This is a genomic window from Litchfieldella xinjiangensis (assembly GCF_000759345.1).
Lineage (GTDB): Bacteria > Pseudomonadota > Gammaproteobacteria > Pseudomonadales > Halomonadaceae > Litchfieldella_A > Litchfieldella_A xinjiangensis.
This window is the reverse complement of record NZ_JPZL01000001.1, coordinates 686,320-917,005: the sequence shown is the minus strand read 5'-3', so window position 1 is coordinate 917,005 and position 230,686 is coordinate 686,320. Positions and strand designations below refer to the sequence as shown.

Annotated in this window: 195 protein-coding genes, 9 tRNA genes, 1 other RNA gene, 1 pseudogene and 2 riboswitches (2 of these 208 running past the window's edge); of the genes and pseudogenes, 126 read left to right on the top strand and 80 right to left on the bottom strand. The window is 61.1% G+C overall.

All coding sequences use genetic code 11. The features are described from left to right. The 3 genes from JH15_RS04315 to JH15_RS04305 form a co-directional block, all read right to left on the bottom strand. Positions 1-709 carry the 5' portion of an N-acetylglucosaminyl phosphatidylglycerol synthase gene (locus JH15_RS04315; protein WP_043528794.1) on the bottom strand. It extends 410 nt beyond the left edge of the window, so the window shows 709 of its 1,119 coding nt (coding positions 1-709); its start codon is at positions 707-709; its stop codon lies beyond the left edge, outside the window. A 212-nt stretch (positions 710-921) separates the two neighbouring features. Next, on the bottom strand, positions 922-2,862 hold the full coding sequence (locus tag JH15_RS04310) for an exoribonuclease II (RefSeq protein WP_043527345.1): 1,941 nt from the start codon (positions 2,860-2,862) through the stop codon (positions 922-924). Positions 2,863-2,951: 89 nt separating this feature from the next. Beyond that, positions 2,952-3,581 (bottom strand): NAD(P)H-binding protein, encoded by a 630-nt coding sequence (locus tag JH15_RS04305; protein WP_043527343.1) that lies wholly within the window; start codon positions 3,579-3,581, stop codon positions 2,952-2,954. Between the two features lie 153 nt (positions 3,582-3,734). On the opposite strand from JH15_RS04305, the gene JH15_RS04300 reads away from it, so the two are divergent. The 7 genes from JH15_RS04300 to JH15_RS04270 all read left to right on the top strand — a co-directional run bounded on the left by JH15_RS04300 (position 3,735) and on the right by JH15_RS04270 (position 11,330). After that, complete coding sequence (locus JH15_RS04300; RefSeq protein ID WP_043527341.1) at positions 3,735-4,538, top strand: Cof-type HAD-IIB family hydrolase; 804 nt, start codon at positions 3,735-3,737, stop codon at positions 4,536-4,538. 112 nt (positions 4,539-4,650) lie between these two features. Beyond that, on the top strand, positions 4,651-5,373 hold the full coding sequence (locus tag JH15_RS04295; protein WP_043527338.1) for a response regulator: 723 nt from the start codon (positions 4,651-4,653) through the stop codon (positions 5,371-5,373). A 44-nt stretch (positions 5,374-5,417) separates the two neighbouring features. Beyond that, the gene (locus JH15_RS04290) at positions 5,418-6,908 is read left to right on the top strand and encodes an ATP-binding protein (RefSeq protein ID WP_043527336.1); all 1,491 of its coding nucleotides are present in this window, start codon (positions 5,418-5,420) and stop codon (positions 6,906-6,908) included. A 138-nt stretch (positions 6,909-7,046) separates the two neighbouring features. After that, a complete protein-coding gene (locus JH15_RS04285) occupies positions 7,047-8,321 on the top strand; it encodes an ABC transporter substrate-binding protein (RefSeq protein ID WP_043527334.1) in 1,275 nt (424 codons plus the stop codon). Between the two features lie 58 nt (positions 8,322-8,379). Further along, the gene (locus JH15_RS04280; protein ID WP_043527332.1) at positions 8,380-9,309 is read left to right on the top strand and encodes a carbohydrate ABC transporter permease; all 930 of its coding nucleotides are present in this window, start codon (positions 8,380-8,382) and stop codon (positions 9,307-9,309) included. After that, complete coding sequence (locus tag JH15_RS04275) at positions 9,302-10,180, top strand: carbohydrate ABC transporter permease (RefSeq protein ID WP_043527330.1); 879 nt, start codon at positions 9,302-9,304, stop codon at positions 10,178-10,180. The genes JH15_RS04280 and JH15_RS04275 overlap by 8 nt, the downstream gene beginning before the upstream one ends. 28 nt (positions 10,181-10,208) lie before the next feature. Beyond that, positions 10,209-11,330: an ABC transporter ATP-binding protein gene (locus JH15_RS04270; protein ID WP_043527328.1), complete on the top strand. Its 1,122-nt coding sequence runs from the start codon at positions 10,209-10,211 to the stop codon at positions 11,328-11,330. A gap of 21 nt (positions 11,331-11,351) precedes the next feature. On the opposite strand, the gene JH15_RS04265 is transcribed toward JH15_RS04270, so the two are convergent. From JH15_RS04265 to JH15_RS18195, 4 genes are all read right to left on the bottom strand, one after another. Then, a complete protein-coding gene (locus JH15_RS04265; RefSeq protein WP_052383887.1) occupies positions 11,352-12,455 on the bottom strand; it encodes a YcjF family protein in 1,104 nt (367 codons plus the stop codon). Continuing rightward, complete coding sequence (locus JH15_RS04260) at positions 12,452-13,855, bottom strand: YcjX family GTP-binding protein (protein ID WP_043527327.1); 1,404 nt, start codon at positions 13,853-13,855, stop codon at positions 12,452-12,454. The genes JH15_RS04265 and JH15_RS04260 overlap by 4 nt, the downstream gene beginning before the upstream one ends. Positions 13,856-14,045: 190 nt before the next feature. After that, a complete protein-coding gene (locus JH15_RS04255) occupies positions 14,046-15,641 on the bottom strand; it encodes a solute:sodium symporter family transporter (protein ID WP_043528790.1) in 1,596 nt (531 codons plus the stop codon). A 169-nt stretch (positions 15,642-15,810) separates the two neighbouring features. Then, a complete protein-coding gene (locus JH15_RS18195) occupies positions 15,811-16,008 on the bottom strand; it encodes a hypothetical protein (RefSeq protein WP_043527324.1) in 198 nt (65 codons plus the stop codon). A gap of 117 nt (positions 16,009-16,125) precedes the next feature. Between JH15_RS18195 and JH15_RS04245 the strand changes: the two genes are divergently transcribed. The 3 genes from JH15_RS04245 (at position 16,126) to katE (ending at position 19,396) form a co-directional block, all read left to right on the top strand. Further along, a complete protein-coding gene (locus JH15_RS04245) occupies positions 16,126-16,674 on the top strand; it encodes a DUF924 family protein (RefSeq protein WP_043527322.1) in 549 nt (182 codons plus the stop codon). Between the two features lie 51 nt (positions 16,675-16,725). After that, on the top strand, positions 16,726-16,971 hold the full coding sequence (locus tag JH15_RS04240) for a GlsB/YeaQ/YmgE family stress response membrane protein (protein ID WP_043527320.1): 246 nt from the start codon (positions 16,726-16,728) through the stop codon (positions 16,969-16,971). A gap of 223 nt (positions 16,972-17,194) precedes the next feature. Next, positions 17,195-19,396, top strand: a complete 2,202-nt coding sequence (gene katE / locus JH15_RS04235; protein WP_269319773.1) for a catalase HPII — start codon at positions 17,195-17,197, stop codon at positions 19,394-19,396. Positions 19,397-19,499: 103 nt separating this feature from the next. Here the strand turns inward: katE and JH15_RS04230 are convergent, their stop codons facing one another. Together JH15_RS04230 and gabT are read right to left on the bottom strand one after the other, a co-directional pair. Next, positions 19,500-20,765: a methyl-accepting chemotaxis protein gene (locus JH15_RS04230; protein WP_052383886.1), complete on the bottom strand. Its 1,266-nt coding sequence runs from the start codon at positions 20,763-20,765 to the stop codon at positions 19,500-19,502. A gap of 172 nt (positions 20,766-20,937) precedes the next feature. Further along, positions 20,938-22,236, bottom strand: coding sequence for a 4-aminobutyrate--2-oxoglutarate transaminase (gene gabT / locus JH15_RS04225; RefSeq protein WP_043527315.1), 1,299 nt, complete (start codon positions 22,234-22,236; stop codon positions 20,938-20,940). Positions 22,237-22,569: 333 nt separating this feature from the next. Here gabT and JH15_RS04220 point away from each other — a divergent pair, with 333 nt between their 5' ends. The 3 genes from JH15_RS04220 (at position 22,570) to JH15_RS04205 (ending at position 27,248) form a co-directional block, all read left to right on the top strand. Next, on the top strand, positions 22,570-25,029 hold the full coding sequence (locus JH15_RS04220) for a DUF1266 domain-containing protein (RefSeq protein ID WP_043527313.1): 2,460 nt from the start codon (positions 22,570-22,572) through the stop codon (positions 25,027-25,029). Positions 25,030-25,299: 270 nt separating this feature from the next. Beyond that, positions 25,300-25,920: a C40 family peptidase gene (locus JH15_RS04210; protein ID WP_231566368.1), complete on the top strand. Its 621-nt coding sequence runs from the start codon at positions 25,300-25,302 to the stop codon at positions 25,918-25,920. Between the two features lie 119 nt (positions 25,921-26,039). After that, positions 26,040-27,248 carry an MFS transporter gene (locus tag JH15_RS04205; protein ID WP_043527309.1) on the top strand — a complete coding sequence of 403 codons (1,209 nt, stop codon included), beginning with the start codon at positions 26,040-26,042 and terminating at the stop codon, positions 27,246-27,248. Between the two features lie 9 nt (positions 27,249-27,257). On the opposite strand, the gene msrA is transcribed toward JH15_RS04205, so the two are convergent. Then, a complete protein-coding gene (gene msrA, locus JH15_RS04200) occupies positions 27,258-27,905 on the bottom strand; it encodes a peptide-methionine (S)-S-oxide reductase MsrA (RefSeq protein WP_043527306.1) in 648 nt (215 codons plus the stop codon). Between the two features lie 156 nt (positions 27,906-28,061). On the opposite strand from msrA, the gene JH15_RS04195 reads away from it, so the two are divergent. Then, positions 28,062-30,320, top strand: coding sequence for an FAD-dependent oxidoreductase (locus JH15_RS04195; protein WP_081948868.1), 2,259 nt, complete (start codon positions 28,062-28,064; stop codon positions 30,318-30,320). On the opposite strand, the gene JH15_RS04190 is transcribed toward JH15_RS04195, so the two are convergent. The 5 genes from JH15_RS04190 to JH15_RS04170 are packed head-to-tail and all read right to left on the bottom strand — an operon-like array spanning position 30,248 to position 35,132. Next, positions 30,248-30,898 (bottom strand): ABC transporter ATP-binding protein, encoded by a 651-nt coding sequence (locus tag JH15_RS04190; protein WP_043527304.1) that lies wholly within the window; start codon positions 30,896-30,898, stop codon positions 30,248-30,250. The two genes, JH15_RS04195 and JH15_RS04190, sit on opposite strands and share 73 nt — an antisense overlap. Continuing rightward, entirely contained in the window at positions 30,891-31,754 is an 864-nt protein-coding gene (locus tag JH15_RS04185) for an ATP-binding cassette domain-containing protein (RefSeq protein ID WP_156105239.1), read from the bottom strand. Before JH15_RS04185 ends, JH15_RS04190 begins: the two co-directional genes overlap by 8 nt. Then, positions 31,751-32,593 (bottom strand): ABC transporter permease, encoded by an 843-nt coding sequence (locus JH15_RS04180; protein WP_052383885.1) that lies wholly within the window; start codon positions 32,591-32,593, stop codon positions 31,751-31,753. The genes JH15_RS04185 and JH15_RS04180 overlap by 4 nt, the downstream gene beginning before the upstream one ends. Further along, positions 32,593-33,573: an ABC transporter permease gene (locus JH15_RS04175; protein WP_043527302.1), complete on the bottom strand. Its 981-nt coding sequence runs from the start codon at positions 33,571-33,573 to the stop codon at positions 32,593-32,595. Before JH15_RS04175 ends, JH15_RS04180 begins: the two co-directional genes overlap by 1 nt. After that, a complete protein-coding gene (locus tag JH15_RS04170) occupies positions 33,564-35,132 on the bottom strand; it encodes an ABC transporter substrate-binding protein (protein WP_043527299.1) in 1,569 nt (522 codons plus the stop codon). The genes JH15_RS04175 and JH15_RS04170 overlap by 10 nt, the downstream gene beginning before the upstream one ends. Positions 35,133-35,254: 122 nt before the next feature. Between JH15_RS04170 and nikR the strand changes: the two genes are divergently transcribed. Further along, complete coding sequence (gene nikR, locus JH15_RS04165; protein WP_043527297.1) at positions 35,255-35,677, top strand: nickel-responsive transcriptional regulator NikR; 423 nt, start codon at positions 35,255-35,257, stop codon at positions 35,675-35,677. A 105-nt stretch (positions 35,678-35,782) separates the two neighbouring features. On the opposite strand, the gene JH15_RS04160 is transcribed toward nikR, so the two are convergent. Next, entirely contained in the window at positions 35,783-36,265 is a 483-nt protein-coding gene (locus tag JH15_RS04160) for an FKBP-type peptidyl-prolyl cis-trans isomerase (RefSeq protein ID WP_043527295.1), read from the bottom strand. Between the two features lie 222 nt (positions 36,266-36,487). On the opposite strand from JH15_RS04160, the gene JH15_RS04155 reads away from it, so the two are divergent. Continuing rightward, entirely contained in the window at positions 36,488-36,766 is a 279-nt protein-coding gene (locus JH15_RS04155; protein WP_043527292.1) for a hypothetical protein, read from the top strand. A gap of 80 nt (positions 36,767-36,846) precedes the next feature. On the opposite strand, the gene JH15_RS04150 is transcribed toward JH15_RS04155, so the two are convergent. The 7 genes from JH15_RS04150 to mnmA form a co-directional block, all read right to left on the bottom strand. Further along, the gene (locus JH15_RS04150; RefSeq protein WP_043527290.1) at positions 36,847-37,314 is read right to left on the bottom strand and encodes an outer membrane lipoprotein; all 468 of its coding nucleotides are present in this window, start codon (positions 37,312-37,314) and stop codon (positions 36,847-36,849) included. A 196-nt stretch (positions 37,315-37,510) separates the two neighbouring features. After that, positions 37,511-39,109 carry an isocitrate lyase gene (locus JH15_RS04145; protein ID WP_043527287.1) on the bottom strand — a complete coding sequence of 533 codons (1,599 nt, stop codon included), beginning with the start codon at positions 39,107-39,109 and terminating at the stop codon, positions 37,511-37,513. A gap of 409 nt (positions 39,110-39,518) precedes the next feature. Further along, complete coding sequence (locus JH15_RS04140) at positions 39,519-39,956, bottom strand: GNAT family N-acetyltransferase (protein WP_043527285.1); 438 nt, start codon at positions 39,954-39,956, stop codon at positions 39,519-39,521. Further along, on the bottom strand, positions 39,953-41,152 hold the full coding sequence (locus JH15_RS04135; protein WP_043527283.1) for a cupin domain-containing protein: 1,200 nt from the start codon (positions 41,150-41,152) through the stop codon (positions 39,953-39,955). The genes JH15_RS04140 and JH15_RS04135 overlap by 4 nt, the downstream gene beginning before the upstream one ends. A gap of 42 nt (positions 41,153-41,194) precedes the next feature. Then, complete coding sequence (purB, locus tag JH15_RS04130; RefSeq protein ID WP_043527280.1) at positions 41,195-42,559, bottom strand: adenylosuccinate lyase; 1,365 nt, start codon at positions 42,557-42,559, stop codon at positions 41,195-41,197. Between the two features lie 38 nt (positions 42,560-42,597). Further along, positions 42,598-43,248, bottom strand: a complete 651-nt coding sequence (gene hflD / locus JH15_RS04125) for a high frequency lysogenization protein HflD (RefSeq protein ID WP_043527278.1) — start codon at positions 43,246-43,248, stop codon at positions 42,598-42,600. After that, a complete protein-coding gene (mnmA, locus tag JH15_RS04120; protein WP_269319783.1) occupies positions 43,245-44,372 on the bottom strand; it encodes a tRNA 2-thiouridine(34) synthase MnmA in 1,128 nt (375 codons plus the stop codon). Before mnmA ends, hflD begins: the two co-directional genes overlap by 4 nt. A 125-nt stretch (positions 44,373-44,497) precedes the next feature. Here mnmA and JH15_RS17450 point away from each other — a divergent pair, with 125 nt between their 5' ends. From JH15_RS17450 to JH15_RS04105, 3 genes are all read left to right on the top strand, one after another. Further along, positions 44,498-45,115, top strand: coding sequence for a TetR/AcrR family transcriptional regulator (locus JH15_RS17450; protein WP_052383884.1), 618 nt, complete (start codon positions 44,498-44,500; stop codon positions 45,113-45,115). Between the two features lie 70 nt (positions 45,116-45,185). Continuing rightward, complete coding sequence (locus JH15_RS04110) at positions 45,186-46,253, top strand: efflux RND transporter periplasmic adaptor subunit (protein ID WP_043527274.1); 1,068 nt, start codon at positions 45,186-45,188, stop codon at positions 46,251-46,253. Beyond that, the gene (locus tag JH15_RS04105) at positions 46,250-49,282 is read left to right on the top strand and encodes an efflux RND transporter permease subunit (protein WP_043527272.1); all 3,033 of its coding nucleotides are present in this window, start codon (positions 46,250-46,252) and stop codon (positions 49,280-49,282) included. Before JH15_RS04110 ends, JH15_RS04105 begins: the two co-directional genes overlap by 4 nt. Before the next feature lie 9 nt (positions 49,283-49,291). On the opposite strand, the gene JH15_RS04100 is transcribed toward JH15_RS04105, so the two are convergent. Together JH15_RS04100 and JH15_RS04095 are read right to left on the bottom strand one after the other, a co-directional pair. Further along, on the bottom strand, positions 49,292-49,741 hold the full coding sequence (locus JH15_RS04100; RefSeq protein ID WP_043527270.1) for an NUDIX domain-containing protein: 450 nt from the start codon (positions 49,739-49,741) through the stop codon (positions 49,292-49,294). Continuing rightward, a complete protein-coding gene (locus JH15_RS04095) occupies positions 49,738-50,337 on the bottom strand; it encodes a pseudouridine synthase (protein WP_043527269.1) in 600 nt (199 codons plus the stop codon). Before JH15_RS04095 ends, JH15_RS04100 begins: the two co-directional genes overlap by 4 nt. A gap of 342 nt (positions 50,338-50,679) precedes the next feature. Between JH15_RS04095 and JH15_RS04090 the strand changes: the two genes are divergently transcribed. From JH15_RS04090 to clpA, 3 genes are all read left to right on the top strand, one after another. Further along, positions 50,680-52,914 carry an NADP-dependent isocitrate dehydrogenase gene (locus JH15_RS04090; protein ID WP_043527266.1) on the top strand — a complete coding sequence of 745 codons (2,235 nt, stop codon included), beginning with the start codon at positions 50,680-50,682 and terminating at the stop codon, positions 52,912-52,914. 256 nt (positions 52,915-53,170) lie between these two features. Then, the gene (clpS, locus tag JH15_RS04085; RefSeq protein WP_231566367.1) at positions 53,171-53,509 is read left to right on the top strand and encodes an ATP-dependent Clp protease adapter ClpS; all 339 of its coding nucleotides are present in this window, start codon (positions 53,171-53,173) and stop codon (positions 53,507-53,509) included. Between the two features lie 143 nt (positions 53,510-53,652). Then, complete coding sequence (clpA, locus tag JH15_RS04080) at positions 53,653-55,923, top strand: ATP-dependent Clp protease ATP-binding subunit ClpA (protein ID WP_043527260.1); 2,271 nt, start codon at positions 53,653-53,655, stop codon at positions 55,921-55,923. Between the two features lie 135 nt (positions 55,924-56,058). On the opposite strand, the gene infA is transcribed toward clpA, so the two are convergent. The 3 genes from infA to aat all read right to left on the bottom strand — a co-directional run bounded on the left by infA (position 56,059) and on the right by aat (position 57,879). Continuing rightward, complete coding sequence (gene infA, locus JH15_RS04075) at positions 56,059-56,277, bottom strand: translation initiation factor IF-1 (RefSeq protein WP_013332816.1); 219 nt, start codon at positions 56,275-56,277, stop codon at positions 56,059-56,061. A 122-nt stretch (positions 56,278-56,399) separates the two neighbouring features. Then, positions 56,400-57,137, bottom strand: coding sequence for an arginyltransferase (locus JH15_RS04070; RefSeq protein ID WP_043527257.1), 738 nt, complete (start codon positions 57,135-57,137; stop codon positions 56,400-56,402). Then, complete coding sequence (gene aat, locus JH15_RS04065; RefSeq protein ID WP_081948866.1) at positions 57,127-57,879, bottom strand: leucyl/phenylalanyl-tRNA--protein transferase; 753 nt, start codon at positions 57,877-57,879, stop codon at positions 57,127-57,129. Before aat ends, JH15_RS04070 begins: the two co-directional genes overlap by 11 nt. Before the next feature lie 154 nt (positions 57,880-58,033). Here aat and JH15_RS04060 point away from each other — a divergent pair, with 154 nt between their 5' ends. Both JH15_RS04060 and lolA read left to right on the top strand, forming a co-directional pair. Further along, positions 58,034-61,309, top strand: a complete 3,276-nt coding sequence (locus JH15_RS04060) for a DNA translocase FtsK 4TM domain-containing protein (RefSeq protein WP_043527255.1) — start codon at positions 58,034-58,036, stop codon at positions 61,307-61,309. A gap of 155 nt (positions 61,310-61,464) precedes the next feature. After that, a complete protein-coding gene (gene lolA / locus JH15_RS04055; protein ID WP_043527252.1) occupies positions 61,465-62,094 on the top strand; it encodes an outer membrane lipoprotein periplasmic chaperone LolA in 630 nt (209 codons plus the stop codon). A gap of 100 nt (positions 62,095-62,194) precedes the next feature. Here lolA and JH15_RS04050 read toward each other — a convergent pair whose 3' ends face one another. Continuing rightward, a complete protein-coding gene (locus JH15_RS04050) occupies positions 62,195-63,580 on the bottom strand; it encodes a replication-associated recombination protein A (RefSeq protein ID WP_052383883.1) in 1,386 nt (461 codons plus the stop codon). Positions 63,581-63,800: 220 nt separating this feature from the next. On the opposite strand from JH15_RS04050, the gene JH15_RS04045 reads away from it, so the two are divergent. The 6 genes and pseudogenes from JH15_RS04045 to JH15_RS18190 all read left to right on the top strand — a co-directional run bounded on the left by JH15_RS04045 (position 63,801) and on the right by JH15_RS18190 (position 73,489). Beyond that, on the top strand, positions 63,801-64,349 hold the full coding sequence (locus JH15_RS04045) for a hemerythrin domain-containing protein (RefSeq protein WP_043528770.1): 549 nt from the start codon (positions 63,801-63,803) through the stop codon (positions 64,347-64,349). 150 nt (positions 64,350-64,499) lie between these two features. After that, positions 64,500-65,432 (top strand): LysR family transcriptional regulator, encoded by a 933-nt coding sequence (locus tag JH15_RS04040; protein WP_052383882.1) that lies wholly within the window; start codon positions 64,500-64,502, stop codon positions 65,430-65,432. After that, positions 65,429-66,223: a glutamate racemase gene (gene murI, locus JH15_RS04035; RefSeq protein ID WP_043527250.1), complete on the top strand. Its 795-nt coding sequence runs from the start codon at positions 65,429-65,431 to the stop codon at positions 66,221-66,223. Before JH15_RS04040 ends, murI begins: the two co-directional genes overlap by 4 nt. Before the next feature lie 54 nt (positions 66,224-66,277). Further along, positions 66,278-67,384, top strand: coding sequence for a tRNA (uridine(54)-C5)-methyltransferase TrmA (gene trmA, locus JH15_RS04030; RefSeq protein WP_043527248.1), 1,107 nt, complete (start codon positions 66,278-66,280; stop codon positions 67,382-67,384). Positions 67,385-67,516: 132 nt separating this feature from the next. Further along, a pseudogene (locus JH15_RS04025) lies at positions 67,517-72,349 on the top strand (NAD-glutamate dehydrogenase); the annotation flags it as partial. A gap of 123 nt (positions 72,350-72,472) precedes the next feature. Then, positions 72,473-73,489 (top strand): quinone-dependent dihydroorotate dehydrogenase, encoded by a 1,017-nt coding sequence (locus JH15_RS18190; RefSeq protein WP_197053287.1) that lies wholly within the window; start codon positions 72,473-72,475, stop codon positions 73,487-73,489. A gap of 142 nt (positions 73,490-73,631) precedes the next feature. On the opposite strand, the gene rmf is transcribed toward JH15_RS18190, so the two are convergent. Then, a complete protein-coding gene (rmf, locus tag JH15_RS04020; protein ID WP_043527245.1) occupies positions 73,632-73,838 on the bottom strand; it encodes a ribosome modulation factor in 207 nt (68 codons plus the stop codon). A gap of 286 nt (positions 73,839-74,124) precedes the next feature. Between rmf and rlmKL the strand changes: the two genes are divergently transcribed. Continuing rightward, positions 74,125-76,323, top strand: coding sequence for a bifunctional 23S rRNA (guanine(2069)-N(7))-methyltransferase RlmK/23S rRNA (guanine(2445)-N(2))-methyltransferase RlmL (gene rlmKL / locus JH15_RS04015; RefSeq protein ID WP_043527242.1), 2,199 nt, complete (start codon positions 74,125-74,127; stop codon positions 76,321-76,323). Beyond that, the gene (locus tag JH15_RS04010; protein ID WP_043527240.1) at positions 76,320-76,646 is read left to right on the top strand and encodes a glutaredoxin family protein; all 327 of its coding nucleotides are present in this window, start codon (positions 76,320-76,322) and stop codon (positions 76,644-76,646) included. The genes rlmKL and JH15_RS04010 overlap by 4 nt, the downstream gene beginning before the upstream one ends. A 3-nt stretch (positions 76,647-76,649) precedes the next feature. Here the strand turns inward: JH15_RS04010 and JH15_RS04005 are convergent, their stop codons facing one another. Continuing rightward, complete coding sequence (locus JH15_RS04005) at positions 76,650-76,931, bottom strand: hypothetical protein (protein ID WP_043527237.1); 282 nt, start codon at positions 76,929-76,931, stop codon at positions 76,650-76,652. A gap of 105 nt (positions 76,932-77,036) precedes the next feature. Between JH15_RS04005 and pdxB the strand changes: the two genes are divergently transcribed. Further along, on the top strand, positions 77,037-78,185 hold the full coding sequence (gene pdxB, locus JH15_RS04000; RefSeq protein ID WP_043527235.1) for a 4-phosphoerythronate dehydrogenase PdxB: 1,149 nt from the start codon (positions 77,037-77,039) through the stop codon (positions 78,183-78,185). A gap of 78 nt (positions 78,186-78,263) precedes the next feature. Here the strand turns inward: pdxB and htpX are convergent, their stop codons facing one another. The 4 genes from htpX to msrB form a co-directional block, all read right to left on the bottom strand. Beyond that, complete coding sequence (gene htpX / locus JH15_RS03995) at positions 78,264-79,163, bottom strand: protease HtpX (protein ID WP_043527232.1); 900 nt, start codon at positions 79,161-79,163, stop codon at positions 78,264-78,266. Positions 79,164-79,317: 154 nt separating this feature from the next. After that, positions 79,318-80,550 carry a pyridoxal phosphate-dependent aminotransferase gene (locus JH15_RS03990; RefSeq protein ID WP_043528763.1) on the bottom strand — a complete coding sequence of 411 codons (1,233 nt, stop codon included), beginning with the start codon at positions 80,548-80,550 and terminating at the stop codon, positions 79,318-79,320. Between the two features lie 25 nt (positions 80,551-80,575). Then, entirely contained in the window at positions 80,576-81,538 is a 963-nt protein-coding gene (gene ylqF, locus JH15_RS03985) for a ribosome biogenesis GTPase YlqF (protein WP_043527229.1), read from the bottom strand. A gap of 91 nt (positions 81,539-81,629) precedes the next feature. Then, entirely contained in the window at positions 81,630-82,031 is a 402-nt protein-coding gene (gene msrB, locus JH15_RS03980; protein WP_043527227.1) for a peptide-methionine (R)-S-oxide reductase MsrB, read from the bottom strand. 188 nt (positions 82,032-82,219) lie between these two features. Here msrB and JH15_RS03975 point away from each other — a divergent pair. From JH15_RS03975 to JH15_RS03915, 13 genes are all read left to right on the top strand, one after another. Beyond that, positions 82,220-82,295: transfer RNA gene (locus tag JH15_RS03975), tRNA-Glu, on the top strand. A 19-nt stretch (positions 82,296-82,314) separates the two neighbouring features. Continuing rightward, positions 82,315-82,389 (top strand) — tRNA-Gly (locus JH15_RS03970). Positions 82,390-82,486: 97 nt separating this feature from the next. After that, positions 82,487-82,562, top strand: a tRNA-Glu gene (locus JH15_RS03965). Between the two features lie 44 nt (positions 82,563-82,606). Continuing rightward, positions 82,607-82,681 (top strand) — tRNA-Gly (locus JH15_RS03960). Positions 82,682-82,793: 112 nt separating this feature from the next. Next, positions 82,794-82,869: transfer RNA gene (locus JH15_RS03955), tRNA-Glu, on the top strand. Between the two features lie 44 nt (positions 82,870-82,913). Further along, a tRNA-Gly gene (locus JH15_RS03950) sits at positions 82,914-82,988 on the top strand. A 168-nt stretch (positions 82,989-83,156) separates the two neighbouring features. After that, positions 83,157-83,232, top strand: a tRNA-Glu gene (locus JH15_RS03945). A 167-nt stretch (positions 83,233-83,399) separates the two neighbouring features. Further along, positions 83,400-84,401, top strand: coding sequence for an ABC transporter ATP-binding protein (locus JH15_RS03940; protein WP_043527224.1), 1,002 nt, complete (start codon positions 83,400-83,402; stop codon positions 84,399-84,401). Beyond that, positions 84,398-85,171, top strand: a complete 774-nt coding sequence (locus JH15_RS03935) for an ABC transporter permease (RefSeq protein WP_043527221.1) — start codon at positions 84,398-84,400, stop codon at positions 85,169-85,171. The genes JH15_RS03940 and JH15_RS03935 overlap by 4 nt, the downstream gene beginning before the upstream one ends. After that, positions 85,168-86,004, top strand: a complete 837-nt coding sequence (queF, locus tag JH15_RS03930) for an NADPH-dependent 7-cyano-7-deazaguanine reductase QueF (protein ID WP_043527219.1) — start codon at positions 85,168-85,170, stop codon at positions 86,002-86,004. The genes JH15_RS03935 and queF overlap by 4 nt, the downstream gene beginning before the upstream one ends. A gap of 67 nt (positions 86,005-86,071) precedes the next feature. Next, positions 86,072-86,632 (top strand): nitroreductase family protein, encoded by a 561-nt coding sequence (locus JH15_RS03925; protein ID WP_043527217.1) that lies wholly within the window; start codon positions 86,072-86,074, stop codon positions 86,630-86,632. Between the two features lie 8 nt (positions 86,633-86,640). Beyond that, the gene (locus JH15_RS03920) at positions 86,641-87,153 is read left to right on the top strand and encodes a YiiD C-terminal domain-containing protein (RefSeq protein ID WP_043527214.1); all 513 of its coding nucleotides are present in this window, start codon (positions 86,641-86,643) and stop codon (positions 87,151-87,153) included. Between the two features lie 89 nt (positions 87,154-87,242). Continuing rightward, positions 87,243-87,330: transfer RNA gene (locus JH15_RS03915), tRNA-Ser, on the top strand. Positions 87,331-87,357: 27 nt separating this feature from the next. Here JH15_RS03915 and JH15_RS18010 read toward each other — a convergent pair. Continuing rightward, positions 87,358-87,528, bottom strand: a complete 171-nt coding sequence (locus JH15_RS18010; protein WP_156105238.1) for a hypothetical protein — start codon at positions 87,526-87,528, stop codon at positions 87,358-87,360. A gap of 20 nt (positions 87,529-87,548) precedes the next feature. Here JH15_RS18010 and JH15_RS03910 point away from each other — a divergent pair, with 20 nt between their 5' ends. Further along, positions 87,549-88,310 (top strand): HpcH/HpaI aldolase family protein, encoded by a 762-nt coding sequence (locus JH15_RS03910; protein WP_043527211.1) that lies wholly within the window; start codon positions 87,549-87,551, stop codon positions 88,308-88,310. A 576-nt stretch (positions 88,311-88,886) separates the two neighbouring features. Here the strand turns inward: JH15_RS03910 and iadA are convergent. Genes iadA through JH15_RS03895 form a run of 3 tightly spaced genes read right to left on the bottom strand, consistent with a single transcriptional unit; the run spans position 88,887 to position 93,540 of the window. After that, positions 88,887-90,056 carry a beta-aspartyl-peptidase gene (gene iadA / locus JH15_RS03905; protein ID WP_043527209.1) on the bottom strand — a complete coding sequence of 390 codons (1,170 nt, stop codon included), beginning with the start codon at positions 90,054-90,056 and terminating at the stop codon, positions 88,887-88,889. Further along, on the bottom strand, positions 90,053-92,689 hold the full coding sequence (gene cphA, locus JH15_RS03900; protein ID WP_043527207.1) for a cyanophycin synthetase: 2,637 nt from the start codon (positions 92,687-92,689) through the stop codon (positions 90,053-90,055). The genes iadA and cphA overlap by 4 nt, the downstream gene beginning before the upstream one ends. Then, positions 92,686-93,540: a cyanophycinase gene (locus tag JH15_RS03895; RefSeq protein WP_043527204.1), complete on the bottom strand. Its 855-nt coding sequence runs from the start codon at positions 93,538-93,540 to the stop codon at positions 92,686-92,688. Before JH15_RS03895 ends, cphA begins: the two co-directional genes overlap by 4 nt. A 320-nt stretch (positions 93,541-93,860) precedes the next feature. Between JH15_RS03895 and JH15_RS03890 the strand changes: the two genes are divergently transcribed. The 5 genes from JH15_RS03890 to JH15_RS03870 all read left to right on the top strand — a co-directional run bounded on the left by JH15_RS03890 (position 93,861) and on the right by JH15_RS03870 (position 102,052). Beyond that, a complete protein-coding gene (locus tag JH15_RS03890; RefSeq protein WP_043527202.1) occupies positions 93,861-95,162 on the top strand; it encodes an ATP-grasp domain-containing protein in 1,302 nt (433 codons plus the stop codon). 58 nt (positions 95,163-95,220) lie between these two features. Then, on the top strand, positions 95,221-97,263 hold the full coding sequence (locus JH15_RS03885; protein WP_043527199.1) for a CocE/NonD family hydrolase: 2,043 nt from the start codon (positions 95,221-95,223) through the stop codon (positions 97,261-97,263). Positions 97,264-97,794: 531 nt separating this feature from the next. Continuing rightward, entirely contained in the window at positions 97,795-98,106 is a 312-nt protein-coding gene (locus JH15_RS03880; protein ID WP_043527197.1) for a c-type cytochrome, read from the top strand. A gap of 67 nt (positions 98,107-98,173) precedes the next feature. Beyond that, positions 98,174-99,205, top strand: a complete 1,032-nt coding sequence (locus tag JH15_RS03875) for an Ldh family oxidoreductase (RefSeq protein WP_043527195.1) — start codon at positions 98,174-98,176, stop codon at positions 99,203-99,205. 114 nt (positions 99,206-99,319) lie between these two features. Beyond that, positions 99,320-102,052, top strand: a complete 2,733-nt coding sequence (locus JH15_RS03870) for a PAS domain-containing sensor histidine kinase (RefSeq protein ID WP_043527193.1) — start codon at positions 99,320-99,322, stop codon at positions 102,050-102,052. A gap of 551 nt (positions 102,053-102,603) precedes the next feature. Here the strand turns inward: JH15_RS03870 and JH15_RS03865 are convergent. From JH15_RS03865 to JH15_RS03845, 5 genes are all read right to left on the bottom strand, one after another. Beyond that, positions 102,604-103,500, bottom strand: coding sequence for an FRG domain-containing protein (locus JH15_RS03865; RefSeq protein WP_081948862.1), 897 nt, complete (start codon positions 103,498-103,500; stop codon positions 102,604-102,606). A 45-nt stretch (positions 103,501-103,545) separates the two neighbouring features. Continuing rightward, positions 103,546-104,748, bottom strand: coding sequence for a nicotinate phosphoribosyltransferase (gene pncB, locus JH15_RS03860; protein WP_043527187.1), 1,203 nt, complete (start codon positions 104,746-104,748; stop codon positions 103,546-103,548). A gap of 159 nt (positions 104,749-104,907) precedes the next feature. Further along, on the bottom strand, positions 104,908-105,318 hold the full coding sequence (locus tag JH15_RS03855) for a SpoIIAA family protein (RefSeq protein ID WP_052383881.1): 411 nt from the start codon (positions 105,316-105,318) through the stop codon (positions 104,908-104,910). A gap of 89 nt (positions 105,319-105,407) precedes the next feature. Next, positions 105,408-108,539, bottom strand: a complete 3,132-nt coding sequence (locus tag JH15_RS03850) for an efflux RND transporter permease subunit (RefSeq protein ID WP_043527183.1) — start codon at positions 108,537-108,539, stop codon at positions 105,408-105,410. After that, a complete protein-coding gene (locus JH15_RS03845; RefSeq protein WP_052383880.1) occupies positions 108,539-109,657 on the bottom strand; it encodes an efflux RND transporter periplasmic adaptor subunit in 1,119 nt (372 codons plus the stop codon). Before JH15_RS03845 ends, JH15_RS03850 begins: the two co-directional genes overlap by 1 nt. A 233-nt stretch (positions 109,658-109,890) precedes the next feature. On the opposite strand from JH15_RS03845, the gene JH15_RS03840 reads away from it, so the two are divergent. The 3 genes from JH15_RS03840 to egtD all read left to right on the top strand — a co-directional run bounded on the left by JH15_RS03840 (position 109,891) and on the right by egtD (position 113,501). Next, the gene (locus JH15_RS03840) at positions 109,891-111,099 is read left to right on the top strand and encodes a BaiN/RdsA family NAD(P)/FAD-dependent oxidoreductase (RefSeq protein WP_043527180.1); all 1,209 of its coding nucleotides are present in this window, start codon (positions 109,891-109,893) and stop codon (positions 111,097-111,099) included. 132 nt (positions 111,100-111,231) lie between these two features. Beyond that, complete coding sequence (gene egtB / locus JH15_RS03835; RefSeq protein ID WP_043527177.1) at positions 111,232-112,539, top strand: ergothioneine biosynthesis protein EgtB; 1,308 nt, start codon at positions 111,232-111,234, stop codon at positions 112,537-112,539. Next, the gene (gene egtD / locus JH15_RS03830) at positions 112,536-113,501 is read left to right on the top strand and encodes an L-histidine N(alpha)-methyltransferase (protein WP_043527174.1); all 966 of its coding nucleotides are present in this window, start codon (positions 112,536-112,538) and stop codon (positions 113,499-113,501) included. Before egtB ends, egtD begins: the two co-directional genes overlap by 4 nt. 154 nt (positions 113,502-113,655) lie before the next feature. Here the strand turns inward: egtD and JH15_RS03825 are convergent, their stop codons facing one another. After that, positions 113,656-114,690, bottom strand: a complete 1,035-nt coding sequence (locus tag JH15_RS03825; RefSeq protein ID WP_043527171.1) for a phospholipase A — start codon at positions 114,688-114,690, stop codon at positions 113,656-113,658. A 230-nt stretch (positions 114,691-114,920) separates the two neighbouring features. Here JH15_RS03825 and mscK point away from each other — a divergent pair, with 230 nt between their 5' ends. Continuing rightward, positions 114,921-118,286 carry a mechanosensitive channel MscK gene (gene mscK / locus JH15_RS03820; protein WP_231566366.1) on the top strand — a complete coding sequence of 1,122 codons (3,366 nt, stop codon included), beginning with the start codon at positions 114,921-114,923 and terminating at the stop codon, positions 118,284-118,286. Between the two features lie 22 nt (positions 118,287-118,308). On the opposite strand, the gene JH15_RS03815 is transcribed toward mscK, so the two are convergent. Next, positions 118,309-119,073 carry a TlyA family RNA methyltransferase gene (locus JH15_RS03815; RefSeq protein ID WP_043527168.1) on the bottom strand — a complete coding sequence of 255 codons (765 nt, stop codon included), beginning with the start codon at positions 119,071-119,073 and terminating at the stop codon, positions 118,309-118,311. 150 nt (positions 119,074-119,223) lie between these two features. On the opposite strand from JH15_RS03815, the gene JH15_RS03810 reads away from it, so the two are divergent. Next, positions 119,224-120,252 (top strand): AbrB family transcriptional regulator, encoded by a 1,029-nt coding sequence (locus JH15_RS03810; protein ID WP_043527167.1) that lies wholly within the window; start codon positions 119,224-119,226, stop codon positions 120,250-120,252. Here JH15_RS03810 and JH15_RS03805 read toward each other — a convergent pair. Continuing rightward, positions 120,234-122,279: a hypothetical protein gene (locus JH15_RS03805; protein ID WP_043527166.1), complete on the bottom strand. Its 2,046-nt coding sequence runs from the start codon at positions 122,277-122,279 to the stop codon at positions 120,234-120,236. The two genes, JH15_RS03810 and JH15_RS03805, sit on opposite strands and share 19 nt — an antisense overlap. Before the next feature lie 30 nt (positions 122,280-122,309). Next, entirely contained in the window at positions 122,310-123,533 is a 1,224-nt protein-coding gene (locus tag JH15_RS03800; RefSeq protein ID WP_043527165.1) for an ATP-grasp domain-containing protein, read from the bottom strand. Positions 123,534-123,751: 218 nt separating this feature from the next. Between JH15_RS03800 and ffs the strand changes: the two genes are divergently transcribed. The 7 genes from ffs (at position 123,752) to JH15_RS03770 (ending at position 128,924) form a co-directional block, all read left to right on the top strand. Beyond that, positions 123,752-123,848, top strand: an RNA gene (gene ffs / locus JH15_RS17710) — signal recognition particle sRNA small type. Between the two features lie 214 nt (positions 123,849-124,062). Beyond that, a complete protein-coding gene (dnaX, locus tag JH15_RS03795; RefSeq protein WP_043527163.1) occupies positions 124,063-126,033 on the top strand; it encodes a DNA polymerase III subunit gamma/tau in 1,971 nt (656 codons plus the stop codon). Positions 126,034-126,068: 35 nt separating this feature from the next. Further along, positions 126,069-126,395 carry a YbaB/EbfC family nucleoid-associated protein gene (locus tag JH15_RS03790; RefSeq protein ID WP_043527160.1) on the top strand — a complete coding sequence of 109 codons (327 nt, stop codon included), beginning with the start codon at positions 126,069-126,071 and terminating at the stop codon, positions 126,393-126,395. Then, positions 126,395-127,000 (top strand): recombination mediator RecR, encoded by a 606-nt coding sequence (gene recR / locus JH15_RS03785; RefSeq protein ID WP_043527158.1) that lies wholly within the window; start codon positions 126,395-126,397, stop codon positions 126,998-127,000. Before JH15_RS03790 ends, recR begins: the two co-directional genes overlap by 1 nt. Before the next feature lie 45 nt (positions 127,001-127,045). Next, positions 127,046-128,179: a ribonuclease D gene (gene rnd / locus JH15_RS03780; RefSeq protein ID WP_043527155.1), complete on the top strand. Its 1,134-nt coding sequence runs from the start codon at positions 127,046-127,048 to the stop codon at positions 128,177-128,179. Continuing rightward, positions 128,179-128,472, top strand: a complete 294-nt coding sequence (locus tag JH15_RS03775; RefSeq protein ID WP_043527153.1) for a YcgL domain-containing protein — start codon at positions 128,179-128,181, stop codon at positions 128,470-128,472. Before rnd ends, JH15_RS03775 begins: the two co-directional genes overlap by 1 nt. A 5-nt stretch (positions 128,473-128,477) precedes the next feature. Then, a complete protein-coding gene (locus tag JH15_RS03770) occupies positions 128,478-128,924 on the top strand; it encodes a YcgN family cysteine cluster protein (protein WP_043527150.1) in 447 nt (148 codons plus the stop codon). 63 nt (positions 128,925-128,987) lie between these two features. On the opposite strand, the gene JH15_RS03765 is transcribed toward JH15_RS03770, so the two are convergent. After that, a complete protein-coding gene (locus tag JH15_RS03765) occupies positions 128,988-131,054 on the bottom strand; it encodes a S9 family peptidase (protein WP_043527147.1) in 2,067 nt (688 codons plus the stop codon). Between the two features lie 76 nt (positions 131,055-131,130). Between JH15_RS03765 and JH15_RS03760 the strand changes: the two genes are divergently transcribed. From JH15_RS03760 to JH15_RS03720, 9 genes are all read left to right on the top strand, one after another. After that, on the top strand, positions 131,131-131,568 hold the full coding sequence (locus tag JH15_RS03760; RefSeq protein ID WP_043527145.1) for a hypothetical protein: 438 nt from the start codon (positions 131,131-131,133) through the stop codon (positions 131,566-131,568). A gap of 9 nt (positions 131,569-131,577) precedes the next feature. Next, positions 131,578-133,413, top strand: coding sequence for a VWA domain-containing protein (locus JH15_RS03755; RefSeq protein WP_052383879.1), 1,836 nt, complete (start codon positions 131,578-131,580; stop codon positions 133,411-133,413). Continuing rightward, the gene (locus JH15_RS03750; RefSeq protein WP_043527142.1) at positions 133,406-134,194 is read left to right on the top strand and encodes a class II glutamine amidotransferase; all 789 of its coding nucleotides are present in this window, start codon (positions 133,406-133,408) and stop codon (positions 134,192-134,194) included. Before JH15_RS03755 ends, JH15_RS03750 begins: the two co-directional genes overlap by 8 nt. Positions 134,195-134,364: 170 nt before the next feature. Next, positions 134,365-136,041 carry an AMP-binding protein gene (locus JH15_RS03745; RefSeq protein WP_043527140.1) on the top strand — a complete coding sequence of 559 codons (1,677 nt, stop codon included), beginning with the start codon at positions 134,365-134,367 and terminating at the stop codon, positions 136,039-136,041. A 98-nt stretch (positions 136,042-136,139) separates the two neighbouring features. Beyond that, positions 136,140-140,141 (top strand): ATP-dependent RNA helicase HrpA, encoded by a 4,002-nt coding sequence (gene hrpA, locus JH15_RS03740; RefSeq protein ID WP_043527137.1) that lies wholly within the window; start codon positions 136,140-136,142, stop codon positions 140,139-140,141. Between the two features lie 63 nt (positions 140,142-140,204). Continuing rightward, positions 140,205-141,326, top strand: coding sequence for a beta-ketoacyl-ACP synthase III (locus tag JH15_RS03735; RefSeq protein WP_043528754.1), 1,122 nt, complete (start codon positions 140,205-140,207; stop codon positions 141,324-141,326). A gap of 146 nt (positions 141,327-141,472) precedes the next feature. Next, positions 141,473-142,171: an MlaA family lipoprotein gene (locus JH15_RS03730; RefSeq protein WP_231566391.1), complete on the top strand. Its 699-nt coding sequence runs from the start codon at positions 141,473-141,475 to the stop codon at positions 142,169-142,171. A gap of 18 nt (positions 142,172-142,189) precedes the next feature. After that, positions 142,190-143,383, top strand: a complete 1,194-nt coding sequence (locus JH15_RS03725; protein ID WP_043527132.1) for a PP2C family protein-serine/threonine phosphatase — start codon at positions 142,190-142,192, stop codon at positions 143,381-143,383. After that, complete coding sequence (locus JH15_RS03720; protein ID WP_043527128.1) at positions 143,370-143,876, top strand: STAS domain-containing protein; 507 nt, start codon at positions 143,370-143,372, stop codon at positions 143,874-143,876. The genes JH15_RS03725 and JH15_RS03720 overlap by 14 nt, the downstream gene beginning before the upstream one ends. Positions 143,877-143,911: 35 nt before the next feature. Here JH15_RS03720 and JH15_RS03715 read toward each other — a convergent pair whose 3' ends face one another. Continuing rightward, positions 143,912-145,579, bottom strand: a complete 1,668-nt coding sequence (locus tag JH15_RS03715) for a methyl-accepting chemotaxis protein (protein WP_043527126.1) — start codon at positions 145,577-145,579, stop codon at positions 143,912-143,914. Between the two features lie 137 nt (positions 145,580-145,716). On the opposite strand from JH15_RS03715, the gene JH15_RS03710 reads away from it, so the two are divergent. The 9 genes from JH15_RS03710 to JH15_RS03670 all read left to right on the top strand — a co-directional run bounded on the left by JH15_RS03710 (position 145,717) and on the right by JH15_RS03670 (position 154,908). Beyond that, on the top strand, positions 145,717-146,901 hold the full coding sequence (locus tag JH15_RS03710) for a Bcr/CflA family multidrug efflux MFS transporter (protein WP_043527124.1): 1,185 nt from the start codon (positions 145,717-145,719) through the stop codon (positions 146,899-146,901). Further along, positions 146,894-147,616 (top strand): sulfite exporter TauE/SafE family protein, encoded by a 723-nt coding sequence (locus JH15_RS03705; protein ID WP_043528752.1) that lies wholly within the window; start codon positions 146,894-146,896, stop codon positions 147,614-147,616. Before JH15_RS03710 ends, JH15_RS03705 begins: the two co-directional genes overlap by 8 nt. A gap of 93 nt (positions 147,617-147,709) precedes the next feature. Beyond that, entirely contained in the window at positions 147,710-148,738 is a 1,029-nt protein-coding gene (locus tag JH15_RS03700; protein ID WP_043527122.1) for a PstS family phosphate ABC transporter substrate-binding protein, read from the top strand. Positions 148,739-148,841: 103 nt separating this feature from the next. Then, positions 148,842-150,098: a phosphate ABC transporter permease subunit PstC gene (gene pstC, locus JH15_RS03695; protein ID WP_043527120.1), complete on the top strand. Its 1,257-nt coding sequence runs from the start codon at positions 148,842-148,844 to the stop codon at positions 150,096-150,098. Positions 150,099-150,116: 18 nt separating this feature from the next. Beyond that, positions 150,117-151,283 (top strand): phosphate ABC transporter permease PstA, encoded by a 1,167-nt coding sequence (pstA, locus tag JH15_RS03690; RefSeq protein WP_043527118.1) that lies wholly within the window; start codon positions 150,117-150,119, stop codon positions 151,281-151,283. A gap of 65 nt (positions 151,284-151,348) precedes the next feature. Then, positions 151,349-152,158 carry a phosphate ABC transporter ATP-binding protein PstB gene (gene pstB / locus JH15_RS03685; protein ID WP_043528751.1) on the top strand — a complete coding sequence of 270 codons (810 nt, stop codon included), beginning with the start codon at positions 151,349-151,351 and terminating at the stop codon, positions 152,156-152,158. A 137-nt stretch (positions 152,159-152,295) separates the two neighbouring features. Then, entirely contained in the window at positions 152,296-153,312 is a 1,017-nt protein-coding gene (locus JH15_RS03680; RefSeq protein WP_043527115.1) for an ArsJ-associated glyceraldehyde-3-phosphate dehydrogenase, read from the top strand. Then, a complete protein-coding gene (gene arsJ, locus JH15_RS03675; RefSeq protein WP_043527113.1) occupies positions 153,305-154,549 on the top strand; it encodes an organoarsenical effux MFS transporter ArsJ in 1,245 nt (414 codons plus the stop codon). Before JH15_RS03680 ends, arsJ begins: the two co-directional genes overlap by 8 nt. A 29-nt stretch (positions 154,550-154,578) precedes the next feature. Further along, on the top strand, positions 154,579-154,908 hold the full coding sequence (locus tag JH15_RS03670; RefSeq protein ID WP_043527110.1) for a YnfA family protein: 330 nt from the start codon (positions 154,579-154,581) through the stop codon (positions 154,906-154,908). Positions 154,909-154,958: 50 nt separating this feature from the next. On the opposite strand, the gene phnE (JH15_RS03665) is transcribed toward JH15_RS03670, so the two are convergent. The 5 genes from phnE (JH15_RS03665) to arsB all read right to left on the bottom strand — a co-directional run bounded on the left by phnE (JH15_RS03665) (position 154,959) and on the right by arsB (position 159,598). After that, entirely contained in the window at positions 154,959-155,789 is an 831-nt protein-coding gene (gene phnE, locus JH15_RS03665) for a phosphonate ABC transporter, permease protein PhnE (protein WP_043527108.1), read from the bottom strand. Next, complete coding sequence (phnE, locus tag JH15_RS03660; protein WP_043527105.1) at positions 155,786-156,595, bottom strand: phosphonate ABC transporter, permease protein PhnE; 810 nt, start codon at positions 156,593-156,595, stop codon at positions 155,786-155,788. The genes phnE (JH15_RS03665) and phnE (JH15_RS03660) overlap by 4 nt, the downstream gene beginning before the upstream one ends. Then, a complete protein-coding gene (gene phnC / locus JH15_RS03655; protein ID WP_043527102.1) occupies positions 156,592-157,413 on the bottom strand; it encodes a phosphonate ABC transporter ATP-binding protein in 822 nt (273 codons plus the stop codon). The genes phnE (JH15_RS03660) and phnC overlap by 4 nt, the downstream gene beginning before the upstream one ends. 85 nt (positions 157,414-157,498) lie before the next feature. Further along, positions 157,499-158,470, bottom strand: coding sequence for a phosphate/phosphite/phosphonate ABC transporter substrate-binding protein (gene phnD, locus JH15_RS03650; RefSeq protein WP_043527100.1), 972 nt, complete (start codon positions 158,468-158,470; stop codon positions 157,499-157,501). 93 nt (positions 158,471-158,563) lie between these two features. Next, the gene (gene arsB, locus JH15_RS03645) at positions 158,564-159,598 is read right to left on the bottom strand and encodes an ACR3 family arsenite efflux transporter (RefSeq protein WP_081948937.1); all 1,035 of its coding nucleotides are present in this window, start codon (positions 159,596-159,598) and stop codon (positions 158,564-158,566) included. Positions 159,599-159,838: 240 nt separating this feature from the next. Here arsB and crcB point away from each other — a divergent pair, with 240 nt between their 5' ends. Both crcB and chrA read left to right on the top strand, forming a co-directional pair. After that, positions 159,839-160,237, top strand: a complete 399-nt coding sequence (crcB, locus tag JH15_RS18005) for a fluoride efflux transporter CrcB (RefSeq protein WP_043527094.1) — start codon at positions 159,839-159,841, stop codon at positions 160,235-160,237. Beyond that, positions 160,234-161,436, top strand: a complete 1,203-nt coding sequence (chrA, locus tag JH15_RS03635; RefSeq protein ID WP_043527091.1) for a chromate efflux transporter — start codon at positions 160,234-160,236, stop codon at positions 161,434-161,436. The genes crcB and chrA overlap by 4 nt, the downstream gene beginning before the upstream one ends. Here the strand turns inward: chrA and JH15_RS03630 are convergent. Beyond that, the gene (locus JH15_RS03630; RefSeq protein WP_043527088.1) at positions 161,433-162,617 is read right to left on the bottom strand and encodes an acetyl-CoA C-acyltransferase; all 1,185 of its coding nucleotides are present in this window, start codon (positions 162,615-162,617) and stop codon (positions 161,433-161,435) included. The genes chrA and JH15_RS03630 overlap by 4 nt on opposite strands. Positions 162,618-162,760: 143 nt before the next feature. Between JH15_RS03630 and JH15_RS03625 the strand changes: the two genes are divergently transcribed. The 3 genes from JH15_RS03625 to JH15_RS03615 all read left to right on the top strand — a co-directional run bounded on the left by JH15_RS03625 (position 162,761) and on the right by JH15_RS03615 (position 166,089). Continuing rightward, the gene (locus JH15_RS03625; RefSeq protein ID WP_043527086.1) at positions 162,761-163,342 is read left to right on the top strand and encodes a TetR/AcrR family transcriptional regulator; all 582 of its coding nucleotides are present in this window, start codon (positions 162,761-162,763) and stop codon (positions 163,340-163,342) included. A gap of 24 nt (positions 163,343-163,366) precedes the next feature. Then, a complete protein-coding gene (locus JH15_RS03620; protein ID WP_043527083.1) occupies positions 163,367-164,137 on the top strand; it encodes an SDR family NAD(P)-dependent oxidoreductase in 771 nt (256 codons plus the stop codon). A gap of 146 nt (positions 164,138-164,283) precedes the next feature. Then, a complete protein-coding gene (locus JH15_RS03615; RefSeq protein WP_043527081.1) occupies positions 164,284-166,089 on the top strand; it encodes an acyl-CoA dehydrogenase C-terminal domain-containing protein in 1,806 nt (601 codons plus the stop codon). Between the two features lie 84 nt (positions 166,090-166,173). Here the strand turns inward: JH15_RS03615 and cobO (JH15_RS03610) are convergent, their stop codons facing one another. Beyond that, on the bottom strand, positions 166,174-166,773 hold the full coding sequence (cobO, locus tag JH15_RS03610) for a cob(I)yrinic acid a,c-diamide adenosyltransferase (RefSeq protein ID WP_043527079.1): 600 nt from the start codon (positions 166,771-166,773) through the stop codon (positions 166,174-166,176). A 207-nt stretch (positions 166,774-166,980) separates the two neighbouring features. Further along, positions 166,981-167,184, bottom strand: coding sequence for a cold-shock protein (locus JH15_RS03605; protein WP_043527076.1), 204 nt, complete (start codon positions 167,182-167,184; stop codon positions 166,981-166,983). Between the two features lie 314 nt (positions 167,185-167,498). Here JH15_RS03605 and JH15_RS03600 point away from each other — a divergent pair, with 314 nt between their 5' ends. Together JH15_RS03600 and trxC are read left to right on the top strand one after the other, a co-directional pair. Next, positions 167,499-168,074, top strand: coding sequence for a cell wall hydrolase (locus JH15_RS03600; protein WP_231566365.1), 576 nt, complete (start codon positions 167,499-167,501; stop codon positions 168,072-168,074). Between the two features lie 88 nt (positions 168,075-168,162). Continuing rightward, positions 168,163-168,615, top strand: coding sequence for a thioredoxin TrxC (trxC, locus tag JH15_RS03595; protein ID WP_043527071.1), 453 nt, complete (start codon positions 168,163-168,165; stop codon positions 168,613-168,615). Position 168,616: 1 nt separating this feature from the next. Here the strand turns inward: trxC and JH15_RS03590 are convergent, their stop codons facing one another. From JH15_RS03590 to JH15_RS03580, 3 genes are all read right to left on the bottom strand, one after another. After that, entirely contained in the window at positions 168,617-169,084 is a 468-nt protein-coding gene (locus JH15_RS03590) for a DUF2269 family protein (protein ID WP_043527069.1), read from the bottom strand. After that, complete coding sequence (locus JH15_RS03585) at positions 169,081-170,364, bottom strand: SDR family oxidoreductase (protein ID WP_043527066.1); 1,284 nt, start codon at positions 170,362-170,364, stop codon at positions 169,081-169,083. The genes JH15_RS03590 and JH15_RS03585 overlap by 4 nt, the downstream gene beginning before the upstream one ends. 77 nt (positions 170,365-170,441) lie before the next feature. Then, positions 170,442-171,032: a YqaA family protein gene (locus JH15_RS03580; protein ID WP_043527064.1), complete on the bottom strand. Its 591-nt coding sequence runs from the start codon at positions 171,030-171,032 to the stop codon at positions 170,442-170,444. A gap of 341 nt (positions 171,033-171,373) precedes the next feature. Between JH15_RS03580 and JH15_RS18440 the strand changes: the two genes are divergently transcribed. From JH15_RS18440 to JH15_RS03530, 9 genes are all read left to right on the top strand, one after another. After that, positions 171,374-173,083: a methyl-accepting chemotaxis protein gene (locus JH15_RS18440; RefSeq protein ID WP_043527062.1), complete on the top strand. Its 1,710-nt coding sequence runs from the start codon at positions 171,374-171,376 to the stop codon at positions 173,081-173,083. A 135-nt stretch (positions 173,084-173,218) separates the two neighbouring features. Further along, a complete protein-coding gene (locus JH15_RS17445) occupies positions 173,219-173,653 on the top strand; it encodes a hypothetical protein (RefSeq protein ID WP_052383878.1) in 435 nt (144 codons plus the stop codon). Positions 173,654-173,766: 113 nt separating this feature from the next. After that, positions 173,767-176,856 carry a formate dehydrogenase-N subunit alpha gene (gene fdnG / locus JH15_RS03560; RefSeq protein WP_479691125.1) on the top strand — a complete coding sequence of 1,030 codons (3,090 nt, stop codon included), beginning with the start codon at positions 173,767-173,769 and terminating at the stop codon, positions 176,854-176,856. A 9-nt stretch (positions 176,857-176,865) separates the two neighbouring features. Further along, positions 176,866-177,786, top strand: a complete 921-nt coding sequence (gene fdxH / locus JH15_RS03555; RefSeq protein ID WP_043527056.1) for a formate dehydrogenase subunit beta — start codon at positions 176,866-176,868, stop codon at positions 177,784-177,786. Next, positions 177,783-178,457: a formate dehydrogenase subunit gamma gene (locus tag JH15_RS03550; RefSeq protein WP_043527054.1), complete on the top strand. Its 675-nt coding sequence runs from the start codon at positions 177,783-177,785 to the stop codon at positions 178,455-178,457. Before fdxH ends, JH15_RS03550 begins: the two co-directional genes overlap by 4 nt. 47 nt (positions 178,458-178,504) lie before the next feature. Then, a complete protein-coding gene (gene fdhE, locus JH15_RS03545) occupies positions 178,505-179,431 on the top strand; it encodes a formate dehydrogenase accessory protein FdhE (protein WP_231566364.1) in 927 nt (308 codons plus the stop codon). 107 nt (positions 179,432-179,538) lie between these two features. Continuing rightward, positions 179,539-180,999: an L-seryl-tRNA(Sec) selenium transferase gene (gene selA / locus JH15_RS03540; protein ID WP_081948854.1), complete on the top strand. Its 1,461-nt coding sequence runs from the start codon at positions 179,539-179,541 to the stop codon at positions 180,997-180,999. Beyond that, on the top strand, positions 180,999-182,927 hold the full coding sequence (selB, locus tag JH15_RS03535; RefSeq protein ID WP_043527049.1) for a selenocysteine-specific translation elongation factor: 1,929 nt from the start codon (positions 180,999-181,001) through the stop codon (positions 182,925-182,927). The genes selA and selB overlap by 1 nt, the downstream gene beginning before the upstream one ends. 25 nt (positions 182,928-182,952) lie before the next feature. Then, positions 182,953-183,048: transfer RNA gene (locus JH15_RS03530), tRNA-Sec, on the top strand. Positions 183,049-183,126: 78 nt separating this feature from the next. On the opposite strand, the gene JH15_RS18000 is transcribed toward JH15_RS03530, so the two are convergent. Both JH15_RS18000 and JH15_RS17995 read right to left on the bottom strand, forming a co-directional pair. Further along, positions 183,127-183,297, bottom strand: a complete 171-nt coding sequence (locus JH15_RS18000; protein WP_156105236.1) for a hypothetical protein — start codon at positions 183,295-183,297, stop codon at positions 183,127-183,129. A gap of 320 nt (positions 183,298-183,617) precedes the next feature. Then, complete coding sequence (locus JH15_RS17995) at positions 183,618-183,773, bottom strand: hypothetical protein (RefSeq protein ID WP_156105235.1); 156 nt, start codon at positions 183,771-183,773, stop codon at positions 183,618-183,620. A gap of 192 nt (positions 183,774-183,965) precedes the next feature. Here JH15_RS17995 and JH15_RS03525 point away from each other — a divergent pair, with 192 nt between their 5' ends. Continuing rightward, positions 183,966-184,223: a hypothetical protein gene (locus JH15_RS03525; RefSeq protein ID WP_043527046.1), complete on the top strand. Its 258-nt coding sequence runs from the start codon at positions 183,966-183,968 to the stop codon at positions 184,221-184,223. An 86-nt stretch (positions 184,224-184,309) separates the two neighbouring features. On the opposite strand, the gene JH15_RS03520 is transcribed toward JH15_RS03525, so the two are convergent. Continuing rightward, positions 184,310-185,611 (bottom strand): Glu/Leu/Phe/Val family dehydrogenase, encoded by a 1,302-nt coding sequence (locus tag JH15_RS03520; protein WP_052383876.1) that lies wholly within the window; start codon positions 185,609-185,611, stop codon positions 184,310-184,312. A 182-nt stretch (positions 185,612-185,793) separates the two neighbouring features. On the opposite strand from JH15_RS03520, the gene JH15_RS17440 reads away from it, so the two are divergent. Next, positions 185,794-187,533 carry a hypothetical protein gene (locus JH15_RS17440; protein WP_052383875.1) on the top strand — a complete coding sequence of 580 codons (1,740 nt, stop codon included), beginning with the start codon at positions 185,794-185,796 and terminating at the stop codon, positions 187,531-187,533. Between the two features lie 40 nt (positions 187,534-187,573). On the opposite strand, the gene JH15_RS03505 is transcribed toward JH15_RS17440, so the two are convergent. From JH15_RS03505 to JH15_RS03470, 8 genes are all read right to left on the bottom strand, one after another. After that, positions 187,574-188,374: an inositol monophosphatase family protein gene (locus tag JH15_RS03505; RefSeq protein ID WP_052383874.1), complete on the bottom strand. Its 801-nt coding sequence runs from the start codon at positions 188,372-188,374 to the stop codon at positions 187,574-187,576. Beyond that, positions 188,374-189,438 (bottom strand): sn-glycerol-3-phosphate import ATP-binding protein UgpC, encoded by a 1,065-nt coding sequence (locus JH15_RS03500; RefSeq protein WP_043527041.1) that lies wholly within the window; start codon positions 189,436-189,438, stop codon positions 188,374-188,376. The genes JH15_RS03505 and JH15_RS03500 overlap by 1 nt, the downstream gene beginning before the upstream one ends. 1 nt (position 189,439) lies before the next feature. Then, on the bottom strand, positions 189,440-190,288 hold the full coding sequence (gene ugpE / locus JH15_RS03495; protein ID WP_043527039.1) for a sn-glycerol-3-phosphate ABC transporter permease UgpE: 849 nt from the start codon (positions 190,286-190,288) through the stop codon (positions 189,440-189,442). A 12-nt stretch (positions 190,289-190,300) separates the two neighbouring features. Continuing rightward, the gene (gene ugpA / locus JH15_RS03490) at positions 190,301-191,185 is read right to left on the bottom strand and encodes a sn-glycerol-3-phosphate ABC transporter permease UgpA (protein ID WP_043527037.1); all 885 of its coding nucleotides are present in this window, start codon (positions 191,183-191,185) and stop codon (positions 190,301-190,303) included. Between the two features lie 61 nt (positions 191,186-191,246). Next, the gene (gene ugpB, locus JH15_RS03485) at positions 191,247-192,569 is read right to left on the bottom strand and encodes a sn-glycerol-3-phosphate ABC transporter substrate-binding protein UgpB (RefSeq protein WP_043527035.1); all 1,323 of its coding nucleotides are present in this window, start codon (positions 192,567-192,569) and stop codon (positions 191,247-191,249) included. Positions 192,570-192,707: 138 nt separating this feature from the next. After that, entirely contained in the window at positions 192,708-193,013 is a 306-nt protein-coding gene (locus JH15_RS03480; protein ID WP_043527033.1) for a winged helix-turn-helix domain-containing protein, read from the bottom strand. A gap of 30 nt (positions 193,014-193,043) precedes the next feature. Beyond that, positions 193,044-194,120, bottom strand: a complete 1,077-nt coding sequence (locus JH15_RS03475; RefSeq protein ID WP_043527031.1) for a PA0069 family radical SAM protein — start codon at positions 194,118-194,120, stop codon at positions 193,044-193,046. 86 nt (positions 194,121-194,206) lie between these two features. Beyond that, positions 194,207-194,674 carry a hypothetical protein gene (locus tag JH15_RS03470; protein WP_043527028.1) on the bottom strand — a complete coding sequence of 156 codons (468 nt, stop codon included), beginning with the start codon at positions 194,672-194,674 and terminating at the stop codon, positions 194,207-194,209. Positions 194,675-194,844: 170 nt separating this feature from the next. On the opposite strand from JH15_RS03470, the gene cobT reads away from it, so the two are divergent. From cobT to JH15_RS03415, 11 genes are all read left to right on the top strand, one after another. After that, positions 194,845-195,897 (top strand): nicotinate-nucleotide--dimethylbenzimidazole phosphoribosyltransferase, encoded by a 1,053-nt coding sequence (cobT, locus tag JH15_RS03465; protein WP_043528743.1) that lies wholly within the window; start codon positions 194,845-194,847, stop codon positions 195,895-195,897. After that, complete coding sequence (gene cbiB / locus JH15_RS03460; RefSeq protein ID WP_043527026.1) at positions 195,894-196,886, top strand: adenosylcobinamide-phosphate synthase CbiB; 993 nt, start codon at positions 195,894-195,896, stop codon at positions 196,884-196,886. Before cobT ends, cbiB begins: the two co-directional genes overlap by 4 nt. Continuing rightward, positions 196,883-198,010: a threonine-phosphate decarboxylase CobD gene (gene cobD / locus JH15_RS03455; RefSeq protein ID WP_081948852.1), complete on the top strand. Its 1,128-nt coding sequence runs from the start codon at positions 196,883-196,885 to the stop codon at positions 198,008-198,010. The genes cbiB and cobD overlap by 4 nt, the downstream gene beginning before the upstream one ends. Further along, entirely contained in the window at positions 198,007-198,552 is a 546-nt protein-coding gene (locus tag JH15_RS03450; RefSeq protein WP_043527021.1) for a bifunctional adenosylcobinamide kinase/adenosylcobinamide-phosphate guanylyltransferase, read from the top strand. Before cobD ends, JH15_RS03450 begins: the two co-directional genes overlap by 4 nt. Before the next feature lie 17 nt (positions 198,553-198,569). Beyond that, the gene (gene cobS, locus JH15_RS03445; RefSeq protein ID WP_043528740.1) at positions 198,570-199,325 is read left to right on the top strand and encodes an adenosylcobinamide-GDP ribazoletransferase; all 756 of its coding nucleotides are present in this window, start codon (positions 198,570-198,572) and stop codon (positions 199,323-199,325) included. Then, positions 199,277-199,915 carry a histidine phosphatase family protein gene (locus JH15_RS03440; RefSeq protein ID WP_043527019.1) on the top strand — a complete coding sequence of 213 codons (639 nt, stop codon included), beginning with the start codon at positions 199,277-199,279 and terminating at the stop codon, positions 199,913-199,915. The genes cobS and JH15_RS03440 overlap by 49 nt, the downstream gene beginning before the upstream one ends. After that, on the top strand, positions 199,867-200,292 hold the full coding sequence (locus JH15_RS03435) for a bifunctional adenosylcobinamide kinase/adenosylcobinamide-phosphate guanylyltransferase (RefSeq protein WP_043527016.1): 426 nt from the start codon (positions 199,867-199,869) through the stop codon (positions 200,290-200,292). The genes JH15_RS03440 and JH15_RS03435 overlap by 49 nt, the downstream gene beginning before the upstream one ends. Positions 200,293-200,344: 52 nt before the next feature. Further along, a riboswitch (cobalamin riboswitch) is annotated at positions 200,345-200,567 on the top strand. Positions 200,568-200,697: 130 nt separating this feature from the next. Continuing rightward, complete coding sequence (locus JH15_RS03430) at positions 200,698-202,554, top strand: TonB-dependent receptor domain-containing protein (RefSeq protein WP_043527014.1); 1,857 nt, start codon at positions 200,698-200,700, stop codon at positions 202,552-202,554. Next, a complete protein-coding gene (locus JH15_RS03425) occupies positions 202,554-203,453 on the top strand; it encodes a cobalamin-binding protein (protein ID WP_197053269.1) in 900 nt (299 codons plus the stop codon). The genes JH15_RS03430 and JH15_RS03425 overlap by 1 nt, the downstream gene beginning before the upstream one ends. Positions 203,454-203,462: 9 nt before the next feature. Beyond that, positions 203,463-204,443: a FecCD family ABC transporter permease gene (locus tag JH15_RS03420; RefSeq protein ID WP_043527010.1), complete on the top strand. Its 981-nt coding sequence runs from the start codon at positions 203,463-203,465 to the stop codon at positions 204,441-204,443. Further along, positions 204,443-205,210 carry an ABC transporter ATP-binding protein gene (locus tag JH15_RS03415; RefSeq protein ID WP_043527008.1) on the top strand — a complete coding sequence of 256 codons (768 nt, stop codon included), beginning with the start codon at positions 204,443-204,445 and terminating at the stop codon, positions 205,208-205,210. Before JH15_RS03420 ends, JH15_RS03415 begins: the two co-directional genes overlap by 1 nt. A 7-nt stretch (positions 205,211-205,217) precedes the next feature. Here JH15_RS03415 and JH15_RS03410 read toward each other — a convergent pair whose 3' ends face one another. From JH15_RS03410 to JH15_RS03400, 3 genes are read right to left on the bottom strand one after another with little or no spacing between them, the layout of a single operon-like run. Then, the gene (locus JH15_RS03410; RefSeq protein ID WP_043527006.1) at positions 205,218-205,982 is read right to left on the bottom strand and encodes an ABC transporter ATP-binding protein; all 765 of its coding nucleotides are present in this window, start codon (positions 205,980-205,982) and stop codon (positions 205,218-205,220) included. After that, positions 205,979-207,022 carry a FecCD family ABC transporter permease gene (locus tag JH15_RS03405; RefSeq protein WP_231566362.1) on the bottom strand — a complete coding sequence of 348 codons (1,044 nt, stop codon included), beginning with the start codon at positions 207,020-207,022 and terminating at the stop codon, positions 205,979-205,981. Before JH15_RS03405 ends, JH15_RS03410 begins: the two co-directional genes overlap by 4 nt. Before the next feature lie 20 nt (positions 207,023-207,042). Further along, positions 207,043-208,059 (bottom strand): ABC transporter substrate-binding protein, encoded by a 1,017-nt coding sequence (locus JH15_RS03400; RefSeq protein WP_043527002.1) that lies wholly within the window; start codon positions 208,057-208,059, stop codon positions 207,043-207,045. A 171-nt stretch (positions 208,060-208,230) separates the two neighbouring features. Further along, a riboswitch (cobalamin riboswitch) is annotated at positions 208,231-208,441 on the top strand. Between the two features lie 121 nt (positions 208,442-208,562). On the opposite strand from JH15_RS03400, the gene JH15_RS03395 reads away from it, so the two are divergent. From JH15_RS03395 to cobJ, 8 genes are read left to right on the top strand one after another with little or no spacing between them, the layout of a single operon-like run. Then, a complete protein-coding gene (locus tag JH15_RS03395) occupies positions 208,563-210,365 on the top strand; it encodes an ATP-binding protein (protein WP_052383873.1) in 1,803 nt (600 codons plus the stop codon). Continuing rightward, entirely contained in the window at positions 210,362-211,747 is a 1,386-nt protein-coding gene (locus JH15_RS03390) for a cobyrinic acid a,c-diamide synthase CobB (protein ID WP_043527000.1), read from the top strand. Before JH15_RS03395 ends, JH15_RS03390 begins: the two co-directional genes overlap by 4 nt. Next, positions 211,738-212,829: a cobalamin biosynthesis protein CobW gene (cobW, locus tag JH15_RS03385; RefSeq protein ID WP_043526997.1), complete on the top strand. Its 1,092-nt coding sequence runs from the start codon at positions 211,738-211,740 to the stop codon at positions 212,827-212,829. The genes JH15_RS03390 and cobW overlap by 10 nt, the downstream gene beginning before the upstream one ends. Next, entirely contained in the window at positions 212,829-216,656 is a 3,828-nt protein-coding gene (cobN, locus tag JH15_RS03380; RefSeq protein WP_043526994.1) for a cobaltochelatase subunit CobN, read from the top strand. Before cobW ends, cobN begins: the two co-directional genes overlap by 1 nt. Continuing rightward, on the top strand, positions 216,653-217,819 hold the full coding sequence (locus JH15_RS03375; RefSeq protein ID WP_043526993.1) for a cobalamin biosynthesis protein CobG: 1,167 nt from the start codon (positions 216,653-216,655) through the stop codon (positions 217,817-217,819). Before cobN ends, JH15_RS03375 begins: the two co-directional genes overlap by 4 nt. Then, positions 217,803-218,432 (top strand): precorrin-8X methylmutase, encoded by a 630-nt coding sequence (locus JH15_RS03370; protein WP_043526992.1) that lies wholly within the window; start codon positions 217,803-217,805, stop codon positions 218,430-218,432. The genes JH15_RS03375 and JH15_RS03370 overlap by 17 nt, the downstream gene beginning before the upstream one ends. After that, entirely contained in the window at positions 218,429-219,157 is a 729-nt protein-coding gene (gene cobI / locus JH15_RS03365) for a precorrin-2 C(20)-methyltransferase (protein ID WP_043526991.1), read from the top strand. Before JH15_RS03370 ends, cobI begins: the two co-directional genes overlap by 4 nt. Next, a complete protein-coding gene (cobJ, locus tag JH15_RS03360) occupies positions 219,157-219,924 on the top strand; it encodes a precorrin-3B C(17)-methyltransferase (protein ID WP_043526990.1) in 768 nt (255 codons plus the stop codon). The genes cobI and cobJ overlap by 1 nt, the downstream gene beginning before the upstream one ends. Here the strand turns inward: cobJ and JH15_RS03355 are convergent. After that, a complete protein-coding gene (locus JH15_RS03355) occupies positions 219,900-220,646 on the bottom strand; it encodes a cobalt-precorrin-6A reductase (protein ID WP_043526989.1) in 747 nt (248 codons plus the stop codon). The genes cobJ and JH15_RS03355 overlap by 25 nt on opposite strands. A gap of 10 nt (positions 220,647-220,656) precedes the next feature. On the opposite strand from JH15_RS03355, the gene JH15_RS03350 reads away from it, so the two are divergent. From JH15_RS03350 to JH15_RS03320, 7 genes are all read left to right on the top strand, one after another. Next, the gene (locus tag JH15_RS03350) at positions 220,657-221,868 is read left to right on the top strand and encodes a bifunctional cobalt-precorrin-7 (C(5))-methyltransferase/cobalt-precorrin-6B (C(15))-methyltransferase (RefSeq protein ID WP_043528735.1); all 1,212 of its coding nucleotides are present in this window, start codon (positions 220,657-220,659) and stop codon (positions 221,866-221,868) included. Further along, the gene (locus tag JH15_RS03345) at positions 221,865-222,263 is read left to right on the top strand and encodes a cobalamin biosynthesis protein (protein WP_231566361.1); all 399 of its coding nucleotides are present in this window, start codon (positions 221,865-221,867) and stop codon (positions 222,261-222,263) included. Before JH15_RS03350 ends, JH15_RS03345 begins: the two co-directional genes overlap by 4 nt. Next, the gene (gene cobM, locus JH15_RS03340) at positions 222,260-223,078 is read left to right on the top strand and encodes a precorrin-4 C(11)-methyltransferase (RefSeq protein ID WP_043526987.1); all 819 of its coding nucleotides are present in this window, start codon (positions 222,260-222,262) and stop codon (positions 223,076-223,078) included. The genes JH15_RS03345 and cobM overlap by 4 nt, the downstream gene beginning before the upstream one ends. Then, positions 223,075-223,878 carry a precorrin-6A synthase (deacetylating) gene (gene cobF / locus JH15_RS03335; RefSeq protein WP_043526985.1) on the top strand — a complete coding sequence of 268 codons (804 nt, stop codon included), beginning with the start codon at positions 223,075-223,077 and terminating at the stop codon, positions 223,876-223,878. The genes cobM and cobF overlap by 4 nt, the downstream gene beginning before the upstream one ends. A gap of 105 nt (positions 223,879-223,983) precedes the next feature. Further along, positions 223,984-224,826: an MBL fold metallo-hydrolase gene (locus JH15_RS03330; RefSeq protein ID WP_043526983.1), complete on the top strand. Its 843-nt coding sequence runs from the start codon at positions 223,984-223,986 to the stop codon at positions 224,824-224,826. A 17-nt stretch (positions 224,827-224,843) separates the two neighbouring features. Continuing rightward, a complete protein-coding gene (cobO, locus tag JH15_RS03325; RefSeq protein ID WP_043526980.1) occupies positions 224,844-225,455 on the top strand; it encodes a cob(I)yrinic acid a,c-diamide adenosyltransferase in 612 nt (203 codons plus the stop codon). An 11-nt stretch (positions 225,456-225,466) separates the two neighbouring features. Beyond that, on the top strand, positions 225,467-226,930 hold the full coding sequence (locus JH15_RS03320; protein WP_043528730.1) for a cobyric acid synthase: 1,464 nt from the start codon (positions 225,467-225,469) through the stop codon (positions 226,928-226,930). On the opposite strand, the gene JH15_RS03315 is transcribed toward JH15_RS03320, so the two are convergent. The 4 genes from JH15_RS03315 to JH15_RS03300 form a co-directional block, all read right to left on the bottom strand. Continuing rightward, positions 226,909-228,381, bottom strand: coding sequence for an aldehyde dehydrogenase family protein (locus tag JH15_RS03315; RefSeq protein WP_043526977.1), 1,473 nt, complete (start codon positions 228,379-228,381; stop codon positions 226,909-226,911). The genes JH15_RS03320 and JH15_RS03315 overlap by 22 nt on opposite strands. An 80-nt stretch (positions 228,382-228,461) precedes the next feature. After that, complete coding sequence (locus tag JH15_RS03310) at positions 228,462-229,142, bottom strand: OmpA/MotB family protein (protein ID WP_043526974.1); 681 nt, start codon at positions 229,140-229,142, stop codon at positions 228,462-228,464. Beyond that, positions 229,135-229,956, bottom strand: a complete 822-nt coding sequence (locus tag JH15_RS03305; protein ID WP_043526972.1) for a motility protein A — start codon at positions 229,954-229,956, stop codon at positions 229,135-229,137. The genes JH15_RS03310 and JH15_RS03305 overlap by 8 nt, the downstream gene beginning before the upstream one ends. Before the next feature lie 102 nt (positions 229,957-230,058). Further along, on the bottom strand, positions 230,059-230,686 hold the 3' portion of the coding sequence (locus tag JH15_RS03300) for a glycerophosphodiester phosphodiesterase family protein (RefSeq protein WP_052383871.1). Its footprint extends 200 nt past the window's final position; only the last 628 of its 828 coding nucleotides appear in the window; the start codon falls outside the window, past its right edge; the stop codon is at positions 230,059-230,061.

The window sequence follows — 230,686 nt, the reverse complement described above, 5'->3', positions numbered from 1 at the left end:
GCGGCATGCCTGGGCCCATGAGCAACAGATGGTATCCCTTTCCCAGACGCTTGAGTGTCGCCAATAGTACGTCGATGTTCTTTTCGCTGGAGTTGCGTCCGATGAAGACCAGTAGGCGTGTCTCGGGCGAAAGTCCCAATTCATCGCGGAACGCAGGGTCGCGTCGGCCAGGGTGAAATTGTTGCAAGTCGACGCCCAGGGGCTGGACCCGCACATGCTCGACGCCCCAACTTTGAAGCCGGTCGGCCATGACCTGGCAGGGTGCCAGCACGCTATCGAACCGACGATAGAGATTCACCACGTAGCGCTCCAGGCGCCTACGGACGTGACGACCGAAGCGGTCGCCCATCAGCCGTGGCAGATCGGAATGATAGAAGCCCACCACGGGCACGCCGAGCCGCTGGCCTGCGTCCAATGCCGCCCAGGCCGTGACATAGGGATCGCCGGCTTCGATGATGTCGGGGGCGAGGGCAACCAACGCGTCGCGCCAGGGGCGCGAGCGTAGGGGGAACCGATAGCCCTGACCCAAGGGCAAGCGCAACGCCGGCAGGGTATGATGATCGCCGAGGCTGTCGCGCTCGGCGCCAGGCACCAGCAAGCTGGCGCGGAGATCAGGGACGCGGGAAAGGACACGGTGCTTGGCTTGAAGGTAGGTGCGTACGCCGCCACTGGCAGGCGCATGAAACATGGTCACATCGGCGATATGCAAAGGATCCTCCGGCCCGAGCACAGATTGATCCTTCCACCCTAAAACGCAAATGCGACAATTCTGCGTCACGGGTCGATATTTTATCTTGACGGCGGAAACTCGGTTCAGCTGCTTTCCGAGCAGCAGGGATGGCCTCCGCTGCACTCACAAAAAACGGCGACCCTAGAGGGTCGCCGTCGCGTTACGTCGCTAACCTAATACAGACTAAAAGGTCAGGCAGCCGGGCGGGCCACCAATGAACGCGTTTCCTCGCGCGCTTCGGTGAGCACCACGCGGATCACGTCGCCGAGCTTGAAGCGCTCTTCGCCTTCGATCTGCACCCGCCCTTCCTTATCATCGATCACTACCTTGTCGCGGTCGCTATGCATCAGCGGTGCCGGCACAAAGGCCGTGGCACCATTGGCGGTGAGCCGCACGCGCATGCCACCTCGATTGATGGCGAGGATCTCGGCCTCGAACTCCTGTTGCTGCTTGGCCGCTTCGTTCAGGTAACGAACATATAGCCAATCCTTGACGTCACGTTCGGCCATACGGTTCAGGCGGCGGCGTTCGGTCAACTGTTCGGTCACGGCCTGGCTGGCCTCGGCCGGGGCCTGTTCACCCTTGAGCACGCGTTTGATCAGCCGATGATTGACCATGTCGCCGTACTTGCGAATCGGCGAGGTCCAGGTGGCATACGCGGCCAGTCCCAGGCCAAAATGAGGCCCCGGCTTGGCCGACATGCTGGTAAAGCCCTGGAAGCGGCGCAGACGTGCATCCAGCCAGGCATCGTCGCGACTCTCCAGGGCCCGCTTGAGCTCACGATAGCGGGGCAGTTCGAGCAGGGCGTCGCGCTCTACCTCGATCTCCTGGCTGGTCAGGAACTCATGGGCGGCATCGGCCTTTTCCGGTTCGAAAGCACGGTGCACATTGAAGATGCCGTGACCGACCTTGTCGGCCAACAGATCGGCGCAGCAAGCATTGGCCGCGATCATCGACTCTTCGATCATGCGATTGGCGATGCGCCGCTCCTCGGTACGGATATCGAGCACATTGCCGGCTTCGTCCAGGTCGAAGACGTAGTCGGGACGATCCTTGAATACCAGGGCATGCTGGGCACGCCAGGCACTGCGTGCTTCGGTCAGGTCGCGCAGCGCCTTGAGCTGGTCGCCGATCTCTTTGCTGGGCGCCCAGTCGCCCTGGCCTTCGAGCCAGTCGGATACCCGATCGTAGGCCAGCTTGGCGTGAGAACGGGCCGTTGCAGCAAAGAACCGATAGTCGCCCAGGCTGCCGTCGTCATTGATTTGCAAGGTGCAGGCGAGTACCGGGCGATCCACGCCTTCACGCAGCGAGCAGAGGTCGTCAGCCAGCACTTCGGGCAGCATGGTGACATTCTGGCCGGGCAGGTAGACGGTAAATGCTCGGGTGCGGGCCTCGAGATCGGCGGCATGGTCCTCATCGACATAGGCTGTCGGATCGGCAATCGCTACCGTCAGGGCCCAGCCTCCCTCGGCACGCGGTTCGATGCGCAAGGCATCGTCCATGTCGCGCGTCTTCTCGCTATCGATGGTGAAGAACGGTTCTGCCGTCAGGTCCTCACGTGCCAAGCCTTCGTCACGTAGGGGCCAGTCATTCCCGGCCTCTGGCGAGGCCTGTTCCAGGGCGTGTCGAGCCAGGGTCACGCGCCACGGCACGGCGGGGTCTTCGGCCTTGGCCACCAGTTCGTCGATCTGGGTGAAGAAGCCTCGGTCGTTGGGCTTTAGCGGATGCCGGACCAGGCGTGCCACGACCCAGTCCGCATCACCGATGCTATCTTCGTCGAGGCTATTCTTGATTCGGGCCTTGAGCGACTGCTTGATTGAAGGGTGATCGGGTACCACGGCCAACCGACCCTCGCGCTTTTGCACACGCGCGATGAAACGATCCAGGCCCTGTTCCACCAAGGACTCCGGCTCGACGCTCTTCTTGTCGCCTTCCTCCTTGAGGACGGCCTCGACACGGTCGCCGTGCAGGACTTGCTTCATCGCCGGCGGCGGTACGAAATAGGACTCGCCGTCGTCGGTTTCGAGAAAACCGAAGCCCTTCTCGGTCGCCTTGATCACGCCTTGGACCCGGGGCGTGTTGTCGCGAATCTGTTGCTTGAGCTGGGCAAGCAGCGAGTTGTTCTGAAGCATTCAGGGCACTTTGATGGCAGGGATAAAGTGTCGGTCACTATACGGATTCGTGCCGGCTGCGCCAATCACGCTGGTAATATCTTCGGCAATTACACCAAAGCCATGGCGATTGTCGATTCCCCATCGAGCAGATCGAACTCACGATTCTTCAGGGTGCGCGCCTGGGCCAGGTAGGTCAGCGCGTGTGCCACGTTGCCGCGTGAGACGTCGAGCGCTGGGGCACTGCGTATCGACGTGGACACCTGGCGGGTGGCGGGCTCGTCGGTCAGCCGGGCGGGCTTGAGAATCACATGCGGCACATGCGCATTGCGTAAGTATGCATCGGCCGCGAACTTTGCCGCCATATAGGGACGCATCTTCTCGGGAGCGGCGAGGGGGTCGCTGGCGCGCAGGGCGCTGACCATCACGAAGCGCTCCAGCCCCAGCTCCACAGCAAGGTCGATACAGCGGATGGCGCCATGGAGATCGATCATCAATGTCTTGTCCGGACCGGTATGGGGGCCGGAACCGGCAGTGAAGATGGCCTGGTCACAGCCATGGAAGGCGTGGCGTAGATCGCCCTCCAGGTCGGCGATGGTGGTCTCTATGCCGCGTTCACGAAACCACGTTTGTTGATCGGGGTGGCGAATCATGGCGCGAATGGGAACCCCCGCACGGCTGGCGATTTCACAGAACTGGCGACCAATCTGGCCGTTGGCACCAATGACCAGCGTTTTCATAAGTCTTGCCTCCTGAGGTCGTGTTGCCGGATTTGTCATGCTGCCAGCAGGGCAGTATTGACGATACTGCCTTGGACACCCCGGGCCTGCCAACCTTCGTCAATGCGACGGGATGCGCTAGGCTAGGGCGGTAGACCACTTGCAGGAACATGAATGACTCGCCGCCTGATCGTTACCGACCTCGACCGCACCCTACTCAATGCCGCGCATGACGTCGATGCGTTGACCGTGGAGACCTTCCGCGCCCTGGAGGCCGAAGGGCACCATCTGGCCATCGCTTCGGGTCGGCATTATCGGGATATCCTGCCGATTCGCGACAAGCTGGGGGTCGCGGCGCATATCATCAGTTCCAATGGTGCCTATGTGCATGGCCCCGACGATGCCCTCGTCTCAGCCGACCCGCTGGCGTCCTGGCTGGCCCTGGATCTGATCGCCTTCGATCGGCCTCCCGGGGTACGTCTTAACCTGTATCGCGATGACGAGTGGTTGATCGATGCGCCCGCCCCGTCACTCCTGGCCCTGCATGAACATACCGGCTTCAGCTACCGCGTGGCGGATCTCGATGCGTTGGATGGCCACGGTATCGGCAAGGTGCTCTATATAGGCGAGCCTGAACTGCTGGCGGCGCTGGAAGGCCAGATTCGCTCGCGCCTCGGCGATAACCTTCACTTGACTTATTCCCTGGCCAATTCCCTGGAGATCATGGGGCGGGGCGTCAACAAGGGAGCCGCCGTGCAGCGCCTGCTCGACAGCCTCGGCCTGGCACCTTCGGCATGTATCGCCTTCGGCGACAATCTCAACGATACCGAAATGCTCAATCTGGCGGGGCACGCCTATATCATGGATAACGCCCATCCCGAGTTGGAGGGGCGGGTCCCTCGAGGGATACGGATCGGACGGCACGATGAGATGGCCGTGGCACAGCGCCTGCGCGATCATTTTGGGCTATCCCCGTAGCGCGCCGACATCTAGCACCTTGGTCGCAAGCGGCTTGTCGCTTCTGCCGGCTTCGCTCATCATCGGGCAGTTACCTATCTGAGGTCGGCAATCGCCGACAATACGCCTGCCCATGACGATGACGCCAGCCACACTGATCGTGGTCGATGACGATCCGGAAATACGCGAATTGCTGGCCGAATATCTCGGTCGCCACGGCTATATCGCGCACGTAGCCGAGGACGCCGAGTCCCTGCGCGCGCTTTTGGCCCGGGAAGTGCCCGATCTGCTGATCGTGGATATCATGCTGCCCGGGGACGATGGCTTCACTATTTGCCGTGAAGTGCGGCGCACCAGTGACGTGCCGATCATCATGCTTACCGCCAGTGCCGACGAGACCGACCGGATCCTGGGGCTTGAAATGGGTGCGGACGACTATCTCGGCAAGCCGTTCAACCCCCGTGAACTATTGGCGCGTATCAAGGCTGTCCTGCGACGCACTCGATACGTGTCACAGGAGGCGCCTGAGCATGCGCGCCTGGTGGCCTTCGGTGACTGGCGCCTGGATCGCGTGACGCGCGAACTGATCGACAGCCATGGGGAGCGCACCCCGCTGTCGGGGGCGGATTTCCAGCTGCTGCAGGTCTTCCTTGAACATCCCGAGCAGGTCCTGTCTCGCGAGGCGCTGTTCGACTTGAGCCGCGGACGACCGGCGCCGCCGCTGGATCGCTCGATCGATGTGCATGTCTGCCGGTTGCGGCAACGCCTGGGCGAGGATGCCCAACATTCCCAGTTGATCCGCACGGTGCGTGGCGCAGGCTACGTATTGGCCAGCCAGGTCGAAGCGCTGCAGTGACCATACCGGTAGGGAAGGAAGAGCCCGTAGTGGCAGGGCAGGCGATGGCCTCTGGGCGTTGGCGCCAGCTGCGACGCAAGCTGGCATATATCCTGCCGCGCACGCTGCGCGGGCGTTTCGTGCTGATCATGATCGTCGGGGTATTGGGCGCGCAATTGTCCAGCTACGCCATCTGGACCACCCAGACCCGGACCAGCCACCTGGAGCAGGTCGATGAGCTGTCCCGTAACGTGGCCTTCAATGTCGCCTCCACGGTGCGTTTCTTCCGCTCGCTGCCCTACGATTACCGTCACATCGTGCTGGATCAATTGCGCGACATGGGCGGTACACGCTTTTTCGTCAGCATCAATGACCACCGTATCCCAATCGTGGATACCGGGAGCGGGCCCGCCAAGCGTCTCGTTGTCGACAATTTCCGCGGGGTACTGGCGTCGGAGCTTGGCATTCGTCATGCCCTGGTGGAATTCTCCCGCCCGGAAGATCTGCGCCTATTGAACAATGAAGTGCTGCTGCGCGACCTGCCGCCACGCTGGGGACAGTACAGTTTGCTACTCGACCCTCTGGAACCGCCTGTGCTCGTGGTACAGCTCGAACTCGAACCGGGCAGTTGGCTCTATGTCGCTACGCTGCTGCCGATTCCCAACCTGTTCAGTGAACACGCCTGGCTCTCCGAGGAGCGACTGTTCGCGGCGGTGATCGTGTTGCTCGCCGTCATCGGGCTTTCGTTGCTGGGAATTCGTAGTGTGACACGCCCGCTGGCCCGTCTGGCCCGTGCCGCACGCCAGCTTGGCGACGATCTCGATGCGCCGCCTTTGCCCGAGCGGGGGCCGCGCGAGATTCTCGACACCACCTTGGCCTTCAACCGTATGCAAGAGCGTATCCGGGGGCAGGTCGAGGAGCGTGAGCGGCTGTTTTCCGCCATTTCCCATGACCTTAAGACGCCCATCACTCGCATGCGCCTGCGTGCCGAAATGCTGGACGATCCCATGCAGCGGGAACGCTTCAGTGCCTCGCTCGATGAGCTTGACCTGCTGGTCAAAGGGGCCCTGGCGTCGGTCAAGGGTCTCGACCTGCACGAGAACATCGAGCATGTCGATCCGCGTCAGCTGCTCGATGGCTTGGCCAGCGAGCTGCGGCTCCAAGGGGGGGAGGTCGATGTCTTCGGTCAGCCGCCTTCCTTGGCGGTCAAGCCGCTGGCCTTCAAGCGCTGTCTGAGCAACCTGCTCGAAAATGCGGTGTTCTATGGACATCGTGCCGAGGTTACTTTGGATGAGCATGCCGAGGGCGTATCGATCGCCATCCGCGATCACGGGCCGGGCATTCCCGAGGCGCAGCAGGCGCGGGTCTTCGAGCCTTTCGTGCGCCTTGAGCCTTCACGCAGCCGCAACACCGGCGGGAGTGGGCTGGGGCTGGGCATTGCCCGGCACATCGTTCGTGCGCACGGTGGCGAGTTACAGCTCGCCAATCATCCCTCGGGTGGGCTGATGATCAGGCTGTGGTTTCCCTTTCGCGAAGGAAATGTTTCAGCCTCGTAATAATTACGCAACACTTTCCAGCACTTGGTAATCCCCCATGGCGCTCAGTATGCGCTAGCTTGTTACCAGCCGTTTCACGGCGTTACGCCAGTTCCAATAGATGTCTTTGGTAGTCAATAACAACGAGGGAGTCGCTTCATGTCAGCACTCACGCCAGTACGTGCCTTTCGCAAGACCCTGCTCGGCCTGGCCGTCGCAGGCACGCTGGGCGCTGCCCAGGCCCACGCCGGTGAAGTCGAAGTATTGCACTGGTGGACCTCTGGCGGTGAAGCCCGGGCCGCCAACGTCCTCAAGCAATTGATGGAGGATGAGGGCCATCAGTGGGAGGATTTCGCGGTGGCCGGCGGTGGCGGTGAAACGGCCATGACCGTGCTCAAGTCGCGTGCGATGTCCGGCAATCCGCCTTCGGCCGCCCAGATCAAGGGGCCCGAAATCCAGGAGTGGGGCGAGCTGGGGCTTCTGGGTAGTCTCGACGACGTCGCGCAGTCCGAGGGCTGGGATGACATGCTTCCTGACGTGGTCGCCGATGTCATGAAGCACGACGGCAATTACGTGGCCGTCCCCGTCAACGTGCACCGCGTCAATTGGCTATGGGCCAACCCCAAGATTCTGGAAGAAGCGGGTGTCGAACTGCCGACCACGCTGGATGAAATGTTCGCAGCGGGCGAGGCGATTCGCGAAGCGGGCTACATACCGCTCGCGCATGGTGGCCAGCCTTGGCAGGACGCGACGGTCTTCGAGTCCGTCCTATTGGCCAGCGCTGGAACGGATTTCTACCGGCGCGCCATGGTCGACCTTGACCCCGACGCCCTGGGCGGCGAGGAGATGATCCAGGCGCTCGAGACCTTTAAGCGCACGCGTGAGCTGATGGACGATGACATGTCGGGACGCGACTGGAACATCGCCACCTCCATGGTGATCAGCGACAAGGCCGCCATGCAGTTGATGGGTGACTGGGCCAAGGGCGAGTTCACCGCTGCAGGACTCACACCGGGCGAGGATTACCTGTGCGCGCCGGCACCGGGCACCCAGGATGCCTTCACCTTCAATATCGACAGTCTGGCCATGTTCCAGGTCAGCGACGATTCGGAGCGTGAAGCCCAGAAGACCCTGGCACGCCTGGTACTCGAACCGGAGTTCCAGGAGGCGTTCAACCTGGCCAAGGGCTCGATTCCCGCACGCCCCGACCTGGACATGAGCGAGTTCGACACGTGTGCCCAGCAATCGCTCGAGGCATTCCAGCAGACAGCGGAAGAGGGCGGCCTGGTCCCCAGCATGGCGCATGGCATGGCGGTTCGTTCCGATGTGCAAGGCGCGATGTTCGATGTCATCACCAACTTCTTCAACTCTCCCGATATGGACGCCGAGCAGGCGGCCCAGCGCATGGTAAACGCAGCTCAAGCGGCGCTGTAAGTTCCGGTCATGGCGCCGCCCAATGGGCGGCGTCGTGGCTATATGTGAGGTAATTCCCATGTCGACCGTTTCGTCTCCGACACGTCCGGCGCGCGTTGCGCGTGGGCGACCGGCCGGTGCGCGCCTGCAGGATTGGCTGCCACGCCTGGTATTGTCGCCGTCCATCGCCATATCGCTGTTCTTCGTCTATGGCTTCATGATCTGGACGTTCGTGCTGTCTTTGACCAACTCGCGGATGCTGCCTAGCTACGATTTCGTCGGCTTTGCCCAGTATGCGCGTCTGATGACCAACGAGCGCTGGTGGGTCGCGGCCACCAACCTGGGGATATTCGGCGGCTTGTTCGTCGTCATCTGCCTGGGGCTCGGCCTGCTGTTGGCGATTTTGCTCGACCAGCGTATTCGCCAGGAAGGTGCGCTGCGCACGCTCTACCTGTATCCCATGGCACTCTCTTTCATCGTCACCGGGGTGGTGTGGAAATGGCTGCTCAACCCAGGGCTGGGCATCCAGGCCATGGTGCGCGGCTGGGGTTTCGAGGACTTCACTTTCAACTGGCTGACCGACCCCGACATGGCGATCTACACCTTGGTGATCGCTGCGGTATGGCAGGCGTCCGGCTTCGTCATGGCGTTGTTTCTGGCAGGGCTGCGTGGTATCGATGACAGCATCATCAAGGCGGCTCAGCTCGATGGCGCCAGCCTGCCGCGCATCTACTGGCGGGTGGTGATTCCCTGCCTGCGCCCGGTGGTGTTCAGTGCAGTGATGATCCTGTCGCATATCGCCATCAAGAGCTTCGACCTGGTCGTGGCCCTGACCGGCGGTGGTCCGGGATATGCCACGGACCTGCCCGCCACCTTCATGTATACCCATGCCTTCACGCGGGCGCAGATTGGCCTGGGGTCGGCCAGCGCGATCCTGATGCTGGGGGGAGTGCTGGCGATACTCATTCCCTATCTCTACTCGGAACTGCGGAGTCGCAAGCATGGATAACGTGATTCGTCGACGCACCCCGGCGGCCCGCCTGGCCCGTGCGCTGTTGCTCACGGTGCTGATCCTGGCGGCCCTGTTCTATCTCATGCCGCTGGTGGTGATGTTGCTCACTTCGGTCAAGCCGCTCGAGGAGATTCGAGCCGGGAGCCTGCTGGCGCTGCCCATGAACCCGACGTTTTCACCCTGGGTGAAGGCCTGGGGTGAAGCGTGCACCGGCATGCGTTGTGACGGGGTGAGCGTCTACTTCTTCAACTCGATTGCCATTGTGATACCGGCGGTGCTGATTTCCACCACGGTGGGCGCGCTCAATGGCTACGCGTTGACCAAATGGCGCTTCAAGGGCTCGGAACTGGTCTTCGCCCTGATGCTGTTCGGCTGCTTCATTCCCTTTCAGGTTGTGCTGCTGCCCATGGCGCAGACGCTGGGATGGCTGGGGTTGGCGAGTTCCCGGGCGGGGTTGGTACTGGTGCACGTGATCTTCGGCATCGCTTTCACCACCCTGTTCTTCCGCAACTTTTACGTGGCCATCCCCAACGAGCTGGTTTCCGCGGCCAAGCTCGATGGTGCAGGATTCTTCCGCATATTCTGGCGCATCCTGCTGCCGGTATCGGCGCCGATCATCGTGGTCTCGGTAATCTGGCAGTTCACCCAGATCTGGAACGACTTCCTGTTCGGAGTGGCGTTCTCAGCTCATGACACCCAGCCGGTGACGGTGGCGCTGAACAACCTGGTCAATACGTCGACAGGCGTTCGCGAATACAACGTCGATATGGCGGCAGCCATGATTGCGGCCTTGCCGACGCTAGTGGTGTACGTCCTGGCAGGCAAATATTTCGTGCGCGGACTGACCGCAGGGTCCGTCAAGGGCTGAGCACAAGAACAATCAAGAGGTTAACGAAATGGCAGCGTTGGAAATTCAGAATGTCTGCAAGGATTTCGGTAGTGAGCGTGTGCTCAAGGATGTCAGCCTGTCGATCGATTCGGGCCAGTTCCTGATCCTGGTTGGCCCTTCGGGCTGTGGCAAGTCGACCCTGATGAATGCCATCGCCGGCTTGGAGCCGGTGACCTCGGGTAGCATCTCGATCGCCGGCGACGATGTCACCTGGCATACCCCGGCTGATCGTGACATTGCCATGGTCTTCCAGTCGTATGCGCTCTACCCGAGTATGACGGTGCGCCAGAACATCTCGTTCGGACTGGAGATGCGCAAGGTACCCAAGGCCGAGCGTGAGGCGGCCGTCGAGCGCGTCGCCGATCTGTTGCAGATTTCCCAACTACTCGAGCGCAAGCCGTCGCAGCTCTCCGGTGGCCAGCGCCAGCGGGTGGCCATGGGGCGCGCCCTGGCGCGCGAACCCAAGGTTTACCTGTTCGACGAGCCGCTCTCCAATCTCGATGCCAAGCTGCGCGTGGAGATGCGGACCGAGATCAAGAAGCTGCATCAGCGCCTGGGTACCACGATCGTCTACGTCACCCACGACCAGATCGAGGCGATGACCCTGGCCGACTGCATCGCGGTGATGCGTGACGGCAAGATTCTGCAATTGGGTAGCCCCGATGAGGTGTACAACAACCCCGTCGACATGTTCGTGGCCGGCTTCATGGGTTCACCGTCGATGAACTTCATCAACGCCACGCTGGAAAAGCAGGGCGAGCAATATCATGTACGTATCGCCACCCCCGGGCAGGACGACCTGGTATTGCCGTGGCCTGCCAGCCGCGAACAACCCGAAATGAGCGAGTGGGTAGGCAAGGCGGTCGTGCTGGGCTTGCGGCCCGAGCATTTCAGCGAGGAGGATGTTCGCCTGGGGGATGCCGCCGAAGGGACGCTGTTCAATGCCTCGATCACCGTCGTGGAACCCACCGGCGCCGAGATCCTGATCCAACTGCCGTTGGGCGACAAGGAAGTCACCGCCCGGGTCGGGCCGAAGTGCAAGGTAGCTGCCGGTGAAACGCTGGCGCTACGGGTCGACATGGGGATGGGTGTACTCTTCGATCCCGATAGCGAAAGGCGCTTGGCTTAGCGTTGGCACCCCGCCACGCTGCTACTGGCGGGGCGGGTCTTGCTCCAGGCGACGCAACCGATTCCAGAGCTCTCGACGCAAGTCGGCGATGCGTGGAGCCTCGCCCTCGTCAAAGGGTAGCGGACGCGTCAGTCGCAGGGTGCGCAGGCCCAGGCGGGCGCTCAACAGGCCTACCCCCAGCCCTTGTCCGGCGCGTGTCGACAGTCGTCCCGCCAGGTTCATCGATAACAACTCCATGCTGGCTTCGCTGGCCATTTCGCTGGCGCCGGCAAAGGCCATGTTGTAGAGCACGGCACGAAAGAGTCGTAGGCGGCTGGCATATCCGAGTTCGAGGCCATACAGCCGTGCGAGTCGATCCACCATGGCCAGGTTGCGCCAGGCCACCAGCAGCATATCGACCAATGTCAGCGGACTGATCGCCACCATGATGGCGGTATCGCCTGACATGCGCGAGATCATTCGCCGCGCTTCGCGGTCGCGTGGGGCAAGCAGGTGATGCGAGAGCAATGTACGTGTCTCGCGTCCATCGTGATGAGGCTGGTGGGCTTGCAGGAACGCCTGCCAATGAGGATGGTCATCGTCCAGGCCGAGCTGCTGCTTGAGGCGCTCTGCAAGGCGACGCGCACCCCGCGGCGAAGCCGTATCCAGTGCATCGAGCCGTTCACGCAGGCTGACATGACGCTTGAGCCGGCGCAGTCGCCATAGCTCACGAATCAGGGCCCATCCCCCCAGGCCGACCCCAAGCAGCCCAAGCAACCCCCAGGCGCCGCTCAGCCAGTCGCCACCCAGCGCGGAAGTATAGAGCGTTTCTCCCAACTCGGCGGCGCCCACCCCCAGGGTGCCACCCAGCAAGGTCAGCAACCCCCAGCGGCGCTTACGTGGCCGCGCCAGGCTTTCGGCAATGGCGGCTTCGCTGCGTGCGGGTACCTCTTCGTCTTCCAGCACCCGGCTGGGAAGTTGTGGATCGAAGGTATGAGCGGGCCTCAGCGAGTCGGTGAGGTGTTCGTCGCCACGTTCAGGCTCGGGGGATTCATCCACGGTAAAATGCTGGCCAGGACGCGGGTCGTGGCGCTGGGCCTGTTCGTACCTGGCGTCTCGGTTCCTTTCGTCGTGGGTATCGTTCATTGCAGCTTGTCTCCCAACAACCATTCGAGCGCCGAGTCGAGGCGAATGTGCGGTAATGTGCCGTTGTCCCGGGGGGCAGGGCGAAAGGCGGGGAAGTCGAAGCCCTGGCGCGCCCAGAACTCGGCATCCGGCAATCGCGCCGGTACCTCGCCAGGGAAGACCAGCACTTCTTCGCCTGCCAGCGTGGTTCCGCGCAAGGCAGGGGTGCGCTTGCCCTGATGCTCGACTTCACGCGCCTGCGTGGCGCGAATCGAAGCCAACGACATGGCCCGCACCGGCACGTCAGCGTAGCGCAGGTCCTGCAAGGGGTCGGCGAGAAGCGCTTCGATCAATGCCACCAGGTTGCCGTGCTGCTCGGGTGTGACATGGTCGGCCTTGGTCGCGGCTATGGCCAGGCGGTCGATGCGCGGAGCGAAGAGTCGCGACATTAGGCTGCGCTTACCGTAGTCGAAACTTTTCATCAGCGTGGAAAGCGCATGCGATAGATCCTCGAAGCGCTCGGGACCGGCATTCAGCGCACCGAGCACGTCCACCAAGACGATCTGTCGATCGAAACGTCGAAAATGCTCGCGATAGAACGGTTTCACCACGTGCTGCTGGTAATGGCTGAAGCGCCGCACCAGGGTCTGGTAGACACTCTGTTCCGGCAAGGCGGCGAGGCTGGCGCGATCATGCTCAGCGAGCCCGGGCAAGGGAAAGAACTGCAACACGGGGGCACCGGACAGCTCGCCGGGCAGCAGGAAGCGCCCCGGCTGCAGGTTGGCAAAGCCCGCTTCACGTGCTTCCCGAAGCCCACGGGCGTAATGCTCGGCAATGGTAGCGAGCGACGCTTCGTCGGCCTCCGCTGCAGGATCGAGCCCCTTCACCGCCTCGAGCCAGTCGCCAAACAGGGCGCGACGTTCGTTGTGCAGCGGTGAATCGGTGGCCAAGGGCTGGGCCAGGCTCCAGCTCAGGTAATCGTGACCCAGCAGCGGCAGGTCGAGCAGCCACTCACCAGGATAATCGAAGAGATCCAGGGTGAGATGCGCCGTTTCCGACCGGAACATCCCGCGCTTCCCGGGGCGATAGCGTATCGACAGGCGTAATTCGCTAATGCCCCGGGTCGGCTCGGGCCAACGGGGAGGCGTATCGTCGAGGGCGAGCATTGCCTCGTCATAGGGGAAGCGGGGCACGCCTAGATCCTGCTGGGCGACACGTTGCGCACCGAGAATGCGTCCCTCACGTGCCGCCGGAAACAGGTCGAGCCTGGCCTCCAGGCCGGCATGGCGCAACTGATGAACCAGCGAAGTGAGAAAGGCGGTCTTGCCGGAGCGCGACAGGCCGGTGACCGCCAGGCGTAACTGGCGATCCCTGCCGCGTTCCAGTAAGTCGTTGAAGTCACGGGCCAGCGACTGGCGCATTCGGTTCGATTCCGTTCGAGAAATGGTATTCATTAATGTGCGGGTGTTGGCCGCTGCTGACAAGACGTTGCCACGCCAGCAAGGCTTATTGATAGCAGGAGCGGGTCAACGGCAGGCCGGTTTCCCTCATATAACGCAAGACGCCCCGCACACGGGGCGGGGCGTCACAACGTGGCGGGCAAACGGATCGTTAGCCGGCAAAGGCCACATAGATGGCAATGACCAATACCACCAGAATGATGCCGGAAGGGATGGCACCTTTCCACGGGGTCAGGTCAACGGCACCGCTATCCTCGTGCACCCATTCGGTCTGACGCGGACGCCACTTGCCGATGAGCAGCATGGTGGCGACCAGGATCACGAATACCGAGGCCACGAAGTGGAACTCGTTCATGATCTCGGGGATGCGATTGAATGGCGGGACGAAGTAGCCGACTGCAATCATCAAGCAGCCGCCGACCAGCGCGATCTTGGCTGCCATGGGAGGCACCCGCTTGGTCAGAAGCCCCACCAGCACGACGGCCAGTATAGGGATGAAGTAAATGGCATTCATGCGCTGCAGGTAGCCAAACAAGCTCTCCTGGCCGGCCAGCAATGGGGCAATGATCATGGTCGCAAATGCCATGATCCAGCCGAAGATCTTGCCCGAGCGCACCACCTGGTCCTCGGTGGCGTCCTTGTTGATGACACCCTTGTACATCCCAAGACTGAAGATGGTGGTAGTACTGTTCAGCGCCGAGTTGAAGGAAGACAGGATGGCACCCACCATCACCGCGGCGAAGAAGCCCGTCAGGTAAGGCGGCAGAACATTGAAGACCAGATGGCCGTAAGCTTCGTCGGCGACCACGCCTTCATCGGCATACAAGTGATAGGCAATGATGCCGGGCAGCACCAGGTAGAGCGGTCCCAGCAATTTGAACAGACCGGTCAGCAGCACGCCCTTCTGGCCTTCGGCGAGGTTCTTGGCGCCGAATGTCCGCTGGATGATCTGCTGGTTGGTGGTCCAGTAGAAAAGGTTGATAAGGAAGACGCCGGTGAACAGGGTGGAGAAAGGCACCTGCTGCTCCGGCCCACCGATCGAATTCATTTGCTCGGGATTGCTCTCCTTGAGCGTTTCCCAGCCGGCCATGACCCCACCGCCGTCACTGACCGCCTGGAGGCCGAAATAGACGATGACGAAGCCACCGATCAGGAGGCCGATACCGTTGAGCGTATCCGAGACGGCAACGGTACGCAGGCCACCGAAAAGGGCATAGACCGAGCCGATCAAGCCGACTACCCAGACGGTCAGCCATAACAGCAGCGAGTCCGATTCGATGCCGGTGAGGCCCTGTAGGTCGAGCATTCCCTGCAAGCCCATGGCGCCCGAATAGAGGATGATCGGCAACAGGATCACTGCGTAGGCGAGCAGGAAGATCAGGTTACAGATCAACTGCGTGTCCTTGTCGAAGCGAATCAGCAGCATCTGTGGAACGGTGGCGATCCCGCTTCTGAGGAAGCGCGGCAGGAAGAACAGCGCCAGCGCTACCAGAGCAAGGACGGCCACGACCTCCCAGGCCATCACGCTCATGCCATCTGCGAAGGCCGCGCCATTCAGGCCCACCATCTGCTCGGTAGAGAGGTTGGTCATCAACAACGAGCCCGCAATCAGCGGGAAGGTTAGCGAGCGGCCTGCCAGGAAGTAGCCGCTGGTACTGTGATGGTCATCGCGGCGCGTGATGCGCCATGTGATGAAGGCGACGAGTCCCGTAAAAAACAGAAACGACGCCAGCGTCAATGCATGCAGCATGGTATGAATCCTTTCATTGCGAATGCGTTTCGGCCGTCACCCTACGTTACTGCAGGTAAAGTTACCACCGGGAGGCCGGATTTTAGCCCGGTGATTCGAGCCATCCATGAAACTTTAGTCAAAAATTGCGACGCGTGTATACGAAACATTACCTAGTCACACCTGGCTATGCGACAGGCGTAACGAAACCAAACAAGTGTAGCAGCATGGGTAGCCCGGCGATGAAGAAGCCAAGCACGGCGATACCATATCCCAGCGAGCGCCGCCGGGGATGGCGCGCCAGGCTCAACCCCAGGATGCACACGATCAAGCCCACCACATTGAAGGCGAAACGGGACATATAGAGAACTTCGTAGGGCGTCACGTCGGCTCCTTATCGATTGATAGGACTACGAAAGTTGGGGAAGCGTATCCTCTTCGACTACGCTCAGGGAGACAAGGCGAGAGTCGGCCATCCAATCGGGATCATGAGGAGCGCTGCGTGAGCGAGACGGCGGTTCGTGAAATCATCACATTCTGGTTCGAGGAATTGACGCCGCGCCACTGGTTCATCAAGGATGCGACGCTGGACGCGACCATTACCCGGCGCTTCTCGACCACGCTGGAGGCGGGACGCCTGGGCGAACTCTGGCATTGGCGAACTAGCGCCGAGGGTCGCCTGGCGGAAATCCTGGTGCTGGATCAATTCTCGCGCAATATTCATCGTAACTCGGCCGCTGCCTTCTCCCAGGATCCCCAAGCCTTGATCCTGGCCCAGGAGGCGGTGGCACAAGGCATCGACTCGCAGCTGGATGCGTCCCGCAAGGTCTTCCTATACATGCCCTTCATGCATAGTGAGTCCTTGCTCATCCACGACGAAGCCATGCGACTGTTCGATCAGCCGGGGCTCGAAGAAAATTTTGCCTATGAGCGTAAGCATCGCGAGATTCTCGTCCGGTTCGGGCGGTATCCGCATCGCAATGCGCTCCTGGGCAGGGAATCGACGCCGGAGGAAGCGGCGTTTCTGCAGGAGCCGGGGTCTTCCTTCTGAGCGAGGCTCAGAGAGGCCCCTTTCGTATGGAAATGGAAGAAGGAGTTCAAGATGGGTCTGATTCTGTGGTTGATCATTGGCGGGCTGGCAGGTTGGATCGCCGGTAATATCATGCGTGGGGGCGGTTTCGGCATCCTCGGCAACATCGGTGTGGGTATCGTCGGGGCAGTTCTCGGCGGCGCTCTGTTCAGCCTGCTGGGGCTGGAAGCGGGTGGCATGATCGGCTCGCTGGTCACGGCGACGGTAGGTGCTGTCGTGTTGCTGTGGATCATCTCGAAAGTCAAGAGCAAGGGGTGAGCGCTTACTAGCGCAGACACTCCTGACACGGATACGCCATCGCTCGGCTCTGCCGGGCGATGGCGTTTTTTTTGATGACTGCGGACGCGCATCGATTGTAGAAATCGATGGCCATTGATCGTCTCTGCCTATTAGGCCTAAGCGGGGACATTAACTACCTTGAATGTGAATTCGCGGTTCGTACCGCCAGGGTCTGTAGGGTCAAGCCTGTGCAGTCGGCTCGGTGTCGTGCGAACCGAGCGGGACCCCACCGGCAGACGAGGAGCGTTTGACAATGGCCAAGAATCCGCACACCACGCCTAACAGCGGCGGACCCAACGACAAGGACTTCAAGACCACCGAGAACAGCAAGTCGGAACATCTGGAAGCCTATCGAAGTGATGCCAAGGGCCATGACCTGCGCACCAACCAGGGATTACGCATTTCCGACAACCATAACTCGTTGAAGGCCGGTGAGCGCGGTCCCACCTTGATGGAAGATTTCATCTTCCGTGAGAAACTCAATCACTTCGATAACGAGCGCATTCCCGAGCGCATCGTGCACGCTCGGGGCGCGGCGGCGCATGGTTATTTCCAACCCTATGACAACGCCGCACAGTTCTCCAAGGCGGGGGTCTTTCAGGATCCCAAGAAGAAAACACCGGTATTCGTGCGTTTCTCCACCGTGCAGGGCGCACGTGGCTCCAACGACACGGTACGCGACGTACGCGGCTTTGCCACCAAGTTCTATACCGATGAAGGCAATTGGGATCTGGTCGGTAACGACATGCCGGTATTCTTTATCCAGGATGCCATCAAGTTCCCCGACTTCGTGCACGCGGTGAAGCCGGAGCCACACAACGAAATACCCCAGGGGCAATCCGCCCATGACACCTTCTGGGATTTTGTCTCGTTGATGCCCGAGTCGACCCATATGGTGCTGTGGACGATGTCCGACCGCGCCTTTCCGAGACACTATCGCAACATGGAAGGCTTCGGGGTGCATACCTTCCGGCTGATCGACAAGCAAGGCAAGGCGCGTTTCGTCAAATTCCACTGGAAGCCTTTGGCCGGGACCTGCTCGCTGATCTGGGACGAGGCGCAGAAGCTCTGGGGGCGTGATCCCGATTTCAATCGCCGCAACATGTGGGACGACATCGAGAACGGCGACTTCCTCGAATATGAGTTCGGCATCCAGGTCGTCGAGGAAGAAGACGAGCACTCGTTCAACTTCGATATTCTCGATCCGACCAAGATCATTCCCGAAGAACAGGTGCCGGTCATTCCCATCGGCAAGATGGTGCTCAACCGTAACCCGGACAATTACTTCGCCGAGACCGAACAGGTCGCGTTCAACCCGGCCAATATCGTGCCCGGCATCGACTTCAGCAACGATCCGCTGCTCCAGGGACGCCTTTTCTCATATCTCGATACCCAAATGCTGCGTCTGGGTGGGCCCAATTTCCACGAGATACCGATCAACCAGCCGGTGTGCCCGTTCCATAATAACCAGCGCGATTCGATGCATCGCCAGACGATCAACAAGGGGCAGGCTTCCTACGAGCCCAACTCGATCGACGGTGGCTGGCCGAGCGAAACGCCGGCTGCGCCCGAAAATGGAGGCTTCGAGTCGTATCAAGAGCGTGTCGACGCGCACAAGGTGCGTGCACGCAGCGAATCCTTTGGCGATCACTACTCCCAGGCCACGCTGTTCTGGAACAGCCAGACCGAGGTGGAGAAAGAGCACATTATTGCGGCCTATACCTTCGAACTCTCCAAGGTTCAGCGTCCCTGGATTCGTGAGCGAGTGATCAAGGAGATTCTGCCCAATATCGATCTCGACCTGGCGCGTCGCGTAGGCGAGAACCACGGTGTCGATGTGCCGAACACGCCGCCTGCCCCGCCGGAACAGTTGGGTAAGAGCACCATGCAGGAATCGCCCGCGCTGAGCTTGATGTCACGGCTCCCGGGCAACATCAAGGGCCGCAAGGTGGCGATCCTGGTCGCCGATGGGGTCGATGCCGGTCAGGTCGAAACCCTGAAGAAGAAGCTGGAAGGTGAGGGCGCCCAGGGCATGGTAATCGCGCCCAGCATGGCCCCGGTAAAAGGGGCCGGCGGCAAGAGCGTCTCACCGGACGAGATGCTCAATGGCTTGCCTTCGGTGGCAGTGGATGCCGTCATCGTGCCTGGCGGACAGCAGAGCGTGGACATGCTGAGCAAGGCGGGGCCGGGCCGTTACTACCTGCAGGAAGCCTACAAGCACTTGAAGGTGATCGCGGCCGTCGGCGAAGGCCAGGGGCTATTGGCGGCTGCCGATGTGCCGACCCAGGAAGAAGGGATTCTTTTGGGTGGCAAGGTGGACGACATCTTCAAGCCCTTCTGCGAGGCGCTCGGCAAGCACCGGGTATGGTCGCGTGATGCCAAGGCCAACGACATGCCGGCCTGACGGCTACAAACCCTGTCGATACTTTATCTGCATTCGAAAACCATGAGCGCCCCCGCCGGGAATCCGGCGGGGGCGCTCAGTTTCTAGGCTCATTGAACGTGTATTAGACGCTTAGCCGCTCGACCGCGCGGGAGACTTCCTTGGCGCCTTCCAGCATTTCGTTGACCACCCGTGTGACATCGGCCAGCTTGTCCTGGGTCGATCCGCTCTGGGTCGACGCGCTGGCGATCTTTTGCGTCGCTGCTTGAGTCAGCTTGGCGTTTTCGCTCAACACCTGGCTGATATTGGTTGCGGCGCTGCCGGCCTGCTGGGCCAGCTTGCGTACTTCACTGGCCACGACGGAAAAGCCCTTGCCATGCTCACCGGCGCGGGCGGCCTCGATGGCGGCATTAAGTGAAAGCAGGTTGGTTTGCTCGGCTACCCGTGAAATGGCCGCAGTGATCTGGTTGATATCCTTGGCCTGGGCATTGAGCAGGCCGATGATCTCTTCCAGGCTGCCGATCTCGGTATTGGCCTGCTTTGAATTCGACACGGCTTCACCCAGGCGTTCCAGGCCACTGACCGCGATCTGTTCGGTCTGTGTGGCCACGCTGCTGGCGGAGTCGACGGCCCGGCGCGTGGCCTCGGCCTGAAGAATTCTTGGGGTGATATCGGTGGCGAACTTGACCACCTTGGTCACGTTGCCCTCTGCGTCCATGACGGGGTTATACGTCGCTTCCAGCCACAGCGTCTCACCGTTGGCCTTCAGGCGTTCGAACTGACCGGCATTGAACTCGCCACTGGCCAGGTTGGCCCAGAAGTGCGGATTTTCTCGGTAGAAGCGCTCATTGCAGAAAATACGGTGGTGCTTGCCTGCAAGCTGTTCGGCGCTATAGCCCACGGCCTTCAGGAAATTTTGATTGGCCCGCAGGATGTCACCCTGGGGAGTGAATTCGATCACGGCCATGGAGTCGTTCAGGGCGGTTAGCACCGCTTCCCTGGACAGGGAGTCCTGATGTTTGTGCGTAATGTCTGTGGCGATCTTGATGACGCCGGACACCTGGCCGCTCGACCCTCTAACCGGGAAGTAGGTGGCTTCCAGCCAGATCAATTCACCCCTTTTCGTGATGCGCTGGAAACTGCCTGCCTGTTGCTTGCCATCGGCCAGGTCGCGCCAGAAGCGCATATAGGCCTCGCCTGCGGCGATCTCATCAGGGCAGAACATACGATGGTGCTTGCCCCGAATCTCATCGAGGCCATACCCCATGGCATCGAGAAAGAGATCATTGGCGGTGACTACCTCGCCGTTGGGCGTGAATTCGATGTACGCCATGCTCTCCTTGATGGCATCGATCTTGGCAAGATAGGTTCGACGGGCAAGCCAGGGCATGGTTCGGATTCTCCGGGTCTGTTTGAGCATCTTTTTATCGACCTTGTACAACGAAGCTTTGATTTCGATAACTGTAAAGCTTTTGTATAGGAAAGTCGAGGCAATGCTGATTCCGGAAACAAAAAAGCCCGGCTGTATCCAGCCGGGCGTAGACTCTTCAGGAGGGGCTAGATTAGGCCGTAGCGGCCGCTTTATTGCCCACGAGCTCCTTGAGCGCGCTTTCGACGACGCCCAGGCCTTCTTCGAGAATGTCGTCCTCGATAGTGACCGGCATCAGAAAGCGTATGGTATTGCCATACAGGCCGCAGGAGAGCAGGACCAGTCCCTTTTCCCGGGCACGCTTGCACAGAGCGCCGGCCAGGTCGGCATCCGGCGTATGCTGGGCCTTGTCCGAAACCAGATCGAACGCGGCCATAGCGCCCAGGTTACGGCCATTGTCGACGCAATCGAAATCCTGCTCCCACTGAGAAAAGCGCTTGGCCAGCTTGTCACCCAAGGCCTGGCTCTTCTCGAGAATCTTCTCTTCTTCGAAGACCTCCAGCACGGCCAGGGTGGCGGCACAGGAAACCGGGCTGCCGGTGTAGGTGCCGCCCAGCGAGTTGCCACCGGAAGCGTCCATGACCTTGTCGGTGCCCACCACGGCGGAAATCGGCATGCCATCGGCCATGCTCTTGGCCATGCATATGATGTCCGGCTCCACGCCGCTGTGTTCGATGGCAAACATCTTGCCGGTACGCCCGAAGCCCGACTGCACCTCGTCGATGATCAGCAGGATGCCGTGTTCGTCGCAGATATCGCGGATTGCCTTGAGGAAGCTGGCCGGCGCGGCGTAGAAGCCCCCTTCACCCAGTACCGGCTCGAGTACGATGGCGGCCGTGTCCTTGGGATTGGCATCGGTCTTCAGGGCCATCTTGAGCCCACGTAGCGCCTCGTCTTCACTGACGCCGTGATACGGCACTGGGTACGGGGCGCGAAACACATTGCCCGGCATGCTGCCGAAATCGGTGGCGTAGGGCGCGACCTTGCCGTTCATGGCCATGGTCATGAATGTTCGGCCGTGGTAGCCACCGTCGAAACAGATCACATTATTCTTACCTGTGGCGGCACGAGCGACCTTGACCGCGTTTTCCAATGCCTCGGCACCGGAGTTGGCCAGCATGACCTTGGCATGGCCACGCACCGGTGTGATCTGGCTGAGTTTCTCGGCCACTTTTACATAGCCTTCATAGGGCATGACCGTCTGGCAGGTATGCATCACCTTGTCGAGCTGCGCCTTGACGGCTTCGACCACCTTGGGGTGACGATGGCCGATATTGAGCACGCCGATCCCGCCGGCGAAATCGATCAGACGATTGCCGTCGGCATCCCAGATCAGTGCGTTTTCGGCGCGATCGGCAAATTGAGTCGCGGGACTGGCCGCACCGTTGGCCACATAGCGCTGCTTGAGTTCGTTGAGTTGGGCGTTGTTCATCGTTGGACTCCTTCCAAAGGGTGCAAACGGCTCACAGGCCGCCCACACAGAGCTGTCTACATCGACCTATGCACAGGCTTCATCCATACAGGTCTAGCGTAGTTCAGTGTACCGATTCATCCCGGCACATGGCCGGGGCCTCGACACCACGAAGGGCACCCGCCGCATGGTAAACCCCCTTCGTTACACGCCACCATGCCACACTCGGGGCCTACCTTGACATGCCTGCGTCGATGGCTCGTTTCAGACGGGCCACCCATCGTTAATGCTTCGGTGCGGGCGCTGCTTTCAGCTACACTAGGGCGCCGATTTTCCGTTGAGACGAGGTGAGCCTTGGTCGATCCCTTGAACGCCTGGTGGGCCCAGCAACTGGTGCTATGCGGTTGGGCCTTTTCGCCCGAACCGACAGCCATCGAGGCGCAGCAGGCCATGGCTCGCCTGGGCGAACTCGAAGTCACCGATCGGGGAGAACTGGCCTGGCGCCTGCTCGAAGCCTTCCCTTCAGGACCGGCCGACCCGCTGCGTCAGTTGGCCGCCTTCGAATTGCTGGCCTTGGCGGTGGGCGCCGGTTGGCTGACCCCTGACGGTGCCACACGCTGGGTGCTTCGCCTGGCCCATGACATTACGGCCCATCACAGTGATTGCGAGGCCTGGCTGCGAGCGCTCCTGGCAGCGCGCAGTCGCGAGGGTTGGGTGCGCGGGGACGATGGCTTTCAGGAAGCCTGCGATGCCCTGGCGATCCTGGAGCGTGATGGTGATGGAATCACCTGGGAGCTGTTGACCTCGACCCTCTCGCAGAAGGGCCGGCCGCAGGATGCCTGGCCGGCGGGGCCTGGCCAGGCGATCTGGCGATTGCGTGCTGCGTTCACGCCTGTCCTCGCCTTGCCCGCCGAGGACAGCGTCGATTGGCCGGGGGTTGCGGCCTGGCTCGATGACGTGTGGCAAGTGCGTAACCGAGACGAGCTGGTGCGGGCCATGCTGTGGCTGGCAGGGCAGGGGGATCGCTATGGCTGGGATCTGGATGCGGCCCGGTTACTGGAGCTGGACCATGAGGCCCGCCTGGAATGGTGCAGCCAATTGGGGAGTGCCGTGCCCTACGGTCGTGTCCTGCTGGGATTCCTCAAACAAGGAGAGCCGCTGGAATGGGCCGCCTGGGATTGGCTGCGCCTGGTCGATCTCGCCTATGCAGGGTGGTGCCTGGGCTGGCTCGACGAGCAGGAAGCGACGGTCTTTGCCGGCCATGCGGCAGACCTGTTGACCCGCCGATACAGCGATTGGCTAGCGATGGTCACGGCCTATCAACGGGGAAGGAGCCTGTTCGAGGGACGCGACGGCATGGATGCGTTGCAGCGCGATTGGCAGTTGCTCCTGCAATCTCCGGTCAGCCCCTGGCATGTTCCCTTTGCCAGCCTGCTCGACGATGAAGTGCGCCTGGCATCGCAGGCGGGCATTCGCGCCTGGCGGGGCGATGCGCGTCACTGGCTACTCACCCTGGCCTCGGTACGTGAGCCCGATCTACTGCTGCGTCAGGGGTCAGTACCCGAATTGCCGGAAGCGCGTCGCCAGGAGGCACAAGGATACTTGCAGGAAACGCTGGGGTTATTTGCCGAAGATGGCACGCAGGGGCTGACACGTTTCTGGCTGCCCGCTCAAGCACACCACCTCAACCAGCTGGCTACCGACGCCGCCCACGCTGCCTTGCCGGCCCTGGCTACGCCTTTCGGCAAACCCCAGGAAGTGGCTGTCCTGCAGCGCAACGCACTCAAGGCGTGCAGCCGCCATGCAGCGACTATCTACATGGCGGAGAAATTCGCATTCTATCTGCTCATGGCAAGCGATAGCGGCGACTTCGATGGCGCCGAGCTGGAGCAATTGGCCGAGTCCCTGCGTGGCGTCCTGTGCCGTTTCTATCCCGGTGCGCGGCGTCTGCTCGATGCCTGGTCCGCCTGGGAGCTGGCATTACCCGAAGAGGGTCAGCCGCCGCTGAATCACGAGATTCACTGGCATCGCGACGACCCCGGAAGTCCATTCCATTGGCTGGACTGGAAACCGGGCGACTGGCACGAGCCGGGTCCCCGCCCGACCCTGACACGCTTCACTGCCCTGTCGCTGGTGGGGCCGCTCAATGCCACGGCCTGGAGCGAGCCGTTTCGCGAGAGTACGCGTGAGGCCGATGCCATCAAGGAGTGGGTCGATAGCCATTACGGTCTCCAGGATGGCGACGCGTTGCGTGATTTCCTGACCTTTCTGCTCCAGGCCGGCGATCGTCAGGACTACCAGATCAATTATGCCCCCTACACGTTGAACCAGGGGCGACTCGCGTCGGAGATCGCGATCATCGAATCCGGCGAATGCAGTGAAGAAGAACGAAACCACTTGCTGCGCCTGCGGCGGGTCCGCGACAACGACGCAGGGTGCAACGAGATCGATATGACGGCTTGGGACGTCGCCCAGGTGGTCGACCTGGCCATGGCAGGACGGCAGCTGGGTTGGCTAGGTGAGGCACGCTTTGCGGAAATTCTCGATGATGCGCTGGCGCTAGCCTCACAGCATTATTCAGGTTGGTCCGAATATGCGCGTGGCCTCTATGCCGGGTTCGCATTCTTCATGGCCGAAACCGAGGAGCGAGAGGCCTTCCTGGCGAGTTTCCGCGAGGCATTGGTCGCGTGGCTGACAGGTGCGCCGCCGCTTGCCGGGGCCTGGTCCAGCCTCGATTTCCCGGGGGCCCGTCCTCGCCATTGGGCGCCGTTGCACATCGATACCCTACCGGGGGATGCGCGAACCCTGCATTGACGATGACGCCTGCTTGATGTTGCGCTTAAACCCCGTTGAACAGGGCGTTCTTTAGCATTAAATCCGAGGTCGTCAAGCCCCCGCGGACTGGTTTATAGTCGGCCCATTGTCTAGAAAGGCTCATCCTGTCAGGAGCCGAATCGAACCGCTGACAGGCCGCTATGGTAGTGGTGCCGATCCGTTTCGGATCCTGCATCACTTCCACAGCGACACCTCATCCCCTGGCTGGCTGATATTTCAGCTGGCGAGGGCAGGAGCGGTTCATGAATCATGAACGAGGTCGCAAGCATGCTGCGTGTCGCAGGCATTGGCTTGATACTGACGCTATTGGCTGGCTGCGCAGGCAATCCGTCGAATGACGGCAAGACGCCGGTGCGTTTCTTTGGCGTCAGCAAGCCCCATCACACCATGTCGCTTCCCATGTCGCCCGTGGCCGGTCGGGATCAGGATTTCGAATCTTTCCTGCAACCATCGCCCGCGGTGATTCGCCAAGCGCTGCTCGCCGAACATGAGCGTTGGGTAGGCACGCCCTATCGCCTGGGCGGGGAAGGTGACTCAGGGATCGATTGCTCGGCATTGATGCAGGCCATCTTCGCCAACCGCTTTCGTATCGACCTGCCGCGCACCACCGAAAGCCAGGTGCTCCAGGGCAAACGGGTCGAGCGGGAACAACTCAAGGCAGGCGATCTGGTTTTCTTCCGCCCTCCCGGTCGCTATCGTCATGTCGGTGTCTATGTCGGCGATGGTTTTTTCCTCCATGCCTCGACCTCTCAGGGCGTGACCCTCTCCGAGCTTGACAACGTCTATTGGCAACGCCACTACTGGCAAGCCCGGCGGCCCATGAACCAGAGCCAACTGGCGCAGCGTGCTGCCTCGCGCATGGGGAGCTGAAGGCGAGCCGATCTTCGCTGATGCCGTACGAAACCGAAGGAAAGATATCTTCATGTTCCGTTTGGCTTTTCTCGTTTGGCACGCGATGATGAGACATCACGCCTCAACCGACGTCTCTCATGATCGAAGCCCATACACGCGAATGGTGGCGGGCAACTCTGGCCTTGTGCCTGGGCTCCTTCACCGTATTCATCAATCTCTACGCCCCTCAACCGCTGTTACCGTCTCTCCGGCAGACCTTCGGTGTTTCCACGCTCGCCGTGAGTCTGATCATGTCGGTGGCTACCCTCTCGCTGGCCGCGTCGCTGCTGGTGTTCGGTACCCTCTCCGATGCGGTGGGCCGACGCATTATCATGCGTGTCACCCTCGTCATTACCACGCTCCTCACTCTGGTCATCAGCGTCGCGCCCAACTTCGAGAGCCTGCTGTTACTTCGCGTGTTGCAGGGGTTCGTGCTCGGCGGGCTGCCGGCCGTAGCCATTGCCTGGATGGGTGACGAGTTCGACAAGCGGGCACTGATGATGGCAGTCGCTCTCTATATCAGCGCCAATACGCTAGGGGGCATCGGGGGCCGCATCATGGGCGGTTTCGCGGCGGAGCAGGGTAACTGGCAGACCAGCTTCCTGGTGGTGGGGCTGGTCAGTGTGGTGTGTGTTGCGGTGTTCTGGCGATTGCTGCCTGCCGCTCGACATTTCCAGCCGGCACCTTTCCGGCTCGGGCCTGCGCTCGCCGCCATTCGGGGCCATCTGCGCAATCCGCTCCTGCTCGGGGCCTACGGGCTGGGCGGGCTCGCCTTCATGATCTTCATCAATCAGTACAGCTATATCACCTTTCGCCTGAGTGATGCCCCGTACGGGCTGGGCACGCAATGGCTGGGCATGATCTTCCTGACTTACCTGGGCGGAACATTCGGCTCGGTCGTGTCGGGTCGGGTTGCCCAGCGGCTCCCGCAACCGGTGTGCATGATGATTGGTGTGGCCATCTTCATGTTGGGCACGTTGGTGACGCTTTCGCCAGCGCTTTGGTTGATCCTGCTAGGCTTGACGATCAACGCCTTCGGCTTCTTCTTCGCCCACTCGATGGCGTCGAGCTGGGTCGGCCGCCACGCCAACGCTGCCCGTGGCAGCGCCTCGGCACTCTATCTGGTTTTCTACTATTCAGGGGCGAGCCTGGGCGGCCTGTACCTCGAACCCTTCTGGCAACTGGGCGCCTGGCAGGGCGTGGCGCTGGGCAGTTGGATCGTGCTTGCCGTCACCTTCTGTCTGGCGTTCTGGCTCCAGCGCCGTGAGCGGGCGGCTCACGCAGGATCGACTGTCGTCCAAGAGTAAATAGGCGATTCAGTGGGCTGAACCCAGGCCGCCGGCTTCATCGCCCCACACGTCCTCGAGCCGCTCCTGCCGCCCGCAGGCCGACTTGTAGAAGCGGTAACGCACCGGGTTTTCCTGGTAGTAATTCTGGTGATAGTCCTCGGCAGGATAGAACGCCTCGAAGGGGACGATCTCGGTCGCGATATCGCGTCCGAAGCGCTCTTCAAGTGCATCGCGCGTCTCGGTGGCCATTTCACGCTCTTCCTCGTTGCGATAGAAGATGGCGCTGCGATAGGAGCTGCCTACATCACAGAATTGGCGATCCTCGGCAAACGGATCGACATTGCGCCAGAAGACGTGAAGCAGGGTGTCGTACGATACGACCTCGGGGTCATATTCAACGCTTACGACCTCGGCGTGCCCGGTATCGCCCTCGACTACCTGCTGGTAGCTGGGGTCCTCGACATCGCCTCCGCTGTATCCCGAGATCGTACGGAGCACACCGTCGACGGGGTCGAAGGCTTCCTCTACACACCAGAAGCAGCCGGCCGCGAAGACCGCCCGGGCGGCCTCTTCATTGGTTTCCTCCTGCGAAAGGGCAGGCGTGGCCAGCCCGAAAGGCAGGGCCAGGCCCAGGAGCAGGCCGAGGGGCAAGGCGGTGCGATGTGAGGTTGGCATGGCGACTCCAGGTAGGCTGTCATTGGCTTGGATCGCGCCAAGGCCCACCGAATTCCTCGGTAGGGAACGCGAGGTGGGTGACGCAGGACGGGAATCCGTTCAAGCTGGAAGCATCCGCTCGGGCCCGTCGGGCAGCCCCAGGCAGAGGAGGCTCTCTTGAACCGTTACCGTATTACGCTACTCCTGATCGTGCTCGCCGTCATCGTGATCGTACTGGCCAGTGGCGTCACCGATGCCCTGACCCTCGATACCGTGAAGGCCGAACAGGCCCGATTCCAGGCCTGGTTTGCCGAGTCACCCTGGCAGGTGGCGGGTGGGTATTTCATCGTCTACCTAGTGATGGCGGCCTTGTCGCTGCCGGGCGCCGCGGTCATGACAGTGCTCAGCGGGGCGCTGTTTGGCCTGGGCTGGGGCCTGCTGATCGTCTCCTTCGCCAGTAGCCTGGGCGCCACCCTGGCGTTTCTGATTGCGCGCTCGCTTGCCCGGCGCCCCGTCGAGCGGCGCTTCGGGCAATATCTCGACCGCGTCAATCGCGGCATCGCCCGTGAAGGGGCCTTCTACCTGTTCACCTTGCGGCTCATCCCGCTATTTCCCTTCTTCATCATCAATCTGGTCTTCGGCCTGACGCGTATACGCACGTGGACCTTCTACTGGGTGAGCCAGGTCGGCATGCTGCCGGGCACGGCGCTTTACGTGAATGCGGGGCGCGAATTGGGCAATCTCGATTCGTTGCAAGCAATCCTTTCACCCAGTCTGATTGTCGCATTGAGTCTGGTCGGTCTCTTCCCGTTCCTGGCCAGGCGCGCCATCGATATGCTTAAACGCCGGCGCCTGGCGAAGCGCTTTGGCAAGCCGGCCGGTTTCGATTACGACATCGTGGTCATTGGTGCAGGGTCGGCAGGGCTGGTGGCGAGCTACATTGGCGCAGCGCTCAAGGCGCGTGTCGCCCTGGTCGAACGCGATCGACTGGGCGGTGACTGCCTGCATGCCGGTTGTGTCCCTTCCAAGGCGTTTATCCGCGTGGCGCGTCTGGCCCAGGAGATTCGGCGTGCCGATCGCTTCGGAATCGAGGTGGCTGCCCCCAGGATCGATTTCGCTGCGGTCATGGCTCATGTCCGCCAAGCCGTGCGAGACATCGAGCCACATGACAGCCCGGAGCGCTACCGCGGGCTTGGCGTCGAGGTCGTGCAGGGCGAAGCCAGGTTACAGAGCCCTTGGGAGGTTCGGGTCGGCGAACGTGTCCTGACCACCCGCCACGTGATCGTGGCCACGGGGGGGCGCCCCAAGTTGCCGGCGCTGCCGGGCCTGGATGGGGTCGATGTGCTGACGTCCGACAACCTCTGGCAACTCGAGACGTTACCCGAGCGGCTGGTCGTACTGGGTGGGGGCCCCATCGGTTGCGAACTTGGCCAGAGCTTCGCCCGCCTGGGCAGCCGAGTCAGCCTGGTCCAGCGCAGTGACCAGCTATTACCTCGCGAGGATCGTGACATTGCCACTGAAGTCGCCGTTCACCTGGAGCATGAAGGGGTGAAGCTTTATTTCGGGACCTCGGCAGTTCGCATCGAAGCCGGCCCCAGCCACGGCGGCTCGGGACAGACGCTAGTCATCGAGCGTCCCGGCGAGACCGGGCCGGTGACCGAGCGCTTGATCTTCGATCGTCTGCTGGTCGCGACGGGGCGGGAGGCAGTGATCGATGGGCTGGGGCTCGAGGCGCTGGGGGTGCCCACCAACGCCAATGGCACCCTGGATGTCGATGAGACCTTACGCAGTGTTTTGCCCAATATCTGGGCCTGCGGCGATGTCGCCGGGCCGTTCCAGTTGACCCATGCCGCGGCCCATCAGGCCTGGCACGCCACCGTCAACGCACTGTTCGGTGATTTCAAGCGTTTCACAGTGAACTACCGCAACCTGCCAACGGTGACGTTTACCGACCCCGAGGTGGCGCGTGTCGGGTTGAACGAGCGTGAGGCACGCGACCGGGGTGTCGAGTTCGAGGTGACACGCTATGCGTTCAACGAGCTTGACCGCGCCATTGCCGAGGGGCGCACCGAGGGGTTCGTCAAGGTCCTTACCGTGCCGGGCAAGGACCGGATCCTCGGGGCCAGCCTCGTCGGGCACGGTGCCGGTGAGCTGCTTTCCGAGTTCACGCTGGCCATGACGCAGGGTATCGGGCTCAACAAGCTATTGGGAACGATCCATCCTTATCCCACCTATTCCGAAGCGGCCAAGGCGACGGCGGGGATGTGGAAGAACGCACACAAGCCTGAGCGTGTATTGTCATGGCTGGCTCGCTACTTTGCCTGGCGCCGACATGGGCGAGATATACCCAGGACAAAGGAGGGTCAGGCGGGCGAAGAGGTGCCTGACGACAGGGAAACGGGCGACCGAGTCAGGCTGCCGTCTTCCAAGCGGTAGCAGCGCTGGGCGAGGCGTGCAAGCAGGTCGGTATCATGGCTGATGATCAGCAGGCCTAGCCCTCGCCGCTCGGTCTCGCCCAGTAGCGCACGCCAGAGTTCGGCCTGGGTCAGGGTATCGAGCATGGCCGAAATCTCATCGGCGATCAGGTAGCGAATCCCGGGCGCCAAAGCGCGTACTACATTGACCCGCTGCAACTCGCCCCCCGAAAGCTCATGGGGAAAACGCGAATGCCAGTCGCGACCGATTCCGAACGCCTCCAGCATCGCATCGGGCGGCGTCCAGGCCTCATGCAGAATGCGTCCGATACGCCAGCGTGGGTTGACGGCGTGCTCCGGTGCTTGAGAAAGGCGTTGGACCGGATGGAGTCCCTGTTTGGGCAGGTCATTGCCATCGAGCGTGACCTGGCCCGCCTGGGGACGTAATTCACCCGCGAGCAGTCGCCCCAGCGTGGTCTTGCCGCTGCCGGAGTCGCCATAGAGGCCCACCACCTCCCCGGCCTCGATACGCAGCGACAGACGGCTCAGCAGTGGTGGCCGGGCAGCGTGGGTAAACTGCAGATCGTGAGCCTCAAGCAAGATCGATTGCCTCGTTTACCGGATTGACGGGGCGGGGCTGCAGAAACGCATTGCTGGGTAGGGCTTGCCACAGGGCGCGCGCATACGCGGTCGTCAATTGCGATCCCTCGCCGGAAAACTGATGGGCCTTGGCGCATTCGACAGTCGTGCCGGATCGCATCACCGTGACATGATCGGCGCTTTTCAGGGCATGGCGCAAATCATGCGTTATGAGCAGGACGGCCTTGCCAGCGGCGGCCAGGTCTCGCAGGTAGCCTAGCACGCGCTCCCGGTTGGCATGATCGAGTCCTACCGTCGGTTCGTCGGCAATGATCAGGTCGGCATCGCCGATACTGGCCATGGCCAACAGGACCCGACGAGCCATGCCACCCGATAACGTATGCGGATAGGCTCGCGTCACCCCGGGCTCGAGTCCGTATTGGCCCAGGACGCGGGCCACCCGCTGCTGTATCGAAGTCGTGGGGATTCCGGCCCGTTGCGCTGCCCAGCGCAGCTGGTCGCCACACCGCGCGAGGGGGTCGAGTGCGGCCACCGACTGGGGAACCAGGGCCAGGCTTCTGCCTCGCAGGCGGGCTTGTCTCGACGCATCGAGTGGCTGCCCATCGAAACGCAAGGTGCCGGTACATCGGGCGTTGGCGGGCAGCAACCCCATGACGGCCCAGGCCAGCAGGCTCTTGCCAGCGCCTGAAGCACCGACGACGGCATGGACCTCCCCCCGGGCCACGCTCAGCGAAACGTTACATAAGCCGTTGATGTATGACTGTCGAAACCAGCCGCTACGCCTCGTGAAACGTAGCGACAGGTCGCTGACCTCGAGCAGGGCTGTGTGTTCCTGCCGTGGAAGGCGTTGCGTCATGGCATCGTCTCGCGAGGGACGAACAGCCCGCGGGCCGCACTGCCCAGGCGGTCGAAGGTGAGCACCATGGCCAGCAGAGCGGCGCCTGGAAAGACCCCCAGCCACCAGTGACCCGCGCTCAGGTAGCGAAGCGACTCGGCCAGCATGACGCCCAGGGCTGGCTGTCCGGGTGAGAGGCCAAAGCCAAGAAACGTCAATGCGGCTTCGTGCAGGATGGCATGCGGAAACATCAGCAAGAACCCGACCAGGCACTGGGGTGCCAGATGCGGCAGCACATGGGTGCGTATTACGAAGCCACGCGACTTGCCGAACCGGCGCGAGACGCGGAGGTAATCGGCATTGAGCAATTGCAGAAGCTCGGCGCGCAATACTCGTGTCAGGCGCGGCCAATGGGTCAGTGCGATGGCCAGGACGACTCCCTGAGGGCCACCGCCCAGGGCGAATGCCACCAGCATCAACAGTACGAGGTGGGGAAGCCCCAAGGTCATGTCGGTCAGTAGCCCAACACCGATGTCGGCCATTCGGTTCAACGTCGAGACCACGGCAAGCCCGAGCGCGACCAAGGTGCCCAGCGCGGCAGCCAACAGGCCGATGCGAAGGCTCAGGCCCAGGCCTTCCAATGTGCGAGCAAGGAGATCCCGCCCCATGACATCGGTGCCAAACCAGTGGTGTGCATCGGGCGGTGACAGACGAGCCGCAAAATCGACGCGATCCCCGCTGGCCCCCAGCCATAAGGCGGCCAACCAAGCCAAGGCCACGACGGCCAGCAGGACGCCAAGCCGAGTCAGTAATCCCAAGCGCCGGGTATCGATACGTGTCTCGATAGGGGTAATGGCCATCAGCGTGCGGCCTCGCGCAGGCGGGGGTCGACCCAGCGATAGAGTCCATCGGCGATCAGGTTGCCGACGCTGACGAACAGCGTGGTGAACATGGCAATTGCCAGGAGCAATGGCACGTCACTGCGCAGGCCGGCCTCGACTGTGGCCTGGCCGAGGCCTGGATAGGCAAAGACCTGCTCGACAAGAATCGAGCCGCCAAACAGTTCACCCAATGAGGCGAAGGCCAGGGTCAAGGCAGGAAGACAGGCATGGCGAGCGCCGTGGCGCCAGGCGATATCGCGCCGCGTGGCGCCCTGGGCACGGGCGTAGAGAGCGAACTCGGAACGCATTACCTGCCGCATCCGCTCACGCGTATGCAGGGCGATCTGGGCGACACCCAGCAGGGAGAGCGTCAGGGCGGGCAGCGCCAGGTGATGCAGGCGTGTCAGCCAGTCGACCTCGCTTTGCACGACCCCCGGTGGGCTGGCGCAGCACACCGGCGTCCATCCCAGGCGCACCGAAAAGACCAGCAAGGCGAGGATGGCGACCCAGAAGGTGGGTGTCGAGGCCAGGGTATAGCAATACAGGCGTATGGCGCGGTCGAGCCAAGACCCCTCGCATGCCCCGCCAACCACGCCAAGCAGGAAGCCCAGCAAGGTCGATCCAAGCCATGCCAGTAACAGCAGCATGGATGAGGCATGAAAGCGACTGGCGATGACCTCGCTGACCGGGGCGTCATGAATGTGGCTCCAGCCGAGCTCCCCCTGCGCCAAGTTACCCAGCCACGTGCCCAACTGGAGCGCCAAGGGCTCATCGAAGCCCCAGCGTTGGGCGATCAAGGCGCGTTGTTCGGGGCCGACCTGGGCGATGCGGTCGCCGAGGTAGGCATCCACCGGGTCGATCGGCGATGCTGCGATCAGGCCGAAGGCAACGATGGCCACGGCAACGATGACCACTGCGAGCCGCAGCAGGTGCTGAACCCACCAGGCCATCACCCGCATTGCCACTTCCAGTCGAGAAGGCTGGCAGTGATCGGCCAGCCGTGGCCATGGGGAGCAATCGGCAAGTCGCCAAGATCGAGGCACGCCGAGACGTAATAGACATGCTCGAGATTGACCAGCCAGGCCCAGGCGGCATCGCCTTTCATTCCATAACCCGTCGTGCCATCCCACTGGGCATGCCGCCAATGGGGAAGCGATGACTCGATGCTATCGCTGTGTTGCGCGGCGTCGAGGTGAGCATCGACGCTAGGGTTGGTGTAATGGCCGGCATTGTACAACGCCTGCCCGGCGTAGCGGCTGTGATAGAGGTATTCGACCTCCTGAGGGCTATGGCTGCCCCAGCCGAACAGGATGGCATCACGATTCAGCGCATCGCGGCGAATGGCGTCCCAATGACGCCCTTTGGGTTCGACCGCTATACCCAAGGGCGCGAGCATTGCCGCACTGGTTTCGGCGAGGAGCTGGCGGGTCGAATCCGAGGCCGGGTAGGCCAGGGTGAAGCGTGCGGCACGCTCGGCCTTGTAGCGCAGCCCGTCGTCAGCCATGACCCAGCCCGCGGCATCGAGCCGCTTGGCCGCGGCCTCGGGATCGCTGCGTTCGAGCCGATCGTCGGGATTCGACCACGGCAGACCATCGGCCGGTCCATACGCTGGGCGGCCAAAGCCGTTGAGCGCTACGTCGATCAGCATCTCGCGATCCAGCGCAAGATTGATGGCATGGCGTATGGCCGGGTCTGAGGTGACATCGTTTCCGCCAGCATCGCTGGCTGCTGTCATCGGAAACAGAATGCCTCGGTTATCCACGGTCGGGAGGGCTAACAGACGCATGCCCTGAGGCGGCGAGCCCGCCAGCGCAGGCGGAATGGCGGCTATATACACCTGACCGGCATTGGCGGCGGCCAGGGTGGTATCCTCGCTGGTGAACAGAAACACCAGCCGTTCGAAGGCTGGCGTCTTGCCGTAGTAGTGAGGATTGCGCTCGACGATCAATTGCTGGCCTTCCTGCCATTCCACGAGCCGATAGGGCCCCGAGCCCAACGGCTGTCGTCCATACCCTTTGCCATAGCCATTGTCACGCGGCGCTGCCGGAACGATGCCCAGAGAGAAAAAGGTGTCCGTAAACGTGATGCGCGGCGCCTTGAGCGTGATGGCCACCCGCTGGGCATCGAGCGCTCGTGCATGATCCAGTGCGCTAAGATCGGCACGCCCGCCGGCACGCGCGGCGTGGTTGAACGTGAAGGCGACATCGTCTGCCGTCAGTGGGCTGCCATCGGCGAAGCGAACATCGTCACGCAGCGTCAGGGTCCAGGTCAGGCGGTCCTCGGAGAGCGACCAGGCGATAGCCAGGTCGGGCTGGGGAGCCAGCGCGGCATCGCGACGCCAGAGTGTCGACTGGAAGAGCGGGTGGCCATACTGCCCCCAGCCGAGCAAGGGATCGTAGCCTTGATCGGGCTCGCCACCGACCGCCAGGGTCAGGCTTTGCGTGGCATGCACGGGGGAGGCGACGACCATTAGGCCCACCGCGAATGCTGCCAGCCGGGGGGGCTGCCGAATCGACATGAAGGCTCCTTGCACGGACGGGGTTCGTGTGGCGCTGAATCAGCGAGAAGCAGGCGAATACAGTAAAGTTCGGGTGGTATGATGTCTAGGCCAAAACATCATACTCCAGGCGAGGAGGGGATATGCAGCGAGTCACGGTCACGTTGGACGACGATCTGATGGTCGATCTGGATCGTCTGATCGCCCAGCGGGGATACCAGAATCGCTCCGAGGCCATCCGCGATCTGGCAAGGGCGGGCCTCAAGGACATGGCGCTACAGGGCGATACCGAGCAGCCGTGTGTCGGCGCGCTGGTGTATATCTACGATCATGCGGCACGGGAGTTGTCCAAACGTCTGGCGAATCACTCCCACGCACATCACCACCTGAGCGTATCCACCCTGCATGTGCATCTCGACCACGACAGTTGCCTCGAAGTCTCGATCCTCAAGGGGCGCACAGGGGATGTCCAGGACTTCTCCTCGGAGGTGATCACCGAGCGCAGCGTACGCTACGGCCAGTTGGTCTTGATCCCAGGCGAGCCGACACCCGATGGGAGCGTCTGAAACGCTACCGACATATCGGCCTTCCAGAAATAGCCCCAAAACGACAACGGGAGCGATCTGGTCGCTCCCGTCATGGGCCGTTCACGGGGCGCTGCCCCACGAAGGTCAGTGCTGGACGCCGCCTTCACCATGAACGTGGCCGTGTTCCATTTCTTCCTGGCTGGCTTCACGGACGCTTGATATCTCGACATCGAAGTTCAGCGTCTGGCCGGCCAGCGGATGGTTGCCATCCACGGTGACGGTGTCACCCTCGACCTTGGTCACGGTAACCATGAGCGGGCCGCCCTGGGTCTGAGCCTGGAACTGCATGCCGGGTTCCACTTCCTCGACGCCCTGGAACGCATCACGCGGCACTTCCTGCACCAGCGCTGGCTGGGTTTCGCCATAACCTTCGGCGGGGGTCACGGTGACCTGCAGCTTCTCGCCACTCTCGTGACCTTCCAGCTCTTTCTCAAGGCCGGGAATGATGTTGCCGGAACCATGCAGATAGGTGAGCGGCTCGCGGCCTTCAGAGCTATCCAGTACCTCACCGGCATCGTTGGTCAGGGTGTAGTGAAATGCGACGACGGAGTTCTGCGCAATTTGCATCAGTGAACCTTTCGGTGTGTACATGTCCTTTAATGGTAACGTGCCATCCCGGGGCCTGTCAGGGGCAGAGGGGTTTTTTTCCAGAATGAAGACCATTTTCTGGGGTCGTCACCCTAAGGTCGAGTGGTTGCGCAGCCCTCGGGGCGGGGATACCCTAAGTCGAGAAAATTCTCGTCGGGCGAGGCCTGACTGTCCGAACTACTCAATTAGCGGAGCAAGCCAATGGTCGTGGCACTGGTCTGGGTGATTGCCTTTGCGGTGATCCTGTTTCTTACCCTGCAAAGCTGGGATGGCGCGCTGGGGCGTTTCTTTGCTAACCGGGTTCCCAAGCATATGCGCAGTACCGGCGATGAGCGCTGGGTGTGGTGCCCGGCGATTGCCGTGCTTGGTGCCACTGCGATCATCAGCCCCGTGGACATGCTGCTCACCTTGATTTTGCTGGCGATCATTATCTGGGTCGTGAAAAAGCTGGTCGGCATCTCCGTCGATCGGGTCAAGTAAAACGCTTCTCCCGTGATAGATAGCAAGAGGCCCGCGACGGAAGTCGCGGGCCTCTTGCGTTCACAGCGCTAACAGCCGGCTCAGTAAGGCGCCACGCTCATGTTGGCACCGCTGCCGATCAGGCGAACCCGCTGCCCTACCTGGAAGTCCCGGTCGGCCTTTTGCACGACAATGACGCTGTCGCCACTGTCACGACGGATTTCCATTTCCCACGCGCGGGTGCGATTGGCGGCATCTTCGACCTTGTTACCGGCCACACTGCCACCGATGGCACCGGCCGCGGTGGCGATGGTGCGCCCGGATCCGCCACCGATCTGATTGCCCAATAGCCCGCCGATCACCGCGCCACCCAGGCCGCCGATGACATTGCCCTGGGGGTTGTCAGCCTGAATCTGGACCTGACGCAGGGCAGTGATGGTGCCGTAGGTTACGCTCTGACCGGTCTTGGCCTGGCTACCCCGATAGACATCACCCGAATAGGTACTGGTATTGGCACAGCCAGCCAAGGTCAGCAGGCCAATGGCCAGTACGGGTAAAAGACGCTTCATGGTTTTTCCTCCTGCGGCATGCCGCTGGCAAACGTATTGCGGAACGGTGTTTCCTAATAGTCTAGCCTCAAGCTAGCCCCAAGAACAGTGTTGTTGCCAGTGTAGCGTGAGCAACGCGCAAAGAGTGTGCAGCGATCAAGCAACAAAAAGGGAGGCCGAAGCCTCCCTTTGATACCTAGCCTGCCGGCCGTGCCGTTTAGCCGAACTGGTTCATGGTGTTGTCCTTGCCACCCGCCTTCAGGGCCCCTTCACCGGCAAAGTACTCCTTGTGATCGTCACCGATACTGGAGCCAGCCATGTCCTGATGCTTGACACAGGCCAGGCCGCGGCGGATTTCCTGGCGCTGAACACCTTTGACGTAGGCGAGCATACCTTCCTCGCCGAAGTAGCCCTTGGCCAGTTCATCGGTGGACAGTGCCGCGGTGTGGTAGGTCGGCAACGTGATCAGGTGATGGAAGATACCGGCCTCGCGCGAGCCGTCACGCTGGAAGTTGCGCGTCCATTCATCGGCCAGCGCCGCAAGCTCGGTAGCGTCGTACTCTTCGCTCATCAGCTTGTCACGCTCGTAACCCGATACATCCTTGCCTTCCTTTTCCCAGGCATCGAACACCTGTTGACGGAAGTTGAGTGTCCAGTTGAACGAGGGGGAATTGTTGTAGACCAGCTTGGCATCCGGCGCGACCTCGCGAATGCGGTTGACCATCTTGGCGATCTGGCCCACGTGCGGCTTCTCGGTTTCGATCCACAACAGGTCAGCCCCATTCTGCAGGGCATTGATGCAGTCGAGCACGACGCGATCTTCGCCGGTACCTGCGCGGAAGCGATACAGGCCGTTGGCCAGGCGCAGCGGTTTGCGCAGTACACCATCGAGCTTGATCACCATGTCGCCTTCGTTGACGTCGTCGCTATTCTCGATCGGTACCGTATCGAGGAAGCTGTTGTACTGGTAGGCAAGGTCACCGACTTCATTGCTGACGGGCAGTTTCTGGGTCAGCCCGGCACCCAGCGAGTCGGTACGCGCAACAATGACGCCGTCGTCCACGCCGAGCTCCAGGAAGGCATGGCGTACCGCATTGATCTTGGCCACGAAATCCTCGTGCGGCACGGTGACCTTGCCGTCCTGGTGGCCACATTGCTTGACGTCCGACACCTGGTTCTCGAGCTGGATGCAGCAGGCTCCGGCTTCGATCATCTTCTTGGCCAGAAGATAGGTCGCCTCCTCATTGCCGAAACCGGCATCGATATCGGCGATGATCGGGACCACATGGGTTTCGTAGTTGTCGATTCGTTCCTGTATGGCGCGAGCGCCGACTTCATCGCCCTTGGCACGTGCATCGTCGAGATCATGATACAAATGGTTGAGCTCGCGGGCGTCGGCCTGACGCAGGAAGGTGTAGAGTTCTTCGATCAATGACGGAACCGATGTCTTCTCGTGCATCGACTGATCTGGCAAGGGGCCGAATTCGGAGCGCAGGGCAGCGATCATCCAGCCGGACAGGTAGAGGTAGCGCCCTTTGGTCGTCCCATGATGCTTCTTGATGGAAATCATCTTCTGCTGGCCAATGAATCCATGCCAGCAGCCCAGCGACTGGGTGTATTTGCTGGTATCGGCATCGTACTCGGCCATGTCGCGGCGCATGATGCCGGCCGTGTAGCGGGCAATATCGAGGCCGGTACGGAACCGGTTTTGAAGGCGCATGCGAGTGACGTATTCGGGGTTGATATTGTCCCACTTCCCTGCCTGAGCGTTGCACAGGTCGGTAATGCTGTTGAGCGTGTCTTGGTAAGCTGACATGGGATCCGTCCTTCTTCAGTGAGCGATGGTCATTTGGCAGCGAGCCGTTCGGTTCGCGGACTAGGCATTCAGCCGGGCGGTTTTCGCCACGTGATCGCATCAAGCGTCTATCAGGTACGTTCTGGGCATGCTGCACCTGCGAAGTCATATCAGCTTTGATCCGATTGCTTCAGCTGTCATTGCTGCCTTAGTCGTACAAGGAGTCGTAATGACACCGGTCGTTATCTCCACTACAAGGCCGGCATTAAACAACTGTTTTATCCTTGTCTTGGGTAGCACTATGTCCCATGAACACTGGGCTCAACAATTATTACTTAGGGGCAGGAAGGGTTGTAGTAAAACTACAAAAGGGCCCAGGAGGGCCCTTTTATGTAGGTTTATTTCGTTGGCTTCAAGAACGTCAGGAGAATCAGCCGGCTAGAAGAAGTCGCATGTTGCGATGCGGAATTCCCGCATCGAGAAATTCCTCGCCAAAAGCCTCGAAACCCAGCTGAGCATAAAATTCCAAGGCCTGTATCTGAGCGGCAAGCTCGAGCCGGCGGTGCCCGTGGCGCTGCGCCACTTCAATGGTCGCCAGCATGAGCTCACGCCCCAACCCCAATCCTCGGGCTTCCTTGAGTAACGCAACACGGCCGATATGGCCGTCGGGAAGGAGGCGGGCCGTTCCCACGGCGCGCTCGTCCAGATAGACGAGAAAATGCAGACAGGCATCGTCTCGCCCGTCCCATTCCTCTTCCTGGGGAACGGCCTGCTCGTCGATGAACACCACGCGGCGAATCTCACTGGCGAGCGGCCCATGCGCTGCCCAGGCACCGTATTCGATACGGACTCGAGGCGCATCCGTCATGCGTCGTCCTCATCCCAGTCGTCGTATTCGTCGTCGTCCATCGGCCAACTGAGGCTTCCGCGATCGAGCAGCTGAACCAGTAACCGATCGGCACCTTCATGGCCCAGCAGGTCGGCGTCGATGGGCGCGGTGGACGCCATTATCCGCGCCAGGATAGGGGAGCAGGCAAACCCATCACCGTCGACGAACAGGGTGGCCTCGCCATCGTCATGTAGCCGATAGGCGAAACGCGAGCCCAAGGTGCGCTCGATCTCGGCGCCGTTATGTAATTCGGCAACAAGCGTGTCGACCTCAGTGGGGGTTTCGCTAGGCTGAAGCTGGTCGACATACTTGGGCTGGGTCATTACGCGACCGAACCATTGGGCCAGTTGTGCCGGATCATCCAGCGTATCCAGAATCAGCGCGCGCATGCGGGCCAGTGCCTCGTCGTCAAGCTCGGCGGGATCGCTGGGCGGCGTCATGTCAGGATCGGCGTAGCGATGCGAGGCGGGGAGCCCTTCTCCCATGTAATCGGCGAAAGAGGTGATTGCCTCATCTGCCGAGGGAGCGCGGAAGCCCACTGAGACGGTCAGGCAATCGTCGGACTCGCTAACCCCGTGGTGCGCCCATCCGGGCGGAAGGTAGAGCATGTCGCCCGGCTCCAGTACCCATTCGTGCCCGGGCTCGAGTTCGAATCGCTCCAGTATTTTCAGGTCGATGCCCTGAACGATCGGGGCATCGTCCGCGACCCGGCCGCCGAGTTGCCAACGACGCCGCCCACTGGCCTGCAGCAGGAACACGTCGTACTGGTCGACGTGGGGGCCCACGCTGCCGCCGGGCGGAGCATAGCTGATCATGATGTCATCCAGTCGCCAGCGGGGCAGAAAGGTGAAATCCTCGAGCAAGGCGGCGACTTCGGGAATGTAGTGATCCACTGCCTGGACCAGCAGGGTCCAGTCCTGCTCCGGCAACTCGGCAAAGACTTTCTCGTCGAAGGGGCCATGGCGTACCTGCCAGGGGCCTTCCTTGCCATGTTCTTCGACCAGCCGGGATTCGATGCCTTCCTCGCAGGCGAGGCCGGCGAGATCGTTGGGATCGATCGGGCTCTCGAAATCGGGATAGGCGCCACGAATCAGGAGTGGCTTCTGTTGCCAGTAGTCGCGCAGGAACTCGGTGGCGCTACGGCCACCCAGTAAGGTCAAGGCATCATCGGGCATGGGGCCCCCAGTCATTACAGCGTGCGTGAAGTTTGGCCAGGCTCAGAGCCGTTTGGCCTGCTCGGCGGCGTTGCCGATATAGCGACCTGGCGTCAATGCCTTGAGTTCGCTCTTGACCGCATCGGGCAATTCAAGCGAGTCGATGAAGGCGGCGAAGCCGGCCTGGTCGATACGCTTGCCTCGCGTCAGTTCCTTGAGTTTTTCATAAGGCTTTTCGATGCCATAGCGCCGCATGACCGTCTGGATCGGCTCGGCAAGCACTTCCCAGCTTGAATCGAGATCCTCGGCAAGGCGCTGCGGGTTGGCTTCAAGCTTGGAAACACCCTTGAGCGACGCCTGGTAGGCGATCAGGCCATAAGCGAGCCCGACCCCCAGATTGCGAAGCACCGTGGAATCGGTGAGGTCACGCTGCCAACGAGAGATCGGCAGTTTCTGACTGAGATGACCGAGGATGGCATTTGCCAGTCCCAGGTTGCCTTCCGAATTCTCGAAATCGATGGGGTTGACCTTGTGCGGCATGGTCGAGGAGCCGATTTCGCCCTCGACGGTGCGCTGCTTGAAATAGCCCAGCGAAATGTAGCCCCACACGTCACGATCGAAATCGATCAGAATGGTGTGGAAGCGGCAAATGGCATCGAACAGCTCGGCGATATAGTCGTGCGGTTCGATCTGCGTGGTATAGGGATTGAACGACAGCCCCAGGGCTTCGATGAAACGCTGGGCGTTGGCTTCCCAGTCGACCTCGGGGTAGGTGGTCAGGTGGGCGTTGTAGTTGCCTACTGCACCGTTGATCTTGCCGAGGATTTCGACCGATTCGATCTGCGTGAGCTGGCGACGCAGGCGATAGGCGACGTTAGCCATTTCCTTGCCCAGCGTGGTGGGGCTTGCCGTCTGGCCATGGGTGCGCGAGAGCATCGGCAGCGCGGCATGTTCGTGAGCGAGAGCATCGATGGCGTCGATCACTTCACGCATCACCGGCAGCAAGACACCCAGGCCATCCTTGAGCATCAAACCATGCGACAGGTTGTTGATGTCTTCGCTGGTGCAGGCGAAGTGCACGAATTCGCTGACGGCGTGCAGCTCGGGCTGGTCGGCGATCCGCTCCTTGATGAAATATTCCACCGCCTTGACGTCATGGTTGGTGGTGCGCTCGATCTCCTTGATACGTGACGCGTCGGCCTCCGAGAAGTCGCGGACCAATGTGTCCAGATACGCCTTGGCCTCGGAGGAGAGCGCGGGCACCTCGGCAATCTGCGGCAACTGGGCCAGGGCTTCGAGCCAGCGCACTTCGACGGTGACGCGGGCACGAATCAGGCCAAATTCGCTGAAATGCTCGCGCAGCGCGGCGGCCTTGGCACCATAGCGGCCATCGACGGGAGACAGGGCGGTAAGAGAAGAGAGCTGCATGGTCGGAGTTCCGTAAGGTCTTTTTTGATCGAAGCGGTTCAACTGCGTTCGAGGCGGTCGACGGCACGCCGCAAGGCGCCGCGCTGAAACACCAGTTTCCAGCGCCGGCCCCCTTGTTGATGCCAGAGCAGGGCGAAGCGAACGCCGGAAAGCAGCGTTGCGCGAACGCGCTCGGGCATCATGCGTTCTTGCAAGCGTGCGGGGTCGCCTTGCACCACGATGCGATACTTGAAGGTCGAAAGCGTCTCTTGATAGAGCTCGCCGAGGCCGGCGATCACGCTTTCGTGGGTGGGATCGTCGAAGTGGCGGGCCTGGCTCTGGATACGCTGGAGCCGTTGACCCACCGTCTCCAGCATGGCGTCGTTGGTGCGCAGCTTGTTCATCAGCATCAACAATGAAAAGCCGTAGCGCAGGACGGCAGGATTGGCCTGCTTGCGCCCCAGTACCGCTTCGAGGGTGTCGAGCCCTTGGCGTAGATAGTTGGGGTGCCCCCCATAGATCGCCTCGAAGCTCTCTGGATTGGTATCGATCGTGGCGCGAATCAGCGTTCCCCAGGCGCGTTCATCGGCCTGGCCGTTTCGTGCCAGGTCATCGACGACACTGGCTGCCTGAAAGACGCCGGCCAGTGCCAGGGCCTGGCGCGCCATGGGATCGTCGGGGGCGCGATGGATGGGCGTGGTGCCGTTCATGTAGGAGACTCCGGGCGCTTCCAGGTGGAGCGGATGACACCGCCGCCTAGGCATATCTCGCCATCGTAGAGCACCAGCGACTGCCCAGGGGTCACGGCGCGCTGGGGATCGTCGAAAACGACTTCCACGCCGCCCTCTGCGGTGGTGCGCATCCGGCAGGGAACATCACTCTGGCGATAACGGGTCTTGGCCGTCAGGCGCGCCTCATCGGCGGGCGCTTGTCCGGCGACCCAATCCATCGGCTCGGTCACCAGGCCATCGCTGTAAAGCAGGTCATGATGCTTGCCCTGGACGGCGATCAGGACATTGCGATCGAGGTCCTTGGCGGCGACGTACCACGGATCTTCGCTGTAGTCGGCCAGCCCGCCGATGCCCAGCCCCTGACGCTGCCCCAGGGTGTAATACATCAGCCCCATGTGCTCGCCGATCACGTCGCCCTCGGGGGTCTCGATCACGCCAGGTTGAGCGGGCAGGTACTGCTGCAGGAAGTCGCGGAAACGTCGCTCCCCGATGAAGCAGATGCCCGTGGAGTCCTTCTTGCGGGCGGTGGCCAGGCCATGGCGTTCGGCCAGTTCGCGTACGGCGGGCTTTTCGAGTTCGCCGACCGGGAACAGCGTGCGAGCAATGGCCGCTTCCGGGACGGCGTGCAGGAAGTAGCTCTGATCCTTGTTGGTATCGAGCCCCTTCAGCAGGCGAGGGCGGCCTGCGCGGATGCCCTGGCGAACGTAATGGCCGGTAGCGATCTTCTCGGCGCCCAGCATCTCGGCATACTCGAGGAAGACCTTGAACTTGATCTCGCGGTTACACAGGATATCGGGATTGGGCGTGCGCCCCGCCTTGTATTCGGCCAGGAAGTGCTCGAAGACGTTGTCCCAATACTCGGCCGCGAAGTTGGCCGTGTGCAGCTTGATACCCAGGGTTGCGCATACCGCCTGGGCATCCGCCAGGTCGTCCTTGGCGGTACAGTACTCGGTACCATCGTCCTCGTCCCAGTTCTTCATGAACAGGCCTTCGACCTGATAGCCCTGCTCTAGCAGCAATAGGGCGGAGACGGAGGAGTCGACACCGCCGGACATGCCGACGATGACCTTGTCCGTGGATGACATAGGCGTTTCCGGATCGATGAATCGGTGAGAAGCCAAATGGGGCGGGATTATACTCCATAATGACGCTCAGCTTCGAGCGCCGGAAAAGGGTGTCGCATGAGCGTTTAATTGACCGGTCGGCCAGTTAGCGTTAGATTTCGGAAATGAAGAATACGACACCCAGCCCGGCGGGGACACGCGACCCCGAATTGACTCGCTCCCGCATTCTGCAGGCGGCAACCGAACTGTTCGTAGAGCAGGGGTACTCGGCGGTCTCCATGAGTCAGGTTGCCAAGGCGGCAGAGGTGACCAAGAGCCTTATCCATCACCATTTCGGCAGCAAGGAGCGACTCTGGGAAGCGGTCAAGGAGCGCGCCTTCGAGCACTACTTCGTCGAACAGATGGCGATGGGCGAGCGCGTCGGCGAGCCTGATGCGGACTTTCTGCGCGATTCGGTCACTGCCTACTTTCGCTTCCTCAAGGACAACCCCACGGTGGTTCGGCTATTCGCCTGGGCCCACCTCGAGGAGGACGCAGCCTGCGGTGAGATGGACCGCTCGCTGGTCGAGGCGGGGGCCAAGTGGATTCGCCAGGCGCAGCAGCGCGGTGCGCTGCGTGACGACGTCAACCCGACTCACGTCATCGCCAGCTTCGTGATGACCTGTACGCAGTGGTTCGAAGCGCGCAGTCATCACGCCCATTGGCCCGGTATCGGGGATGACGAAGCGTTTCTCGAGGATTACCTGAAAATTTTCATGGAAGGCATGACACCCCGCCAGTGAAGGGCGTCTGCCGGCATGACCTGGCGGGCTTTTAATTGACTGGTCGACCAGTTTGTTAGAGGGCAATAACATGAACAAGAATCTTATAGCGGCCTTCGTCTTCGCCGGTATCAGTCTGGCCATTGCGGGATGCGACACCACCACCGCGGCGCCTTCGCCTGTCTCGGACACCCGCGTGGCCGTTCGCGTGGCGGAGGTTCGTTCGGCTGCCGCCGAAACCTGGTATCGGTTCCCTGGAGTGGTGCGTGCCGCCGACCGTGCCGAGCCGGCATTCCTGCAGGCCGGCACCCTGGCCGAGCGAATGGTCACCCGGGGGCAGCGGGTTGCCCGGGGCGAGCCACTGGCACGCTTGCATAATCCTTCCCTGGAACCCGCGCTTGCCGTAGCCCAAGGACAGGTCGGCGAGAGCGAAGCGCGCATCGGCCAGCTGCGCCGCGACCTTGAACGAGCCCGGGACTTGCGTCGGCGCGATCTGGTCGCGGCAGCCGAGGTCGACCGGCTTGACGCTGAACTCGAGGCGGCAGTACAGGCGCGTGAGCAAGCCATGGCAAGGCGTAGCGAAGCCGAGGCCCAGGTGGGTGAAATGCTGCTCAGGGCACCGTTCGATGGGTGGGTTTCCGATGTCTATGTCGAGCCGGGGGATTTCATCGGCGCCGGACAGGCGGTACTGGCGTTGGTCGGCGTACAGGGCCTCGAAATCGAGATTCGCTTGCCTTCGTCGATCGTGCCCCGTCTCGAGACAGGACTCTCGGTCGAGATCGTTCCTGCGCTACGCTCCGGCCGATACACGGGGCTAGTGGCGAGTGCCGGGCGCGCCGGCGATGCCTTGGCGCCAATCATCATCGGTGTATCCGAAAATCAGGGGCTGAGGGCTGGCGAACCCGTCAATGTCCATCTCCCGCTTCCCGATACCGCCTCGCTGCAGATTCCCCTGGCCGCCATTGTGGATCCCGGTGGGCATGCGCCACACGTGCTGGCACTCGACGAGGAGGATGGCGTCCATAAAGTGCCGATAACACCGGGCCGTCTTGCCGGGGATTGGGTCGGGGTCGAGTCCGGCCTGGCCAACGGCGCGCGCGTCGTGATCGCCGGCCAGGGGCGATTGGTCGAGGGCGATCGGGTCCGAGTGTTGCCATGAAGCTGCTCTACGCCGCCTTGCATTACCGTCGCTTGGTACTCACGTTGGCGGGCCTGCTAGCTCTGCTAGGGGGGCTTGCCTGGGTGACCATGGATCGACAGGAAGATCCGTTCTTCCCGTATCGTTTCGGCCAGGTGCTGGTGCCCTATCCTGGCGCGAAGCCCGAGCAGGTCGAACGGCTGGTGCTCAACCCTCTCGAAGAAGCGTTGGCTCAGGTAGAGGACGTGCACGAAATCATCGGTACGGCGCGCCTGGGCGTGGCCCACGTTCTGCTGCGCCTCGATGAGCACGTTTACGATACCGATGCAGTATGGGATCGGGTGCGCATTGCCGTCGACGATGCGCGGCGGGAATTTCCCGAGGGGGTGGCGACCCCTGACGTCAGGGATCGCGATTCCGACGCGCATGGCATCGTACTGGCCGTCTCAGGGGATTCGGACCTGCTCGTGCTGCGTGAAGCCGCCGATCGATTGCGGCGTGATCTGTTTCGCCTCAAGGCGATTTCCCGCATCGAACTGTTCGCCGACCCGGGCGAGCAGGTCATGATTACCTGGGACGACAGCGTGGCCGCGTGGACGGGGCTCGATGCCCAGGCACTGGGAGACCAGTTGGCTGCACGCAACCTGACTGCCTCGGGTGGCACGCTTTCCAATGGTGGACGTAGCGTCGTGCTCGATACCGTGACCGAATTCGGCTCGCTTGAGGAGCTGTCGGAAACACCGATCATTACGGCACGTGGCGACAGGGTCCCGCTCGGCGAATTGGCGAGTATCAGTCGTACGACCGAACAGCCCGCCACTGAGCGGCTGTGGCATGACGGGGCGCCGGCGGTTGCGCTGGGTATCGTGATTCCCGACAACCGTCTCAATGCCGTCGAGTTCGGACGCGAGTTGCGTGAGCTGCTCGATGAGCTTCGTCCGGCCTACGCCCCGTTATCCATCGACGAGATGTTCTATCAGCCTCATTGGGTCGAGCGCCGCCTGGCTGAACTTGGCCAGTCGCTATTGCTGGGAATCGCCATTCTTGGCGCCCTGTTGTTCGTGGCGATGGGTCTACGCCTGGGCTTGGCGGTGGTGGCCATCGTGCCCCTGGTCACCTTCTCCTCGTTGGCCCTTTACGCCATGGGCGGCGGCATCCTGCATCAAATCGCGGTGGCCGGCATGGTTATCGCGCTGGGTATGCTGGTCGACAACGCCATCGTCATGGTCGAGAACATCCAGTGGCACCGTGACCAGGGGCGTTCTGCCAACGAGGCGGCCATGCTTTCCGTCAAAGAGCTGGCCGCGCCCTTGCTGGCCGCCACGGGCACCACGCTGGCCGCATTCGTGCCGCTGTTGCTGTCGGGGGGCAACACGGCCGACTTCACCCGTGCAATACCGGTCATGGTGATGCTGACGCTGGCGGTCAGCTATGTGTATGCCGTCTTCGTCACGCCGATCTTCGCTGCCGCCATCCTGCGTCCGCGACCGCCGGCCCGATATCAACCGATCCAGGCGATGGGGCAGTGGATCGGCCGCTTTGCTGTCAGTCATCCGGCCGGGGTGTTGCTGGGTGCGGCGATCATGCTTATCGGTGCCTTGGCGATGCTGCCTCTGCTCAATCACAACTTCTTTCCCGACACGGATCGCAACCAGATGGTGGTCGATCTGCACTTTCCCGAAGGAACCCATCTGGATCACAGTGCGCATCAGGCGGCGACCCTGGCCGATGCCTTGCGCTCGCAGCCGGGTGTCGAACGCATCCACCGCTTTGCCGGTTTCAGTGGGCCGCGCTTCTATTACAACCTGGCCGAGCAGCCGCGCCAGGCACATCTGGCAAGGCTGGTGGTCGAGACCACGGATGCCGGCGCCTTGGGCCCCTTGATGGGGTGGGTACGTCGTGAGGCGGCCGAGCGGATGCCCGACGCCGAAGTGGTGGCGAGGCGGCTGGGCCAGGGGCCTCCCGTGGAAGCACCGATCGAAATCCATGTCTATGGCGACGATACCGAGGACCTGGCCGAGGCGGCTGAACGTATTCTGGCCGAAGTGCGTGCCACTCCCGGTGCGCTGGATGCCAGACACCGATTGGGCGAGGGCCTGGCGACACTCAGGGTGACGGTAGACGATGCACGGGCTGCCCTGTTTGGCGTAACCCGACAGGATGTCGCCAGCGCCTTGGCGGTGGCGAGCCGTGGAGGGGAGTTCAGTACCTGGCGGGCGGGCCGGGATCCGGTGCCGCTCGTGATTCGCTCGCCGGAAGGGGAACGCTTCCCCAGCGCTGGCCTGGCGGGGCTGCGCCTTAAGGCGGCTTCCGGCGAAAGTGTGCCGTTGGGCGAACTGGCCCAGCTGGAAACGATCTGGCAACCGGCGATCATCAATCATCGTGACCTGAGACGCATGACGCTGGTGCTCTCCGAGGTGGCAGACGATTACACCTATGCCGGTGTCCTGGCAGACCTCACGCCGCGGCTCGGTGCCTTGGCGTTGCCAGCGGGCATAAGCTTCGATATCGGCGGGCTCGCCGAGTCGGCCGGAGATGCCAATGCCGCGCTATTCCATACCTTGCCGTTCGGGGCGTTGCTGCTGATCGTGTTCCTGCTGGCCCAATTCAATTCATTCCGGCAGTTGGCCATCGTCTTGGTTACGGTGCCGCTAGCCGCTGTCGGGGTGATCCCTGGATTATGGCTGACTCAGCAGCCGTTCGGATTCACGGCCATCCTGGGCGTCGTGGCGCTGGTCGGTATCGTGGTGAACAACGCCATCGTACTCATCGACGTGATGAATGCGAATCGTCAGGCGGGCATGGCATTGAGAGAAGCTGTCGTCGGTGCCGTGGAGCGACGCATCCGGCCGGTCCTGCTGACCACCGCGACCACGATCGTGGGCCTGGTCCCGTTGACCATGACCGAGTCGACGTTGTGGCCGCCCATGGCGTGGTCGATCATCTCGGGCCTGATGGCCTCGACCCTGCTTACCTTGGTGGTCATCCCCGCGCTGTATCGGCTGATGGAGCGCGAGCCGTCAGTTCGGGAATCGTGGCGCGAAGCGTGACGGTCAGGATCAGCGCTCGTGGATAACGTCCATGGGGAACACGCGGCCCAGGCGAGCGTCACGGACGCGTCTTATGACAAGCGGGCTGCGCAGGCGCCCGGCACGGTCCAAGTCTTCGAGTTCGTCGAAGGTAACCCAGTGCGTGGCGAGGATGGCGGGATCCAGGGCATTGCCTAGGTGCGCCAGGGCCATGCCGACGAAGGCATGGCTATGGAAGGTCAGTCCGTCGCGGGCTTCGTAGACGTAGAGCCCCAGATAATCGGTGATGCCGACACGCCAGGCACTCTCCTCGCGCACTTCACGCTCGGCGCTCTGGAGGATCGTCTCTCCCGGCTCCAGGTGGCCGGCGGGCTGGTTGAACAGTGTGAAGGGGCCGCCGCGATCCTCTTCGACCAGCAGATAGCGTCCGGCCCGCTCGACCACGGTCGCCACGGTGACACGGGGTGTCCAGCGTTTCATCGGCCTCTCCTCGTGCGTCGGGATGGGGTGCGCCTGTCGGGGTGGGCGGCCGGGGCATGCAGTGTCTCTCGGCGCCATTCGCCCGCTTTCAATTCTGCCAACCGCCACGGGCCGATGGCCACTCGGATCAGCCGCAAGGTGGGGTGCTCCACATGGGCGGTCATGCGGCGCACCTGCCGGTTGCGGCCCTCGCTCAGGGTGATCTCGAGCCAGCTCGTGGGCGCATTCTCGCGCTGACGTATGGGCGGCTGACGCGGTGCGACGGCTGGCGCATCCAGGCGTTTGATCCGGGCCGGGCGTGTGAGTCCATCCTTCAGTGTCACGCCCTGGCGAAGCGCGTCAAGGGCAGCATCGCCTGGCTCGCCCTCCACCTGGACCCAGTAGGTCTTGGGCTGCTTGTGGCGTGGATCACTGATGCGATGGATCAGCGCGCCGTCATCGGTGAGCAGCAACAGTCCCTCCGAGTCGTAATCGAGGCGCCCGGCGGCATAGATACCGGGAACATCGATGACATCGGCGAGTGTCGCACGTCCCTGATCGTCGGTGAATTGGGAAAGCATGCGAAAGGGCTTATGTAGCAGGTATAGCGAGCTCATGATCTAGGTATCTTGCCGTTTTTGCCTGCGCAGGGACAGGGCGGGTTCCCGCTGGGGCGCGATTGTCGACATTCTCCATGCGCGGGAGAGCCTGGGCTGATATACTTCCGCGTGAATTCTTGGGTCGCTCCCGTCATCACGGACCGCCGAGTCCTGTCCCTGCAGGGCGACCCCGACACTGTGGCCCGAGCACTATCGCCTGAGCGTTAGCGCGCTCACTGTCTCGTCGAGAGACGCGATGCCTGCCTGGTTCCCGGCATCCGATACGTGCGATCGCCTCCTGAGCCACTGCGTACCTGGCTAGCTTCGTAACTGCTGTGACCAAGAGAGATTAACGCTGATATGTCTAAAACGCCGAAGATTATCTACACGCTGACCGACGAGGCACCCGCACTGGCGACCCATTCGCTGCTGCCGATCATCGATGCCTTCACCGATCCTGCCGGAATCGAGGTCGAGACCCGTGATATTTCACTGGCCGGCCGTATCATTTCGCAGTTCCCCGATTACCTGAGCGAAGACAAGCGTCTCGGGGACCATCTGGCCGAGCTAGGCGAACTGGCCAAGACCCCCGAAGCCAACATCATCAAGCTGCCCAATATCAGTGCTTCCACGCCGCAGCTCAAGGCGGCCATCAAGGAGCTGCAGCAGCAGGGTTACGCGCTCCCCAATTACCCGGAAGAGCCGCAGAGTGACGAAGAGAAGGACATCAAGGCCCGCTACGACAAGACCAAGGGTAGCGCCGTCAACCCGGTTTTGCGTGAGGGCAACTCCGATCGTCGCGCTCCGCAATCGGTCAAGGGATACGCCCGCAAGTATCCGCATCGCATGGGCGAATGGAGCAGCGACTCCCAGTCGCACGTGGCTCACATGCAGCAGGGCGACTTCTATGGCAGCGAGAAATCTGCCCTGATCGAGTCCGAAGATAGCCTCAAGATCGAGCTGGTCGGCAGCGATGGCAGCAGCCGAGTACTGAAGGAAAAGACCCCCGTTCTCGCCGGCGAGGTCGTCGATGGCGCGGTAATGAGCAGCCAGGCACTGCGTCGTTTCGTGGCCGACGAAATCCAGGACGCCAAGGCCCAGAACATCCTGTTCTCGCTGCACCTCAAGGCCACCATGATGAAGGTGTCCGACCCCATCATGTTCGGTCTGGTCGTACGTGAGTTCTATGGCGACGTGCTGGATAAGCATGCCGATGCGCTGGAGCAGGTCGGGTTCGATGCGAATAACGGTATCGGCGACCTGTATTCCTCCATCCAGTCACTGCCTGAAGACAAGCAGCGCGAGATCGAGTCGGATATCCAGGCCCTGTACGAGCAGCGCCCGCCGCTGGCCATGGTCAATTCCCACAAGGGCATCACCAACCTGCACGTGCCCAGCGACATCATCATCGATGCCTCCATGCCGGCGATGATTCGCGATTCAGGCAAGATGTGGGGCGCCGACGATCAATTGCACGACGCCAAGGCAGTGATCCCCGACCGCTGCTATGCCGGCATCTACCAGATCGTGATCGAGGACTGCAAGAAGAACGGCGCCTTCGATCCGACCACCATGGGTAGCGTACCCAACGTTGGCCTGATGGCGCAGAAGGCCGAAGAGTACGGCTCCCACGACAAGACCTTCGAGATTCCTGCCGAGGGCACCGTGCGTGTCACCGATACCAACGGCAACGTGGTGTTCGAGCACGCGGTCGAGAAGGGCGACATCTGGCGCATGTGCCAGACCAAGGATGCCCCGATCCAGGATTGGGTCAAGCTGGCCGTGACCCGTGCCCGCGCCAGCGATACGCCGGCGGTGTTCTGGCTGGATGCGAACCGCGCACATGATGCCCAGTTGATCCAGAAGGTCGAGCGTTATCTCAAGGATCATGACACCAGCGGTCTGGACATCCGCATCATGGCTCCGGAAGACGCCATGCGCTTCTCGCTGGAGCGGATCCGCGACGGCAAGGACACCATCTCGGTGACCGGCAACGTCCTGCGCGACTACCTGACCGACCTGTTCCCGATCATGGAACTCGGCACCAGCGCCAAGATGCTGTCCGTGGTACCGCTGATGAATGGTGGTGGCCTGTTCGAGACCGGTGCCGGTGGTTCCGCGCCCAAGCATGTCCAGCAGTTCCTGGAAGAGAACCACCTGCGTTGGGACTCACTGGGTGAATTCCTGGCCTTGGCGGCCTCTCTGGAACACCTGGGAGTCACTTTCGACAATACGCGTGCCAAGCTGCTTGCCACTGCACTGGACAAGGCCAACGGCCAGTTCCTGGACAGCGACAAGTCGCCCAAGCGCAAGGTTGGCGAACTCGACAATCGCGGCAGCCATTTCTACCTGGCGATGTATTGGGCCAAGGCGCTGGCCGAGCAGGATGAGGACGCTGAGCTCAAGACGCTGTTTGCGCGCCTGGCCGAGACGCTCGAAGCCAAGGAGGACGTCATCGTCAAGGAACTCAGCGAGGTGCAGGGGCAGCCGGTGGATATCAAGGGCTATTACCACCCCGACCATGACCTGACCCGTCAGGCGATGCGCCCGAGTCAAACGCTCAACCAGGCGCTGGAGATGGTGTCCAAGGGCTGATCGGCCTGCCGAATCAGCATTAGGCACACGCTTCGATACTGGGGCCCTTGTCCGCTCTCCGCGGGCCGGGGCCCTTCGTTTTTCAGGTTTTTGGTGTGCAGGACTTGCAGACGCCCTTGGGCGGCCGCATCTTGTAAATGAACCTCGGGAGCCGCTTGGCGTCCAAGCAGAGTTGACGCCGAACCGCTCACCCGGCTTGTGAAGATGGATAGTGCCTCTTATGTTTTATACAGACGCGTCTGACGAGAGTCGGGCGATGGCGGGAATGACGCGGCCTTCGAAGCCGCAAGAGGAAGACGACGGCAACCTGGCCGTGGATCCCGCCGACCCGGAGTTGGCCGAACCACCGCGTTACAAGGTGGTGTTGCACAACGATGACTTCACACCCATGGAGTTCGTGGTTGAAGTCCTGCAAACCTTCTTCAACATGGATAGCGAGAAGGCGGTGCAGGTGATGTTGGCGGTCCACACCCAAGGCAAGGCGACCTGTGGCATCTTCACCCGCGATATCGCGGAAACGAAAAGCCATCAGGTGAACCAATATGCCAGGGAGTGCCAGCATCCGTTGTTGTGCGATATCGATAAGGCCGATTGACGCCTGGCATGGTCTACCTCGATGTCAGGGAAGAAGAGAGGCTGGTACAAGCGCGGCTTGCCAAACCCGCAATTGTGCCCGATGGTGAGAATGCGGTTTTTGAAATGCCGACCGATACCCTAGGCGGCTAGAAGGGGACTGCCATGCTGAGCAAAGAACTTGAATTGACCCTTAACACGGCCTTCACCGTGGCGCGTTCCAAGCGCCATGAGTTCATGACCGTGGAACACCTGCTGTTGGCTCTGCTGGACAATGCCTCTGCGGCGGATGTGTTGCGCGCCTGTGGCGCCAACCTCGACAAGCTGCGTACCGATTTGCAGGATTTCATCAACTCTACAACGCCTTTGATCCCCGAAGACCAGGGAGACCGTGAGACTCAGCCGACGCTGGGCTTCCAACGGGTTCTCCAGCGCGCGGTATTCCACGTGCAGTCCTCGGGCAAATCCGAAGTGACCGGCGCCAATGTGCTGGTCGCCATCTTCTCCGAGCAGGAGAGCCAGGCGGTCTACTTCCTCAAGCAGCAGAACGTGGCTCGCGTGGATGCCGTCAACTACATCGCTCACGGTATCTCCAAGGTGTCCGGACATGGCCAGAATCCTTCGTCGTCTCCGTCACCTGACGCCGAGGACGCTGAGGATGGCGTCAGTGAGGGCAATGCCCACCCATTGACGGGTTATGCGACCAACCTCAACGAACAGGCACGCCTGGGCAAGATCGATCCGCTGATTGGCCGCGACCATGAGCTCGAGCGCGTAGTGCAGATCCTTGCTCGTCGCCGCAAGAACAACCCCTTGTTGGTCGGTGAAGCCGGTGTCGGCAAGACCGCCATCGCCGAAGGCCTGGCCAAGCGTATCGTCGAGGAAGACGTGCCCGACGTGATCGCCGATGCGGTGGTCTACTCGCTCGACATGGGCGCGCTGCTTGCCGGTACCAAGTACCGCGGCGATTTCGAAAAGCGGCTAAAGAGCTTGCTTGCCGAACTCAAGAAGCAGCCCAATGCCGTCCTGTTCATTGACGAGATTCACACCGTGATCGGTGCCGGTGCGGCCTCGGGTGGCGTGATGGATGCGTCCAACCTGCTCAAGCCGCTGCTCTCTTCCGGTGAGCTGCGCTGCATTGGCTCGACGACCTTTCAGGAATTCCGTGGCATCTTCGAGAAGGATCGTGCCTTGGCACGTCGTTTCCAGAAGGTGGATGTCATGGCGCCCTCTGTCGACGACACCATTCGCATCCTGCGGGGGCTGCGTGGCCGCTTCGAGGAGCACCATCGTCTCAAGTACACCGACGGTGCGCTGGAAAGCGCGGTACGGCTTGCCGATCGTTACATCAACGACCGGCATCTGCCGGACAAGGCCATCGATGTAATCGACGAGGCCGGGGCTCACCAGCGTCTGCTGCCGCCTGAAGTGCGCGTCGATACGATCGATGTGGAGCAGGTGGAAGCCGTCGTCGCCTCAATCGCGCGGATTCCGCCGAAGAGCGTGTCGAGCTCCGACCGCAAGCTGCTCGAGAATCTCGATCGTGACCTGAGAATGCTGGTGTTCGGTCAGGACGAGGCCATCTCCAGCCTATCCGCCGCGATCAAGCTTTCCCGGGCAGGGCTCAAGTCACCCGACAAGCCGGTTGGCAGCTTCCTGTTCTCGGGCCCCACCGGTGTCGGCAAGACCGAAGTGGCCCGGCAGCTCGCCCATATCATGGGGATCGAGCTGGTGCGCTTCGACATGTCCGAATACATGGAAAGGCACACCGTTTCGCGGCTCATCGGGGCACCGCCAGGCTATGTGGGCTACGATCAGGGCGGTCTGTTGACCGAGGCGATCACCAAGCAGCCGCACTGCGTGTTGCTGCTCGATGAGATCGAAAAGGCGCACCCGGAAGTCTTCAACCTGCTGTTGCAGGTCATGGATCACGGCCGCCTGACCGATAACAACGGGCGTGAAGCGGATTTCCGTCACGTCATCCTGATCATGACCTCCAATGCCGGTGCCGAGCAGATTTCGCGTCGCTCGATCGGTTTCCAGACACAGGACCACTCCACCGATGGCATGGAGGTGATTCGCAAGACCTTCTCGCCGGAGTTCCGCAACCGTCTGGATGGCATCATTCCGTTCCACGGGCTGGCCCCCGAAGTGGTGCGCAACGTGGTCGACAAGTTCCTGGTCGAGCTTCAGGCGCAACTCGACGAGAAGCGTGTCCAGTTGGATGTCGACGAGACGGCCCGCAGCTGGATGGCGGAGCAGGGCTATGACCCCGAAATGGGGGCACGGCCGATGGCGCGCCTGATCCAGGAGAAGCTGAAGAAGCCGTTGGCGGAGATGATCCTGTTCGGTGAACTGGCCGAACATGGCGGGGTGGTACACGTCACGGTGGAAGGCGGTGAACTACATCTGGCGACCGAGGCCGAGGTGGCATGATCATCTCGAGCTGAACGCCAGGTACCTAATAGGTACCACACAGCGCCCTGTCAGCAATGACGGGGCGTTTTTTTAGTGGCAGCAGTAACGCCGGTGTGGCTCGGTGACTTGCGCCGCAGGGGCGCAGCCGCCCGTTTAGCGCGAGCGGTAGACGATGCGGCCTTTGGACAGGTCGTAGGGCGTCAGCTCGACCTTGACCTTGTCGCCGGTCAGGATACGGATGTAGTTCTTGCGCATCTTGCCCGAGATATGGGCAGTGACCACGTGGCCGTTTTCCAGCTCGACGCGGAACATGGTGTTGGGAAGAGTGTCGACAACGACGCCTTCCATTTCGATATGATCTTCACGTGCCATATAGGCATTCCCTCGTTACGCAATGACGGACTGAGACAATATGTGACTCAAGATAGCGCGATATTGTGCCGCATGCGGGGCGCCAAGGCAAAAAACTCGGCATGTTCGAGCGCTGGCCGGGCTTATAGCGGTACCAGGCGACGCCAGTGGCGTCCATCCAGATACTCCAGCGGCTGAAAATCTCGTTTATAATTCATCTTGCGGCACTCACGTATCCAATAGCCTAGATAGAGGTGGGGGAGCCCTTGTGACTGGGCCAGCGAGACCAGGCGCAATACGGCGAGGGTGCCCAGGGAGCGGCGATCGAATGCCGGGTCCGGTTCAAAGAACGTATAAATGGCCGACAGGCCATGACCGAGCTGGTCCACGGCGCTGACTGCGACCAATCGTCCATCCAGGCGAAATTCCAGCAGGCGCGCATAGGGATGATCGAGTGTCAGGAAGGTGCGGTATTGCTCGTGGCTCGGCGGGTACATGTCACCGTCGGCGTGACGCGTGCGAATGTAGCGCGAATAGAGTTCGTAATGCTCGCTGTAGAAGCGAGCGGGGCGCTCATGCAGGGTCAAGTCGCGATTGCGCTTGAGGATGCGGCGCTGACTACGGCTGGGTTGGAAATCGTCCACCGGGATGCGCACCGAGATACAGGCGCTGCAGCCGTCGCAATGCGGCCGGTAAAGGTGGCGGCCGCTGCGGCGAAAGCCGAGCAGGGACAAGGCATCGTAGACGCCTTGCCCAGGCGACTCCTGAGGGTCGAGAAACAGGGTCGTGGCCTCTCGCCCCTCCAGATAGCTGCACGCATGGGGAACGGTCAGAAAGAAACGCAGATCCCGAACTGGCTGTTGCGGCGCTCTACTGCTCACGTTTACCGCCTCCTTGTGCGGTGACGCTCCTGTCACCGGCATGTTCGGACAACTCCATCACTCGCACCTCGGCAAAGCTCCGCGGGCCTGTCTGGGTATAACTATCAAGATAGTCGAGGAAGTCTGCGCGGGCGATATCGCGTGCGCCCATGCTCGCCAGGTGGTGGGTATGCATCTGGCAGTCGATCAACCCTTGCCCACGTGCCTGCAGATGGCGGGCCAGATGCACCAGGGCCACCTTGGAGGCATCGGGCTCGCGAGTGAACATCGATTCACCGAAGAAGACATTGCCAAGCGCCACGCCATACAACCCGCCAACCAGGCGTTCCTCGCGCCAGACCTCGAACGAATGCGCGTAGCTCAGATTGTGAAGCGAGAGGTAGGCAGCGGTCATCTCAGGTGTGATCCAGGTGCCTTCCTGATCCATGCGGCTATGGGCGCAAGCCTCGATGACTGCACCGAAATCGCGATCGAGCGTGACTGTGAAACCGCCATTGCGGATTCGTTTGGCCAGGCTCCGACGGATGGTTACTTCTTGGGGAAACAGCACCATGCGAGGATCCGGACTCCACCACAGGATCGGTTGTCCATCGCTGTACCAGGGGAAGATGCCGCGTCGATACGCGGCCAGCAGCCAGTCCGGTGTAAGCGCGCCGCCGGCCGCCAACAAGCCATCGGGGTCGCGCAGTGCCTTGCTTACATCAGGAAAAGTGACGCGGTCGGAGGAAAGCCAGGGAAGCATCGCAGGCAGCCATCAGTGAGTCTGCGCCAGTGTACCGGCTTTTGGCACTGCCTCAAGCGCTTCGGACCCTGTGCCACAGGGCAATCCCCCGGTATGATGGCGCCAGTTCGATCGATCAGTCAGACGCCGTTCGTGGCGCAAGGGGGATGGCCACTTGAGTGTCAACAAAAAGACTGCGGCACGCCGTGTGTCGGCGTCCCAGGCAAAGGAACAAGCCAAGCGCTTTGTCGTGCGCCTTCAAGGCGCATCCCGCGAAGGAGTGATCATCCTGCTTCTCGCGGCCTGTGTATTCCTGCTCCTGGCGCTATTCAGTTACCAGCCTGGGGACCCCGGTTGGTCGCATAGCGGCCCGGAGACGCGTGTCGCCAACTGGATGGGCCCGATCGGCGCCTGGCTTGCCGACGTCCTGTATTCGCTATTCGGTGCCAGTGCCTTGTGGCTTCCCGGCATGCTCGGGTTCGCTGCCTGGCGCCTGGTGCGTTCACGTCAGGTGGAATATGTCTGGGATGCGACGACGCTGGCGGTGCGTTCCGGCGGGCTGGTGCTGTTGCTATTGAGCACCACCACGCTGGGGGCCGTGCATTTCTATCATCCCCAGAGCGAGTTGCCCTATGCGGCAGGCGGCATTCTGGGTGAAGGCCTGGCCTTGAGTCTGATGCCCCTGGTGGGCCCTCACGGCACCACGTTGCTGGCGCTGGTCGCGTTCCTGTGCGGCTTTCCGCTCTTTTCGGGGCTCTCCTGGCTCACGGTCATGGATGAGTTGGGGCATCGTCTCATGGGGTTCTGGAACTGGCTGACCGGACAGGTTGGCGGGATTCGTGCAGGAAGCGAGGCAGAAACCGCCCATCGCGAGGAGGTGCCGGAAGATACGCACACAGAGGCGGATGACGAAGGAGCACGCTGGTGGCACCGGTTGATGCCCTGGCGGCGGCGCAACGAAGACATCGATTTCACTGAAACAGCTACGGCGACTGCCGGTTCGGCGCGTCGTGAGCCCGGGCTGGAGACTGACAGGGGTACCGATATTCCCTGGGAGATTCCGGCACGAACGCCTTCCGCCAAGACCGCGCCGGAAGCTGCCTATGATCGTCAGACCGTTGCAGCGCGTACGGATCCTCGCGAAGCGACGCATGAAACTCGCGAGCCGACGACTGCGCAACGCGAGACTTCCGCACCGATGCCGCCGGCATCGACCCCGTCAGTGCGGTCTGCCAGTGAAGTGGCGTCTCCTACTGCTGGCGACAGCGCCTCGCGTCCTTCATCGAAGGTACCTGAAACCATTCCCGACCCCGTACTTCCCGACGACGATGAGCCGGCATGGGCCGGCGTGTCACTTCGGGCAGAGCGGGAAGAGGCTCGCCCCGAGACGTCTCAGTCGCAACTCTCTGCAGCCGATGAGGCGGAAGCAAAGTCGGAGGTGGAGAAGCCACCTGCGGTTTCTCAGAGCGAGCCGGTTCGCGACCCGGCGACAGCGGCGTGGGCCTCTTCAGCTTCCTCGCCGCCTTCCACGCCGCGCAGCGAGAAACGTGAGCCGAGCCTGGTGAGTTGGGGCGACGCTGATTGGGATGATGCGCCCGCGGACGAACCACGTATCGGCTGGTCCGAAAGCGAGGACGAGCCCGCCGAGCCGGTGCGTACCGAAGCGCCTGTCGATCGTCCGGTCAGGCCGACGCCTGAGGCATCGGCGAATGCCGATAGGGGAGTGGAAGCGCGTAACGACCACGTTGAGCCGTCTCAGGAAGACGACGTTGCCCACCCCGCCGATAGCGACAATGACGCGGGGCTCACCGACATTCCCGAGCCGCCTCGGATGGCCACCGCCGAGCAGGGGCGCGCTGCCGCTCGCGAGCCGGAGGGCCCTGCCCTCTGGACCGTCGAGCACCTACAGAGCCAGCGTCCGGTGATGGATAACCTGCCGGAGCCCGACGGGGATGTGCCCAGCTTGCGCTTGCTGACACCGGCCGAGGCACACCAGCCCAACTATACCCCCGAGCAATTGGCTGATATGGCCGAGTTGCTCGAGGTTCGCCTGCGCGAATATGGCGTCAAGGCCGAGGTGGTCGAAACCTGGCCAGGGCCGGTGATTACCCGCTTTGAAATCAGGCCGGCGGCAGGGGTCAAGGTCTCCAAGATCAGTAACCTGGCCAAGGACCTGGCGCGTTCGCTGATGGTCAAGAGCGTGCGGGTAGTGGAAATCATTCCCGGCAAGCCCACGGTGGGTATCGAAATTCCCAACCCGCATCGGGCCATGATCCGCCTGCGTGAGGTCATCGATTCCGATCGTTACCAGGAAGCCGATTCGGCGCTGACCCTGGCCCTGGGCCAGGACATCGGCGGGGCGCCTGTCGTCGCCAACCTGGGCAAGATGCCACACCTGCTGGTGGCGGGTACGACCGGGTCGGGCAAGTCGGTCGGGGTCAACGGCATGTTGATATCGATGCTGCTCAAGGGCACGCCTGACGACGTTCGCATGATCATGGTCGACCCGAAGATGCTGGAGCTATCGGTCTACGACGGCATTCCTCATCTTTTGGCCCCGGTAGTGACCGACATGAAGGAGGCCGCCAATGCGTTGCGTTGGTGCGTGGCCGAAATGGAACGTCGCTACAAGCTGATGGCGGCCATGGGCGTGCGCAACATCGCAGGCTTCAATGCCAAGCTGGAAGAGGCCGAGCGCGCAGGCGCCCAGGTCGCCGACCCGCTCTGGGAACCGCAGCCCTGGCAGATGCATGAGCAGCCGCCGGTACTGGAAAAGCTGCCTTACATCGTGGTGGTGATCGACGAATTCGCTGACATGTTCATGATCGTCGGCAAGAAGGTCGAAGAACTCATCGCACGTTTGGCGCAGAAGGCGCGGGCAGCGGGTATCCACCTGATCCTGGCGACGCAGCGGCCCTCGGTCGATGTGGTCACCGGTCTTATCAAGGCCAACATACCTACGCGCATGGCGTTCCAGGTATCGTCCAAGGTCGATTCCCGGACCATTCTCGACCAGGGCGGCGCCGAGAACCTGCTGGGGCATGGTGACATGCTTTACCTGCCCGCCGGTGCCGGCCTGCCGATGCGTGTGCATGGCGCCTTCGTCGACGATGACGAGGTGCACCGTGTGGTCGAGGACTGGAAACGGCGCGGGGAACCGGACTACATCGAGGAGATTCTCTCTGGCGGCGTCTCGGCCGATGCACTGACGGGGCTCGAGTCCGACGGCGCGGAGGGCGATGATGCCGAACAGGATGCGCTCTATGACGAAGCGGTGATGTTCGTGACCGAGTCTCGCCGCGCCTCGATTTCTGCCGTTCAGCGGCGTTTCAAGATCGGCTATAACCGGGCGGCAAGGCTGGTCGAGTCGATGGAAGGCGCTGGCGTGGTTTCGTCGATGGGCAGTAACGGAAGCCGTGAAGTCCTTGCGCCGCCCCCGGTGGGCGATTGACCTCCACCGGTGCCGAGTGTGCAGCAAACGAGGAAAGACGAAGGCGGGTGCAACCCCGCCTTCGTCTTGTAGTCATAACGGCAGACCCATTATTTGGTCGCTACCATCGAACCGGGTACAGCCATTGTTTCGGGCACACCGAATAGGGAGTAAGCATGAAAGTGATGTCGTCGCTGCTGGGCTTGTCATTGGCATTGGTGATGCCGGTCTCCGCCCTGGCCGATCAGGGCGCCGAGCGCCTCTCGCGCTTGCTGGAGCCGATGCAGACCTATGCCGCGGATTTCGAACAGCAGATCCTCGATAGCAGTGGTCAACGCTTGCAGCAGGCCCGGGGCCAGATGTGGCTGTCGCGGCCGGGCAAGTTCCGCTGGGAGGTCGATGCCCCGTATCGCCAGGTAGTGGTTTCAGATGGAGAAGACATCTATCTGCACGACCCCGATCTGGAGCAGGTCACCGTTCAGCCCCTCGATACCCGGGTGACACACACGCCTGCCTTGCTGCTGTCCGGCAGCGCCTCTCAATTGACCGAGAGCTACGAGGTCAGCCGGCAGCAGCAAGGCTCGTCAGAGACGTTTACCCTGATGCCACGCGATGCCGATACGCTGTTCGAGGAACTCAAGATGACCTTCGAGAGCGAGCGGTTGGGCATGCTGCAGATGACCGACAGTACGGGGCAGCGTACCGCAATTCGCTTCGATGACGTTCAGATCAATCCCAGCATTGACGATGCGCGTTTCCGGTTTGCGATACCGGAGGGGGCGGATGTGATCCGCGAAGGTCGGTGAAGCGAGCATCCCCAAAAGGGCATCGAATCTGACAATTCAGCACGATGAGCCCTGCTGGAACGCCGGGCAATCAAGTGGTTGAAAGCATCTACGGGGAGCCTCAGGGCTCCCTTTTGCCTGTTTGGACATCGCCTGTCTGGACATTGCCTGAATTGGCATCGTCTGCCTGGGCATCGAGTTGCGCCCGCCACTCTATGAGCTGGCCGAAACGGCTTTCCTGGCCGTGGCCACTGGGGCGATACAGGCCTCGGCGGGGCAGGTTGTCTGGCCAGCAATCGTGCACGCTGCCAGCCGGGTAGCCGTTCGGTTCATTGTGGGCATAGCGATAGCCCTGCCCATGGCCCAACGACTCCATCAGCTTGGTAGGGGCATTGCGCAGGTAAGTAGGCACCTCCAGGTTGGGATGCTCGGCGACCAGCGCCTTGGCCTGGCTCCAGGCCTGGTCGATGCTATTGCTCTTCGGGGCCACGGCAAGGTGGATCGCCGCGTGGGCAATGGCTCGCTGGCCTTCGTAATCGCCCAGGCGCAGGTAGGCATCCCATGCGGCAATCACCAACGGCAGGGCACGCGGGTCGGCATTGCCGACATCCTCGGAGGCAATTGCCGTCAAGCGCCTGACGACATCCAGCGGATCGCCGCCCCCCTGCATGAACTGCGCCATATAGGCCAAAGCCGCATTCGGGCGTGACGAACGGATCGACTTGTGAATGGCCGAGAGGAGGTCGTAGTAATGATCGCCCTGCTTGTCGAAGGCGCTGGCCTGGTGTCCGATCACTTCATGCAGGGCTTCGCGGGGCAGGCGTTCTTCGCCATTTTCGGCCACGGTAAAATCGCAGGCTGTTTCGAGGAGTCCCAATGCACGCCGCGCATCGCCACCCGAGGCGCGCGCCAGGATACCCATTACCTCGGCGTCGGCATGAATGCGGCGCTCCCCCAGGCCATGTTCGTTATCGTTCAGGGCTTGGCGCAGTACCTGTACCAGTTCGTCTTCGCTGAGCGTCTTCAACACGTAGACCCGAGCGCGAGACAGCAGGGCGGAATTGACCTCGAACGAGGGGTTTTCGGTGGTCGCTCCGATCAGGGTCAGCAGCCCGGATTCGACATGCGGCAGCAAGGCGTCCTGCTGGCTCTTGTTGAGACGATGAATTTCATCGAGAAACAGCAAGGTGCTGCGACCTTGCGACTGACCTAGCCGCGCCCGTTCGACAGCGGCCCGTATGTCCTTGACCCCGGCCATGACGGCGGAGAGATGCTCCAGTTCGGCCCCGGACTCATTGGCAAGAATCTCAGCCAGGGTGGTCTTGCCTACCCCCGGCGGGCCCCACAGGATCATCGAGCGCACCGTGGCGGTCTCGGCCATGCGTCGCAGAGGCTTACCAGGGCCGACCAGGGCCTGCTGGCCGACGTAATCGTCGAGGCGGCGGGGGCGCATGCGAAAGGCCAAGGGCGCGCTTTCCTTGCCATGCTGTTGGCTGAAAAGATCCATTGTCGACTCCGTTCGTACTAGGTCCTGAACCAGGACACCGGGTAATGGCGCGATGAGACGTTTGGCACTAGGGTTATACATTCCAAGCGTCATGAAGCGCGTCAGGAGCATCCTGTCTTGCTGAAGAACTTGGTCCACGCAGGGGAGTCCAAGCTCCTGTCAGGGTATCACTGGTCACTGCCAGTCCCCCCATGCCAGCAGAGGAGGCCCGCCAATGCCCATGCTGACTCAACTCCGCCAGGATCATGCCAATATGGCGCGTCTTCTGCACGTGCTACAGCTCAAGCAGAAGACGCTTGCCGAGGGCGAGCGTCCCGATTTCCAGCTCATCCGTGAAGTGATCGATTATATCCTCGACTACATGAATGAGTTTACCGTGCCTCTCGAGAGGATCTATAGCGAGCAGTTGTTGACCACGGCTCCCGAGACCCTGGAGTTCACCCGCAAGCTGGCCGAGGATTATCACGACCTGCATGAGCGCCTCATGCGGCTCTCCCAGGATCTCGACATGATCCTCATGGATGCCATCGTACCCATGGATCGCTTCACGGAGGACATGCGGGCCTATCTGGAGGCGCATCGCGCCTACCTGCGCCATGAACGGGAAGAGCTGTTTCCGTTGATACGCGAGCATCTCGATGATCAGGACCTGCGTCGATTGGCGGAGCTGTTGCCCGAAGGGGCCTCCAGCAAGCTGGAATACCTCCAATCGACGTATCCCGAACTCTATGCCGAGTTGAAAGGGGATCCCGAGCCGGTTCCTACCTAGGCACCAACGCCACCGAGCCCGGCCTGCCCCGCGCCCACCCCAGGGCAACGGGGTGGGCCGTCTTGCATGCTTGTCGCTGAGTAGGGTCTCGGGTCGAGGCCGCAGGTAGGGTAGAATGCGGCTAACGTCCAGGGGAAAGGTCAGCGTGATATGGATCGGCTTCAGGCAATGGAAATCTTTCGAGCGGTGGTCGATGCCGGCAGCTTTGCCGGCGGGGCGCGCAAGCTCGGGCTTTCCAATGCCATGGTCAGCAAGCAGGTATCACGTCTCGAGGAGCAGCTCGGGGTGCGTCTGCTCGCTCGCACCACACGCCAGCTGCAACTGACCGCCGAAGGTGAGCGGTACCTTCAAGGGGCAGGGCGTTTGCTCGATGAGCTGAGTGAACTCGAAGCGGGGTTGGGAGAACAGCGTGGCGAGATTCGCGGCCGCCTGCGGCTCTCGGCGCCCCTGGACTTCGGCGTGCGTGAACTGATTCCCGCCTTGCAGGCATTCGAGCAGGCCCACCCCTCGGTCGCCCTCGACGTGGTTCTCGAGGACCGACGGGTCGATTTGCTTGCTGAGGATTTCGACCTGGTGGTGCGCATTGGAGCCCTCGCGGATTCCAGCCTGATCGCCCGTCCGCTGATGTCGATGCCGGTGCATCTGTATGCCTCGCCCGACTACCTGTCACGCCATGGTTCTCCCGAGCATCCTCGCGATCTTCTGCAGCATCGCTGCCTGCACTACAGCCTGCAGCGCAATGGTCCCTGCTGGAACATGACCGTGGATGGCAAGGTAGAGCGTGTGCGCTACCGTCCCGTGCTGACCTGCAACAATGGCCGCGCTTTGGCCGAGGCGGCCTCGCGGGGTATGGGCCTGGTCCAGAAGCCGGCCTTCCTGGGCGAGCCAGAAGTGGAGCGTGGACGCCTGGTTCGCGTTCTCGAAGCCTTCGACCCGCCGCCATTGGGTGTGTATCTGCTTTATGCCGAGCGTGCCTTGATGCCGGCACGACTCAGGGCGCTGATCGATACCCTGATGGATCACTTTACCCACCTCCCTGACTCCACGGCGAGCGACGCCAGCGTACCGGAGCCTGCCCCATGAGTGGTCCTGTACTGGTCTTCGATTCGGGCGTCGGCGGGCTATCCGTCGTGTCTGCACTGCAACGTGTCCTGCCTGAGGCGGCACTCGCGTATGTCTGCGACGATGCCATGCTGCCTTACGGCACCAAGCCCGACGCCTGGCTGGTCAAGCGAATCGTTGCCGTGTGTGACGCTGCCGTCGAGGCGAGCGCCGCCAGTGGGCTGGTGATCGCATGCAATACGGCCAGTACGGTGGCACTTGAGGCCTTGCGCAGCCATCTCGGGATTCCCGTGGTGGGCACCGTGCCGGCGATCAAGCCGGCCGCGCAGGCCAGCCGGTCCCGTAGCCTGGCCCTGCTGGCCACCTCCGCAACGGTCAATCGCCCCTATACCCAGACCCTGATCGATCAGTTTGCGCCGGATTGCCGCGTCATGCGCCTGGCTGCCGACCCGCTGGTTGCCCAGGCCGAACGCATGCTCACCCAGGGACTGCTGGACAGCGACGTCGTCGCGCGCTGCCTGGCACCCTTGTGGCAGGATCCCGAGCTCGACACGATCGTGCTTGGCTGCACGCATTTCCCATTGATACGCGATGCGCTCGATACCGCGGCACAACGCCCCGTGCTCTGGATCGACTCCGGTGAGGCCATCGCTCGCCGGGTACAGCAGGTTATCGCGCCGTGCTCGAGGCACGGTCCCGGCCCGGCCTGGGTGACCGGCCAGCCCGAGCGTCTTCGCGGCGTCCTGGCGCGTTTCGGTTTCGCAGCGCCCAGCCAGCTCAAGGTGACCGAGCCACGCAGCCTCGCCCAGTGAGGCTGGCCCTGCATCCAACTAGCCTTTAAACGTTTATTCACCCAAGGAGACCTCGTGGCCGTTCCCGTCGTCGATCCTTCCCGCTACGCGGAGCAGCTTGCCGCCAAGCGAGAGCGGATTACCACCCAGTTCGCCCGTTTCTCGCCGCCAGAATTGGAGGTTTATCCCTCGCCTCCCAGCCATTATCGTCAACGTTGCGAATTCCGCATCTGGCATGAGGGAGACGACCTTTACTATGCCATGTTCGAGGTCGACCCCGAGGCGCCGAACGACAAGCGCATCATCCGTCTCGATGACTTTCCGGTGGCGAGTCGGCGCATCAACGACTTGATGCCGCGCCTACTCGATGCGATTCGCGACAACCCGCACTTACGTCGCAGACTGTTCCAGGTCGAGTTCCTAACCACGCTCTCCGGCGAAGCCTTGATCACACTGATCTATCATCGCCAGCTCGACGAGGCGTGGCAGGCCGAGGCGCAGCTCCTGCAACGCCAGCTCGATGCATCGATCATCGGACGGGCGCGCAAGCAGCGGCTGATCCTCGAGCGAGACCATGTGTGGGAGCGACTCGAGGTCGATGGACGCACCTTCGTCTATCAGCAGGTGGAAAACAGCTTTACCCAGCCCAATGCCGAAATTTCCCGAGCCATGCTGAGTTGGGCACGCGACGTCACTCGCGATAGCCAGGCAGCGGATCTGGTCGAACTGTACTGCGGGAATGGCAACTTTACCGTGGCCCTGGCGGAGAATTTTCGTCGTGTGCTGGCCACGGAAATCTCGCGAACCTCGGTGGCTTCGGCCAATGTCAATCTCGAGGCCAACGGGGTGAACAATGCCCATGTGGCCCGTATGTCGGCCGAGGAGTTCTCGGCAGCCCTGAAGGGCGACAAAGGGGGCCGCAGGGTGGCCGAGATGAGTCTCGACGACTACGATTTCTCTACAGTACTGGTCGACCCGCCGCGTGCCGGTCTCGATGCCGCCAGTTGCGAACAGCTCAGCGGGTATCGCCGTATCGTCTATATCTCCTGCAATCCCGATACTCTGGAGGAGAATCTGGCGCAGCTTGGTACGACGCATGAGATTCGCCGCTTTGCGCTCTTCGATCAGTTTCCCTATACCCATCACTGCGAGTGCGGTGTGCTGCTGGAACGCCGGGAATGACCGAGCCCATGCACAACTGTCATGCATCATGACAAAAGCGGCAACTGGGTAGGGGCGAGCGACGGGCTACAGTAAGCTCATACAAAATCCCCGCCGGTCGAAAGGATCGACCGGCTCGAGCCGAGGTGATTGATGCAACACGTTGCGAGCGATGGCAAGCACGAACTCCTTGCGGAGCTCAAGGACTACATGAGCAAGCGACTCGATGGCGACAAGGTCGAGTCGATCATGAACTTCGCCGAAACCCTTTATTCACGCGCTTCCATCGAGGATCTCTCGGAGCGCCGCATCGAGGATATCTACGGGGCGACCCTGTCTACCTGGCATTTCATTCAGGCTCACGATCTCCGTGAACCCAAGGTGCGTGTGTACAATCCCGATTTCGAGGAGCATGGCTGGCAGTCGACCCATACCCAGGTCGAAGTGCTGCAGAAAGACATGCCGTTCCTGGTCGACTCCGTGCGTATCGAGCTCAATCGACGTGGTGTCACCCTGCATTCGATTCACAATGCGGTGATCGCCACCGACCGTGACGCGTCCAATCGCTTGGTCTCGCTGACGAGCCCCGATCACAAGAAGGCGCCCAAGGGGCGGGAGTCGTTGATCTGTGTCGAGATCGATCGCTATTCCGACCCTTCCCTGCTCGCCGAAATCGAGGAGGGCTTGCGTGAGGTGCTGCGCGACGTACACACCGCCGTAGCCGATTTCGAACCCATGCGAGACAAGGTTCGCCAAGCGCTCGATGAGATCAAGGCCAAGAAACCCAAGCAGATTTCCAGCGAGGATCATGAGGAGGCCATCGCCTTTCTGGAGTGGTTGCTCGCGGATAACTTCACCTTCCTCGGGTATGACCAGTTTGAGGTCATCGAGAAGGATGGCAAGGATGAGCTTCGCAAGGTGCCGGACAGCAACCTTGGGGTGTTCAAGCTCGACCAGCCCCGCTATCAGGAGCAGATCCGCAACGATCAGGGGGTCGATGGGCCGCGCTATGTACTGGTACCCGAACTGCTGTCCTTTGCCAAGAGCGCCTATCATGCCCGGGTCCATCGACCGACCTATCCCGATTACATCTCGATCGACCGCTACGACGACAAGGGCCGGTTGATTGGCGAACATCGCTTCCTCGGGCTCTATGCGGCGACCGTGTACAACGACTCCCCCCGTCACATACCCCTACTGCGGCGCAAGATCAGTGCGGTGATGGATGCGGCAGGGGTCGATCCCCAGGGGCACGACGGCAACCAGCTCCGTCAGATCCTCAATGTTTATCCACGCGACGACCTGTTCCAGACCCCGACCGAGGATCTGACGCGTACCGTCATCGGCATCCTCAACATGCGTGAGCGGCGCCGGGTACGCCTGTTCATTCGCGAGGATCGCTTCGGCAAGTTCTATTCCTGTTTGGTATTCGTGCCTCGCGATGTGTTCTCCACCGACCTGCGCGTGCGCATCCAGAACCTGCTGTGCGATGAACTCGATGCCACCTTCGGTGACTTCAATACTTACCTTTCCGAGTCAGTACTGGCGCGCATACAGCTCATACTTCGCTTCAATGGCGACCAGCCGGTCGATTACGACATCAAGCGCATCGAGCAGAAGGTAGCCAACCTCGCTCGCAATTGGCGTGACGATCTTCAGAACGCCATGGTGGAAGGCTTCGGTGAAGAACATGCCAACCGGCTGATGGACAAATACCGGGACGCCTTCCCCATCGGCTACCGTGAGGACTACTCGGCACGCACCGCCATCTACGATATCCAGCACCTGAGCGAGCTCGACGAAGGCGCGCCGCTCTCACTCTCGCTCTACCGCCTGGTTGAAGAGGAAGAGGATGGCGTCAATCTCAAGCTCTTCCACAAGGACCGTCCGATTCCGCTATCCGATGTGTTGCCGGTCATGGAGAACCTGGGGCTGCGTGTCATCGGCGAGCGGCCCTATCAGATCGAGCGTGTCGACGGGAGTTACTGGATACACGACTTCGACCTGGAGCATCACTCGAGCCACAGCGTCAATCTTCAAGAGCTTCGCGAGCCGTTCATCGATGCCTTCAAGCGCATTTGGAACGGCGAGGCCGAGAACGATGCCTTCAATCGCCTGGTAATCGGGGCCAACCTGAGCTGGCGCGAAGTGGCGATGCTGCGCGCCTATGCCCGTTATCTGAAACAGATCCGTTTCGGCCTCTCCCAGGCCTATATTGCCAACACCCTCGCCAACCATCCCGATATCACCCGGGAGCTGGTCAGCCTCTTCGAGCTGCGGCTGGACCCGGAGCAGGGCAATCGTGACGAGGAGGCCGAGGCCTGTATCGAGCGTCTCTACCGGCTACTGGACGACGTTGCGAGCCTCAATGACGACCAATTGATCCGTCGTTACATCGAACTGATCGAGGCGACGCTGCGCACCAACTACTATCAGCCGGGGCCTGACGGGGAGCTCAAGACGTATCTGTCGTTCAAGATCGAGCCTTCGCGCGTCACCGGCATGCCCAAGCCACGTCCGATGTTCGAGATTTTCGTCTATTCGCCGCGGGTGGAAGGCGTTCACCTGCGTGGCGGCAAGGTCGCCCGCGGGGGGCTGCGCTGGTCCGATCGCCACGAGGACTTCCGTACCGAAGTGCTGGGGCTGGTCAAGGCGCAGCAGGTGAAGAATGCGGTCATCGTGCCGGTGGGCGCCAAGGGGGGCTTCGTCTGCAAGCGCTTGCCCGAAGGGGGCGATCGTGACGCGATCCAGCAGGAAGGCATTGCCTGTTACAAGATATTCATTCGTGCCTTGCTCGATGTCACCGACAATCTCGAGAGCGGCGAGATCGTACCGCCAGAGCATGTGGTTCGTCATGATGAGGACGATCCCTACCTGGTGGTGGCCGCCGACAAGGGCACCGCGACCTTCTCGGATATCGCCAACGAGATCTCGCTTGAATACGGCCACTGGCTGGGCGATGCCTTTGCCTCGGGCGGAGCCAACGGTTATGACCACAAGAAGATGGGCATCACCGCCAAGGGGGCGTGGGAGTCGGTCAAGCGACACTTCCGTGAACTGGGGATCAATACCCAGGCCGATGAGTTCACCGTGCTTGGCATTGGCGATATGGCCGGTGACGTCTTCGGCAATGGCCTGCTGCTGTCGGACAAGATCCGCCTGGTAGGTGCTTTCAACCACCTGCACATCTTCGTCGACCCGGATCCGGATCCCGGCAAGTCGTTCAATGAACGCAAGCGAATGTTCGACCTGGCGCGCTCCAGCTGGGAAGACTATGACAGCAAGCTGATCTCCAAGGGGGGCGGGGTCTTCAAGCGTAGCGCTAAATCGATCCCTATCTCGGACGAAATGAAGGCGCTATTCGATATCAGCGAGGACAAGCTGGCGCCCAATGAACTGATTAGCGCGATGCTCAAGTCGCGAGTCGACCTGGTCTGGAACGGCGGGATCGGAACCTACGTCAAGTCGAGCGAAGAGAGCGATGCCGATGTGGGTGACAAGGCGAACGATGCCCTGCGGATCAATGGCGAAGACCTGCGGTGTCGCGTGGTCGGCGAGGGGGGCAACCTGGGCCTGACTCAACGTGGCCGCATGGAAGCCGCCAAGCGAGGGGTGCGGGTCAACACCGACTTCATCGACAACGCCGGCGGGGTCAACTGCTCCGACCATGAGGTCAATATCAAGATCCTGCTCGACGATGTGGTCAAGCGGGGTGATCTGACCTGCAAGCAGCGCAATGAGTTGCTTGCCGGCATGACCGAAGACGTGGGCCAACTGGTCCTGAGAAGCAACTACCGGCAGACCCAGGCGTTGTCGCTTTCCGAGATTCTTTCACGGGAAGGCCTGGGACCGTACCGCCGCTTCATCAACGAACTGGAAGCCAAGGGACAGCTCGATCGTGAGCTCGAATTCCTGCCCAGCGATGAGCAATTGCTGGAGCGGTCGAGCGCGGGCGAGGGGCTGACGCTGCCTGAACTCTCGGTGCTCATTTCCTACGCCAAGAGCGTCATGCAGGGCGATTTGATTGCCTCGGACATTCCCGACGATCCCTACCTGCAGCAGCATCTCGAGCGGGTATTCCCGCCGATTCTGGTCGAACGTTTCACAGATGAGATGTACGAGCACCGCTTGAAGCGGGAAATCGTGGCCACGCAGATAGCCAACGATCTGGTCGATCACATGGGGATCGTCTTTGCCCGGCGGCTGATCGACACCACCGGGGCCAACCGGGCGGAAATCGCTCGTGCCTATGTCATCGCTCGCGATAGCTTCAACCTCAACGGCCTGTGGCAGCAGATCGAATCGCTGGACAATCAGGTCGAGAGCCATGTCCAGTACCGCATGATGCTCGATCTCATGCGCCTGCTACGGCGCGCCACACGCTGGTTCCTGCGTCAACGCAGTGGCATGACGGTGAAGGATAGCATCGGCCACTTCGCGCCCCGGTTGGCGCAGCTCCAGGAAAGCCTGGGTGAGCGGCTGCGGGGCGACGAGCGCGAGGCCTGGGAAGCCCGCCGCGAAGAGCTCGTCTCGGCAGGCGTGCCCGAGGAACTGGCAAGTGCGGTGGCCTCGGCGCCCAGCCTGTATTCCGGTCTGGGTATCATCGAAGCTGCCAAGCTCTCTGGCGAAAAGATCCAGCAGGTGGCAGAGGTCTTCTACGAGGTGGGGCACCGGCTCGAGTTGCCCCGCGTCATCGAGCAGATCAACGAGCTCGAGGTCAGCGATAGTTGGCAGGCCCAGGCACGCGAGACCTTCCGCGATGATTTGGACCGCCAGCAACTGGCGCTGACCGTACGCGTGATCAAGCTCGATGACGCCCCACGTGATGTGGAGCCTCGTGTGGCCTGCTGGATCGAGCGGCACGACTCGCTTTACCGGCGCTGGTGCGGCTTGCTGGAGGAGCTGCGGTCCGGCTCTCAAGGTGGGTATGCGCTGTTTGCGGTGGCTATCCGCGAACTCGTCGACCTGGCCGAGAGCAATATCGAAGGGCATCCCCTCCCCGGCAACGACCCCCGCCAATGGCGGGGTTCGTCGTTTTGGAACGGGTGGCGTATAATCGCCGCCCAATCGTGTTTGTACCATTCGGTCCCGTTTCCCCCGAGGAGTTTCATGTACCCCCAGGCCCGCTCCCTGCTGTTTCGACTCGACCCGGAAACCGCCCATGGTGTAACACTACGTGGCCTGGCGCTGGCGCATCGCCTGGGATTGGCCTCACGCCTGGCAGGGGGGGCCTGTATTGATGATCCGGTCGAGGTAATGGGGCTGCGGTTCCCCAACCGAGTGGGCCTGGCCGCGGGGCTGGACAAGAATGGCGATCATCTCGATGCGTTGGGTGCCCTGGGGTTCGGTTTTGTCGAAGTGGGCACCGTGACGCCCAAGCCCCAACCGGGCAACCCCAAGCCACGCCTGTTTCGCCTGCCCGAGCGCAAGGCGATCATCAATCGGATGGGGTTCAACAACGCCGGGGTCGAGCACCTGATAGCACGGGTCCAGGCCCGCCGTTTCGATGGCATCCTCGGCATCAATATCGGCAAGAACCTGACGACACCGGTCGAGAACGCGGTGGACGATTATCTTTACTGCCTGGAGCGAGTTCACCCGCATGCCGATTACGTCACGGTGAATATCTCTTCACCCAATACGCCAGGCTTGAGGACGCTTCAGTTCGGCGAACAGCTCGATGCTTTGCTGGGCGCACTTCGGGATGCCGCTTCACGGCTCGACCGGGAGCGAGGTAGGGCGGTACCGTTGACGGTCAAGATTGCACCGGACATGAGCGCCGAAGAAATTGAATTGGTTGCTGGTTCCTTGTCGGCCAATGCCATCGATGGTGTGATCGCCACCAACACCACCGTATCCCGTGAGGCAGTGGCTGGCGTGCCCTACGCCGATGAGCAGGGGGGGCTTTCGGGGGCTCCCGTCTTCGAGGCGTCGAATACGGTGATTCGGGAATTGCGGCGGCATTTGCCTGAGCTGCCGATCATTGGGGTGGGGGGTATCGACAGCGGCCAGGCGGCAGCCGATAAGCTAGCGGCGGGGGCTGATCTGGTGCAGCTCTACACCGGCTTCATTTATCGAGGACCGACGCTGGTGCGTGAGTGTGCCGAGGCACTGCTTCGCGGATGATACTGAACGTGCCAATGTGCCAATGTGCCAATAGAGCCTAGTGAAGTCGAGGTTGGCATCGAATGAGCAGGGCGACGTAAAAAGGCCCGTGTCCATGCACGGGCCTTGCCACTTCACCTGATGATGAAGGATGTAAAAGGGGTCACATTACCATGGGGTTCTTGTGAATGCCGGAGACTCCCGTCATGCCGGCCCACTGGTCCCCACGACCTTCACGCCAACCGCTCATCCAATATTCGCGCAAATTGACGTCCTGACTGGGACAATCATCTCGGGAGCGGCCCGAGATACCGGCCTTGTAGCCATGAACATAAGCACGCTGGAAGCGATCACGTTTCTGTCGTTTCATCGGATGACCTCATAGATGAACCAATTGTTGTACGAACGCCTCACAACCCATGCATGAGCGAAGGAAGAAGGTCGGGTTTCTCAACCCTTGGCCAGTCTCTCTCCCCGCACACTCGAGGTGTCCGCGAACATGAACGCATGCGTCATCCGGTAGCTACCTTTTATACATCTAGCCCATATCATGACCTCTTGTCGACAATCAATTTGGCATAAGGGCATTATCAAAGTGAAGTTACAGTCATATGTCGAAACTAATACCGCCAGATGAACATTCGCGCGAGGCCATCATGACGGAAACCCTGCGTTTTTTTGCTTCATGTCCCAAGGGTATCGAGGCCCAGCTGGCCAGTGAACTCGAGGCTTTCGGCGCAAAGGTCACCAAGACCACGGTGGCGGGTTTGCATTTCGAAGGGCCTCTCGAGGCAGGCTACCGTGCGTGTTTGTGGTCACGTCTGGCCAACCGGATCGTGCTGTGCCTGATTCGCGAAGAAGGAATGACAGGGCCCGAACGTATCAGAGAGGCGACCCAGTCGATCGGCTGGGAAAATCATCTGGCCCCGGGGGCGACGCTGGCGGTGGACTTCCATGGCACGTCCGATCAGATGCGCCATACCCGCTTCGGCGCCCAGACCGTCAAGGACGGTGTAGTCGATCGTCTGCGGATTGCCGAGCGGCCGCGACCCACCATCGATCTCAAGCAACCCGATCTGCGCTTGTATGCCCATTTGCATCGCGAAAGGCTGACGCTGGGCATCGACCTGTCGGGGGATAGTCTCCATAAGCGTGGCTATCGACGTGAGCTGGGACATGCGCCGCTCAAGGAGAACCTGGCCGCAGCTCTGCTGATACGCGCGGATTGGCCCAGCCGGGCCAAGGCCGGGGAAGCGCTGGTCGACCCCCTGTGCGGTTCCGGCACGTTGGTGATCGAGGCAGCATTGATGGCGGCCGACATCGCGCCCAACCTCAACCGTGAGCGTTTCGGTTTTCATGGCTGGTCAGGCCACGATTCTGCGTTATGGCTTGAACTCAAGCGTGAGGCCGACGCCCGCGCCAGTATCGGACGCAAGCGCTGCAAGTCGCAGCTCTTCGGGTTCGACCAGAGCCCGCAAGCCATTGCCGCAGCCAAGGCCAACGCCATGCGGGCCGGGTTACCGGCCCTGATCGAATTCCGTGGCGGCTCGGTCGCCGGCCTGGTGCGCCCCCAGACGCTGACGGCCAACACTGGCTTGGTCATTACCAACCCGCCGTATGGCGAACGCCTGGGCGAGCTGCCTTCCCTGGTGCCGTTGTATGCCGAGCTGGGCCAGCGGGTTCGCGAGCAGTTTCCCGGCTGGGAGCTGGCCTTGTTCACCGGAAACCCCGAGCTGGGGCACCGTACCGGGCTGCGCGCCCGTAAGCAGTACGCCTACAAGAATGGCCCCATCGATTGCAAGTTGCTGCTGATCGACGTGCCGGCGCAGGATGAAGCAGGCGAGCAACCGACGCCCGACACGCCGCCGAGTCCGCCCGCCAAGCCGGCACGCTCCCAAGGCGCACAGATGTTCGCCAACCGTCTGGAAAAGAACCGCAAGCGCCTCAAGAGCTGGCTCAAGCGGTCGGGCGAGACATGCTATCGCGTCTATGACGCCGACATGCCGGAGTATGCGCTGGCCATCGACGTGTACGGCGAGCGTGTGCATGTGCAGGAGTATGCACCGCCGAAGTCGATCGACCCCGCCCAGGCACAGCGGCGCCTGCTCGATGCGTTGGGGGTCATACCCGGGGTGCTTGGCGTCAGCCCCGATCATGTGTATTTCAAGCAGCGCGAGCGCCAGGCAGGCAAGGCGCAATATCAGAAGCAGGCGGCCAGCGGCGAGCGGTTCCAGGTGCGCGAGGGCCGCGCCCTGTTGTGGGTCAACTTGCGTGATTATCTCGACACGGGACTCTTCCTTGATCACCGGCCGGTGCGGCGCATGCTCGCCGAGATGGCGCCCGGCAAGCGTTTTCTGAACCTGTTCTGCTATACCGGAACGGCGACGGTCCAGGCGGCCTTGGGCACAGAGGCTAAGGGCGGGGCGACGGATAGCATCAGCGTCGATCTGTCGAATACCTATCTCGAATGGGCGCGTGACAACCTCGCCCTGAACCGATTGGATCCGACCCGTCACCGGGTCGTGCGGGACGATTGCTTCCGCTGGCTGGAGACGGCAGGCAGCGAGTTCGATCTGATCTTCCTCGATCCTCCGACCTTCTCGAACTCCAAGCGCATGGAGGAGACGTTGGACATTCAGCGCGATCACGCGAAACTCATCGAGCTGACCATGGCGCGCCTGGCTCCGGGTGGAACCCTGGTGTTCTCGAACAACCAGCGTCGCTTCGTCATGGATGCGTCGGTAACCGCGCGGTACGAGGTTCAGGATATTTCGACGAAGACGTTCGATCCCGACTTCACACGTCGCCCCGACCTGCATCACTGTTTCCTGCTGCGTCACCGGGAGGGGGCATGATCCGTCTATCGCTCTACACCACGCTGGGCTGCCATTTGTGCGACGCGCTGGAGCATCACCTGGCGCGGCTATGTGCGACGTCGTATGCGCTCGAAAAGGTCGAGATCGCCGAGGATGACGCCCTGGCCGAGCGCTACGGCATGAGGATACCGGTACTGGTGGACGAGCACGGGGCCGAGCTCGATCGTGGCTTCGATGCCGAACGACTGGCTGCCTGGCTGGCGGAACGGGGTTGGCTTCGTGAGCCCGAGGAAAGCCCGACGGCAACGGCCAGGGCTCCGACTGGGGCCGTCATGCGCGGCGGCCGACGCTACTTGGGGTGAATGTCAGGCGTTATCGAGCAATGAGAGCTGCCTGACGGCATCGCGTCCTTCGGGCGTGTCGTCCTGGGCTTCCAGCACCTTGCGGAAGCCCCGCGAGCCCTGGATGGTGGCGACATCCTCAAGCCACATCAGCGCCTGGTCGTGATCCTCGGCCAGTTGATGCTTGAGCCCCCCGAACTGAGTGCCGATCTGTCCCCAGGCGCGGCTGAAGATCCAGTCGCCGAACATATCCTGATGGATATGCACCAGTACATAATCATGGTCACTTTCCCAGCGAACGATCACTCGGCGGCTCCTGCAGTTGTCGGCGGCTTATTGCCCTCGGCAGGGCACGCCTAAGATGGCTGCGGTATTGTAACCCCACGGACGCAGCGAACAAGGAGCGAACCCATGCATCTACTCGTGGATCGCAATGTCCCCCTGGCCGAAGGCTTCTTCGGTGAGCTGGGGGAGGTGACCCGCATTCCGGGTCGTGAGATTAGCGCCGAGCATGTCCGCGATAAGGATGCGCTCATCGTGCGCTCCACCACGCGAGTGAATGCTGACTTGCTTGAAGGCTCCCGGGTCAGGTTCGTGGCGACCTGTACCATCGGTACCGATCACGTCGATCTCGATTACCTCAAGGACAAGGGGATTGGTTTCGCCAGCGCCCCGGGCAGCAATGCCGAATCCGTCGGCGATTATGTGCTGGCAAGCTTGATGACGCTCGCCCAGTCCGAGGGGGTTCCCCTGACCGAGCGCAAGGTGGGCATACTCGGGGCCGGGAATGTGGGCGGCCGTGTGTGGCAGCGCCTTGCCGCGCTGGGCGTCGATTGCCTGGTCTGCGATCCGCCTCGCGCGGAACGAGAGGCCCATAACGACTTCGTTGGCGTGGATGCACTGATTGAACAGTGCGATGTGCTGTGTGTTCACACACCGTTGGTGCGTGAGGGCAACCACCCCACCCATCACCTTCTCGATGCCACGCGTATCGACGCACTTGCGCCGGGGACTTGGTTGGTCAGTGCAGGACGCGGGGAATGCGTGGATAACGATGCACTGCATCAGCGCCTGATACGGCGCGGCGATCTGCGTACCGTCCTGGATGTCTGGGAAGGAGAGCCCGCCTGTGATCCTGGCTTGATGACCAAGGTAGACATCGCCACGCCACACATTGCGGGGCATAGCCTGGATGGCAAGATGCGGGGCACAGAGATGGCCTACCAGGCGCTGGTCACGCATTTCGGGCTGCCCGCTCGCCACAGCGTGGCATTGCTTCAACCGGGGCCATGGCTGCGAGAAATTACGCTGGATTCAGATACCCCGCCCCTCGAGGCCCTGTCGATTGCAATCAGGGGGTGTTACGACATCCGGCGCGATATGGCGAGCTTTCTACGCTATGTCGATTACTACGGCACAAGTACGGGATTCGACCGCTATCGCTCCGAATATCCCGTTCGGCGTGAGTTTTCTACCGTGAGCGTGCGACTGGAGGGAGGGGAGGCCGATCATTCTCTGCGGACATTGCTCGAGGCGGCCGGTTTCAGCGTGGCAGCTTAGGCGCGGTCCTGCATCGCAGGTCGCCTGGATGGGACAAAGGCCCGCTCTAGAGCGGCCTTTGTCGTCAGCGAGATCCGCTTAGCGGTAGGCTGCTTCCTTCAGGGCTCTGATACGATCGTCCAGCGGCGGGTGACTGGCGAAAAGACGCTCCATGAGCTTGCGTGACTTGCCGGTAGTGATACCGAAGGCGGTGAACGTTTCAGGCATCTGGTTGGGCATTTCGGATTCCGACTTGAGACGTGCCAGGGCGTTGATCATCGAGCCGCTGCCGGCCAACTTGGCACCGGCTGCGTCGGCGCGATATTCGCGGAAGCGTGAGAACCAGGCCACGATCATCGAGGCGACCAGGCCAAACACGATCTCGGCCACGATCACTACCGCGAAGTAGCCCATGAATCCCAATCCGCCACCGTCATCGCGGCTGCGCAGGAAGTTGTCCACCACATGCGCCACGATCCGAGCGAAGAACATCACGAAGGTGTTGAGCACCCCCTGGATCAGGGCCAGCGTGACCATATCACCGTTGGCCACATGCCCGATCTCGTGGGCCAGTACTGCCCGCACCTCTTCGGGGCGCATGCGATTCAGGAGACCCGCCGAGACGGCGACTAGCGCATCGTTCTTGTTCCAGCCCGTCGCGAAGGCATTGGATTGTTGCGCGGGGAATATGCCCACTTCAGGCATCTTGATTCCGGCATCGCGAGACAGTTCTGCCACGGTGTCGACCAGCCATTGCTCGGTGGAGTTACGTGGCTGTTCGATGACTTGAGTACCCGTGGAGCGCTTGGCCATCCACTTGGACAGGAACAGCGAGACCATCGAGCCGGCCATGCCGAACACGAAGCAGAAGATCAGCAACGAGTTCATGTTCAGACCGTTGGCGTTGAGGTAAGGCTCGACGCCCAGTAAACGCAGGGTAATGCTGGCCACCAGCACGATTGCCAGGTTGGTGGCCAGGAACAGCACGATTCGCATCATGTAAGGGTTTCTCCTGAAACGGCCCGTGAGCCTATCGGCTCATTACCGGAACTGCTTGTTTAGATACGGGCGTCGCCGTTAGGTTTCAAGGGACGCCCAGTCAATCGCGCCACCATCGCCGATCGCTATTTCGATAGCGTTACCGGCGACGGTGTCACTGTCGATAGCGTTCGAGGAACCCAGCGAAGCGATCCAGGGCGTCGCCCAGTTGCTCGGCCCAGGGCAGCGTGACGATACGCAGGTGGTCGGGGTCCGGCCAGTTGAACGCTGTGCCCTGAACCAGAAGAATCTTTTCCTGCAGGAGCAGGTCGAGCACCAGTTTCTGGTCGTCGTGGATGGGGTAGACCTTGGGGTCGAGCTTGGGGAAGGCATACAGCGCCCCCTTGGGCTTGACGCAGGAAACCCCGGGGATCGCGTTGAGTTTCTCCACGGTAATGTCGCGCTGGGCACGCAGGCGACCACCGGGCAGGATCAGGTCGTTGATCGACTGATAGCCCCCGAGTGCCGTCTGGATGGCGTGCTGGGCCGGCACGTTGGCACACAGGCGCATCGATGCCAGCATGTTAAGCCCCTGAATGAAATCAGCGGCCCGCTGCTTGGCAATCCCCCCCGAGAGAATCATCCAGCCAGAGCGGAAGCCGGCACAGCGATAGCTCTTGGAGAGTCCGTTCATGGTCACCACCAGCTGGTCATCGTCGGCCAACGCACCAGTGGAAACGTGTTCCACATCGTCATACAGGATCTTGTCGTAAATCTCATCGGAGAACACCACGAGATGGTGCTCGCGGGCGATGGCCAGCAGTTCCCGAATCACTTCGGGCGGGTAGACCGCGCCGGTGGGGTTGTTGGGGTTGATCAATACGATAGCGCGGGTATGGCTGGTGATCTTGTTACGGATATCGGCCATGTCCGGGGCCCAGTCGGCCTGCTCGTCGCATAGGTAATGCACGGGACGTCCGCCCGAGAGGTTGGCAGCGGCGGTCCACAAGGGGTAGTCCGGCGCGGGGATCAGGACCTCGTCGCCATCGTTGAGCAGCGCCTGCATGGTCATCACGATCAGCTCGGACACCCCGTTGCCGATGAAGATGTCCTCGATCCCGACCCCTGGAATACCCTTGCGCTGGCACTCCTGCATCACCGCCTTGCGTGCCGAGTAAAGTCCCTTGGAATCGCAGTAGCCCTGAGCCGTGGGCAGGTTGCGCATCACATCCTGAAGGATCTCTTCCGGCGCCTCGAAGCCGAACGGTGCGGGATTGCCGATGTTCAGCTTGAGAATGCGCTGGCCTTCCTCTTCCAGGCGCTTGGCGTGGTCGAGCACCGGGCCGCGGATGTCATAGCAGACGTGATCGAGTTTATGGGACTTGCGGATCGTAGTCGGGGTGTCCATGTAGTGTCCGTCGAATGTAAGGGTCTTATGATCGGTCTTCATCGCTGTCATCGGTCGTATCGTCGACCTCGACGGGCGGCGGGGGAATATCCGCAGGTGTTTCGAGGGTGATCGGGCCCAGCTTGCCGTCGCGAAGTTCGTGCAGCAACACTTCGGCTCCGCGGTGTAGATCGATCTCTCCGCCCGGGCGCAGTCCACCGCGCTTGGAAGCGATTTCGCGAACGAGAGCGGTACCGTCGAAGCCGGCCAACGCCAGGAAGTCGGGCCGCTGAGGGCCGTCCGCTTCGACATGTTCGGCATCGGGGTTACCGGTATAGGTGGGCAACTCCTTGAGCTTGTAGCGTTGGACCAGGCTTTGGGGGTATCGCTTGGCCAATTCAGCGGCCGCGACCATGGCCACGTCGAGATAGTCCATGGCGGTATCGCGAATCGCGCCACTCGCCGCCAGGCGATAGGCGCTGGCCTGGTCCTCGATCTTGGGCCACAGCACCCCCGGCGTATCGATGAGCGCGACACGACCCTCGATACGGACTTTCTGCTGGCGCTTGGTCACGGCCGGTTCATTGCCTGTCTTGGCGATCTTGCGGCCCGCCAATCCATTGATCAGGGTCGATTTCCCCACGTTTGGAATGCCCATGACCATGACTCTGACATCGCGATCGGCGCGGATATGCCCGGCCAATTCATGACACAGCTTGGGAATGCGCTTGAGCTCGCGGGCATTGGTGGTCGTCACCGACAAGGCACGCGTATTCTCCTGGGCGTCGAAATGCGCCACCCATTCCTGAGTGCGCTCAGGGTCGGCAAGGTCGGCGCGTGACAGAATCTTGAGCACCGGCTTGTGCTCGGTCAGCTCGGCCAGCATGGGATTGGCGCTGGAGTAGGGCAGCCGGGCATCAAGCACTTCGAGGACCACGTCGATCTCGGGTAATGCCTCCTTGATCTGGCGACGTGCCTTGTTCATGTGTCCCGGGAACCAGCCGAGCATCGTCTTTCTCCTGCACGCAATTGAAATCGGTCGCCTATCTTAGCAGAAGGGCGACCGATTCCGTGTGGCAGGAATGCGTTGTTAGAAAGGGTTATTCGTCGGGATGGAAATCCAGGGCCACGGAATTGATGCAGTAGCGCAGGCCAGTGGTCTCACGTGGCCCATCGGGAAAGACGTGCCCCAGATGGGCATTGCAATGCGAGCACACGACTTCAGTGCGTTGCATGCCGTGGGACGCGTCGTCTTGCTCTTCCACCGAGCCCGATCCTAGCGGACGATCGAAGCTCGGCCAGCCGCAACCCGAGTCGAACTTGTGCTCATTCTCGAACAATGGCGCATGGCAACAAACACAGTGATAAATGCCCTGCTGGTCGCTCACTTCGTGATCGCCGGTGAAGGGCCTTTCAGTGCCTTTCTCACGGGTGACGCGGTACTGCTCGGGTGTTAGCTGGCTTTGCCATTCGGCATCACTCTTTTCGACCTTCTTGCGCATGGCAATTCTCCGTCCGATTCCAACTGGGTCTGTGCTCGCTATGCTGGCCTCTTGGCCCCCGGTCTGGCAATGGCTGGGGGCTGTTTCCAGCATAGCGCGTCCTGTCGATAACGACGGCTACTCGGCATGCTTGACAGGCCCCAGGCCGCTCAGTAACATACGCGCCACCTTGTCGAGGCAAGCGATGCGTCCCATTCGTCTAGTGGTCTAGGACACCGCCCTTTCACGGCGGGAACAGGGGTTCGAACCCCCTATGGGACGCCACCTCGTACAGGTATCGGTTGCGGGAATAGCTCAGTGGTAGAGCATCGCCTTGCCAAGGCGAGGGTCGCGAGTTCGAATCTCGTTTCCCGCTCCATAGCGAAGTGCCGGATGCAGGTATTGTGAGAGTCGCGAGCTGGAACGCCAGCCCGGTCGAATCACTTTTCCCGCTCCAAAAGAAAAGCATTACCTACGTCCCATTCGTCTAGTGGCCTAGGACACCGCCCTTTCACGGCGGTAACAGGGGTTCGACCCCCCTATGGGACGCCACCTTCTCTCAGGAAGGTGAACGGAAGAAAGCAGTAGAATAGCAAGCGGGAATAGCTCAGTGGTAGAGCATCGCCTTGCCAAGGCGAGGGTCGCGAGTTCGAATCTCGTTTCCCGCTCCATAGCGAAGTGCCGGATGCAGGTATTGTGAGAGTCGCGAGCTGGAACGCCAGCCCGGCTAACGGCAGCCCCGTCGAATCACTTTTCCCGCTCCAAAAGAAAAGCATTACCTACGTCCCATTCGTCTAGTGGCCTAGGACACCGCCCTTTCACGGCGGTAACAGGGGTTCGAACCCCCTATGGGACGCCACCTTCTCTCAGGAAGGTGAACGGAAGAAAGCAGTAGCATATCAAGCGGGAATAGCTCAGTGGTAGAGCATCGCCTTGCCAAGGCGAGGGTCGCGAGTTCGAATCTCGTTTCCCGCTCCAAAACGAAGTGCTGGATGCAGGCATTGTGAGGGTCGCGAGCTGGAACGCCAGCCCGGTCGAATCACTTCTCCCGCTCCAAAACGAAGTGCCGGATGCAGGCATTGTGAGGGTCGCGAGCTGGAACGCCAGTCCGATCGAATCACGTTCCCGCTCCAATCTCAGAATTACGTCCCATTCGTCTAGTGGTCTAGGACACCGCCCTTTCACGGCGGGAACAGGGGTTCGAACCCCCTATGGGACGCCATCTGTGTTCTCTGCACGTTTACCTTCCCCAAGCTTCAAACCACCTCTACATGGTGCCCGCCACGCTTGGCATTTGCTGCTAAGGTGTTGCTGTGCATTGAAATCGCGGGCGTGCGGCCGCATATCCGGTGGTCTACGTTTTCCTTCGACTCCACGACAGGTGTTCCGATGGCCGAACCGGCTCTGTCCATTCGTGGCCTGACCAAGGCCTACGGCAACGGGTTTCGTGCCTTGAAAGGCATCGACCTCGATGTCGCCCAAGGCGATTTCTTCGCCTTGCTAGGGCCCAATGGGGCCGGCAAGTCCACCACGCTGGGTATCGTCTCCTCCCTGGTCCAGAAAACCGCCGGCAAGGTCTCGGTATTCGGGATCGACATCGACGAGGACTTCGCGCGTGCCAAGTACCATCTCGGTGTGGTCCCCCAGGAATTCAACTTCAACCAGTTCGAGAAAGTGGACGACATCATCCATGCCCAGGCTGGGTATTACGGCATGCCAATGCGTGAAGCCAAACCGCGTGCCGAGACCCTGCTCAAGGATCTGGGGCTATGGGACAAGCGCAAGGGCAGTGCTCGCATGCTCTCGGGTGGCATGAAGCGACGGCTGATGATTGCACGGGCATTGATGCATCGGCCCAAGCTATTGATTCTCGATGAGCCCACGGCCGGTGTGGACATCGAACTCCGGCGCAGCATGTGGGACTACATGCGCCGCATCAATCGTGAGGAAGGCACCACGATCATCCTCACCACGCACTATCTCGAAGAAGCCGAAAGTCTGTGCCGTAACATCGCCATCATCAACAATGGCGAAATCGTTCAGAACACGAGTGTGCGCGACCTGCTAGCACAGCTTGATACCGAAACGTTTCTGCTCGACCTGTCGCGCCCGACCGAGTCGGTGCCGGTCGTCCAGGGCTTCGAGGTACAGCAGATCGAAGGCAGTCAACTCGCGGTGTTGGTCAAGCGTGGCCAACGTCTCAATGACCTCTTTCAACAGCTTTCGTCACAGGGACTCGAAGTGGTGTCGATGCGTAACCGTGCCAACCGTCTGGAGGAGATGTTTGTTTCCATGGTCGAGCATAGCAATGGGGGGAAAACGGGCGCCCCGACCCAGGGTATCGATGCCGCTCAGGACGCAAGTGACGATAGGGAGGGTGCGCGCCGATGAGCCCCACCCAGATCGCCATTGCCCTGTGGACCGTCGTACTCAAGGAAATCAAGCGCTTCATGCGGATCTGGCCACAGACCCTGTTGCCGCCCTCGATTACCATGACCATGTACTTCATCATCTTTGGCAACCTGATCGGTTCCCGTATCGGTGCCATGGACGGCTTCTCGTACATGGATTACATCGTACCCGGCCTGATCATGATGTCGGTGATTACCAATAGCTACTCCAACGTGGCCTCATCGTTCTTCTCCAACAAGTTCCAGCGCAGCGTGGAGGAGATGATGGTATCGCCGATGCCCAACTGGGTAATCCTGACAGGCTTCGTGGTCGGCGGTATGGCTCGCGGCCTGGGGGTGGGCGTCATCGTGACGATCGTCTCGCTGTTCTTCACGCAAATCAGTGTCGAACATCCGATACTCACCGTGGCCGTGGTGGTGCTGACTGCGGCGCTTTTCTCCTTGGGCGGTTTCATCAATGCGTTGATGGCGGACAAGTTCGACGATATCTCGATTGTTCCGACATTCGTCCTTACTCCGCTTACATATCTGGGCGGGGTGTTCTATTCGATCAGCATGCTTCCTGAGTTCTGGCAGGGTGCCTCGATGCTCAACCCGATTCTTTATATGGTCAACGTGTTCCGCTATGGCTTCCTGGGGGTTTCGGATATTCCCGTCGGCATAGCCCTCTCCGCCATCCTGGCCTTTATCATCGGGCTCTTCGTGATGGCGCTGTGGATGCTGGAGCGTGGCAAGGGGATCCGTTCATGACACATGATCGTCCCGAGATATTGCAGGATGCCCCGCTGGGGCGCGATTCGGCTTACCCCGAACAGTACGATGCCGGGCTGTTGTACCCGATCGAGCGGGCAGCCAACCGTAAGCCGCTGGGCATCGAAGAACGCAAGCTTCCCTTCATCGGTGAGGATGAGTGGCATGCCTTTGAGCTTTCCTGGCTGAATGGCAGAGGTAAGCCCGTCGTGGCCGTGGCGCGATTCCGCCTGCCCGCCGAGTCTCCCTGCCTGATCGAGTCGAAGTCCTGGAAGCTCTACCTCAACAGCTTCAATCAGACGCGCTTCGCAAGCCGTGACGAAGTACGTGAGACGTTGCTTCGCGATCTCTCTGCAGTGGCCGGGGCGCCCATTGTCGTCGATTTGCTCGGGGTGGATGACGAGGCGCTCATGCCTCGCCAGTTGCCGGGGGAGTGCCTGGACGAGCTGGATATCGAGATCGACGATTACACACCAAGCCCGGCGCTACTGAGCGTTGGCGACACGATCGTTGAAGAGACACTCCACTCACACCTGCTCAAGTCGAATTGTCCGGTCACCGGCCAGCCTGATTGGGGCAGCGTGATGATTCGCTACCGGGGCCCGAGGATCGAGCGTGAGGGCTTGCTCAAGTACCTGGTTTCCTACCGGCAACACCAGGATTTTCATGAGCACTGCGTCGAGCACTTGTTCATGGACTTGATGGCACGCACCAAGCCTGAGCGGCTGCTGGTATTGGCGCGTTACGTACGGCGCGGCGGACTGGATATCAGCCCTTGGCGAGGCACACCGGGAGAGCGGCCGCCCGAGCCGTTACGTCTGGCCCGGCAGTGATTACCTGCGTTAAGCTGAGAGGCATTCTCGATTCGTACGTAACTAAACGTAGCCGCAGGAGATCTCGATGGATGCGATGACGCTACTGCATGAGCGTAGTTCGATGGGCAAACTCGTCGGCCCTGCGCCGTCACCCGAACAGCTCGATGCGCTTTATCGGGCTGCGCTGCGCGCGCCCGACCACAAGGAACTGACGCCGTGGCGTTTCATCGAGTTCAGTGGTGATGGACTCAGCCGGTTGGGCGAGCTGTTTGCCGAAGCGGAGTTTCGCGCCGACCCCGATGCAACGGATACCACACTCGACGCCGCACGCAAGAAACCCTTGCGAGCCCCGATGATCATCGCTGTTATCGCTCGGGTGACGCCGGATCTTCCCAAGGTGCCCAAGCTCGAACAGGTCATTTCCGCAGGGTGTGCCGCCCATGGCATCCTGCTGGCTGCACACGCCCAAGGGCTTGGCGCGATGTGGCGCAGTGGGCACTATGCGTTCGATGACACGGTTCGCAAGGGGCTTGATGCCGGGGAGCATGACGAGATCGTCGGTTTTCTCTATCTGGGGCAGCCTGGCGGCCGACACAAGCCGGTCCCTGAACGCACCCCGGATGACTTCGTCAAACATTGGCGCTGAGGTCTAGCATGCGCGATATCGGCACTCCCCATCCGCGGCTTCCGCTCCCCAAGGACGGGCAGGGGGAGGATCTGGCCGCGTTCCAGACCTGGCTGGGGGAGGCGATACCGCTCGTCCCGCAGCTGGGACTCTCACGCATGGAATGGCAGGATGATGTGCTCCGCTGGCATATCAATCTACAGCCCAATCTCAACGACAAGGGGACCGGCTTCGGGGGTGCGTTGTCCGCGCAGACCACGCTGATCGGATGGTGCTGGGTGACGCTCTGGCTACGTCGACAGGGTCTTCAGCAAGATGTCGTGGTGGCAGAAGCCAGCCAGCGTTTCAGTGCCCCGGTGACTGAGGACTATCGGCTCGACTGCCAGCCGCAGGATATCCATGCGGCGCATAGCTTGTCTGAGCGTCTCAATCAGCAGGGCAAGGGGCGTATCACTCTCATTCAGAAGCTCTATTGCCGTGAGAAGGTGTGTCTCGAGGCCTGCGGAGATTATGTCGTACTTCCGGCGAGAAAGCCGGACTGACCGGAAAAACGGCTTGCAAACACGCGCTTAGCTCGCTACCATTTGCGCCGTTCTTGAGGGACGCGCGACGTGCCCAGGAAACACAATGTGGAGAGGTGTCCGAGTGGTCGAAGGAGCACGCCTGGAAAGTGTGTAAGTCGAAAGGCTTCGAGGGTTCGAATCCCTCCCTCTCCGCCACAGAATAGAAAAAAGCCGCTGAATATTTCAGCGGCTTTTTTTTATTTTCAGCTTCAGGTAACGATCCATTGATAGAATTTTCGCCTGATATCCCGGATGCGGCTTAAGCGTGACATAGCCGCCTCGGGAAACGCGCTGGGCACGGTGTACGCTATCTGGCTCTTGACGTTGAGGCATAGGACGCGCTTCAGTAGTCATGCGCCCCTCAGGAGTAAACCATGGAACTGCCACGTAATCGATTCAAGGCGGCACTGGGCTCAGGCCCTCAATACGGCTGCTGGGCTGGGCTGGCCAGTGGCTATGCCGCCGAGGCCCTCGCCTCGACGGGCTTCGACTGGTTGCTGGTGGATGGAGAACATGCACCGAACACCATCGCCTCGCTGCTCGCCCAGCTGCAGGCCATTGCCGCCTACGATACCGCTGCGGTGGTGCGTCTGGTCAATCATGACCCCGCGTTGATCAAGCAGGTGCTGGATATCGGTGCCCAGACCTTGATGGTGCCTATGGTCGATACGCCTGAGCAGGCCGAGGCGCTGGTGGACGCCATGCACTATCCGCCACATGGCCGCCGTGGCATTGGTGGCGGGCTGATCCGCGCCACGCGCTGGGGCACCGTCGAGGACTACCTGGGCCAGGCACACCGCGAGCTATGCCTGATCGTACAGGTTGAGTCGCGCTCCGCGGTGAACAACGTCGAGGCGATCGCTGCGGTGGAGGGGGTCGATGCTCTGTTCATCGGGCCTTATGATCTCTCCGCCAGTCTCGGCCACCCGGGTAATCCTTCTCACCCGGACGTGCTGGCCTGCATTGAAACGGTAATCCACCAAGTCAAGGCGATGGGCAAGGCGGTGGGGATTCTCGCCCCTGATGCCGCCGATGCTCGCCACTACGCTTCACTGGGGAGCGACTTCATCGCCGCAGGTATCGATGTAATGCTCTTACACAAAGCCGCGCGGGCTACGCTCGAAGACTTGAAATGACGACGCAGGATCGAGTCGCTCTCCTTCCTTGAGACATATTGATAGGGAGGAAGCGCGTGGTAACGGTTAATTGAAGCGTCGAAGAAAAATCGCTGGGGTTTATAGTTTTATCTGATACATTAAACAGTAATAATTCGGGTGATCTCTAGCCTCAGGTTAGGCGGATTATGTTTTAAAACATGTCTACAGTTACAACATAGGTAATTGTGATTTTAATCAGTTGATCTAGCGTGCGATAAAATATTGCTAAATATGTTTTTCATTACATTAAGATCTGTTTGATCAGTAGAAAAATTAAAATTAATTTATTGCGGCGCAGCAATTAAGGGGATACCGTGAATATATATTCCCCTTGAGAATTATGTTCATGCCAACTACGACACCGTCATCTTCTTCATTAGATAATATTGAATCCTTTTCCGCTGATGAAACAAACGCCCTCTCATTCGATGATGAAGTCTTGAATTTTTGGGCCGAACGGGCGCGGATCCAACTGTCCGCGATGAATGCAATGACGGCCTATCTAAACTGAGTTCCGCGAGGCTCGGCTTCAACCTCAGGAACATGCATTTCAAGCTATTCCTCAGCATTAACGTCATAAATACGCTTTCCCGCCACGAACGTCTGCTGAGGCTGAAGCTTGCTGTCGAGCAACGTTATGTCAGCGTCGAAACCGATGCACAGATGGCCCTTGCTAGCGTGTAACCCAAGTACTCGGGCCACATTGGTGGTAATCAGGTGCAAGGCCGTCTCGAGGGGTAGCACGCCTTCATGCACGAGGCGTTGCCAGTCCGCAATCAGGGTCGTGTTCCTGGCGACTTTCATCCCGAGGTACGCCCCGTTGGCGTCGAATTCCGGCAAGCTGCCATTGCAGTCGGAACTCATGGTTATGCGCTCGGCGGGAACGCCACGCTCCAGAAGCCGAGACACAGCATCGAAGCTGGAAAGACCATCGCCTGCCTCTTCGAACGCCGTGACATCGACGCTTGCATTGAAGGTCAATGCGTAGTCTGCGGCTTCCTCAAGGAGGGCAGGGTGGCGATTCACGTGGGTAGGGATGATCTGGTCGGCGGGAATCTCGGTTTCGGCGAGCAATCTTCGCAGTGGTTCCAGCCCCCGTTTCCCGTCACCCAGATGGAAATGGCAGATACCCCGTTTGCCGGCGAGCATGGCACCAACGCGGGTATCGCTGACGATCCGCTCGATTTCATCCTGTCGCGGCTGGCTCGAGCGATGATCTGATATGGCGATTTCGCCCAGGCCGATGACTTCGGGGATCCAGGTCAGGTCGCGCTGGATGTCGCCGGTTAGCGTGGGAGGCGGGACGCGATACGCACCGGTATACATATACGCTGAAATCCCTTCGGCGCGCAGCCCACGCACCTTGGCCAGCAGGTCGGCCGGGGAGCGGCTGATGCTATCGGTGCCAAGCACGCCCACCACCGTGCCAATCCCCATGGCTGCGATTTCCCGAGCCGTAATCTCGGGGCAGCGTGTACCGCATCCGCCTTCGCCTCCCCCCCCGGTGACATGTACGTGCTGATCGATGAAAGCAGGAACGGCGATCAGGTGTGAGGCCTCTACCACTCGTACAGGCCATCCACTGGGAATATCGAGGTCGTTTCCCAAGGCGATGATTTTTCCCCCCGCCACAAGTATGTCTGCTGTCTCGAGCCGTTCGGGCGAGAAGACGGCGCCGACACGCAGCAACACCATTAGTCCGTCATATCGGTCGCTTGAAATCATGGTTGGCTCTCTGCGGCTTCTGCTGGGATATCCGGTAGAAACCGGCGCCCGCGAAGGCGCTCGGTGGCGCCCTCGACGTCCTCGATCAGGAGTACCAGCAGATCGCCCTCCCTGACCACATCGAACGCTTTATCGATGGCATGGCGTTCCTCCATGACCACCTCGACCTGGCAGCCGCCGGGCACCGACTCCGCCCCGGCACGCAGCAGATTAACGGTTTCACCGCCGGGACGACCTCGCGGATCGGTTTCATAGAGAAAGACGATGTCATGCATGCTGGCAAGTTGCGCGCCCAGGCTAAACAGATCCTCGTCGCGACGGTTGCCCGGTGCACTGGCCACGCTAATGCGACGATGTGCAGGAATGCGGCTCACGAGCTCGCTCAGGGCTTGTAGCGCCGGAACGTTATGGCCATAGTCGATCAGCACCTTGATGTCGCCGGCATCGATAAAGTTGGTGCGTCCTGGATTCTGTCCCGGTGTCGGATGAAATGTCTGCAGGCCCAACTGAATGTCGGCGATGCTGAGTCCCAGAGCATAGGCAGCGGCGCTGGCGGCCAGGGCATTGGCAACATTGAAGCGGGCGAGGCCTTCGAAGGTGATAGGGGCGTCCACCACCGGAATGATGGTGGCTTCGACATTGCCTTGGCGCATGACGATACGCCCGTCCTGAACCGTGAACGCGACTCCATGGCTTTGCACATGCTCGCGGACGGGCTCAGCGTCGGGATCCAGAGTGAAGTAGATGACGTCCCCCCTGGCCCATTCCTTGCTCGCCAGCACGCGAGGGTCGTCGGCATTGAGTACGGCCGTCCCTTGCTCGCGGACCGCGTCGATCACCACGGCCTTGCAGCGCGCCAGTTCATCGAGGGTGTGGATATCATTTTCTCCCAGATGATCGCTGGCAATGTTCAGCAGCACCCCGACCTGGCACTCATCGAAGCCCAGCCCGCGACGCATGATGCCGCCTCGCGCGACTTCCAGCACTGCATATTCGACGGTGGGCTCGCGAAGCACGGCCGCGGCCGCCTGTGGCCCGCTGTAATCGCCACGCATAATGGTATGGTTGTCGATCTCGATGGCACCCGTGCAGGCCGTACCGACACTGCGCCCGGCCTGGCGAAGAAGATGCGATATCAGGCGCACCGTGGTGGTTTTACCATTGGTACCCGTCACCGCAACGATGGGTATGCGCCCAGACTCCTGGGTATCGGGAAAGAGCATCTCGATGACGTGCTGGCCCACATCCCGGCCCGTGCCATGGGTGGGTGAAAGATGCATGCGGAACCCCGGGCCGGCATTGACCTCGACCACCGCAGCGGATTGTTCGTCCAAGGGGCGGGACACGGTCTCGGCCAGCAGGTCGATGCCGATGATATCGAGGCCGACCAGACGGGCAATGCGTTCTGCGGTGTATTTTACTTCTGGATGAACATCCTCGGTGACATCCGTTGCCGTGCCCCCGGTGCTCAGGTTCGCCGTCGACTTGAGATAGATGACTTCGCCTTCAGGGACGACACTTTCCATGGTCACGTTCTGCTGGGCTATCAGCCGATACGACTGCTCGTCCAGGTGGATCTGTGTCAGCAGGTTTTCATGGCCGATACCGCGTCGCGGGTCCTTATTCTCTTCATCTATCAATGCGTTCAGCGTTGTTTGCCCATCCCCGACCACATGAGCAGGGCGCCGTCGGGCGGCGGCCACCAGCTTGCCATCGACCACTAGCAGCCGGTGATCCTCACCCTTGACGAATCTTTCCACGATGACCGGTGGATTCTGTTGGGAGGCGATATTGAACGCTTCTCGCAGTGTCTCGTCATCGCCTATATCCGTGCTCACGCCGCGACCGTGATTGCCGATCACTGGTTTGACGACAACGGGAAAGCCAATATCGAGGACGGCCTCGAGTGCTTCTTCGATCGAGTGACAAATGTGCCCCTTGGGGACGGGGATACCGGCCTCACCGAGTACTTGTTTTGTCCAGTGCTTATCATCGGCGATGCCGTAGCTGAGCAGGCTCGTGCGGCCGGTCACCGTGGCCTGGATGCGTTGCTGACGGCAGCCGTGCCCCAGTTGGATATAACTGCTGTTCTCGTCAAGACGAGCGCAGGGAATACCTCGGCGGGTGGCTGCGTCGACGATCGAGGCGGTGGATGGCCCCAGCATATGTTCGTCGCGCACGTGCTTGAGACGAGTCACCGCCGAGGAGATATCGATCTCATCGCCATTGAAGAGCCGGGCGACGATATCGACGGCTTCCACACCGGCTGCCAGACCGCAGGCCTCGTCCCGGTATCGGTAGACGACGTTATAGATCCCTGGATCGTAGGAATCGACCGTCTTGCCATAGCCCACCGAGAAGCCGATCAGGTTCTGCAGTTCGATCGCGACATGCTCGACCACGTGTCCAGCCCAGGTGCCCCGCTCGATACGTTCCAGAAACCCGCCGGCCCGCCCAACCGAGCAGCGATGTTCGTACAAGCTCGGCAGGAGCGCGGTGATACGTTGTACGATGCCGGGGACCGTATCGCTGGGCCGTGCCTCGAGCTCACCGATATCCAGACGCATATAGATTGCCTGGTAACGGCTGTAGTAGTTCGGTCCGCGAAGTGCCCGGTGCTCGAGAATATTCATCGTGGCTGCTTCTCCGTCAGGAGGGCATTGAGTTCGTCGGCGACGAGATAGCGGCGAGCATCGATATCGTACCCATGGCCACTGACCATGGCGTGAAGGATCATATTCTCGATGGCGACCGGCTCGCCCATGGCCAGTTCAGCGATATTGGAGCTCGCCAGATCCCGACTATCGATGATGATGACGTGTCCCGGACCGATGGTTTCCAGAATTCGGTTTGGATGGATGATGACCGCCGCATCCTCACCGATACCCACCCCCAACTGCTCGGGGTTGCTGGCTCCCACTTCCATGAGGCGCGTAAACCGACCCCGTTCCAGGAAATGGCTATCGATCACCATGCCCCGTACGAAACCCAGGCCGAAGGTCATGTTGACCGCCCCCTTGCGCAGGGCGTCTGCCGCTGCTCCGTTATAGATCATGGTGCTCGGCATGGCCGCGGCACCGGCACTGGTACCCGCCACGACGGCGCCCGCCCTCAAGCGATCGCGGATGGCCCGTAGCGTGGCCGAGCCGCCAAAGACACTGGTCAGGCGAAGCTGATCGCCCCCGGTGAAAAAAATGACGCCACTTCGTTGAATCAAGCGGACGTTATCGACATCTGCGGCCTGTTTGCGATCCTGGATATCCAACGCATGAACCTGGCTCGCGCCCAGGCGAGAGAAGGCTGCTTCATAACTGGGCAAGAGCTGCTCAGGAATACTACTGGCCGTTGCGATGATCGCGACTTCGTCACTGTCTTTGGGGGCAAGCTCATATACCCGGCGAAGGATCGCGAGTTCTGACGTCTTGTCCTCGGCACCGCCAATGGCCACGATGTGCCCGGAGAGGGTGGGGGGGTGTGAAACCATATCCCATTCGCCGCCCAGCGACGCTTTTAAGGAAACGCAGCAGGATGCTTTAACTCGAGTATTCACTTATAACAGCCGTAAACCGCACCCGCCAGATTAATAACGCCACAGGCCTGACCACATCGCTCCTGCGAAAGAGTGAGATTTTCCTATCGTGCGCCTATTACCGCAGCGCCGCAGCGATAACCCGCTATCCTTCTATTGACGGTATTCCCGTACCTGACCTCAGGGGTCAAATGGGCAAGCGCCGCACCTTCTGCGATCCATTGCGTTTATGTGGCAAGGACTGCGACAGCCGAGCTTGTAGCCAGGAGGCGATTATGAGCGATCGGAACGTATTTGTTGTCGGGCTGGATGAACGCAACCGTGAGAGACTCGGACATTTACGAGGGGCGGAAAATTATCGATTCCATGGCGTGATTGAACCGGCGGAAGTTTACGATACTGAAATCTTTCCCATCGAAGACATGCTGGCCAGGGCCGAATCCCAGTTGAGAGCCTTCGGTGAGCCCATCGATGCCATCGTTGGCTATATGGATTTCCCCGTCTCGACCATGTTGCCACTGCTCTGTGAACAGTTTGGCACGCGCTCAACCAGCCTGGAAAGCTTGCTCAAGTGTGAGCATAAATACTGGAGCCGGCTCGTCCAGCGTGAACTGATCGCCGATTGCATTCCCCGATTCACTGCCTTCGACCCCTTCGATTCGCAAGCGCTGCAACATATAGGGGAGGCGGGGCTATATTTTCCTTTTTTCGTAAAGCCCATCAAGTCGTCAGGTTCCAGGTTGGGCTTTCGTGTCGATAGCCCCGAGGACTTCGCCTATGCCGTGGCGCGGTTATGCGAAGGCATTGGCACGATTTCTGAGCCTTTCAATTTCATTCTGGAACACGCCAATCTCCCTGAAAATGTACGTACGGTCGATGGCGGGTTCTGTATGGCCGAGGAGATTATTGGCGGATGGCAATGCACGGTAGAAGGCTATGTCTTCCAGGGCGAAGTCGTGCCTTATGGTATTGTCGATTCGATTCGTTATCCTCAAGTTCTGAGTTTCTTTTATTATCGTTACCCGTCACGGCTTCCTGACCATGTTCAAGAAAAAATGCAGCAACTGACCCGCACGATAATGACCCATATAGGCTATGACAATGCCGCTTTCAATATCGAATACTTTTGGGATGAAATTCAAGATCGCGTCTGGCTGTTGGAAATCAATACGCGAATAGCACAATCGCATTGTGACCTGTTCGAGAAAGTCGATGGGCTCAGCCACCAACAGGTCACGGTGGATCTGGCGCTGGGGCAGGTCCCCGACATGCCAAGCCGACAAGGACGGTTCCAGGTCGCGGCAACGTTTTTCTACCGGGTATTTTTCGTCGATGCCACTGTCAGTCGTGCCCCCAGCGCCGAGGAGATCGAGGCGTTGGAACAACGCTATCCGGGTACCCGAATCTCGGTTCAGGTTGAAGTGGGGACACGCCTCTCGTCGCTCCCCGAGCAAGATAGCTACAGTTTTGCCCTGGCTTACGCATGGATGGGCGCTGACGATGATGCTGCATTGGAAGAGAACTATGCTCGACTCGCCGAACAGTTGCATTTCGAATTCGAGGATATCGTTGGCTAGCGGTCTCTATCACTGTCGAGAGTCATAAGATAAGCAGGTAATGAATGGGAGCAGGGACATGCATATCGTCAGCGATTTTCCCCGGGAGGTTCACGAGGAGGAGGACTGGATCACGCTGGCAGACGGTTGCCGTCTGGCGATACGAATCTGGCGACCCGTCGATGCCGTTAGCGACCCGGTGCCGGCCATCCTCGAGTATTTGCCTTACCGCAAGCGCGACCTGACGGCGATGCGTGATGTCCAGACGCACGCTTACTGGGCTGGCCACGGCTACGCAGGGGTGCGTGTGGACATTCGAGGAAGTGGCGAATCCGATGGCGTATTGACCGATGAATACCTGCAGCAAGAACTCGACGATGGCGTCGCGATCCTGCGCTGGCTGGGTCAGCAACCCTGGTGTACCGGAGACGTAGGGATGATCGGTATCTCCTGGGGCGGGTTCAATGGCTTGCAGATTGCCGCCATGCAGCCCCCCGAGTTGAAAGCCGTCATTACGCTCTGCTCGACCGACGACCGCTATGCCGACGATGTACACCACATGGGAGGCTGTCTGCTCGGCGATAACCTGTCATGGGCGTCGACCATGTTCGATACCAATACCTGTCCACCCGACCCGGCGTTGGTAGGCGACCGCTGGCGGGACATGTGGCGAGAGCGTCTTGAGGACAGCGGGCTGTGGTTAGCCACCTGGCTTCAACACCAGCGCCGTGACGACTATTGGAAACATGGCTCGGTCTGCGAGGACTTTTCGCGTATTCGTTGTCCCGTCTATGCCATTAGCGGCTGGGCCGATGGTTATTGCAATGCCGTGTTCCGTCTGCTCGCGGGGCTCGAAGTACCACGTAAGGGGCTGGTTGGCCCCTGGGCGCACAAGTATCCCCATCTGGGCGTTCCGGGCCCGGCCATCGGTTTTTTACAGGACTCGCTGCGTTGGTGGGACTATTGGCTGAAAGGCAAGGAGACGGGGATCATGGACGAGCCGATGTTGCGTGTGTGGATGCAGGCGTCGGTTCCACCGTCGGCTCGCTACGATAGGCGTCCAGGGCGCTGGGTTAGCGAACCGAGCTGGCCTTCGTCGCGAATCGAATCGAGGCATTACCGTCTTACCAGCGGTCATGATCTGCTGCCTTCAAGGCAGGACCCGGCGACTTCCGCATCGGGCGATGAGGTTCCTCTCTCGGTGCGCTCACCGCTATCGGTGGGGCTGTATGCCGGCAAATGGTGTTCCTACAATGCTCCGCCGGACTTGCCGCACGATCAGCGCGACGAGGATGGTGGCTCGCTGATATTCCAAACGGCGCGACTCGATGAGGACATCGAAATCTGTGGGCAACCCGTGATTGAACTCGAGCTCGAAGCCGACCAGCCGGTGGCGATGGTGGCGCTACGGCTTAGTGACATTGCACAAGACGACAAAGCGACACGGATCTCTTATGGATTGCTCAACCTGACCCACCGCGACAGTGACGAGTTTCCCCAGCCACTGGAGCCCGGCAAGCGTTATCACGTGCGCGTGCCGCTTAAGCATATCGCCCAGAACTTTCCCGCCGGTAACGCCATTCGGCTCTCGCTCTCGACTAGCTATTGGCCACTAGCCTGGCCGTCTCCAGCCTCTGTCAAACTGACGCTTTATCCTGCAGGCAGCCGGTTGATCCTGCCATGTCGCGAGCCACAACCTCAGGAAGAAGCGGCGCTGCCTCAATTCGCTCCGCCCGAGGCAGCCCCCCCGTTAGCGATGACGCTGATACAGCCGAGCCAAGAGGCCTGGCGGGTAATACGGGACTTGGCTACTGACAAGACCACACTCGAAGTCATCAACGATCAAGGCACGTTTCGTCTCGATGATATCGACCTCGAGCTCTCGTCACGGGTCGTCGAGCGCTACACCTATGCCTACGGCAATTACGACAGCCTCAGCGGTTGGACCGAGTGGGAGCGTAGTTTTCGGCGGGGCGACTGGATGGTGCGCAGCGTGACCCGCACCTTGATGACGTCGGATGCTGAAAATTTCCGTCTGCGCGCTACGTTGGATGCCTTTGAGGGCGACAGTCGGGTATTTGCCAAGAGTTGGGACGAGGAGATTCCACGCGACCTCGTGTGAGGTGAGACAGCCGCAGGCAGCCTAAGCTAACGAGCCGTTACGAGCTGATTCAGCCCATCGCAAACCGAAGCGCTTTCCCAACATACGCCGTCCAAGGTTGTGGCCAAGCTATAAGGGCGAAAGGCAGCATGCGTGTGTGAATCTCCTGTCTGTGTTCCGCAAGGTTCTCTCCTTGCTATCCCTTTGGCCCGGCTCCCCGCCGGGTCTTTTATTGGTTACGCCTTCGATTGCCTTGCCCGATTAAGTGCGTTCTCGAGTCTGGCACTTTTTTTCACGAATATTTACGATTCGTTACTTCGCGAATGGCGGTACACTAGCGGCGAGACGTGGCGGTTATCGGGTGTCTTTCGAGCCTCGTGAGGTTGTAGCGTCTCATCGCGTTTTGCCCTGACCTTGGTTAGGGCTTTTTTTCGTCCCCATGAACGTTGGGTCCTGATGCCAAGCGTGGTGAGCCCACATTCCTCTCGCATGGGCTAACCTAAGAGGCGCTGAAGTCAATGCACCGTGATCCAAAAAACGATGAGGGTGACTATGAAGAAGTCCTTTTATGCCCTGCTTGCTCTGGCGGGGCTCGCGACGAATCCGGCGCTGGCACAAGATGCCGAGAGCCTTTTTCAGAACAAGGCCTGTGCTGCGTGCCACGCCACTGACGTGCAGTTGGTAGGCCCTGCATTTACCGATGTTGCAAAGGAATACTCGGACCAGGATGACGCGGTAGGGATTCTCGTGGATAGCATCATGAATGGCAGCACGGGGAAGTGGGGCCAACTGCCCATGCCACCCAACAACGTCACCGAAGAGGAGGCGACCGCCCTCGCCGAGTGGGTACTCGAGCAGGGCTGAGATTCCTACCTACTGGGGCCCCGCTGTAGCCGGGGCTCCGGCTTCATCGCTCGCTAAGGTTTTATTGATGAATAATGAAATAACACTCTCTCTGGAGGATGCCGAGTCATTGAGCATGCAGGTGCTTATGGCTCATGGTTTTAACCAGTCGCATGCAGCGGCCATCACGCGAAGCGTGGTTGCTGCCCAGCGGGACGAATGTCACTCCCACGGCCTGTATCGATTGATCAGTTGTGTAGAAACAGCACGCAATGGGGGAGTCGACACCCAGGCTGAGCCTGAGGTAACGGATCAGGCACCCAGTGTGGTTCGTGTCGATGCCAAGCAAGGCTCATCCTTGCTGGCGTTCGAACGGGGCAAACCCCTATTGATCGAAAAGGCGAATCGTTGCGGGATTGCACTCCTGGCCATAAACCGGAGCTTTCACTTTTCGGCGCTCTGGCAAGAAGTCGAAGCATTATCCGAGGTGGGGCTGGTGGGTATTGCCGTGACACCCAGCCATGCCTTCGTGGCTCCAGCCGGTGGGCATTCCCCTTTATTGGGTACCAACCCCATGGCCTTTTCATGGCCGAGGCCCGGCAAGCCACCCTACACCTTCGATTTCGCGACCAGCGTGGTTGCTCGGGGTGAAATCGAACTTCACCGGCGCGCTGGAAAGTCGATCCCGAATACGTGGGCACTCGATAGCTCGGGGCAACCGACCACTGACCCGACGGAAGCGCTCGAGGGAGCCATGTTGCCTTTCGGTGGCTACAAGGGCTCAGCCTTGTCCACCATGATAGAGCTGTTGGCGGGGCCTTTAATCGGGGACTTGCTAGGGCATGAAACGCAAGCCGCTTCCCCGGATCATGACGGCAAGCCTCATCATGGCGAGTTCATTGTCGCGATCTCGCCACACGCTTTGCTAGGTCAGGATGCGGCACACCACCTGACACACGCCGAACGCTTGTTCGAAGGCATCGAGTCGCAAGGCGCTCGGCTTCCTTCGCAGCGCCGCTTCGCAGCGCGGGAGCGAAGCAGGATCGACGGGGTGACCCTGCCACGTGCGCTTTATGATGAACTCGCCGAGCTGGCTTCCGCCAAACCTACCTCGTCGTGAACGCCTTTTCTCAATGCTGACACGCTGGCTCTGGTAAGGTGGAGATTGACTTGCGCCCTGCAGCGGTCGTTTGTAGGGCCAAGGCATCGAATACCGCCTTGACTGGAATCTCTCGTGTCCTCCAATCCCCCCTGGAATAATATCGCCGCTCAACTCTTTCATGGCGAAAGCGAGTTGGACCGGCTCTGTCGCGAAAAAGAGTGGTCATCCACCCCATTGGGGGCCATTTCCGATTGGTCTCCCTGCCTGCGAACTGCCGCAAGCCTGGTCACCGCCTCGCCTTCGCCGATGATCCTGCTGTGGGGCCCCGAACTCGTCCAGATCTATAATGACGGCTATCGAGAAGTCATGGGGGACAAGCATCCAATTGGGTTAGGGCAGCCGACACGTGAATGCTGGCCCGAAGTATGGGAATTCAATGCCCCGATTTTCGAACAGGTTAGAAATCGTGCTTCGTTGACCTTCGAGAATCAGCGGCTTGTCCTTGAGCGCCATGGCTTCCCGGAAGAAGCCTTCTTCACTCTCGCCTTTTCTCCCGTCATTGCCAATGACGGCCAGGTCGGCGGTGTCCTGGCGACTGTCGCCGAGACGACCGAAACCATCTGGCGGGATCAGGTAGAGCAGGCGCGTCGCGATAGCGAAGCACGCTATCGTCTGATTGGTCGTGCTACCAACGATATCATCTGGGATTGGAATCTCCTCACTAACAGAGTCGATTGGAACGAGGCCGTATTGACCCAACTCGGCTGTACTCCAGAAGAGCTCGGGCCCACCGTAAAAGGCTGGTACTGCAATATTCACCCTGAAGATCGTCAGCGAGTCGTCAATAGTATCCACACGGCCATCGAAGGGGGGGCAGATACTTGGCGTGGCGAGTATCGCTTTCGCAGAAGCGATGGGAGCTACGCCACCTTCCTGGACCGAGGCTATATCGCGCGCGATGACGAGGGCAGGGCTTACCGCATGATTGGCTCCATGCTGGACTTGACCGAACGCCGACGCATGGAGGAAGCCGTACGCACCAGTCAGGAACGGCTAGCGCGCGTGTTGGAAATCGAGACGGTAGGCGTACTGTTCTTTAACCTCGATAGTCATTTTATCGATGCCAACGATGCCTTTTTGCGCATAGCGGGGGTATCGCGGGCAGATATTGTCAACGGTGAGATGAAATCTTCCGATCTGACCCTCCCCGAGTGGATGCCGCAGACCATGAAAGTGTTCGACGAGCTGAGAGAAACCGGGCGTTTTTCACCCTACGAGAAAGAGCTGATCAGGCCGGATGGCTCGCGCTGGTGGGGCTTGTTCACCGGGGCCAAGATCGGCCCCAATGAATGTGTCGAGTTCGTCGTGGATGTCACGGCCCAGCGAAATGCCGAACAGGCTCGGCACGAAAGTGAAGCACGCTTTCGGACGCTCGCCGACCTGGTACCCGACCTTTTATGGCGAGCCGCCCCCGATGGCACCCGTACCTGGGGGAATCGTCGCTGGAGCGAATACACCGGTCTCGATATAGAAGCCTCGTTCGGCTATGGCTGGGCCGAGGTACTTCATCCCGAAGACAGGGACAACGTGCTGGACGCCTACCGGCATGCCATTGCGGCGGGCCAACCCCTGCGGCAGGAACATCGTGTATGCCGCCGGGACGGGGCCTATCGCTGGTTCCTGGTCGAAGCCGTGCCTATACACGATAAGCATGGGCGTATCACCCAATGGTTCGGCGCTGCCACGGATATTCACGAGCAACACATCACTAGGGAACGCCTTGAAGAACTGGTCGAGGCACGTACTCAGTCGTTGGCGGCCAGTGAGGAGCGCTTCCGCCTGTTGGTAACGACATCGGCTCAGATTATCTGGAGTACGGATCCTCAGGGACGGATTGCTGAAGATTCGCCTTCCTGGCGTGCCTATACGGGGCAGGGCCGGGAGGAGTGGTTGCAGAACGGCTGGGATGCGCTGATCCATCCCGATGACCGTCCCAGAACGATCAAGGCATGGCTCGATTCGGTGGCCTCGGGTACTACCCACCTGGATGAATTCCGTCTATGGCATGCCCCGACTCGAGCCTGGCGATGGGTGGCGCTGCACGGTATCCCTTTGCGTAACGACGAGAATCGGGTGGTGGGCTGGTTCGGCAGCAATACCGACATCGAAGAGCGTAAGCGTGCCGAGGCTGAAGTGCGTCACATGGCCTATCGACTCACCATGGCGGAACAAGAAGAGCGCCGGCGAGTCTCGCAGATTCTGCATGATGATCTTCAGCAATTGCTTTATGGCCTGCAATTCAAGTTGCGCATGGTCAGTGGCAAGTTACTTCGCTCTGCGTATCCCGACTTGGCCAGGGCTGTCGAGGAGACCCAGGCCTTGCTGGGCCAGGCCGTGGATACGACACGCCAGCTCACGGTGGACCTGAGCCCACCCATCCTCAAGTCGGAAGGGTTATTGGAAGCCTTGGAGTGGCTACAGCGTCAGATGCTCGAGCTGCATGGGCTCGAAGTCCAACTGGGGGCCGACCAGGTGCTTGCACCGCTGAAGGAGGATTTGCGCGTTCTGCTGTTCCAGATCGTGCGTGAACTGCTTTTCAACGTGAAGAAGCATGCCGGGACCACAGTGGCTTACGTCGAACTCAGACAGGAAGGGCAAATCCTGACAATACAGGTCGAGGACAGAGGGTATGGCGCAAACCCGATGGCTTTGGAAGGCGACCAGGCGTCAGGGACGGGCTTCGGCCTTGCGAACGTTCGTGAGCGGCTTCGTCAGATTGGGGGGCGAATGATCGTCGATGCTGAGCAAGGGCGGGGGACGCGAGTGATTATACAGGCGCCTAGACAGGCCCATTGGGCGCTATGATGAGCTCGTTGTAAGATATTTCTTACATATGAATCAGCAAGCTCGTACGTCGCTTGATAATCCAGGTTAAATAAGCTGCCGCTTCGCTGTGTCAAAGTACTTCCCGTGAGCAAGGAGCGGTCCAAAGGAACCCGAGCAAGGATGCTCGACGTACCAAGGATGCACGAGCAGGATGCTCGTGGGTGCTTAGCAGGACGCTAGCGCGAAGCAGCGCCAAGAAGCCCGGCCTTTAGGCCGGGCTTCTTTTACAACGGCTCAAAACCTACCCAATTTTTTCCTGTGTTTATCCCTCTGTTATCTGGCGATTTCTTGCCAGACATAGCCAATCTCTTACACGTATTAACGGCTTTATCCTACACGCCGGCATAACCTGGGTTATCAGGCTCAGCGCCATGGGCATGAGACAGTGCCGTTGTCGCGCAAGGACGTGCACAGGAAAGCGGTGCCAGGACGGTACCCAGCATCCCAGGGAGGCGCGAACAGGACGTTCGTGAGGAGTGCAAGGACAGCGTCAATAGAAGGCTCGCCCTGACGGGGCGGGCCTTCTTCTATTATAGGAAGTCCCCGCTACCACCTAGCGCTTCGTTCAGCTCGCTGATTAGGAAGACCTCTTCGGCATGCTTGGCAGCACCCTCGTAATCCGGAAAGAGTGTCGCGGCTGAATAGCCATGGCGGTCGCATTCCCGCAGCAGCTCCGGGACGTGACGGACAGACAGATGATGCCGCGTCAGGAATTGACTGGACTCCGCATGCTCCTCGAGACGCAAGCTAGGCACCTTGACCCCTTTAGGGACCGTGAAGATACCTCGTTGAGCAGGTAGGTGAGCGCTTACACTGCCTGGGGCGCGCTGTATTTCGAACTTGCTTCGGAAGCGTTTCGATTCATCGATATTCAGTTCCCAGACGGTCAACTTGCGAGCCAAGGTATCTTCTCGAGGGTGGCGCGCCCAACGTCTTAGTGCTGAGGCCGCGGCGAAGTAAGCGGCCACTAGCGGTGCGGTGGTCCAATCCAGTAGTCGAGTCGGTACCCCATGGTGTTGCGCCTGGGCGAGCAGGGAGAGCATCTCGTTACTGTTGCCCGGCCATTGTGTCGTTCCCGGCGCTGAATTCTCTTCCTTGTCGATGAGTTCAGGATCGTCGAGATAGTTGCGTAGTTTTTCCCCATCGCCGGATACCTTGAGCCCTGCCTTGTCACACGCATCGACATACATGACCAGAAAGCGATTTTCCAAGGGAATCGCGCTTTCCCGGGCGGAGCCGCATTGTCGATTGCGATATCGGTATCGGGGGTTGCGAACGATGGAGGGTTCCAGGTGCCAGGTTGAGTCTCCATGCCCTCGATAGGCTCTGGCGGTCGAAGTGCTGGCGACGAGCGCACCCAGCAAGCTGTCCACCGAGGTGTGGTCCCTATCCCTTGGCCCCGTCCCGTTCGTTGTAGCCTCTTCCATGTGGCTATTCCTCACTGCTTGCCTGCCGGGTGTGACAGCAGATCCTTAATGCTCGACGTTGAAGACGCGCTTCAGGTAACGGACATAACTCTCATCACGTGATGTCGTTTTTCCGGGCTCGTCGGATATCTTCGCGACCGGCTGGCCGTTGCACGAGACCATCTTGATGACGATATTCATGGGCGTGACGCCTGGTACATCGCAAGTCAGGTTGGTGCCGATGCCGTAGCTGGTGCGTATCCGCCCCTCAAGAGCCGCCTTGATCTCCATGCATTTGTCGAAATTGAGCGAGTCGCTGAAAATCAGCGTCTTGGTCTTGGGATCGATATCCAGGCGCTTGTAGTGCCGAATGCATTTCTCTCCGAAAACGATCGGATCGCCACTATCGTGGCGCAGCCCATCGAACAGCTTGGCAAAGTACAGGTCGAAATCATTGAGGAAGGCGTCGAGGGTAATGGTGTCCGTCAGGGCGATCCCCAGGTCGCCACGATATTCCTGAACCCATGCCTCCAGCGCGGCACGCTGGCTGTCGACCAGCCGGCTTCCAAGCTGCTGATGGGCCATGACCCATTCATGCGCCATGGTCCCCATGGGGCAGAGCCCCTGACGTCGGGCAATATCCACATTGCTGGTTCCCACGAAATCGCCGGGGAACGACTCTTCCAGCACTTCGACGATGGCTTCCTGCACCGGCTGCGACAGGCGCCGGCGCGTCCCGAAGTCCGCCAGTTTGAATCCGGCCAATTGCTCCTGGGAGTAGTTTCGCTTCAATCCGTCGAGCTTGGTTCTCAGTTGGTCGACGGCCTGGTCGACGGTGACCCACGGGTACAGGGTGCGATTGCGGATCTCGCTGATGATGGCCAGGATCACGATCTCGAACAGGATACTGTGTGACCAGGGACCATCGATAAGGATACGAAGGTCCGGCCCTTCCATGCGCACGTCGACATATTCGGGACGAAAGCGAAACAGCTCCAGAAAGCGAATGAAGTCGGGTGACATGTATGAAAAATTGCTGAGGTAGGTCGACTCTTCACTACTCAGGCGCAAGGTATTGAGCAAGTCGATCTGCTCGCGTATCTCCCCGATATACGGTTCGAGATCCTCAGCATTGCGCGAACGAAACTCCCAGCTCACGCTGGCGTTGGGATACTTGTGATGCACGCCCTGCATCATGGTGAGCTTGTACCAATCGGTATCCAGGAGTGACGTGATGATGCGTTCCTGGTCGCGGTAGGCTGATGTCATGTGCGCCGTTCCCTATGCGATTATCGAGTCGTGGGTAAACCCACGGTAATAACCGTCATGTTGCGGCTTTCGGCGCCCGACGCCAACCCCCACGCCACAGACCCGGTCAAGCAGGGCAACGGCGACCGGGGAATGACTGGTTGCGGCTCTCTGCGTATGTCACGGGGCGGTAGAGCCGCTTGCGCCGTCAGCCCCACTGGGCATGACCATGACCCACGCCTTGGCAGCCGCCTTGTCTTGAGTGGCGAACGCACGTACCTCAGGAGAGCTAAGCAGGCGAGACTCGAGTTCCGTGACAGGGCGTACCCAACTGCGGTCGCTGACGACCGCGACGCGGTAGTAGTGGTTCAGATCGCCGAGTTGGCTCAATCCATACCCGAAATCGCGAAGCAAGGCCGTAGCGGTCATCCAACGCATGTCATCGATCTCCGCATACACACTGATGCGTGAATGCAGTTTCTTGACGGCTTCGATGGCGTCGATACCCTGTTGCAGGTCGTTGACATCGACCCGGCCACTCGCCCTGAAAGCCACGACATGGGGCGCATCCGAGGGAAGCAGTTCGATCATGTACGGTTCTCCGGTCTTTGCTGGGGTAAGGCGAAAGGGCATGGGGCTACTTGCTTGAGCATAGCAGCCCCATGCCATACGGCCTCCCGCTAAGAGGGCGGCGTCGCTTCCTGTCGCTGTTGCAACTGCTGCTCCTCGTGGGCCAGGCGGCGCTTGACGTCCCCGGGCGAGCCGGTATGGCGGGCCAGGAGATCATAGGCCACAGGAACCACGAACAGGGTGAACAGCGTGGCGGCGGCCACCCCGCATAGGATCACCGTCCCCAGCACCAGTCGCGTCTCGGCACCGGCGCCGCTCGAAACGATCAAGGGAATCGCACCGGCCATGGTGGTGACGGCAGTCATCAGGATGGGGCGCAAGCGGGTCACCGAGGCCTCGATCAACGCATCGTGAAACGCCCGGCCTTCGTCGCGCAATTGGTTGGCAAATTCCACGATCAAAATCCCGTTCTTGGCCGCGAGCCCCACCAGCATGACCAGCCCCACTTGGCTGTAGATATTGAGCGACTGTCCCGAGAGGTAGAGTCCCAGCAAGGCACCGCTCATCGCCAGCGGTACCGTGAGCATGATCACGAAGGGGTGCACGAAACTTTCGAATTGTGCCGCGAGCACCATGAACACCACCAGGGCGCCGAGCACCAGCAGGAATGTCGAAGCGCCGCTGGCTTCCTGATAATCGCGTGAGGCGCCGGCAACATCCGTCTGGGCCTCAGGAGGCAGGATGTCTGCAGCGGTCTGCTCCAGGTAGGTCAGTGCCTCGCCCAGCGGATACCCGTCCGCGAGGTTGGCTTCCAGCGTGATCGAGCGGATACGGTTGAAACGATTGAGGGTACTGGGCCCGGCGAAGTCGGTCAGGGTGACCAGACTGGCCAGAGGTATCAGCTCGCCACTGCGCGCCGAGCGCACCTGAATATTATCCAGCGAGCGGGGGCTGCGCTGCGCCTCGCGATCGCCCTCGACAATCACCTCATATTCCTCGCCGTCATCGACGTAGCGGGTCACGCTGCGCCCGCCAAGCAAGGTTTCCAGGGTCCGGCCGATTTCGGTCACGGTGACCCCCAGCGCCGAGGCACGTTGATAGTCGATATCCACCCGCAGTTGGGGTTGGGTTTCCCGGTAATCGCTATCGAGCCCGGTAAGCCGGGGATTGTTGTCGCGAATGTGATCCATCATCGCATCGCGCCACGTTGCCAGCTGTTCGTACGTCCCGCCGCCGAGTACGAACTGCACCGGTTTCTGGACGCGCTGACCGAAGCCCTGCCGCATCACCGGGAAGGCACTCACCCCGGGCAGGCTACCCAGCCTCTCCCGCACGTCATCCATGATTTCCCAAGCCGAGCGCCGGGTTCCCCATTCGGTCAGGTTGACGATGGCGAAGCCATTGTTGAAGTTTTCGATATTTCCATAGCCGCGAGGCGCACGGACCACGACGCGCTCCACCTCACCGGCCTCGATCAATGGGGTAAGCCGGGCTTCGATCTCGTCCATGTAGTCCATGACGTAGTCATAAGTCGCTCCCTCCGGACCGTTGACTAGAATGAAAAAATTGCCGCGATCCTCCTGCGGTGTGTATTCGTTGGGAAGCTGGTTGGCAAGCCAGGCCGTGGCGCCGACCATGCCCAGGAAGAGTGCCACTACCAGCCAGCGCAGCTTGAGCACGCCCAGCAAGAGGTGCCGGTATATGCGCTGGCTGAAATCCAGCAGCGCCTGGACACCTTGTGCAAGACGCCCTTCGTTCATGCGCGGACTAAGAATCTTCGAGGCCATCATCGGCGTCAGGGAGAGCGCCAATAGACTGGAAATGGCCACCGCAGCCGCCAGCGTCAAGGCGAACTCCGAAAACAGACGGCCGATATCGCCCTGCAGGAAGCTCAGTGGCAAGAAGACCGCGATCAACACCAGGGTGGTAGCGATGACCGCAAAGGCAATCTGTCGTGTACCGTAGAAAGCGGCCACCAATGGCGATTCGCCATACTCATGCATGCGCCGGTTGATGTTCTCGAGTACCACGATGGCATCGTCGACGATGAGGCCGATGGCAAGCACCAGGGCCAGCAGGGTCAGCAGGTTGATCGAGAAGCCGAAGGCCGCCAGGGCGATAAAGGCGCCCACCAGGGCGATAGGTACTGTCACGGCAGGGACCAAGGTGGTGCGAAAGTTGCCCAGGAACATGAAGATCACCAGCACCACCAATCCCATGGCGATGAACAGCGTTGACACTACCTGACCGATGGCGCCGGAAACGAAGATCGATGAATCGAAATTGAGCCGCAGCTCCATGCCGTCGGGCAGCGTCGGTTGTACACGCTCCATCTCGGCAATGACTCCGTCGGAGAGCGACATCACATTGGCCGTGGACTGCTTCATCATGCCCAGGCCGACCATGGGAACGCCATTGGCGCGAAACATCGAGCGGTTCTCGACCGCGCCGATCTCGACCTGTGCCACATCGCCGAGACGCACCACCGTGCCGTCGCTCCCCTGGGCCAGGGCCAGCGAATTGAACTGGTCCGGCGTAGCGAAGCTGCGCGGCAGCCGTACGATGAACTGGCGTTCTTTTGACTCGATCGAGCCCCCAGGTAACTCGACGTTCTCGCTGCGCAAGGCATCTTCGACGTCGCCGACCGTCAGGTTGCGGGCCGCCAGGGCATTGCGATCGATCCAGATGCGCATCGCGTAGTCGAGCCCGCCACCCACGCGCACCCGCGCGACCCCCGGCTGAACGGAAAAGCGATCCACCAGGTAGCGATTGGCATAGTCGGTGAGCTCGGCCATGGTGTAGTCCTCGCCGGACAGGCTTAGCCACAGCACCACGTCTTCGCTACTATCCGCCTTCTGTACTTCGGGGGGATCGGCCTCGTCGGGCAGGTTGCGCAGCGCCCCCGAAATACGATCACGAATGTCGTTGGCGGCAGCATCGATATCCATGGCCAGCGAGAATTCGACGTCGATACGCGACCGGCCGTCTTCGCTGGACGAGGTGATCAATTCGATGCCTTCGACCCCGGCGATGCGGTCTTCAAGCACCTGGGTAATGCGCGATTCCACGACGCTGGCAGACGCCCCGGGGTAACGCGTATCGATGCTGACCACCGGCGGGTCGATCGAGGGGTATTCCTGCAAGGGAAGCCGCTGCAAGGCCAGAAGGCCAAATGCGACGATCAGCGCGGCGATGACCGTGGCCAGCACCGGGCGTTGAACGGAAATGTCAGACAGGCGCATCAGCTTTCGCCCTCGGCACCGTCCGCGTCTTGCAAACCCCGGTGACGCTGAAGAATGTCGGAAATCTCGGACTCATCGCCAGCGATGCCCAGCACATCGACAGGGCTTCCGTCACGCGCCCGCTGCAAGCCATGGCGTACCAGCAGTTCACCGCCCTCGAGGCCTTCAAGGATTTCCGCCTCGCCGGAGCGCCGCTCGCCCACCTTCACTTCACGCCGTTCGAGCTGATGATCGTCCTGCTCATTGATCAGGAACACAGAATGGCGCTCTCCGCTGGGTACCAGCGAGGCCTCCGGCACGACCAGGGCATCGCGCGGTTGGCGCTGCAGGATGACCTCCATCAGCATACCGGGACGTAGACGGCGCTCAGCGTTGGGCAATACGGCGCGTACCGAAACACTGCGCGTTACAGGATCCACGCGGGTACCGACCGTGGCTATCTCGCCTTCAAAGGTGTCATCAGGGTAGGCGGGGGTGCGTGCCGTCAGTGTCAGGCCCGGCCGCAGCGAGGCGAGGTTCACTTCGGGTACGCTGAAATCGAGCTTGACCACATCCAGCTTATCCAGCGTCAGCAGATCCATGCCTGGCGTCACCAGCGTGCCGGTGCTGATATCGCGTAGCCCGACAATGCCGTCGAACGGGGCGCGAATGCGGTGGCTGGCGATCCGGGCCTCAAGTGCCTCGACCTCCGCCTCGACCCGACGCAACTGGGCCCGGCTATCCTCGACATCGGCACGTGAACCCAGATTGCGCTGTTGCAACTGTGAGGAGCGCTCGACTGCGTTGCGACGTTCGTCCGCCTGGGCCTGTGCCGCACGCAGCTGGGCCTGTTCCTCTGCATCCTGCAGGCGAATCAGCAGCTGTCCGGCCTCGACGGCTTCGCCATCGCTGAAGTTCAGCTCGGCGACGATCTCGGTCACGGTAGAGGAAATCGTCACGCTTTCATCGGCTCTCAGCGTGCCCAGCGCCTCCAGGGGATCCGACCATCGGGTCGCTTCCACGTAGCTGGCAATGACCGGCAAGCGGTCAGATTGGGCATGCGACGTGAGCGGCACGAGCAGGGCGATCGTTAGAAGCGGGCAGAGGGCTCGCCGCATGAAGCACAGGACGTGGGTCATGGGATCTCTTGTCGTTAACGGATGGGGCGTGTGACGGCCTGTTGATGTCGTTGTCATAGGCTACCGTCCATGCACAGCCCCAATGTGGTAAAAACGCGTAAATTTGCCTATACAAAAACTATACATTACAGGTGTGCACTGCACAGCTATTCAATAGGATGTGCCAAGCAAGGGGTCGCCATCGGGTCGCTCTGTTAAGATGGCCCGCCAACGCCTATTTCAGTGGTATCTGCATGACCCAGACCGACGTGGTGGTGATCGGCGCCGGTGCCGCCGGCTTGATGTGTGCCCTGACCGCAGGCTATGCCGGTCGACGGGTGCTCCTGATCGATCATGCCAACAAGCCCGGCAAGAAGATCCTCATGTCGGGAGGCGGGCGCTGCAACTTCACCAACCTTGCCACGACGCCGGCGAATTTCTTCTCGGCCAATCCCGGTTTCTGTATCTCTGCACTGAAGCGCTATCGTCCCGAGCACTTCGTCGAGCTTGTCGAGCGCCATGGCGTCGATTACGTCGAAAAAGCCCCAGGGCAGCTTTTTTGCAGCGAGTCGGCTCGTGACATCGTTCAATTATTGCTCACCGAATGCGAGTGGGCGTTGGTCGAGATCGCCTTGAAGACCTCGATCACATCTGTAGAAAGACGTGGCGATGGCATGCGTTTGCAGACCTCGTTGGGCTGTATCGATGCCGGTGCGGTTGTTGTGGCCACGGGTGGGCTATCGATTCCCACCATGGGGGCCACCGGTTTCGGATACGACCTTGCGCGCCAGTTCGGACTCAACGTCACCGAGACCCGAGCGGCCTTGGTGCCATTTACCCTGACCTCGCAATGGAAGGAGCGTGCGGCTGGGCTCGCCGGGGTGGCCTGCGACGTCGGGGTCAGCGTCATTCGCGATGGCACACGGCTCGGCCCGGGGCGGGATCGCCGATATCTCGAACCCATGCTGTTCACCCATCGCGGCTTCTCCGGCCCCGGTATGCTGCAGATATCCAGTTACTGGCAGCCCGGTGATGAATTGGAAATCGATCTCCTTCCCGGGGAGCCGATAGGTGAGGCCTTGGCACAGGCCCGCACGGCGACACCCAAACGGCGGCTCTCCACCTGGTTGGGAGAACGCCTGCCCAAGCGGCTGGCAAGCGCCCTGACCGAATGGCATGGCGAGGATCCGGCATTGGCCGAACTCTCCAATGCGCTTATCGAGGCCTGGTCTCATCGGTTGGGGCAGTGGCGGCTCAAACCGGCCGGGACCGAAGGCTGGCGTACCGCCGAAGTGACCCTGGGGGGCGTCGACACGCAGGCGATTTCTTCGAAGACGTTCGAGGTCGACGGGCTACCGCAACTTCGTTTCATCGGCGAGGTGCTGGATGTCACCGGTGAGCTTGGCGGTTATAATTTTCAATGGGCCTGGGCTTCCGGAGTGGCGTGTGGCCAGTCGCTCTAAGGCTTGACCTCAGGCTGTAACGGAGCGGGCAGAGAGGCGTTAACAAGAGGTAACCAGAGTGCCGCCGGGGCAATGCTACGCTCAAGGTAGGCCGGTACATAGGGGTACCGTGCCGCCTTACAGGAGTGAATCATGCCCCCTCTCGCCTCCCTCGCCGAGAGTGAAACTCTCGATAGCCAGCACACCAAGGAGTGGCTTCGCTGCTACCAGCGCATACGTGCCGCCTCGGAAGCCTTGTGTGAACCGCTACACACCGAGGATTACGTAATCCAGAGTATGGATGACGTCAGCCCGCCCAAATGGCATCTCGCGCACATCAGCTGGTTTTTCGAAGCCTTCATTCTTACCCCCTTCCAGCCCTCGTATCGCACGCTCGATCCGGCCTACGATTTTCTCTTCAATTCCTATTACGAAACGCACGGCACCCCGTTTCCTCGGCCGAGTCGCGGTACGCTTTCCCGACCCACCGTAGCGGATGTGTACCGATATCGGGCGCACATCGATAGCGCCATGGTCGAGCTATTGAAGAACCCGCCTGCCGAGCATGTCGAGGAGATAGTACGTCGGTTGGAGCTGGGACTGCATCACGAGCAGCAGCATCAGGAACTGCTTGTCATGGATATCAAGCACATCCTGGCCCAGAACCCGCTGCATCCAGTGTATCGGGACGATCTGGCACCGGCGGCTGACGTCGATCCCGGGCCGTTGTCGTGGCTGGAATATCCAGCAGGGGTGCGTCGCATCGGGCATCGTGCCAGCGCAGGATTCGCCTATGACAATGAATCGCCCGAGCATCGCGAATTTGTCGAGGCGTTCATGATGGCGAGCCGCCCGGTCACTAATGGCGAGTTCCTGGCCTTCATGGATGACGGCGGTTACGAGCGCTCCGAGCTCTGGCTTTCAGATGGCTGGGCACAGGTCCAGCAGGCAGGGTGGGAGGCGCCTCTGTACTGGGTCAGGCGTGATGGAATCTGGCATTACATGACTTTGGCGGGGCTGGTGCCGGTCGATAAGAATGCCCCCGTGGTACATGTGAGCTTCTACGAGGCGGAAGCCTATGCGCAGTGGGCGGGAGCGCGTCTGCCCACTGAAATGGAATGGGAAACGGTGGCTCAGGCTACCGAGATCAGGGGCAACTTCGTCGAGGACGATCACCTGCAACCGGTGGCTGCACCGGCAAGGGAAGGCGAGGCCTCGCAGCTGTTCGGCGATGTGTGGGAGTGGACCGGTAGCGCCTATCGGCCGTATCCCGGATTTCGCACCTTGCCTGGCACCCTGGGTGAATATAATGGCAAGTTCATGTCAGGCCAGATGGTCCTGCGTGGCGGGTGCTGTGCTACCCCATCGGACCATATCCGGCATACCTACCGAAATTTCTTTCCGCCCCATGCTCGCTGGGCCTTTTCGGGAATTCGCCTAGCCAAGGAGGTTCAGGCATGAATTCGGCCGTTTCGTTTCATGATAACCACCCAGCCTCGACCGATGGATCGATTTATGACGAATTGCTCGAGGGGCTGACAGCCACACCTAAATGGGTCTCGCCCAAGTTCTTCTACGACCGCCGGGGCTCGGAACTCTTCGATCAGATTTGTCAGCAACCTGAATACTACCCAACCCGTACCGAGGAGGGGATCCTCAAGGATTGGGCCGGTGATATTGCCCGGGCCGTTGGTCCAGACGCCACCTTGATCGAGCTTGGCAGTGGGGTGAGTCGCAAGATCCGCTTGTTGCTTGAGGCGTTGCACCCGGCCAGCTATGTCGGTATCGACATCTCACGAGACTTCCTGCTCGACAGTACCCGGCAGTTGGCCGATGACTACCCTTGGCTGGAAGTGCACGCAGCCTGTGCCGACTTCTCCCGTCCCGTGACCTTGCCCCAGTCCGTTGTCGGGCCGCACCCCGTGGCTTTCTTTCCGGGCTCGAGCATCGGTAACTTCTCGCCTGACGACGCTCGTGATTTCCTGCTCGGACTGGGCACGTTATTACCCGAAGGCAGTGGCTTATTGGTCGGTGTCGATCTGATCAAACCCAGGCCGATACTCGATGCCGCTTATAACGATGCTGCCGGGTTCACCGCTGCCTTCAATCTCAATCTCCTGATGAGACTCCGTGACGAGTTCGGGGCCGATGTCGATCCCGCTCGGTTTTCGCACCAGGCTTTCTACAATGAGGCGCAGTCGCGCATCGAGATGCATCTGGTCAGTCGCTGCGACCAGACAATGACCCTGGCAGGACATAGTGTGACCTTCGCGGCAGGGGAGACGCTGCACACGGAAAGTTCGTACAAGTACAGCGTGGAAGGATTTCAGCAATTGGCGAATGAAGCGGGTTTCGTTTCGCGTGCCTTATGGACCGACCCGGACAACCTCTTCAGTCTCCACTACCTGGAACGGGAAGTTTGATTCAAGCCTTGAGAAGCTTTTGCAGCGGCAGTGTGGCCTATCACTGAGGCAACAAGTCTTAGCGTCACCCGTTCGCTTGAGTCCTGCCCCGTCGTCACGTGTGGAATGCGGTTCGCAAACACTTGATTCTGCCGGGGCTGGCTCTTCGCTTTGTTCAGCGCAGCGAGTGGCTTCCGCTGAACAACGGATTGAGGCTGAAGCCGATGCTTAGACGATTATTGATATGGTCGTAATCGAGCAGGCTTTCACCGTAGCCGTAATAATACTGGACATGACCGCGGACATTGCCGAACAGCGGCCAAGAGTAGTCTAGCTGTGTCCCCATATTTCCTGCATCGAGGTTACCGCGCAGCAGCAGGCTGGCCTCATGGTCGCCCTCCATACGGCGTGCCACGGTAATGTCGCCGTAGCCCATATAGCGCTCGATATCCGGATTGTCGTCATCACCTTCCGACTCGGGAACCCGCCAGTGGGGTGCGATACTGACGGCCCAGTCGCCACGCTGGAAGACACTATCCAGATAGACTCGGTTCCAGCTTCGCGAAAGGGGAGCGGAGCGGCCATTCGATTGATGATTGATGGCGATCCGGTTTTCAGTGTTGGTCCAACCGAACAGCGTCATGTCGTTGTCGAAGCTGAGGAAGAACTCGGGCTCGTAGTTGGTTTCGCGAAAGGGGGACGAGGCTTCGGTATTGTAGGCTTGCCACCAGCTGCGCTGGGTATATGCAAAAAATAGATCGCCGTTATCGCCGAAAATGTCTTCGGCGAGATTGAACTTGGCGCTGAATTGGAACTTGACCTCGGCATTGCCCATGCGACCTTCCGAAGCGATCTGGTCGAAGCTATCCTCGTTGGGGTTCGCGTTATAGCTCCAGGGCAACAGATAGTTGCGCCGGTAGGTCGTGATGGCAAACGGGTTGCGCTGCGATTCACGTTCCAGGGCGCGGCGCTCCTGAGCCTCCTCCAGCGCATCGACGGTGGGGTCATTCTGCGTCGTGTTGCGTGCCTCAGCCAATTGGCCGCGTAGTGTCGCCAACTCATCCGTCAGCGCTTCAATGCGTGATTCGATCGCCCTGCGCTCGGCGTCGGTCAGGTCGGGAGCAGTCTGCTCCTGGGCCATGGCAATGTTAAAAGGAAGTAGGGCCAGACAGGCGAGCCCGAGAGAGGAAATTACTCTGACCGACGGCATTGGAGCATACCCAAAATAAGTGAAGGCATAAGCGCTGTTTCTACCACGCTGCCAGTGTAAGTCAATCGATGCACAAAAGCGCTTATGGGTGATTGCCAAGCGCCCACGCTGGCCCGACAATCGCCGCCATCGATCAAGGTTGGCAGCGGTGGGTCATGTAGCGTATGGGCAGGCAGTCTATAGCGGCGGGCAGGGCAGTGGCGGGCCCCCCCGAATCGAGCCGATGGGGCGTGAAGCGATCGGCAGTTTTCTGTCTGGCGTTCATTCTTGCCGTGCTGATACTTGCAGTTGGCAGTGGCAGGGCCATCGCCCAGGAGAAATTGCCGGAGCGCAGCACAATCGCGACGCGCATCCAGGCGCTACAGGCCGAGGAAACCCTGGACGAGGGGCTTGCACGCGAGCTCGAGGCACTGAATCGTACGCTGTCGGCACTCGATCGCCTCGAGGCGGCACAGCAGCGCCTGCAGTCACTCGATCAACGCATCCAGCAGGCGCCCGATGAACTCCTGCGGCTGGAGCGTGAGCTGTCTCGCCTGGAAGACGCCCCTTCGACCCAGAGTGCCGAAGATCTGGGTGGACGCCCGATTGCCGAACTCGAGTCGCAGTTGCAGGAATCGTTGACGGCGCTGCAGCGGCTTCAGGATCGCCAGGCGGAGATCAATGCCAATCTGATCGCCACGCAAACCGTCCCCGAGCGGGCTCAGCAATCCATCTCGGACGCCATGCAACGGCTCGAGCGGACGCGTCGCGAGCTTGAGGAAGCCGAGCGTAACTCACTGCCTGGCCAGGAAGCGGCGATCACCGCGCTGCAGATCGAACAGCAGGTCGCGGAACTCGAATTACGTCTTCACCAGCGTGAATTGACCGGCAACACCCGCTTGCGCGAGCTTGCCATGCAGCGTCGCGAATTGCTGGCGCAACAACTTAGCGCCGAGGAGAGCAGCCTCGCGGTCTTGCAAAGTGTGATTGACCGGCAACGTCGCCTGCAATCGGAACAGGCGATCGCCGATGCCGCCCGCAACGACCCCTTGATCGCCGAGGGACACCCCATCGTACTCCGAGCCCAGCAGATCAATCGCGATCTGAGTCTCGAACTCCTACGGGCCACCGACCGGACCAATCGGCTCACGCGGGAGGGGATTGCGGTCCGCAGCGAGCTCGATCGGGTGCGTCAGCTTCAGCGTAGCCTGACCGAGCAGATCGATGCCATCCGAGGTAGCCAATTGCTATCCCGTATTCTCAGGGAACAGCAGCAGGCATTGCCGCAGGTCAACGCACGGCGCGACCTGCAGGAAGAGATCGCCGATCTTAGGCTCAAGCAATTCGAGTTGGGCCGTCAACGCGAAAGCTTGCGCAATGCCCAGCGCCTGGCAACCCAGCGTCTTGAAGAGGCCGGTGTCGAGGAAACCGCTGCCTTGGTCGACTCGTTACAGCGGCTCTACCAGTCTCGACGTGAACTCGTCGACCAGCTGGAGCAGGAATACGGTGGCCTGCTGACCGCAGCGATCGATCTTCAGCTCAATCAACAGCAACTGCTCACTATCAGCCGAGATCTGCGTACGGTCATCGATGAACAGCTGTTCTGGGTTGCCAACGCGCGTGGGCTGGATCTGACGTGGCTGCGCCAATTGCCGGCCACGTTTCGCCAGCATCTGTTTCACGGGGAGTGGACCGAAGCGATGCACGATTTCTGGGAACGTCCGTCGCTGAAAGCGGGCTGGGGGCTGCCGCCGTTATTGCTTGCTGCGATATTGCTTTGGTTGCGGCCCCGGATCCGTCGCTACCTCGAAACGTTGCATGCCGAGGTGGGTCGGTTGAAGCGCGATTCGCAGCGACACACGCCCTTGGCCATTGTCCTCAATTTATTGATAGCCCTGCCGGGCCCGCTCGTGCTGGTGGCGTTGGGAACGGCGCTGATCCTGGGCGGCGGCGAGTTTCCAGCGCGTCTGGGGCAGGCCGTCTGGCACTTGGCTCTTGGCTGGGCCGTGATCGGGCTGTCACGACGGCTTCTCGTGCGCGATGGCGTGGCAACCAAGCATTTCACATGGCCGGTCGGCTATGCCCGCCGGCTGCGCTGGCTGCTGTTATGGCTCGGCATGGCATTGATTCCGGTGCTGTCGATAAGCGCACTGAGTGCTGACAGTGGATCGACCCTGGCGGAGCGTCCGCTGGCCTTGTTGGCCATGGTCGCTGGGCTGGTGGCGATGAGCGTGCTCATGGTGCGTCTGATCCTCGCGCACACGCCATTCTTTGGTGTCAAACTTTTCCGCTTGGCGCTGGGACTGGCCTTGGCCAGCGTGCCGATAGTGTTGCTCATCCTGATTGGTCTGGGCTACGAATACACGGCACTGAGTCTGGTCGAGCGTTTCGTGATCACTCTCTATCTCCTGGGCCTATGGATTCTGGTCGAAGCCGCAGTGATCCGGGGGCTGGCCGTGGCGGCGCGGCGACTGGCCTACCGCCGGGCCTTGTCGCGTCGCCGTGCTCAGGTCCAGGAAGGGGCGGAAGGTGGCCTGGAAGTCATCGAGGAACCGCCCCTGGACATGGAGCAGGTCAACCAGCAGTCGCTACGCCTTTCCAAGCTGATCCTGCTGGTGGGCTTCAGTGTCATCCTCTATTTCGTATGGTCGGATCTTCTGGCCGTGCTCGGCTACCTCGACCAGGTCTCGCTATGGCAGGGCCAGCGCGTCGAGGGCGAGGGTGTGGTGGCCAGCGCCGTCAGCGTTGCGGATATCGTCACGGCCCTGGTACTGGTGGCGCTGACGTTCATGATGGCTCGCAACTTGCCGGGTCTGCTGGAGGTCATGGTGCTTTCCCGGTTGAGCCTGAAGCAGGGCAGCGCCTACGCGATCACCTCGTTGCTTTCCTACTCGATCGTCGGCACGGGGGTGGTGGTATCCCTGGCTACGCTGGGGGTCTCCTGGGACAAGCTGCAATGGCTGGTCGCTGCACTGGGCGTCGGTCTGGGCTTCGGCTTGCAGGAAATCTTCGCCAACTTCATTTCAGGGTTGATCATTCTCTTCGAGCGCCCGGTGCGCATCGGTGACACCATCACGCTGGGCAACCTGCATGGGACGGTCAGCCGAATCCGAATTCGCGCCACGACAGTGACCGACTTCGACCGCAAGGAGATCATCATCCCCAACAAGACGTTCGTCACCGACCAACTGATCAACTGGTCTCTATCCGACAACATCACGCGCGTGGTCTTGAGTGTAGGGGTCGCCTATGGCTCGGATCTGGCGTTGGTGCACCGCCTGCTACATCAAGCAGCCAAGGAGAATGCTCGGGTCCTTGCCGATCCCGAGCCGCAGGTTTTTTTCATGAATTACGGGGCAAGCACGTTGAATTTCGAGTTGCGTATTTTCGTCAACGCGCTCACCGACCGGCTCTTTGCCACCGATGAGGTCAACACCCGTATCGATGCGCTTTTCCGTGAGCATGGCGTCGAGATCGCTTTCAATCAGCTCGATGTCTGGCTGCACAGCGCCCAGGGCCAGGCGGTGCAGGTGCTCTCGCAACCGTTGGGCAATGCGGGGCCATCCCCTGTGCAAGGTCCAGGGCCCGTGCAGGGGCCGCCATCGTCAGGGGCATGACGGCTTAGTGGAACTGAACAGGTTACTGACGCCGGGCGTGCAGCAGAAATTCACGGTTGCCATCGCCACCGAGCAGGGGGCTGTCCGACCAGTGCAGAATGCCGAAGCCCTGTTGTCGGCAGCACGCCTTGATTCGCTCCTCGACGGCTGCATGCAAGGCGGGGTCGCTGACGATACCGCGATCGTTGACCTTGCCCGGCCCGACCTCGAATTGTGGTTTGACCAGGGACAGTAGCTCCCCACCTGGGGACAGCAGACGACTCAGTTCGGGAAGAATCAGCGTTTGTGAAATGAACGAAACGTCCATCACCGCCAGGTCGACTCCCCGGGGGGCAAGGCGTGCCATGGCGGCACGCAAGGACTCATCCTCTGCCATGTGCCGGGCATTGAGTCCTTCGAGGCACGTTACGCGAGGGTCATCCCGTAGGCTTTCATCGAGCTGATCATGGCCGACCTCGATACCGATGACATGAGCTGCACCGTAACGCAGGGCGCAATCGGTGAAGCCGCCCGTCGATTGGCCGACATCCAGCAGCGTTCGGCCTTCCAGGCGCAGCGCCAACCTATCCAGCAACGCCTCCAGCTTGAGCCCTGCGCGGGACACGTAACGCTCTTCGGGGTCCTCTGCCACCCGCAATTGGGTTTGCTCGGGTAACTTCTCGCCGGGCTTGGTCAGGCGCCTGCCATCCTGAGCCAGGCTGACACGGCCGTTGCGAATCAAGCGCTGGGCGCGGGTCCGCGTCCGTACCAGGCCTTGGGTGACGAGTAGTTGGTCGAGTCGAAGCATGCCGATCATCCTGTTAGGTGGCGCCATTATATCGGCTCGGGCAGGCGCGTGAAGCGGGTGAGTCGTCGTTCGCGCCGCACGGGCGCATGAGTGCATCGCCTGGACGTGGCATACTTCGTTTCGTTAGTCGCTTAACAAAAGGAATTGGGTGTGAAGCAGGACGCGGCATGGGCATTGGGGCGGTCGTTGGCTGTAGGTGTCGTGGGCGGGGTGATTTTCGATCTGACCGGGCTGCCCCTGGCCTGGATGCTGGGTCCTCTGGTGGCCAACCTGATCGTCTCGGCCCGTGGCCACGACGTACGGGTACCCGAAGGGCTGCGCGAAATCTTCCTCGGTGTGCTAGGGCTGGTGCTGGGCAGTCGGGTCACCCCTCAACTTGCCGAGCGGGTCGCGGACTGGCCGCTGTCCGCAGCGCTGCTGCTGATGGGCGTGGCCGCCTCCACGGCGGCGGCGGCGGCGTGGTACCGACGTTGTGGTTTCGATCCGGTGAGTGCCTGGTTTGCCTCTGCGCCAGGCGCCATGACGGCGATGATCATGCTGGGCGACAAGTGTGGCGGCGAGCCACAGCGCATCGCGATTGCACAGTCATTACGCATCGTTCTGGTGGTGCTATTGCTGCCCCCGCTCTTCTGGGCCTACGAGGGTGGCGCCCAGGCGGAGGCGGCGGCCCGCACGCTGCAGGACCCCTGGCTTTTATTGCTGCTACCCGGGTTGCTGTGGATAGGGCGCTGGTTGCGCATGCCCACCCCGGCCCTTCTCGCTCCGCTACTGGTCGCCGCGTTGGTGTCGGGCTTCGGTCTGGCCAGCCTGCAATTACCCGATTGGGGCATGAACTTGATGCTATGGGTATTGGGCTGTGCCATCGGTTCACGTTTCCGCGGCTTGTCTCGGGGGCGCTTCGGGCGATACCTGTTCCAGGCAGTCGTGGCTACGCTGTTGGCCCTGGGCATCCTGGCGCTATTTGCCGAGCTGATCCACCAGCTTCTCGGGGTGCCCAGGGACGTGGCGTTACTGGCACTGGCGCCAGGAGGCATTGGCGAAATGGCCATCCTTGCCGTGGCGTTGGATCTCGATCCCGTCTTCGTCGCGTTCCACCATTTGCTGCGCATGGTGACTTTGATGTTCGTAGCGCCTTTCTGGGCCCGCTATCTACGCCGTCGCTACCCGCCGGTACGCTGAGGGCTCACTTCTCCCTCGGCATCGGGGGTGGCTTGAAGTTCCTGCGCAGGCAGGCGATCGGCTCCCCAGCTGCGATACAGATACCCACTGACCCGGTTGAGCTCCTCGATGGGAACATCCGCCGGCTCGCCATGTTCCAGCGGGTCGATGTGATAGATATACAGCCGGGAAGCGAACTGCTCGAAGGGCAGGGAGGCTTCCCCGTAACGCTCGCCATTGCCCGCCGTGCTGACTACCACGCCATCCCCCCAATCCTGGCCGCTATCGTTGTTGGGGTTGAAGAAATAGACCCGCATGACATTGCGCGGGTCGAGCGTGATACGCAGCAACGAGATCGCATGCCAGCCAATGAAACGACAGGCGCTGTCGGTGATCGCGATGCCCGCCGGTTGAGGGTGGATCAAGGGCTGGTCCCCATTGTAATGGGGATGATAGCTGGCATAGAAATGGCGAAGAAATGCCTCGAGATCCTTGATCTGCCCGGTTTCCACATCGACATTGATATGGAACCCGCGCCCCGCCCACCAACCATGGAACTCGGGATTGACCCAGCGATGCGGGTCGCCCTCGCGACCGATACAGCGGCGCCCCATCTCCGCGTAGATGCGGTCGAGATGCGGCACTACCAGGAGCGATACCGGGTCGAGATCCATGGGCAACTCTTTGGCAACCCCGGACAGGCTGGCCATCGAGGAGAGCGGCATGCCTTCGAAGTGCATGATAATTTCATCATCACGTGCGGCCCAGGCGACCATCTGCAGCAGGTAGTCGGGGTCGTTGTATGCCCACATCGAAAGGGCGCGTGCCGACTGGCATGTAGGATTGTTGCCCTGGCCGACCCCCAAAGGCTGTCCAAGCATGCACAAGACGCCTTCGAGCAGCCGCCCGCGTAGCGAGACCTCCTCGCCGAATGCCATGCGCAGTCGCATCTTGGACCACTCGGAAAGCGGGAGCGCCAACTGACGCCAGAGCGCCGGAACCACGGGCGGCTGAAAGAGAATACCGCGCTCCAGAGTCAGGGCCAGGCCATAGACGGCTTGGGGGGATCCGGGGTGTATCGCTTCTTCGATCAATGCCTGTACCAGGCGGCGATAGCGAAGCAGGCAATCGCGACCCGTCGCGGTCAGGCCCATGGCTTCGGCAACGAGATGATTTTCCTGCTCGAGCAGATAACGTAGCAGCACCGCATGGTAGGAAGAGACCAGACCCGTATCATGCATGGCGCGAGCAAAGCCGCTGGCTTCACTCTGTAGCGCCTGCTCGTCCATCGCCAGGAGACGCTCCCGATAGGTGTCGATTCCCGGGTCCTCACGGGATGCCTGGGTAGGACCGAACAGGCTACTTATCAGCCGGTCGGCCCCCTGGCCGCTCGAACCCAGTTCGATCTCGGGATTGGCGCGACACAGGGCGATCTGGGTAATCATCTGCTTGACGGGTTCGACCTGAATCGGCCGCTGTTTCAATATACGCCAGATCTCATCGATCAATTGATCGATGACATGCTCGTAGCCGATCTCATTGGCCACGTGCTGGAACAATGCGCGTGGCACCTCGGCCAGTTTGCCTTGTGTTTCGCGATCGGCTTCGCTGAGCGGCATGAAAAGCAGCCCCAGGTTGATGGCCAGCACCTGGGTCAGATAATGGTGTGCCTGCTCAGCGGAGACGTTGCCATGAATGTAGTCGCCCTTGGCGACTGCCAATAAACGGAGTTCACTCAATGCCTCGAGAGCCACGGTTTGGCCGTTGCCGCTCTTGAGAGACTGGGGAGTGAAGGACGGGATAAGAATCTGGGGAGAGGCCCAGTCCGTACCCCGGAAAATGCCTGCTTCTTCCAGGGAGGGGGCGCGCGCCTCCAGGGCCGCTACCCCCCCTTCCTGAAGGAGAACCCGCCGTGCGGTATCCAGGACACGCCCGACCTTGGCCGGCTTGGCGAAATCCCGCGCCTGAGCGAGGATATCGGTGGCCTGGTCAAGCTTGGCCAATAACATGGCCAGCTTGCTCTCATCATGTTGACCGCCTTCGATCATGCGGACTCCCTTTGCCCCAAATGCAGGGGATTATACATAGAAGTCGAGGTCTTCCTGCCGCTTCAGCAAATCGCGCATGGTGTGTGCATCGTCACCTGAGAAGTAGATCAGTCCCCAGTGAGTGCCGAATGCCGTACGCTTGGTAACGGTTTCTTCCATCGGCGGTGTCAGCTCATGGGACTCGAAGTACGGATGGTCCTCGGTCTCTTCGGGCATTTCAAGGCGACTGACCACGCGACGACGCGGATAGACCCCGAAGCAGCCGGCATGGCACTTGGCATCCACCACTTCACGCGGGAAGAAGTCGGTGATTTCCTGCTCGGTGGTTTTCGGATCGAAGGACAGGATCAGGCCTTGGTAGGCATTGAAGCCATAGGCCCGCTCCAAGAGTTCGAATACCTTGAAGCCCGGCGGACGATAGGCCACCTCGCCAAAGTACATTTCGCCGTCGCTGGTGACGAAGTACTCGGGATGGATAAAGCCGAAATCGATATCGAAGGCCTTGATCAGCTTTTCGATCTGCGCCGTGATCTGCTCGCGATATTTTTCGAGTTCGGGCGTGGCAGGCACGAACACCGAATAGCCGAGTGTCACGTACTCCGAGATGTTGAGGAATCGAATCTTGCCATTGTGGATCCAAGCTTCGACGGCGAACTCCCAGCCATCCAGGTGCGACTCCATCAAGACCGGGAATTCTTCGTCGGGGATGGTATCGACCTCATCCGGGGTACGGATCACGCGGTGACCGAGACAGCCTGCCTTGTCGAAGGCCTTGAGGTGAATCGGGTCGTTGGGGTCGCCATCCAGCTTGAGTAGCGTCTGATTGACACGCTTGAGGAAGCGGATCACGTCGTCGCGGTCATGGGCTTCTTCGAAGATACCCACCCGGATGCCACCCAACTGCGCGCGACGTTTCATCAAGGCCTTGTCACGCAACAGCAGGGCCTGGCCGTAAAGGCGCGGATTGTCGAGCAGAACGGAATTGATCGCCCCGGCCCATTCCACCGTTTCTTCATACAGGGGAATAGCGACGTCGACACCCATATCCTTCAGCGTTTCGGCAATCTCAAGGGATCTGTCGTTCAGTCGCTCGAAGTTCCAGGGGGTATAGGGTATATCGTGCTCTTTGCAGTAATCCTCGGCCCAGTCGGGAGCGACCACGATGTAGCGGCGGTCGAAGTTCTCGGCGGCCTCGACGGCGTTCAGGCTCCAGCCTAGAAGGGCGACGAAGCCCTTATCGGGATCCTTTTCCATGTCGTTATGCCTCTTGTGAAGTATAGGGAGCGATCACACACCCTAAGCCTAGGTGCTGGAGCGAACCTTTGCTTGCTTTATGGTGGTGTGCCTCCCTTGCGAGGCCAGGGGGGCGCTGTTATAGTGCGCTCGCATTCGCACGGGGGTTGGCTGTTTCGGGCCTCCGTGATGAATGAGCAGGTGATCGCATACGTTTGCCTGTCCGCTGTGGTGGCCCCCGTCGGTCCTCCCGCAACGCTAAACCGCGAACCCCGCCAGGCCCGGAAGGGAGCAACGGTAGTGGTGGCTGCGTGTGCCGGGATGTGGCTGTCGGGGGCTGCCTCCTTTCAGGGAGGCGAATGCGTTTCTCGTGTCGCTTTCCCATGCTCCGATCGATTTCTCTGCCTTTGATGTCCCCCCGAGGTGAATGTTTGCCCGTTTGGGTCGAGCTTGCTTTTCGCTCCCTCCGCCAGCCGGTAGAATGTTCGGTTACCGCTGGGCGCCGGTGAATGCCGGGTCGCTTCCATCTTGTTTCGAGGAACCGCGCTCCATGAGCTATCAGGTACTGGCACGTAAGTGGCGGCCGCGCACCTTTCATGAACTGGTCGGCCAGGAGCATGTCCAGCGCGCGCTGGTCAATGCCCTCGATCAGGGGCGGTTGCACCACGCCTACCTGTTTACCGGGACCCGCGGTGTCGGCAAGACCACCCTGGCGCGCATCCTTGCCAAGTGCTTGAACTGCACCGCCAAGGGGGAGGGTGAGAGCGCTGTTACCTCGACCCCATGCGGCCAGTGTCAGAACTGCACGGCGATCGATGAAGGCCGCTTCGTCGATCTGATCGAGGTCGATGCCGCCTCTCGCACCAAGGTGGAAGACACTCGCGAGTTGCTCGATAACGTGCAATACGCTCCCACGCAGGGCCGGTTCAAGGTGTATCTCATCGATGAGGTGCACATGCTCTCCACGCACAGCTTCAATGCGCTGCTCAAGACGCTGGAGGAGCCGCCTCCGCATGTGAAGTTCCTGCTGGCCACGACCGACCCGCAGAAATTGCCGGTCACGGTGCTGTCGCGGTGTCTGCAGTTTACGCTCAAGAACATGCCGCCGGAGCGCATCGTCGAGCATTTGTCTCATGTTCTCGGCGCCGAGGGGGTCGCCTTCGACGAAAGCGCCTTGTGGCTCCTTGGCAAGGCGGCCGACGGGTCGATGCGCGATGCCATGAGCCTCACCGACCAGGCCATAGCCTTTGGCCAGGGCGAGGTGCGCCATCGTGACGTGGCGGCCATGCTGGGTACACTGGATCATCGCCATCTCATGGCGCTGGTCGAGGCGTTGGCCGAGGTCGATGCCGCTCGTGTACTCTCAGAGGTGGCGAGCCTGGCCGAGCAGGGCCCTGATTTTGCCGGCGTGCTGGATGACTTGTCGGGGGTTCTGCACCGACTGGCCATTGCCCAGATGGTGCCTGATGCGCTGGACAACGGGCATGGCGATCGGGAGACGCTGCTGGCCTTGGCTGCGCGGTTTACCGCCGAAGATGTCCAGTTGTATTACCAGATCGGGCTTCAAGGGCGGGGCGACATGGAGCATGCCCCGGATGCACGCACCGCACTAGAAATGACTTTGTTGCGCATGCTGGCTTTTCGCCCTCAGGGCGTGCCCAAGCCCGCCCAGACACCCTTGCCCCTCAGGGCGACTCCGGAGATTGCCACGTCTGATTCTGTGTCCTCGACGTCTTCGGCCTCGGCAGGGCAGGGCGCTCCGACGCAGGATACGCCAAGCCAGGATTCGTCTGCGCAGCTTCCTGCTGAGCCAGAACCAGAACCAGAGCCACAGGACGCGCAGGCTGAGCGAACCACCGCCTACGAGACCGGTCCTGCCGAGACGCCTGCAGGGCAAGCGCCTGATACCGAGTGGCAAGCGCCAGACGAGAGCGTGGGATATGAGCCACCCCCTCCCTGGGAGCCGCAGGAGGAGATCGAGCCTGCCTCGGCCGTTCGGATAGATCCTCCCTCTCCTTCCCGGGATATGGTTCGACCGGATCAAGACTCGGGTGACTTGGCCATCGCCGAGCCTGTCGAAGCTGAGACGGTAGAAGCCGAGGTCGTATCCGCGCAATCATCTCCGGCGGCAGGGTTCGACCATGCGGCCTGGCTGGCGCTGTTCACGCGACTCGAGCTCGGTGGGCTCACACGTAACCTAGCGGCTCACTGCACGGTCGACCATGATGATGGGCAGCGGCTTTGTCTGCGCCTTGACCCGTCTCAATCGGCAATGAACGCTGACGTGCATGTCGAACGGATTCAGAAGGCCCTGGACGTGGCGGGCGTGACTCGACGCCTTGAGATCGTGGTCGCCGACCTGCCGCCCGGCCTGGAAACGCCCAAGGCAATGGCGGATCGGCTGGCTGCCGCACGGCATGCCCAGGCGGTTGAAGCCTTGCAGGACGACCCACATATCCAGAAACTGCAGAACGCATTCGGTGCCCGACTGATCGAAGGCACCGTGACACCCCAGGACTGAGTACCCTCGGTCCAACGATTCCTTGAGGTGACGTCATGATGAAGGGCGGAATGGGCAACCTGATGAAGCAGGCTCAGGAAATGCAGGAAAAGATGCAGCGCGTTCAGGAAGAAGTGGCGCGTGAAGAAGTCACCGGTGAAGCCGGGGCCGGCATGATCAAGATCGTGATGAACGGTCGCCACGACGTCAGCAAGGTCGAGATCGACCCCAGCGTGATGCAAGAAGATAAGGAACTGCTCGAGGATCTGCTGGCGGCTGCCGTCAATGATGCCGTGCGCAAGGTGGAGACCAATTCGCGTGCCAGGATGGAAGAGGTCACCTCGGGCCTGAATCTGCCGCCCGGCTTCAAGATGCCGTTCTGATGAGCTTCTCCCCGCTCGTCGATCGTCTGCTGGAGAGCTTCAGGGTTCTCCCGGGCGTGGGGCCCAAGACGGCACAGCGGATGGCGCTGCACCTGCTGGAGCGCGACCGCGACGGCGGCCGCCGGCTAGCCGAGATCATGACCCGTGCCCTCGAGGAAGTCGGTTACTGTCGCCGTTGTCGCACCCTGACGGAGGAACCGGTCTGCGGGCTGTGTCGAAGTGTTCGGCGCGATGAGCGGCTGCTGTGCGTGGTAGAGTCCCCGGCCGACATGCTCGCGATCGAAGATGCCGGGGGGTATCTGGGCCAGTACTTCGTGCTGCATGGCCATCTCTCGCCGCTGGATGGCATCGGGCCTGAAGATATCGGGCTCGATCAGCTTGGCGAACGACTCGCCGAAGGCGGAATCGAAGAGCTGATCCTGGCGACCAACCCCACCGTCGAGGGGGAAGCCACAGCGCACTATATCGCCGCTCAGCTCGAGGATAGTTCGATTCGACTGTCGCGGTTGGCCTATGGCGTGCCCATGGGCGGGGAACTCGAGTATGTCGATGGGGGGACGCTGAGCCGTGCCTTCAATGGTCGCTTGCCTTTTTCCAGCGAATGAGCCAACCCTCTCTCATCCATTTGGTAGAACAACCACGGACGCTGCATGCGCCAGGACCCTGACATTCTCTGGATCGATACCCCCAATGCACTGAACGACGCCTGTGCCGCTCTAAGCGGCGCGGACGTGCTGGCATTGGACACCGAATTCTTTCGTGAATCGACCTTCCATCCCGTGCCGGCGCTGGTTCAGCTCTATGCCGGTGAAACGGTCTACCTGATCGATCCCGTGGCGGTGTCGGCCACGCCGGCCCTCCAGGACTTGCTGGCCTCGGGCCCGCTGAAGGTTATCCATGCCTCCAGCGAGGACATCGAGGTCATCGCCAGTTGGGCAGGGGTGACCGTGTCGCCGCTGGTCGATACCCAGATCGCCCAGGCCCTGTTGGGCGAAGACCCTGCCATGGGATATCAGCGGCTGGTCGAACATTGGACCGGCGAGGTATTGCCCAAGGACGAGACGCGCTCCGACTGGCTGATACGCCCCTTGAGCGAGGCTCAATGTCGTTATGCCGCACTGGATGTGGTGCACCTGTTGCACGTCTGGCAAGCCCAGCGCGACGCTCTGGAACGCCTAGGGCGCTTGGCCTGGCTGCAGGCCGAGTGCGATCTACTGGTGGTGCAGGCTGGCCGGGACAGTGATAGCGATGGCCAATGGTATTTACGCAACCGTCAGTTATGGCGCCTGGCGCCTCGTCAGATCGATGCCTACCGGCGCATGACGGCCTGGCGTGAGGCGGAAGCGCGCAAGCGCGACAAGCCGCGCGGATGGCTGATCAATGACAAGCTGCTGTTTGCCATAGCCGAGAAAATGCCGGCCAACCGCTACGAGCTGGCGGCGATCGAAGGCCTCAAACCGGCCGTGGTGAAGCGTGAAGGCGACGTATTGTTGGAGCTGATCAGGCAGGCCCATCATGCAGACGATGACGAGCTGCCCGAAGCGCTGCCCTCGCCGATGGGGAATGGCTTCAAGAAACGCCTCAAGGCCTTGAAGCGGGTGGTCAATGACGAAGCGGATTCGCTAGGCGTGGCTCCCGAGCTGCTGATGCGGCGCCGTGATCTAGAAGCGTTGGTTACGGCGGATCTCCTGGATCGGCCGCTGCCTCTGCCGCAAGGGTGGCGCGGTGAGCGCTTGGCGGATCCGCTCCGGGCTGCACTTGAAGAACGGGAAACGACGTCATGATGAATGGCCGTGTGCTATGCGAAATATTTCGAAGCCCCCGCAAGGAGGAGATGTACCTCTACATCGACAAGCGCCAGGGGCTGGAAGCGGTTCCCGACGCGTTGCTGGAGCGGTTCGGCAAGCCCCAGGCCGTCATGACGCTATTGCTCGATCCGAACAAACCGCTGGCGCGCGCACGGTCGGCGGATATCATCGCCGCCATTCGTGAAAAGGGGTTCTACCTGCAGATGCCACCGGGGAAGGAGCCGTACATGCTCGACCTGTATCGCACGCCCACCGAAGCTCGCTATTGATCGTGATGCGTGAACGGTTCTGGGAACGGTACTCACTCGACGAGATGACCGACGAAGAGTGGGAAGTCCTCTGCGACGGGTGTGGGCAATGCTGTCTGCTCAAGCTCGAGGAGGAGGATACTGGCCAGGTCGCGGTGCTCAACGTGGCCTGCGAGCTGCTCGACATAGCGAGCTGTCAGTGCAGCGATTATGCCAATCGCTTCGCCAAGGTGCCTGGCTGTACCAAGCTGACCCCAGGTATGGTCGGCCAGTTGCAATGGCTTCCCCACTCCTGTGCTTATCGACGCGTTCATGAAGGGCGCAAGTTGGCGGCCTGGCATCCGCTATTGAGTGGCGACGCGCAGCGCATGCATCGCAAGGGAGTCAGTGTGAGAAGTTTCGCCATCCCCCAGCAGCAGGTCCCCGAGGAGGAACTCGAGGACCATATCATTGCCATCCTGCCTATCGATTGATCGGCTGAAGGGGGAGCACCGTATGCTGTGGCTGTGGTGCCGCCCCTTCGATCGCCCCCACCCTTACGCCAAGCCAAGTGCCCAAAGGATATAAGCGTCCTGTCGGGCATTGTCGTGCCAGGCCTTGAAGCGGCCCGAGGCACCGCCATGACCGGCGGCCATGTCAGTCCTCAGCACCACCGGGCCTCGGGCGCTACCCAGTTCGGTCAAGCGGGCATAGAGCTTGGCCGGCTCCCAGTAGGGCACTCGCGAATCGTGCCAACTACCCTGCAGGAACACGCTGGGGTAAGGCTGCGCTGATAGATTGTCGAGTGGGGAATAGGCCCCGATGCGTCGCCTTACCGCCGGTTCATCGGGGTTCCCCCATTCCGTGTATTCCGCCGTCGTCAGCGGTAGATCGGGGTTTTCCATGGTGCGCAGGACGTCGACGAACGGCACGTCCAGTACCGCGGCACAAAATGCCTCGGGGGCCAGGTTGAGGCTGGCGCCCACCAATAGTCCGCCCGCACTGGCGCCATAGGCGGCAATACGCGAACCATCGGACAGCCCCGCCTCGACCAGGGCGTCTCGGGCAGCCAGGAAGTCGCGGAAGCTGTTTTCCTTGTGTTCCAGCTTGCCGGCCAGATACCACGGCTCACCCCGGTCGCCGCCGCCGCGGACATGCGCCACGGCGAAGGCCACGCCGCGTTCGAGCAGTTCGAGCCTGGCCACCGAGAACCAGGGATCCAGCACCTCGCCATAAGCGCCGTAACCGTATAGCAGGGTGGGCAAGGGTGCTTGACCCAAGCGATCGGCACGCGCCACGACCGAGACGGGGATGCGCTCGCCGTCATGGGCGGTTGCCCAGATTCGCTGACAGACGAGTTGCTCCGGTTGCAGGTCCCCGAGAATCGGCTGGACCTTGAGCAGCCGGCGCTCGCCGCTATCGAGATCATGCTCGATCCAGCGGACCGGTAGTGTGAAGGATTCCTCGCGAAGACGTAGCTTGCGGACATCGAAATGGGGCGTGTCGCCCAGCATCAGGCTACACGGTGCTTCGGGAAGGGGGAGTCGCTCATCGCGTACCACATGGTGCGTATTGTCGAGCTCTATCACCCGCAGATGAACCTGGGCCTGGTCGTGGTCGCGCTCGGTGAGCACGAGTCCCCAGGCGAAGGCATCGAGGCCCTCGAGGGTCTGGTTGTTGCGGTGTGCGACCAGGGGCTGCCACTCGCCCTCGGCGTCCTCCGGTACGGTATCGAGCTGGAAGTGGGTGGCCCCATCACGGTTATGAAGTAGATAGAACACGCCTGGGCGATGGTCGATGCCGTACTCGACCCCTGTTTCGCGAGGCAGAAAGCAGCGAGGTTGTACATCTGGTGTTTGCGCGGGGATCAGGTGCGATTCCGAGGTGTCCTTGGAGGCGCTCTCGATAACCAGCCAGGCCCGTGAACGGGTCTTGCCCAAGCCGACCCAGAACTCGGGGTCGGCTTCATGAAAGACCAGGCGGGGCGCATCGTCTAGATGATCGATCGCCAATTGCCAGACGCTTTCGGGGCGTTGGGTCGCGTCGTAGCGGGTAAAGATCAGCGTACGATTGTCCTCGGCCCAGGTCAGCTCAGGGCCGATATCCCCCAGCAGGCGGCGGGGTTCGCCATCGGGCAGACGCTTGAGAAACAGTTCGAAGTATTCGTTGCCTTGAGTGTCCTCGGTCCATGCCAGCCACGCTTCGTCGGGAGAAATGGCCATATCCCCGAGCTCGAGGAAGCTATGCTCGCGCGCTCGTGCCTCCAGATCGAGGAATCGCTGTGGCTGGTTCGCGTTCCCGTTGGGATGGCGCCACCATACGGGGTAATCGGCATCGGCCGCCGTTTCACTCCAGTAGGTATAATGATCCAGCGGCGCCGACAGCCCCTTGACCGCCAATTCACGGCGTGACAAATGGCCGGTATACAGGGATTCGACCAGTGGCTCCAACGGAGCGAACCACTGACTGAATTGCGCATTGGCGGCTTCCAGGAAGGCGGTAACCTGGGGATCGTCACGATCCTCGAGCCAGTGCCATTCTGGATCGTCTTCACGCCGAAATGCGTCAACGGGGCGCGTGCCTTGCGTGGGAACGACGTTGTGTTCGGGCGGCTGTGCTTTCATGTGGTGCGGTGTACCATGTTGCGTATTGCATGTGCGATTCGTACATGCACAAGCCTAGTCATGCCAGGAGGCCTGCATGTTGATATCCGATTCAATGCCGTTACTTTGGCTGATTTATGGCCTATTGTCGCTGATAGTCTTGGTGACGGGGTATTTCGGCATTCGGTTCCTGCCGCTACTGCCGCGCCTGGTGATTACAGGAGTGGTGGCCGGGGCCATATGGATGCCTTCGCGCTTCACGATCTCGCTGATCGAGGAAGGTGAGACCTATAGCGGACTGGCGCCCGCCGTCGTCGTGGCAGGTATCGCATTCCTCCAGAAAGACGGCGGGACATTTGCCACCGCCTTTACCCTGGTCGCCTTGGCCATGGCGGTAGGGGCGGCAACCGGGGTGGCCTTGTGGTGGCTATGGCGACGTCGCAACGATGACGACACCCGGAACAGGGATGATCGAGGGACGCCGAAACGCTCGGAAACTTCCGAGCAGCGGCGTCGTGAGCCAGTGATGGGTTAAGGGGAAAGCATGCGCGTCTTGTTGGGGCTTGGTCTGTATTGCCTGATGTTATTGTCGCTTCCCGTCGTTGCCCAGCAGGAGGCATCCGAGCAGCAGCCCGATGTTCGCGTCATCTTCGATGTCTCGGGTAGCATGAAGGAGAACGATCCCGAGCAGCTTAGCGGTAGCGCGCTGGAGCTGCTTGCGGCCCTGCTCCCTGCCGAGGGGCGAGGCGGCGTTTGGACGTTCGGGGAAACGGTCGACAATCCGCTGCCAGTGGACGAGGTGGATGGCGAATGGCGAGAACAGGCCCTATCGCTTGCGACCTCCCTGGCCAACTATCAACAGTTCACCGATATCGAAGCTGCCATTCGTCAGGCCAGCCAGTCGCCAGGCCGTGGTCGGCGTCATCTGGTGCTATTGACGGATGGGGTCATCGACGTGCCTGCCGAAGGCCAGGACAAGGCGGCGCAGGATGCCCAGTCGCGGGCTCGCTTGTTGAACGAGGTCGCACCCCGGTTGGCCGAAGAGGATGTCGTGATTCACGCAGTTGCCTTTTCGCCCGATGCCGACCTGGCTCTTGTCGAGCAGATGGCGCAGCAAACCGGGGGGCTGGCAACGCTGGCGGAGTCTTCCGAATCCCTGTTGCGTGCCTTCCTCAGCATTCTCGAGCGTATCTATCCAGTGGATCAGGTACCCCTCGACGCGCAGGGACGCTTCACCATCGATGAAGGGGTCGATTCGTTCTCCGCGCTGCTCTTCCATGAGCCCGATGCACCGCCGCTGACCCTGATCGACCCCGAGGGCCGGCGCTACCAGGCAGAAGATCGACCCGATGCCCAGCGCTGGCAGAGCGAATCCCGCTTCGATCTGATTACGATACCCTCGCCGCAGCAGGGTGTATGGCGCGTCGAGGGCGAGTTCGGCAGCGATAGCCGTATCAGTGTCGACTCATCGTTGGTGCTGCAGACGTCCGAGCTTCCCCCCACGCTCTATCTGGGGTTCGACCTGCCTCTCACGGTGTGGCTGGCCAGAGAGGAAGAGCGACTCCAGGGCGATGCATTGCCCGAGGACATCGAGATCCGTGCCGAACTTCAGGATCCCGATGGCGAAGCCCAATCAGGCGTCAGCCTGGAGCAGAGTGACGGCCGTTTCGAGGGGACGTTACCTGCCCCCGCATTGGTCGGTAATGCGCGCCTGGTGGTCTCTGCAGAGAGTGAGGCGTTCCAGCGTCAGCGTATCCAGGCGGCCAATGTCGTACCGGCGATCAGTGCGCAGCTCGACGATGAGCGCAGCCGGGTCATGCTGAGTGCCGAGCACCCGCGGCTCGATGTCGATAACACCGAGCCGCGGGCGGAACTTCAGGGCGAAACCCTGGACGTGCAGGCGGAGGGCGAGGCCCGCTGGCGGATCGTGCTGCCCGAGCTCGACCCCACCATCAGCGTTCCCCTGTTGCTCAATGCTAGCGTGACGCTGGATGGCGAGACGCGGGAGATCCGTCTGCCTCGCCTGATGCTCAACCCCAACGGAGAGATCACCTTGGGGGAGGCCCGTATCGATGGGGCCAACGTGCAGTCGCAGCCGCTGGGAGGCGAATTGGATGAGGCGCCGGCAGAGGAGCCAGAGCAGGAGCTGGCCGATCGTATCGTCTCGGCCATCAATGCGATTCCACGCCGTGCCCAGTCATTCCTGGAAGAAGCGGCACCGGGCGTTCAGCGCGTGGCTCGCGAACATGGTGACGATCCCCGCCTCTGGATCCTGCTGGCCTTGCCGCTGCTGTTCCTGTTTCTGATCGTCAAGCTCTGGCGGCGTTTCGTTTCGCGTCGACATGGTAAGCGACGGCGAGTGGAGGAACCGCATGTGTGAGTTACTGGGCATGAGCGCCAACGTGCCCACGGATATCTGTTTCAGCTTGACGGGGTTTCTCGAGCGGGGCGGTGGCTGTGGCCCTCATCGTGACGGCTGGGGAATCGCCTTCTATGAGGAAGGCGGTTACCGTGAATTTCGCGATCCCCACCCATCCGTTCACTCGCCGATAGCCAGGCTGATACGCGACTATCCCATCAAGTCGCACGTGGTGATCAGTCACATCCGCCAGGCCAATGTCGGGCAGGTACGGCTGGCCAATACGCATCCTTTCTCGCGTGAGATGTGGGGACGACAGTGGTGCTATGCCCATAACGGTCAGCTACAGGGCTGGCAGGACTTGCCACTCTCTTACTACCAACCGATCGGCGAGACCGACAGCGAACATGCCTTTTGTCATCTCCTGGGTGAATTGCGCCGTCGTTTCGCTTCGCCGCCCGAGTCTCCCCGGGAGTTATGGGATGTGTTGCACGGGCTGTGCGAACGGATGCGTGGCCTTGGGGTCTTCAACCTGCTGCTTTCCGACGGTCAGCATCTGTATACCTACTGCGCCACGAAACTGGTTCACATCACGCGTCGCGCCCCCTTCGGCAAGGCGCACCTCAGTGATGCCGAACTCAGCGTCGACTTCGTCGAGCACACGACCGAACAGGACGTCGTCTCTGTATTGGCGACCGAGCCATTGACCGATAACGAATCATGGCATCGCATGGTGCCGGGTGAGCTTCTCGTCTGGCGAGACGGAGAGATACTGGCACGTCTGGGTGCCTTCGAAGGTTAGGCATCGTCGGCCTAGGGCGTGAACTTGTTCTTACTGAAAACACTCATAGGCTTATGAGGTAAGGCGTCTTTACCAAAAGGTTCAATCGATAGTTTCAATCGTTCGTTTTAGACTGCGGCCAAGAACAAGATACACGACGTTGCGGACGCCATGATCGCGGAGACCAATCAATGAATGAGCACGCCACCGACCCGATTCTTGTCGGTCAACCCCTGGAAGGGCTCGAGCAGTATTCCTCGGTAATGGACGTCTTTCAGACTTCCGTGGAGCGTTACGGAGATCGTCCGGCTTTCACCTGCATGGGCCAGACTCTGAGCTACACGGAGCTGGACCGTCAGACCCAACATTTTGCCGCCTGGCTGCAGCACGAGACCGATCTGGAGCCGGGTGATCGAATAGCCATCCAGTTGCCCAACGTGCTGCAATTTCCTGTGGCCGTGTTCGGTGCCTTGCGTGCGGGATTGATCGTGGTCAATACCAATCCGCTGTACACCGAACGAGAGATGGCCCACCAGTTCAAGGATTCCGGTGCCAAGGCGATCCTCATCCTGGCCAATATGGCCGCCAAGGTGGAGAAGATCCTCGACCGGACGGATATCAAGCATGTGCTGGTCACTGAGCTGGGGGACATGCATGGCTTCCCCAAGCGTCAACTGATCAATACCGTGGTCAAGTACGTCAAGAAGATGGTGCCCGCCTATTCACTTCCCATGGCGGTGTCGTTCCGCCAGGCATTGGTCAAAGGGCAGGGGTTGTCCCATCAGGACGTGTCTCGCCAAGCCGAGGACGTGGCAGCACTGCAATATACCGGCGGGACTACCGGGCGCGCCAAGGGCACCATGCTGACCCACCGCAATCTCATCGCCAACATGTTCCAGGCGCGTGAGGCGATCGGTCCCGCGTTGGCAGATGGCAACGAGACGATCATTGCGCCCTTGCCGGTCTACCATATCTATACCTTTACGGTGAATTGCCTATTCATGGTCGAAACCGGCAATCACTCGGTCCTGATCACCAATCCCCGGGATCTCGAAGGTTTCGTCAAGGAACTCAAGAAATACCGTTTTTCGGGCTTCATTGGGCTGAATACCCTGTTCAATGCGTTATGCAATCGTGACGACTTCCGTCAGCTCGACTTCTCGCAGCTCAAGCTGACCATTTCGGGGGGGATGGCGCTGACCAAGGCGGCGGCTCAGCGCTGGGAGGAGGTTACCGGCTGTCCCGTCGCAGAGGGTTACGGCATGACCGAGACCTCGCCGATCGTCTCGTTCAATCCCGTCGACGCAATCCAGCTCGGGACCATCGGCAAGCCGGTCGCGGGTACCTCGGTCAAGGTCATCGACGATGACGGCAACATGCTGCCACTCGGCGAGCCGGGCGAGCTTTGCGTGCAAGGGCCCCAGGTCATGAAAGGCTACTGGAACCTGCCCGAGGAAACCCAAAAGGCCATCGATGCCGACGGCTGGATCCGCACCGGTGATGTCGCCGTACTTCAGGACGATGGGTACATCCGTATCGTGGATCGCAAGAAAGACCTGATCATCGTCTCGGGCTTCAACGTCTACCCCAATGAGATCGAGGATGTCGTCACCGGTCATCCAGATGTCGTCGAAGCGGCTGCCGTGGGGATACCCGACGACAATGCCGGCGAGGCCATCAAGTTGTTCGTGGTGTCGCGTAATCCCGAACTGGATGCCGAGACGTTGCGCGCCTGGTGCAAGAAGGAACTGACCGGCTACAAGGTACCGAAATTCGTCGAATTCCGAGATGAACTGCCCAAGACCAACGTAGGCAAGGTGTTGCGTCGCGAGCTTCGCGACGGCCCTGCGCCGACGCGCGAGTCCTGAACTCGACGGGCCGATTAGGCAGCGTCTAGCAGCTAGCGGTACACTATCTGCCCGCCCCAAGTTCGGGGCGGGCAGGTTTCGTTATTGATGAGGATGTCTTGAGCACCACGAAACGCCCACCCCCCAATGCCGATCTTTCTCGTCTGGATGCGCTACGGTCTCGTCTGGGCGACTGCCTGTTGCGCGATGCAAATGAATTTCAGCGGCGGCTGGCGGGGCTCGCGCGCCGCGCCAGGGAGGGCAAGCCGGTCGACCGGGCCTTGAACGAGATCGAGCGCCGTCTGGAGAAGTCCCACGCTCTGCTCGAGCGGCGTCTGGCCTTGCCGGTACGCCTGGAGTACCCCGCCGAACTGCCCGTGGCAGAGCGCCGCGACGACATCATCGAGGCTCTGCGTGAGAATCAGGTCGTGGTCGTTGCGGGGGAGACCGGCTCGGGTAAGACGACGCAGCTACCCAAGCTGTGCCTTGAGCTGGGGCTGGGACGTCGCGGATTGATCGGCCACACGCAGCCCCGGCGTCTGGCGGCACGCTCAGTGGCGACTCGCCTGGCTGAAGAGTTGGCTGTCCCCCTTGGCGAGCAGGTCGGTTATCAGGTGCGCTTCACCGACCACACGGCCGACACGACGCTGGTCAAGCTGATGACCGACGGGATATTGCTGGCCGAGACCCAGCACGATCCCGACCTCAGCCGTTACGAAGCGATCATCATCGATGAGGCCCATGAGCGCAGCCTCAACATCGATTTCCTGCTCGGCTATCTCAAGCGCCTGACCGCCCGCCGGCCCGATCTCAAGATCATTATTACCTCGGCGACCATCGACGTGGCGCGGTTCTCGCGGCATTTCGGCACCCAAGCCGCCGATGGGACCGAGCGACCGGCCCCGGTGGTGGAAGTGTCGGGGCGTGCCTATCCGGTCGAGGTGCACTACCGGCCGCTCTTGCGTGAAGAGGCTGACGAGGAAGACCGTACCCTGCAGGAAGGTATCCTGCATGCGGTGGAGGAGATCGAAGCCATCGAGCGCGAGAAGCGCTGGTTCCATGGGCCACGTGACGTGCTCATCTTCCTGCCAGGTGAGCGAGAAATTCGCGAGACCGCAGATACCCTGCGACGTGCCGACCTGCGCCAGACCGAGATATTGCCGTTGTATGCGCGGCTCTCCAATGCCGAGCAGAACCGGGTGTTCCAATCCCACACCGGGCGACGCATCGTGCTTTCGACCAACGTGGCCGAGACGTCCCTGACCGTACCGGGCATCCGTTACGTGATCGATCCCGGCCTGGTGCGAATCAGTCGTTACAGCTACCGCGCCAAGGTCCAGCGTCTGCCCATCGAACCGGTCAGCCAGGCCAGTGCGGACCAACGCAAGGGGCGCTGTGGGCGTATCGCCGAAGGGGTGTGTATCCGCCTCTACAGCGAGGAGGATTACCTGGCCCGTCCGGCCTTCACCGAGCCGGAAATCCAGCGTACCAATCTCGCCTCGGTGATCCTGTCGATGCTGTCGCTGCGATTGGGCGACATCGAGGCCTTCCCATTCGTCGATGCCCCCGACCCACGCTTCATCAAGGATGGCTTCCGCCTGCTGTTCGAGCTTGGCGCAGTGGATGAGGGTGAGCGCATGACCGATGTCGGCCGACGGCTGGCGCGGCTGCCCATCGATCCGCGTCTTGCGCGCATGTTGTTGGCGGGCGCGCAGGAAGAGTGCCTTCGTGATGTGCTGATCGTGGTCTCGGCACTGGCCGTGCAGGATCCACGCGATCGCCCGGCCGAGAAGCGCCAGGCCGCCGATCAGGCCCACAAGCGTTGGGACGACCCCGAATCCGATTTCGTCGCTTGGCTGAATCTGTGGCTGGGTTTCGAGGCCGCACGCGACGAGCTATCGGGCAATCAGTTGCGTCGCTGGTGTCGAGACAACTACCTCAATTACCTGCGGCTGCGTGAGTGGCACGACACATTTCGTCAGCTGCGCCAGGTACTTCGCGACATGGACATTACCGTGCCTGCGGCTGCGCCGCTTGCCGAGGACCCCGAGCTGCGCCAGCGTCAGCGCCGCGAAAGTGGCGCGCGGTTGCACCAGGCACTCCTTACGGGGCTGTTATCGAATATTGGCCAGCTACTCGAAAACCGTGAGTACCTGGGGGCGCGCAATCGCAAGTTCTTCATTCATCCCGGCTCGGGGCTGGCCAAGAAGTCGCCCAAGTGGATCATGGCTGGCGAACTGGTCGAAACCTCCAAGCTGTTCGCGCGTCAGGTAGCGCGCATCGAACCCCAGTGGATCGAGCCGTTGGCTGGGCACCTGGTCAAGCGCAGTTACAGCGAGCCGCATTGGGAGATGAAGCGTGCCCAAGTGGTGGCCTTCGAGCAGGTCACCCTGTTCGGCTTGCCGATCGTCACGAGGCGCAAGGTGCACTACGGCCCGATTGCCCCGGAGGAAGCACGCGAGATATTCATTCGCCGCGCCCTGGTCGAGGGCGAATACCGGACCGATGCAACGTTCTTTGCACATAACCGCGACATGATCGAGCAGGTCGAGGACCTTGAGGACCGCGCACGCAGGCGAGACATTCTGGTCGACGAGGAGACCTTGTTCGCTTTTTACGATCAGCGCATACCCGCCGACATCATCAATGGCAAGGGTTTCGAGCGTTGGCGCAAGCAGGCCGAATCGCAGGATCCGAATATCCTCAAGTTCGATCGTGCGGTACTGATGAGCCGCGAGGCGGACGATGTTACCGAAGAGCAGTACCCCGATGAATTGGTGCTCAACGGCGTGCGCTATCCGCTCAGCTATCATTTCGAGCCCGGGGCTCGTGATGATGGGGTGACGATGACGGTACCTGCCGCGATGTTGTCGCAATTGCCGGTGGCCAGGCTCGAATGGCTGGTGCCGGGGCTGTTGCGTGAGAAGTGCATCGCCTTGCTCAAGTCGTTGCCAAAGTCGATACGTAGACAAGTGGTGCCGATCCCCGACTGGGTGGACGCTGCCCTGGAAACGCTGGTGCCCGACGATGTTCCGCTGACAGCAGCATTGGGCGAATTCCTGCGGGTCAAGACCGGACTGCGTCTGAGCGCCGATGATTGGCGCATCGATCAACTCGAGCCGCATCTGATCATGAACCTTAAAGTGGTCGATCATGAAGGTGGCGTATTGGGAGAAGGGCGCGATCCGGCTGAACTCGAGCGTCGTTTCGCCCATGAGGCCAGCGAAGGTGCGCGTGCGCTCAGTCGAGAGGTGGCAGAACAGGAGGTACTGACCGATCTCCCCGAGGCGGGCCTACCGGAATCTCGTGTCACCACCCAGGCGGGGATCCGGGTCGAGGCCTATCCGGCCTTGGCGGAAACGGGCGGTAGCCTGAGCGTGCAGCTTTTCGAACATCCCGACAAGGCGCGCGAAGCGCACCGACAGGGTATCAAGCGCCTGGCCATGGAGCGATTGCCCAGCCAGGTCCGGCAGCTTCAGCGTCTACCGGGGCTCGACCGCTGTGCGTTGTTGTTCGCCAAGGTGGGCAGCAAGCGCCAGTTGGTCGATGATGTGGTTGAGGCTGCCTTCCTGCAGGTGCTAGCCACCGACCCCTTGCCGCGTTCGCCTCAGGCGCTACAGGAGCGCCTCGACGCCCGGCGCGACGATCTGGTGCCTCATGCTGAGGCCATGGTCGCGACGCTGGAGCAAGCACTCAACGGACATCTCGCTGTGACCAAGGCGTTGAAGGGCAACCTGAGCTTCGCTCTGGCGCTGGTATACAGTGATCTCAAGGCACAGATGACGCGCCTCGTGCACCCTGGATTCGTCTCCGAGGCCGGCGAGTGGCTCGAGCAATACCCGCGCTATATGGACGCTGCACTGATTCGTCTCGAGAAAGCCCCCCGGGAGCGGATGCGTGACCAGGTGATGATGCAAGAGGTCAACGCATTCGAGACACGCCTGGCCGAACGGCGGGAATCGAGCCGTCGGGCAGGTATGGAAGATCCGCGTCTGGTGGAATTCGGCTGGTGGATCGAGGAGCTGCGCGTATCCTTGTTCGCCCAACAGCTCGGTACCCTGATGCCGGTTTCCACCAAGAGACTGGAACGACAGTGGGCGGAGATTACCGGCCGCCACTAGCGGCGGCCTGCGTACTGCCGATAGAGAATCAAGGCGGACACCATGCCGCCGTTGGGAGACACCATGACACATGCGGTGATTACCGGTACCGGGCTTTATACGCCCGAGCACGCCATCGACAACGATGCCCTTGTTGCCACCTTCAACACATGGGTGGACAGAGAGAACGAGCGACACGCCAAGGCCATCGAGGCTGGCGAACGTCAACCACTCGCCTATTCGAGCACCGAATTCATCGTCAAGGCGTCGGGTATACATAGCCGCTACGTCCTCGACGCCGAGGGTATCCTCGACCCCGAGCGCATGCGGCCAAGGCTGCCCGCACGCAGCAATGATCAGCCATCGATCCAGTGCGAGATGGGCCTGTCAGCGGCCCAAGAGGCCCTGCAGCGTGCCGGCGTGAGTGCTCAGGATATCGATCTAGTGATCGTGGCCTGCTCCAACCTCGAACGGCCCTATCCGGCCGTCGCGGTGGAGTTGCAGAATGCCTTGGGCACCGGGGGTTATGCCTTCGACATGAACGTGGCCTGCAGTTCGGCCACCTTTGCCATCGATACCGCCGCCAATGCCATTCGATCGGGCAACATTCAGCGTGCTCTGGTGGTCAGCCCGGAGATATGCTCGGCCCATCTCAACTTCCGCGACCGGGATTCCCATTTCATTTTTGGCGATGCCTGCACTGCCGTGGTGATCGAATCCGCCAAGGTGGCGTCTGCCGAATCGCGCTTCGAGATTCTGGGTACTCGCCTGGCAACGCGCTTTTCGAATGCCATTCGCAACAATGCCGGCTTCCTCAACCGGATCACCGACAGCGATCCCTTGGCGGAAGACAAGCTTTTCGTCCAGGAAGGGCGGCGGGTCTTCAAGGAGGTCTGTCCGCTGGTGGCCGAACTCATCAATGAGCATCTCGATTCCCTTGGCTTGCAAGGTCCAAAGCTCTCGCGCTTGTGGCTACACCAGGCCAACCGACACATGAACGATCTGATCGGCCGTCGGGTATTGGGTACCGAGCCCACCCCGGAACAGGCGCCGATCATTCTCGACCGCTATGCCAATACCAGCTCGGCAGGCTCGATCATCGCTTTCCACTTGCACAGAGACGATCTCGCGGTAGGTAGTATGGGGGTGGTGTGTTCCTTCGGTGCGGGCTACAGTGCCGGCTGCGTCGTGGTGCGCCGGATCTGAGCGGATCGATACCGCCAAGGCAACCAAGAACCATAACGAAACGACATGACTAGCGAGTGGTGAGCCTGATGACTGGCAGGGAAGGGAAGGGCGGCAGAAGGGGAGTTCGGCGCTACTGGCCGGCGTTAGCCGGTGCCATCTTGATCATGAGCGGTTGTGCCGGGCAACAGACAATGGAACGCAACCCCGACGACCCATGGGAGGGGTTCAATCGTCGGGTCTATACGTTCAATGATGCGCTCGACCGGGCGGTTCTGAAACCGGTGGCGCGGGGCTACGTGGCGATCACGCCCGAGCCGGTGCAGTCGGGTGTCGGTAACTTCTTCTCGAACCTGGGCGAGATTCGCACCACCCTCAATAGCCTGCTGCAAGGCAAGCCGGCCAATGCCGGTCGATCCGGTGGACGCTTCATCATCAATACGACCCTGGGGGTCGGGGGGCTCTTTGATGTCGCTACCCGCATGGATATTACCGCGCGTGAAGAGGACTTCGGTCAAACCCTGGGTGTCTGGGGCCTGGGCGAAGGTCCTTTCCTGATGCTTCCATTGCTGGGCCCGAGCACCGTGCGGGACACCGGCGGCTTACCTTTCGACATGGCCACCTACCCGACGACCTATATCGAGGACGATGCCGTACGCTACTCACTCCTGGCGCTACGCGTCATCGACTTGCGTGCCGGTCTACTCGAACAGGAAGACCTGATCAGCGGAGATCGTTACGCTTTCATCCGCGATACCTACCTGCAACGGCGCCGCTTCGAAGTGAGTGACGGCGAGTTGGGCGACGATCCCTTCGCCAGCGACGACTACGAGTTCGACTACGACGATGACGCGTTTGCCGAATGAGGCAGGGAGCGAAATCCCATGGCTAGCCCACGTGTGTTGATCGGAGTCATCGACCGGCCCGGTAGCGAGCGCGACGCCTTGGCAGAGACCATCGCCAAGGGGCGCTTTGCCGTCGTTTGCGCCGAACGCCCCGAACACTTGCCTGACGAGACGGCCTTGATCGTGGCGCATGCCCGTGCCGTGCCCAGCCAGGAGTGGCCGGGGCTTGCCGCACATCGACCGGCCATGGTCGTCAGCGATTCGAGGCTCGACAGCAATCTGCTCAAGGCGGTGGATGCCGGACTGGTCGATTACATTGTCGAGCCGTTGCGGCATGGTGAGATTCTGCGCCACATGATCAGCAAGGTCATCGAGAACCGACGCTTGGCGGATGAACACGCTCGGGATCGGGAACGGCTGGCTGAACTCAACGAGAGTCTCGAGACCCACCTGGCCATGCTGCGCCTGGACCAGCAGACAGGCGGTCAGATCCAGCGTCGTATGTTGCCGCCCCAACCCTTGACCCTGTCGGGCGTGACGCTCGACTACTGGCTGGCCCCATCGCTCTATTTGTCAGGGGATTTCTTCGATTTTCAGCGCTATGACGATGACTACAGCGTGTTCTACTTTGCCGACGTCTCCGGACATGGGGCGTCATCGGCGTTCGTCACGGTGCTGCTCAAGTACCTGTGCAATCGCTGGTTGGCGGAGTGGGACGGCAAGGATCCCGAGCGGCTGCCGGCAAGATGGCTTTCCGACCTCAATCGGGAGTTGCTCGATACCGGAATCGGCAAGCACGCGACGTTGCTGGTTGGAGTGATCGATCATGAAGAGGGCCATCTGTATTACTCCCTAGGCGCTCAGTTGCCCATGCCATTGATGGTGTCGGGCGGCGAGGTTCGGGTATTGAAGGGCGAGGGAATGCCGGTTGGCCTGTTTCCGGGAGTGGAGTATCCTTGTCTGGATTGTGCACTGCCGCAGAACTTTCGCCTATGGATGTGTTCTGACGGTGTGCTGGAGTGTCTGCCGGGCGAAACGCTCGACATTCGGCTCAAGGAACTTGAGCGTCTCGTGTTGGCCTGTGACAGCGTGGCCGCACTGAGGGAGGCACTGGCATTGAAGAATCCCACAGACGGTGACGACGACACCGGTGGCTATTCTCCTGGCCATGACGACCTTCCCGATGACCTGACGATCATGACGTTGAGCGGATTTGACGATGATAAACCATGAAGGACGGTTGAAGGCGGCATACGACTCCGGCGTATTCGTCCTCAAACTCTGCGGTGACGTGCGGTTGACACTTTGCGCGACACTCGACAACCAGGCTCAGCGCCTGGCCGGCACCCCCGGACTCAAGGCCGTGATGATCGATCTTCGCGATGCCACCAATGTCGATTCGACGGCGTTGGGTTTTCTTGCCAAGGTCGCCATGGCGGTGCAGGGCAAACTGGAACAGCCGCCGACGATCGTGGCCGACCATCCCGATATCCGCCGTATGCTCGATGTGATGGGGTTCTCGCACTTCTTCACCGTGGTCGAGTCGCCCCTCACCGAGCCGTCAACGTTGGCGGATCTGCCCCAGGTGGAAGCCGATGAAGCCGGAATGCAAAAGCGTATTCTGGAAGCGCATCGCATCCTGATGCACATGAACGACCATAATCGCGAGCAGTTTCAGCCGTTGGTGGAACTGCTCGAATCCCAGCAGCACGACCCCGTGCAGTGACCTGGCCGATAGCGAACCGGCGAGGCCATGCATGACTATTCCTGTTCGTCGTTCATTATCGAATAGTGACCTCGCTTTACCCTGTCTGACTCGTTTTCCTCGATGACCCTAGGTTGCCATACACCGGGGAGCCCTATCATCGACGCCTTGTGGGTCGTAAAGCGTGCGGCCTGCTCTCGCATGCGGCTCGCCTGTTCTTCCAACGCCCTGGCATCATCGCTGGCGACCTCGACGAGTTGAATGTTGTCCTGGGTCACCGCATCCATCTGATTCATGGCGGCACTGAGCTGGGCGATTGCCCGGTGTTGCTCCCCCGATGCTTTGGCGATCTGGGCCATCAGTGCGTCGACTTCGTCGATGGCAACGACGATGGTCTGCATGCCTGACGCCGCGCGCGAGGTCAGGGCATTCCCACGATCGATGCTCGATCGAGAATCATCCACGAGCCCGCGTATCTGGTGCGCTGCCTCGGCGCTGCGAGAGGCCAGGTTGCGTACTTCGTTGGCGACCACGGCGAAGCCCTTGCCCTGGTCGCCGGCTCGAGCGGCCTCGACCGAGGCGTTGAGTGCCAGAATGCTGGTTTGAAACGCCAGGCTATCGATAAGGCCGATGATGTCGTCGATCTGGGCCGAGCGCTGATGGATGTCGCCCATCGTGTCGATGAAGTCCTGGATCACGCGACTCCCTTCCCGGGCCTTTTCCGTGGCATCTTGCGCCACCGTCTTGCCTCGCTCGGCACCATCGGCATTGTGAGCGACCGCGGCAGTCATTTCTGTGAGGGCGGCAGCGGTCCGTTCGAGGGTGGCGCTTTGCTCCTGGGTTCGCTGCGCGAGGTCGTGATTACCGGCATTCATGCGTTGGGCACTGGCCAGCACATGTTGGCTACTGCCATCGAGCTGGGTCGCCATCTCCGCGAGAGAAACGCGCATACGTTCCAGTTCGAGAAACAGCTGGCCCACCTCATTGCGCCCCCGAGCTTCGACCGGCTGGGTCAGATCACCCGCGGTGATTGCACGAAAATGGTCGATAATTCTGCCCAGGGGGCGCATGACATGATGGCGCATGGCCCATAGCGATAGCAACGCGATGACAAGGCTCAGCGTGACGGCCAGGCCGATGGCAAACCGGAGCCACATGTCGAGCTGCTCCGCATGCGATACGAGTCGTTCACCTTCCCGCGCCGAGGCCGAGACGAAATCGTCGACACCCGCGATCAGGGCTTGGCTCATGTCTGTAATGCGTGATTGGCCCGAACGGTAGCCAGCATCGTCCTGGTCCTTCAGCATCATCAACTGCAGGGTCATACCCGTATCGAGCAGTGATTGATAACGTTCTATCAGGCTCTCTGCCACCTCGGTCTGCTCGGGCAGGGAAGGGATGCCGAGGAAGCGATCGAAGGCTTGCCGAGACTGTGACATCAGTGCTTCGGCACGCTCGATGACCGGGCCAGGGCGATCGAACGACGGGATACGCAATAATTCGGCGGCGCGATCCATCTCGATACGAGCCCGAAGTAGGTCGATATACGCTTGATTGAGCGCCTGGGATTGCTCGACATGAATTTCATTGAGCGCGTCGAAAGCGTCTCGGCCGGAGTGGCTGGCGTAGAATCCAAGGGCACCGACGCTGATGACCAGTAGGCTGAAAGTGCCCACCAGTAACGTCCAGGCGGTACGTACGGAGAGGTTATTGAAGAGTTTCATGGGTATCCCTGCTCCCGGTAAAGGTCGTGTTATCAGAACAGAGAGTTATTGCAGTTTGTGGTCGACTTCCGGCGACTGCCGTCTGTCATTAAATGGGAGTATTATTAGCAGCCTAAATTTCTCGCAAGGAGGCTCATTTGGTTCTTAACGCTCGGCGCGTTGCCTTTCTGGTTGCCGCCAACACTGCTCTGGCCCCGTTCGCCATCGATGCCTATCTGCCGGCCATGCCGGCATTGGCCGAGACGATAGGCGCAAGCATTCATCATACCGAGCTATCGATCAGCGTATTCCTGTTCGGCTTCGCCCTGGGCCAGCTGACCTGTGGACCGCTTTCGGATCGGCTGGGACGAAAGCCCGTCCTGCTGGGAGGGCTGGCCGTATTCCTGTTGGCCAGCCTGGCCATCACTCAGGTGGGCACGTTGCATCAACTCTGGGTTCTGCGTTTTATCCAGGCTTTGGGAGGAGGCGCGTGTGTCGTCAACTCGGCGGCCATCGTGCGCGACTGCTTCAGTGGTCGCGAAGCGGCCAAGGTAATGTCGACCATGGCCATGATTCTGATGTTGGCGCCACTGGCCGCACCCGCGGTAGGTAGCGGTCTGCTCTACCTGGCCGATTGGTGGCTGATATTCGTTTTTCTGGCAACCTATGCGGCCTTCCTGATGTGGCTGATGGGGCGTCATCTGCCGGAGACCCGCGATCCCGGGCTTCCGGCAGCCTCGCCTCGGCAAGTGGTGAGAAACTATCTCAGTGTGCTGCGACATCGCGAGGCGATGGGCTATATCTGCGCCGCCTCGATGTCGTTCTCGGGCATGTTCGCCTTCATCACGGCGTCTCCCTTTTTGTATATGGAGCATTATGGCCTCAGTCCGGCCATGTATCCGGTGGTGTTCGGCATCAATGTGCTGGTCATGGCCACGTCGACACGCGTCAATATCCGTTTGATGCGTCGACGCTCGCCGCAGCAGAACTTGCGCCTGGGGCTCGCTATCCAGTTGGCCGCGGCACTGGGCCTGGTACTGGTCGTGGCGACCGGGCTCGATACGCTCTATACCATCGTGCCGCTGGTCATGATGTTCATGGGCGTCATCGGTTTGATTGCCCCTAACGCCATCTCCTCGTTGCTCGAGCATTTCAGCCACATGAGTGCCACGGCCGCCGCCTTGCAGGGCAGTATTCAGTTTTCGTGTGGCGCCTTGGCGGGTGTGCTGGTCGGCGCCTTCGAGATCGACAGTGCCTGGCCAATGGTGGCCACCATGCTTGCCGTCGCGGTGATCGGTAATGTCGGGCTACGCATCCTGGCTGGCCGGGCGGGGCATGCCTGAGGTTTTCGGCGTCTCCTTCGCGGTCTGGTCGGCCTGCAGCCTGACCTTGCTGATCGGTGCTCTGGTGCAACGGATCACCGGGTTTGGACTGGCCGTGGTAGGAACGCCGATCCTGCTGATGCTCGAGCCTCGCCTGGTGCCGGTGATCCTGGTGATTTTCGGGCTTCTGGTGTCGCTGATGATGCTTGGCCAGTACCGGCATGAGGTCCGCGTCACGGTGATCGGCATGGCGTTGGTGGGTCGCATCCCGGGCACCGTGATGGGCACCTGGTTATTGCTGGCGGCACCGCTGGCCGTGCTCGAGAAGATCATTTCCTTGATCGTGCTTTCCGCCGTGGCCGTGAGCCTGTGTCGCATCAGCTTGCCGGTCAATCGCGTCACGCTGTTTATCGCCGGGATACTCTCCGGCGTGTTTGGCACGGTATCGGCGATTGGCGGCCCACCGATTGCCCTGTTGATGCACCGCCTGCCGCCGGACAGTATCCGTGGCAATCTGGCCGCCTTCTTCATCTGCAGTGCGAGCATGACGCTGATTGCCCTGGCATTGGCGGGGCAGATTCGCCTATGGCACCTGGCCATTGCGCTGACCTTCCTTCCCTTCATCGTGATTGGCAATACCTTGGCGCGCCCTCTGGCGCAGCGTGTCGACCGGCGGTTTCTTCAATACGCCTCGCTGGCGATCTCGACCCTGGCTGCCCTCGGCCTACTTTTATGACACAAAGGCTTCACCTGTCATGAAGTTGTCATTTTCGTGCGGCATCGTGTGTCTCGCGAAGGTTGAACACTCTCATCGACAGGAGTTACCCGCATGAATCGCATCCTGCAGTCCCGCGCACTCAAGGCTACCGCCATCGCTGTTGCTGTAATGGGTGTGGCGTCTGCCGCCCACGCGCGTGATCAGATCCGCATCGTCGGCTCGAGCACCGTCTATCCGTTCGCGAGCTACGTCACCGAAGAGTTCGGTGCCACGACCAACAATCCGACACCGGTCATCGAATCCACGGGTTCCGGTGGTGGTATCCGCCTGTTCTGTAACGGGGTGGGTGAGGGAACTCCTGATATTTCAAACGCTTCACGCCGCATCAAGGCCTCTGAACTGGAGCGTTGTGAAGAAAATGGCGTCACCAGCGTCACCGAGGTCAAGATTGGTTCCGATGGTATCGTCTTTGCCCAGTCCAGCCAGAACGACGCGCTCGATCTGACACTGGAGCAGCTGTTCCTGGCGGTTGCCGCCAAGGTGCCGCAGGATGGCGAGTTGGTCGACAACCCCTACCAGAACTGGAGCGATATCGATTCCTCGCTGCCGGATCGCAAGATCTCGATCTACGGACCGCCCAGCACCTCCGGGACCCGCGATGCCTTCGAGGAACTGGTGATGGAAGCGGCTTCCTCTGAAATGGATGTCTACGGTGGCGAAGCCTACACCGACATTCGTGCCGACGGCGCCTACATCGATGCCGGTGAGAATGACAACCTGATCGTTCAGCGCCTGAGCGAGGACACCGGTGCCTTCGGCATCTTCGGTTACTCTTTCCTGGTCGAGAATCCCGACAGCCTGAACGCCGCAAGCATCGAAGGTGTCGAGCCTGAGGTTGAAGCCATCAGTGCCGGCGATTACCCGATCGCGCGTTCCTTGTTCTTCTACGTGAAGAATCAGCACGCTGAAGACGTACCGCCGCTGTATGACTACGTCGACATGTTCGTGTCCGAGACCATGATCGGTGAAGACGGTTACTTGGTTGATATCGGCCTGATCCCGCTGCCCGAGTCAGAGCGTGAACAGACCCGTCAGAAGGTCGAAGAGCGCGCCGAACTCCAGGCATCCGATCTCGAATAAAGGGGTACCGGGCTAACAAGCCTGTCCGGCCGGCAACCCCAGGGTTGCCGGCCGTTGCACGTTCCGGCAGCCAGGCTGTCGAAGTCAACATCGAGAGACATCTATGCAGACCAATCCTCTCCTGGCACTGTTCGGCGGCGCGTTATTGCTGCTGGGTCTGATAGCCTTCTTCATCGGCCGGGCCAAGGCGGCACGCGTGCGTGCCGCGGGCGTGGCCATGCACGCCCAGCCCGACCAGTACGCTTGGTTCGCTGTACTGGCGACTGCGGGGCCGGCGCTACTCGTCAGCGCCCTGGGCGCCTTCGTCATGCTCTTGTTGGGTGCCGAGATCCCGGTGCCTTATTTGCTGGCAGGCAGCCTGATCATCGCTGCCCTCGGATTGATGTTCGGTATCAACAAAGCCAAGCCCGACTTCCATGCCCGCCAGGCCATCGAGCGCGTGATTGGCTGGATCCTGATAGGCGCGGCGCTGATCTCGATTTTCACCACGTTCGGAATCCTGTTCTCGATCGTCTTCGAGGCACTGCGTTTCTTCCAGATGCACAGCTTCTGGGACTTCATCACGGGGACCGTCTGGAACCCCGGGGCGAGCTTCTTGGTTGCCGCCGGGCGAGGCGACGAGGGGGGGGCTGCCGCCCAGTTCGGCTCGGTACCGCTGTTCGCCGGTACGTTCATGATCACGGCGATTGCCATGCTGGTGGCGATTCCCGTCGGCTTGCTCTCGGCCATCTACATGTCCGAGTTTGCCCCTGCCCGCGTGCGTACATTCGCCAAACCGACGCTCGAGGTGTTGGCCGGTATTCCCACCGTGGTTTATGGCTTCTTCGCCGCAATCACCGTGGCCCCGATCATCGTCAATGTGGCGGGTTTCTTCGGTCTCGATGCCTCGTTCAATAACGCCGTGGCTCCCGGGCTGGTCATGGGCATCATGATCATCCCGTTCATCTCGTCGCTGTCCGACGATGTCATTAACTCGGTGCCCGACAGCATGCGCCAGGGATCGCTCGCCTTGGGCATGACCAAGAGCGAGACAATTCGTGATGTAGTCATTCCGGCGGCATTGCCCGGGATCATTTCCGCTTCGCTGCTGGCAGTGTCACGGGCCTTGGGCGAGACCATGATCGTGGTCATGGCCGCCGGCATGCGTCCCAACCTCACCGCCAATCCGCTTGAGGACATGACCACAGTGACAGTACGAATCGTCGCGGCGCTGACCGGCGATCTGGAATTCGAAAGTGCCGAGACGCTCTCTGCCTTTGCGCTGGGACTGGTGCTGTTTGCCGTCACGCTGAGCCTCAATCTGGTGTCGGTGATCATGATCCGTCGCTTCCGCGAAAAGTATCGTGTCAACAATCTGTAAGGCCGAGGGTTCTAACCGATGAATCATTCCTTCGATGAGATCAGCGCCCAGCTCAAGAAGCGTCACCGCAAATCGGCGCGCCTCAAGTGGATTTCGATGGGAGCGTTGGGGCTGGCCGGCCTGTTCCTGGTGCTTTTCTTTAGCGACATGCTCAACAAGGGCTTACCAGCCTTCCAGCAGGCCTACATTCAGGTCGAAGTCGATTACAACGAAGACGCGACTCGCATGGGACGCGCGGCCATGGACCGGGAGATTTCGAGCTTGGTCAGTCGTAGCTTCGAACGTCTCATTCCCGGCATGATTCGCGACAACCCCGATTTGCTCGGTACCAGCGAGCAGCGCTGGGTGCTTGCCAATAGCCAAGTGGATCAGTACCTCAAGGGCCACCGAAACAAGCTGTCGGAGGAGGAGCGGGCGAGGGTCGATGAACTGGCCGAGAGCGGCCAGGTGGAACTCAAGTTCAATACCACCTTTTTCACCAATGGCGACTCCAAAATGGCCGAAAGTGCGGGCATCCTCGCTGCCGTGGTGGGTACCGTCATGACCATGCTCGTGACGCTGGCAATCGCCTTTCCTATCGGAGTGATGACGGCGGTATATCTTGAGGAGTTCGCACCCGACAATCGCCTGACCCAGCTCATCGAGATCAATATAAATAACCTGGCCGCGATTCCGTCGATATTGTTCGGCCTGTTGGGCCTGGCGATCTTCATCAACTTTTTCGGTGTGCCACGTTCCTCTCCTCTGGTGGGGGGGATGACCCTAGCGTTGATGACCCTGCCGGTGATCATCATCGCCACGCGTACGGCACTGCGTAGCGTTCCCGATTCGATCCGGCACGCAGCCTTCGGTGTAGGATGCTCGCGCTGGCAGGCGGTGCGTGATCATGTCCTGCCATTGGCCATGCCGGGCATCATGACCGGTTCGATCATCGGTCTGGCCCAGGCCATGGGGGAGACCGCGCCCTTGATCATCGTCGGCATGGTGGCGTTCATTCCCGACGTCGGCATTTCCTTCACCAATGCAGCCACGGTGATGCCGGCACAAGTATTTACCTGGGCGGGCGAGCCCGAACGTGCCTTTGTCGAGAAGACCGCCGGCGGCATCCTGGTGCTGCTGAGCATCCTGATCGCTCTCAACGCCACCGCGGTAGTGCTGCGCAAGAAATTCGAGCGTCGCTGGTAGATCGTGGCGCAACATACAGGATCAAGCTTATGAATATGCAAGTTGCCGAGCGGGAGAGTAACGCCATGTCCAGTCAGCAATCGGGTCAGCCGGTCACCCGCAACGACAGTGCCAATCATGAACTGAGCATTCGCGTGCGTGACTTGAACCTTTGGTATGGCCAGAACCAGGCGCTGAAGAACATCAGCCTGGATATCTTTCAGAAGAACGTCACGGCATTGATTGGCCCCTCTGGTTGCGGCAAGTCGACCTTCCTGCGCTGCCTGAATCGCATGAACGATCTGATCCCCAGCGTGCGTACCGAGGGATTGGTGGAAATGGATGGGCGTGACGTTAACGATGCGCGCATGGATGAGGTGGCTCTGCGTCGCCGGGTGGGGATGGTATTCCAGAAGCCCAATCCGTTTCCCAAGTCGATATTCGAGAACGTGGCCTATGCACCACGCATGCACGACCTTGTCAGTCGCAAGGCAGAGCAGGAGGAGCTGGTCGAGCAGGCATTGCGAGACGCGGGGCTCTGGAACGAGGTCAAGGACAAGCTCCACCAGCCGGGCACCTCATTGTCCGGTGGTCAGCAGCAGCGTCTATGCATTGCCCGGGCAATTGCAGTCAAGCCTGACGTAATCCTGATGGACGAACCGACCTCGGCGTTGGATCCGATTTCCACCGCGACGATCGAGGACTTGATGGACAAGCTCAAGAAGCAGTTCACCATCGTCACCGTGACCCACAACATGCAGCAGGCTGCGCGGGTGGCCGACTACACAGCGTTTTTCCACCTGGGTGAGGTCATCGAGTACAACGACACCAAGACCATGTTCTCCAACCCGCATACCAAGAAGGCCGAAGACTACATCACCGGCCGTTACGGATAGCCTTCGCCCGAGGGGCATAAAAAGGGAAGCCATGGGCTTCCCTTTTTTCTTGCAGGGCTGACATGAAACGGTCATCTTTCACTACTATATATGGAAAACCATATAAGCTAGAAAATTGGCGCCAAGAGAGGAAGCCTATGACGATTCGTATCGGCATCAACGGTCTGGGGCGCATGGGGCGTCTGACGCTGCGCAGCGTATGGCCCCAGGTCGAGGGCGGTCAGGTCGAGCTGGCGCGGCTCAACGACCCCGGCGGCGATGCGGCCACCTTCGCTCACCTGCTGGAATTCGATTCAGTGCATGGCCACTGGGCCCCCGGACAAGGATTCAAGGCCGAGGGCGAAGCGATCGTCATCGATGGCCGGCGCATCCCGTTCAGCCGCAATCGGGAATTGGCCGACAGTGACTGGTCGGGGTGTGATGTGGTCATCGAGGCGTCAGGCACGATGAAGAGCCGCGACAAGCTTCAAGCCTATCTCGATCAGGGGGTCGCTCGGGTGGTCGTCACGGCACCCATCAAGGAAGAAGGCGTACTCAACGTTGTCATGGGCGTCAACGATGGTCGTTATGACGCCGATAAGCATCGTATCGTCACTGCGGCAAGCTGCACCACGAACTGTATGGCGCCGGTGGTGAAGGTCATTCAAGAAACGTTCGGCATTCGTCACGGCTCGATGACCACCATCCACGACATCACCAATACTCAATCCATCCTCGATACGCCGCACAAGGATTTGCGTCGAGCACGCGCCAACAGTCAGTCTCTTATCCCCACCACGACCGGCTCGGCCAAGGCGATCACGGCGATCTTCCCTGAACTCGATGGCAAGTTGAACGGCCATGCAATACGGGTTCCGTTGCTCAATGCTTCGCTCACCGATATGGTCTTCGAGCTCGAGCGCGCGACCACGGTGGAGGAGGTCAACGCCGCCCTGGAAACGGCCGCTGAGGGTGAACTCGCCGGTATTCTCGGCTATGAGGAGCGGCCCCTGGTCTCGGTCGATTACCGCACAGATCCACGTAGTTCGATCATCGATGCGCTCTCGACCATGGTCGTTAACGGCACCCAGCTCAAGCTCTATGCCTGGTACGACAATGAGTGGGGCTATGCCAACCGTACCGCGGAACTGGCAATGAAGGTTGGCCGTGCCTGACTCTCTTGCCAGCCGCCTCAAGGCATTACCGTTTGAAGTCCGTCAGTATCTACTGATCACGGGAAACTACTGGGCGTTCACGCTGACCGACGGCGCCCTGCGTATGCTGGTGGTGCTGCATTTCCATCAGTTGGGCTATTCGCCCATTGAAGTGGCGATGCTGTTCCTCTTCTACGAGGCGTTCGGGGTCGTGACCAACCTCGTGGGCGGTTGGCTGGGCGCACGTCTCGGGCTCAATCGAACCATGAACGTGGGGCTTGGCCTGCAGATCGTCGCGCTCTGCATGCTCATGGTGCCTGCCGCAGTGCTGACCGTGCCCTGGGTCATGGCAGCCCAGGCATTGTCGGGTATCGCCAAGGACCTCAACAAGATGAGCGCCAAAAGTGCGGTCAAGGTACTCGTACCCAAGGAGAGCGCCAATGCCCAGAGCGCCCTCTATCGCTGGGTGGCGTTGCTCACGGGATCCAAGAACGCCCTCAAGGGGGCGGGCTTCTTCATGGGCGGTGCGCTGCTTTCATTGATTGGTTTCCGTGGCGCGGTCTTGGTCATGGCAGTATTGCTGGTCGCCGTGTTGGCATTGTCGCTGGTGCGGCTGCGCGCCGAGTTGGGACGGCAGAAGCGTAAGCCCAAATTCTCCGAAGTCTTCTCCAAGTCGCGTGCGGTCAATGTACTCTCGGCGGCCAGGCTGTGCCTGTTCGCCTCGCGCGATGTGTGGTTCGTGGTGGCACTGCCGGTGTTTCTCTACGATCAGCACGGCTGGAGCCACTGGACGGTCGGTGGCCTGCTGGCTATCTGGGTCATCGGCTACGGCGGTGTGCAGACGCAAGCCCCGCGTATTACTCGCCTGGTTAAGGGTGATGCTCGAAATCAGACAGCCGTATGGGCCACAGTGCTCGCTGTATTGGCTGCAGCTTTGGCACTGATGCCGTTGGCGGCGGTGGGCTGGCTGGTAATCGGCCTGCTGGCGTTCGGTGTGCTGTTCGCCATCAATTCGAGTTGGCATAGCTACCTGATCGTGCATTACGCGCGGGCCGATGGGGTATCCATGGATGTCGGCTTTTACTACATGGCCAACGCCATGGGGCGGTTGCTGGGTACGGTGCTTTCCGGCTGGCTCTATCAGTGGTACGGCTTGTCCGCCTGCCTGTGGGTAGCCGCGATACTGGTACTCGCTAGCGCCTTGATGGCCCTGGCCCTGCCCCGTGAACAGGTGCAGCAGGAGCGGATCAGCGGTTAAGCTGGGGTTTTCACTGCCCCGAGGGAACCATGCTTCCAACGCCGCTGTTGTATCTGTTCGCCGCGCTTGCCGAGATTGGCGGTTGCTTCGCCTTCTGGGCCTGGTGGCGGCTCGACAGGTCAATCCTATGGTTGGTTCCCGGGGTGGTCAGCCTGGCCTTGTTCGCCTGGTTGCTCAGCCTGTCGAGTGCGGAGTTCGCCGGGCGTGCCTATGCCGCCTATGGCGGGATCTACATCGCCACGTCGCTGGCCTGGCTATGGGCGGTGGAGCATCGCTCGCCCGATCAATGGGACCTGATCGGCGGCGCGGTGTGCCTGGTAGGGGCCGGTATCATCCTCTACGGACCCAGAGCGGTGTAGGTCGCCCAGGCGTAGCGACTGGGCGAACCGTGACCCGATAGGCAGGCCGGTTAGATCACGGCGTGTCGTACCCGAGACGAGACCCATTCGCTCACCACCACCGTCCCAAGGATGAGCAGCAGGATAGTAGCGACCTGAGACCAGGCCAGTACATTGATCGATGATTGCAGCTTGAGCCCGATGCCACCGGCACCCACCAGGCCGAGAATGGTACTTTCACGGATATTGATATCCCACCGGAATACCGAGATCCCCAGGAAGGCAGGAAACACCTGCGGCACGATGGCGTAATTGAGCACTTGTGCGCGGCTTGCGCCGGTCGCGGCAACGGCTTCGACCTGGCTGACCTCCGTTTCCTCGATAGCCTCATAAAGGAGCTTGGCGACAAAGCCAATAGAACGCAGGGCAATGGCAATGATGCCTGCCAGGATTCCCGGTCCGATGATGGCCACCAGCAACAGCGCCCAGATGAGCGAATTGATCGAACGCGACGTGACGATGATGAACAAGGCGGCAGGGCGCACGAAAAGCGGGGAAGGCGTGGTATTGCGCGCGGCGAGGAAGGCAACGGGGACGGCCAGGATGACACCGAACAGGGTGCCCAGTGTGGCGATGTTGAGCGTATCCCAGAGTGGCTTCATCAGCTCCGGCAAATAACTCAGCCGAGGCGGAAACATGCGATTGCCGATATCGGCTGCCTGGGTGGGTGCGTCGGTGACGAACACCCACATCGTATTGGCATTCATGACGTGCCAGCACCCTACGAACAGGGCCACCAGCAGTAGCCAGCCCGCCCACAGGGCAAGGCGCGCTCGCGGCGTGCGGAAGGTCCATATCTGAGAGTAGTGTTCGGGATTACCGCTTGGCGTCGAATGGCTCATTGAAGAAACCTTCTGAGATAACTGGAGCTGTACTCGACCACCATGACAATGCCGATGACGATCAGCAGGATGGCACCGGCACTGTCGTATTCGTAGCGATCGATGGCCGTGTTCAGGGTGGCGCCGATACCGCCCGCGCCGACGATGCCGATGACGGCGCTCTCGCGGAAGTTGATATCGAGGCGATACAGGGAGAGGCCAATCAGGCGAGGCATGACCTGTGGTTGCACCGCATAATGCAAGAGTTGCCACCAGCTGGCGCCGGTTGCGCGAATCGCTTCGGCCTGGCTTTCATCGATTTCCTCGATGTCGTCAGCCAGAAGCTTCGATAGAAAGCCGATCGAGGCGAAGGCCAAGGTGATGAACCCGGCAAACGGGCCGAAGCCGAACATCGCCACGAGAAAGATCGCAATGATGATTTCCTGCAGCGAGCGACTGACGGCAATGATTGAACGACACACCATGTAGACGGGACGAGGAACGAGGTTGCGGGCGGCGCCTATGCCGATGGGCACCGAGACCAGCACCCCTACCACCGTTGCGGTCAAGGTCATGGTGAGACTTTCGATCAGGCCTTGCTGGATGTCTCGCCAGCGGCTGGTGAAGTCGGGCTGCAAAAAGCCTTCCACGAAGCGCTGTCCGCGTTCCAGGCCATCGATCACTCGGCTCCAGCTCACTTCCAACGAGCCGAAGGCCATGACGAGGTAGGCCAGGATTGCCAATTGGATCGCCCACCGCCAGCGCCGGTCCCGAATGATCTGTGGGGGGCGTTTCCACTGCTTGGGATAGGAGGCGGCCTGGCTCATCGAGCGACCCCCGCCAAGTGTAGGGCCGCGTCCCGCTCGGCGTCCTTATCGTCTTCATGCTCCTGACGCATGGCCGTCCAATCCTCGGTACCGTAGATGTCGGTGAGTACTGGCTCGGTCAGGGTGGCCGGCGTCCCGTCGAACACGACCTGCCCGGCACGTAACCCGATGATTCTGTCCATGAACTGCTTGGCCAGCGGCACATCGTGGATGTTGACGATAGCCGGCAGGTTTCTTTCGAGGCAGATCTCTTGAATCAGGCGCATGATCTGTCGGCTGGTCTTGGGATCGAGACTCGCAGTGGGCTCGTCGATCAGAAGCAGGTCGGGTTCCTGGGCCAAGGCGCGGGCGATCCCCACACGCTGACGTTGGCCACCGGATAGGGCATCGGCGCGTTTGTCTGCATGCGCGAGTAGGCCGACACGATCCAGCAACCGATAGGCGTTTTCGATATCCGGGCCTGGAAAACGCCGGGTGAAACTGCGCCAGAAGGGGACATAGCCCAGGCGCCCCGAAAGTACGTTTTCCATCACCGTCAATCGTTCGACCAGCGCGTACTCCTGGAAGATCATGCCGATTCGGCGGCGAGCGCGGCGTAGCTCGGCGCCATTGAGGGAGACGAGCTCGGTGCCGCCAAGGGCCACTTCGCCTGATGACGGCGCAACGAGACAGTTGATGCAGCGAATCAGAGTCGACTTGCCCGCTCCGGAAGGACCGATCAGCCCGAGTACCTGACCACGGGACACGCTGAAGGAGACGTCACGCAGGGCGGTATCGCCGGTTGGGTAAGTCTTGGAAAGATGCTTGATGGTTAACATGACGACCTCTAACAAACGGTAAGCGCGGACAAAGTGTGTCCGCGCCAACGAAGCTCACTCCGATATGAGCCGAAACGACCTAGAATCAGGGGCAGTCGTATTCGACACCGTTTGCATCGTCGATCTGGCGGATGACCGCCCAGTGTTCCTTGAAGGTGATGGGGATGAACTTCTCTTCACCGTTGCGGCCGAACTCTTCTGCCAGCGCCGAGCCTTCCCAGTCGAAGCTGAAGAATGCCTCCTGAATGGCTTCTTGAAGCTCGGGGGTCAGGTTGTAGACCACGCCATACCCAGTGGTGGGGAAGGTATCGGACTGGTAGATCACCTCTATCTGGTCTTCCTCGATCACGCCGCGCTCGAGCATGCGTGTCTTGACCGAGTTGGCGATGGTCGCCACTTCATAGTCCTTGTTGGCGACACCCAGGACGGAGTTGTCATGCTTGCCCGAGAAATCGACCTGGTAATCCTCGCCCGACACCATGCCGAATTCGGATTCCATCAGAGCCGTAGGCGCCTTGAAGCCTGAATTCGAGGTCTCGGAGGTGTGGGTCAGCGTGCGACCGCGGATGTCCTCGACTTCACGAATCTCTGATCCCGGATACGTGATGATCTCCATTTCATAGCCGAACGAGCCATCCTCGGCCGCCATCATGGCAAAGGGACGGAAACCGGCACACGACACGGCCAGGGGGTTCGAGCCGGTGTTGAAGCCTGCCACATGCAAGCGCCCAGCCCGCATGGCTTCGATCTGTGCAGCGTTGGATTGCACCGGGAAGAACTGGACCTTCTTGCCGGTCTTTTCCTCCATGTGCGACAGGAAACCGGCCCATACGTCGGCATACACGGCAGGGTCTTCGACCGGCGTGTAGGCAAAGACCAAGGTGTCCGGGTCGAGCCACTGCGACTCGTCTTCGGGAATGTCCGCTACCAGGTCGCCATCGGCGTCGGTGTAGCGCTCGCTGAGCGAGAATTCGGCGTGGGCAACCGATAGGCTCGTTGCCAGCGCTGCGCCAAGGATGGCGGTTCCGATAAGGGTACGTTCCAAAGTGATTGGCATGGCCAGTTCCTTGCTGTCGTTATCAACAGCGGCCATGGTGGACAAGCCACGTGACAGTTAAGCGTCAGACAGGTGACGGCTTCATGACGGGGCTCAGTCGCGTCCAGCGGCAGGGAAGTGATGCCGTGTATCGTTGGCGATACGCACCAGTGCCAGCATGACCGGTACCTCTACGAGTACGCCCACCACCGTGGCCAGTGCCGCACCCGATTGCAGCCCGAACAGGGCGATGGCCGCGGCCACGGCCAACTCGAAGAAATTGCTGGCGCCGATCATCGCACCGGGGGCCGCCACGCAATGGGGTACCCGCCACAGCTTGGCCCAGCCGTAGGCGAGAAAGAAGATCAGGAAGGTCTGTACGATCAGCGGAATCGCGATCAGCACGATGTGCAGCGGGTTGTCGAGCAGGACCTCACCCTGAAAGGCGAAGAGTAGGACCAGCGTAACGATTAGCCCGATCGGCGTGACCGGGGCCACGCGCTTCAAGAAGACATCATCGAACCATGCAGCCCCCCGCCGGGCGATCACTATCCGCCGAGTCGCATAGCCGGCGGTGAGCGGGATCACGATGTAGAGCACTACCGACAGCGCGACCGTATCCCAGGGGACTTGAATGTTCGACACCCCGAGCAGAAGGACCACGATGGGAGCGAAGGCGAACAGCATGATCATGTCGTTCACCGAGACCTGTACCAGGGTGTAGGCGGCATCGCCCCGGGTGAGCGTGCTCCAGACGAAGACCATGGCCGTACAAGGGGCCGCACCCAGCAGGATGGCACCTGCCAGGTATTGCTGGGCCAGCGGTTCGGGTATCCATGGGCGGAACGCCACCATCAGGAAGAACCAGGCGATGGCGAACATGCTGAACGGCTTGATCAACCAATTGACCGTGGTCGTGATCACCAACCCCTTGGGCTGGCGGCGTACGCCGAGTACCGAGCTGAAATCGATCTGCAACATCATCGGGAAGATCATTGCCCAGATCAAAATGGCGACGGGAATAGAAACCTGGGCAACCTCGAAACGCGCGAGGGCCTGGGGGGCCGCCGGCGCAAATTGGCCGAGCACTATACCTGCGACGATGGCCAACGCTACCCATAACGAGAGGTAACGCTCAAACACGCCCATGCCTTCGGCGATGCTTTTAGCCTGTTGCTGCTGTTGTGCGCTCACGGTCGGTTTCCTTGCGTCTCGGGGAGAGGTACCTGATGCTCCATTGGAAGGTTCAGAAGATATATGGTAATTCGTATGTGTCAATCCGTTGCCACACTACGGCCGCCTCCCCACATGGTGAGCCTCTCGATACTTGCCTTCACGATGTCACACGCCCGTGGTACACAAGCCAAGCCGAACAAAAGGATAGGGTGCATGGGATTATCGATACTTGCCGTCAGCGCCGGCGCCGTGCTGGGTGCCAACCTGAGGTGGCTGCTGGGGCTTTGGCTCAATGCCGCGTTTCCGACCATTCCGCCGGGCACATTGGTAGCCAACTGGCTCGGGGCCTGGGCGATCGGTATCGCTATCGGGGTATTTGCCTATCTCCCCTCGCTTTCACCCGAGTGGCGACTCTTCGTGGTAACGGGATTCCTGGGCGCTTTGACGACATTCTCGACCTTTTCCGCCGAGATGTTTGGCAATATCCAGGCCGAGCGCTGGGGAGCCGCGTTGGGTGGAATTGCGTTGCATTTGGGAGGCTCCTTGCTGATGACCGGGCTGGGCCTGGCCACGTTTGCAGGCCTTCGCGCCCTGCTGGGGGCGCTACGGTGAGAGTGGAATCGCCCGCTTACCGGGCGCGCGAGGTATTCTCGGCCTTTCTGCTGCTGGGATTGACGGCCTTCGGCGGGCCTATTGCGCACCTGGGCTATTTCCGCGAGGCGTTCGTGGTGCGTCGGAAGTGGCTCGACGAACAGAGCTATGCCGAGCTGGTGGCCCTGTGTCAGTTTCTTCCCGGGCCAGCCAGCAGCCAGGTGGGTTTTGCTCTGGGGCTGCTGCGCGCGGGGCCCTGGGGGGCGGCGGCGGCGTGGCTTGCGTTCACGCTTCCTTCGGCGATCCTCATGGTGCTGTTCGCCTTTGCGGCGAATGCGTTGCAAGGCCCGCTGGGCAGCGGCTTGGTACACGGGCTCAAGCTCGTTGCCGTGGCGATCGTCGCCCATGCCGTCTGGGGCATGGCTCGGAACCTGTGCCCGGACCGGGCCCGGGCCACGATCGCCTTGATGGCGGCTATCATCGTCGTGAGCGTCAATGACCCATTGGGGCAGGTGGCGGCCATTGGCATGGGCGCCCTGGTAGGTCGAGTCGTCTATCGCGGCGCGCTTTACGGCAGCACGCATTCGCTCTCACTCCCGGTGACGCGCAGGGCTGGCCTGGCGGCGCTGGGCCTGTTCTTTATGTTGCTGCTGGGATTGCCGCTATGGGTGTGGATGGGGGCCGGTCAGGCGATCAGCGTCGTCGATGCGTTCTATCGCGCCGGGACGCTGGTGTTCGGAGGCGGTCATGTCGTGTTGCCGCTGCTGCAGGCCGAGGTCGTGGCGTCCGGCTGGGTCGATGCGGATCGGTTTCTGACGGGCTATGGTGCGGCGCAAGCGGTTCCAGGCCCGCTTTTCACCTTTTCGGCTTATCTGGGCGCGTTAGTTGAACTCTCGCCCCATGGCCTAGTGGGGGCGGGCCTGGCTTTGCTGGCCATTTTCCTGCCCGGTTTTCTTCTGCTGATAGGCGTGTTGTCCTTCTGGGGTAGCTTTCGACAGCGTCCCGGTGCCCAGGCGTTGATTTACGGTGCCAATGCGGCGGCGGTGGGCATTCTCGGGGCAGCGTTCTATCACCCGGTCTGGACCAGCGCGGTGCTCACCCCGTTTGATTTTGCCGTGGCGCTGACGGGCTTCGTGCTGCTGACGGTATGGAGGGTTCCGCCCTGGGCCGTCGTGCCGGTCGTGGCCCTGGGCGGTCTTATCGTCGATTTGGGCGCTTAATCGACCAGCTCGATGGCCACGGCCGTGGCTTCGCCGCCACCGATGCACAGGCTGGCGACGCCGCGTCGGCCGCCCTTGACGCGCAAGGCATTGATCAGTGTGGCAATGATGCGAGAGCCGGTTGAGCCCACCGGATGGCCCTGGGCACAGGCGCCACCGAACACATTGACCTTGTCGTGAGAGATGCTGAGCCCGTCCATGGCCAGCAGCGTGACCACGGCAAAGGCTTCGTTGATCTCGAACAGGTCGACATCATTCACTCCCCAGCGGAGCTTTTTCAGCAGCTTATCGATGGCGCCCACCGGCGCCACGGTAAATTCGCTGGGGTGCTGGGAATGCGTGGCGTGGCCCAGCATGCGCGCGATGGGGCAGGCGCCGTGCTGGTCCGCTGCGGATTGGCTCGCAAGTATCAACGCCGAGGCCCCATCCGAGATCGAGCTGGCATTGGCGGCGGTGATGGTACCGTCCTTGGCAAAGGCCGGGCGCAGGGTGCGGATCTTGTCGAGTTTGGCCTGGAACGGCTGCTCGTCATGGTCGACCACGCTGTCGCCTTGGCGCGTGGTCACGGTGACGGGCGCCATTTCGCCCTTGAGATGGCCGGCTTCGTGGGCGGCCATGGCACGCTCCAGCGAGGCAATGGCGAAGTCGTCCATACGCTCGCGGGAGTAGCCCCGCTCATCGGCCACCTGCTGGGCGAAGACGCCCATCAGCTTTCCCGTTTCGGCATCTTCGAGGCCGTCGTAGAACATATGGTCCTTCAACTCACCGTGGCCCAGACGGTAGCCGCTGCGCGCCTTGGTCAGGATGTGCGGGGCATTGGACATCGATTCCATGCCACCGGCCAGCACGATCTCGCCGCTACCGGCACGGATCAGGTCGTGTGCCAGCATGGCAGCCTTCATGCCAGAGCCGCACAGCTTGTTGATAGTGGTGGCACCGATGGCATCGGGAATACCGGCCTGGCGCATGGCCTGGCGGGCCGGACCCTGCTTGACCCCGCCTGGCAACACGCAGCCGAGGATGCCTTCGTCGATGGACGTGCTATCGAGCTTGGCACGCTCGAGGGCGGCGCGAATGGCGGTCGCGGCGAGCTCAGGTGCGGTGAGGCTCGACAGGCTGCCCTGCATGCCGCCCATGGGGGTGCGAGCGGCGGACAGTATGACGATGTCGTCTCGAGACATGGCTGTAACTCCTGGGGCGGCTTCTACATGGCGCAGCTATCGCCCCGATACAAGATAGTGGGCCATAGGTGGCGACAGCGTTGACCGTCGGATGGGCCTATGGTTTGCTCCATCATAACCAAGCAAGCGCTAGTGTAAATTCGATGAACGTCGTGAACGAGTCGCCCCGTCGCAAGGAACTGACCCGCATCGCTGCCCAGCTTTTCGTACAAGAGGGGTTCGATCGCACCACCGTGCGCATGCTGGCCCGGGAGATGGGCATCAAGTCAGGCAGCCTGTTTCACCACTTCGACGACAAGCAGGAAATTCTCTGCGCTGTGATTGAAGAGGGGACCCATAACGCACTGACCCTGGCCCAGGCTGCACTGGCCACTTGCGGCGAGAGTGCCGAAGCGCGCCTGCACGCCATGGCCCGGGCCCACCTGGAGACGTTGCTCACCGATCGCAACGCGCATGTCGTGGCTCTTTACGAATGGCGACGCCTCGACGAAGGGGCGCGTCAGCATCTCGGTCACCTGCGAGACGCATACGAAGCCTTGTGGCAGGAGGTCATTGGCGATGCGCTGGAGGCCGGATTGATTCGTGGCGACCGCTTCCTGATATCGCGCTTCGTGCTCGGAGCGCTGAACTGGACGGTGCGCTGGTACGACCCGGAGGGCCCCCGATCTCCCGAAGACCTGGCCCATGAACTCATCGCGATGCTCACCCCACAAGGGCGAGCGTGACGCTATCCTGGAGCGAGACACGCCATGCAGATTTCAGACAGAACGTTTTTGGTTACCGGTGCCGCCTCGGGGCTGGGTGCCGCTACTGCCGAGCGGCTGGTAGCCGGTGGCGCCCACGTCGTGTTGTGCGACTTGAGCGACACGATCGAGGCATTGGCGGAGCAACTGGGAGATTCGGCCCGGGCCGTACGTGCCGATGTCACCTCCGCTGAAGAGATACAAGCGGCAGTGGACACGGCCGCCGCCTTTGGCGGTCCGCAGTCTGTCTTTGCCGGCGTGGTGCATTGTGCTGGCGTGGTCAGTGTGGCCAAGCTGTTGGATCGTGAAGGAAACCCCGCCGATCTCGACGACTACGCGCGCACCGTGCAAATCAATCTGGTAGGCACGTTCAATGTGATTCGCCTGGCGGCCGCTGCCATGGCAGCGAACGCACCGGGTGATGACGGTGAACGCGGCGTGATCATCACCACCGCCTCGGTGGCCGCTTTCGATGGTCAGGTGGGGCAGGCGGCGTACAGTGCCTCCAAGGCGGGTGTGGTCGGGATGACGTTGCCGCTGGCGCGGGAATTGTCACGTCACGGTATCCGAGTCATGAGCATTGCCCCGGGGGTATTCGAGACGCCGATGATGGCGGATCTTCCGGAAAAAGCCGTCGCCGCGCTATCCGAAGCCGTCCCCTTTCCCAAACGGCTCGGCAAGGCAGCGGAGTTCGCCATGCTCGCAGAGCAGATCATCAGCAACACCATGCTCAACGGTGAAGTAATCCGCCTGGACGGTGGCATTCGCATGCAGTGATTGGCGCATTTACCCTTTGGTCGAAGCGTACCGCGATATTCAAACGACCGCTTGACAGTGGCTCGTCGAAGCCCTAATTTCAAACGATTGTTTGAGAGCGAAACGGTGCCCCGGTTTTCGCCTCGCTGACGTCCCAGGAGTGCTCCATGCCCCACTATCAGGCCCCCTTGCGCGATCTACGTTTCGTAATGGACGAAATGCTCGACTATCCCGCCCACTACGCCCGTCTTCCGGGTGGCGACGAGGCATCGCCCGATGTGGTCGCGGCGATCCTTGAAGAGGGTGCGCGTTTCACCCGCGATGTCCTGTTGCCGCTCAACCAGAGTGGAGACCGGGAGGGATGCTTGCTCGAAGGCGGCGAGGTCAAGGCGCCCAAGGGGTTCAAGGCGGCTTACCAGCAGTATGTAGAAGGCGGCTGGCCGAGCCTGTCGGCCGAGCCTGAGTTCGGGGGCCAAGGCCTGCCACATTCGCTGGGCATGGTGTTGTCCGAGATGATCTGCGCCACCAACCTGGCTTGGGGCATGTATCCGGGGCTTTCTCACGGTGCGGCCGATGCCTTGCGTCATCACGGTAGCGACGAGCAGAAGGCAGCCTACCTGACCAAGCTGGTCGAGGGCGTCTGGACTGGCACCATGTGCCTGACCGAGCCGCACTGCGGCACTGATCTGGGGTTGATCAAGACACGGGCCGTGCCTGGCGATGAAGGCAGCTACGCGATCTCGGGAACCAAGATCTTCATCTCTGCCGGCGATCACGACCTGGCCGAGAACATCGTCCACCTGGTGCTGGCCAAACTGCCCGACGCGCCGGAAGGGTCGAAGGGCATCTCATTGTTCGTGGTGCCCAAGTTCCTGCCCGATGCCGATGGCAACCCGGGGGAGCGCAACGGCGTATCGTGCGGCTCGCTCGAACACAAGATGGGCATTCACGGTAACGCGACCTGCGTCATGAATTTCGACGGCGCGCGTGGCTTCATGATTGGCGAGCCCAACAAGGGCTTGTCCTACATGTTCACTATGATGAATGTGGCGCGTATCGGTGTCGGTATCCAGGGCTTGGGCCTGGCCGAGGCCAGCTTCCAGAATGCGCTGGCCTATGCTCGCGATCGTCTTCAGATGCGCGCACTTTCCGGCGCCAAGGCCCCCGACAAGCCGGCCGATCCGATCATCGTGCATCCCGATGTGCGCCGGATGCTGCTCACCCAGAAGGCCTTTGCCGAAGGCGGGCGCATGCTGGTGATGTATACCGCACAGATGGTCGACCTGGTCGAGCATGGCCCCGATGCAGCCGAGCGTGAACATGCCGAGACGCTGCTCAGCCTGCTCACACCGATCGTCAAGGCCTTCCTCACCGAATCCGGTTTCGAGGCCACCAACGAAGGGGTACAAGTATTCGGGGGGCATGGCTTCATTCAGGAATGGGGTATGGAGCAACTGGTGCGCGATTCGCGCATCACACGGCTCTATGAAGGAACTACGGGCATCCAGGCGCTCGACCTGTTGGGTCGCAAGGTACTGATGAGCCAGGGCGAGGCACTCAAGGTCTTCACCAAGGAGATCCATAAGTTCTGCAAGGCCGAAGCCGAGAATGCCGCACTGAAAGAATTCATCGAGCCGTTGGCCAAGCTCAACGGTGAGTGGGGCGAGCTGACCATGGGCATTGGCATGAAGGCCATGCAGGACCGGGAAGAAGTGGGCGCTGCCAGCGTCGATTATTTGATGTACTCAGGCTATGTGACCCAGGCCTACCTGTGGGCACGGGCTGCCAAGCAAGCCCATCAGGCGCTGGGTAGCGGTGAGGACGCCTTCTATCAGGCCAAGATCGATACGGCCCGCTTCTTCTATCAGCGCTTGCTGCCACGTACCCGGGCCCATGCCCAGATGATTCAGGCTGGCGCGGGCTCGTTGATGGCTATCTCTGCACAGGATTTCGGACTGGGTTTCGAAATCTGATAACGGGGCATGACCCCGATACGATCTCTCTCGGTCAGGCGCTCTGATCGTTTTACCGGCGGCCCTAGGCCGCCGTTTTTTTATTTAATAATCGATGCCTCGGCGGGCCTGAAGACCGTCATTGAAGGCGTGCTTGGTTTCCTGCATTTCGGTGACCGTATCGGCCATGGCAACCAGATCGCGGTGTGCATTGCGCCCTGTGAGAATGACCGTCTGCTCCGCTGGTCGGTTCTCGAGCGCGGTCTTGAGTTCGGCGAAATCCAGGTAGCCGAACTTGACCATATAGGTAATCTCATCGAGCACGACCAGGTACACGTCGGGATCGGCCAGCATGCGCTTGGCTTCGGTCCATACGGCCTGGCAGGCCTGGGTATCGCTGTCACGATTCTGAGTATCCCAGGTGAAGCCTGTAGCCATGACCTGGACTTCCAGGTTGGGATCTTCGCTCAGGCGGTCACGCTCGCCACACTCCCACAAGCCCTTGATGAACTGCACCACACCGACCCGATAACCATACCCCAAGGCACGAGTGACAGTGCCCCAGGCAGCCGTGGTCTTGCCCTTGCCGTTGCCGGTAAATACCAGGACCAGTCCCCGTTGCTCGGTGGCATTGGCGATCTTTTCGTCCACGTGGGACTTGAGTTTCTGCATCGCTTTCTGGTGTCGGGTGTCGCGATCGGTCATGCATTTGCTCCCTGGCTGGGTTTACAGGCTTAGTTTGAAAGCGTGATGGCACGAGAGTACGCCAGACGCAGGGGGGCGGTCATCTGGCCGTAAAGAAAACGTAGCGTGGAAGAAGGAGAGGAAACGCAGGCACAATAAAAAAGGCCCGCGTTTGCGGGCCTTCTTACTCGTCGCCTTGTAGCGCGAGAGCGTGCTAGATCGGATCGATCAGGCAGGCTTGATGTTTGACGCCTGGAGGCCTTTCTTGCCCTGGGTCACGTCAAAAGAAACCTTTTGACCTTCTTCCAGTGACTTGAAGCCATCGGCTTGAATTTCAGAGAAGTGGGCGAAAAGGTCGTCACCACCGTCGCTCGGAGAGATGAAGCCGAAACCTTTGGAATCGTTGAACCACTTGACTGTGCCAGTAGACATATTTCGTATTTCCTTTTAGCGCTAAGCGCCGAGTCATAATTTCCGGGTGTTGCCCGATATTAGAAGGCTAAACAAGGGGATACAACCAGACTACCGAAAAGGATTTCGAGTACTACTGACCATACGTCTTGCCGACCAACTGCAGGCATCCTGACAGTTCCCCGTGGCGGCGTCAAACCTTTTATCGGCCACGGCCTGCATGGTCGATCGCCGAAGGTCGGTTACGGACTACACTGCGTTAAGTGGCGGACAGTTAATCACCTAGTGAGGCCTGACCGATGTACCGATGTGGAACAGCGTGTTGGCTGGCAGTAGTGCTGCTTTTTTCGCCCTCCCTTGTGTTGGCTCAGGACACTGAGGCAGCGCAGGCCGAGCAAAAGGCCGAACGTCTCGAGGAAAGCGTCGTTTCCGGGGATATCGATGCGCATGATGGCGAACCCATTACCCGTAGCGAGGCCCAGGCGGTCGACCCTGACGGCGGGGCGCCCCTGGACGATCCATTGACCTGCCTGGCGCGTACCTTGTATTGGGAAGCCAAGGGCCAGGGCGCCAACGAAATGGAAGCGGTCGCCAATGTGGTCCTGAATCGACTCGCCAGCAAGAATTTTCCCGATTCGGTTTGCGCTGTCGTGCAGGATGGCTCGGAGCAGGGGAGCTGCCAGTTCTCTTGGTGGTGTGACGGTCGTCCCGATCACGTCGTAGAGGACGGGCCCTATGAGACGGCCAAGGAAGTGGCCCGACGTACCCTCAATGGCGACTTGGACGATCGCACGCGAGGCGCGCTCTTTTTTCATCACCGCGGTGTGTCCCCTGGCTGGAGCAGGACATTTACCCGTACGGCGGAAACACGGGAATTCCTGTTTTATGCTCCCGCTGAGGGCGAAATGTAGCGAGATCGACTGTCAGGCTTCGCCTCGCTTGAGCTGTGTGATCATCACTACCATAGTGCTTCCACGCTTACCGTTTGTGGAGACTGATATGTCCGATGCGTTGCTTCTGGGTTGCCCGAGTTGCCATGCCATGAATCGCGTCAGGCAGGCACGCCTCGGCGATTCGCCCGTATGTGGTAAATGCAGGCAGCCGCTTTTCCGCGGAGAGCCGGTCGATGTGACCGCAGCCAATTACGAATCCTTGGTGGCCCGCAGCGAACTGCCGGTCGTGGTGGATTTCTGGGCCAATTGGTGTGGGCCCTGCAAGATGATGGCGCCGGTATTTGCTCAAATGGCAAACGAGTTGGAGCCTCGTATGCGCTTTGCCAAGTTGGATACCGAGGCCGAGCCTTCCTTGGCAGGACGGTTTTCGATTCGCAGTATTCCCACATTGATCGTCTTCAAGGACGGCAAGGAAATCGCACGCCAGCCCGGTGCCATGCAGGGGCCACAACTTCGCCAATGGCTTGAGCCTCATCTCGTCACATCATCGCAGCACTGAATCACCTGGGTTTGGCCACCATCAGATAGAAGATGACGATGAATGCGGCAAAGGCCGGCCAGCCCAGCACGAACCAGATGCGCATGTAGCGTTCGACCCGGGCGGGCGCGGGCTCCCCCTTGCGCAGGGCGTCGGCGGTCATGTCCCTGACCTGGATCTGCAACCACACCACCGGCAGCCAACAAGCGCCCGCCAGGACATACAGCGCCAGGCTCCAGAGTATCCAGCTCTGTGTCAGCGGCCAACCAGCCATATGGACGAGCGCTAGCCCGCTCAATGGCTGGATTACGGCCGTAGTCGCTATGAACAACCAGTCTGCTGTCACGAGATAACGAAAGGTCGCCGCCATGACGGTGAGATTTTGGCTGCGCCAGGCCCGCAATGTGTAATAGGCGGAGCCCAGCCCAGTACCGAACAGGAGCGTCGAGGAAAGGATGTGCAGCGTCTTGAGAAGTAGGTAGGGCGTCATTGGGCTTTCCTGGTGTCGGGTTGGGTGGCGCGAGGTTCGGTCCAAAGCAACCACAGGGTCGCAATCAATAGCCCCGCATTCTTCAATACGGAAGCGAACGGGTCGTACCAGTACTGGGGGACCAGAAACGTGATCAACACCATGTAGCTCAGCATCAATGCGATCTGTGCTTTCAGGGCGGGCCGACGCCAGTAGCGCGACAACAGGCCTATGCCCAGCATCGCATCGAGCAAGGCGCCTCCAATAACGGCAAGCGATGCAGGCCATCCATGCACACCGGCCTCCGCCATGATGCCGAGCCCCCAGGCATAGCCGGGTCCCAGGCAGGCCACGGCCGTTCCCAGCCAGATGACTATCATGACACCCAATAGGATCGGCCTTAGTGCCATCGAGGCGCTCTGCAACGGATTCGGCCACTCGCCAAGGCGTGACTCAAAGGAAGCGGCACGGAACCCGCAGGCTTGTTCCAGAGGTTGGGAGGAGGCCGTATTGTCGCGGCCGGCCATACGTAGGGTCTGTGTATTGAGGGCCTGCCAGCCGAGACGATCACCCAGCCGTGCTCCCGTGGCCGACACCCAGCGGGGTAATTGCATGTACTGGGCGGGGGTCCAGCCTTGCGATATACGCAAGCGGTCGATCAGTTGCGGAAGCGTCATCGGGTCCGGGCCCACCACCGGATATATCGACGTCTGGTCCGGCCAGCGATCCAGCAATGACAAGACTGCACCCACCAGATCGTCGATATGGACTGGCTGTACCTGCGAGCGGGTATCCATCAAGGCTATCCATGGCAGGGGCGAGAGCCGTGAAAGCCACCCGCTGCTGGCCCCTCCAGGTCCGATGACCATTGAGGGACGCAGGATCACCGCACGTTGTGATGATGATAGTAACGCTTCGTCGGCAAGCGACTTGCTATCCAGGAAGGGAATGTCGGGCTGGTCTCCTGCGCCAAGGGCAGAGACCTGGATGATCCGCGTCGCATGGCGCTCGGCAAGTGAGAAGAGAGCCCGTGCCCCCCGATCCTGTATTGCATATAGCGTGTTCTTGTCGGTTCCCAGGAGGCCGCTGGCATTGATGACCACATCGACCCCGTCCGGCCATGTGAACGTGTCTGGGTCGTCAGCCAGTGTCGAGAGATCCAGAGCCCGCCACTCGACACCCGGTAGATCAGGGCCGCGTCCGCTGCGTGAAGTGGCTATGATCGTGTACTGACCGCGCTGCAGCGCGGTAAGCAGATGTCCGCCGATAAAGCCGGTTGCGCCTACCAGGAGTATTCTCATGCAGCGTCCTTGTTGTTGCAGCGTCCTTATTGCAGAGTCAGTTATCGCCTAACACCATGAATTCTAGAGGGAAGGCGTCAGGTCGTGACCTCATACCAGATCCACACACTGAACAGCGCTATACCGACGAGGCCGACGGCGCGCGAGTGGCGCTCCCAGAGCCGAAGCGCCGCGTCGCCCACCAGGGCAACCAACAGGGCGAGGCCGAAGTAGCGCAGCCCTCGTCCAAGCATGGCGGCGAGCAGGAACAGCGGGTAGGGGTAGCCGGTCGCACCGGCACCCAGCATGGCGATCTGGAAAGGAATCGGCACGATACCAATGGACATGATGGTCATGAAGCCATCTTCCTGAACCTCTGAGCGGAACGTTTCGTAGGCCTCTTGGCTACCAAAGAAGCCGATCAATGTATCGCCCCATTGGTCCATGGCCGTCACGCCCAACACATAGCCGAGCGAGGCCGCTGTCAGGTTGCCTGCCAGCGCCACCGCGGCAATCGTCCACTTGCGGTCGGGATGCCATAGCATCCACGGAATCAGGATGACCTCGATAGGGATGGGGATCAGCAGCGTCTCCAGCATCGATAGCCCGAACAAGAGCCAAAGGGCATGACGAGATTCATTCAGGCGGTCGAGCCAATCCTGTGAAGAGGTCAACTTGTGTCGTGACATGGTTTTGGGCGCATCCTTGCGGGTTCATGGCAAGGATAGACGCTGTGCTTTCAGCTGTAGAGGTTTGGAAAGCTTGAGATAAATTGTGTATATCGTTTTATGGTTATTAGTATAAATACGTAAATATTTACAATATTATTGTATCATTCAGCGGTATTAATTTTTCTTAATTAGTTTAAAAACAAAGGCTTATTTAAGAGTATCAAGAACCATTGACGATTAAGGTTTCGGTTCTTGCTTCCGATATCCCCCGTATCGCAGAGAGCAGGACACAGTAATCCTGCCAATGTCGATAGCAAACCACAGGGCATGGCTTGGTCAGCAATTACGGGGAAAATCAAATGAAACGTCTTTTGGGGAACTTGTCGGTCAAGGCGAGCCTGACCGCGGTGTTAGGGCTCTTTACCTTATTGATCGGTTTGGTGTCCTTTCTGGGCTACAACGCCAGTAATATGGGCGCCGGGGCTCTGTCAGAACTCAACATCATCAATGTGCAGCAGCTCAATGAACTCAACCGTGCTCAGGTGAACGTCGCCGACACGCAGTTGAGCTTTCTCAATCATCTCGATGCGCTGAACGAAGGGCAACATGCCCTGGCGGCGAGTTATCTCGAGGCAGGCGAGGATTTCCTTGTTGGCGCCAAGGAGCGCTTTGCCAACTTTGTCGCTGCGCCAAAGACGGAACTAGGCCGTCCCTATGCCGATACCCTTGAGACGATCTTCAATCGTCTGATGGAACGGGGTCTGGTTCCGCAGCTTGAAGCGCTCAAGCGTGGCGACGATAGCGGTTATCGGTTAGCCAAGCGTGACGGGGACGCAATCAACCAGGAGTTTATCAAGGCTAACCAGAATTTCGTGACTTTCGCCAGCGACCGAGGCAGCAATCTCAGAGAACGCTTTGCCACCATGATGGCGACCTATACCATGATTGGTCTGGCCGTGTTGCTATTAGTGGTCGGGTGTGTCGTGGCGGTACGTATTGCCATGGTTCGTATCATCATTCGCCCCTTGCAAGAGGCGGTCGAGCATTTCGAGCTGATTGCCAAGGGCGACCTGTCACGAGGGATCGCCGACCGCGGCCGCAACGAAATCGGCCAACTCTTCCTTGCAATGCAGCACATGCAGAGTGGTCTCTACCAGACGGTGTCCACCGTGCGCGACAGCAGTGGCTCGATTCACATCGGCGCTAGCGAGATTGCCAGCGGTAACGCCGACCTATCTTCACGTACCGAAGAACAGGCAGCCTCCTTGCAGGAAACCGCAGCCAGTATGGAGCAGCTCACCGCGACGGTGCGCCAAAACGCCGAGAACGCCCGTCAGGGCAGCAGTCTGGCCAAGGAAGCCTCCAGTACCGCAGGGCGCGGGGGGCAGGTGGTCAACGAGGTCATCGAGACCATGCACGGTATCTCTGACAGTTCGCGCAAGGTCAGTGAGATCATCACCGTCATCGACTCGATTGCTTTCCAGACCAATATCCTCGCGCTGAATGCCTCGGTAGAAGCGGCCCGTGCCGGTGAGCAGGGGCGCGGCTTTGCGGTCGTGGCCAGCGAAGTGCGCAACCTGGCAAGTCGCAGCGCAGAAGCTGCAGGCGAGATCAAGCGCCTGATCGAAACCTCGGGCGAACAGGTCGCCAAGGGGTCGACATTGGTCGAGAGTGCGGGTGCCACCATGAAGGAGATTCTGTCCTCGGTGGGGCGCGTTACCGACATCATGGATGAGATTTCCGCAGCCTCCCAGGAGCAGAGTTCGGGTATCGAACAGGTCAACACCGCCGTGTCGCAGATGGACGAGGTGACCCAGCAGAACGCCGCGCTGGTGGAACAGGCCTCCTCAGCCGCCGCTTCGCTCGAAGAACAAGCCGCGCAGCTGGAGTCGGCGGTGGCGATCTTCCGTCTATCCGCTAATGAGCAGCCGCGAGCCCTCAAGGCGCCAAACGCTCAGGCCAAGGGCATGCCGAGTCACAAGGCGGTAGCGCAATTGGTCTCTGGCCCGTCAGCGAAGCCTGCGGCGAAGTCAAACAAGGAAAGCGAGCTGGAGTGGGCGGAATTCTAGACTCTCCAACTAGCCAGCCTGGAACCGGGGGACTTGCGTCCCCCGGTTTTTTTATGGTCTCGTTTAAATGCCGCGGCTCAGTGGGCTACGCTGGTAGCAGGCGAAATGGAGCGTAATTTCAGGGAGGGTAGGGGCATGTCACTACGCAAGACGTTGCTATCGGCGTTCCTCGTGGCGTCAAGCGCTTGGCTGGTGGGCTGTGAGCTGTATAACGATGATGACGTCACCGAAGAGACGAGCACAGCCCAGCCGCCTGAAATGGTGGAGCGCGAGACCAACGCCCCGCGTGAGCACGAGGAGCTGACGACCGGTTCGGCCGGCACGACCAGTGGCATCACTGGTTCCGATATGAACGAATCGGACGAAACGACCGGCAGCGGCCAGAGCCAGGGCGACGACCTGTTCCAGACCGTGCCCGCAGGCTCGACGGACGCTCCCGACCACGAAACATCGACGCCGGAACAACAATCCAGCGATACCTCAGATAACCCTGCCGGCGGCAATGCCGGCGGTCAGGGCAAGACCCAAGGCAGTACCAACCACTCCCCCGACGAGAACCAGGGGCAGTAATACCACCGACCTAGCTTGTTACAAATCAAAACAGCGAAACTCGCCTTTACCGGCTTAGAGTCGCTACGTTTTAGTCATAGCCACATGCTTTACGCGGCTTTACTGCGGACAGCATGACCCAGGGAGGAGGCACCATGACCCTACGCGTCACACGACGTCAATTCTTCAAGCTCGGCGCTGCTGGCATGGCAACCTCGAGCATGGCCATGATGGGGTTCGCCCCGGAGCCGGCCGTCGCATCGATTCGCCATTTCAAGCTGACTGCCGCCAAGATCACCCGCAATAACTGTACCTACTGCTCGGTCGGCTGTGGCGTCCTGCTTTATAGCCGCGGCGATGCCAGCATTAACAACGTCGACGATATCTTCCATATCGAGGGCGACCCGGATCATCCGGTGAGCCGTGGCTCCTTGTGTCCCAAGGGTGCCGGGCTGCTCGATTTCGTCAAAAGCCGCTCGCGGCTCTCCCATCCAATGGTTCGCGAGCCGGGCACCGACGAATGGAAACGCATCAGTTGGCCTGAGGCGCTGGATCGCATATCCCGGCACATGAAGGATGATCGCGATGCCAACTTCGTTGGCCAGGATGAGCAGGGCAACACGGTCAATCACTGGGTCACGACCGGGTTTCTGGCTGCGTCTGCATCATCCAACGAGACGGCCTATCTCACCCACAAGGTAGTACGCAGTCTCGGCATGCTGGCTTTCGACAACCAGGCGCGCGTCTGACACGGACCGACGGTGGCAGGTCTTGCCCCAACATTCGGTCGCGGTGCCATGACCAATCACTGGGTCGACATCCGCAATGCCAATTTGATTCTTTCCATGGGCGGCAATTCTGCCGAAGCGCATCCCGTGGGTTTCCGCTGGGTCATGGAGGCCAAGGAAAAGAACGATGCCCGCCTGATTTCGGTTGACCCCCGTTTCACACGGACCGGGGCAGTTTCTGATTTTCACGCGGAGATCCGTACAGGGACGGATATCGCCTTCTTGGGCGGCCTGATCAATTTCCTGATCGAGACCGATCAGTTCCACCACGAATATGTGCGTGAGTACACCGATGCCAGCTTGATCGTACGCGAGGACTTCGGCTTCGATGACGGGCTCTTCACGGGCTTCGATGCCGAGAGTGGCAGCTACGATACCGAAACCTGGCATTACGAGCATGACGAGGATGGCTTCGCACGGCGTGACGAGACGCTGCAGCATCCGCGCTGCGTCTTCCAGCTGATGCGCGCGCATTTCAGCCGCTACACGCTGGACGTCGTGCAGAGTGTTTGCGGTACGCCTCGTCACAAGATCGAGCGCGTCTGGAACATGATTGCCGAGACGGTCGTGCCGGATAAGACCATGACCATTCTCTATGCCCTGGGCTGGACACAGCACTCGATCGGCTCGCAGATCATCCGTACTGCGGCCATCGTGCAATTGCTTCTGGGTAATATGGGTATGCTCGGTGGCGGGGTGAATGCCCTTCGCGGCCACTCCAACATTCAGGGCCTGACCGACCTCGGGCTGCTCTCGAACCTGCTGCCTGGCTATATGCAGTTGGCGGGCTCTGAGGAGCAGGATTATCAGGAATATATCGCCGAGCGTGCCCGGGCGCCCCTGGTACCCGATGAGGTCTCCTACTGGCGCAATTACGAGCGTTTCCACGTCAGCCTGATGAAGGCGTGGTTCGGCGAAGCCGCGACCGAGGAAAACGATTGGTGCTATGACTGGCTGCCCAAGCTGAGCGTCAATCTCTACGACGTGCTGCATACCTTCGAACGTATGAGCCAGGGCGAGGTCAACGGCTACTTTTGCCAAGGTTTCAATCCGTTGGCGGCCTTCCCCCATAAGGAGAAAGTCACGGCCTCCTTGTCGAACCTGAAGTACCTGGTCGTCATGGATCCGCTTTCCACCGAGACGGCGGAATTCTGGAAGAACCGCGGTGAGTTACACGACGTGGATCCCAGCGAGATCCAGACCGAGGTATTCCGGCTGCCCACAACCTGCTTTGCCGAGGAAAACGGCACTATCGTCAATAGTGCGCGGTGGCTCCAGTGGCACTGGGGTGCGGCGCCGCCTCCCGGTGAGGCGAAGCCGGATGTCGAAATCATTGCGGGTCTGTTCCATCGCCTTCAGGCCATGTACCGCGAAGAGGGGGGGCCGTTCCCCGATCCCATTCTCAACCTGACATGGCCCTACCGGCGCCCGGAAGAGCCGCGGCCGGAGGAGTTGGCGCGGGAATACAACGGCTGGGCGCTCGAGGACGTCTACGACGAGAATCAGAATCTCATCTGTGGTCGTGGTGAGCAGGTCGGTGATTTCGGCACACTACGTGCCGACGGGTCGACTGCCTGCGGCTGTTGGCTATTTGCCGGTTGCTGGACCGAGGATGGCAACCAGATGGCACGGCGTGACAATTCCGACCCGTACGGGATCGGCATGACGCTGGGTTGGGCCTGGGCCTGGCCGGCCAACCGCCGCATCCTCTATAACCGGGCCGGGGCACGCCCCGATGGCACGCCCTGGGCGCCGAACAAGGCGCTGGTATGGTGGAACGGCAGTCGTTGGGTGGGGGCGGATGTTCCCGATTTCCCGGTGACCTCGCCGCCCTCCGCTGGGCTAGGTCCGTTCATCATGAACCAGACCGGGCGCGGTCAACTGTTCGCGCGTGAGCGTATGGTGGAAGGGCCTTTCCCCGAGCACTACGAGCCGTTCGAGACGCCGGTCGCCAATAACGCCCTGCACCCGAACAACCCGCTGTCCAAGCACAATCCAGCGGCACGGGTCTTCGAGCAGGATCGTGAAAACTTCGGCACGCTGGAAGAGTATCCGTACGCCGCGACGACCTACCGGCTGACCGAGCACTTCCACTACTGGACGATGCATGCACGGCTCAATGCCATCATGCAGCCGGAAAAGTTCATCGAGATCGGTGAAACCTTGGCCAACGAGTTGGGGATCGAGAAGGGCGACCGGGTCCGGGTCAGCTCCAAGCGCGGTCATGTCGATGCGGTGGCCGTGGTGACCAAGCGTATCCGCCCACTGCAGATGGGCGACAGGACCATCCATCAGATCGGGATACCGATCCACTGGGGGTATCTGGGTGAGACCAAGAAGGCGCAGTTGACCAATGCGCTGACGCCCTTCGTGGGCGATGCCAACACCCAGACGCCGGAATTCAAGTCGTTCCTGGTCCGGGTCGACAAGCTGTAAGGAGGCGAGATGAGAGGCGATCAGATCAATCTGCAAAATATCACCGCCCGCTCGGCGACCTCACCGCCGTCGCCCCAGGTACGCGATGGCGGGGTGGAACGGGTCACGAAACTCATCGACGTGTCGCGCTGCATTGGCTGCAAGGCCTGTCAGGTGGCGTGTTCCGAGTGGAACGATTTACGCGATGACGTAGGCGAGTGCGTGGGGGTCTATGACAACCCCGTGGATCTCTCACCGAATAGCTGGGAGGTGATGCGCTTCAACGAATACGAGGACGAGCAGGGTAATCTGGAATGGTTGATCCGCAAGGACAACTGCATGCACTGCGCCGAGCCGGGCTGCCTCGAAGCGTGCCCGGCACCGGGAGCGATCGTTCAGTACGCCAACGGCATCGTCGATTTCAATTCAGAGCACTGCATCGGCTGCGGCTACTGCGTGGCGGGGTGTCCCTTCGATATCCCGCGTATCTCGAAGAAAGACTCCAAGGCCTATAAATGCACGCTGTGTTCAGACCGCGTCTTTCATGGTCTGGAGCCGGCCTGCGTCAAATCGTGCCCCACGGGGTCGATCATGTTCGGTACCCGCGAAGACATGCACGAGCTGGCTCAGTCGCGCACCGAGTACCTTCATGGGCGAGGCTTCGAGAATGCCGGTATCTACGACCCCGAAGGCGTAGGTGGTACTCACGTCATCTATGTCCTGCAGCATGCCGACAAGCCGGAGATCTATAATGGCTTGCCCAACGATCCACGCATAAGTCCGCTGGTGGATGCCTGGAAGGGAGTGACCAAGCCCCTGGCCTCGGTGGCCATCGGTCTGGCGGCACTGACGGGCTTCTTCCATTACGCGACCCAGGGGCCTAAAGAGGTGCCCAAGGAAGAGTACGATGAGGTCGAAGACGCCGAGACGCATGAGGAGGACCGCACATGAGCCAGTCCAAAAAGGAACGAGGCATACTCCGCTATGGGTGGTTCTCGCGTCTGAACCACTGGACGATCGCCATCAGCTTCGTGCTGCTGGTGCTTAGCGGGCTGGCCCTGTTTCATCCGTTCTTCTGGGGATTCACCGCCTTGTTCGGCGGGCCGATCATGACGCGGATTCTGCACCCCTTCATCGGGGTGTTCATGAGCGTATTCTTCGCCATCATGGCGGTACGCTTTTTCAAGGACAGTCTCATCAAGCGCCACGATATCCAGTGGCTGAAGCAGATCAAGGATGTGCTCAGCAACCGGGACGAGAAGTTGCCACCGGTGGGCAAAAGCAATGCCGGCCAAAAGCTCGTTTACTGGATCATGGTATTCAGCGTCCCCGTCCTGCTGGTCACTGGGGTCATTATTTGGCAGCCTTATTTTGCCGACGCCATGCCAATCACCCTGTTGCGCCTCGGCGCGCTGCTGCATGCCTTCGTGGCGTTTCTGGCCATCATCACCTTGATCATCCATATCTACTCGGGGATCTGGGTGAAGGGCTCGTTTCAAGCCATGGTGCGTGGGCGCGTCAGTAAGGCCTGGGCCAAGCACCATCATGATCTGTGGTATCAGGAAAAGATGGACGAAGAGCGCCGGCGGAAAGAGTCCCTGGATCGTATAGCGGGGCAATGACCGCAACCCAGCCGCTCAAGACGGCTACCGAGGATCAAGGAGTTACAGTGAGTCACGCATACGGAAATGCCCCGGTAGGCATCATGGATCCGCCATCGGTGGTGCTCCCCGAGGCTGGCCTGTTTGCTGAGCGTGCCCAGCGGTTGAAGGGCTTGTCCGAGACGGTCGAGCCGCTGTCAGACTTCCTGGCCTTCATGGGACAGGTGGCCCACGCTCAGCATCGGGTCCTTGAGACATCGACCCCCACATGGCTGCCCGAACCCGATGCCTTCGACATGGCGTTGAAGCATGGTATGCCCCCGTTGGGTATCGATGCACTGAAACGTGATATCGATGTAAAAAGCGAGCTCGCTGCGCTTCTCGACGCGCTCGAGCTGCACGTGGGTGACGCTCAGCGTCCGCTGCTCGATCAACTACGTGGCCTGGAGGCAAATGAACTACAGAGCCTGATCGAGGATATCCTCGATCGTCATCCTGGTGACCCGTCACGGCGAGGCGTGATGCCGCTGGTGGCTGCGGCCATGCAGGTCGCCTGGGTCCGTATGGCACAACGACTCCCACGCGCACCCGAACGCCCCGAATCCGAGGCACGCGCGTTATGTCCCTGCTGTGGGTCGGCACCGTCTTCCAGTATCATCCAGATCGAGCAGGAGCGAAGTGGCGTCCGCTACCTGGTGTGCGGGCTATGTGCCACGCAGTGGTATCTCGAGCGCTCCAAGTGCAGCGTTTGCGATCAAAGTGGCAAGATCAGCTATCTGGGGCTCGAGGATGAGGCGGGGGAGCAGCTTCTTCCCGTTCAGGCGGAAACCTGTGGCGACTGCCACAGCTATCTAAAGATCGTGCTGCGCGAAAGCGATGCCCAGGCTGAGCCGATCGCCGATGATCTGGCCAGCCTGGCGCTCGATTTGCTGTTGGCCGAAGAGGGGGAGTTCCAGCGTAGCGGGTATAACCCCTTGTTCATCGCCGAGGGATGATGTGCCTTCGCAAGAACGACCTTGGCCGGGGCGTGGACGCGGGGCGCCCCATCATGCTATGCCATAGGGGCTGATTTGCGACCTTGGGCATGGACATGAAGACGACAATGGATGTTAGACGCCAACTTCCGGCGGTCGATGCGCTGCTGATGCATCCCGGTGTGCAGGAGGCGAGTGCCCGATATGGGCGACGCCTGGTGCGACGCGCAGTGCGGCAAACGCTGGATGACATACGCGCGCAGCTGCATGAGGCAGCCACAACGACCTCGACCCCAGCGTCGGCGTCCCTCAACGATGCCGCAAGCCCCGATAGCCTGGTGGGGCAGGTCATGGACTGTCTGGAGCGACTCTCGCGTCCCAACAGCCGTGTCGTATTCAACCTGACCGGCACGGTCATTCACACCAATCTTGGGCGCTCGCCCCTGGCCGAGTCGGCCATCGAGGCGATGGCCCAAGCCGCACGTGACCCTGTGGCGCTCGAATACGATCTGGAGAGCGGCGGTCGGGGCGATCGTGACAGGCTGGTCGAATCCCTGCTTTGCGAACTCACCGGGGCTGAGGCTGCCACGGTGGTCAACAACAACGCCGGTGCCGTGGTCCTCAGTCTTGGAGCCTTGGGTGCCGGTCGCGAGGCAGTGATCTCGCGAGGTGAGCTGATCGAGATCGGCGGGGCTTTTCGCATGCCGGACATCATGCAGGCGGCCGGGTGTCGGCTGCATGAAGTGGGGGCCACGAACCGCACGCATGCGCGGGATTTCGAAGCCGCCATGAATGAAGATACCGGTCTGATCGTCAAGGCGCATACCTCCAACTACGCCATCACGGGCTTCACCAAAAGCGTTCCCGAGCACATCCTGGCCGACATTGCCCACGCAAGGGGGGTCCCCTTGCTGGTCGATCTTGGCAGCGGCGCCTTGACCGATCTTGCTGCGTATGACCTTCCATACGAGGCCCAGCCCCGCGATTCCATTGCGGCAGGGGCCGATGTCGTCACGTTCAGTGGGGATAAATTATTGGGGGGGCCCCAGGCGGGTATCATCGTGGGCCGTCGCTCCCTGATCGACACCATCAAGCGGCACCCACTGAAGCGGGCCTTGCGACTCGACAAGCTCACCCTCGCGGCACTGGAAGCGACACTGCGTATCTATCGGGATAGCGACGATCCGAGCCAGCATGTACCGACGCTGGCGATGCTCTCCCGGCCGGAAAGCGAGATCGAAGCGACGGGGGAGCGGCTATGGGTGCATTGCAATGACGTGCTGGACGATTTCGAGGTGGCACTCAGGCCCTGCATGAGCCAGCTCGGCAGTGGTTCGCTGCCCGTCGACCGCTTACCCAGTCGCGCGCTGGTCTGGACCCCACGCGGCGTGGATCGTCAGGGACGGGAACGTGCCTTGCGCCTTCTGGAACGGGCGTTTCGCAGCCTGCCGCGCCCGGTCATCGGACGCTTGCGCGACGGGGCCTTTCATCTCGACCTTCGCTGCCTGGACGATGCACGCAAGGAGGCGCTCTTCATCGACCAGCTCGAGACGCTCAAGCATCACTTTCGCCGACAGGAGGCGCGCTGATGATCATTGGTACGGCTGGCCACGTCGACCATGGCAAGACGGCCCTCGTCGAGCGCCTGACCGGAATCGATACGGACCGCCTTAAGGAAGAGAAGGCTCGCGGATTGACCATTGAAGCGGGCTTCGCCTATCCCGAGTTAGAGGACGATGGCGAGCTTGGCTTCGTCGATGTCCCGGGGCATGAGAAATTCATTCACAACATGCTGGCGGGAAGTGCCGGTATCGATACGGTCCTGCTGGTCGTGGCCGCTGACGACGGTGTCATGCCGCAGACGGTCGAGCACGTCCAGATCTTGCAGCTGCTAGGGCTGTCGCGTGGCTGGGTGGCCATGACCAAGACCGATCTCGTCGATGACGTTCGTTGCGCCGAGGTAGAGCGTGAGATCGAGACACTGCTCGATGCGACGCCCCTGGCCGGCATGCCGGTCTATCGAGTATCGAGCTACAGCGGTGAGGGCATCGAGGCCCTACGTGCCACATTGTGGCAACAGGCGGCTGAGGCGTCCCGATCGCCGGCACGCGGCGCGTTTCGCCTGGCGGTGGATCGTGTTTTCAGCAAGACGGGAGCTGGGCTGGTGGTAACCGGCACGGCCCTGTCTGGCATGGTTGCCAAGGGCGATAGTGTGCGCCTCGTAGGATCCGGCAAGCCGGCGCGGGTTCGCAGCCTGCGCCGCCAGCACCGGGATAGCGACTATGCCTGGCAGGGCGATCGTGTCGCTCTCAACCTGGCCGGGGCGGGTATCGAGCGAGAAGCGACGGCCCGCGGCGACTGGATCGTCGATGAGTCGCTCGTTACCCCCGAGCTGACTCGCCTGGACGTTCATGTCGAACTGCTTAATGGGGCGCCCATCGTGCGTCATTGGACCCCGGTGCACATTCACCTGGGGGTGGCCCATGTCACGGGGCGATTGTCGCTCCTGGAGGGGCAGCGCCTTTCACCGGGAGAGGGCATGTTGGGGCAATTGGTGCTCGATCGTCCGGTGCATGCCTGTCTCGGAGACCGGGCGGTGATCCGAGATCACGGTGCCCATCTGACGTTGGGTGGAGCCACCGTGCTCGATGGCGACCCGCCACGCCGGGGGCAGCGAGCGCCGAAGCGCCTGGCCTGGTTGAGTACCCTTGCCGACGCCGTGGCCAACGGGCCTCCCTACGATCTCGAACGTCCGCTTAAGGCAGCGCTTGAGCTCAAGTCCGACGGTCTGGCCCTCGACACGATGGCTCGTACGGTCAATGTGCCCCTTGAGACCTTATCTGAACAGGTCGAGGCCTTGGGGGGGCGGGTCATTACGCAGCAGGGCCAATCCCGCGCCTTTTCTCGGCAGGCCGTCGAAGCCCTTGAGCAGCGCGTCATCGAGACGGTCGAAGCCAATCATGCCCGGGAGCCCTCCATGCTGGGGACTGAGCGTGAACGGCTGGGACGACAGGCGATGCCGGGACTGCCAAGTCTCTTTTTTCGGCCCTTGCTCAATACCCTCATCGAATCGGGGCGACTGGAACAACACGGTCCCTTCGTCTCGCTGCCCGGTCACCGTGTCGCCCTCGATGCGAATGACGAGGCGCTCTGGCTTCGCCTGGAGCCATTGCTGGCAGCTCAGCCGTTCCAGCCGCCGCGGGTGCGCGACCTGGCGACCGGCGAAGGTCTCGATGAGCAACGGGTTCGTCAGGCATTGATGGCTTGTGCTCGACTGGGCAAGGTCTATCAAGTTCGCAAGGACCATTTCTATCTAGCCAGCGCAATCCACGACATGGCGAGAATCGTCGAGGCGTTGGCTGAGGAGAAAGGCGCGGCACGAGCAGCCGATTTCCGCGACCGGATTGGCACTGGGAGAAAATTAGCCATTCAAATTCTTGAATTCTTTGATAGGCTAGGGTTCACGCGGCGGGTCAGAGACGATCACCTCTTGCGCCGCGAAGCGCTCTGGAGCTAGCGCTTCACGAGGTCACGACGCTCATGGAAGAGGATCGACCCCCGGTGGGGCGGCCTGACTTCAAATCAGGCAGGGGCTGCCAGCAGTCCCTGGTGGGTTCGACTCCCACGCTCTTCCGCCAATCCATATTCGCTCAGTGATCTGAATCAATCGACCGATCGGCTCACCAGCTGCCCCTGCTGCCTGCATACCTTGAAGGCTACACACCGACCGAATTCAATCGAGCGGCTTCGTTCGCGGCGTCGTCAGCAAATTTGAAACGAGCGATGACTTCATCTTCGCCCGCGCTTCGGCTATCCACGACCCACCATTCTGTCGGTTCACCGCCGTGGTCCTGGTCAGCCGCTGGTTTCACAACATAGACATCCATATGGCTCTCCCCGTTGGTAATTAATGTCACGATGGTGGTGGCTGTTACGTCATGCCCGGTTGAAACTCCTCACTCCCGTAAGGTTAAGAACGTGACCGAGCCGACTGAGCAAAACCGTTCTTGAGGTCTTTCTGGGCGTGCGGCATAGTTACTTTGCGTAAAGGAGTGGTTACGGAGTGTTTGCCAAGGGAGTGGCGCGCGACCGCCGCCAGGGAGGGCGGGGTGATGCGCACCGGCCGTCAAGGATATGACAGCTTGGGTTTGATCCATGAAAAGCGCCCTTCAAAAAGGGCGCTTTTTTCACGCTAAGCCAGCTGTCATTAACGGCGACGACGCGCGTCGCTACGCGTGTCGTTCTGCGCCTCGTCCTGATCGGTCACGTTTTCCCAGGCTTCCTGCCCTTTGCGCTTGGCCTTGTCCCGATTTTCGGATTTACGAAGCCACCACGCTGCACCCGCGGCGAGTAGACCTTTCATAGCTCCTCCTTGCATTGCGGAATATCTCACCTCTCTGTATGGATGCCAGCGTGGGTTGGGTCAAGGGAGGCGGGGCGGGGGTAGCCATAGGCGAGCCTCTGGTATATCGTCGTTTACTTAACTTGAGTTAATATATTTGTCACAGGGGTCGGTTACCCTGACGGCTCAATACAGCATAAGGCAGGAGGCCATATGTTTAATCGTTCCAGGAAAGTCGCGTGTCCCGAGTGCAACGAAGCCAACTTCTGGAAAGGAGACCCGAAGTCGGAAGACGTTCTCAGTTGTCGTGCCTGTCAGGCCGAGATCATCACCTATGCGGATTATATTGAAAGTACGATTCGCAAGGAGGCCGAGCGCATGCTGGCCGAATTCACGGAAGCGGATACCGCTCATGATCTCGCTTACCTGAAGGAAATGCTGGCACGTCCCGAGCAGCGGGCCAGGGTTTGACGATTGCGCTCCGTCATCGTCCGTCGTGATGCCGATGACGGAGCGCAGCCCATCTCTGCCATGCCTTTGACGGATTTATCAGTTGGCTATTCGCAGCGGTGACATTGCCCCCGTGCCAGGATGGCCTCGCTGATGCGTTCCAATCCCAGTAGATAGGCCGCCCGCCGATAGGGAATGTTCCGTGTCTCGGCACGTTCCATGACACGCTGGGCTTCCCGCGTCATGCGCTCCGCCAACCGCTGGTTCACGCTATCTTCTTCCCAGTATTCCCCTGAGCGGTTCTGAATCCACTCGTAGTAGCTGACAACGACACCGCCAGCATTGGCTAGAACATCGGGTAGAACAGGAACATTTCGCTTGGCCAAGGCCTCGTCGGCTTCTCGAGTCACAGGGCCATTGGCAATTTCCAGCAGCAGCCCGGCTCTGACCGATTCCACATTATCCACATGGATCTGATTCTCCAGGGCACCGAGGGCCAGAACATCGACGTCCAGGGCAAGTAATTCCTCCTGTTCTATCGTCTTGGCGCCCTTGTGTTCACAAACGGAATTCTCGCAATACACCATCCCCTTGAGGCGTTGATTGCGGGTCTTTTCTTCCTTGATGGGGTCCGGATCGAGCCCTTCGGGGTGATGAATCGCTCCCTTGGAGTCTGAGATCGCCACGATGCGGTAACCCCGCTGATGTGCGAGCCGCGCGAAATGGTAGGCAGCATTGCCGAAGCCCTGTACGGCGATAGTCGTGTCTTCTGGCTTGCGCTCGTTTCGCTCTGCCCAGAGATCGAGCACCTGGAGTGCCCCGCGGCCGGTGGCGGCTACGCGGCCTAGCGAGCCGCCCAGCGCAATCGGCTTGCCGGTAAGCGCTGCCGGTATCTGGTCACGCTGTATGGCATCGTATTCGTCGCTCATCCAACCCATGATCGTGGCGTTGGTGTTCATGTCCGGCGCGGGGATATCGCGATCCGGGCCGATGACATCGGCGATGGCGCGCAGGTAACCGCGTGATAGTCGCTCCAGCTCCAGAGACGAGAGCGCTTTGGGGTCGACCTGGACGCCACCCTTGCCCCCGCCGTAAGGTAGCCCGAGCACGGCGCATTTGACCGCCATCCAGAAGCTCAGGGTGCCCACCTCCTGCTGGTCAACGCTGGGATGAAAACGAATGCCCCCCTTGGCGGGGCCCAGGCTGGTGTCATATTGGGTTCGCCACCCTGGGAACACCTTCAGGCTGCCGTCATCCATGCGAACGTGGACACCGACCTGCAGCGACAGGTTGGGTTGTAACAGGCGTTGCCGAACGTCCTCACTGGTATCCAGTTCATCAAGCACCTCATTCAGCAGGATGCGGGCATCGTCAAACAAATGGCTCGAGTGGTGTCGGTCCTGTGTCATCACACTCTCCGTGTCTGGGTGAGGGATAATCCTTGCCGTGAGCGCTGTCGTGTCTCCAGCCTAGCAGGCCTGCAATAAGAACCGCAGGCGTGTGATGGCGGGCATGACTACTCTCGTAGTGGGTTCATTCGTCTCGGTGGAGAAGGGTCTGGATGGTTGCGTTTTTGACAGCGAAACGAGGGATGAAACTTCTCCTGGCTATCCTGCTGTGTCCCGTGCCTGTCATGGCGCAGAGCGACACCAGTCATATCGCGATATGTGAAAGACCCGGCACCGAGGGGGCATGGGACGCCAGTTTCTTTACTTCCCAAGGGGTACCGCGTTGGTTGGAGATCGATGCAGTCATGACATCCAATGAGCGAGAAAGCATCGCCAGGAAGGCCTGCGAGGGCGTCGAACTCCCGGTTGCCCGTGAGCGCATCGCATGGGTAGGTCCAGCGGGAACCATCCTCGGCGAGACCTTGCCAGACGCCGTGACATTGCAGGGCGACCTGGAACGCAACCCGCCCACCGTCAGCGAGGTTATCTGGCATGGCGTCGATGAGGATGCGTCCGCACCCGACGAGTGGCCCAGGCGGCCATTGGCCCACCTCGAACGGGTGACATTCGGGGGTGAAGAGAGGGTCAGTCTGGGGAGCGAGACGCGATTCGAGTGTCGGCCCGGCGAAGCGACGGCGGGGTTGCTGCTGCGTGACGAGCGGCCCTGGCCCTCGTCTCGGCCGCAACGTCTGGAGGTGACCGCCTCGGGGGCAGGACGCTTCGAGATTGCCGTATCGGATCGCCAAGGGCTGGCCCGGGAGGCGCCGGTCTCGCTCGGTACCTTCGAGGCCGGGAAACTACCCCAGCGTTTTTCCTTTACCCTGCCGAGCCATGCAACGGGCCTCGAAAGTGGCTGGGTGGGCGTGTCATTGGTCTGTCCGCCGGGGAGGGCGCACCTGGAACTGCACGACATCGTCTTGTCTCCAGAAGCCAGCACGCCTCGGCCGCGTTCTGCCTGGGTGTGGTCGCCTCAGGTCTGGCAGGACGCGGCTGAGGATCTATGGGCGCTGGTTGATCGACAACGTCTGGACGAACTGTTCATCAGCGTTCCGGTGACCCTGGAAGGTGACGTGGCCGAACGCGAGAGGCTGACGCAATTTATCACCCAGGCTACAACGCGCGGCGTGGCGGTCTGGCCAGTCATCGGCGATCCTCGCGATGTGCTTTCATCCAGCTTGCCAGCGCTAATCAATCGCCTTGAGGCCTACCGAAGTTACAATGCCTCGGCGGATGAGCATGCGCGTTTGGCAGGCGTGCAGCTGGATATCGAACCTTACTTGCTGCCAGGCTTCGCTACGGCCATGGCGCACTGGCGCGAGCGCTATATCGAAACCATACAGACGGCGCACAAGGTGCTCGACGGGCAGTTGGCGCTCGATCTCGTCATGCCGGTCTGGTGGGGCGACCATGCCGACTGGGGCGAGGCACTGCTGGATCCTTTGGCAATGGCGAACCTCAGCATCACGGTCATGAATTATCGCACCGACCCCGGGCAACTGTACCGCGGCGCCGTCCCTTTCCTCGAGTGGGGGCGCGATCATGGCATCCCAATCCGAATGGCCCTGGAAACCGGCACCCTGCCTGACGAGAACCGCCATACCTTCAAGCAAGCCGATAAAGGCGAAAGGGCAGCATTATGGCTAGTCGATGATCTTGAGACGCCCCTGTTGGTCTGGCTGAATTCGCCGGAACGTGATCTACCTGGTCAGCCCTTCACATTGATAAGACGCGAGGCCTTCCCGGCCTCACGGCTCACCTTTGGCGGCGACCAGGCTCGGCTGAATGAGGTTGCCGATCAGTTGTCCGAGGCCTGGAGCGTCTGGCCAACGTTCGAGGGAATCGCCCTGCATGGCCTCGATGAGCATAACCTTGGTGTCGAATAGCTCAAATGGCAGGCAGGCCCTAGGAGAGATGGTCTCGCCTTCAATGGGTTAATAACGCGAGCAAATCGGCGTGACGATGAGGCGGCGCAATGATCAGACTATGCCCTGCGTCGGGTTCACACTCTCCGGTGAGATCGGTTACCGTACAGCCCGCTTCCCGCGCGATGAGCATTCCTGCTGCGATATCCCACAATTCAAGCTTGGCGCCGCTATTCCAGAAGGCGTCGAAACGCCCCAGGGCGACATAGGCGATCTCGAGGGCAGCCGAGCCGGGGCTGCGGATTCCGGCCACATGGGGCATGAGCCGCGAGACCTCTCGGCTACTGGCGCCGCAGTCCCCCTTCCCATGGTAGGGAAAGCACGTGCTTACCAGCATGGCAGAGAGCTCACGCGCCGGCGGGGATGGCAGGCGCTCATGGTTCAGGTAAGCCCCTTCGCCTCGACAGGCCCAGAGCATCTCATCCAGTACCGGCTGATGAACCACGCCGATGATGGCCTCATGGCCCTTGTACACGGCAATCGAAACGGAAAAATGTGGGATCTTATGGACGAAGTTGTTAGTGCCGTCCAGCGGATCGATGATCACGGTGTACTCGCTACCTTCCGCCACCAGCTCGCCGGACTCTTCGCCGAGGAAACTCACCTCGGGAAATGCGCCGCGTACGGTCGCGATGATCGCTTGCTCGGCGGCGCGGTCATAGTGGGTGACGAAATCCGATGCTCCCTTGCGCTCGAAGGCCATCGGGTCACGCTCCCGGTATCCCTCCAACAGGATAGCGCCAGCATCTCGCGCTGCTTGCTTGACCACCTCGGCCAGGGCGTTTTCGCGTGTAGAAAGCATTAGCTGACTCCTTGTTGAGTACGTTTCCCGCTGGCCTGATTGAAAGGATGCAGTGCCGAGGGCAGAACATGGAAGCGCATCGTCTCGCCCTCGGCTACGGGAGGGCGGGCCGAGGTCCGTATCACGGTAGGCTGGTCGCTGCCTTCCAGGCTGACGTAGAGATGGCTTTCGGCCCCGGCCGCTTCAAAGAGCTCGACCGTACCGGTCACGACGAGGTGATCCTCGTCAGGGGCTTCAATGCGCAGATCATCGGGACGAATACCGATGACATCGGTGTCAGCCGCTAGGTGGTCGAGCAGGCCGTTTGCCCCTCGTTCGCGCAAATAGGCGACTGGCAGCATGTTCATGGCGGGCGAACCAATGAATGTCGCGACGAACATCGAGGCGGGCTTTTCATACACCTCCATGGGAGTGCCAACCTGTTCGATACTTCCACCGTTGAGTACCACCAGACGATCACCCAGGGTCAGTGCTTCGAGTTGATCGTGCGTTACATACAGACTGGTGGTCTTGAGCCGCCGCTGGAGTTGCTTGATTTCGACCCGCATCTGAACACGTAACTTGGCGTCCAGGTTGGAGAGCGGTTCATCGAACAGGAATGCCGAGGGTTCGCGTACCAGGGCGCGTCCCATGGCGACTCGCTGGCGCTGGCCCCCCGACAGTTTTCGCGGCTTTCTTTCCAGGAAAGGTTCGATTTCCAGCATGGCTGCTGCATCGTGCACGCGGCGCTCGATTTCCTCGCGCTTCACACCGCGATTCTTTAGCCCGTAAGCCAGGTTGCCGAACACCGTCATATGCGGGTAGAGGGCGTAATTCTGAAAAACCATGGCGATGTCGCGCTCGGCCGGCTCGAGGTCGTTGACGACGCGGTCATCGATTTTCAATGTGCCGTCCGTGATGGTTTCGAGCCCTGCCACCATCCGCAATAGCGTCGACTTGCCACAACCCGAGGGGCCGACCAGCACTACGAATTCTCCATCGGCAATCTCCAGGTCGATGCCTTTCACTGCCTCGACATTTCCCGCATAGGTCTTCTTCAGGCCTGTTAACTGAATACTTGCCACATTATTTCTCCGTCTCGGTCAGGCCTTTCACGAATAGGCGTTGCATGAACAGAATCACCAATACGGGCGGAAGTGCCGCCATCACCACCGTGGCCATGATCAGATGCCACTGGGGGTCGCTGTCGGCTGCGGTGGTCATACGCTGAATTCCCATGACGATGGTGTAGTAATTCGGGTCGGTCGTGATCAGCAGCGGCCACAGGTACTGGTTCCATCCGTAGATGAAGAGAATGACGAACAGCGCAGCAATATTGGTAACCGATAGCGGCAACAGGATGTCCTTGAAGAACCGCAGTGGCCCGGCGCCATCGACACGGGCGGCCTCCATCAATTCTTCGGGTATGGTCATGAAGAACTGACGAAACAGGAAGGTGGCCGTGGCCGAGGCAATCAGCGGAATGGACAGCCCGGCAAAACTGTTCAGCATGTTCAGATCCGCTACTACCTGGAAGGTGGGAATGATGCGAACCTCGACCGGCAGCATCAGAGTAATGAAAATCAACCAGAAGAAGACCAGCCGGAACGGAAAGCGGAAGTAGACGATGGCAAAAGCCGACAGCAACGAGATACTCAGCTTTCCCAAGGTAATTGCCATTGCCATCACAAAGCTGTTCCAAAGCATCTGGCCCACGGGCGGTGCCCCGACGCGGGATAGCCCGGCCTGCCACATGGCGCTGTAGTTCTCGAGCGCATGGCCCCCGGGGAGTAGCGGTAGGGTGCCGCGTAGAAATTCGCCAGGCCCTTGAGTCGAAGCGATGACGGCCACGTAAACAGGGAAGATCACCAAGGCAACGCCGACGATCAGGATGAGATGCGCAAGCAGGTTGCCCCAAGGCCGGTTTTCGACCATTTCACACACTCCTCAGTAATTGACGCGACGCTCGATGAAGCGGAACTGGATCACGGTCAGCACCACCACGATTGCCATCAGGATGACTGACTGCGCCGCGGAGGAGCCGAGGTTGAGCCCCACGAACCCGTCGGCATAAACCTTGTAGACGAGAATGTTCGTCGCTTGGGCTGGCCCACCTTGAGTGGTGGCATGAATGACCCCAAAGGTATCGAACATGGCATAGACCACGTTGACCACCATGAGAAAGAAGGTCGTGGGGGAGAGCAGTGGGAAGACAATGGTCCAGAATCGTTTGAACGGGCTGGCCCCATCGATGGCGGCCGCTTCGATCAATGACTGGGGTATCGATTGCAACCCGGCGAGAAAGAACAGGAAATTATAGGAAATCTGCTTCCAGGCGGCAGCGAAGATCACCAGTAACATGGCATCGCTCCCTGAGGTGCGATGATTCCACCGGTAGCCCAGTATTTCCAGGATATACGGCACGATGCCTATCGAGGGGTTGAAGATGAACCACCAGAGCACACCGGCAATGGCCGGTGCGATGGCATAGGGCCATACCAGCAGGGTGGTGTAGCTCTCGCGGGAGCGCAGCATGCGGTTGACTGTCGCTGCCAGAAGTAGCGCCATGCCCATCGAGAGGAGAGTGGTTCCCACTGCAAATACGGCCGTGGCTGACACGGCGTTGAGATAGCCCGGGTCGTCGAATAGCCGGGCGAAATTATCCAGGCCCACGAATGTGGTGCGAAGACCGAAGGCGTCCTGGCGAAGCAGCGATTGATACAGCGCCTGGCTAGCTGGCCAAAGAAAAAACACCAGGGTAATGGCGACTTGGGGTGCCAGCAGCGCATACGGCAGCCAGCGGCTGGGGAAGGTCATTTGCTTGGTTTGCATAGCTTGCTTAGCCGATCGCGAGCAAAGGAACCCCCCGCCGAGTGGCGGGGGCGGGAGTTGCTTAGTTATTCGCCGCTTCGAAATCGCGAAGCAAGGCATTGCCACGGCGGACAGCGTCATCGGCGGCTTGTTGGCCCGACTTGTTGCCGGTCATCACCGCTTCCATCTCTTCGGAAATGATGTCCCGAATCTGTACGAAGTTGCCGAAGCGTAGCCCCTTGGAGTATTCCGTCGGCTCGTTCAGGGTCATTTGGCGCAGCGCTGTATCGGCGCCGGGATTCGCTTCGTAGTAGCCTTGCTCGGCGCTCAGGTCCCAGGCGGCCTGGGTGATCGGCAGGTAGCCGGTTTGCTGATGCCACTCCGCTTGAACCTCGGGCCGGGAGAGATAATCGAAGAAGGCTGCCACGGCTTCATACTCGTCTTCGGTGTGGCCCTGCAGTGTCCACAAGGTGGCGCCGCCGATGATCGAGTTCTGTGGGGCGCCTTCGACATCGTCGTAATAGGGTTGCATGCCGAAACCGACCTCAAAGTCGGTATTGGCCATGACCCCAGCACGGGCGGCGGAGGAGCCGAAGAACATGGCGCATTCGCCGGAATAGAACATGGGGGCAGCATCGTCTCCCGGGCCGGGACCACCCCAGCGGAAGACGCCTTCGTCCTGCCATGTCTTGAGGTTGTCCCAATGGCGGGTTACTAAGGCGTTATTGAAAACGAACTCGGTCTCCAAGCTGGCAAAGCCATTCTCATGCGTCGCCAACGGCTCGTTGTGCATGGCCGAGAAGTTCTCGAGCATGACCCAGCTCGGCCATGATGTTGTGAAACCGCAAGTCGCGGCGCCGGATTCGCGTATCTGCCGGGATGCGGCGGCCACCTCTTCCCAGGTCTGCGGGGCGCTGTCCTCGAGACCCGCTGCCGCGAAGACATCGCGGTTGTAGTACATGATCGGTGTGGAGGAATTGAACGGGAAGGAGAGCATGTTGCCGCGGGTATCGGTGTAATAACCGACTACGGCCGGCAGGAAGGCATCGCGATCGAAGCCACGGCCATGAGCTTCCATCAGCTCAAAGATAGGGTAGATCGCTCCATCGGCATTCATCATCGTGCCGGTACCGACTTCGAATACCTGCAGGATATGGGGCTGCTCGCCGGCACGGAAGGCAGCGATGGCGCCGGTCATGGTTTCCGTGTAATTCCCACGATAGCTGGGGGTGACACGATACTCGTCCTGTGAGGCATTGAAGTCCTGGGTGATGCCTTCAAGGATTTCACCCAGTTCGCCCCCCATGGCATGCCACCATTGCACTTCGGTGGCCGCGTTGGCGGATAGGGTCAAGCTGGCAGCCGCAATACCGACAGCCAGCGAGGTCAGGTGGGAACGCAGCATTTCTCTCTCCTTGTTAACGCCCTGAAGGGCATCGTTACAATGCCGTGCCAGGAAAGTAGGCGGGCATTGACTGGAGAGACACGCTAGGCTTGATTAGTTACGGCTAATTGACAGTTGTGTTTCGCTTGCATGACACACTCAGGGGTAACCCAGCGAGCCACGAATGTGATCGAGGTGGTGTGTGATCCAGCGCCGGTTGATCGCGCCCCACTCTCGAATGACGTAGCGGCCGATATTGTTCGGTGCTCCGGGGCGCTTCTCGAACTCGCAGACGATATCCAGTTCACCCAAGGATTGAATGGTGTCTTGCGCGGTACGCCTGGGCATCCCCGTCGCCTCCATCAGGGCGGGGACACTGGGTGCCACACCCGTATCAATCAGGTAGGCGACATACAGGCGACGATAGAAACTCGACTTCGTCTTGCTGATGGTGTGGTCTGTCATGGAGCTCTCCTGATCGCAACGACCCGTTGATCACCCGAAGAGGTCCGGCTGGACATGAGGCGGGCGAAACCGGGAGCAATCCAACCCCATTTCCGCTCGATCGTTCAACCCCAGCCGCCGGCTAGCCTTGGCGAAACGCTGACTGAGCAGATCGGCAAAGACCCCTTCGCCACGCATGCGCTTGCCGAACTGAGCGTCATACATTTCTCCTCCTCGGCATTGTCGCATCAGGCTCATGACCTTGCCTGCGCGTTCAGGATAGTGACTTGTAAGCCATTCTTCGAACAATGGCGCCACTTCATGCGGCAAGCGCAGCATGACCCATCCGGCGGAACGTGCTCCCGCCTGGCTGGCAGCTTCCAGCAGCTGCTCCATCTCGTGATCGTTGAGGCCCGGTATTACCGGTGCGAGCAGGGCGCCCACCGGGACGCCGGCAGCGTCGAGCTCGCTGATGATACGCAGGCGGGCTCGTGGCGATGCGGTTCGCGGCTCGAGGGTGCGCTTGAGTTCGTCATCGAGACTGGTGAGGCTGATGAAAACGCGCACCAGGCGCTGCTCTGCCAAGGCACTTAGCAGGTCGATATCGCGCAGGATCAGCGCGCTCTTGGTCACCAGGGTGACGGGGTGCCGGCACGCCAGGAGCTGCTCCAGGATGGCTCGCGTGGTGCGGCGCTTGGCTTCCAGCGGCTGATAGCAATCTGTATTGCCGGACAGGTTGATGGGCCGACACGCATAGCCCGGCTTGCACAGCTCGTCTCGCAATCGCTCCACGAGCCCCGTTCGAGCGATGAGCTTGGTCTCGAAATCGAGCCCCGGAGACAGGTCCCAATAGGCGTGGCTGGGACGGGCGTAGCAATAGATGCAGCCATGTTCACAACCGCGATACGGGTTGATCGAACGGTCGAAGCCTAAATCGGGCGAGCGATTCCAGGAGAGTGCACTCTTGCTTGCTTCATCGCGCACCTCGGTCGCCAGGCGCGAACCGGGTGTCTCCTGCCACCACCCGTCATCCTCGGCTTCGCTGATGGTCGGCGCAAAGCGATTGTGCGGGTCATAGGTCGCGCCACGCCCTTTCCTGACCTGAGGAATCAGCGGCTTGCTTGCCATTAGAAACACTCCCTATGCTGTTTATGCGTACAGTATAGGGAGGGGCGGCTCCACCAACAATGTCCGATCCAGAGCGCTTGGTGCGATCAGTACTCTTCGACGCGCTGAATATTAGTGATCAGGCGTTTGACTTCATTGTCATGATCCTTGGAAACCATGTCGAAGAATTCGGTATCGCTCTCGACATTGGCGCGGTCAGCACGCAATTCATAAATGTTCTGGATCGACTTGTGTGTTTCCAGCACCGTATCGGTGACCTGCTGCACGCTCTGACAGCATTTACCTTCGTCGAGTCGCTCGATGATCGGCGGCAGTTGGGTGAAGTCCACAGGATCGTCGAACCAGGTATCTAGGATGCCCTGATGGTCGCTATCTTCATCGAGGTAGGTCTGCATCTGTTTCTGCATCATGCGCTCATGGTCGGCGACGTACTCGAGCGCCATGCGAACCCTGTCTTGGGAATTGATGGCCGCGAACTTGCTGTACTGATCGGCCAGGCTGCCATGGTAATCCGCAACCCAGCTCACCAGATCCCTGACTCGTTGAAAGCGCATACGATCTCCTCATTACGGTGTGCGGCCTTGGGGCGCCGCGTCGAATTCCTTCTCCTAGTGAAGATTGATGAGGGACACTTGTCCATTTATCAAGTCGCTTGTGTTGTTTGTTACCATTGGCGCTTCGCCCCGATTCGGGCCAACGTCGGTCTAAGCCAGGAGTGGCCGTGCTGCACGCAACCTTATCCCGTATCCCCGTTCCCGACCTTGCCGCGGGTAAGCGCGTCGAGCGCTATCTCGATACCTTGACCAAGCCCCCGGGGAGTCTGGGGCGTCTCGAGGCACTGGCTGTGCAGCTCGCCACCCTGACTGGGGCGGACTTTCCTCGTGTCTCGCCACCGGGCGTATTGGTTTTCGCGGCCGATCATGGCGTTGCCGAAGAGGGGGTATCGGCCTTTCCCCAGGAAGTGACGGCACAGATGGTGGCCAATTTCGTGGCGGGCGGGGCGGCGATCAATGTGTTTGCACGCCAGATCGATGCTCGACTCGAGGTCATCGACGTGGGTGTGGCCGGCGAACTGGACGGCCAGGGCGTGGTGCCGGCCAAGGTACGCGCGGGGACCGGCAACATGACCCGAGTCGATGCCATGAGTCTCGACGAGGCCACGCGAGCCATCGAGGTGGGCATCCAGGCGGCGGATCGCGCCATCACGGCGGGGTGCCGTTGCCTGATCGTCGGCGAGATGGGGATAGCCAATACCACCGCCAGTAGTGCCTTGCTAGCGGTATTGAGCGGTGAGCCAGTGAGCCGCGTCGTGGGTCTAGGTACGGGAATCGATGCAACGCGTCTTGTTCATAAGCAACGTGTGATCGAGCGTGCCATCGCTGCGCGCCAGGCCGATCCCAGTCAACCTATCGAGGTGCTGGCGCGTCTGGGCGGGCTTGAAATCGCCGCCATGGCCGGTACCTACCTAGGGGCTGCATCCCAGCGCATCCCGGTATTGGTCGATGGCTTCATTGCCACTGTGGCCGCGCTGGTTGCCTGCCGGCTTTCCCCTTCGGCGCGAGGTTACATGATCTTTGGTCATCGCTCATGCGAGCCCGGGCATGACATCGCCTTGCGGTCACTCGATGCCACGCCGCTTCTCGATCTGGACTTGCGGTTGGGAGAAGGCTCAGGTGCGGCACTGGCCTTTCCCTTGCTTGACGCGGCCACGCGGATGTTGAGCGAAATGGCGACGTTCTCGTCGGCGGGTGTGGCTGGGTCAGACGCGCGTTCATGACGCATGCCCCGCTGAATCTTGTGTTGCTGGTGCTGGTCCTGGTGGCCATAGCGGTCGATCTGCTTGTCGGTGACCCGCGCCAGCTTCCGCATCCTGTCGTGGGGATAGGCAAATTGATCGCCTTTCTTGAACGCGGGCTGAACAAGGGGGCGCCCAGTGCCCGCAAAATAAAGGGGCTGGTCTTGACGGTGAGTGTGGTCGCCATGACCTTTCTGCTGTCCTGGGGGGCGATTGTAGTCCTGGCTCGCATTCATCCTTGGTTGGGCGTAATCGCGGAAGTCTGGCTATTGAGCACCGCCTTGGCCATCAAGGGACTACGTGATGCCGCACGGGCGGTTGTCGTCCCGCTGATGCAGGGCAATCTGGTCGATGCCCGACGGGCGGTCTCGATGATCGTGGGACGCGACACCCATGACATGGATGAGGCCGAGGTCACCCGGGCTACTGTCGAGACGGTGGCCGAGAATACCGTCGATGGCATCACCGCGCCCTTGTTCTGGGCGCTATTGGGTGGCGCTCCCTTGGCCTTGGCCTACAAGGCGGTCAACACTCTGGACTCCATGGTTGGGTATCGCAGCCAGCGCTACCGGGATTTCGGCTATGCCTCCGCCAAGCTAGACGATCTGGCCAATTGGGTTCCCGCGCGTCTCACGGCGCTGTGCATGGGGATAGGCGGCTGGTTCATGTCGCGTTTCACCCCGACGGCATCGGGATGGCGACAGACATGGACAGGCACGCTTCGGGATGCCCCCAAACACCCGAGCCCCAACGCCGGCTGGCCCGAGGCGATGATGGCCTGGCTACTTGGCGTGCAACTCGGTGGGATCAACCGGTACGCCGGTGAGGTATCCTGCCGTGCGACGATGGGCGTCGCAGCTGGCCCGTTGCGGGCATCGCACATTTTGATGTCAATCAGCTACATGCATGCCGCCTGGGTGGTCTTTTTGCTCGTGATGGCCAGCTTGGCCTTGGCGCGTGGCTGGGCATGACTGGCTGGGGGGAAACGATGCATTGGAAATCGAACGAGGCCTGGCCGCAGCATGGCGGACGGCCAGATGCCATGTTAATGCAATTCGGACTCGATCCTGATCGCGAGGTGCTGGATTTCAGTGCCAATATCAATCCTCTGGGTCCACCCGGCTGGCTTACGGAGCAGTTGCTGTCCGGCATCGGGGCGCTCTCCCATTACCCCGATCCTGAATACGCCGAAGCCCATCGGGCCATCGCTCGGCAGGTCGAAGTGACGGAGGCCCAGGTTCGCCTCACCAATGGCGGGGTCGAGGCGGTATTCCTGGCCGCGGCCCTTCATGCGAGGAAGGGGCGTGGTGCGCTCGTCATTGAACCGACCTTCGCCGAGTATGCACGTGCGTGCCGTCACTACGGTCTCGGCATTATGCAGCTCCCCTTGGGCGCGGAAGATTTTCATCTTGATCTGGAGGCTGCACTCACGGCCATGCACGACGCCAGCGTGATCTTCGTGTGTCGTCCCAACAATCCGACGGGCACGGTGATTTCCCAAGAGATCATCGAGACACTGCTTGAACGGGGGCGAGAAACGCAAACCACGTTGGTGGTCGATGAAGCCTTCATGGATTTCGTTTCACCCGATCAATCCCTGATTCCACTACTGTCGCGCTTTGATAACCTGATCGTGCTGCGCTCGTTGACCAAGCTCTTTGCCATCCCCGGGCTGCGCCTGGGCTACCTGCTGGCCAGTACCGAGAACGTGGCGCGTATCGCCGCCCTGCAAATGCCCTGGAGCGTGAATGCCCTGGCGGCGGGGCTGGTAGAACCGCTACTGGCCGACCGCGACTTCGTGGCGCGTACCCAGGCCTGGCTGTCCGACGAGCGACCGCGGCTCGAACGGGGATTGGATTCACTGGGCTTCCAGGTTGTGCCCTCCCATACGAACTTTTTACTGTTCCGGCACGCTGACGAAACGCGTGGCGTGATGGGCGATGTGCTCGAGAAGTTGCTTCATCAGGGCATCCTGGTGCGCCATACACGCAACTTCGCAGGCCTTGATGGTAAATGGCTTCGCGTGGCTGTGCGTTCACCCGACGAAAACGATCGTTTATTGGATGCTCTGGCGCGGATAGGGGCAGCGTCATGATCGCTTTCATCAGCGGGGGCGCACGCTCGGGGAAGAGCGTCCATGCCGAGCAACTGGCGCGGCAATGGCAGCGTGAGCACGGCGGGGCGCTGGTCTACCTGGCGACCGCCAGTGCCCCTGACGCTCAGGCCGACCCTGAGATGGCCTCACGTATTCGGCGTCACCGCGAAAGCCGAGGCGAGGGGTGGTCGAACCTCGAGGAGCCAGTCCATCTCGATACCGTACTCGGTCAAGTGCCCTCTGGCGCCGTGGTTCTGATCGATTGCCTGACGCTCTGGGCCAGCCAGGTGTTGTACACGGCAGGTCTGGATGAAACACGTGGGCTGGATATCATCGACTCACTCCTGGCCGAGGCCAGGGCACGCGATGTCTCACTCGTGATTGTCTCCAACGATATCAATGAAGGGCTGCCGCCGCAGGACGCCGAGGTATGGCGCTATCTCGATTTCCTGATGGGCGTTCATCGCCGGGTCGCCCAGGAGGCCGACGAGGTGATACAGGTGATGGCCGGCCTGCCACAGTGCTGGAAGAGGCCCGAATGACATTAGACAAGTTGCCGCTGCGAGAGGCGGGCCATGGATTGGTGCTGGCCATTCAATTCCTGACTCGGATACCGGTGCCGGTGGCCTGCCCCTGGACAGCGGCCACGCGGCGCTGGGCGATCCGCTGTTATCCACTGGTGGGTATCCTGCTCGGGGCCCTGGTCGCTCTGATAGGTGAAGCGCTCCAGCCTTGGGTGCCCGCCCCCCTGTTGGCATTGACGATACTCACGCTCTGGGTGGGCTTGAGCGGTGGGCTGCATCTGGACGGCGTGATGGACCTCGCCGATGCCCTGGGGAGCAATGCGCCGCTCGAGCGTCGTTGGGCGATCATGAAGGATCCCCACGTGGGTAGCTTCGGCATCCTCGCCTTGCTGTTCCTGATGCTCTGGAAAGTCGCGTTATTGCTGGCCCTGATCGAAGCCGGCGTCTCGCTGGGTTTGTTGGTGCCACTGCTTGCCCTGGGGCGCACCGCCGCCGTGGTCTTGCTGGTCGAAGTTCCGGCTGCGCGTCCCGAGGGGCTCGCCTGGGCGTGGCAGCAGGATCTATCACGGCGGGACCTGGGTGTCGCCCTCTTGCCGCTGGTGCTCTTGCTCTGGCTACCGGGAGCGATAGTGATGGGCCTGGCGCTGGCATTGTTCCTGTGGGGATATGCCCAATTCATGCAAAGTACGTTCAAGGGCATCAATGGCGATATCGTCGGCGCGGCAATCGAGGGAGGGGAGTTATGGCTACTGATGGTCGCCTGGACCTGGTGGTCGTTCGTCATGGCCTGACCGCCTGGAACCGCGAGAGGCGCTATCAGGGACATCGCGACATTCCATTATTGCTGCCCGATGCCGAACTGGGGTTGGCGCTATTAAGGGATGCGCTCAGCCACGTGAGCTTCGATGCGATCGATTGCAGTGACCTAGTTCGTTGCCGACAGACGCTTGGCTACATACGTCCCGATTCAATCGACCCCGAGCCATGCTTCGATGCGCGCTTGCGCGAACTGAACTTCGGTGAATACGAAGGGCGTACTTACAATGATTTGAAGTCGATCCCAGCCTATCGCGCCTGGATCGAGACTCGAGGCGAGCAGGCGCCCCCGCAGGGGGAATCGGCAGCAGCGCTGCGTGCGCGGCTCGATGCCTGGTTCGAGCATCGAGTGACGCAATGCGATCCCGGACGGCAACAACATGTGCTCGTCGTGTCACACGGTGGTGTGATTCGCGAGTTGCGACGGCGCTTCGAGGCGATCGATTTCTGGGAAGGCGACACTGGCCAGGCCCAGGGGCGCCACTTCATCTTCCATTACCAGCGAGGCGCATGGCGATGCAGCTCTTCATCGGCGGTTCCCGCGCCGGCAAGCGATACGCGGTAACGCAGCGCTTCGATATCGGTCATTGGACCACCGCTGGTACCGACCTGGACGTCGAGAACGAACCGGGCGGCCTGAGGGAATGTCGGGTCGTCGACGGCTGGTCGCACTGGATCGAGACGCTATTGGATCAGGAACCCGACGATGACCGTCTTCGTGAGCGCCTGGCTACACGGCTCGATGAATTACTTGCGTGGGAAAGGTCACAGCGTGGGGAAGTGGTGTTGATCATGCTCGAGATGGGGCGGGGCATCGTGCCCATGGATCGATCGGCACGGCGGTTACGCGATCTGAACGGCTGGCTCGCCCAGGACGCTGCAGCCCGTTGCGAACGGGTCTGGTATGTCTGGAATGGACTCGTCAAATCGTTGCGTTTTTGATCTCGCGCAAAGCCCGGGCTCATCCTCGTTGACGCCCCCCGCCGGGGTTGCTAGCGTACGCGCACTCTCAGGTGCCTTGGTACGTTACCGAGGTGAAACGGGAAGTCGGTGAGTTCTCTCAGGAGGACGATTCCGACGCTGCCCCCGCAACGGTGATCGAGTCAGGTTCGTCTAATGCCACTGTGCTCATTGCATGGGAAGGTGACGGCCCGGAAGCCATCCTTGGATGCACTTCGCTCGTCAGCCCGGAGACCGGCCTGGAGAAGCATGCCTGGTTGCGGTGGGCGACCCAAGGGCAGGGCGGACGCCGGCACCTCTGTTTCCACCTTTCCCCTTGTTTTCCCCATTGCTCAGGTCAACGAAAGCACCTGCCGTGCGGGTGAGTACGGCGAGCAAGGGAAATTCATGAAAATCAGAACGATCCGCCAGTGGGGCGTCGCCGCCCTGTGCCTGGGAAGCCTGCCGGTTGCAGCCCAGACCCAGGAAGACCCGAACGATAGCGACGCGTTGGAACTCAATCCGGTAGTGGTGACCGCCACCTTGGCGCCGCGCACCGCCGACGAAACCCTCTCTTCTGTCACCGTCATCGACGAAGCGACTCTGCGCCGCCAGGACCCAACCAGCCTGACCGAAATTTTTCGCGGCCAGCCGGGGGTGGATGTTGTTAGCAATGGTAGCTTCGGCAAGTCCAGCAGTGTCTACATTCGGGGCACCAATAGCGATCAGAACGTGCTGTTGATCGATGGCATCAGGCTGCGTTCGGCGACTACGGGCAGTGCTGCTTATGAATATCTCGATCCCCGGATGTTCCAGCGCGCCGAGATCGTCCGCGGCCCCAAGGGGAGCCTGTATGGCGCCGATGCCATGGGCGGCGTGATCCAGCTATTTACCTCTGAAGGAGAAGCCGGCGCACCGCAGCCTTACATCTCGGCGGGCACCGGTTCCTTCGATACCCAGCGCTATAGCGCCGGGCTTTCGGGCAGTAGCGGCGGGACTCGTTACAGCTTCGCCGGTAGCCGTTTCAACACCGATGGAACCGCCATCCGGCGGGACGGTGAAGAGAAGGACTATGACAATACATCGGCCATTGTGCGGGTCTCCCACACCTTCGATAGTGGTGCCGAAACCGGTGTGCTGGCGCTGCGCGGACGAGGGAGTACCGAATTTGATGGGGGAGAAACCGACTTCGTTCAGCAGGTGGCGGGTGTATATGGGGAAATTTCAGTTACCAATACCTGGCGAAGCCGTCTAACCCTGAGTGAGTCGAAGGATGAGCAGGACATTTACCGAACCTTTGGCGATTCCGTCTTCGATACTCGAACACATACAGCCCGCTGGGAAAATACATTGAATATGGGGCGCCACGAACTCATCGTTGGCACCGAGTTCATGAGCGATAGCATCTCCGCTTCGGACAGTTACGCCGAGGATAGCCGTGATAACTTCGCCGTTTTTGCCCAGGGGCTGTTTGAGTTCAACCCTGTTTCGGTCCAGGCGAGCTTACGTCACGACGACAATGAAGCCTTTGGCGAGGAAGTGACCGGCAGTCTTGCGCTGGGTTTCGCACTCACCGATAACCATATGCTTCGCGCAAGTTATGGTACGGCTTTCCGGGCGCCTACTTTCAATGATCTGTACTACCCATACGATGAAAGCACCTATAGGGGGACAACCTTTATTTATGAAGGCAACCCGGATATCCAGCCAGAAACATCCGAGACATATGAGTTAGGTATACGCGGCCAATACCAGCCGTATTTTTGGGACATGGCCATCTACCAAAATAATATCGATAATTTAATCGCTTGGGGAAGTGAATCAACCGGGCCCAGCGTTCAGACGTACCGCCCTGAAAATGTAAGCGAGGCTCGTATACGTGGCGCCGAGCTTTCCGCAGGTGCTGAGTTCAGCGAGTGGACGTTGGCTGCCGCTTTGACCTACACCGACCCCGAAGATCGGGACACAGGCAAGCGCTTGCGCCGCCGCGCCAGCCAGAGTGCAAGGTTCGATATCGATAGAGCACTGGGCGATTGGTCGTTGGGCGGTTCCTGGGTCGTTCAGAATCATCGCTATGAAGATGCGGCCAATCGCGAGCGCATCGGTGGTTTCGGCCTGATCAACCTGCGTGCTGGCTGGGAATTCGCCCCGCAGTGGTCGGCCCGTTTGACGGTTGAGAACGCCTTGGACAAGGAGTACGAGACCGCGCGGGACTACCTCAACGCCGGTCGTGCCGCCTTCGTTAGCGTGCATTACGGAAAATGATGAGCAACTGGATACCTCGCGCTGCGCTGCGCTCCTTGGCGCTGTGCAGCGTGCTTCCGCTCTCGGCTAGAACATGGGCCGAACCCTGCGCCATCGACGACAGGGCGCGCGAGGTGTGTCTGGAGGTGCCTGCACAACGCATCGCTGCGCTCTCACCGGGAGCGACCGAGCTGGTATACGCGGCCGGTGCAGGCGAAAAAGTGGTCGCGGTGGTGGCCTATAGCGATTACCCACCCGAGGCCAGGGAGGTGCAATCGGTAGGCAGCCATACCCGCATGGACCTGGAAACCCTCGTCTCGCTGCGCCCCGACCTGGTGATTGGCTGGACCACCGGCAACCCACCCGAGCAGCTCGAGGCCATCGAGGGATTGGGTATTCCCGTGTTCTACATCGAGCCGCGGGATTTCGAGGGGGTAGCGAGTGCTATCGAGCGCCTGGCCTCGCTCGCCGGGACGCGGGAACAAGGCCATCGCGAGGCGGCGGAATTTCGCGAGGGTATGGCATCACTTGCCGAGCACTATGCCAATGCCGAACCGGTCAGGGTCTTTTACCAGGTGTGGGACGAACCGCTGATGACCATCAACGACGAGCACCTGATCGGCAAGGTGCTATCGCTTTGCGGTGGCGTCAACGTCTTCGGTGAGCTGGCAAGGCTAGTGCCGCGCATCGACGACGAAGCGATCCTGAACGCCGACCCGGAAGCGATTCTGGCCGGTGGCATGGGAGAAGAGAACCGCGAATGGCTGAGGCACTGGGAACAGTATCCCAACCTCAGCGCGATCCAGCATGACAATCTCTATTTCGTGCCGCCGTCATTGATCCAGCGGCCCACACCACGGCTACTCGAAGGCAGCCGTCTTTTCTGCGAGAAGCTCGATCGTGTCCGCGACAAGCGTTGAGCATAAGGCATGAGCCATGGTCGTCGTGCGCTACTGCCGCCCCTGGGCTTGCTGACGCTGATCAGCCTGGCGGCACTGCTGTTCTCGGTGAGTGTGGGGAGCGCGTCGCTGACGTGGGGAGATGTCTGGTCGGTCATGCTTGGGGAAGGGGAGCCCTTGGCGAACACACTGGTGCTCGAGCTTCGTGTTCCTCGTTCGTTGTCGGCGTTCGCAACGGGTGGTTTGTTGGCGATAGCGGGAGCTCTGATGCAGGTGCTCTTGCGCAATCCGCTGGCCGACCCTTATGTTTTGGGGCTTTCGGGCGGTGCCTCGGTCGGCGCCCTGGCAGCGATGCTGGCGGGATTGGGCGGGGTGATGATCTCGGGGTCGGCATTTGCCGGGGCACTCGCTTCGACCTTCCTGGTATTTGGCTTGGCGCACGGCACCGGCAGCTGGACACCGGCCCGTTTGCTCCTGACCGGTGTGGTGGTCGCTGCTGGCTGGGGTGCAGTGATAACCCTGATGCTGGCCATGAGCCCCGCCGAGCGGTTGCCGGGCATGCTCTATTGGCTGATGGGCGATCTCTCCTATGCGCGTACGCCATGGTATGCGCTCGCGCTTCTGGTCAGCATGTGTCTGGTAACGATTCCCCTGGGCCGGAGTCTCAATGTGCTGGCGCGGGGTCCGCTGCAGGCGGCGGCGCTGGGGGTGAATGTCAGGCCGCTCGAATGGACGATCTATGTTTCGGCCAGCCTGCTTACTGCCATGGCGGTGACGACCGCCGGTAGCATTGGCTTCGTCGGGCTGGTCGTACCGCATATGCTGCGATTGGTGTTGGGCAACGACCAGCGGCTGATCCTGCCGGCCTGCGCCCTGGCCGGTGGCGCACTGCTGGTCCTGGCCGACACCCTGGCACGCACGCTGATCGCGCCGGAGCAATTGCCGGTCGGAGTGATCACTGCGCTGCTTGGTGTGCCGACCTTCCTGTTCCTGCTCTACCGGAGCCGCTGATGGCCTTTCTCGAGACTCGGAATCTGAGAATCGACGTGCCGGGACGTGCCGACGGTCGCGCCCTCGACCTGCACGTGTCGCCGGGGCAGATGTGGGGCGTACTGGGGCCCAACGGCGCGGGCAAGACGACCTTGCTACACACGCTGGCTGGACTGCGCCCGCCGCGAGATGGCGAGGTGCGGTTGGACGGTCGTCGCCTCGATGAGTTGAAGCGACGCGAGGTGGCCAAGCGGCTCGGGCTGATCTTCCAGGAGCGCCAGGATGGTTTTCCCGCCACGGTTCTGGAAACCGTCCTGGTGGGGCGGCACCCTTACCTTTCCCCGTGGCGCATGGAGGGGGGCGAGGACCTGAACATCGCCCAGGCCGCCCTGGCGCGATTGGACGTGGCGCACCTGGCCGAGCGCCTGGTGACCACCCTTTCGGGCGGCGAGCGGCAGCGGGTTGCCATCGCCACGGTACTGACCCAATCGCCTCAGGTATGGTTGGCCGATGAGCCGACCAATCATCTCGACCTGCATCACCAGACCGCAGTCATGGCCCTGCTGGCCGAACAGGCCGGGCAGGGCCGGGCCGTGCTGATGTGCCTCCACGATCTCAACCTGGCGGCACGCTGGTGTGATCATATTCTCCTGCTCTATCCCGACGGAGAAGTGTGCTGGGGCCCGGCTTCGCAGATGCTCAAACCCGCGGCGCTTGAACGTCTCTATCGTCAACGCCTGGCCACCGTCGAGATCGACGGTGCTCCGGTGTTCGTTCCCGTGAGGTGATCGCCTCTTAAATGGCGCTGCGAAACCGCATGATCCGACTCTGATCGATGGGATCGTCCAGAATATCGGCATGGACACCGAAGGTGCGGTAAAGCCGGTCGGTCGTCAGCACGTCACGAGGTGGGCCAACGTCGACCAGACGCCCGGCTTCCATGATGCCGATCCGGTCGCACTCCATGGCCTGATTGAGATCGTGCAGTGCGATGACCACCGTAAGCGAGAGTTGCCTGACCAGATGCATGATCGACAGTTGATGTCGAATATCGAGGTGGTTGGTAGGCTCATCCAGAAGCAGAATGTTCGGTTGCTGAGCCAGGGCTCGGGCGATATGAACGCGCTGGCGCTCACCGCCGGATAGGGTATGCCACAGACGATTGGCCAAGTGCAGCATATCGACATCGACGAGTGCCTGGGAAACGATGGCGTCATCGTCCTCGGACCACGGACGTAGTGGTGACAGGAAGGGGGTTCTACCGAGTGCTACTGCCTCATGGACCTCGATGCGATCCAGCGTCTCGGCCTGCTGCTCGACGAAGGCAATCACTTGGGCAATGTCTCGCTGGCGCATTCCGCTCATCGGCACTCGATCCAGCAGCACGCGTCCGTTCTTCGGTTTGCGCAGCCCGGCGAGCACCCGCAGAAGGGTAGTCTTGCCCGATCCGTTGGGACCGATCAGGCCGAAAGTCTCGCCATCTGCCACGGAGAGGCTGACCTCCTTCAACAGCCGATGCCCTTGTATCGTCCAGTCGATGCTCTCAGCGGTCAGCCTCATCGCGCCCTCGTCCTGCGAACCAGAATCAGCGCGAAGGCCGGGGCGCCGATCAGGGCCGTCACCACGCCGATCGGCAGTACCTGGCCAGGCACCATGATGCGCGACAGGATATCCGAACCGATCAGGAAGACGGCACCCGCCAGGGCCGAGGCAGGCACCAGGCGGGTATGGCGACTGCCAACCAGAAAGCGCATGGCGTGCGGAATCACGAGTCCCACGAAACCGATCGCGCCGACCATCGATACCATTACGGCGGTCACCAGCGCCATGCCTCCAATCAGGATGCCTCGTACCGGGCGTACGGCGATCCCCATCGAGGCGGCGCTGTCGGCACCGAAGGTGAAGGCATCCAAGGCCCGCCTGTGCCAAAGACAGATCAGCACGCCGCCTAGCGCAGCAGGCAGGCCCAGCACGACATCGTCCCAACGCACGCCGGAAAGATTGCCCATCAGCCAGAACATGATACCCCGGGCCTGCTCGGCGCTGGCGGACTTGGTGATGATGAAGGCAGTGAGTGCATTGAACAGCTGCGATCCGGCAATGCCGGCAAGAATGATAGCCCCTGCGGCTTGGGCGCCGCGTCCGCCTCCTGTGTTGCTGCCAGCGGCACGGGCGAGAACGACTACCAGGCCGAAAGCCAGGCCCGCCCCCGCGAACGCACCGGCCGACAGCGTCAGGGCGCCGGCACCGAGCCCCGAAATGGTGACGGCCACGGCGCCAGTCGACGCACCGGCCGATATACCCATCAAAAACGGATCGGCCAAGGGGTTGCGTAGCAGCGCCTGCAGTACCACGCCCGCCAGCGCGAGCCCGGCGCCGCAGCAGGCCGCGACGATCGCCCGGCTGAGGCGGTAATTCCAGATGATGCCGGCATCGATACGATCGACGGCATAGTCCGCTCCCCAGAGCTGGTTAGCCAGCACCTTGAGGATCGTCTGCATGGGGATGGTCGTCTCACCAATAGCGGTCCCGGCCATCACGGCCAGAAACAGGATCAGTGGGCTCATCCAGGTCCAGCGCCATTGAAAGCGTGCCGGCATGCGTTGCGCTAAAGCCCAGTTCATCGTTGGAAGGAGAGCGTCGTCAGGGCATCGGCCAGTGTTTCGAGGCCGAGGATCGTGCGCATCGTGGCACTCATGGCATGGGCATCCATTTCGACGATACGGCCATTCCTGACCGCCGTCATTTCACGTGTCACGGGATCGTTGTGGAGAAAGTCGAGCTTCGCGGCGATATCGTCGGCGGGATAGCGGCGGCGATCCATCTGAGCCACGACGATGATGTCCGGATCGGCCCTTGCGATGCTTTCCCAGCCGACGATGGGCCACTCTTCATCGGACTCGACCACATTGCGGATGCCGAGCTTTTCCATCATGTAACCTGGCGCGCCGAGCCGGCCGGCCACGTAGGGATCGACCGACTGGTCGGGAGAGGAGAACCAGAAGACCGCCGACAGGTCCTCGGGTAATTCGAGGCGTTCGGCATTGGCGATCGCGCGGGCCTCGCGCGCTTCGAGTTCGGAAACCAGTTCCTCACCGACGGCTTGCACATTAAAAATCGTGGCCAGTTCAGTGATTCCCTTGTACACCGATTGCGTCGAAAAAGCGGCCGTGCGCGTGCCGTCGCCGCCTGTGGCGTTGTCCTTGGTATCGCAGTCGGCGGGCATGATGTAGGTCGCTATCCCCAGGTCCTCGAATTGATCTCGCGTTGCCACGCTGCCGGTGGGGCCGACATGCCATTCATACTGCACGGCCACCAGGTCGGGCTTCTTGCTCACCACCGCCTCGAAGCTCGGGTCGTTGTCGGCGATGCGTTCGATCCCGGCATCGATGACATTGAACTGTGGCAATACCGGATTGAACCAGACCGAGGTGCCCTTGACTGTCTCGGCAAGGCCCAGCGCATAGAGGATCTCCGTGGCTGACTGGCCAACGGTGACCGCGCTTTTCGGCGCAGACTGGAAGCTGATCTCCCTGCCGCAATTATTCAGTGTCAAAGGATAAGCGGTGTTGTCGGCTATCACGTGGGCGGTGGGCAACAGCGCGAGTGTGGCCAGTAAATGACGAGCGAAAATCATGTATTTCCATCCGGACATCAGAAGGGTATGCCGCTTGTCGTTTCTATTTTCCCTTTCTAAAGCAGTGATTGCTACGACTCGGGCCAGAAAAAAACGATACCTTGTAACATCGTTCCTTGGTACGACCAGAAGCTGGCCTGGAATTGCGCAAGTCACGACAGTTACTTTACGATGGCTCGATTGAAGACGGGTGCCCCTGCACATCGGGGATAATCGGGAAGTATGGTGCGGCGCGTTTGCCAATCCCATCGCTGCCCCCGCAACGGTAACGAGAGTATCGCCTGCAATGACCACCGGCATCGGCCGGGAAGGGCAGGCGCCGAGGTCATGCCTTGCATGCCCCCTCTTGAGCCCGGAGACCGGCCCGTCATGTCGTTTCATCCCGTGACGGTGCGGTGGGCACCGAGGATTCTACGTGTCTTTAATTGTTTTGCCTTCCTCTCGGCCTGCTGTCTGCATGCCATTTGCAGCCCCTGCCTTCGCCGGGCTCCCCGAGGTCTCGCATGAGTGAGTTCCCTTTTGCCGCCGTGGTCGGCCAGGAGTCGCTCAAGACCGCTTTGCTGCTCAATGCCATCAATCCCCGCGTAGGGGGCGTGCTGATCAGTGGGCCTCGGGGCAGTGCCAAATCGACATTGGCGCGCGCATTGGCAGCGATTCTGCCTGATGATGACGCGGGAGAGCGGCCGCCGTTCGTCACCCTGCCGCTGGGGGCGAGTGAAGACCGGCTGATCGGAAGCCTGGATCTGCAACGAGTCTTATCCGAACGTGAAGCCACTTTCCATCCGGGCCTGCTCGCCAGGGCGGATGGCGGCGTGCTGTACGTCGATGAAGTCAACCTGCTGCCCGACCCCTTGGTGGACCTGTTGCTCGATGTGGCTGCGAGTGGTGTCAACATCGTCGAACGCGATGGGATCAGCCATACCCATTCCGCCCGTTTCAGCCTGATAGGCACCATGAATCCCGACGAAGGGGAGCTGCGACCCCAATTGCTCGACCGTTTCGGCCTTTGTCTCGAGCAGGAGACGGTAATAACAGTCCAGGAGCGGATAGCCATCGTGCAGCAGCGAGAGGCCTTCGACCGCGATCCGCAAGCCTACATGGCGCAGCATGCGAATCTTCAGGCGGCGCTTACGAAGCGTCTTCGCCATGCCCGGGAAGCGCTGCCTCATATCACCACCCCACCCTGGATATACGAGCATATCGCCGTGCGTTGCGAGCAGGCCGGCGCCGAAGGCCTGCGTGCCGATGTGACCTGGCATCGCGCAGCCCAGGCGCATGCCGCCTGGCGGGGGGCCGCGACCGTAGGCGAAGAGGATCTGGCGATGGTGGAGCCCTGGGTGCTGGCACACCGACGAAGCGAGCACGCTACGCCGCCATCCCCGCCGCCGGGTACGCCGCCGCCTCCCCGCGGTGGCGGGCACACCGGCAGCGACGACGATGCATCCACCCGCGGCGGCCCTGAAGCCAGTGCCACGCAGAACCAGAACCACAGCCAGGACCGGAACCAGGGTGGCGCCCAGGGGCAATGGGGCGCCATGCCGTCAACGCCCCAGAAGAGCGAGACCGCGATGGCTCCTGAATTGCCGGGGGTCGCTCATAAGGCGTACAAGCCCCATCCCAATGCAGCAGCGCCTTCACGGCGACGCCGCGGGCGCCAGCCGGGTCAGCACCGGGCGCACCAGGCCGCCCAGTGCCCGGACTGGTTTGCCACCGTGATTGCCAACCGTGGGCACTGGCCCTGGCGCCGACTGCACTATCGCAAGGCTCGTACGGGGCAGCCGGTGTTGCATCTCATCTTGCTGGATACCTCCGCTTCGACGCTGGGGCAAAGGCTCTTTGGCCAGGCCAAGGGCCTTGTCGACCAGCTGTCGCGTCAGGCCTATGCGGCCCGTGAACAGTTGGCGGTGCTGGGGTTCGGTAACGAGGGGATTGCCACGATATTGACGCGCCGCCGTGCCCCCAAGGCGCTCATGGAGCGTCTTGACGCGGTTCATGCGGGCGGCGGTACGCCGATCCGCGAAGCGATCCTCCACGCGGCGAGCCTGATTCGCCAATGGCGGCAACAGAATGCCGGCCTGCATGTACGCACCTATCTGATTACCGATGGCCGGACCCGGCAGTCGTTGGAGCGTCTCCCGTCGTTGGGTGACTGCATCGTCGTCGATACCGAGCAGGGGGCAGTCAAGCGGGGACGCGGTGCACTCATCGCTCGAGAGCTGGGTGCCCGGTATCTGCGTCTGCCCCCGCTGGGGGCATCTCCGCTGAACCCGACCCGCAATGCCTTGAGTGGAGGTTCATATCGATGAATGCCGCGATTTCAGGAAGTGCACGCGCCGCTTGCCCTGCGGTGTTCATTGCCGCACCCGCATCGGGGCAGGGCAAGACCACGGTGACGGCGGGGCTGGCTCGGATGCTGCGCAATCAGGGCAAGGTGGTGCGGGTCTTCAAGACCGGCCCTGACTACCTGGATCCCCAGATTCTCGCCCAGGCCTCGGGAGAGCCGGTTGACCAGCTCGATTTGTGGATGGCCGGGGAAGCTTACTGCCGCCAGCGACTCTACGAGGCTGCGCGACAGGCGGACCTGATTCTGGTCGAAGGGGCCATGGGCCTGTTCGATGGCGAGCCGTCCAGTGCCGACCTGGCCGCGATGTTCGACTTGCCGCTGGTCATCGTCATGGACGTGAAAGGCATGGCCCAGACCGCGGCGGCCGTGGTCACCGGCTTGGCGGCTTTCCGCGACGATGTGCGTATTGCCGGGTTGATTGCCAATGCCTGTGGCTCGCAGCGTCACCGGGAGCTGATCGAGGCCGCGTTGCCCTCCAGCATTCCCTTTCTGGCTGCAGTAGCGCGTGACGCTGGCCTGGCCCTGCCCGAGCGCCATCTGGGACTGGTGCAGGCCGAAGAGATTCGCGAGGATCTGGAGTCACGCTTCGAGGCCGCAGCCGCTGCACTACTGGCCGAAGGGCTGGCAGAGACCCTGCTGGATTTGCCGCCGGTCACCTTTGTTGCATCGCCAACGAGCGCGATCGACGCATTGCCTTCGCTCGAGGGCGTATGCATCGGCGTGGCGCGAGATGCTGCGTTCAGCTTCATTTACCAGCCCAACCTGGATCTGTTGGAGCGCATGGGAGCAACGCTGCGTTTCTTCTCTCCGCTGAGTGATGCCCGGCTTCCCCCCTGCGATGCCCTCTGGTTGCCGGGTGGCTACCCGGAGCTTCATGCTGAGCGCCTGGCCGACAACCGCGCCATGCACAGCGAGATACGCCGCTTTCATGCCGAAGACAGGCCGATCCTCGCCGAGTGCGGTGGTCTGCTTTACTGCCTGGAGACGCTTACGGATATCGGTGAACGCACTCACGCCATGCTGGGGTTGTTGCCCGGTCAGGGCGCCATGCGGGGGCGGCGGGGTTGCCAAGGCATGCAGACGGCCGAACTGCCCGAGGGCCCGGTCCGGGCGCATGCCCATCACCGCTCCATGGCCGAGGGAACGCCCGAGCCCATCGGCCATGGTCGGCGCCAGCGTCATCCCGCGCCAGGTGAAGCCATCTATCGTGATCGGCGCCTGACGGCGACCTATCTGCACTTGTTCTTCCCCAATAACCCCACCGCCGTGGCCCGCCTGTTCGCTCCGGAGCCGGTGAGGCCACATACGCTCGTCGAGTTTGAGGATTCCAACGCATGCAATTGAACAAGATCCCCGCCACGGTGGTGACCGGCTTTCTGGGCAGCGGCAAGACCACACTGCTGGCCAGCATGCTGCGGCAGGTGACCGGCAAGCGAATCGCCGTCATCGTCAACGAATTCGGCGAGCAGGATATCGACTCCAGCCTGCTGCGCAGCTGTGCCCTGGGGTGCGAAGACGATGCCGTGGAATCGGAAAGTGGTATCTACGAACTGGCCAACGGCTGTATCTGCTGCACAGTGGAGGAGGAGTTTCTGCCGGTCATGAAGAAGTTGGTGGCTCGTCGTGACGATATCGACCACATCCTGATCGAGACCAGCGGCCTGGCCCTGCCCAAGCCACTGGTCCAGGCCTTCAACTGGCCCGAGGTGCGCCAGCACTGCACCGTCGATGCGATCATCACGCTACTCGATGGGCCAGCCGTGGCCTCGGGGCGTTATGCCAGCGACGTCGACAAGGTGGAAGCGCAGCGTCGCGCCGACGACTCGCTGGATCACGACCCCAGTTTGCGTGAACTGCTCGACGACCAGCTGAGTGCGGCTGACCTGGTACTGGTCAGCAAGACCGACCTGCTAGGCCCCGAAGACCGGGAGCGTCTCGAAGCGCTGATCAAGGAACGCGTCCCCGAATCGGTCAAGACGCTGTTCATCGACCAGACACTGGCTACCAATACCGCTCAACTTGAAGCCTTGATGGGGATCGCCGCGGCGAGCGAGATGAACATCGATCGCATCGAGAACCATCATGATCGTCATCACGCCGAAGGGGCGCACCATGACCATGCGCACGATCACTTCGACTCTTGCGTGGTTCGCCTGGGTGAAGTCGACGGTACCGCGTTGGCGGAAGCCCTCCAGGCGCTGTTGAAAAACCATGAGATCTATCGTGCCAAAGGCTTTGCGGCGCTACCGGGCAAACCCATGCGGCAAGTAATACAGGCCGTGGGAGAACGCCTGGATAGCTATTTCGATCGCCTGTGGCGACAGGACGAACTCCGCCAAACCCAACTCGTCATCATCGGCAAGGGGCTGGATAGCGAGGCGTTGCAGCGGGCGCTGGCCAGCGCCGAGATCGAAGCGACCACCTGATGCATCTCTTTGCCGCCAAGCCCGGGGGGTTCGTCGACGATGAAGGCATCGTCGATTTACAGCAGACCCCTGCCGACATCGTCATCCTGTCCGCTGCCGATAGCAGCCTGGCGGCATTGGCCCAGGCGATCGAACGGCTGACCTCGACGCCAGGTGACGATTACCCCACGCTGCGGCTCGCGAACTGGATGAACCTGGTCAAGCCCGCCGCCTACGATCTCTACGAGCATCGTGTGCTGGAGCAGGCGCGTCTGGTGATCGTCTCGCTACTTGGCGGCAGCGGCTACTGGCGATATGGCCATGAGCGCCTACTTGCGTGGGCGGCCGCGGGCAAGGGACGGCAGCTGATTCTGGTGCCGGGCTGTGACGCCCCGGACGATGCGCTGCTGTCAGAATCCAGTGTCCCCTTCGCAGTCGCTCATCGGGTGTGGCGTTACCTGCGAGAGGGTGGGGTGGATAATGCCGAGCAATTGCTGCGCTATGTGGCGACGCAATGCCTTGACGAAAGCACCGACAAGATGACGTGGCAGGAGCCCAAGCCCATCCCTGCAGCGCTGCTCTACGCTCCCCATTCAGCCGGACGGGAAGCAACATTGAGCGAATGGCGGGCACGTCGGGTTTCTGGGCGTCCCGTGTGCTTGTTGCTGTTCTATCGTAGTCACCTTCAGGGGGCCAACACGGCCGTTCTCGATGGCCTGATCGACGCACTCCATGATCAGGGACTCGAGCCGTTGGCGGTGGCTGTGGCGTCGCTCAAGGAGGACGCCTGCGTGGCCTTCGTCAACCACCTCATCGAGCAGACCGGGGCCATGCTGGTGGTCAACACCACCGGTTTTTCGGTCAATCGCGATTCGGGCGATCTCGAGTCCCAGCAGGGAGCGCTCTCCGAATCGCCCTTCGTCGGCCGGCCGGTGGTGCTGCAGGCTATCCTGGCGAGCTCCACCGAGCAGGATTGGCAAACCGGGGCAGGCGGTCTGCACAGCCGCGACGTGGCCATGCAGGTGGTCCTGCCCGAAATGGATGGGCGGATCATCACCCGGGCGGTAGGCTTCAAGACCGAGGCCCACTACAGCGAGCGCTGCCAGCTGGCCGTGATCCGCCATGCCCTGCATGCCGAACGCGCGGCCTTCGTTGCCCGATTGGCGCGGCGCTTCTGCGACCTGCGGCGTACACCGAATCCCGATAAGCGCCTGGCGCTGGTGCTTGCCAACTACCCCAATCGCGAGGGGCGGATCGGTAACGGTGTCGGGCTGGACACGCCGGCCTCGACGATCGAGATACTACGCGCCCTGCACAAGGCGGGCTATCCGGTGGAGGATGTGCCGGCCGATGGGGATGCTCTGATCCGGTTGCTTCAGGGGGCGGTTACCAACGATCGCGAAGCGCTGGATCAGCGCCCCTGCTGGCAGAGCATCGGCGTGGATGAGTACCTGGACTGGTTCAAGAGCCTGCCTGAATCGCTACAGCAGGCAGTGCGAGTGCGCTGGGGAACGCCGGATCAGGACCCCAAGTACCGCAGTGGCCGCCTGATGATTGCCGGAATCCGTCTGGGTGAGACGTTCGTCGGCATTCAGCCGGAACGGGATTTCATCGACGACCTGACCCAGACCTATCACGACACCGAACTGGCACCGCCCCATAGCTACCTGGCGTTCTACCTCTGGCTTCGTGAGCATTACCGGGTGGATGCGGTGATCCATGTGGGCAAGCACGGCAATCTCGAATGGTTGCCGGGCAAGAGCACGGCGCTTAGCGCCGAATGCTGGCCGGACATCGCCCTGGGGCCAGTGCCGCACTTCTATCCCTTTATCGTCAACGACCCCGGCGAAGGAGCCCAGGCCAAGCGCCGCAGCCAGGCCGTGATCATCGACCATCTGATGCCGCCGCTGGCGCGCGCCGAACTCTACGGGGCCATGGCGGAGCTGGAAGCGTTGACGGACGAGTACTACCAGGCGCTGAACATGGACCCGCGTCGCGAGGCGCTACTGCGTGAGCAGATTCTCGGTCACCTGCGCGACACTGGCATCGACAAGGAGTTGGCGCACACGACCGAGGATGACGCGCACCTGCTCAATGCGCTGGATACCTATCTTTGCGATATCAAGGAGTCCCAGATCCGCCACGGCCTGCATGTGCTTGGCACCTTGCCGCGGGAGGACAAGCTGGCAGGGACCCTGGTGGCAATCCTGCGTCTGCCGCGGGGAGACGCGCTGGTCCAGCGTGGACTGCTGCATAATCTCGCCGATGACCTGGGGTTGCATTTCGATCCTCTCAAGGCTGGCGCGGAACCATGGACGGGCCCGAAGCCCGCGATTCTGGACGAACTCGACGACGCTAGCTGGCGCACCGCTGCCGATACCCGTGAGCGCCTGGAGCGGCTCGCTCTTTGGCTGATGGAGGACTTCGTGTTGGCACCGGGCTGCCTGGCCACGCTGGCCCGGGACTATCCAGCCACCGCGCAACAGTGTCGCTACGCGCGCGATACGCTATGGGCAGCCATGCAGCAGGGCGCCGACATGGAGATCCAGTCGTTGCTGGATGGGCTCGAGGGCCTATTCGTGCTGCCCGGGCCAAGCGGCGCACCCAGCCGGGGCCGTCTGGACACGCTGCCGACCGGGCGAAATTTCTTCAGTGTCGATAACCGCTCGATTCCATCGCCGGCCGCCTGGACGCTGGGGGAAGCGTCGGCCCAGGCGTTTATCGAGCGCTATCTACAGGACAACGGCGATTATCCGCATCGGTTGGGACTGTCGATCTGGGGCACTGCGACCATGCGCACCGGGGGGGACGATATTGCCCAGGCGTTCGCTCTGATGGGCGTGCGGCCGGTCTGGTCGCTGGGTTCGCAGCGGGTCATCGACATCGAGGTCATACCCGCCATGCTACTGGGGCGGCCCCGCGTCGATGTCACGCTGCGCGTATCCGGCTTTTTCCGCGATGCCTTTCCCAACGTCATACGTCTGTTCGACCGTGCCGTACGGGCCATTGCCGACTATGAGGAGCCGGGCAATGGCAATACCATTCGCGCGGCGGTACTGGCACGTCGTCAGGCCCTCGAAGCGCAGGGCATGCCCGCGGAACAGGCCGCCCAGGAGGCCGGCTACCGTGTCTTCGGCAGCAAGCCGGGTGAGTACGGGACCGGGCTGAATCGGCTGCTCGACAACCGCGCCTGGGACGACGCGGACGATCTGGCCGAGGCCTACCTGAAGGCCGGCGCCTATGCCTATGGCCAGTTTCCGGAGTCCGGGACGCCTGCCCGAGGGGCCTTCGAACAACAGCTCAAGGGACTGGATGCGGTCATGCACAATCAGGACAACCGCGAGCACGACATCCTCGACTCGAACGGTTACTACGCCTTCCAGGGCGGTATGGCCAATGCCAGCCGGACGCTTACCGGGCAGGCACCCAGTATCTACCATGGCGATCATGCCAACCCGGCCCAGCCACGCATTCGTACCCTCAAGGAGGAACTGGCCCGGGTGATTCGCTCGCGCGTGCTCAACCCCAAGTGGATCGAGGCCATGCGCGAGCACGGTTATAAAGGGGCCTTCGAGATGGCCGCCACCGTCGATTATCTATTTGCCTATGACGCGACTACCGATCTGGTGGCCGACTATCAATATGCCCAGGTCAGCGAGGCGCTGGTGCTGAATGATGCCAACCAGGCTTTCCTGCGCGAGCATAACCCGGCGGCGCTGGAAGAGATGGCCGAGCGGCTGCTGGAAGCGGTTCAGCGCGGAATGTGGCAGGAGCCGGGAGAGCAGGGCGACGCATTGCAGGATCTGTTGCTCCAGATCGATGAGAGCAAGGAGTCGAGTGCGCCATGATGACGAAGCCCACTCGACCGCGCATCAAGGGCTGGTGCCCCGGTGCCTGGCGCCCCATGGCGACCGGCGATGGGATGCTGGTGCGCGTTCGCCCTGCGTTGGGCCAGCTCAGTCGCGACCAGATGCTGGCGCTGTGCGAGGCCGCCGAAACCTTCGGTAGCGGCCTGATCGAGCTTACCAGCCGCGCCAACCTGCAACTGCGCGGTGTAACGGAAACCACCTGGCCGCGGTTGATGGCGTCTCTCATTGAACATGGCCTGGTCGAACCGAGTGCCGAGCTCGAGCGAGGTCCGCAATGCCTGTTGGCCCCGGAGTGGCGGCCAGGTGACGCCACCCATGAAACGGCTCGTATGTTGCTGTCCCGCCTCGACGAACTACCGGCACTGCCGGCCAAGATGGGCATCGCCATAGACGTAGGCGAGGCGCCTGTGCTGCAGACGACCTCTGCCGACTTTCGCATCGAGCGGTCGGCATCGGGTTCGTTACTGGTACGAGCCGATGGGCGGGCGCTGGGAACGCCGGTCGGCTCGCCGGCGGCCGCCGTGGACCACCTGATTCGGATGGCGCACTGGTTTATCGCCAGTGGCGGTGGCCAGGCCGGCCGGATGCGGCGACATCAGGCGCCGCTGCCCTCCTGGGCGCCGGCTTCGGACTCGCCTGCCGAGTCGGGGCCTCGCCCGGCACTCGGCGACCATGCCCGGGGTCGGGTCGTGGGTTTGCCGTTCGGACGGGCGCCGGCATCGGTGTTACGTGCCGCCATCGAAACCACCACGGTGACTGCTGTGCGGGTGACACCCTGGCGCCGCCTCCTGCTGGAGGGTGCCGAGCGACAGGCAACGATCGTTCCCGGCCTGCTGAACGATGAGCGCGACCCGCGTCTCGCCACCGATGTGTGTCCTGGGGCCCCCTATTGCGAGCAGGCCAGCGTCGAGACGCTGGGTATAGCCGAGCGCCTGTCGGGCCGGGTCGAGGGCAGCCTACACGTGTCGGGGTGTGCCAAGAGCTGTGCCAGCCAACGCCGCGCCGACATGTGCCTGGTCGGGCGGGCCGGCCGCTTTGATCTGATCATCGCTGGGCGCACCGATGCGACGCCCGTCGCAAGCGGCCTCAGCGAAGCTGATTTATTAGATTATCTGGAGAGAATTGATGCCTCACGTCTATGAAATGGACGGCCCAGCCATCTATCGGGAGTCCTTTTCCATCATCCGGCGCGAGGCCGAACTCGAGCGCTTCGCGCCCGAGGAAGAGCAGGTGGCGGTTCGCATGATCCATGCCGCGGGTCTGGTCGAGCTCGCTGCGCATATTCATTTCCGTGGCGACGCGGTTAACCGGGCGAGGGCGGCGTTGGAGCAGGGCGCACCGATTCTGTGCGATGCACGCATGGTTTCCGAAGGCATTACCCGCAAGCGGCTACCGGCAGACAATGCCGTCATCTGTACCCTGCATGACGAGCGGGTACTCGATATGGCCAGGCAAATGGGCAACACCCGCTCGGCGACGGCAGTGGAACTCTGGCGGCCATATCTCGAGGGTGCGGTGGTGGCGATCGGCAATGCACCGACGGCGCTGTTTCATCTCTTGAACATGCTCGAAGCGCCGGATTGCCCGCGGCCCGCGGCCATCATCGGTTGCCCGGTCGGCTTCGTAGGGGCCGCCGAATCCAAGGATGCCTTGTGGGCGAACGACTCGATCCCGTCTTGTATCGTGCGTGGGCGCCTGGGGGGCAGCGCCGTGACGGTGGCCGCCATCAATGCCATTGCGGATCGTAGCGAATGAAGCAGGGAACCATTTACGGGGTGGGCCTCGGCCCTGGCTGCCAGGACCTGATGAGCGTCAGGTCGGATCGCCTGATACGCGGCGCCTCTCATGTCGCGTATTTTCGCAAGAAGGGACGCAGCGGCCACGCCCGTAGCATCGTCGAAGGCCTCCTGGGGGCCGAGGCCATCGAGTTGCCGATGGAATACCCCGTCACCACCGAGATCCCTGTCGCCGACCCACGCTATAACGCGCTGCTGGCTGCCTTCTATGAAAGTAACGTCGCACGACTGAGCGAGATCGCCGACGCGGGGCAGGACGTGGTGGTGCTGTGCGAAGGCGACCCGTTCTTCTATGGCTCCTTCATGCATCTGTACACCCGGCTGCGGGAGCGGCGGGTGCCGGTCTCCGTCGTGCCCGGCATTACCGGAATGTCCGCTGCCTGGACCGCCACCGGACAGCCCGTGACCTGGGGCGACGACATCATGACCGTGCTCATGGCCACCTTGCCGGAGGCCATGCTGACCGAGCGCATCGCGCAGACCGACGCCCTGGTGGTGATGAAGATCGGACGCAACCTGGACAAGGTTCGCCGTGCCCTGGCCCGGACCGGCAGGGAAGACGAGGCGTGGCTCATCGAGTACGCCGCCATGCCGAAGGAGCGCGTTCTGCCCTTCCGCGAGGTGGGCGATAGCGTGCCCTACTTTTCCATTCTGCTGATTCACGGCAATGGGAGGCGGCCTTGATGGCGGGAGATATCAACAAGAACGGCTGGCTAAGAATCGTCGGGCTGGGCCCGGGCGCCGATGCGCTGATTACCCCTGAGGTGTCAGCGGTTCTGTCGGCGGCCACCGATGTAGTGGGCTATGTGCCTTACGTGGATCGGGTAGCACCGCGCCCTGGTCTGGTGCGTCATGGCTCGGATAATCGCGAAGAGATCCGTCGCGCGGAGCAGGCACTGCAATTGACCGCCGATGGCTGTCGCGTGGTCGTGGTCTCCTCAGGCGATCCGGGGGTATTCGCCATGGCAGCGGCGTTATTCGAGGCGCTGGAGAAGGCAGGGCCCGAGTGGCGATCCCTGGATATCCAGGTCCTGCCGGGTATTTCCGCCATGCTGGCGGCCAGTGCGCGTCTGGGGGCGCCCTTGGGACATGATTTCTGCTGCATCAATCTATCCGACAATCTCAAGCCCTGGGGGGTGATCGAGCGGCGGTTGCGGTTGGCCGCGGAGGCCGATTTCGCCATGGCCTTCTACAACCCTCGCTCCCGGGCCCGGCCGGAAGGGTTCGCACGTGCACTCGAACTGTTGCGCCAGGCCTGCGGACCTCAGCGCTTGATTGCCTTTGCGCGGGCCGTCTCCACGCCGGAGGAGTCGATTCTGGTCACGACCCTCGGCGAAGCCGAGCCGGAGATGGCCGACATGCGCACGCTGGTCATGGTCGGATCCAGCCAGACGCGACGTATCGAATGCCCTGCGGGGCCTTGGGTCTATACGCCGCGGTCGGCCTCATGACCGAGCCAACGAAGAACGGCTGGGAGGCTATGGACCTCGTGGCCTTGCGGCGTTACGGGCCGCTCGATCATGGTCACCGGCAGCCCCAGCTGACGGGCCGCGGTCAGTTTGGCCATGGCTCCGTCACCGCCGGAGTTCTTGCACACCAGACGCTCGATGCCGTGAGCCTGGAGCAAGGCCAGATCGCCTTCCACGGTAAAGGGGCCGCGATCGAGGATGACCCGGCAATCAGGCAAGGGCAATGGGGCCTCGGGGGCATCGACCAGGCGCAGCAGATACTCATGTTGGGGCTTTGCGGCGAACGCAGCGAGCTGCTGTCGCCCGATGGCCAGCAGGATGCGTTGCTGTGGACCTGCGAGGGCGTCAACCGCCGCCGCGATATCGCCGACCCGATGCCAACGGTCGCCGGCCTGCGGCAGCCAGGGAGGCCGGGTCAAGGCGATGTGCGCAATGCCGAGTCCGTTGGCTGCGGCGACGGCGTTGTGACTGATCTGCTGGGCAAAGGGATGGGTCGCATCGACAAGGTGGGTAATGCGCTGCTCGGCGAGGAACGCGGCCAGGCCTGCCACGCCGCCAAAACCGCCGATGCGGGTCGGCAAGGGCTGCGGTTTGGGGGCCGCCACACGACCGGCGTAACTGAACAGCGCAGGAATGGCGCGCTCGGCCAAGACACTGGCCAGGGCGCTGGCTTCGCTGGTGCCTCCCAGTATCAAGACCTTCATTGGGGTGTTCATGGTGGCTGACGTCGACGACGCTCCCTGGCTGACGCTGCTTGGCTGGGGCGAGGGTGGCACACAGGGACTCACGGCGGCAAGTCGACAGGCGCTTGACGCAGCGGAGGTGATCTTCGGCGCTCGTCGTCATCTGCGCCTGTTGCCCTCGCTGGACGCAGAGATTCGTGAATGGCCGGTGCCGTTTGCCGATGGGATTCCCCGCTTGTTGGCCGAGCGTGGCCGGCGTGTGGTGATGCTGGTGTCCGGCGATCCGTTCTGGTTCGGGGCGGGAGGCAGCCTCGTGCGGTACCTGTCCCCCGGCGAATGGCGCGCCCTGGCCTCGCCATCCACGTTCAGCCTGGCAGCGGCACGCCTGGGTTGGCCCTTGGAGGGCTGTACTTGCCTTGGCCTGCATGCCAAGCCGCTGACACGTATCCGGCCCCATCTGCAGCGCGATCGGCGGTTGCTGGTGCTGGTGAGAGATGGCGAGGCCGTGACCGAGCTGGCCGGTTGGCTGGTACGCTTCGGTTTTGGTGCCTCACGGCTGACTCTGCTCGAGGCGCTGGGTGGCGATGCAGAGCGCATCCGCCACATGCAAGCCGACGAGACACTGCCTGGCGACATAGCGCACCCTGTCGCCGTGGGGATCGAAGTGGCTGGGAAGGGGCCCGCCCTGCCGCTGACGCCTGGTTTGCCGGATACGCTTTTCGACCACGATGGGCAGATCACCAAGCAGGCCGTGCGTGCCATGACCTTGGCCGCCCTGGCCCCGGCAGCCGGCGAATGGCTTTGGGACATCGGAACCGGATCGGGCTCGATCGCCATCGAGTGGCTGTTGGCGCATCCCGAGAATCGCGCAGTGGCATTCGAGTCTGTCGCCGAACGGGCTGCGCGGGCACGGCACAATGCCGGCATGCTGGGCGTCGACTGGCTCGAGGTCGTCGAGGGGCGTGCCCCCGACGCGCTGGTCGAGCGGCCACTGCCGGATGCGGTATTCGTTGGCGGCGGCCTATCGGCGCCCCTGCTGGAGGCCCTATGGTCTCAGCTGCCTGCCGGGGTACGCCTGGTGACCAACGCGGTGACGCTGGAGTCCGAGGCGCTACTGGCGGAGTGGCATCAGCGGGCCGGTGGCGAGCTTGTGCGGCTTGAGCTTTCCCACGCTGCAGCGATCGGCACGCGGCGAGGGTGGAAGGGGAGTTACCCCATCGTTCAGTGGCGGGTGACGCTGTGAAAGCGAGCCTCGCATCGATCGCCGTGGTCGGTTTCGGTTATCGGCAAGCGGCGACGCTGGCCTCGCTGACAGAGGTATTATCGCAAGTTGAATCCCTCTATGGCCGAGCCGACCGGCTGGCCGCGCCTCGGTCGCTGTGGCCCCTGGTACATGAACTCGGCTGCAAACGAAACATCACGGTCATTGCCGTGGATGATGAGGCGCTGCCCTCGGTCGTCACGATAACTGCTTCCCCGTATAGCGTGCAGGCCCGGGGCACGGGAAGTGTGGCCGAGGCTACCGCCCTGTTGGGCGCTGGCAACGAAGCGAACCTGCTGGGTCCGAGGCTGATATCTGCTGACCGATCGGCCACCGCGGCAATGGCGAAAGGGTGCCTGAAAGGAGAGTGTGCATGACGATACATTTCATCGGTGCCGGTCCCGGCGCGCCGGATCTCCTGACCCTACGAGGTCGTGATCTCATCGCTGCCTGCCCCGTGTGCCTTTATGCCGGGTCGCTGGTACCCGAAGCACTGCTCGAATATTGTCCGACCAATGCACGCATCATCAATACCGCGCCCCTGTCACTGGATGAGATCATCGACGAGATGCGCAGGGCCAATGCGGCGGGGCAGGATGTCGCTCGGCTGCATTCCGGGGATCTCTCGGTATGGTCCGCCATGGGTGAGCAGCTGCGCCGACTACGCGCGCTGAACATTCCCTATGCCGTTACCCCGGGGGTCCCTTCTTTTGCTGCCGTGGCTGCCACCTTGGCACAGGAACTGACCCTGCCGGGGGTCGCGCAATCGGTGGTGCTGACGCGTACGCCAGGACGGGCCAGCGCCATGCCGGATGGCGAGACCCTGGCGAACTTTGCCCGCACCGGGGCCACCTTGGCGATTCACCTCTCGATCCATCATCTGGAGCGAGTCGTCGAAGAGTTGATCCCGTATTACGGCGGCGATTGTCCGGTGGCCATTGTCTGGCGGGCCAGCTGGCCCGATGAGCGGGTGGTTCGTGGACGACTGTCGACAGTGGCCTCGCGTGTCGATGATAGCCTTCAGCGCACGGCGCTGATTGTGGTGGGCCCAGTGCTGGCCAGTGAGACGTTCGACGATAGCTGCCTCTATGCGCTCGGCTACGACCGACGCTTTCGGCCGCAATCGGCGGATTCCCCTTTCGCCGGCACCGCCCCGGGTCGGGAGGAGCGCGAGGGAGACGAAAAGGCATGATACACCTCTCGTTGATCGGCATCGGAACGGGCAATCCCGAGCACGTCACGCTGGCGGCCGTGCGAGCCCTCAATGCGGCGGATCTCGTTTTGCTGCCGCGCAAGGGCGAGGCCAAGTCTGACCTGGTCGACCTGCGCCGACTGTTGTGCCGCGATCTTCTTGAGCCCGGCTCCCGCACCCATGTCGTGGAGTTCGATTTACCCCAACGTGATGGTCGCGCCGATTACCTGGACGCGGTGGGCGGCTGGCACGCAGCCATCGCGGCTGTGTGGGCTGAACTCATGGCCACCCATCTGCCGCAGGGTGGGCGTGTCGGCATGCTGATCTGGGGAGATCCTTCGCTATACGACAGCAGCCTGCGCATTGCCGAGCGCCTCGCGGCGGGTTCGGGCAGCTGCGGCGGGCAGGGGGTCGACGTCGAGGTTATACCGGGAATCACGAGTTTGCAGGTGCTTACGGCCGAGCATCGTATCCCGCTCAATGCACTGGCCGAACCTGTGCTGATCACTACCGGGCGGCGACTGCGTGAGCGTGGCTGGCCCGGCGATGCCGAACGCGTTGCGGTCATGCTCGATAGTGGTGGCGCCTTCGAAGCGTTGCCGCCAGAGAATATCTATATCTGGTGGGGGGCTTACCTGGGCATGAACCAACAGAGTCTGCTTGATGGCTGGCTGATGGATGTTGCGACAACGATCATCGAGCGGCGCGCGGCCCTGCGCGAGCAGCATGGCTGGATCATGGATGTGTACCTGCTGGCTCGGGCGCCACACCAGGCGAGCGAGCCCGAGGTCGTGCGGTAACATGATGAAACGTGGGGCGCCGCCGGGGGTGACTAGACTCTGTGGGAGCAAGGCAGGATGTGCCTTGCTCGATCCATGGACGTCTACCCCAGGGAGAGAGACATCATGAGCGACAATCCGCTAAGCAAATCGCACCTGCCCATGACATCGGTCAAGAGCGGCACGGTATACGACATCCTGCCCGACGTGGCCGGTCTGACCGTCAAGATCGTCAATGTATATCTCGTCGGTGACCCCGAGCGTAACGAGGACTGGGTGCTCGTCGATGCGGGCATGCCCAACGAACGGAACATGATTATGCAGGCGGCGGAGGCCCGTTTCGGTAAAGGCGCGCGTCCCAAGGCCATCGTGCTGACCCACGGCCACTTCGATCATGTCGGCTCAGTGGTCGAGCTTGCCGAGCATTGGGACGTCCCGGTCTATGCCCAGGCGCTGGAGCTTCCCTATCTGACCGGCAAGGAGCACTACCCCTATCCCGATACGGATGTGGAAGGTGGCATGGTTGCCAAGATGGCGCGTTTCTTTCCCACCGAGCCGGTGGACCTGGGCGAACGGGTTCAGGCCCTGCCCAGCGATGGCAGTGTTCCATACATGCCGGGATGGCAATGGTTGCATACGCCAGGCCATAGTGCCGGTCATGTCTCGTTCTTCAGAGAGGCGGATCGTGCCTTGATCGTGGGCGATGCCTTCGTGACGGTGCATCAGGACGAACTTTATGCCGTGCTGACCCAGCGCCAGGAGCTCAGTGGCCCGCCGCCCTATTTCACCCCTGACTGGGACGCGGCGCGCGATTCCGTCAAGCGCTTGGCGGCCCTGTCGCCCCATGTTGCCATGACCGGCCACGGCATTCCCATGAAAGGCGATGCGTTGCGTCGCGATCTGGATGAGCTGGCCGCTCACTTCGACCAGGTTGCCCGGCCATCGCATGGCAAGAGTGTCCAAAATTGAACTCGAGGAGTCGATGAATGCGTGAGAATGCCAAGGACCCCCAGCGCCATGCACAACGCATGGCGCGCAAGCAGCGCGTCGTGCAGGCGCGCATGGCTCGCGCCCAGAAAGACCAGGGCGTGTTGCTGGTGCTTACCGGGCCCGGCAAGGGGAAGAGTAGCTCTGGCTTTGGCATGCTCGCGAGGGCCTTGGGCCATGGTATGCAGGTCGGTGTCGTTCAGTTCATCAAGGGACGCCGAGAGACGGGGGAGGAAGCCTTCTTTCGTGGCTTGCCCAATGTCGACTATCACATCATGGGCGAAGGGTTTACCTGGGATACGCAGGATCGCGAACGTGACGTCCGCGCGGCACAAGCGGCCTGGGCCGAGGCGAGGCGTATGCTTGGCGATGAGCGCTATGCCGTGGTGCTGCTCGATGAACTGAATATTGCCTTGCGCCACGAATACCTCGATATCGACCTGGTCCTCGATGACCTGGAAGCGCGCCCCGAAATGCAGCATGTGGTGGTGACCGGGCGCTACGCGCCACAGGCCATGATCGACCTGGCCGATACCGTCACCGAGATGGGCATCGTCAAGCATGCCTTCAAGGATCAAGGGATCAAGGCCCAGAAAGGGATCGAGCTTTGAGCCGAACCCTGATGATCCAGGGCACGACCTCGGATGCGGGCAAGAGCACCGTGGTGGCGGCGCTGTGCCGTTCCTTGGCGCGGCGGGGCATTTCGGTGGCGCCCTTCAAACCCCAGAACATGGCGCTCAATAGTGCAGTTACTCAGAATGGCGGGGAGATTGGGCGCTCCACGGCACTCCAGGCCCTGGCCTGCGGTGTTCCCGCGCATAGCGACATGAACCCGGTATTGCTCAAGCCCCAGAGCGACCGCGGTGCGCAGGTCATCCTGCGAGGCCAGGTCTTCGGCAACATGGATGCCGTCGATTATCACGCCTTCAAGGGCGAGGCCCGCCGGAGCGTACTGGCCGCCTGGGAAGCGCTCTCGGCGCGGTTCGACGTGATCATTGCCGAAGGGGCGGGGAGCCCGGCGGAGATCAACCTGCGCGAGGCCGATATTGCCAACATGGGCTTTGCCGAGATGGTCGATTGCCCGGTCGTTCTGGTGGGGGATATCGACCGGGGCGGCGTATTCGCACAGTTGGTGGGCACGCTCGAGCTGCTCTCGTCATCCGAGCGTGCCCGTACGCGGGGCTTCGTGATCAATCGCTTTCGTGGTGATACCGCGCTGCTTGCGCCAGGACTCGATTGGCTTACCGAACGGACGGGCAAGCCGGTTTTGGGGACCCTGCCGTACCTTCAGGGCTTGTTGCTCGATGCCGAAGATAGCGTGGGCCTTGCAGGCCACAGCGTTGCAGCACCGCGCCTGGAGATCGTCGTCCCGGCCCTGCCGCGTATCAGCAACCACAACGACTTCGATCCGCTACGTCTGCATCCCGATGTTCGGCTGACCTTCGTGGGGCCCGGCGAGAGGATTCCCCCGGCCGATCTCATCATCCTGCCCGGCAGCAAGAGCACACGCAGCGATCTTGCCTGGCTGCGCGCCCACGGCTGGGAGGACCATATTCAGCATCACTTGCGCTATGGCGGACATCTGTTTGGAATTTGCGGTGGGTTCCAGATGTTGGGGCAGGCGATTCATGATCCCGAGGGCCTCGAGAGTGAGCCGGGTTCTACCCCGGGTCTGGGATTGCTGGCCTTTAAGACGTGCATGGTGGCCGGCAAGCAGCTCCGCAACGTGGAGGGCCGGCTGCTACCCGAGGGGGCAGAGGTCAGTGGCTACGAGATCCATAACGGTGTGAGCGAGGGTCCTGCATTGGATAAGCCACTGCTCGAGCTGGCTGAGCATATCGATGGGGCGGTGAGCGACGACGGCCAGGTCATGGGGAGTTATCTGCATGGTATTTTCGACCGGCCCGAAGCGTGCCAGGCCTTGCTGGCCCGCTTCGGGCTGACGGCCTCGGCGTCTGCGGTGAACTATGCCGAGCACCGCGAGCGTGAACTCGATCGCTTGGCCGACATGCTCGAGGCGCATCTCGACATGTCAGCCATCGATGAGTTGCTCGAGCTGCCTCCCTACGCTTCGTCGGTGGGGTAGCTTCGCGGCTGGTGCTGCACACTGACCCACTGATCCGTAGTGAAAGCGGCCACGCTCCAGTCTCCATTGAAGCGGCCCAATCCAGAGTTCTTTTCGCCTCCGAACGGGTTGTTTGGCAGATCATTGACCGGCTGGTCGTTGACATGCACCATCCCCGCTTCGATGCGTCGGGCCAGCTGTACCCCTCGTTCGACATCGCCGGTGAACAAGGCAGCCGAGAGGCCATACTCCGTGTCGTTGGCCATGTGAATCGCATCGTCGGCATCGCGAGCGCGCAGGATTGGGGCGATCGGTCCAAAAATCTCCTCGCGCGCCAGGCTCATCGATTGGTCGACACCGGTGAATACATGCGGCGGCAACACACGGCCCTGCGCTTCACCCCCAACCTGCATGTGTGCACCCTCGGCCTGTGCATCGGCGATCTTGCGTTTCAGCGTGTCGAGCTGCTTGTCGTTGATGATCGGGCCGATGATGGTTTCTTCCTGTCGAGGATCGCCGACGGCCAGGCGCTCGGCGCGAGCGACAAATCGTTCGACGAAGGCATCGTGCAGCGAGTCCTCGACGATGATGCGGTTGATGGCCATGCAGATCTGGCCCTGATGCAGGAATTTGCCAAAAATGGCGGCGTCTACCGCGCGATCGACATCGGCATCGCCGAGCACGACGAAGGGGCCGTTGCCGCCCAGCTCCAGATCGACATGCTTGATGATTTCAGCATCGGCAGCTTGCCGGGCGATCCCGCGGCCAACCGGCGTCGACCCGGTAAACGACATCACCCGCGGAATGGGATGACTGACGAAGGCGTCGCCGATCTCGGAGCCACGACCGACCACGACGCTGACCAGTCCTTTGGACAGGCCGGCTTCCTCCAGCAATTTGGCAAACAGCAAGCCCCCGGTAACCGGCGTGTCGCTAGCCGGTTTGACCACGACGGCGTTACCCAGGGCCAGGGCCGGGATCAACGTGCGTGCAGTGAGCTGCAAGGGCCAGTTCCACGGGCTGATCATTCCCACGACACCCACCGGCTTGCGATAGGCGCGGCCTTCCTTCCCTGGGATGTCCGCGGGGAGCAGGCTCCCTTGGAGGCCATAGGTCGTGCCGATGTTATACTTGATCAGTCCCAGCACCAGTCCCCACTCGAGCGTGGCCTTGCGACGCGTACTGCCCGATTCGTGGATCAACCAATCGACTATATCGTCCTTACGCGCCTCGACGATGCCGGCCAGACGTTCGAGAACGGCACTCCGTTCGCTGGGGAGCTTGGCCTCCCATTCAGGCTGAGCCGCCTGAGCCGCACGGTAAGCGGCATCGAGATCTTCAAGGCTCGCCTGGGGAATCTCTACCAGCACCTCATCGGTATACGGATCGCTATTGGCCCGTGACGTACCGCTATGCCCTTCGCACCACTCACCGGCGATCCACTGTCGATGAAAGTCCTTGTATGGCGTCATACCACCTCTCCTTGTGCCTGGATGCGTCATTAGCAATGTAGCAAAAGGCTGGTTGGCGTTTGATCACCTGTCAACGGGTCTCAGGGGGTCGGTTCATGCAATACCAGTTCGACCCGGCGATTGGCGGAGCGGCCTTCCGGGGTGGCATTGGCTTCCAGCGGCAAGGTATCGGCGTAGCCGATCGCGCGAAGGCGCGAGGCATCGAGGCCCACTTCGGCCAAGAAGCGCAGTACGGCAATGGCCCGCGCACTGGAAAGCTCCCAGTTGGATGGGAAGCGGGCGGTGGCGATCGGCACGTCGTCGGAGTGACCTTCTACCGAAATACGACCCTCGAACTGATTCAATGGGACGATCAGTCCGTCCAGCACCTCGCGCCCTTGGCGTGTCAGGTCGGCGCTACCGCTGGGAAATAGCAGGTGATCGGCGATCCGAAGGGTGACCCCTTCCTTGCCCTGGGCCACGTCGATCCCTTCCAGGCGCAGGTCACGAAAGCGGGGCGCGAGTCCGGTGTCGCGGGGCAGGATGCCACTGCCCCGCGGCGCCACGGATGTCGAGCTGCCACCTTGCCGATCGCCTTCGCTGATACCCGCCGTGGCTTCCCCGTTGCTGGAAAGGCCGTTACCCGCAAGCGAAAGAAGCAATACGAACAGGGTGATGAGTAGCGTCAATACGTCGAGGTAACTCATCAGCCAGCTTTCGTCGGCTTCACCCCCATCGCTAGCGCCCGGCAGCAGGCTGTCATTGCTGTGACGATCAAGCATTCTGTCCTGCCTCGTCGAGCGTGTCGCCTCGATCGGGGCGTGCGGTATCTCGAATCTCGTCCTGGTGGTTGGCCATGAACGAATTGAGCGTTTCCTCGATGAACGAAGGGAGGCGACGCTTGGTAATCAACGAGATGCCTTCCAATACCATGTTCATAGCGATCAGGCGCTCCTCGGTGCGACGTTCGAGCTTCACGGCAATCGGCTTGAACACGAGATTGGCCAGGAGAATGCCGTAGAAGGTCGTCAACAGGGCGACGGCCATGCGCGGGCCGATGACCGCCACGTCACCGGCATCCATGACCTCGAGCATGTTCACCAGGCCGACCAGCGTGCCGATCATGCCGAAGGCCGGGGCATAGGTCGCCATGGTCCGAAAGATAGCGGCTTCGGCGTGCTCACGCGCCTTGAGCCGCGCGATACGCCAGCGCAGCAGATCGATGATCTCGCTTTCCTTGGTGTTGGCGATGACGAGTTGGATGCCGGTACGCAGGAACGGGTTGCGGGCCTGCTCCAGCGCTTGCTCTACGGCACGCACGTCGCCCTTGAACCATAGTCGCGACATGTCGACCAGTTCCTTGATGTCGTCCCGGGCATACGTGTTTTCCCGGCGGAACACGATGCCGACCAGGCGTACTACACGCACCACTTCACGTAGCGGATAGCTGATGAACGTCGAGGCGAGTGTGCCGGTAATGACGATGGCGAGCCCTGGCAGGTTGAGAAAACTCTGCGGCGACTCGGCAGTGAAAAGCAGTACGCTGGCCAGCAGGGCGATGCTGGCCAGCATGCCGATGATCGTTGACGGGTTCATGGACGGTTCCTTGCCGTAGTAACCAGTTATTTAGCATGCTCTGGAAGCTATCGGCGGGTGACGGCGACACTTGAACCCGGATCAGGGCGTCGTTGATCTATATCAAGTCGGCGTCTCATCCGACTGAGGCGGGACAGCACCGGGTAAATGATGTTCGTACAGTGTGGGGTCGTCGCTGATTACGGCATCCACACCCCAGTCCCATTGACGCGAAAAGGCGACCGGATCGTTGGCGGTATAGCAGAACAGGCGATAACCCGCGGCCTTGACCTCACGCGCCCGGGATTCCTTCAGCTTTCGCCAGTCGACGTGCAGGCTATAGGCCTTGAAGCGCCTTGCTTCCTGCAGCCAGTCGCGCGGTATCTTCTCGAACAGCAGCCCCAGGCGCAGACGGTCGGGGTCGGGCTCATGCGCCCGCGCCGAGGCCAGGGCCGAAAGGCTGAACGAGGACACCACCAGCCTTTCGGACGGTAAAGCGGCAAGGGTCATGGGCAACGCTGCAGCGACCAGCGCCTGAGCATCGCGCCCGCGATTGACCTTGAGTTCCAGATTGAGGCCCATGTCGAGTTCATTGATCAGACGTAGCATGTCCTCGAGTGTGGCCATGCGTTCCCCAGCGAATTCGGAGCTGAACCAACGGCCTACATCGAGGCTCTGGGCCCGCTTGAGGTCCAGCTTGGCCAGCTTGCCTCGGCTATCCGAGCAGCGGCGCACCCCATTGTCGTGCCAA

Excerpts from the sequence above, each read along its gene's own strand:
- JH15_RS04310 (WP_043527345.1), bottom strand. The coding sequence starts at position 2,862 with ATGCTTCAGAACAACTCGCTGCTTGCCCAGCTCAAGCAACAGATTCGC.
- JH15_RS04305 (WP_043527343.1), bottom strand. The coding sequence starts at position 3,581 with ATGAAAACGCTGGTCATTGGTGCCAACGGCCAGATTGGTCGCCAGTTC.
- JH15_RS04300 (WP_043527341.1), top strand. The coding sequence starts at position 3,735 with ATGACTCGCCGCCTGATCGTTACCGACCTCGACCGCACCCTACTCAAT.
- JH15_RS04295 (WP_043527338.1), top strand. The coding sequence starts at position 4,651 with ATGACGATGACGCCAGCCACACTGATCGTGGTCGATGACGATCCGGAA.
- JH15_RS04290 (WP_043527336.1), top strand. The coding sequence starts at position 5,418 with ATGGCCTCTGGGCGTTGGCGCCAGCTGCGACGCAAGCTGGCATATATC.
- JH15_RS04285 (WP_043527334.1), top strand. The coding sequence starts at position 7,047 with ATGTCAGCACTCACGCCAGTACGTGCCTTTCGCAAGACCCTGCTCGGC.
- JH15_RS04280 (WP_043527332.1), top strand. The coding sequence starts at position 8,380 with ATGTCGACCGTTTCGTCTCCGACACGTCCGGCGCGCGTTGCGCGTGGG.
- JH15_RS04275 (WP_043527330.1), top strand. The coding sequence starts at position 9,302 with ATGGATAACGTGATTCGTCGACGCACCCCGGCGGCCCGCCTGGCCCGT.
- JH15_RS04270 (WP_043527328.1), top strand. The coding sequence starts at position 10,209 with ATGGCAGCGTTGGAAATTCAGAATGTCTGCAAGGATTTCGGTAGTGAG.
- JH15_RS04265 (WP_052383887.1), bottom strand. The coding sequence starts at position 12,455 with ATGAACGATACCCACGACGAAAGGAACCGAGACGCCAGGTACGAACAG.
- JH15_RS04260 (WP_043527327.1), bottom strand. The coding sequence starts at position 13,855 with ATGCGCCAGTCGCTGGCCCGTGACTTCAACGACTTACTGGAACGCGGC.
- JH15_RS04240 (WP_043527320.1), top strand. The coding sequence starts at position 16,726 with ATGGGTCTGATTCTGTGGTTGATCATTGGCGGGCTGGCAGGTTGGATC.
- JH15_RS04230 (WP_052383886.1), bottom strand. The coding sequence starts at position 20,765 with ATGCCCTGGCTTGCCCGTCGAACCTATCTTGCCAAGATCGATGCCATC.
- gabT (WP_043527315.1), bottom strand. The coding sequence starts at position 22,236 with ATGAACAACGCCCAACTCAACGAACTCAAGCAGCGCTATGTGGCCAAC.
- JH15_RS04210 (WP_231566368.1), top strand. The coding sequence starts at position 25,300 with ATGAACGAGGTCGCAAGCATGCTGCGTGTCGCAGGCATTGGCTTGATA.
- JH15_RS04205 (WP_043527309.1), top strand. The coding sequence starts at position 26,040 with ATGATCGAAGCCCATACACGCGAATGGTGGCGGGCAACTCTGGCCTTG.
- msrA (WP_043527306.1), bottom strand. The coding sequence starts at position 27,905 with ATGCCAACCTCACATCGCACCGCCTTGCCCCTCGGCCTGCTCCTGGGC.
- JH15_RS04185 (WP_156105239.1), bottom strand. The coding sequence starts at position 31,754 with ATGACGCAACGCCTTCCACGGCAGGAACACACAGCCCTGCTCGAGGTC.
- JH15_RS04180 (WP_052383885.1), bottom strand. The coding sequence starts at position 32,593 with ATGGCCATTACCCCTATCGAGACACGTATCGATACCCGGCGCTTGGGA.
- JH15_RS04175 (WP_043527302.1), bottom strand. The coding sequence starts at position 33,573 with ATGCGGGTGATGGCCTGGTGGGTTCAGCACCTGCTGCGGCTCGCAGTG.
- JH15_RS04170 (WP_043527299.1), bottom strand. The coding sequence starts at position 35,132 with ATGTCGATTCGGCAGCCCCCCCGGCTGGCAGCATTCGCGGTGGGCCTA.
- nikR (WP_043527297.1), top strand. The coding sequence starts at position 35,255 with ATGCAGCGAGTCACGGTCACGTTGGACGACGATCTGATGGTCGATCTG.
- JH15_RS04160 (WP_043527295.1), bottom strand. The coding sequence starts at position 36,265 with ATGCAAATTGCGCAGAACTCCGTCGTCGCATTTCACTACACCCTGACC.
- JH15_RS04155 (WP_043527292.1), top strand. The coding sequence starts at position 36,488 with ATGGTCGTGGCACTGGTCTGGGTGATTGCCTTTGCGGTGATCCTGTTT.
- JH15_RS04150 (WP_043527290.1), bottom strand. The coding sequence starts at position 37,314 with ATGAAGCGTCTTTTACCCGTACTGGCCATTGGCCTGCTGACCTTGGCT.
- JH15_RS04145 (WP_043527287.1), bottom strand. The coding sequence starts at position 39,109 with ATGTCAGCTTACCAAGACACGCTCAACAGCATTACCGACCTGTGCAAC.
- JH15_RS04140 (WP_043527285.1), bottom strand. The coding sequence starts at position 39,956 with ATGACGGATGCGCCTCGAGTCCGTATCGAATACGGTGCCTGGGCAGCG.
- JH15_RS04135 (WP_043527283.1), bottom strand. The coding sequence starts at position 41,152 with ATGCCCGATGATGCCTTGACCTTACTGGGTGGCCGTAGCGCCACCGAG.
- purB (WP_043527280.1), bottom strand. The coding sequence starts at position 42,559 with ATGCAGCTCTCTTCTCTTACCGCCCTGTCTCCCGTCGATGGCCGCTAT.
- hflD (WP_043527278.1), bottom strand. The coding sequence starts at position 43,248 with ATGAACGGCACCACGCCCATCCATCGCGCCCCCGACGATCCCATGGCG.
- JH15_RS17450 (WP_052383884.1), top strand. The coding sequence starts at position 44,498 with ATGAAGAATACGACACCCAGCCCGGCGGGGACACGCGACCCCGAATTG.
- JH15_RS04110 (WP_043527274.1), top strand. The coding sequence starts at position 45,186 with ATGAACAAGAATCTTATAGCGGCCTTCGTCTTCGCCGGTATCAGTCTG.
- JH15_RS04105 (WP_043527272.1), top strand. The coding sequence starts at position 46,250 with ATGAAGCTGCTCTACGCCGCCTTGCATTACCGTCGCTTGGTACTCACG.
- JH15_RS04100 (WP_043527270.1), bottom strand. The coding sequence starts at position 49,741 with ATGAAACGCTGGACACCCCGTGTCACCGTGGCGACCGTGGTCGAGCGG.
- JH15_RS04095 (WP_043527269.1), bottom strand. The coding sequence starts at position 50,337 with ATGAGCTCGCTATACCTGCTACATAAGCCCTTTCGCATGCTTTCCCAA.
- JH15_RS04090 (WP_043527266.1), top strand. The coding sequence starts at position 50,680 with ATGTCTAAAACGCCGAAGATTATCTACACGCTGACCGACGAGGCACCC.
- clpS (WP_231566367.1), top strand. The coding sequence starts at position 53,171 with ATGGCGGGAATGACGCGGCCTTCGAAGCCGCAAGAGGAAGACGACGGC.
- clpA (WP_043527260.1), top strand. The coding sequence starts at position 53,653 with ATGCTGAGCAAAGAACTTGAATTGACCCTTAACACGGCCTTCACCGTG.
- infA (WP_013332816.1), bottom strand. The coding sequence starts at position 56,277 with ATGGCACGTGAAGATCATATCGAAATGGAAGGCGTCGTTGTCGACACT.
- aat (WP_081948866.1), bottom strand. The coding sequence starts at position 57,879 with ATGCTTCCCTGGCTTTCCTCCGACCGCGTCACTTTTCCTGATGTAAGC.
- lolA (WP_043527252.1), top strand. The coding sequence starts at position 61,465 with ATGAAAGTGATGTCGTCGCTGCTGGGCTTGTCATTGGCATTGGTGATG.
- JH15_RS04050 (WP_052383883.1), bottom strand. The coding sequence starts at position 63,580 with ATGGATCTTTTCAGCCAACAGCATGGCAAGGAAAGCGCGCCCTTGGCC.
- JH15_RS04045 (WP_043528770.1), top strand. The coding sequence starts at position 63,801 with ATGCTGACTCAACTCCGCCAGGATCATGCCAATATGGCGCGTCTTCTG.
- JH15_RS04040 (WP_052383882.1), top strand. The coding sequence starts at position 64,500 with ATGGATCGGCTTCAGGCAATGGAAATCTTTCGAGCGGTGGTCGATGCC.
- murI (WP_043527250.1), top strand. The coding sequence starts at position 65,429 with ATGAGTGGTCCTGTACTGGTCTTCGATTCGGGCGTCGGCGGGCTATCC.
- JH15_RS18190 (WP_197053287.1), top strand. The coding sequence starts at position 72,473 with ATGTACCCCCAGGCCCGCTCCCTGCTGTTTCGACTCGACCCGGAAACC.
- rmf (WP_043527245.1), bottom strand. The coding sequence starts at position 73,838 with ATGAAACGACAGAAACGTGATCGCTTCCAGCGTGCTTATGTTCATGGC.
- rlmKL (WP_043527242.1), top strand. The coding sequence starts at position 74,125 with ATGACGGAAACCCTGCGTTTTTTTGCTTCATGTCCCAAGGGTATCGAG.
- JH15_RS04010 (WP_043527240.1), top strand. The coding sequence starts at position 76,320 with ATGATCCGTCTATCGCTCTACACCACGCTGGGCTGCCATTTGTGCGAC.
- pdxB (WP_043527235.1), top strand. The coding sequence starts at position 77,037 with ATGCATCTACTCGTGGATCGCAATGTCCCCCTGGCCGAAGGCTTCTTC.
- htpX (WP_043527232.1), bottom strand. The coding sequence starts at position 79,163 with ATGATGCGAATCGTGCTGTTCCTGGCCACCAACCTGGCAATCGTGCTG.
- JH15_RS03990 (WP_043528763.1), bottom strand. The coding sequence starts at position 80,550 with ATGGACACCCCGACTACGATCCGCAAGTCCCATAAACTCGATCACGTC.
- ylqF (WP_043527229.1), bottom strand. The coding sequence starts at position 81,538 with ATGCTCGGCTGGTTCCCGGGACACATGAACAAGGCACGTCGCCAGATC.
- msrB (WP_043527227.1), bottom strand. The coding sequence starts at position 82,031 with ATGCGCAAGAAGGTCGAAAAGAGTGATGCCGAATGGCAAAGCCAGCTA.
- JH15_RS03940 (WP_043527224.1), top strand. The coding sequence starts at position 83,400 with ATGGCCGAACCGGCTCTGTCCATTCGTGGCCTGACCAAGGCCTACGGC.
- JH15_RS03935 (WP_043527221.1), top strand. The coding sequence starts at position 84,398 with ATGAGCCCCACCCAGATCGCCATTGCCCTGTGGACCGTCGTACTCAAG.
- queF (WP_043527219.1), top strand. The coding sequence starts at position 85,168 with ATGACACATGATCGTCCCGAGATATTGCAGGATGCCCCGCTGGGGCGC.
- JH15_RS03925 (WP_043527217.1), top strand. The coding sequence starts at position 86,072 with ATGGATGCGATGACGCTACTGCATGAGCGTAGTTCGATGGGCAAACTC.
- JH15_RS03920 (WP_043527214.1), top strand. The coding sequence starts at position 86,641 with ATGCGCGATATCGGCACTCCCCATCCGCGGCTTCCGCTCCCCAAGGAC.
- JH15_RS18010 (WP_156105238.1), bottom strand. The coding sequence starts at position 87,528 with ATGACTACTGAAGCGCGTCCTATGCCTCAACGTCAAGAGCCAGATAGC.
- JH15_RS03910 (WP_043527211.1), top strand. The coding sequence starts at position 87,549 with ATGGAACTGCCACGTAATCGATTCAAGGCGGCACTGGGCTCAGGCCCT.
- iadA (WP_043527209.1), bottom strand. The coding sequence starts at position 90,056 with ATGATTTCAAGCGACCGATATGACGGACTAATGGTGTTGCTGCGTGTC.
- cphA (WP_043527207.1), bottom strand. The coding sequence starts at position 92,689 with ATGAATATTCTCGAGCACCGGGCACTTCGCGGACCGAACTACTACAGC.
- JH15_RS03895 (WP_043527204.1), bottom strand. The coding sequence starts at position 93,540 with ATGGTTTCACACCCCCCCACCCTCTCCGGGCACATCGTGGCCATTGGC.
- JH15_RS03890 (WP_043527202.1), top strand. The coding sequence starts at position 93,861 with ATGAGCGATCGGAACGTATTTGTTGTCGGGCTGGATGAACGCAACCGT.
- JH15_RS03885 (WP_043527199.1), top strand. The coding sequence starts at position 95,221 with ATGCATATCGTCAGCGATTTTCCCCGGGAGGTTCACGAGGAGGAGGAC.
- JH15_RS03880 (WP_043527197.1), top strand. The coding sequence starts at position 97,795 with ATGAAGAAGTCCTTTTATGCCCTGCTTGCTCTGGCGGGGCTCGCGACG.
- JH15_RS03875 (WP_043527195.1), top strand. The coding sequence starts at position 98,174 with ATGAATAATGAAATAACACTCTCTCTGGAGGATGCCGAGTCATTGAGC.
- JH15_RS03865 (WP_081948862.1), bottom strand. The coding sequence starts at position 103,500 with ATGGAAGAGGCTACAACGAACGGGACGGGGCCAAGGGATAGGGACCAC.
- pncB (WP_043527187.1), bottom strand. The coding sequence starts at position 104,748 with ATGACATCAGCCTACCGCGACCAGGAACGCATCATCACGTCACTCCTG.
- JH15_RS03855 (WP_052383881.1), bottom strand. The coding sequence starts at position 105,318 with ATGATCGAACTGCTTCCCTCGGATGCGCCCCATGTCGTGGCTTTCAGG.
- JH15_RS03850 (WP_043527183.1), bottom strand. The coding sequence starts at position 108,539 with ATGCGCCTGTCTGACATTTCCGTTCAACGCCCGGTGCTGGCCACGGTC.
- JH15_RS03845 (WP_052383880.1), bottom strand. The coding sequence starts at position 109,657 with ATGACCCACGTCCTGTGCTTCATGCGGCGAGCCCTCTGCCCGCTTCTA.
- JH15_RS03840 (WP_043527180.1), top strand. The coding sequence starts at position 109,891 with ATGACCCAGACCGACGTGGTGGTGATCGGCGCCGGTGCCGCCGGCTTG.
- egtB (WP_043527177.1), top strand. The coding sequence starts at position 111,232 with ATGCCCCCTCTCGCCTCCCTCGCCGAGAGTGAAACTCTCGATAGCCAG.
- egtD (WP_043527174.1), top strand. The coding sequence starts at position 112,536 with ATGAATTCGGCCGTTTCGTTTCATGATAACCACCCAGCCTCGACCGAT.
- JH15_RS03825 (WP_043527171.1), bottom strand. The coding sequence starts at position 114,690 with ATGCCGTCGGTCAGAGTAATTTCCTCTCTCGGGCTCGCCTGTCTGGCC.
- JH15_RS03815 (WP_043527168.1), bottom strand. The coding sequence starts at position 119,073 with ATGCTTCGACTCGACCAACTACTCGTCACCCAAGGCCTGGTACGGACG.
- JH15_RS03805 (WP_043527166.1), bottom strand. The coding sequence starts at position 122,279 with ATGATCGAAGGCGGTCAACATGATGAGAGCAAGCTGGCCATGTTATTG.
- JH15_RS03800 (WP_043527165.1), bottom strand. The coding sequence starts at position 123,533 with ATGGAAAAGGATCCCGATAAGGGCTTCGTCGCCCTTCTAGGCTGGAGC.
- dnaX (WP_043527163.1), top strand. The coding sequence starts at position 124,063 with ATGAGCTATCAGGTACTGGCACGTAAGTGGCGGCCGCGCACCTTTCAT.
- JH15_RS03790 (WP_043527160.1), top strand. The coding sequence starts at position 126,069 with ATGATGAAGGGCGGAATGGGCAACCTGATGAAGCAGGCTCAGGAAATG.
- recR (WP_043527158.1), top strand. The coding sequence starts at position 126,395 with ATGAGCTTCTCCCCGCTCGTCGATCGTCTGCTGGAGAGCTTCAGGGTT.
- rnd (WP_043527155.1), top strand. The coding sequence starts at position 127,046 with ATGCGCCAGGACCCTGACATTCTCTGGATCGATACCCCCAATGCACTG.
- JH15_RS03775 (WP_043527153.1), top strand. The coding sequence starts at position 128,179 with ATGAATGGCCGTGTGCTATGCGAAATATTTCGAAGCCCCCGCAAGGAG.
- JH15_RS03770 (WP_043527150.1), top strand. The coding sequence starts at position 128,478 with ATGCGTGAACGGTTCTGGGAACGGTACTCACTCGACGAGATGACCGAC.
- JH15_RS03765 (WP_043527147.1), bottom strand. The coding sequence starts at position 131,054 with ATGAAAGCACAGCCGCCCGAACACAACGTCGTTCCCACGCAAGGCACG.
- JH15_RS03760 (WP_043527145.1), top strand. The coding sequence starts at position 131,131 with ATGTTGATATCCGATTCAATGCCGTTACTTTGGCTGATTTATGGCCTA.
- JH15_RS03755 (WP_052383879.1), top strand. The coding sequence starts at position 131,578 with ATGCGCGTCTTGTTGGGGCTTGGTCTGTATTGCCTGATGTTATTGTCG.
- JH15_RS03750 (WP_043527142.1), top strand. The coding sequence starts at position 133,406 with ATGTGTGAGTTACTGGGCATGAGCGCCAACGTGCCCACGGATATCTGT.
- JH15_RS03745 (WP_043527140.1), top strand. The coding sequence starts at position 134,365 with ATGAATGAGCACGCCACCGACCCGATTCTTGTCGGTCAACCCCTGGAA.
- JH15_RS03735 (WP_043528754.1), top strand. The coding sequence starts at position 140,205 with ATGACACATGCGGTGATTACCGGTACCGGGCTTTATACGCCCGAGCAC.
- JH15_RS03730 (WP_231566391.1), top strand. The coding sequence starts at position 141,473 with ATGAGCGGTTGTGCCGGGCAACAGACAATGGAACGCAACCCCGACGAC.
- JH15_RS03725 (WP_043527132.1), top strand. The coding sequence starts at position 142,190 with ATGGCTAGCCCACGTGTGTTGATCGGAGTCATCGACCGGCCCGGTAGC.
- JH15_RS03720 (WP_043527128.1), top strand. The coding sequence starts at position 143,370 with ATGATAAACCATGAAGGACGGTTGAAGGCGGCATACGACTCCGGCGTA.
- JH15_RS03715 (WP_043527126.1), bottom strand. The coding sequence starts at position 145,579 with ATGAAACTCTTCAATAACCTCTCCGTACGTACCGCCTGGACGTTACTG.
- JH15_RS03705 (WP_043528752.1), top strand. The coding sequence starts at position 146,894 with ATGCCTGAGGTTTTCGGCGTCTCCTTCGCGGTCTGGTCGGCCTGCAGC.
- JH15_RS03700 (WP_043527122.1), top strand. The coding sequence starts at position 147,710 with ATGAATCGCATCCTGCAGTCCCGCGCACTCAAGGCTACCGCCATCGCT.
- pstC (WP_043527120.1), top strand. The coding sequence starts at position 148,842 with ATGCAGACCAATCCTCTCCTGGCACTGTTCGGCGGCGCGTTATTGCTG.
- pstA (WP_043527118.1), top strand. The coding sequence starts at position 150,117 with ATGAATCATTCCTTCGATGAGATCAGCGCCCAGCTCAAGAAGCGTCAC.
- pstB (WP_043528751.1), top strand. The coding sequence starts at position 151,349 with ATGTCCAGTCAGCAATCGGGTCAGCCGGTCACCCGCAACGACAGTGCC.
- JH15_RS03680 (WP_043527115.1), top strand. The coding sequence starts at position 152,296 with ATGACGATTCGTATCGGCATCAACGGTCTGGGGCGCATGGGGCGTCTG.
- JH15_RS03670 (WP_043527110.1), top strand. The coding sequence starts at position 154,579 with ATGCTTCCAACGCCGCTGTTGTATCTGTTCGCCGCGCTTGCCGAGATT.
- phnE (WP_043527108.1), bottom strand. The coding sequence starts at position 155,789 with ATGAGCCATTCGACGCCAAGCGGTAATCCCGAACACTACTCTCAGATA.
- phnE (WP_043527105.1), bottom strand. The coding sequence starts at position 156,595 with ATGAGCCAGGCCGCCTCCTATCCCAAGCAGTGGAAACGCCCCCCACAG.
- phnC (WP_043527102.1), bottom strand. The coding sequence starts at position 157,413 with ATGTTAACCATCAAGCATCTTTCCAAGACTTACCCAACCGGCGATACC.
- phnD (WP_043527100.1), bottom strand. The coding sequence starts at position 158,470 with ATGCCAATCACTTTGGAACGTACCCTTATCGGAACCGCCATCCTTGGC.
- arsB (WP_081948937.1), bottom strand. The coding sequence starts at position 159,598 with ATGGGCGTGTTTGAGCGTTACCTCTCGTTATGGGTAGCGTTGGCCATC.
- crcB (WP_043527094.1), top strand. The coding sequence starts at position 159,839 with ATGGGATTATCGATACTTGCCGTCAGCGCCGGCGCCGTGCTGGGTGCC.
- JH15_RS03630 (WP_043527088.1), bottom strand. The coding sequence starts at position 162,617 with ATGTCTCGAGACGACATCGTCATACTGTCCGCCGCTCGCACCCCCATG.
- JH15_RS03625 (WP_043527086.1), top strand. The coding sequence starts at position 162,761 with ATGAACGTCGTGAACGAGTCGCCCCGTCGCAAGGAACTGACCCGCATC.
- JH15_RS03620 (WP_043527083.1), top strand. The coding sequence starts at position 163,367 with ATGCAGATTTCAGACAGAACGTTTTTGGTTACCGGTGCCGCCTCGGGG.
- JH15_RS03615 (WP_043527081.1), top strand. The coding sequence starts at position 164,284 with ATGCCCCACTATCAGGCCCCCTTGCGCGATCTACGTTTCGTAATGGAC.
- cobO (WP_043527079.1), bottom strand. The coding sequence starts at position 166,773 with ATGACCGATCGCGACACCCGACACCAGAAAGCGATGCAGAAACTCAAG.
- JH15_RS03605 (WP_043527076.1), bottom strand. The coding sequence starts at position 167,184 with ATGTCTACTGGCACAGTCAAGTGGTTCAACGATTCCAAAGGTTTCGGC.
- trxC (WP_043527071.1), top strand. The coding sequence starts at position 168,163 with ATGTCCGATGCGTTGCTTCTGGGTTGCCCGAGTTGCCATGCCATGAAT.
- JH15_RS03590 (WP_043527069.1), bottom strand. The coding sequence starts at position 169,084 with ATGACGCCCTACCTACTTCTCAAGACGCTGCACATCCTTTCCTCGACG.
- JH15_RS03585 (WP_043527066.1), bottom strand. The coding sequence starts at position 170,364 with ATGAGAATACTCCTGGTAGGCGCAACCGGCTTTATCGGCGGACATCTG.
- JH15_RS03580 (WP_043527064.1), bottom strand. The coding sequence starts at position 171,032 with ATGTCACGACACAAGTTGACCTCTTCACAGGATTGGCTCGACCGCCTG.
- JH15_RS18440 (WP_043527062.1), top strand. The coding sequence starts at position 171,374 with ATGAAACGTCTTTTGGGGAACTTGTCGGTCAAGGCGAGCCTGACCGCG.
- JH15_RS17445 (WP_052383878.1), top strand. The coding sequence starts at position 173,219 with ATGTCACTACGCAAGACGTTGCTATCGGCGTTCCTCGTGGCGTCAAGC.
- fdxH (WP_043527056.1), top strand. The coding sequence starts at position 176,866 with ATGAGAGGCGATCAGATCAATCTGCAAAATATCACCGCCCGCTCGGCG.
- JH15_RS03550 (WP_043527054.1), top strand. The coding sequence starts at position 177,783 with ATGAGCCAGTCCAAAAAGGAACGAGGCATACTCCGCTATGGGTGGTTC.
- selA (WP_081948854.1), top strand. The coding sequence starts at position 179,539 with ATGGATGTTAGACGCCAACTTCCGGCGGTCGATGCGCTGCTGATGCAT.
- selB (WP_043527049.1), top strand. The coding sequence starts at position 180,999 with ATGATCATTGGTACGGCTGGCCACGTCGACCATGGCAAGACGGCCCTC.
- JH15_RS18000 (WP_156105236.1), bottom strand. The coding sequence starts at position 183,297 with ATGGATGTCTATGTTGTGAAACCAGCGGCTGACCAGGACCACGGCGGT.
- JH15_RS17995 (WP_156105235.1), bottom strand. The coding sequence starts at position 183,773 with ATGAAAGGTCTACTCGCCGCGGGTGCAGCGTGGTGGCTTCGTAAATCC.
- JH15_RS03525 (WP_043527046.1), top strand. The coding sequence starts at position 183,966 with ATGTTTAATCGTTCCAGGAAAGTCGCGTGTCCCGAGTGCAACGAAGCC.
- JH15_RS03520 (WP_052383876.1), bottom strand. The coding sequence starts at position 185,611 with ATGACACAGGACCGACACCACTCGAGCCATTTGTTTGACGATGCCCGC.
- JH15_RS17440 (WP_052383875.1), top strand. The coding sequence starts at position 185,794 with ATGAAACTTCTCCTGGCTATCCTGCTGTGTCCCGTGCCTGTCATGGCG.
- JH15_RS03505 (WP_052383874.1), bottom strand. The coding sequence starts at position 188,374 with ATGCTTTCTACACGCGAAAACGCCCTGGCCGAGGTGGTCAAGCAAGCA.
- ugpE (WP_043527039.1), bottom strand. The coding sequence starts at position 190,288 with ATGGTCGAAAACCGGCCTTGGGGCAACCTGCTTGCGCATCTCATCCTG.
- ugpA (WP_043527037.1), bottom strand. The coding sequence starts at position 191,185 with ATGCAAACCAAGCAAATGACCTTCCCCAGCCGCTGGCTGCCGTATGCG.
- ugpB (WP_043527035.1), bottom strand. The coding sequence starts at position 192,569 with ATGCTGCGTTCCCACCTGACCTCGCTGGCTGTCGGTATTGCGGCTGCC.
- JH15_RS03480 (WP_043527033.1), bottom strand. The coding sequence starts at position 193,013 with ATGACAGACCACACCATCAGCAAGACGAAGTCGAGTTTCTATCGTCGC.
- JH15_RS03475 (WP_043527031.1), bottom strand. The coding sequence starts at position 194,120 with ATGGCAAGCAAGCCGCTGATTCCTCAGGTCAGGAAAGGGCGTGGCGCG.
- JH15_RS03470 (WP_043527028.1), bottom strand. The coding sequence starts at position 194,674 with ATGCGCTTTCAACGAGTCAGGGATCTGGTGAGCTGGGTTGCGGATTAC.
- cbiB (WP_043527026.1), top strand. The coding sequence starts at position 195,894 with ATGACGCATGCCCCGCTGAATCTTGTGTTGCTGGTGCTGGTCCTGGTG.
- cobD (WP_081948852.1), top strand. The coding sequence starts at position 196,883 with ATGACTGGCTGGGGGGAAACGATGCATTGGAAATCGAACGAGGCCTGG.
- JH15_RS03450 (WP_043527021.1), top strand. The coding sequence starts at position 198,007 with ATGATCGCTTTCATCAGCGGGGGCGCACGCTCGGGGAAGAGCGTCCAT.
- JH15_RS03440 (WP_043527019.1), top strand. The coding sequence starts at position 199,277 with ATGGCTACTGATGGTCGCCTGGACCTGGTGGTCGTTCGTCATGGCCTG.
- JH15_RS03435 (WP_043527016.1), top strand. The coding sequence starts at position 199,867 with ATGCAGCTCTTCATCGGCGGTTCCCGCGCCGGCAAGCGATACGCGGTA.
- JH15_RS03430 (WP_043527014.1), top strand. The coding sequence starts at position 200,698 with ATGAAAATCAGAACGATCCGCCAGTGGGGCGTCGCCGCCCTGTGCCTG.
- JH15_RS03425 (WP_197053269.1), top strand. The coding sequence starts at position 202,554 with ATGAGCAACTGGATACCTCGCGCTGCGCTGCGCTCCTTGGCGCTGTGC.
- JH15_RS03420 (WP_043527010.1), top strand. The coding sequence starts at position 203,463 with ATGAGCCATGGTCGTCGTGCGCTACTGCCGCCCCTGGGCTTGCTGACG.
- JH15_RS03415 (WP_043527008.1), top strand. The coding sequence starts at position 204,443 with ATGGCCTTTCTCGAGACTCGGAATCTGAGAATCGACGTGCCGGGACGT.
- JH15_RS03410 (WP_043527006.1), bottom strand. The coding sequence starts at position 205,982 with ATGAGGCTGACCGCTGAGAGCATCGACTGGACGATACAAGGGCATCGG.
- JH15_RS03405 (WP_231566362.1), bottom strand. The coding sequence starts at position 207,022 with ATGCCGGCACGCTTTCAATGGCGCTGGACCTGGATGAGCCCACTGATC.
- JH15_RS03400 (WP_043527002.1), bottom strand. The coding sequence starts at position 208,059 with ATGATTTTCGCTCGTCATTTACTGGCCACACTCGCGCTGTTGCCCACC.
- JH15_RS03395 (WP_052383873.1), top strand. The coding sequence starts at position 208,563 with ATGAGTGAGTTCCCTTTTGCCGCCGTGGTCGGCCAGGAGTCGCTCAAG.
- JH15_RS03390 (WP_043527000.1), top strand. The coding sequence starts at position 210,362 with ATGAATGCCGCGATTTCAGGAAGTGCACGCGCCGCTTGCCCTGCGGTG.
- cobW (WP_043526997.1), top strand. The coding sequence starts at position 211,738 with ATGCAATTGAACAAGATCCCCGCCACGGTGGTGACCGGCTTTCTGGGC.
- cobN (WP_043526994.1), top strand. The coding sequence starts at position 212,829 with ATGCATCTCTTTGCCGCCAAGCCCGGGGGGTTCGTCGACGATGAAGGC.
- JH15_RS03375 (WP_043526993.1), top strand. The coding sequence starts at position 216,653 with ATGATGACGAAGCCCACTCGACCGCGCATCAAGGGCTGGTGCCCCGGT.
- JH15_RS03370 (WP_043526992.1), top strand. The coding sequence starts at position 217,803 with ATGCCTCACGTCTATGAAATGGACGGCCCAGCCATCTATCGGGAGTCC.
- cobI (WP_043526991.1), top strand. The coding sequence starts at position 218,429 with ATGAAGCAGGGAACCATTTACGGGGTGGGCCTCGGCCCTGGCTGCCAG.
- cobJ (WP_043526990.1), top strand. The coding sequence starts at position 219,157 with ATGGCGGGAGATATCAACAAGAACGGCTGGCTAAGAATCGTCGGGCTG.
- JH15_RS03355 (WP_043526989.1), bottom strand. The coding sequence starts at position 220,646 with ATGAAGGTCTTGATACTGGGAGGCACCAGCGAAGCCAGCGCCCTGGCC.
- JH15_RS03350 (WP_043528735.1), top strand. The coding sequence starts at position 220,657 with ATGGTGGCTGACGTCGACGACGCTCCCTGGCTGACGCTGCTTGGCTGG.
- cobM (WP_043526987.1), top strand. The coding sequence starts at position 222,260 with ATGACGATACATTTCATCGGTGCCGGTCCCGGCGCGCCGGATCTCCTG.
- cobF (WP_043526985.1), top strand. The coding sequence starts at position 223,075 with ATGATACACCTCTCGTTGATCGGCATCGGAACGGGCAATCCCGAGCAC.
- JH15_RS03330 (WP_043526983.1), top strand. The coding sequence starts at position 223,984 with ATGAGCGACAATCCGCTAAGCAAATCGCACCTGCCCATGACATCGGTC.
- cobO (WP_043526980.1), top strand. The coding sequence starts at position 224,844 with ATGCGTGAGAATGCCAAGGACCCCCAGCGCCATGCACAACGCATGGCG.
- JH15_RS03320 (WP_043528730.1), top strand. The coding sequence starts at position 225,467 with ATGATCCAGGGCACGACCTCGGATGCGGGCAAGAGCACCGTGGTGGCG.
- JH15_RS03315 (WP_043526977.1), bottom strand. The coding sequence starts at position 228,381 with ATGACGCCATACAAGGACTTTCATCGACAGTGGATCGCCGGTGAGTGG.
- JH15_RS03310 (WP_043526974.1), bottom strand. The coding sequence starts at position 229,142 with ATGCTTGATCGTCACAGCAATGACAGCCTGCTGCCGGGCGCTAGCGAT.
- JH15_RS03305 (WP_043526972.1), bottom strand. The coding sequence starts at position 229,956 with ATGAACCCGTCAACGATCATCGGCATGCTGGCCAGCATCGCCCTGCTG.